General features: G+C 39.6%; 178 protein-coding genes, 2 tRNA genes and 1 riboswitch (1 of these 181 cut by a window edge). Of the genes, 119 read left to right on the forward strand and 61 right to left on the reverse strand.

The annotated features are described in order from the left end of the window. The coding region (locus HZA77_13465; GenBank protein MBI5376436.1) for an SBBP repeat-containing protein at positions 1–2,303 on the reverse strand (2,303 nt) is incomplete at its 3' end. Between the two features lie 290 nt (positions 2,304–2,593). Here HZA77_13465 and HZA77_13470 point away from each other — a divergent pair. Beyond that, complete coding sequence (locus tag HZA77_13470; protein MBI5376437.1) at positions 2,594–3,781, forward strand: glycosyltransferase family 9 protein; 1,188 nt, start codon at positions 2,594–2,596, stop codon at positions 3,779–3,781. A 9-nt stretch (positions 3,782–3,790) separates the two neighbouring features. On the opposite strand, the gene HZA77_13475 is transcribed toward HZA77_13470, so the two are convergent. Further along, a complete protein-coding gene (locus HZA77_13475; protein MBI5376438.1) occupies positions 3,791–4,933 on the reverse strand; it encodes an SGNH/GDSL hydrolase family protein in 1,143 nt (380 codons plus the stop codon). Positions 4,934–5,120: 187 nt separating this feature from the next. Here HZA77_13475 and HZA77_13480 point away from each other — a divergent pair, with 187 nt between their 5' ends. From HZA77_13480 to HZA77_13545, 14 genes are all read left to right on the forward strand, one after another. Then, complete coding sequence (locus HZA77_13480; protein ID MBI5376439.1) at positions 5,121–5,873, forward strand: class I SAM-dependent methyltransferase; 753 nt, start codon at positions 5,121–5,123, stop codon at positions 5,871–5,873. Position 5,874: 1 nt separating this feature from the next. Beyond that, complete coding sequence (locus tag HZA77_13485; GenBank protein MBI5376440.1) at positions 5,875–7,413, forward strand: oligosaccharide flippase family protein; 1,539 nt, start codon at positions 5,875–5,877, stop codon at positions 7,411–7,413. A 22-nt stretch (positions 7,414–7,435) separates the two neighbouring features. Then, complete coding sequence (locus tag HZA77_13490; GenBank protein MBI5376441.1) at positions 7,436–8,179, forward strand: glycosyltransferase family 2 protein; 744 nt, start codon at positions 7,436–7,438, stop codon at positions 8,177–8,179. A 13-nt stretch (positions 8,180–8,192) separates the two neighbouring features. Further along, entirely contained in the window at positions 8,193–8,537 is a 345-nt protein-coding gene (locus HZA77_13495; protein ID MBI5376442.1) for a DUF2304 domain-containing protein, read from the forward strand. After that, on the forward strand, positions 8,534–10,546 hold the full coding sequence (locus tag HZA77_13500) for a tetratricopeptide repeat protein (GenBank protein MBI5376443.1): 2,013 nt from the start codon (positions 8,534–8,536) through the stop codon (positions 10,544–10,546). The genes HZA77_13495 and HZA77_13500 overlap by 4 nt, the downstream gene beginning before the upstream one ends. Then, positions 10,546–12,201: a hypothetical protein gene (locus HZA77_13505; protein ID MBI5376444.1), complete on the forward strand. Its 1,656-nt coding sequence runs from the start codon at positions 10,546–10,548 to the stop codon at positions 12,199–12,201. The genes HZA77_13500 and HZA77_13505 overlap by 1 nt, the downstream gene beginning before the upstream one ends. Further along, entirely contained in the window at positions 12,188–14,320 is a 2,133-nt protein-coding gene (locus HZA77_13510) for a tetratricopeptide repeat protein (GenBank protein ID MBI5376445.1), read from the forward strand. The genes HZA77_13505 and HZA77_13510 overlap by 14 nt, the downstream gene beginning before the upstream one ends. A 58-nt stretch (positions 14,321–14,378) precedes the next feature. After that, positions 14,379–16,403, forward strand: coding sequence for a tetratricopeptide repeat protein (locus HZA77_13515; GenBank protein MBI5376446.1), 2,025 nt, complete (start codon positions 14,379–14,381; stop codon positions 16,401–16,403). A 332-nt stretch (positions 16,404–16,735) separates the two neighbouring features. Beyond that, complete coding sequence (locus tag HZA77_13520; protein ID MBI5376447.1) at positions 16,736–16,897, forward strand: hypothetical protein; 162 nt, start codon at positions 16,736–16,738, stop codon at positions 16,895–16,897. 74 nt (positions 16,898–16,971) lie between these two features. After that, positions 16,972–20,160, forward strand: a complete 3,189-nt coding sequence (locus HZA77_13525; protein ID MBI5376448.1) for a hypothetical protein — start codon at positions 16,972–16,974, stop codon at positions 20,158–20,160. Positions 20,161–20,415: 255 nt separating this feature from the next. After that, the gene (locus tag HZA77_13530) at positions 20,416–22,224 is read left to right on the forward strand and encodes a VCBS repeat-containing protein (protein ID MBI5376449.1); all 1,809 of its coding nucleotides are present in this window, start codon (positions 20,416–20,418) and stop codon (positions 22,222–22,224) included. 57 nt (positions 22,225–22,281) lie between these two features. Then, the gene (locus tag HZA77_13535) at positions 22,282–25,473 is read left to right on the forward strand and encodes a hypothetical protein (protein MBI5376450.1); all 3,192 of its coding nucleotides are present in this window, start codon (positions 22,282–22,284) and stop codon (positions 25,471–25,473) included. A gap of 93 nt (positions 25,474–25,566) precedes the next feature. Continuing rightward, positions 25,567–27,528 carry a tetratricopeptide repeat protein gene (locus tag HZA77_13540; GenBank protein MBI5376451.1) on the forward strand — a complete coding sequence of 654 codons (1,962 nt, stop codon included), beginning with the start codon at positions 25,567–25,569 and terminating at the stop codon, positions 27,526–27,528. A 331-nt stretch (positions 27,529–27,859) separates the two neighbouring features. Next, entirely contained in the window at positions 27,860–29,143 is a 1,284-nt protein-coding gene (locus HZA77_13545) for a DUF2029 domain-containing protein (GenBank protein ID MBI5376452.1), read from the forward strand. Between the two features lie 220 nt (positions 29,144–29,363). Here the strand turns inward: HZA77_13545 and HZA77_13550 are convergent, their stop codons facing one another. From HZA77_13550 to HZA77_13580, 7 genes are all read right to left on the reverse strand, one after another. After that, positions 29,364–30,140, reverse strand: coding sequence for a glycosyltransferase family 2 protein (locus HZA77_13550; protein ID MBI5376453.1), 777 nt, complete (start codon positions 30,138–30,140; stop codon positions 29,364–29,366). After that, the gene (locus tag HZA77_13555; protein ID MBI5376454.1) at positions 30,122–32,095 is read right to left on the reverse strand and encodes a hypothetical protein; all 1,974 of its coding nucleotides are present in this window, start codon (positions 32,093–32,095) and stop codon (positions 30,122–30,124) included. Before HZA77_13555 ends, HZA77_13550 begins: the two co-directional genes overlap by 19 nt. A 32-nt stretch (positions 32,096–32,127) precedes the next feature. Then, on the reverse strand, positions 32,128–33,972 hold the full coding sequence (locus HZA77_13560; GenBank protein MBI5376455.1) for a sulfatase-like hydrolase/transferase: 1,845 nt from the start codon (positions 33,970–33,972) through the stop codon (positions 32,128–32,130). Between the two features lie 91 nt (positions 33,973–34,063). Next, a complete protein-coding gene (locus HZA77_13565) occupies positions 34,064–35,686 on the reverse strand; it encodes a hypothetical protein (GenBank protein ID MBI5376456.1) in 1,623 nt (540 codons plus the stop codon). Between the two features lie 94 nt (positions 35,687–35,780). Then, positions 35,781–37,847, reverse strand: a complete 2,067-nt coding sequence (locus HZA77_13570) for a glycosyltransferase family 39 protein (protein MBI5376457.1) — start codon at positions 37,845–37,847, stop codon at positions 35,781–35,783. A 37-nt stretch (positions 37,848–37,884) separates the two neighbouring features. Then, positions 37,885–39,258, reverse strand: a complete 1,374-nt coding sequence (locus HZA77_13575; protein ID MBI5376458.1) for a radical SAM protein — start codon at positions 39,256–39,258, stop codon at positions 37,885–37,887. After that, entirely contained in the window at positions 39,255–40,703 is a 1,449-nt protein-coding gene (locus tag HZA77_13580) for an FAD-dependent oxidoreductase (GenBank protein ID MBI5376459.1), read from the reverse strand. Before HZA77_13580 ends, HZA77_13575 begins: the two co-directional genes overlap by 4 nt. A gap of 491 nt (positions 40,704–41,194) precedes the next feature. Between HZA77_13580 and HZA77_13585 the strand changes: the two genes are divergently transcribed. From HZA77_13585 to HZA77_13705, 25 genes are all read left to right on the forward strand, one after another. Further along, entirely contained in the window at positions 41,195–43,180 is a 1,986-nt protein-coding gene (locus HZA77_13585) for a PocR ligand-binding domain-containing protein (GenBank protein ID MBI5376460.1), read from the forward strand. A gap of 194 nt (positions 43,181–43,374) precedes the next feature. Then, entirely contained in the window at positions 43,375–44,193 is an 819-nt protein-coding gene (locus HZA77_13590) for a polysaccharide biosynthesis/export family protein (protein ID MBI5376461.1), read from the forward strand. Beyond that, a complete protein-coding gene (locus HZA77_13595) occupies positions 44,190–45,470 on the forward strand; it encodes an outer membrane beta-barrel protein (GenBank protein ID MBI5376462.1) in 1,281 nt (426 codons plus the stop codon). The genes HZA77_13590 and HZA77_13595 overlap by 4 nt, the downstream gene beginning before the upstream one ends. A gap of 9 nt (positions 45,471–45,479) precedes the next feature. Then, positions 45,480–46,994 (forward strand): hypothetical protein, encoded by a 1,515-nt coding sequence (locus HZA77_13600; GenBank protein MBI5376463.1) that lies wholly within the window; start codon positions 45,480–45,482, stop codon positions 46,992–46,994. A gap of 22 nt (positions 46,995–47,016) precedes the next feature. Beyond that, positions 47,017–47,841 carry a CpsD/CapB family tyrosine-protein kinase gene (locus tag HZA77_13605; GenBank protein MBI5376464.1) on the forward strand — a complete coding sequence of 275 codons (825 nt, stop codon included), beginning with the start codon at positions 47,017–47,019 and terminating at the stop codon, positions 47,839–47,841. Positions 47,842–47,874: 33 nt separating this feature from the next. After that, positions 47,875–48,342, forward strand: coding sequence for a response regulator (locus HZA77_13610; GenBank protein ID MBI5376465.1), 468 nt, complete (start codon positions 47,875–47,877; stop codon positions 48,340–48,342). A gap of 14 nt (positions 48,343–48,356) precedes the next feature. Next, the gene (locus HZA77_13615) at positions 48,357–49,745 is read left to right on the forward strand and encodes a sugar transferase (protein ID MBI5376466.1); all 1,389 of its coding nucleotides are present in this window, start codon (positions 48,357–48,359) and stop codon (positions 49,743–49,745) included. A 19-nt stretch (positions 49,746–49,764) separates the two neighbouring features. Next, complete coding sequence (locus tag HZA77_13620; protein ID MBI5376467.1) at positions 49,765–50,673, forward strand: DUF3473 domain-containing protein; 909 nt, start codon at positions 49,765–49,767, stop codon at positions 50,671–50,673. 15 nt (positions 50,674–50,688) lie between these two features. Further along, entirely contained in the window at positions 50,689–52,167 is a 1,479-nt protein-coding gene (locus HZA77_13625; protein ID MBI5376468.1) for an oligosaccharide flippase family protein, read from the forward strand. Between the two features lie 42 nt (positions 52,168–52,209). Beyond that, complete coding sequence (locus HZA77_13630) at positions 52,210–53,874, forward strand: glycosyltransferase family 39 protein (protein MBI5376469.1); 1,665 nt, start codon at positions 52,210–52,212, stop codon at positions 53,872–53,874. A gap of 8 nt (positions 53,875–53,882) precedes the next feature. After that, complete coding sequence (locus HZA77_13635; protein ID MBI5376470.1) at positions 53,883–55,211, forward strand: glycosyltransferase family 4 protein; 1,329 nt, start codon at positions 53,883–53,885, stop codon at positions 55,209–55,211. After that, complete coding sequence (locus HZA77_13640) at positions 55,208–56,443, forward strand: O-antigen ligase family protein (GenBank protein MBI5376471.1); 1,236 nt, start codon at positions 55,208–55,210, stop codon at positions 56,441–56,443. Before HZA77_13635 ends, HZA77_13640 begins: the two co-directional genes overlap by 4 nt. Positions 56,444–56,452: 9 nt before the next feature. Further along, the gene (locus tag HZA77_13645; GenBank protein MBI5376472.1) at positions 56,453–57,646 is read left to right on the forward strand and encodes a hypothetical protein; all 1,194 of its coding nucleotides are present in this window, start codon (positions 56,453–56,455) and stop codon (positions 57,644–57,646) included. A 221-nt stretch (positions 57,647–57,867) separates the two neighbouring features. Then, positions 57,868–58,995 carry a glycosyltransferase gene (locus HZA77_13650; protein ID MBI5376473.1) on the forward strand — a complete coding sequence of 376 codons (1,128 nt, stop codon included), beginning with the start codon at positions 57,868–57,870 and terminating at the stop codon, positions 58,993–58,995. An 89-nt stretch (positions 58,996–59,084) separates the two neighbouring features. Then, a complete protein-coding gene (locus HZA77_13655) occupies positions 59,085–60,911 on the forward strand; it encodes a sulfatase (protein MBI5376474.1) in 1,827 nt (608 codons plus the stop codon). A 124-nt stretch (positions 60,912–61,035) separates the two neighbouring features. Beyond that, complete coding sequence (locus HZA77_13660) at positions 61,036–62,151, forward strand: glycosyltransferase (GenBank protein ID MBI5376475.1); 1,116 nt, start codon at positions 61,036–61,038, stop codon at positions 62,149–62,151. A 7-nt stretch (positions 62,152–62,158) separates the two neighbouring features. Continuing rightward, on the forward strand, positions 62,159–63,382 hold the full coding sequence (locus HZA77_13665) for a right-handed parallel beta-helix repeat-containing protein (protein ID MBI5376476.1): 1,224 nt from the start codon (positions 62,159–62,161) through the stop codon (positions 63,380–63,382). A gap of 101 nt (positions 63,383–63,483) precedes the next feature. Next, a complete protein-coding gene (locus HZA77_13670) occupies positions 63,484–64,710 on the forward strand; it encodes a glycosyltransferase family 4 protein (GenBank protein ID MBI5376477.1) in 1,227 nt (408 codons plus the stop codon). A gap of 59 nt (positions 64,711–64,769) precedes the next feature. Then, entirely contained in the window at positions 64,770–65,843 is a 1,074-nt protein-coding gene (locus HZA77_13675; GenBank protein MBI5376478.1) for a glycosyltransferase family 2 protein, read from the forward strand. A 32-nt stretch (positions 65,844–65,875) separates the two neighbouring features. Continuing rightward, positions 65,876–66,463 (forward strand): acyltransferase, encoded by a 588-nt coding sequence (locus HZA77_13680; GenBank protein MBI5376479.1) that lies wholly within the window; start codon positions 65,876–65,878, stop codon positions 66,461–66,463. Between the two features lie 2 nt (positions 66,464–66,465). Beyond that, positions 66,466–67,305, forward strand: coding sequence for an exosortase/archaeosortase family protein (locus HZA77_13685; GenBank protein ID MBI5376480.1), 840 nt, complete (start codon positions 66,466–66,468; stop codon positions 67,303–67,305). Beyond that, complete coding sequence (gene epsI, locus HZA77_13690; GenBank protein MBI5376481.1) at positions 67,278–67,931, forward strand: EpsI family protein; 654 nt, start codon at positions 67,278–67,280, stop codon at positions 67,929–67,931. Before HZA77_13685 ends, epsI begins: the two co-directional genes overlap by 28 nt. 2 nt (positions 67,932–67,933) lie before the next feature. Then, complete coding sequence (prsK, locus tag HZA77_13695; GenBank protein MBI5376482.1) at positions 67,934–70,057, forward strand: PEP-CTERM system histidine kinase PrsK; 2,124 nt, start codon at positions 67,934–67,936, stop codon at positions 70,055–70,057. Beyond that, the gene (prsR, locus tag HZA77_13700) at positions 70,054–71,415 is read left to right on the forward strand and encodes a PEP-CTERM-box response regulator transcription factor (protein ID MBI5376483.1); all 1,362 of its coding nucleotides are present in this window, start codon (positions 70,054–70,056) and stop codon (positions 71,413–71,415) included. Before prsK ends, prsR begins: the two co-directional genes overlap by 4 nt. A 120-nt stretch (positions 71,416–71,535) precedes the next feature. Next, a complete protein-coding gene (locus tag HZA77_13705; protein ID MBI5376484.1) occupies positions 71,536–73,047 on the forward strand; it encodes a B12-binding domain-containing radical SAM protein in 1,512 nt (503 codons plus the stop codon). 64 nt (positions 73,048–73,111) lie between these two features. Here the strand turns inward: HZA77_13705 and prsT are convergent, their stop codons facing one another. Further along, positions 73,112–75,931 carry a PEP-CTERM system TPR-repeat protein PrsT gene (prsT, locus tag HZA77_13710; protein MBI5376485.1) on the reverse strand — a complete coding sequence of 940 codons (2,820 nt, stop codon included), beginning with the start codon at positions 75,929–75,931 and terminating at the stop codon, positions 73,112–73,114. Between the two features lie 202 nt (positions 75,932–76,133). Here prsT and HZA77_13715 point away from each other — a divergent pair, with 202 nt between their 5' ends. Both HZA77_13715 and HZA77_13720 read left to right on the forward strand, forming a co-directional pair. Further along, a complete protein-coding gene (locus HZA77_13715) occupies positions 76,134–77,378 on the forward strand; it encodes a sensor histidine kinase (protein MBI5376486.1) in 1,245 nt (414 codons plus the stop codon). A gap of 2 nt (positions 77,379–77,380) precedes the next feature. Continuing rightward, positions 77,381–78,745, forward strand: a complete 1,365-nt coding sequence (locus HZA77_13720) for a sigma-54-dependent Fis family transcriptional regulator (protein MBI5376487.1) — start codon at positions 77,381–77,383, stop codon at positions 78,743–78,745. Here HZA77_13720 and HZA77_13725 read toward each other — a convergent pair. Together HZA77_13725 and rplS are read right to left on the reverse strand one after the other, a co-directional pair. Continuing rightward, positions 78,732–79,334 carry a ribonuclease HII gene (locus HZA77_13725; GenBank protein MBI5376488.1) on the reverse strand — a complete coding sequence of 201 codons (603 nt, stop codon included), beginning with the start codon at positions 79,332–79,334 and terminating at the stop codon, positions 78,732–78,734. The genes HZA77_13720 and HZA77_13725 overlap by 14 nt on opposite strands. A gap of 17 nt (positions 79,335–79,351) precedes the next feature. Then, positions 79,352–79,696: a 50S ribosomal protein L19 gene (gene rplS, locus HZA77_13730; GenBank protein ID MBI5376489.1), complete on the reverse strand. Its 345-nt coding sequence runs from the start codon at positions 79,694–79,696 to the stop codon at positions 79,352–79,354. A gap of 171 nt (positions 79,697–79,867) precedes the next feature. On the opposite strand from rplS, the gene HZA77_13735 reads away from it, so the two are divergent. After that, positions 79,868–82,705: a choice-of-anchor D domain-containing protein gene (locus HZA77_13735; GenBank protein ID MBI5376490.1), complete on the forward strand. Its 2,838-nt coding sequence runs from the start codon at positions 79,868–79,870 to the stop codon at positions 82,703–82,705. Positions 82,706–82,775: 70 nt separating this feature from the next. Here HZA77_13735 and HZA77_13740 read toward each other — a convergent pair whose 3' ends face one another. From HZA77_13740 to HZA77_13790, 11 genes are all read right to left on the reverse strand, one after another. Then, a complete protein-coding gene (locus tag HZA77_13740; protein ID MBI5376491.1) occupies positions 82,776–83,342 on the reverse strand; it encodes an RNA methyltransferase in 567 nt (188 codons plus the stop codon). Continuing rightward, on the reverse strand, positions 83,335–84,084 hold the full coding sequence (gene trmD, locus HZA77_13745; GenBank protein MBI5376492.1) for a tRNA (guanosine(37)-N1)-methyltransferase TrmD: 750 nt from the start codon (positions 84,082–84,084) through the stop codon (positions 83,335–83,337). Before trmD ends, HZA77_13740 begins: the two co-directional genes overlap by 8 nt. 3 nt (positions 84,085–84,087) lie before the next feature. After that, positions 84,088–84,600 (reverse strand): 16S rRNA processing protein RimM, encoded by a 513-nt coding sequence (gene rimM / locus HZA77_13750; GenBank protein ID MBI5376493.1) that lies wholly within the window; start codon positions 84,598–84,600, stop codon positions 84,088–84,090. After that, entirely contained in the window at positions 84,597–84,827 is a 231-nt protein-coding gene (locus HZA77_13755) for a KH domain-containing protein (protein ID MBI5376494.1), read from the reverse strand. Before HZA77_13755 ends, rimM begins: the two co-directional genes overlap by 4 nt. 31 nt (positions 84,828–84,858) lie before the next feature. Further along, positions 84,859–85,122, reverse strand: coding sequence for a 30S ribosomal protein S16 (gene rpsP / locus HZA77_13760; protein MBI5376495.1), 264 nt, complete (start codon positions 85,120–85,122; stop codon positions 84,859–84,861). 133 nt (positions 85,123–85,255) lie between these two features. After that, entirely contained in the window at positions 85,256–86,428 is a 1,173-nt protein-coding gene (locus HZA77_13765; protein ID MBI5376496.1) for a hypothetical protein, read from the reverse strand. Positions 86,429–86,446: 18 nt separating this feature from the next. Beyond that, entirely contained in the window at positions 86,447–87,796 is a 1,350-nt protein-coding gene (gene ffh / locus HZA77_13770; protein ID MBI5376497.1) for a signal recognition particle protein, read from the reverse strand. A gap of 5 nt (positions 87,797–87,801) precedes the next feature. After that, on the reverse strand, positions 87,802–90,525 hold the full coding sequence (gene gspD, locus HZA77_13775; GenBank protein MBI5376498.1) for a type II secretion system secretin GspD: 2,724 nt from the start codon (positions 90,523–90,525) through the stop codon (positions 87,802–87,804). Positions 90,526–90,548: 23 nt separating this feature from the next. Beyond that, entirely contained in the window at positions 90,549–91,466 is a 918-nt protein-coding gene (locus tag HZA77_13780) for a PDZ domain-containing protein (GenBank protein MBI5376499.1), read from the reverse strand. A gap of 131 nt (positions 91,467–91,597) precedes the next feature. Continuing rightward, the gene (locus HZA77_13785; GenBank protein MBI5376500.1) at positions 91,598–92,833 is read right to left on the reverse strand and encodes a tetratricopeptide repeat protein; all 1,236 of its coding nucleotides are present in this window, start codon (positions 92,831–92,833) and stop codon (positions 91,598–91,600) included. Further along, positions 92,778–93,503 carry a hypothetical protein gene (locus HZA77_13790; protein MBI5376501.1) on the reverse strand — a complete coding sequence of 242 codons (726 nt, stop codon included), beginning with the start codon at positions 93,501–93,503 and terminating at the stop codon, positions 92,778–92,780. The genes HZA77_13785 and HZA77_13790 overlap by 56 nt, the downstream gene beginning before the upstream one ends. Positions 93,504–93,738: 235 nt before the next feature. Between HZA77_13790 and HZA77_13795 the strand changes: the two genes are divergently transcribed. The 10 genes from HZA77_13795 to truA all read left to right on the forward strand — a co-directional run bounded on the left by HZA77_13795 (position 93,739) and on the right by truA (position 103,356). Next, on the forward strand, positions 93,739–94,020 hold the full coding sequence (locus HZA77_13795; GenBank protein ID MBI5376502.1) for a DUF4398 domain-containing protein: 282 nt from the start codon (positions 93,739–93,741) through the stop codon (positions 94,018–94,020). A 39-nt stretch (positions 94,021–94,059) separates the two neighbouring features. After that, the gene (locus HZA77_13800; GenBank protein ID MBI5376503.1) at positions 94,060–95,010 is read left to right on the forward strand and encodes an OmpA family protein; all 951 of its coding nucleotides are present in this window, start codon (positions 94,060–94,062) and stop codon (positions 95,008–95,010) included. Between the two features lie 161 nt (positions 95,011–95,171). Beyond that, entirely contained in the window at positions 95,172–96,191 is a 1,020-nt protein-coding gene (locus HZA77_13805; GenBank protein ID MBI5376504.1) for a peptidylprolyl isomerase, read from the forward strand. Further along, the gene (locus HZA77_13810) at positions 96,163–96,381 is read left to right on the forward strand and encodes a hypothetical protein (protein ID MBI5376505.1); all 219 of its coding nucleotides are present in this window, start codon (positions 96,163–96,165) and stop codon (positions 96,379–96,381) included. Before HZA77_13805 ends, HZA77_13810 begins: the two co-directional genes overlap by 29 nt. A 44-nt stretch (positions 96,382–96,425) precedes the next feature. Continuing rightward, complete coding sequence (locus HZA77_13815; protein MBI5376506.1) at positions 96,426–97,433, forward strand: AAA family ATPase; 1,008 nt, start codon at positions 96,426–96,428, stop codon at positions 97,431–97,433. Next, positions 97,430–100,312 carry a VWA domain-containing protein gene (locus HZA77_13820; GenBank protein ID MBI5376507.1) on the forward strand — a complete coding sequence of 961 codons (2,883 nt, stop codon included), beginning with the start codon at positions 97,430–97,432 and terminating at the stop codon, positions 100,310–100,312. Before HZA77_13815 ends, HZA77_13820 begins: the two co-directional genes overlap by 4 nt. A 30-nt stretch (positions 100,313–100,342) precedes the next feature. Further along, positions 100,343–101,233, forward strand: coding sequence for a site-specific tyrosine recombinase XerD (xerD, locus tag HZA77_13825; GenBank protein ID MBI5376508.1), 891 nt, complete (start codon positions 100,343–100,345; stop codon positions 101,231–101,233). A gap of 42 nt (positions 101,234–101,275) precedes the next feature. Next, positions 101,276–101,419, forward strand: coding sequence for a hypothetical protein (locus HZA77_13830; GenBank protein ID MBI5376509.1), 144 nt, complete (start codon positions 101,276–101,278; stop codon positions 101,417–101,419). A 15-nt stretch (positions 101,420–101,434) separates the two neighbouring features. Then, positions 101,435–102,625 (forward strand): glutaredoxin family protein, encoded by a 1,191-nt coding sequence (locus tag HZA77_13835; protein MBI5376510.1) that lies wholly within the window; start codon positions 101,435–101,437, stop codon positions 102,623–102,625. Then, positions 102,622–103,356, forward strand: a complete 735-nt coding sequence (truA, locus tag HZA77_13840; GenBank protein MBI5376511.1) for a tRNA pseudouridine(38-40) synthase TruA — start codon at positions 102,622–102,624, stop codon at positions 103,354–103,356. Before HZA77_13835 ends, truA begins: the two co-directional genes overlap by 4 nt. Positions 103,357–103,657: 301 nt before the next feature. Here truA and HZA77_13845 read toward each other — a convergent pair whose 3' ends face one another. Together HZA77_13845 and HZA77_13850 are read right to left on the reverse strand one after the other, a co-directional pair. Continuing rightward, positions 103,658–106,126 carry a S8 family peptidase gene (locus tag HZA77_13845; GenBank protein MBI5376512.1) on the reverse strand — a complete coding sequence of 823 codons (2,469 nt, stop codon included), beginning with the start codon at positions 106,124–106,126 and terminating at the stop codon, positions 103,658–103,660. Positions 106,127–106,133: 7 nt separating this feature from the next. Continuing rightward, positions 106,134–107,117: an ATP-binding protein gene (locus HZA77_13850; GenBank protein ID MBI5376513.1), complete on the reverse strand. Its 984-nt coding sequence runs from the start codon at positions 107,115–107,117 to the stop codon at positions 106,134–106,136. 365 nt (positions 107,118–107,482) lie between these two features. Between HZA77_13850 and HZA77_13855 the strand changes: the two genes are divergently transcribed. Next, a complete protein-coding gene (locus tag HZA77_13855) occupies positions 107,483–107,839 on the forward strand; it encodes a hypothetical protein (GenBank protein ID MBI5376514.1) in 357 nt (118 codons plus the stop codon). A gap of 75 nt (positions 107,840–107,914) precedes the next feature. Here HZA77_13855 and HZA77_13860 read toward each other — a convergent pair whose 3' ends face one another. From HZA77_13860 to HZA77_13870, 3 genes are all read right to left on the reverse strand, one after another. After that, entirely contained in the window at positions 107,915–108,676 is a 762-nt protein-coding gene (locus HZA77_13860; protein ID MBI5376515.1) for a hypothetical protein, read from the reverse strand. A gap of 306 nt (positions 108,677–108,982) precedes the next feature. Next, complete coding sequence (locus HZA77_13865) at positions 108,983–109,450, reverse strand: hypothetical protein (GenBank protein ID MBI5376516.1); 468 nt, start codon at positions 109,448–109,450, stop codon at positions 108,983–108,985. A 15-nt stretch (positions 109,451–109,465) separates the two neighbouring features. Next, on the reverse strand, positions 109,466–110,203 hold the full coding sequence (locus HZA77_13870) for a metallophosphoesterase family protein (protein MBI5376517.1): 738 nt from the start codon (positions 110,201–110,203) through the stop codon (positions 109,466–109,468). Between the two features lie 166 nt (positions 110,204–110,369). On the opposite strand from HZA77_13870, the gene HZA77_13875 reads away from it, so the two are divergent. Continuing rightward, complete coding sequence (locus tag HZA77_13875) at positions 110,370–110,798, forward strand: ferritin-like domain-containing protein (GenBank protein MBI5376518.1); 429 nt, start codon at positions 110,370–110,372, stop codon at positions 110,796–110,798. A gap of 6 nt (positions 110,799–110,804) precedes the next feature. Here the strand turns inward: HZA77_13875 and HZA77_13880 are convergent, their stop codons facing one another. Further along, on the reverse strand, positions 110,805–111,572 hold the full coding sequence (locus HZA77_13880; GenBank protein MBI5376519.1) for a hypothetical protein: 768 nt from the start codon (positions 111,570–111,572) through the stop codon (positions 110,805–110,807). 126 nt (positions 111,573–111,698) lie between these two features. Between HZA77_13880 and mazG the strand changes: the two genes are divergently transcribed. Both mazG and dnaE read left to right on the forward strand, forming a co-directional pair. Beyond that, the gene (gene mazG, locus HZA77_13885; GenBank protein ID MBI5376520.1) at positions 111,699–112,481 is read left to right on the forward strand and encodes a nucleoside triphosphate pyrophosphohydrolase; all 783 of its coding nucleotides are present in this window, start codon (positions 111,699–111,701) and stop codon (positions 112,479–112,481) included. Between the two features lie 28 nt (positions 112,482–112,509). Then, positions 112,510–116,094: a DNA polymerase III subunit alpha gene (dnaE, locus tag HZA77_13890; GenBank protein ID MBI5376521.1), complete on the forward strand. Its 3,585-nt coding sequence runs from the start codon at positions 112,510–112,512 to the stop codon at positions 116,092–116,094. On the opposite strand, the gene HZA77_13895 is transcribed toward dnaE, so the two are convergent. Beyond that, a complete protein-coding gene (locus HZA77_13895; GenBank protein ID MBI5376522.1) occupies positions 116,074–116,607 on the reverse strand; it encodes a C40 family peptidase in 534 nt (177 codons plus the stop codon). The two genes, dnaE and HZA77_13895, sit on opposite strands and share 21 nt — an antisense overlap. 143 nt (positions 116,608–116,750) lie before the next feature. Here HZA77_13895 and HZA77_13900 point away from each other — a divergent pair, with 143 nt between their 5' ends. The 7 genes from HZA77_13900 (at position 116,751) to HZA77_13930 (ending at position 123,541) form a co-directional block, all read left to right on the forward strand. Next, the gene (locus tag HZA77_13900; GenBank protein ID MBI5376523.1) at positions 116,751–117,962 is read left to right on the forward strand and encodes an NTP transferase domain-containing protein; all 1,212 of its coding nucleotides are present in this window, start codon (positions 116,751–116,753) and stop codon (positions 117,960–117,962) included. A 26-nt stretch (positions 117,963–117,988) separates the two neighbouring features. Continuing rightward, entirely contained in the window at positions 117,989–119,800 is a 1,812-nt protein-coding gene (glmS, locus tag HZA77_13905; GenBank protein MBI5376524.1) for a glutamine--fructose-6-phosphate transaminase (isomerizing), read from the forward strand. Then, entirely contained in the window at positions 119,801–120,505 is a 705-nt protein-coding gene (locus tag HZA77_13910) for a glucose-1-phosphate thymidylyltransferase (GenBank protein MBI5376525.1), read from the forward strand. A gap of 65 nt (positions 120,506–120,570) precedes the next feature. Continuing rightward, positions 120,571–120,652, forward strand: a tRNA-Leu gene (locus tag HZA77_13915). Between the two features lie 74 nt (positions 120,653–120,726). Beyond that, on the forward strand, positions 120,727–121,602 hold the full coding sequence (locus HZA77_13920; protein MBI5376526.1) for a cobalamin-binding protein: 876 nt from the start codon (positions 120,727–120,729) through the stop codon (positions 121,600–121,602). Further along, entirely contained in the window at positions 121,599–122,621 is a 1,023-nt protein-coding gene (locus HZA77_13925; GenBank protein MBI5376527.1) for an iron ABC transporter permease, read from the forward strand. The genes HZA77_13920 and HZA77_13925 overlap by 4 nt, the downstream gene beginning before the upstream one ends. A 146-nt stretch (positions 122,622–122,767) precedes the next feature. Continuing rightward, complete coding sequence (locus tag HZA77_13930) at positions 122,768–123,541, forward strand: ABC transporter ATP-binding protein (protein MBI5376528.1); 774 nt, start codon at positions 122,768–122,770, stop codon at positions 123,539–123,541. 516 nt (positions 123,542–124,057) lie between these two features. Here the strand turns inward: HZA77_13930 and HZA77_13935 are convergent. The 3 genes from HZA77_13935 to HZA77_13945 all read right to left on the reverse strand — a co-directional run bounded on the left by HZA77_13935 (position 124,058) and on the right by HZA77_13945 (position 128,141). Further along, positions 124,058–124,864 carry an energy transducer TonB gene (locus HZA77_13935; GenBank protein MBI5376529.1) on the reverse strand — a complete coding sequence of 269 codons (807 nt, stop codon included), beginning with the start codon at positions 124,862–124,864 and terminating at the stop codon, positions 124,058–124,060. Positions 124,865–124,883: 19 nt separating this feature from the next. Then, positions 124,884–126,026 carry a hypothetical protein gene (locus tag HZA77_13940; protein ID MBI5376530.1) on the reverse strand — a complete coding sequence of 381 codons (1,143 nt, stop codon included), beginning with the start codon at positions 126,024–126,026 and terminating at the stop codon, positions 124,884–124,886. A 63-nt stretch (positions 126,027–126,089) separates the two neighbouring features. Beyond that, entirely contained in the window at positions 126,090–128,141 is a 2,052-nt protein-coding gene (locus HZA77_13945; protein MBI5376531.1) for a TonB-dependent receptor, read from the reverse strand. Here HZA77_13945 and HZA77_13950 point away from each other — a divergent pair. Then, complete coding sequence (locus HZA77_13950) at positions 128,140–128,301, forward strand: hypothetical protein (protein ID MBI5376532.1); 162 nt, start codon at positions 128,140–128,142, stop codon at positions 128,299–128,301. The genes HZA77_13945 and HZA77_13950 overlap by 2 nt on opposite strands. Continuing rightward, positions 128,265–128,458: riboswitch (cobalamin riboswitch) on the reverse strand. (Overlaps the previous gene by 37 nt.) Positions 128,459–128,503: 45 nt before the next feature. Here HZA77_13950 and HZA77_13955 read toward each other — a convergent pair. Further along, positions 128,504–130,252, reverse strand: a complete 1,749-nt coding sequence (locus HZA77_13955; protein MBI5376533.1) for an amidohydrolase — start codon at positions 130,250–130,252, stop codon at positions 128,504–128,506. Positions 130,253–130,584: 332 nt separating this feature from the next. On the opposite strand from HZA77_13955, the gene HZA77_13960 reads away from it, so the two are divergent. After that, positions 130,585–132,132, forward strand: a complete 1,548-nt coding sequence (locus tag HZA77_13960; GenBank protein ID MBI5376534.1) for a DUF1566 domain-containing protein — start codon at positions 130,585–130,587, stop codon at positions 132,130–132,132. A gap of 41 nt (positions 132,133–132,173) precedes the next feature. Further along, positions 132,174–133,454, forward strand: a complete 1,281-nt coding sequence (locus HZA77_13965; protein MBI5376535.1) for an SUMF1/EgtB/PvdO family nonheme iron enzyme — start codon at positions 132,174–132,176, stop codon at positions 133,452–133,454. A 57-nt stretch (positions 133,455–133,511) separates the two neighbouring features. On the opposite strand, the gene HZA77_13970 is transcribed toward HZA77_13965, so the two are convergent. Next, the gene (locus tag HZA77_13970) at positions 133,512–134,141 is read right to left on the reverse strand and encodes a class I SAM-dependent methyltransferase (GenBank protein MBI5376536.1); all 630 of its coding nucleotides are present in this window, start codon (positions 134,139–134,141) and stop codon (positions 133,512–133,514) included. Between the two features lie 491 nt (positions 134,142–134,632). Then, on the reverse strand, positions 134,633–134,929 hold the full coding sequence (locus HZA77_13975; protein MBI5376537.1) for a hypothetical protein: 297 nt from the start codon (positions 134,927–134,929) through the stop codon (positions 134,633–134,635). Between the two features lie 169 nt (positions 134,930–135,098). Between HZA77_13975 and HZA77_13980 the strand changes: the two genes are divergently transcribed. From HZA77_13980 to HZA77_13995, 4 genes are all read left to right on the forward strand, one after another. Continuing rightward, positions 135,099–135,683: a hypothetical protein gene (locus tag HZA77_13980; GenBank protein MBI5376538.1), complete on the forward strand. Its 585-nt coding sequence runs from the start codon at positions 135,099–135,101 to the stop codon at positions 135,681–135,683. Continuing rightward, on the forward strand, positions 135,680–136,435 hold the full coding sequence (locus HZA77_13985) for a nucleotidyl transferase AbiEii/AbiGii toxin family protein (protein ID MBI5376539.1): 756 nt from the start codon (positions 135,680–135,682) through the stop codon (positions 136,433–136,435). Before HZA77_13980 ends, HZA77_13985 begins: the two co-directional genes overlap by 4 nt. A gap of 63 nt (positions 136,436–136,498) precedes the next feature. Next, entirely contained in the window at positions 136,499–136,783 is a 285-nt protein-coding gene (locus HZA77_13990; protein MBI5376540.1) for a hypothetical protein, read from the forward strand. 66 nt (positions 136,784–136,849) lie between these two features. Beyond that, positions 136,850–137,056 (forward strand): DUF2283 domain-containing protein, encoded by a 207-nt coding sequence (locus HZA77_13995; protein ID MBI5376541.1) that lies wholly within the window; start codon positions 136,850–136,852, stop codon positions 137,054–137,056. Between the two features lie 241 nt (positions 137,057–137,297). Here HZA77_13995 and HZA77_14000 read toward each other — a convergent pair whose 3' ends face one another. Then, on the reverse strand, positions 137,298–137,975 hold the full coding sequence (locus HZA77_14000; protein ID MBI5376542.1) for a hypothetical protein: 678 nt from the start codon (positions 137,973–137,975) through the stop codon (positions 137,298–137,300). A gap of 469 nt (positions 137,976–138,444) precedes the next feature. On the opposite strand from HZA77_14000, the gene HZA77_14005 reads away from it, so the two are divergent. From HZA77_14005 to HZA77_14055, 11 genes are all read left to right on the forward strand, one after another. Beyond that, positions 138,445–138,624: an AtpZ/AtpI family protein gene (locus tag HZA77_14005; protein MBI5376543.1), complete on the forward strand. Its 180-nt coding sequence runs from the start codon at positions 138,445–138,447 to the stop codon at positions 138,622–138,624. A gap of 6 nt (positions 138,625–138,630) precedes the next feature. Further along, the gene (atpB, locus tag HZA77_14010) at positions 138,631–139,311 is read left to right on the forward strand and encodes a F0F1 ATP synthase subunit A (GenBank protein ID MBI5376544.1); all 681 of its coding nucleotides are present in this window, start codon (positions 138,631–138,633) and stop codon (positions 139,309–139,311) included. A gap of 62 nt (positions 139,312–139,373) precedes the next feature. Then, entirely contained in the window at positions 139,374–139,703 is a 330-nt protein-coding gene (gene atpE / locus HZA77_14015) for an ATP synthase F0 subunit C (protein MBI5376545.1), read from the forward strand. A 103-nt stretch (positions 139,704–139,806) separates the two neighbouring features. Continuing rightward, on the forward strand, positions 139,807–140,187 hold the full coding sequence (locus tag HZA77_14020; protein MBI5376546.1) for an NADH-quinone oxidoreductase subunit A: 381 nt from the start codon (positions 139,807–139,809) through the stop codon (positions 140,185–140,187). A 2-nt stretch (positions 140,188–140,189) separates the two neighbouring features. Then, the gene (nuoE, locus tag HZA77_14025) at positions 140,190–140,666 is read left to right on the forward strand and encodes an NADH-quinone oxidoreductase subunit NuoE (GenBank protein ID MBI5376547.1); all 477 of its coding nucleotides are present in this window, start codon (positions 140,190–140,192) and stop codon (positions 140,664–140,666) included. Positions 140,667–140,718: 52 nt separating this feature from the next. Further along, a complete protein-coding gene (gene nuoH, locus HZA77_14030) occupies positions 140,719–141,783 on the forward strand; it encodes an NADH-quinone oxidoreductase subunit NuoH (GenBank protein MBI5376548.1) in 1,065 nt (354 codons plus the stop codon). Then, the gene (locus HZA77_14035) at positions 141,783–142,292 is read left to right on the forward strand and encodes an NADH-quinone oxidoreductase subunit J (GenBank protein ID MBI5376549.1); all 510 of its coding nucleotides are present in this window, start codon (positions 141,783–141,785) and stop codon (positions 142,290–142,292) included. The genes nuoH and HZA77_14035 overlap by 1 nt, the downstream gene beginning before the upstream one ends. A 9-nt stretch (positions 142,293–142,301) precedes the next feature. Continuing rightward, positions 142,302–142,601: an NADH-quinone oxidoreductase subunit NuoK gene (gene nuoK, locus HZA77_14040; protein ID MBI5376550.1), complete on the forward strand. Its 300-nt coding sequence runs from the start codon at positions 142,302–142,304 to the stop codon at positions 142,599–142,601. Between the two features lie 13 nt (positions 142,602–142,614). Further along, entirely contained in the window at positions 142,615–144,609 is a 1,995-nt protein-coding gene (gene nuoL / locus HZA77_14045; protein MBI5376551.1) for an NADH-quinone oxidoreductase subunit L, read from the forward strand. Positions 144,610–144,656: 47 nt separating this feature from the next. Beyond that, entirely contained in the window at positions 144,657–146,297 is a 1,641-nt protein-coding gene (locus HZA77_14050; protein ID MBI5376552.1) for an NADH-quinone oxidoreductase subunit M, read from the forward strand. Further along, entirely contained in the window at positions 146,294–147,748 is a 1,455-nt protein-coding gene (locus HZA77_14055) for an NADH-quinone oxidoreductase subunit N (protein ID MBI5376553.1), read from the forward strand. The genes HZA77_14050 and HZA77_14055 overlap by 4 nt, the downstream gene beginning before the upstream one ends. A gap of 55 nt (positions 147,749–147,803) precedes the next feature. Here the strand turns inward: HZA77_14055 and HZA77_14060 are convergent, their stop codons facing one another. Beyond that, positions 147,804–148,133, reverse strand: a complete 330-nt coding sequence (locus tag HZA77_14060) for a DUF2007 domain-containing protein (protein ID MBI5376554.1) — start codon at positions 148,131–148,133, stop codon at positions 147,804–147,806. Positions 148,134–148,275: 142 nt separating this feature from the next. On the opposite strand from HZA77_14060, the gene HZA77_14065 reads away from it, so the two are divergent. The 3 genes from HZA77_14065 (at position 148,276) to HZA77_14075 (ending at position 152,073) form a co-directional block, all read left to right on the forward strand. Further along, complete coding sequence (locus HZA77_14065) at positions 148,276–148,665, forward strand: helix-turn-helix transcriptional regulator (protein MBI5376555.1); 390 nt, start codon at positions 148,276–148,278, stop codon at positions 148,663–148,665. Continuing rightward, on the forward strand, positions 148,662–150,254 hold the full coding sequence (locus tag HZA77_14070; protein MBI5376556.1) for a hypothetical protein: 1,593 nt from the start codon (positions 148,662–148,664) through the stop codon (positions 150,252–150,254). The genes HZA77_14065 and HZA77_14070 overlap by 4 nt, the downstream gene beginning before the upstream one ends. Positions 150,255–150,609: 355 nt before the next feature. Further along, positions 150,610–152,073, forward strand: coding sequence for a VCBS repeat-containing protein (locus tag HZA77_14075; protein MBI5376557.1), 1,464 nt, complete (start codon positions 150,610–150,612; stop codon positions 152,071–152,073). Between the two features lie 38 nt (positions 152,074–152,111). Here the strand turns inward: HZA77_14075 and HZA77_14080 are convergent, their stop codons facing one another. The 4 genes from HZA77_14080 to HZA77_14095 form a co-directional block, all read right to left on the reverse strand. After that, positions 152,112–152,681 (reverse strand): 1-acyl-sn-glycerol-3-phosphate acyltransferase, encoded by a 570-nt coding sequence (locus HZA77_14080; GenBank protein MBI5376558.1) that lies wholly within the window; start codon positions 152,679–152,681, stop codon positions 152,112–152,114. A 151-nt stretch (positions 152,682–152,832) separates the two neighbouring features. After that, positions 152,833–154,389 (reverse strand): acyl-CoA carboxylase subunit beta, encoded by a 1,557-nt coding sequence (locus tag HZA77_14085; GenBank protein ID MBI5376559.1) that lies wholly within the window; start codon positions 154,387–154,389, stop codon positions 152,833–152,835. A gap of 87 nt (positions 154,390–154,476) precedes the next feature. Further along, complete coding sequence (gene fabF, locus HZA77_14090) at positions 154,477–155,721, reverse strand: beta-ketoacyl-ACP synthase II (GenBank protein ID MBI5376560.1); 1,245 nt, start codon at positions 155,719–155,721, stop codon at positions 154,477–154,479. Continuing rightward, complete coding sequence (locus HZA77_14095; GenBank protein MBI5376561.1) at positions 155,708–157,186, reverse strand: radical SAM protein; 1,479 nt, start codon at positions 157,184–157,186, stop codon at positions 155,708–155,710. The genes fabF and HZA77_14095 overlap by 14 nt, the downstream gene beginning before the upstream one ends. Positions 157,187–157,355: 169 nt before the next feature. On the opposite strand from HZA77_14095, the gene HZA77_14100 reads away from it, so the two are divergent. Continuing rightward, positions 157,356–157,440: transfer RNA gene (locus HZA77_14100), tRNA-Leu, on the forward strand. A 258-nt stretch (positions 157,441–157,698) separates the two neighbouring features. Here the strand turns inward: HZA77_14100 and HZA77_14105 are convergent. Next, positions 157,699–158,997, reverse strand: coding sequence for a hypothetical protein (locus HZA77_14105; GenBank protein ID MBI5376562.1), 1,299 nt, complete (start codon positions 158,995–158,997; stop codon positions 157,699–157,701). 211 nt (positions 158,998–159,208) lie between these two features. Here HZA77_14105 and HZA77_14110 point away from each other — a divergent pair, with 211 nt between their 5' ends. Both HZA77_14110 and HZA77_14115 read left to right on the forward strand, forming a co-directional pair. Then, positions 159,209–160,606 carry a right-handed parallel beta-helix repeat-containing protein gene (locus HZA77_14110; protein MBI5376563.1) on the forward strand — a complete coding sequence of 466 codons (1,398 nt, stop codon included), beginning with the start codon at positions 159,209–159,211 and terminating at the stop codon, positions 160,604–160,606. 33 nt (positions 160,607–160,639) lie between these two features. Continuing rightward, a complete protein-coding gene (locus HZA77_14115; GenBank protein ID MBI5376564.1) occupies positions 160,640–160,882 on the forward strand; it encodes a GIY-YIG nuclease family protein in 243 nt (80 codons plus the stop codon). 30 nt (positions 160,883–160,912) lie between these two features. Here the strand turns inward: HZA77_14115 and HZA77_14120 are convergent, their stop codons facing one another. After that, positions 160,913–163,024: a DUF1566 domain-containing protein gene (locus HZA77_14120; protein MBI5376565.1), complete on the reverse strand. Its 2,112-nt coding sequence runs from the start codon at positions 163,022–163,024 to the stop codon at positions 160,913–160,915. 149 nt (positions 163,025–163,173) lie between these two features. Continuing rightward, positions 163,174–163,710, reverse strand: coding sequence for an ORF6N domain-containing protein (locus HZA77_14125; protein ID MBI5376566.1), 537 nt, complete (start codon positions 163,708–163,710; stop codon positions 163,174–163,176). A gap of 354 nt (positions 163,711–164,064) precedes the next feature. Between HZA77_14125 and HZA77_14130 the strand changes: the two genes are divergently transcribed. Continuing rightward, positions 164,065–165,405, forward strand: coding sequence for an NAD(P)/FAD-dependent oxidoreductase (locus tag HZA77_14130; GenBank protein MBI5376567.1), 1,341 nt, complete (start codon positions 164,065–164,067; stop codon positions 165,403–165,405). Between the two features lie 55 nt (positions 165,406–165,460). Then, a complete protein-coding gene (locus tag HZA77_14135) occupies positions 165,461–166,492 on the forward strand; it encodes an aldo/keto reductase (GenBank protein ID MBI5376568.1) in 1,032 nt (343 codons plus the stop codon). A gap of 42 nt (positions 166,493–166,534) precedes the next feature. Here the strand turns inward: HZA77_14135 and HZA77_14140 are convergent, their stop codons facing one another. Then, positions 166,535–171,370: a thrombospondin type 3 repeat-containing protein gene (locus tag HZA77_14140; GenBank protein MBI5376569.1), complete on the reverse strand. Its 4,836-nt coding sequence runs from the start codon at positions 171,368–171,370 to the stop codon at positions 166,535–166,537. 206 nt (positions 171,371–171,576) lie between these two features. On the opposite strand from HZA77_14140, the gene HZA77_14145 reads away from it, so the two are divergent. The 7 genes from HZA77_14145 (at position 171,577) to HZA77_14175 (ending at position 186,487) form a co-directional block, all read left to right on the forward strand. Then, positions 171,577–172,560 (forward strand): class I SAM-dependent methyltransferase, encoded by a 984-nt coding sequence (locus HZA77_14145; protein MBI5376570.1) that lies wholly within the window; start codon positions 171,577–171,579, stop codon positions 172,558–172,560. Between the two features lie 491 nt (positions 172,561–173,051). Further along, positions 173,052–177,593 (forward strand): thrombospondin type 3 repeat-containing protein, encoded by a 4,542-nt coding sequence (locus HZA77_14150; GenBank protein MBI5376571.1) that lies wholly within the window; start codon positions 173,052–173,054, stop codon positions 177,591–177,593. Positions 177,594–177,989: 396 nt separating this feature from the next. After that, positions 177,990–180,575, forward strand: coding sequence for an SBBP repeat-containing protein (locus tag HZA77_14155; GenBank protein MBI5376572.1), 2,586 nt, complete (start codon positions 177,990–177,992; stop codon positions 180,573–180,575). Position 180,576: 1 nt separating this feature from the next. Beyond that, entirely contained in the window at positions 180,577–180,732 is a 156-nt protein-coding gene (locus tag HZA77_14160) for a hypothetical protein (GenBank protein ID MBI5376573.1), read from the forward strand. A gap of 39 nt (positions 180,733–180,771) precedes the next feature. Next, complete coding sequence (locus HZA77_14165; protein MBI5376574.1) at positions 180,772–183,351, forward strand: thrombospondin type 3 repeat-containing protein; 2,580 nt, start codon at positions 180,772–180,774, stop codon at positions 183,349–183,351. A gap of 137 nt (positions 183,352–183,488) precedes the next feature. Continuing rightward, a complete protein-coding gene (locus tag HZA77_14170) occupies positions 183,489–185,120 on the forward strand; it encodes a glycosyltransferase family 39 protein (GenBank protein MBI5376575.1) in 1,632 nt (543 codons plus the stop codon). A gap of 5 nt (positions 185,121–185,125) precedes the next feature. Then, the gene (locus HZA77_14175) at positions 185,126–186,487 is read left to right on the forward strand and encodes a cobalamin B12-binding domain-containing protein (GenBank protein ID MBI5376576.1); all 1,362 of its coding nucleotides are present in this window, start codon (positions 185,126–185,128) and stop codon (positions 186,485–186,487) included. 54 nt (positions 186,488–186,541) lie between these two features. Here HZA77_14175 and HZA77_14180 read toward each other — a convergent pair whose 3' ends face one another. Beyond that, positions 186,542–187,594 carry a class I SAM-dependent methyltransferase gene (locus HZA77_14180; protein ID MBI5376577.1) on the reverse strand — a complete coding sequence of 351 codons (1,053 nt, stop codon included), beginning with the start codon at positions 187,592–187,594 and terminating at the stop codon, positions 186,542–186,544. 217 nt (positions 187,595–187,811) lie between these two features. Between HZA77_14180 and kdpF the strand changes: the two genes are divergently transcribed. The 10 genes from kdpF to HZA77_14230 all read left to right on the forward strand — a co-directional run bounded on the left by kdpF (position 187,812) and on the right by HZA77_14230 (position 200,363). Next, the gene (gene kdpF / locus HZA77_14185; GenBank protein MBI5376578.1) at positions 187,812–187,904 is read left to right on the forward strand and encodes a K(+)-transporting ATPase subunit F; all 93 of its coding nucleotides are present in this window, start codon (positions 187,812–187,814) and stop codon (positions 187,902–187,904) included. Further along, complete coding sequence (kdpA, locus tag HZA77_14190) at positions 187,901–189,640, forward strand: potassium-transporting ATPase subunit KdpA (protein MBI5376579.1); 1,740 nt, start codon at positions 187,901–187,903, stop codon at positions 189,638–189,640. Before kdpF ends, kdpA begins: the two co-directional genes overlap by 4 nt. An 18-nt stretch (positions 189,641–189,658) precedes the next feature. Next, a complete protein-coding gene (kdpB, locus tag HZA77_14195; GenBank protein ID MBI5376580.1) occupies positions 189,659–191,731 on the forward strand; it encodes a potassium-transporting ATPase subunit KdpB in 2,073 nt (690 codons plus the stop codon). 11 nt (positions 191,732–191,742) lie between these two features. Beyond that, on the forward strand, positions 191,743–192,345 hold the full coding sequence (gene kdpC / locus HZA77_14200; GenBank protein MBI5376581.1) for a potassium-transporting ATPase subunit KdpC: 603 nt from the start codon (positions 191,743–191,745) through the stop codon (positions 192,343–192,345). After that, positions 192,338–192,730: a hypothetical protein gene (locus tag HZA77_14205; GenBank protein MBI5376582.1), complete on the forward strand. Its 393-nt coding sequence runs from the start codon at positions 192,338–192,340 to the stop codon at positions 192,728–192,730. Before kdpC ends, HZA77_14205 begins: the two co-directional genes overlap by 8 nt. Positions 192,731–192,822: 92 nt before the next feature. Continuing rightward, on the forward strand, positions 192,823–194,367 hold the full coding sequence (locus tag HZA77_14210) for a DUF4118 domain-containing protein (protein ID MBI5376583.1): 1,545 nt from the start codon (positions 192,823–192,825) through the stop codon (positions 194,365–194,367). Then, positions 194,367–195,074, forward strand: a complete 708-nt coding sequence (locus HZA77_14215) for a response regulator (GenBank protein MBI5376584.1) — start codon at positions 194,367–194,369, stop codon at positions 195,072–195,074. The genes HZA77_14210 and HZA77_14215 overlap by 1 nt, the downstream gene beginning before the upstream one ends. Next, on the forward strand, positions 195,071–197,143 hold the full coding sequence (locus HZA77_14220; protein MBI5376585.1) for a sensor histidine kinase KdpD: 2,073 nt from the start codon (positions 195,071–195,073) through the stop codon (positions 197,141–197,143). The genes HZA77_14215 and HZA77_14220 overlap by 4 nt, the downstream gene beginning before the upstream one ends. A 218-nt stretch (positions 197,144–197,361) precedes the next feature. Continuing rightward, on the forward strand, positions 197,362–198,858 hold the full coding sequence (locus HZA77_14225; GenBank protein ID MBI5376586.1) for a UbiD family decarboxylase: 1,497 nt from the start codon (positions 197,362–197,364) through the stop codon (positions 198,856–198,858). 116 nt (positions 198,859–198,974) lie between these two features. Continuing rightward, entirely contained in the window at positions 198,975–200,363 is a 1,389-nt protein-coding gene (locus HZA77_14230; GenBank protein MBI5376587.1) for a glycosyltransferase family 39 protein, read from the forward strand. Positions 200,364–200,386: 23 nt separating this feature from the next. Here HZA77_14230 and HZA77_14235 read toward each other — a convergent pair whose 3' ends face one another. From HZA77_14235 to HZA77_14255, 5 genes are all read right to left on the reverse strand, one after another. Then, positions 200,387–202,375, reverse strand: a complete 1,989-nt coding sequence (locus HZA77_14235; GenBank protein MBI5376588.1) for a hypothetical protein — start codon at positions 202,373–202,375, stop codon at positions 200,387–200,389. Between the two features lie 166 nt (positions 202,376–202,541). Continuing rightward, complete coding sequence (locus HZA77_14240) at positions 202,542–203,687, reverse strand: HD-GYP domain-containing protein (protein ID MBI5376589.1); 1,146 nt, start codon at positions 203,685–203,687, stop codon at positions 202,542–202,544. A gap of 22 nt (positions 203,688–203,709) precedes the next feature. Beyond that, positions 203,710–204,174, reverse strand: coding sequence for a pyridoxamine 5'-phosphate oxidase family protein (locus HZA77_14245; protein MBI5376590.1), 465 nt, complete (start codon positions 204,172–204,174; stop codon positions 203,710–203,712). A gap of 11 nt (positions 204,175–204,185) precedes the next feature. Next, positions 204,186–205,361 carry a radical SAM protein gene (locus HZA77_14250; protein MBI5376591.1) on the reverse strand — a complete coding sequence of 392 codons (1,176 nt, stop codon included), beginning with the start codon at positions 205,359–205,361 and terminating at the stop codon, positions 204,186–204,188. 27 nt (positions 205,362–205,388) lie between these two features. Next, positions 205,389–206,210, reverse strand: a complete 822-nt coding sequence (locus HZA77_14255; protein MBI5376592.1) for a flavin reductase family protein — start codon at positions 206,208–206,210, stop codon at positions 205,389–205,391. Between the two features lie 229 nt (positions 206,211–206,439). On the opposite strand from HZA77_14255, the gene HZA77_14260 reads away from it, so the two are divergent. From HZA77_14260 to HZA77_14270, 3 genes are read left to right on the forward strand one after another with little or no spacing between them, the layout of a single operon-like run. Then, positions 206,440–208,002: a UbiD family decarboxylase gene (locus tag HZA77_14260; GenBank protein MBI5376593.1), complete on the forward strand. Its 1,563-nt coding sequence runs from the start codon at positions 206,440–206,442 to the stop codon at positions 208,000–208,002. A 17-nt stretch (positions 208,003–208,019) separates the two neighbouring features. Beyond that, positions 208,020–209,348 carry an MFS transporter gene (locus tag HZA77_14265; protein MBI5376594.1) on the forward strand — a complete coding sequence of 443 codons (1,329 nt, stop codon included), beginning with the start codon at positions 208,020–208,022 and terminating at the stop codon, positions 209,346–209,348. 38 nt (positions 209,349–209,386) lie between these two features. Then, positions 209,387–209,824, forward strand: coding sequence for a type II secretion system protein (locus HZA77_14270; GenBank protein MBI5376595.1), 438 nt, complete (start codon positions 209,387–209,389; stop codon positions 209,822–209,824). A 9-nt stretch (positions 209,825–209,833) separates the two neighbouring features. Here HZA77_14270 and HZA77_14275 read toward each other — a convergent pair whose 3' ends face one another. Further along, positions 209,834–210,034, reverse strand: a complete 201-nt coding sequence (locus HZA77_14275; protein MBI5376596.1) for a hypothetical protein — start codon at positions 210,032–210,034, stop codon at positions 209,834–209,836. A 120-nt stretch (positions 210,035–210,154) separates the two neighbouring features. Here HZA77_14275 and HZA77_14280 point away from each other — a divergent pair, with 120 nt between their 5' ends. Together HZA77_14280 and HZA77_14285 are read left to right on the forward strand one after the other, a co-directional pair. Next, a complete protein-coding gene (locus tag HZA77_14280; GenBank protein ID MBI5376597.1) occupies positions 210,155–212,815 on the forward strand; it encodes a TonB-dependent receptor in 2,661 nt (886 codons plus the stop codon). Positions 212,816–212,844: 29 nt separating this feature from the next. Next, positions 212,845–213,609 carry a coproporphyrinogen III oxidase gene (locus HZA77_14285; protein MBI5376598.1) on the forward strand — a complete coding sequence of 255 codons (765 nt, stop codon included), beginning with the start codon at positions 212,845–212,847 and terminating at the stop codon, positions 213,607–213,609. A gap of 296 nt (positions 213,610–213,905) precedes the next feature. Here the strand turns inward: HZA77_14285 and HZA77_14290 are convergent, their stop codons facing one another. From HZA77_14290 to HZA77_14300, 3 genes are all read right to left on the reverse strand, one after another. After that, a complete protein-coding gene (locus HZA77_14290; GenBank protein MBI5376599.1) occupies positions 213,906–214,148 on the reverse strand; it encodes a type II toxin-antitoxin system HicA family toxin in 243 nt (80 codons plus the stop codon). Continuing rightward, on the reverse strand, positions 214,145–214,384 hold the full coding sequence (locus HZA77_14295) for a type II toxin-antitoxin system HicB family antitoxin (protein ID MBI5376600.1): 240 nt from the start codon (positions 214,382–214,384) through the stop codon (positions 214,145–214,147). Before HZA77_14295 ends, HZA77_14290 begins: the two co-directional genes overlap by 4 nt. A 69-nt stretch (positions 214,385–214,453) precedes the next feature. After that, positions 214,454–214,942 (reverse strand): pyridoxamine 5'-phosphate oxidase family protein, encoded by a 489-nt coding sequence (locus tag HZA77_14300; GenBank protein ID MBI5376601.1) that lies wholly within the window; start codon positions 214,940–214,942, stop codon positions 214,454–214,456. A 265-nt stretch (positions 214,943–215,207) separates the two neighbouring features. On the opposite strand from HZA77_14300, the gene HZA77_14305 reads away from it, so the two are divergent. After that, positions 215,208–216,332, forward strand: coding sequence for a PEP-CTERM sorting domain-containing protein (locus tag HZA77_14305; protein ID MBI5376602.1), 1,125 nt, complete (start codon positions 215,208–215,210; stop codon positions 216,330–216,332). A 10-nt stretch (positions 216,333–216,342) separates the two neighbouring features. Here HZA77_14305 and HZA77_14310 read toward each other — a convergent pair whose 3' ends face one another. After that, a complete protein-coding gene (locus tag HZA77_14310) occupies positions 216,343–217,677 on the reverse strand; it encodes an MFS transporter (GenBank protein ID MBI5376603.1) in 1,335 nt (444 codons plus the stop codon). 105 nt (positions 217,678–217,782) lie between these two features. Here HZA77_14310 and HZA77_14315 point away from each other — a divergent pair, with 105 nt between their 5' ends. After that, a complete protein-coding gene (locus tag HZA77_14315; GenBank protein ID MBI5376604.1) occupies positions 217,783–218,952 on the forward strand; it encodes a radical SAM protein in 1,170 nt (389 codons plus the stop codon). Positions 218,953–218,971: 19 nt separating this feature from the next. Here HZA77_14315 and HZA77_14320 read toward each other — a convergent pair whose 3' ends face one another. Both HZA77_14320 and HZA77_14325 read right to left on the reverse strand, forming a co-directional pair. After that, on the reverse strand, positions 218,972–219,763 hold the full coding sequence (locus HZA77_14320; protein ID MBI5376605.1) for an amidohydrolase: 792 nt from the start codon (positions 219,761–219,763) through the stop codon (positions 218,972–218,974). A gap of 33 nt (positions 219,764–219,796) precedes the next feature. Continuing rightward, a complete protein-coding gene (locus HZA77_14325; GenBank protein MBI5376606.1) occupies positions 219,797–220,444 on the reverse strand; it encodes a nitroreductase in 648 nt (215 codons plus the stop codon). Positions 220,445–220,525: 81 nt separating this feature from the next. On the opposite strand from HZA77_14325, the gene mtgA reads away from it, so the two are divergent. Next, positions 220,526–221,188, forward strand: coding sequence for a monofunctional biosynthetic peptidoglycan transglycosylase (mtgA, locus tag HZA77_14330; protein MBI5376607.1), 663 nt, complete (start codon positions 220,526–220,528; stop codon positions 221,186–221,188). Between the two features lie 40 nt (positions 221,189–221,228). On the opposite strand, the gene HZA77_14335 is transcribed toward mtgA, so the two are convergent. Continuing rightward, positions 221,229–222,503, reverse strand: a complete 1,275-nt coding sequence (locus tag HZA77_14335) for a hypothetical protein (protein ID MBI5376608.1) — start codon at positions 222,501–222,503, stop codon at positions 221,229–221,231. A gap of 191 nt (positions 222,504–222,694) precedes the next feature. Between HZA77_14335 and HZA77_14340 the strand changes: the two genes are divergently transcribed. From HZA77_14340 to HZA77_14350, 3 genes are all read left to right on the forward strand, one after another. Continuing rightward, entirely contained in the window at positions 222,695–223,861 is a 1,167-nt protein-coding gene (locus tag HZA77_14340) for a glycosyltransferase family 4 protein (protein ID MBI5376609.1), read from the forward strand. Beyond that, entirely contained in the window at positions 223,858–225,081 is a 1,224-nt protein-coding gene (gene glgC / locus HZA77_14345) for a glucose-1-phosphate adenylyltransferase (protein MBI5376610.1), read from the forward strand. Before HZA77_14340 ends, glgC begins: the two co-directional genes overlap by 4 nt. Before the next feature lie 95 nt (positions 225,082–225,176). Then, positions 225,177–225,632, forward strand: a complete 456-nt coding sequence (locus tag HZA77_14350) for an L-2-amino-thiazoline-4-carboxylic acid hydrolase (protein MBI5376611.1) — start codon at positions 225,177–225,179, stop codon at positions 225,630–225,632. Here the strand turns inward: HZA77_14350 and HZA77_14355 are convergent. Continuing rightward, complete coding sequence (locus HZA77_14355) at positions 225,629–230,380, reverse strand: GAF domain-containing protein (protein ID MBI5376612.1); 4,752 nt, start codon at positions 230,378–230,380, stop codon at positions 225,629–225,631. The two genes, HZA77_14350 and HZA77_14355, sit on opposite strands and share 4 nt — an antisense overlap. Positions 230,381–230,604: 224 nt before the next feature. Between HZA77_14355 and HZA77_14360 the strand changes: the two genes are divergently transcribed. Continuing rightward, positions 230,605–230,686: the beginning of a response regulator gene (locus tag HZA77_14360; protein ID MBI5376613.1), read on the forward strand. The gene runs 521 nt beyond the window's last position; only the first 82 of its 603 coding nucleotides appear in the window; its start codon is at positions 230,605–230,607; the stop codon falls past the right edge of the window.

A 230,686-nucleotide genomic window follows, 5' to 3' on the forward strand; every position in this document is an offset into this window, starting at 1 on the left:
ACTTTATTATCGGTGAATTTGTAGGAAGCGCCCTTAGTTGAGCTTCCTTTTGAATGGATGATATTTTTATTTATCTTTTTGTATGGCCCTTCTTCAGATTCACTGCGAAGAATGTTAAAACCAATATTGTCGATTTCTGTTTCGGTTTGCCATTTTAATTGGACTGAGCTCTCCTTCAATCTTGCAGTGAATGATACGAGAGTGATGGCCGAGGAAGTTCCTGTTCCGGCACTTAAATTGTTATCGAATTTGGAGACAAAACAATCATTGCTGCCGTTAGATAAAGTATTATATGCTCCATTTGTTGAAGGATAGGGATAAGTTCCATACGATGACAAAGTATCACCAGCGATAAAAATATTTCCGTTTGAATCTACTGCAATGCCATAAGCAACTTCACTATCGTTTCCACCTATTAAAGTTGAGGCAATAATAGAGCTTAATGTACTGTCTAACTTTGATACAAAAACATCATAAGAACCGTTAAAAGAAGTATCATAGCTGGACATTGTAGTTGGGAAAATAGATGATAAGGTTTTACCTGTAACAAAAACATTTCCTATAGAATCAATAGCTATTCCCTTTCCTTCACTTCCAGAATATAGCCCTCCAATGAATGTGGATGCAAGAAGAGAGCTTAAGGTATTGTCTAATTTCGATACGAAAACACCTCCGCTTGGTGGATTAGATGCTGTCCCTGCAATATAAATATTTCCAACTGAATCTATTGTCATGGCACTTGCCTCATATCCATTAATGAATGTGGATGCAAGAAGAGAGCTTAAGGTATTGTTTAATTTTGATACGAAAACACCACCGGAAGTATTATAGGCCCCTATTGTAGTTGGAAAGTCAGATGATTCATTTCTTCCTGTCAAAAAAACATTCCCAGAATTATCTATCTTTAAGGCAAAAGCATATTCGTCGTAATTTCCTCCAATGAATGTGGACGCAAGAAGAGAGCTTAAAGTGCTATCAAGTTTTGATACAAAAACATCACCACCATACGCTGAGCCATCATTAAATGAAGTATCATAGGCACCTTCTGTAGTTGGAAAATCAGCTGATGCAGTTTCTCCTGCCACAAAAACATTTTCTGATGAATCTACGGCTATGGCAAAGCCTATACTATAGCCGTCTCTTCCTATTAATGTTGAAGAAAGAAGGTTGCTTAATGTATTGTCAAGTTTGGAAACAAAAATAGTATAAAAATAGCTGCCACTATTTGAGTTATCATAAGCATTCTCAGTTATAGGGTAATTATGTGATGAGGTTCCTCCTGTCACAAAAACATTTCCTGAAGGATCTATAGTCATGGCAGAAGCAGCTTCGTCATTGTTACCACCAATAAATGTCGATGCAAGCAGGGTGCTTAACGTATTATCTATCTTTGATACAAAAATATCACCATAAGAGTAACCGCCATTATATGATGGATCATAAGCGTCTTGTGCGGGGAAACCAGATGAATTAGTTCTTCCTGAAACAAAAACGTTTCCTGAAGGATCAATATTAATACAAGTAGCTCCATCAGATGCACTTCCTCCAATAAAAGTCGATGCCAGAAGCGGGTCGATAATAAGAGGATAACTTTTATTATAAGATGCAACCTGAAAACCGTATGAAAGTGAAGAGCCAATTATAAAATCAGCTTCTACTTCAACTTTCTTTCCCTCAATTTCCTGATAAGCAAAGGGTTTAGTGAATTTAACAGTGCCAACCGCTGTTTCAATTTCAAGTTCTCCACTTTCATTTACTGTAATATTTTCAGCACCTTCAAATTTGAGTTTTATGTCTTCAACATCTCCGCATTCATTGACATAAAACAATTTTTCAACATTCTTACCATACGCTTTAAGCTTAAGCTCTATGCCTTCATAAACTTCACCTAAATTAACACTTTCCCATGTTGGGATTCCGGTCTTCCATTCATCTTTGCTGCCGACGAAGTAATTGACCTGTGTTGCAGATTTGCTTTCGCCTTTAATATTTGTCTTCGTTGCACCTATAATGGTTTCTTTCAGTGTAACCATTTGATACGTTTTTTCATCTCCCTTCTGATTAGAGCTATCTTCCTTTACCAGCCCATATATAATTTGACCCTCATCAGTCACATACACATTTCCTGCAAATGTGCTGGCATAAAATTTTGCAGCTTTGTCTTTAATGTGCCCCTTGTTTTCAATAAAAGGAATTTGCAACCTGGCAGACTTTTCCACAATGGTAGTTTTGTCAGGCAGTGTGCTGGCATAGGAAATAGTTGCTAATATAAAAATTGATAAAAATAAAAGAATTTTCTTCATATTTATATTTTATCTCCTGAAAAAAGATTTTATAGTCTATTGAGAGTAGCTAAATATAGCAAATAGTGAAAATAGCCATGAAAAAGTTTCTTAAGTCATCTATATGTCAATATTAAATATCATAGACCAAATATGTCAAATATGATTTTTTTTCATTACGCTAATTAGAAAAATGTACGTAAGTTCCGGTCCAGGAAATAAATTGTGCGATTAATCTTTGTTACCTTTAATTATGGTGTTGGGTATAATATAAATTTAATATCCTGATTTTACGGTTTATAGAGATGACATTGAAAAAGAACAAATACCAATACATGCGCGGTTCTTACAAATTAATCGCCATTGTCACTGATTTTGTTGGCGGTGCGATACTCTCTTTTTTCCGGTTTTTCATAAAAAAAAGAAGCCTCCCTGTGAATCCGCAGCGTATCGCTGTATTCAGAATGGACAAGCTCGGGGATGTTGTTCTTTCAATCCCTGCGATAAGGGGGATAAAGAAGCTTTTTCCTGCTGCTGAGATGACACTCCTGATTTCCGGCATGGCGGAAGACATATTCAGATACGAAAGAAATTCTTATAAGATCATAACATACGATGGAATTTTAAATTGCTACATGACAGGGTCAAAAAGAGAAATCCCGATTTTACATGATATTAAAAACGCTCTGCTGTTGCTCAGGGAACTGAGGGAGAAAAAATTCGATCTCGCAGTTATCTTGCGAGGCGATATCTTTACCAATATGCTTGTATTTATGAGCAGGATACCTTCGCGGATAGGGTTTGGGAATGAAGGAGGATATTTTTTTCTTACAGACATTATCCCCTTATCTCAATCAAGATACCATGAACTGGAGCGGATGGAGGATGTCCTCAGATTCCTCGGAGAAAAAGAGCCCGAATGTAAGATGGGGATTTCTCTTTCTGATGCTGAGAATGAAGCTGTAGGTAGGCTTTTGCGGGAGAATAATCTGGATAACAGCTTATCCTATTCAGTGATTTCTCCCTTTACAGGGCACAAATGGAATACATGGGATGCGGACAGGTTTCTAAAACTTGCTCGAAGGCTGAGAGATGAAGCAGGGCTTACTGTAATAATGACAGGCTCAGAAGGAGAAAAAAAGGGGATAGAGAATCTGATTGGCGGCGAAATGGCAATGCACAATTTTGCCGGAAAAACTTCGCTCCTTGAGTTTGTGGCACTCCTGAAAAGAGCAAAACTATTTGTCGGCAATGACAGCGGGCCGGTCCATCTTGCAGTATCATCCGATGTGCCGGCAGTTCAGCTTTTCGGGCCAGGCGACATGAGAAGGTTTGCCCATAGAGGGGGGAGAAACGCTGTTCTTTTCAAAGAAACCTGCTCGCTTCACCCCTGTACTATAAAAGAATGCAAGGTGCCTGAAAAATGGTGCATGAATGAGATAACGGTTGATGGGGTTTTCGATGCATGTATGGCAGTCCTGAATAAGCATCTCAAATAAAAAAAAGATTTACTTCAGTAATCCTTTCTCTGACAAAAAACCATAAAGATCTTGAGCTACCAGCTTATGTCCTTCATTGTTCCAGTGCATGTCTGCGGGAAGAAATAAGTGTGTTTTTTGTTCTTCCATCCTCTGTTTGTCAAGGAGGTCAAAAAAAACGATATTATTTCCCTTTGCAAAATCCTTAATCTCATCATTTATTTTTGTTATGCTGTAGTCCTGAGGATTCTGGTGATATGATTTGAGCCAGTCGTACCATACTTTCTCTATTACCTGCATATTGTGTGGAATTATCATGATCAGTGTTTCTGCCCCTTTTTGCATTGAAAGGTCAGAAATTTTTTTAAGATACCCTTCTGTTTTATCATAAGCGTCCTTGATTTCAGGTGGAAGCTCTTTGAGATAGAGCATCATGTCAAGAGGAGGCTTTACATAGCGATTCCTCATTACATACCGGGCAAGTCCTGTCTTATACATCAATTCCTGTGTTCTCTCCTCTAGAAATTCATAAGCCTGGCTATGCCTTTCCATGAAGTTTTTTTCTTTTTCAATTGCGTTATGCTTTTGATTGTCAAACAGATAGCCGTTTTTCACGATATAATGATTAAGTGCTCCTATCATTACATCCGTTATGTCATTTTCAACATAGAATCCCACAATTACCAGGTCTGGTTTTAGCTTATCTATCCATTCTTCAAGAAAGTAGAATTCCTGATCTGTGCCGTATCCCTGAACGCCTGCGTTTAGAACTTCATATTTTCTGCTTTTGTCCCCTTCGTTCAGCAATATTTCAAGTTGTTTTGGGAAAGTATCTTCCATTTCAACACCTGAACCGAAAGTGAAAGAATCTCCGAGAACAAGTATCCTGTAGACATTATCTTTTTTCTCTCCATATTCATAATCCCTTAAGCCTATTGAGTTGGTTTTGGCTTTTGATATAAGATGATTTTCTTGGTCGAGAAAAAACCCTCTGAAATTAGGAGCAAGCTTGTAGCTTCTTTTAGCATCGGGTATATTAAGGCCATAGGGATGGGGAATATACTGGGATTTGAACTTGTAAAATATCCTGACTCCTGTTTCAATAAGAAGGAAAGATATAAAAAGAGAAAGAACTGCCAGAAAAGTGTTTTGAACTTTCTTTATTTTAAACATGGCGTTGTGACATTATACTCCTTGTATAATTCAAATTAACAATATTAATCTGTTAAAAAGTCAATATTTATTTTTGTTGATTACCTATATGCGAAACGAGAAATGTAAGATTTGTGGTTCAGGTAACTTAAATAAAACCGGTAATACCGTACTTCAAGATTTCTTTAAATGCGGGGAATGCGGTGTAATGTTTAATGCTTTCCGGGGTTCAGGCAGATATGATGGCACGGAAGATGGGAACGAAAAGTACTCTTCAGTAGCAGAGGATATAAGGATTTTTCAAAAAAAACTTTTTAGATGGCGTTTTAATAGTATTCTTTCTCAGCTTCCAATAGGGAAATTGCTGGATATCGGGTGTTCCACCGGATGTTTTATTGAGGTGGGGAAGGAGTTTGGGTGGGAGACTGCCGGGATAGATGTAAGCGAAGAGGCATGTGCTGTTGCAGGAAAAATTGACGGTGCAAGAGTAAGTTGCGGTATTCTTGAAGAATCGAAATTCGGGGATGGAGAGTTTTCTCTGATAAATATGTCGCACCTTCTTGAGCACATAGGAGAACCGCACGTCTTCATGAAAGAGGTAAACCGTGTATTAAGCCCGCAGGGTGCAGTGCTGATAGAAGTTCCAAATGAACGTTTCTTTTTAGCAAGGGTATTAATTTACTCAATACTTGGCAGAGTGTTTAAAGGGTTAACATATAAACCTGATGAAAATCACATTTTCTACTATACGCCCGCTTCACTCAGGATACTTATTGAGTCTTCAGGGTTTAAAGTAATATCATTAAAAGTAGAAGGTTTTTCAAGGCCGGGCAGATATGAGATGACAACAAGGGGAATGGGGAAATCCGCTCAAATATTTTTAAAAGCTCTTTCATTAATAAAGGCAGATGAACTTATAGGAATGGGGCACTATATCGTTGCCCTGGCAGTCAAAGGATAATATGTCAGAGAAAAGAGCTGATAACACTGGTCTGGATACAAAACATGGTATGGGGAAAAATGCCTATTATACGTCGGTGGGTATTTTTCTCTCCTCCTTTTTTGGTTCTCTTACCTATTATTTCATAGGGAGGTATTTCGGTGCAGGGGCAATCACCGATGCTTTTTTTGCAGTGAATGTAATCTGGCTTTTTTTTCTGACCTTCGCATCTACATTTCGTTATACGCTTTCTGCAATGCTCTCGGCAGACCTGGATCATGAAGTATTCAGGGAAAGGCTCGGAGAATCTCTTTTAACAGTCATTTATATTACATTGCCACTGTGCATTCTTCTGTTTGTTTTCAGCCGTGAAGCAGCTATGCTTGCAGGCATTGGTTTTAATGAGGAACAGCTTAATATAGTCTCTTTAATGCTGAAATTCATGGTGCCGGGGCTTGTTTTTATGTTTGCAGGTTTTGTTTTTTCCGCAGCCCTTGGAGCACGCGGCATATTTTCCGTTCCTGCCGCTGCCATAGCAGTTGTGAATGCGGTGTGTTTTTTGTTTTTGGTCGTCTTTAGAAACTCATTTGGAATATATTCTGTCATTGCTGGAATGGTTGCAGGTTATTTGATTTCCTTTGCGATAGTTTTTGTAAAGTCTGTCCAATGCCGGTTTTTGCCAAAATTCAGGAAGCTTACAATGTCTGATTTGCGTGTAATAACGACTCCCATAGTTACAGGATCTGCAATATACATGTTCAATGAGATAAACTATTGGATACTTCAGAGCTACTCAAGTGTGTTCGAGAAGGGGACCCCGAGCATTTTTGCCTATTCATCTACAATAGCGGCTTTCATAATTTATATTATATCATTTCCCATTTCAGTTGTGTCTGTTCCGTCAATGGTCAGAAAGGCAGATGAGATAGAAAAATATATAAAAGGGTGTTTAAGATTCAATGCCCTCTTTACAGTTCCGGTGGCTATATCGTTCTTCTTCATGGCAACGCCTGCGGTTGCCTTTTTCTTCGGTGATACTTTTTCGCCGCGGCAGATTGAAGTTTTCTCATTTCTCGTAAAGGCCTATATGCCGGTCGTTATAATCGGCGGAGTCTGTCTCCAGCTTTTTTCTCTTTTCTTTGCCATGAATGAAGGAAAACATCTTTTTATATCAGGAGCAGTCAGTGTTCCTGTGAACCTTATTGTTCTATTTTTATTCAGGGATAGTTTAGGAGTATATACTCTTGCTGCTGCACAGCTCGCCTACACGCTTGCCATAGTGATCTATCTTGTTGCTGTGATGAGAATGAAGGGAATGGTGATAAAATATATCCCTTCATCTGTTTTTCCTCCTGATGTTTCACTTTATGGGTTAATATCTTTAGGGATTGTATGGTATGTTTTCAGGGGTGTGGAAGCTTCTATAACCGGTATGACGACAGGCGGGTTTTTTAAGATTTCATCAGCATGGATTATTTATTTTTTATTATACGGAATAATGATCAGGTTTTTAAGCCCTGCTAAATACGGGGAACTTGTTAGTATTATACGGAAGAGCTGAAAAGGAAATATAAATAAGCGATATGAATGACAATATGAATGATAAAATAATCGATTCAGGTAAGAAGCTTTGTATCATAATTCCGGCTTACAACGAGGAACGAAATATTGCCGGTGTCATCAAAGCTGTGAGGAATGCTTTACCGGAGGGGACGATAGTTGTTGTCAACGATGGATCGAAAGATAAGACTGCCGAAACTGCAATCTCTCATGGGGCGACAGTGCTAAGTCTTCCGGTTAATGTTGGATATGGTGCTGCGCTTCAGACAGGTTTTAAGTATTCCCTTAAGAATGGGTTCCGGTTTTCACTTATCATGGATGCTGATGGCCAGCACATCGCTGAAGAGGCACATAAAGTGCTGACTCCAGTAATGCAGGGAATCGCGGACCTTGCCGTAGGTTCAAGATATTCTGGAGATAATGTATACCGCGGTTCTATGATAAGGATGTTGGGCTCCCTTATTTTTTCAAAGCTTGCCTCGTGGTCTTTAGGTTTTAAGGTTACTGACCCTACTTCCGGCTTCCAGGCAATGAACAGAAGGACTATTGAGTTTTTCTGCTCCCCTGTTTACCCTTCTGATTTTCCTGATGCAGATATCCTTATAGCGACCAAGAGGGCAGGGCTTAAAATTGTTGAGGTTCCGGTAAAGATGCTTCCTCCTGCAGGGGGGAAATCAATGCATTCTGGGCTTAAACCTTTTTATTATATATTTAAGATGTTTTTTTCTATATTTGTAACGTTTCTGAGAAAAGACACTGCAAATTAACAGGAGGGTATGAATGCCGCTGACACAAAAAATATTTGCCCTTGTCGTAAGTGTGCTTATCCTGATCGTAATAGTTGAGCTTGTAAGGCGCAGGAGATTAAGAGAGGAATATTCTTTTTTATGGATCATTACCGGCATAACATTGATAATCCTTTCCCTCTGGTACAGGCTTCTCGTTTTTATCACTCACGCCATCGGGGCGGTGCTTCCGACTTCTACGCTTTTTCTTTTTGGTCTGCTCTTTCTGGTTATGATAAGCCTCCATTTCTCAGTCAAGATATCTAAGCTTACTGACCAGCTTAAGGATGTTGCACAGGAGGTGGCCATACTAAAAGCAAGTCTTGACGACAGGAAATGAGTCCCGGCATAAAAAAAACATTGCTACATGAGAGTTGGAAATATCTCCTTTTAGTTATCCTTGCAGCCGCAGTTTACGGAGGTACTCTTAATTATCCATTCCAGTATGATGACTGGGGATCAATAATCAATAACAGGAGCATCACTTCCATGGCACACCCGGAAGAGATTTTCTCCTTTGATCCTACGCGGCCTGTTGTCAATCTCTCTTATGCGGTTAACTACTTTATTGGCGCAACGGATCCTGCGCTATACAGGACATTCAACATCATTGTTCACGTATTGAATTCTGCTTTGCTTTACATACTCTTCGTAAACATAGCTGAAGCAGAAGGATACGCGATTTCAAGGAATGCTTTATTTTTTTGTGCTTCTATTTTCCTTGTCCAGCCTGTGCAGATAGAGTCGGTAACTTATGTGAGCAGCAGGTCTGAGCTTCTTTCATTTCTCTTTGTGACAGCGTCGTGGATTCTGTTCTTAAAAGCGGAAAATGAAAAACTTAAAATTCCGCTCTATGCGGTATCATTGTTTTTCTTTCTGATGGCTCTTTTTTCAAAGGAAAGGGCTGTTGTCTTCCCCATAATATTACTGGCATACATTTGGGTATTCCGGACAGGGAAGGCTGGGATGGTAAAGCGTTCCCTTCTTTCTTTGGCTCCATTTGTCGCAGTTACTCTTGCCTATTCTTTCTATAGGTTAAAATTTGCCTCAAGCGCCGAAGAGCAGAAAAGTATGATGAGGGAACCGTTAGAGCAGGCTTCAGGAATGCTTGAATCAATGCGAACTTACCTTAGGCTGCTTTTTTTCCCTGTAAATCAGAACATAGACCATACTATAGGAACACCTCATGGATTTGCCCTTGCAGCGGAAATAACGGTTCTCGCTGTAGTTATATCTTTTCTCATATGGCTTATAAAGAAGAGATATGACCATCCATTCATTCTTTTTGGGTCTATGATGTTCATTATTCCCCTTCTTCCTAATATTATTATTCCTTTAAAAGATATTATGTCTGAACGGTGGCTTTATATGTCTGTTTCAGGGGTTTCGTTTGCAGTCATAGAGGTTGCTATTTTGCGGACAAAACTTCAACGCGGGGTTTTCATGAAGTGTATCTTGTATGCGGGAATTGCGGTTATTATTTTATTTGCTGCCCTTGCGGCAAAGAGAAACATGGTTTGGGCAAGTGAAATCTCTCTTTGGGAAGATGCAGCAAAAAAGTCCCCTCTTAAAGCAAGGCCGCGGAATAATCTTGGCTACTGTTACGGCAAAGCCGGGGATATATTCAAAGCCCGTGAAGAACTTCAATATGCTTTAAAGCTTGATCCGGGCTATGCTCTTTCCTATTTTAACCTCGGTTTACTTGATGCATCTGAAGGACACATGGATGACGCCCTCAATAATTACATTAAAGCTTATGATATGGGAAATACCATGAAAGAAAATCTATTTAATATAGGGATGATCTATGCACGTAAAGGTCAATATGATATGGCAGAAAAGTGGCTAAGAAGAGTTTTAGACGGAAACCCTGATTATGAACCTGCCCTTGAGAATTTAGCGGAGCTGCTGTATCATTCTAAAAGGAACGATGAGGCAGTAAGAATTACTGGAAAGCTTGAAGGTCTTGGGATTTTCAGCGTTGAACTCGAGAGAAAAAAAGGAGATGTTTTTTTTGCTGCCGGTAAAAATGCGACAGCGAGGGAAATTTATTTGAGCTGTCTTAAAAAGGATCCCGGGGATATAGGTTCCCTCCTCGGGTTGGCTAACACTTATCAGGTTGATGGGGACCCGGAGAGCCTGAATAAGGCGCTTGGTATTTACAGGGAGGCATTGGGTATTAATAAAAATATTTATGAGGCATACGGTAATATGGCGCTTGTTTTATTAAAGATGGGAAACAGGGATGAGGCTGTAACAAGCCTTCAAAAACTTCTCTCCATAAAACCTGATGACTCAAGGGCAGCTTCAGTTTTAAAATCCATTCAATCAGGGTCATCAAAAAAATAATGATTACAGAAAGCTTGGAATTTGTCAGGAGGAAGAGTGTATTTCTGGCTATCCTTGCGATCATAGTCTTTCTTATCTATTCCATAAGCCTTGATGCTCCTTTCCACTATGATGATGAAAGGGTCATATACAAAGACAAGAGCATAAGGTCTCTGGATATTCAGGATATCTTTAAAGCAAATCCTTTTCGCTTTCTGCTTACCCTTTCATTCGCACTCAATTATCATTTTTCCGCTCTTTCCACTTCAGGATACAGAATTGTGAATATTCTGATCCATATTGCCAATGTTATTTTTCTTTATCTTCTCATACTGAAGCTTCAGCCCCATCTTTTGAAAGAATATGAGATAAAAGAGCCTGCTTCGCCTGCCTTCTTATGTTCAATTTTTTTTGCATTAAGCCCTGTCATGGTTGAATCTGTTACATACATATCAAGCAGGTCTGAAATTCTTTGTGCCTTTTTTATTTTCCCTTCTTTTTATTTTTTGATTTGTTTTCTTGAAAAGGAAAAAAACCTTTATCTTGCAGCTTCTGTATTTTTTTATATTGCGGCAACCCTTACTAAGGAAAGGGGAGCAATGCTCTTTTTTCTTCTGCCTGTCGCAGTTTTTTGTATTAATGGCACGAAAAAACTTAAACAGTCTTTTTTGTCACTTGCCCCATTTCTTGTTATGGCATGTGTCTATATGTTTTACAGGAAATATGCCAGAGGAGACAGCTTAAGTACAGGCTTTGTGACAGATTCATATCTTCATTTTCTTTTACAGGCTGAAGCTTCCCTGAAGAATTTTAGAACCGTCCTTCTGCCGGTAAACCTAAGCATCTTTTACTGGTTTTTTAATCCGCAGAGTTTCTTTGAATTCAGTGCATCAGGGCATTTATTGCTTTTTGTATTTTCAATCTTTTTTTCCATATTGATTGCGCCAAAAAAGATATGGGTGATTTTCTTCTGGTGCTGGTATTTTATATTTCTTTCTCCCAATATCATTTTCCCATTTCAGGATATTATGGCTGACCGGTGGCTTTATCTTCCTTCTGCGGGCATCTACAGTATATTCTCTTTTTTTGTATATTGGCTTTTCAGAAAGGAACAATTCTCCAAAACTGCGGTTATCATTGCAGTTATAATATCTTTCTGTTTTGTAGGTATGACAATTGACAGGAACAGGGTATGGAAAAGCGGTGTTACTCTCTGGGAAGATACTGTGAAAAAAGCTTTTCTTTCTCCGCGAACGCACAACAATTATGGAGTCGCACTTGCAACCAGCGGAAAAATTAAAGAGTCAATAAGGGAGTTTCAGATATCTCTGGAAATTAACAAATGGTATTCTCCTGCATGGTCAAACCTTGCCAAAGCTTATCGCACTGAAGGAAACGAGGAGGAGATGCTGAAAGCAACAAGCGCCCTTGTAGATTGCGGTGAATACTATGTAAAGCAGGGGGCGTATAAAGAGGCTGTCATGTCTTATAATTCGGTTCTTGAATATGTCCCTGACTCCATTGCTGCGATGGGTAATCTTGCAACAATTTACATCATCATTGGAAATAACGACCTGGGAAGGAAGTATCTTATGAAATTGCTTGAAATTGCACCTGACAACAAAGCTGCAAGAGAAATGCTCTCACGTATTGGCGAGGGGAATGGAACTGATTAAAAAATTTATATTCCCCATAATCATTGTTGCGGCAGTTTCTTTCGCTTATTTCAATTCCCTCAGGGTTCCTTTCATCTATGATGACCTTAAGGCAGTAATGGGAAATTACGGGATTAGGACTTTTGACCCGGTTAAAATATTTGTTGCCTATCCTAACCGTTCATTCAATGATTTGACATTCAGTCTGAACTATCTTTTCAACAGATTTAACCCTCTTTGGTATCATATAGGAAACATTGTAATCCATATATTGAATGGATTTGCTTTTCTGCTGCTTCTTAAAAAGATTCCGGGATTCGATTCAAAAAGGGCTTTTTGTGCTGCAATGATTTTTCTGTTAAACCCTGTAAACGTTGAGTCTGTTACATATATTTCCAGCAGGTCGGGAATGTTAAGCGCATTGTTTATGATGCTTGGCCTTTTTTTCTTCATTGATTCAAAGCTCGTCATTTCCCTTATATTCTTCGGGGTATCTGCTTTAAGCAAAGAATGGGGGTTGGTCTTTCCCTTTATGCTTATTGCATATCTTTATATTTATAAAAGACCCGGGAATAAATCTGAACTATTCAGCTTTATAAAATCCATGATTCCAGCAATTATTTTCTGGTGCTTGATCTTTTCCCTGAGAAAATTTCAGGAAGGGACGTTTCTCAAAGAAGAGCTTTCAAAGGGTTATTTTAAACATATTCTTACCCACATAAATGCTTCGGTTGAATATGTAAGGCTCCTTTTGTTCCCATTCAATCTTAATGTTGATCATTATTACCCGCTTGTGCAGGATCCTACGATTATTACTTTCTTCGGTTTCCTCTTAATAGCCGGTGCTTTTTTCATTGCTGTCTCAGAAAGGTTTGAGAGCGGAATAAGATTTTTCATATTGGTCTACTTTATTTCATTTTTCCCCGTTGTCTTCGTGACTTTAAGCGATATACTCGTTGAACGATGGCTTTATGTCCCTTCGATGGCTTTTGCGGCAATAGTTGTTCTTGTCTTCGGGAAATTATTCAGTTCTTCGGTGAAAACAAAAAGACAGAATATTTTTGAAATTTGTTTTTATCTGGTGGTTTTTATTTCTCTACTTTCTCTTACCGTCAATAGAAACAATATATGGGTAAATGAAATCCGTTTATGGCAGGATTCTGTGAAGAAATCTCCTTTAAAGTCCAGGCCTTATAATAATCTTGGCGTGTGTCTCCTTGATCTCGGATATGAAAGTGAAGCGGAAAAAATCTTTTATAAAGCCATTGACCTTGAAAAAGATGGTTATATCCCCTATTCGAATCTGGGGCTTATTTATGGCAAGAGGAGAGATTATAAAAATGCTGCTCAAATGCTCAGGAAATCAATTGAACTCAAGCCTGATAATGCATTTGCCCATAATAACCTTGGCAATGTTTACAAGGAACTTGGGGATTTAAAATCTGCTTATAAAGAATATACTAAGGCAATTGAGCTTGAGAAGAATTACGCTGATGCCTATGGAAATCTTGCTATTTTGTACGAAATTCAAGGCAGAAAAGATCTTGCCATAGAGGCTTTAAAAAAGGCTTTTGAGATTGAACCGAACAAATATGAGTGGCTGAACCATTTGGGAGTCATTTATCTTGAAATCAGCAACTTCAAAGAGGCTCTGGATACATTCGATAAGGGGTTGAAATCATTCCCTGATAATCCTGAACTGAGAAATAATAAGGGAATCACTTATATGAAGCTCAAGAATCTGGAGAGTGCGCTTAATGAATTTAATCTTGCTTTAAAAGTAAACCCTGCTTTCATAAATGCCATTCTTAACAAAGGAACTGCATTGAAAGAATTGGGTCGTATTGATGAAGCAGTTGATGCTTTTCTTGCTTCCGATAGAGTAAATGGGAATCTTCCTGCTGTAAAGTTTAACATCGCACATCTTTATTATTTAAAGGGGATGTATGACGAATCTGAGAAATGGTTCAGGAAACTTTTACGTTTGGACCAGAAGTCATTTGAAGCTTATGAATATCTCGGAAGAATAGAAAATATACGTGGAAACAGGGAAGAGGCCATAAAGAATCTGGAAGAGGCAATACGATATGGTGATACGAAAAATGATATAAAAGAGATGCTTTCTTCCCTGAAAAAATAGTGATGGTTCACAGATTATACCTGGTAGGATTTCTAAAATATAATTATATCTGGCTGGGATGGATAACTTGACACTTTTTGAGAAACTTGACCTTAATAACCGCAAGGTATCGCTTGCTTTAATCCTGTTTGTCTCTGCATTCTTGCTCTACTCTTCAACTATTACACATGAGCTCGTTAATTATGATGATGACTGGCTCATCAAGGATAACAGCGTTATTAGAAGTCTGAGTTTAAAAAATATATTGAAAATGTTCTCAGGTCCTACTGGAACAGATTATCTTCCGCTCAAAGAACTGTCATATGCGCTGGACTACAGGTTGTTTGAGAACAATCCATATGGGTATCATTTAACAAATGTTATCCTTTATAGTGCAACTTCCGTTCTTGCTTTTCTTTTTCTCTATCAGCTTTCAGGAAAAACATCGTTTTCCTTTGTGGTCTCGCTTCTCTATGTTTTCCATCCAATACATTCTGAAGTTGTAAACTGGGCGTCAGCCAGAAAAGATTGTCTTGGAGGACTATTTTTCTTTGCCTCTGCGTTGTTTTATGCAAAATATTTAACAAAGAAAAATGGAGCTAAGCCTTTTCATTATCTTCTATCTCTTTTGTTTTTTTTATTTTCACTTCTTTCAAAGCCTTCAGGCGTGATGCTTCCCTTCCTTCTCTTTCTCATGGCCTATTGTTTTTATAATGAAGAAGAAAATCAATTTATCCCTTCCAGGTTATTAATAAATCTGTTCCCCTTTTTTATGATAGCTGCGTTTATCACTTTAATTACACTCAATACCGCAATTGAAAAAGATGTGGTCAAAGAATTCTGGATGGACAGCGCTTACATTACTTTTCTGGCGATGGTCACAGTTGTTGCTGATTATATACGTCAGCTTTTCTTCCCTTTTAATCTTCAGGTGCGTTACAATATTGAACTTCCTGCGGCGATTACAGATGTACATGTTCTATTCTCAATATGTTTTTTGATTCTTTTATTTGTTACGCTTATTCGATTCAGAAAAAATAAGTGGTATTTTTTCGGTCTTGCCTGGTTTTTTATTTCTCTTGTACCTGTATCAAATATAATTCCCATAGCAATATTAAAGGCTGACAGGTACATTTATCTTCCATCCTTTGGAATTATGATCATATTTGGTGCGATTATATTTAAAATTTATAAAACTGATATGAAGAGGCCAAATCCAGAGGCTGTGAAGCTTGGAGTTACTATTTTTATAATTGTTCTTCTGCTTTCTTTCGCCGGTGTTGTTCTCAAGCGGAATAGTGTATGGGAAAATAGTAAAAAGCTCTGGTTAGATACACTAAAAAAATCTCCGAGCGATTATCTTGTTATGAATAATCTTGGAGCAATATACAACGAGGAAGGCGACTATGATTCTGCTGAAAAAATCTTCAAGAAGGCAATAAGTATAGGACCGGAATATGCAGATCCTTATTTTAACCTTTCAATAGTATATGAAGAAAGAAACGATAATGAAGGTGCCTTTGAATACCTTAATAAAGCTATTGAACTTTCAGATAATTCAACAGCAATCTTTAAAGCCAGGATAAATCTCGGTAATCTCTATAAAAAACTCAGCATAAGCGAAAAAGCGGAAGAACAATACATGGAAGCGATAAGGGTTAAACCTCATTCACCTGAAGGGTACTATAATCTTGCAATGCTTTATAAGTCTATGAATTTAAAAGATAAGGCTTATGCTCTTTATAAAAAAGCTATTGACGAAGATGAAAATTTTTATCAAGCATATAATAATCTTGCTAACATGTATATGGCTGATAAGGAATTTGGCAAAGCTCAATTCTATTTTAAGGAAGCTATACGTTTAAATCCTAAATATGTGGAAGTCTTAAATAACCTTGCAACTTTATATATTGAGACAGGAAATTCTGAAGATGCTGTTGAGTGTCTTAAAAAAGCGCTCAGCTATGACAACAAGAAATATGACGCGATAATTTATTACAACTTATATAAAGCTTATCTTTTGGAGGGCAATCAAACAGAAGCAGCTAAATATTTGAGGCTAAGTGAAGAAATAAATGAGAAATCCACAGCATTTCATAGATAAAAATAACTAATTGGGAATACAACGATGTTGTTAAATAGTTTAAAATCAGCTATGGGTGATGTAAATGAAAAATATTATTTGTCGGGTTTTTGAACATTTTTTCCTTATAAAAAACAATAGGTTGATTTTATTCAAAAAAAAATGTCGGAATACTGAACATTATTTTTGTTTGAACATAATTGAAATGGAAGAAGCTGGAATTATCTATTTCAATAAATTGACCTATTTATCAATAGGTTAAATGATGGCAAAGTGGCTGAATATTTTAGTGGCATAAAAATTGCTTTTCCTTCACCAAAAGGACTTTTTATTAATAAAATGGAGGTACTTCAATGAATAATAATGGAAAGGGGAAACACGAAAAACGTGACAACAAGGATGTTTCTCCAAAGAAGAAACCTTTCAACGAGCCAAGGATCAAAATCTACAGCAAGCTCGAAGACATCACTCTGTTCACTTCAGTTTCTAATGTAACAGGCACCACGTTCTTTTAAATGGTTAGTATTGCTGGAAGATTCAGATAATTTTAGAATAAAATCCAAGATTTATATAATTAAGGAGAGGCAAAATGAATAAATGGAGATTGGGCTTTAAACTAGCTGCCATATTCTTCTGTCTGGTTTTTATGGTCGGACTATACGGATGTGGAGGAGGGGGCAGCAGCGGTGGAGATTCAGGAAAGCCGTCAGCATCAAAGAGTTCAAAAGCAAGTCCTGCAGAAAAAAAACCTTATGCATCATTTAAAGGAAGTGTAGACATCGAAAAGGGTACGATTACTTTCACTTATAATGATGGGAAGTCAAAGTCAAATCGTCGTGCTGCCAGAAAACAGTATTATGATTACTATCCTGATGTTAATAATCAGGCAAAACTCACAAGCACTGGACTGTCATGGGATGGTACAAATAAAATATTGACAGGCAATATTACTATTACAAACAACACCAGTGACACTTTTTATGCAACCCATGTAGTTATAACATCTATTACAGGCGGTGCATCAGTTTTAAACGAAAATGGTTATGACCCTGATGGTTATGCTTTTTTTAACCATGCCCCTAATGGCGAGAAAATAACACCAGCTGCTACCGGTTCAGCGGTAACATGGAAATTTTCTGATCCTGCATCAGTTAGTTTCAATTTTACGGGAAATGTTTATGCAGACAACTGGCATCAGATAGCAGGTCCGGGTGTAAGTTTTGGCTGGGACAATGCAACAGCAGAAGATGCAACGGATACAGTGGACAACTTTTTCTTTAACAGTGTTGAGGGTTATAACGGCAAGGTTTACGGTGTAATAGGTAAGATGGACCGTCCAAACCGAGATGATTCAAGCAATACCCGCACCGGTGGAGAGGTTTGGGAATATGACCCTACATTAACCAGTTTTACGCAGGTAAACAGCGACGGGTGGGCCAATCTTGGAACAGATGCTTATGGTGTTTTGAACACTATGTTTAACAACTGGGGCGGTGCCACAACTACTTATAACGGTAATCTCTATGTGACCGGCGGCAAGCATAACTTCCTCGGTGGACTTGAGGACAGGATGAATGACGGAGGTGACCTTTTCAGATATAACGGAAGTTCATGGACAAAGGTATATACAAATACTGATGCCAATGCGTTATATAATGTTTTCAGTTTTGACGGTAGTATATTTGCAGGTACCATAGGAGCAGGTTACGGCAGGACATGGCTTTCAAGCAACCAGGATGGAGACCTTGCATGGTCATCATCTGGTGATGCAGGCACATGGACACTTGTCATGACTGATGCTTTTAATGATGATGTTCCAACCCTTCCAGCTACTAATCCTGGCAAAAGAGTGGGTGGTGCGATTTTAGGCGGTGGAACAGTAACCTTGCCTAGTGGAGTACATGGTTATACAGGTAAAGGCGGTGGTACAGCTAAGCCCGGTGTTGTACTCTATATAGCGGATACAAAGATTGGCGGAGGCGGTGGGCGTCTTGAAAGCGACTGGACCTGTGCCAATGATTTTACATCTGATGATGCATCATACATAATGGGGGCAGTAACGCAGCCGTGGAATGCAGGAAGCGCAGAGTATTCTGTTAACGTAAACGGGACGACCCTTACACCACATGCCCATGCCCATCATTTTGCGACAATAACTCAGGGATCGAATGAATTTGTCAATGTCACTGTAATTGACAATACTACGACTAAGCTTATTATAGGACTCCACGCAGGAGGATTCACACCTGCATCAGGCAATACCATAAGACTTACAACCGGCAACAATGAGCGCGGCTGGGGCGAGACAGGAAATGCCACAAGTTCGCAGCTCGCTACGTTCACTCCGTCAAGTGAAGGTTCAGCCGGAACACAGGAGCAGATATGGCTATTGTCATCAAACCTGCCGCAGGGTGTAGGACCATACATCAATGCAGGCGGCGAGTTGTTTACAGTGAAAAATGTGCAATCTAATAATAGAACAAATGACAGTGACTGGATAAGAAGGATGGATAGTTTCAGCATTACAAGTGAATTTGGATATGCGACACCATCAACATCAGGCGGTGCTAACAAGGGTGGGACTGTAGTATCACCTGTTCCTATCTATGCAGGTTTTGACGCAGGCATAGACCCAGGCAGCCCAAATGACGTATATGGTAGAAGCGAATTTACACTATTCCCGGGAAATCATCAGGGATGGCTATATGTGACAGTCCAGCCGTTCCAGAGAGTTAACGGGGGCTGCCGTATGTATAAGACAGCAGACGGTGTGAACTGGATAACAGTTACAACAGATGGTTTTGGCGACAACGAGCTGGTCATAAAGAATTATGCATCCGTAGGCGGGAAGCTTTATGGAGGCGGCGGCAGGCTTGCAAGCAATGATGCGCTTTGTATAAAGAGTCAGTTGGCTGGACAGTATATATCAAGCGGCAATATAACACCGAGCGATACCACTTTCATACAGCCCGCTGGTGCATTCCCTACTCCTTCAGCAGAGTATCCTACATCTGGCGCCCTGTTGCTTCAGGCAAGGACTCCTCTCGGTGAACCGGTTCTGCAGAGTTACATTTATTCTGAGAAGGTGACCTATACTTCTAACAGGATATCAACAGCGGCAACCCTTACGAATGCGCTTTCAGCAAACAATGGATACCTTGGAAGGACTTTGTGGGCTACAGACACGACATTGGTTCTAAGCAACATACCCGGAAACCTTGGGCTTGATACAAGCAAGGGAGGAGTTTGCATAGAAAGTGAAGTAATTACATATGACGGTGTTTCAGGGAGCACTCTTGGAACTCTTACGCGAAGCGGCACTGTTGTACATCCTGATTATTCAGGCGTCGGCAACCATAACAAGGGAGCGCCGGTATTCAGGACAACAAGGATAGGCACAACTGAAGCAGGACGTAACGACGGGATTGCCGGAGTTCCATACAGTATCGTACTGGGTGGTACTGTTGCAAATATTCCTTCTAAGAAAAACGATAACCTGTCTAACATATTGATTGACAATGAAGAGATTAAATTCACGCAGAGAACCACTACAGCGGGTGTGGTTACATGGGATGCAACAGGAGTGCAGATAAGGACCCCAGTACGCGGTTTTGACAGTACAAGAACGACTGCGCATTCTGCTAGTACCGCAGTTTATCTACCCGGTTTTGACGGGGTTACAAGAGGAGTTCTTGGTACTACTGCAACCAAGTGGGATTCCGGTGAAGACGGAGTTCTCATATCTCTTCCGCCAGTTGAATTGTGGGTAACAGATTGATGTAGAAATAAAGAATATAAAGATTGATAAAATATCCATTCCCCCGGCAAACAGAGCTTTGCCGGGGGATTTTAATTTCTATTGACAAAATATTATACTTGTGAAAACCCTATTCACAGTTACAAAAACCTTTTTTAATAACTTCTAATGCAAATGACATTATTGGCTTATTTAAAAACTGTCTTCAAACTAACCGTATTCCATAAAACTTACAGTAGAACTAATCGTGCATCTATAATATCTTAGGAGGATACTATGAGCTTAAGAACAAAAGAAGCGGGGAAGAAAAGATATTACAACATTGTTTTTTTTGTCACCCTATTTATGCTAGCTTTTACTGTTGCTTCCTATGCTGATTTTTCTAAAGCAACTATATTACTAGATTCAGCAGTGACATCTGATGTGGGAAATAAGGCAACTGCAGCTGATTTTGATAATGATGGTAATGATGAGATTTTTATTGCTAATAACGGTCAGGACAGACTTTTAAAATATAATGCAGACACACAAGAATTTGATAGTCTTCCTTTACCGATTGATTCAGATGACAGCAAGGGGATCGCTGTAGGATATATAGATGGAGACACTTATCTTGATATTATAGTTGCAAATTTCGAAGGACAAAGCAGGGTTCTTATCAATGATGGAGATGGCACATTTACTGATGAAACAAGCACATGGCTTCCTTCAGAGACTATGGCAGCAGTAAGTGCATCTTTAGGAGACATTGACAATGATGGTGACCTTGACCTTGTAATAGGGTTAGCACGTCCAAGTTTTGAAAATAGTGAAAGCGTAGATACTATAAAGGTTTATATTAATAATGGTTCAGCGTTTACTGATGCAACATCAACATGGATTCCTTCTCCGTCCGCCAATTGGGTAGAGAAAGTAATTCTTGAGGATTTAAACAATGACAGCAAAGCTGATCTTTTAGTCTTTGTAGGTCTTAATAATCCAAATTATCTTTATATGAGCAGTGGTACGACCTTTACTGATGAAACTGCAACACGCTTTCCTACTGTAATAACTTCTACTAACACAGTGACCTCAGCGGCAATAGGAGATCTTACCGGTGATGGAGCACCTGATATATATATTACTAAAGATGGCAATAACAAAAACATGATCTACATAAATGATGGAAGCGGGACTTTCACAGATGAAACAATTACGCGACTTCCCGATGTATCGGACTATGGACAGGATGTCTCAATTTCAGATGTAAATGGTGATGGGAATCTTGATATTGTTGTTGCAAATGGCGGAGAAGGTGGACTTAATCCAAATCCTCCTTATGAGTTTAATATATGTTATGCTGATGGACATAGTAATGCGGTATATCTGAATAATGGCAGTGGAATTTTTACTGCTGCGTCAACTTCATTTTTCGAAGATACTGATAATCAGTATTCAACCGGTGTTGTTGCAGGTGAGTTTGGCGCTGCTGACACATCTTATATCCTTTTTACAAACGCATGTTCTGGCGGACCTGCATTATGGTCAAGCGGTTCCGTAGCGTCACCTACTCCTGCAATATCAAGTTTTTCACCCGATACAATTGCTCCATATGCGGCACTCACTATTAGCGGGGAAAATTTTGGAGCTGACAAAGGCTCAGTTACATTTACAAGCACTAATGTTACTGGAACAATAAGCGCAGCATCTACGGAAATCACATCATGGAGCGACACTGTTATAACTCTTACGGTTCCGTTCGGAGCCAATACCGGCGATGTGACTGTTACAAGGCTGTCTGACAGCTCAGTAAGTGCCCCGGCAACTCTTACTATTTCTAATTTCAAGCCTAAAATAACAAAATCACCTAAAACAGGGAAACGCGGAAAGTCCATTACAATTATAGGAAGTAACTTTGGAAACTCCAAGAAACCTTCTGGAGCTAAGGCTGGCTCTGTCACAATCGGAGGCAAGGCTGCAACTATTAAAAGCTGGAGCAACAAGAAGATAGTGGCGGTTATAAATAAGAACGCCAAGAAGGGTAAGCAAAAGATTATACTTAAGACCCACTATGGAACTGTTAACAAAGCAATAACTGTCAAATAAATGGGAAAAATCAATCTGGTAAATTGCTCTTAAATTAATTTTAGGGAGATCTATAAGATGAAAAAGGTTAAAAAAACTTATTTAAGCAATTGGGCAATTATATCAGCAATTATACTCTTTCTCTCTATCGGAGGTTGCGGTGGAAGCGGAGGCGGAGGGGGAAGTGATGGAGGCAGTAGTGGTGGAGCAAAATCATCTTCCAAAAAAATAGTTTCCGGTAAAAGGCCTTTACAAAGGGTATTGGTGCGCGTTGATGTAAGAAACGGAACTTCAACTTTTAAATATCTTGAAAATAGTGATAGCGGAAAAAGACGTTCAGCAAGGAAAGATTTGAAATCTGATAATAGTGTTACAATCAATTCGATTGATTCATGGGATTCAGTCCAGAAAGTTTATACTTCAAAAGTTTCCCTTACTAACAATACATCCGGAAATCTTTATGGAACTATCGCGAGTATTGACAGTTTTACTGTTGGCGGGGTAGGGGTAATAAACGAATATGGTTATGATCATGCAGGTAAACCATTTTTCAATCATGCCCCGAACGGAGAATCTATTGCTGCCAGCGCTACGGGAAGTGAAATAGTCTGGAAATTTTCTGACCCTGAAGCAGATGATTTTTCTTATACAGCAAGCGTATATGCTGACAACTGGCATCAGATAGCAGGTCCGGGTACAAGCTTTGGTTGGGATAATCTGACAGCAGAAGATGCAACGGATACAGTGGACAATTATTTCTTTACAAGTGTTGAGAACTATAATGGTAAGGTTTATGGCGTCATAGGCAAGATGGACCGTCCAAACCGTAATGAAACAAGCAATCCCCGTACCGGCGCAGAAATTTGGGAATACGATCCTACGTCAGGTGATTTTACACAGGTTAACAGCGACGGGTGGCTGAATTTAGACTCAGATATTTACGATGTTGAGAATTGCATATTTAACAACTGGGGCGGTTCAACGACTGTTTATAATGGCAATCTTTATGTAACTGGAGGTAAACATTATTTCCTCGGTGGAGTTGAGGACAGGATGAATGGCGGCGCAGATCTTTTCAGGTATAACGGAAGTTCATGGACAAAAGTATATAATAATACAGATTGCAATGCCTTTTACAATGTTTTCAGTTTTGACGGCAGTATATTTGCAGGTTCCATTGGGGCAGGTTACGGCAGGACATGGCTTTCAAGCAACCAGGATGCAGACCTTTCGTGGTCATCATCTGGTGATGCTGGTTCCTGGACACTTGTTATGACAGATGCCTTTAAAGACCTTGTTTCTCAAGCAGCTTCCGACAGTCCCAGCAGGTATGTCGGTGGTGCTATTTTGGGTGGTGGGGAAGTGACTCTTCTTGATGGTTCTGTTCATGGTTATACGGGTAAAGGTGGCGGTTCATCCAAACCCGGTGTTGTACTCTATATAGCAGACACTAAAGTTGGTGGAGGCGGCGGTCGTCTTGAAAGCGACTGGACTCTTGCCAATGATTTTACATCTGATGACACGACATACACAATAGCTTCAGTAACACAGCCATGGCATGAGAACAGTGGAGAGTATTCTATTACCTTAAGTGGTGGTCCTGCACTTGCACCCCATCTGTATGCCCATCATTATGCACCTATAACGCAGGGAGCGACAGAATGGGTAAATGTAACTGTAATTGATAACACGGCAACTCAGGTTATTGTGGGTATCCACGCCGGTGGATTTGTGCCTGCAATAGGTGATACTATCAGGCTTACCAGTGGTAGCAATGAACGTGGCTGGGGTGAGACAGGTAATGCCACAAGTTCCCAGTTATTTGTATTCTCTCCGTCAAGCGAAGGTTCAACCGGTACTCAGGAGCAGTTGTGGCTGTTGTCATCAAACTTACCGCAAGGTCTTGGACCATACATAAATGCAGGTGGCGAGTTGTTCTCAGTGAAAAGTGTGCAGTCGAATAATAGAACAAATGACAGTGACTGGATAAGGAGAATGGATAGTTTTAGTATTACAAGTGAATATGGATACGCAACCCCATCGACAAAAGGCGGTGCCAACAAGGGTGGAAGTGTAACCTCTCCAGTTCCAGTTTATGCAGGATTTGATGCAGGTATTGATCCAGGAAATCCAACTGATGTTTACGGGAGGGGTGAATTTACCTTATTTCCAGGAAATCACGATGGATGGCTTTATGTGACGGTCCAGCCGTTCCAGAGAGTAAACTCCGGCTGCCGTATATATAAGTCAGCAGACGGAGTAAACTGGATTACAGTTACAACGGATGGTTTTGGAGACAATGAGTTGATTTTAAGAACATACACCTCTGTTGGAGGCAAGCTTTATGCTGGTGGAAGCAGACTTGCAAGCAATGATGCGATGTGTATAAAAAGTCAGTTGGATGGGCAGTGGATATCAAGCGGTAATATAACGCCGAGCGACACCACTTTCTTGCAGCCAGCAGGAGCATTTCCTACTCCTTCAATAGAGTATCCTTCATCAGGTACACTTTTACTTGAAGCAAGAACACCACTTGGCGAACCAGTTCTGCAGAGTTATATTTATTCCGAGAAAATGACCTATACTTCTAACAAGGTAGCAACAGGGGCAACCCTTACCACGGCTCTTTCCTCAAACAATGGATACCTTGGAAGGACTCTGTGGGCAACTGATACCACATTGGTTCTAAACGACATACCAGGCAACCTTGGCCTTGACACAAGCAAGGGAGGAGTTTGCATAGAAAGTGAAGTAATTACATATGACGGTGTTTCAGGAAGCACACTTGGAACACTTACACGGAGCGGTAGTGTGGTACAACCTGATTATTCAGGAGTTGGCAACCATAATAAGGGTGCACCTGTGTTCAGAACTACAAGAATTGGCGCGAATGAAGCATCACGAAATGATGGAATTTCAGGTGTTCCATACAGTATTGCACTCGGTGGCACTGTTACAGGAATCCCTTCAAAGAAAAATGATAATCTGACTAACATAGTAATTGACAACGAAGAGATTAAATTCACGCAGAGAACCACTACAGCGGGTGTGACAACATGGGATACAACAGGAGTACAGATAAGAACCCCTGTACGAGGTTTTGACAGCACAAGAACGACTGCTCATTCCGCTGGTACAGCAATTTATTCCCCCGGTTTCAGCGGGGTTACAAGAGGAGTTCTGGGTACTACTGCAACCAAGTGGGACTCAGCTGAAGACGGACTTCTTATATCAAGTCCGCCAGTTGAAATGTGGGTGACAGATTATTGATAATTTATAGCATTTGAAAATTGAGTGAATGGATACCCCCTTCCTGATTTTAAAATGGATGGGGGTATCATATTTTAGGCTTAGCAAGGGATTATGGAGAAGAAAAAATATTTGATTTTAGCTGCTGTAGCTTTCGTTGCCGTTGTTGCCTATTTCAACAGCCTTAATGTGCCGTTCATCTGGGATGACGAAAACCTGGTTCTTTTTAATTACTATTTGCATAATCCTTTCAGCTTTAAAGATTATTTTATCTCAAACGCAATTCCACAGAGGCCTGTTTCAGTGCTAATCTTTGTTTTTGACTACCAGCTCTATGGTGTTTATCCAGAGGGATACCATATTACACAGATCTTGCTCCACGCCTTTGTTTCGGTAATGGTATCATATTTAGCATTTTCCTTTTGCAAGGATAATCTTTTTGCCCTTCTCTCCGGTTTGCTGTTTGCAATACATCCTGTTCATACCGAGGCTGTTGATTTGCTGCTTGGAAGATCTGACATAGTTGTTACTCTTTTTTTGCTTTTAAGTTTCCTGTGTTACAGAAGTTTTTTACAATTGGATTATAGTGATAAAGGAAAACAATATTATGCTTTGTCTGTGATTTTATTTATCCTTGCACTTTTTTCCAAAGAAACAGCTGTGATTTTTCCAATTGTACTCCTTTCTTTTTGTTATCTGCAAAATAATGAGGACTGGAGGTGTCTTTTTAAAAGATCACGTATTGTGCCGTTTCTTATTTGTACAGCATGCTATCTGCTGTTCTGGTTTACCATAGCTTTTAGCAATAGCGTATTATTTGATGTGAGACGAACTCCATTTCAAATAAAACCTTATGGTGGTAGTTTTTTAAAAAACTATCTTCTTCAGGTAGAAACTTTTGGGAGGTATCTTGAGCTTCTCCTATTCCCTGTTAATCTGAGAGTATGGTATGAGCCGTACTTGGCAATTAACCCTTTTTCATATATTGTTTCACTGATTTTGATAGGAGGATTTGTAACTCTCATAATATTTACAAAAGATAGGATGCTTAAGTTCTTTTCTCTATGGATATTGTTAGGTATTTTGCCGGTGCTTAATATCATCCCTATTCCAGGCTCAATGATTGCGGAAAGATGGATATATTTTGCATCAGTCGGTTGTGCTTTGTTTTTTGCAAGGCTTCTTTCTCCAGCGTTTAGTAAATTTCAAAAAAATATTACGCGATTGTCAGAGAAGGAGAAGACAGAACCACAAGTGTGGGACTTTAATAGTCTGCTTAAGAGATACGGCATAATGTTTGCTGTTCTTATTGTCTGCCTTTTATTTATAATTTTAACGATTACAAGAAATAATGTATACAAAAGCGAAATCAGTTTTTATGACGATTTGATACACAAAGAGCCCAAAGCTGCTATTTTAAGTGTCAACTATGCAATGGCTCTGATAAAGAAAGGAAATGCACAGAAAGGTGCAGTTCTTCTTGAAAACTATATTTCAAAAGGCAACAGGAAATTTCTTGATCAGGCATACAGCCATCTAGGTATAGCATATGAGAGATTAGGGAAAAGAGATTTGGCCTTAAAATGTTATGAGGAGGCAGTCCGTATTAATCGCAAATCTGTTTTTTCGCTTATTAACCTTGGCACCGCATATCTGAATAAGAATGATTTGTCCAAATCAAGGAAATATCTTGATGCGGCCATTTTGCTGGAACCGCTGAATTCAGATGTCAACTACAATTACGGTATGCTTCTTGATGCATCGTCAGACTACATAGGAGCAATAGAGAGGTACAAGCTTTCTATAAAATATCGCCCTGATTATGCTGATGTTCATAACAATCTGGGGCTTGATTATTACAGGACAGGAATGCGCGAAGAAGCAAAAAAGGAATTTAAGATAGCTATTACAATATCACCCGATTACTATCAGGCATACGGCAATATCGGAATTCTGCTTTTTGAGGACCACGATTTCAAAGGTGCGGCTGAAAGTTTTAATAAAGTGCTTAGTATCAATCCTTCAGATCAACTTGCAAAGGATTATTTGCGGCGACTGGAAAGTGGGGAAAAATGAATAATTGCACCTGAAATACTATGTGGATTATTGTCAGATAAAGTTTTGAAGGTTGCAATGTGTGTGTTATAATTATAAAAAATGAGGGATAACCTTCAAAATCTGGTGATGATTTGTGCCAGAAATATAGTTCAACTGAAGGCCAGGAGGATTTGTTTCAGTCCCATTTGGAAGAGATTTTGAATCATGGCCTGGCGAGAGAACCAATTACCAGATACTTCCAGCAGACAACAGGTGATTTATAAATTAGTATTGAACCAAAGTAGTAAGCAATATTGTTGGACATGGATTGATATCTGAAAGTTTCTCAGCGCTTTCTGATTGGTAATTAATGGATAAGGACAAATTAAATATTTGGGTTTTATTATTAATCATTGCTGTTTCAATTAAGTTTTTGATTAACGATTTTTTTGCCTTTATCACTTCTGAAACAAAATATATTGATTTTCCATCTTATTATGGCGCTGCTATATTATTAAAAAAGGGACTAAATATATATTTAGTGGATAACTACGTTTCACTTTTTTCTAATTCAAATATACTTCCTCCTGAAGCAAATATTTATCCTTTTGTATATCCCCCTTTTTTCACCCTTTTACTTATTCCACTTTCGATTTTTAATTACAATCACGCGGCAATCATTTGGAATTTTTTAAATTTATTATTTCTGCTAACAGGTCTAGTTTTTCTTTATAAATCTATAGAAATTGAAAGAAAATATAGAACCATCTTTTTAGTTTGCCTTACTTTACTTGTGTCAATATTTCAACCTATTGTAGCTTGTTTATGGAAAGGGCAAGTAGATATATTAGTTTTTATGCTATTTTCAGTTTTTCTTTATTATTTAAAAAAAAACAGATTTTATATAAGTTCCTTCGCATTTGCCTGTATGGCTCTTATTAAAGTTTATCCTCTCGGATTTCTTATATATTTTCTAGTTAAACGAAAATGGAAAATATTAATAACATTTATTTCGATACTTATAGTATTATTATCAATTACAATTGCTTTGACGGGTTACAATAATAATTTATTATATTTAACTAAGATTTTACCTGAGTTCTCTTCTGGAAGTTATACGAATTTTAAATTCAATCCATTCCCTCTTTTAGAAAATCATTCAATAACATCTATTTTCTATAAAAATCTCTATTCAAATAATATAAAGTATGTTTTACCCAGTAAAGTTAAAAATATTATTACAATAATTAATCTATTGTTTTGGATATCAGTTATTATTATTCTTAATAAAAGAAAGGACATCGCATTTGCTGAAAATGAAATGTCATTAATTCTAATAACTATCTTAATTACATTACCTATATTATGGTCACACTTTATGGTTATACTTATATTCCCATATCTATTACTTATAAAATACTTTCTGAATACTGCTATTGATAAACCATTTATAATATTACTTACGTTACTATCTTTTTTATTGCTAAACGCTACAATTCCTGTAAATTACTATCGATTAAATTCTGAGTTTAAGGCTATAATATCCATAGCATTAAACTTTAGATTATATTCATTATTTATTTTGTATTTTATCTATTATTATATTATCAAAACAAACAGGAGACCCCAAGATTTTAAACTCGGGGATGAATGACTGTATATAGTGAAGTAAACATTAGTTGGTAATTTGGAAGAAAATTTATCGTAATTTGTAAAAATGATCAGATATCGTAAAAGCGATAGGAAGCCATCGGCGTTAGCCTGTGGATGTTGATTCCTTAATTTCTTGAAATTAAATCCCCATTTCATACCTCAACCTTCAAAACCTTATCTAATAGGGATCTAGTACTTCAGGGAAGACAAAATAACACATATCATGTGTTATTATAGCATCCTTTGAAGTGATTCCATCTGATTATAAAGAGATCGCGGAGCATCTGGGATGAATGCCGTATGGGGTTTACCCTGCTTCCATCAGAGTTTATCCAGCTTATGGGGACTTCCCTTGTTTTAAGTTTTAAAATATGTTCCGCTATAAAAAGTGCTTCCACATCAAAACTGAATCCATCAATCCTGCATCTCTGGAATATTTTCTTGGCAGCAGACGAAGTAAATACTTTAAAACCACACTGTGTATCTCTTATTCCTTTTAAAACAAAAAGCCTGACGAACAGGTTGAAAATCTTTCCCATAGTTCGTCTGTAGAAAGGTTGGTACTTTAAAATTGATGACTCACTTAGTCCGCGAGAACCTATAGCAATATCATAACCATTATCTATGAATGCTGTAAGCTTTTTCAACTCCTCTATTGGAGATGAAAGATCTGCATCTGAAATCAATATAATGACTCCACGGGCTTTTTCAACTCCAAGCCTAACAGCGAATCCTTTGCCTCGGTTACTCATATAAGTATGATACTGTACCTTATCAGTGCTGCTAGAAAATCCTCTTACAATGTTAGCAGTGGAATCTGTGCTTCCATCATCGACAACAATTATTTCAAAGGATTCACCACTTTCTGCAAAATAATTTGTTATCCTCTGAAGCGTAAGAAGTATTCTAGTCTCCTCGTTAAAAGCAGGAATAATTATTGAATATTTAATGATTGTTTCTTCCCCTCTTTTTATAAATCTTAAGTTGCGTGTTTGTATTCGTTAAAATTATCCTTTTGTTCAAGAACTTTTATGCCATCAGTTTCAAACACTGTATTAAAATTAAGGTCAATATATGATTTAATTTCAGAAAATTCTAATTCTTCTGGTATTCTATCAACCTGCCATATCTTCTCTGTGTTTATTATAAATCGTGGTTTGCTTTGTTTAAGGTCATCAAGTACCTGTCGTTTTAGCGAGGCTGTTGCCGCGTCATGAAGCACACCAAAACGTGCAGGCATAGGATAATCAAGTAGAAAGTAAAATGTAGCATCATTTGGAAATACAAATATGGAGTCACCATCTTTTAATTTTGGTTTAACATAATTTATAACATTTTTTATTCGTTTTGCCTCTCTCTCTGGAATACTCAGATTTTGAGCTCCATTTACTCCAAGCTTTTGCATATCATATGATTTTATTGTCATAGACCCTTGTGCCACTTTGCTGTAAATACTTTTTGCAAAAGTTGAAATACACCATCTTGCTGGGATCATCCCATAAGAAACTATACCACCTATGAGAAGTAAAGAAAATGCAATTTCTATAATTGCGATACCTCTCTTTTTATTTTCAGTAAAAAAAGAGAAAAAGATTTTTTCAATAAGATATATTGAAATTATAATTGCAGGTGGAAGGAGAAGATAATTCCTGTCTATACCAGAACGAGACAATGCCCCTCTGAGAATAATTATTCCATATACTACTGTTCCTCCTCCTAAGGCAACACCACCTCTTTTTGGTGATGTAAAATAGTTCAGAACTATGAGTGTTAGAAATAATAGGTAGATTATAAAAAGCCAGTAAAAAGATGACACTGTGAGAAGATTAAACAGCTCATTTCTTCCTGAATTAGATATAAAAGATGATATAGCTTCTTTGAATGAAGGAGACGGAAGGTTGCCTAAACCAAGTGTCACGTAATAAGGATATGAAACAGTCTGAACAAGGTAATCAGTCAAGGATCCATTATAGAGAAGTAATGTAAAAAAAGGCAAACATAGTATTATTATCCCTGACGCGAAGATACATGTTAACTCTATAAAGTCTTTGATTTGAGTTTTATTAACAAAAGCTATGTAAGCTATAATGCTCATTAAGGCAATAGATGATGATAAACCAATTTCTTGGCTGAATAAAAATGCAGCGCCAGCACTTATTCCTGAAAAGAAAACAAAGTATTTCTTTCGTTCTTCTTCATATAAGGAAATTATGAGAATCGGAAGAAGCCCTGAGATTACTCTCATAATTGAGCCGTTTGGTGCAGGGAAAACAGGAAAATAGAATGCTACAAAAAGAACAGTACCTGCTATTGCAGTCATACTTTTATTTAGCAACCTTCTGAGAAATGCATAAATTATAAGAAAGGCGAATAAATCAAGGAAATATGTGTAATACCTTGCGACAATAATATCTTTTTGAAAAAGTTTCATCATTAAGTATATTGGATATTCCATCAATGGCCCATAAATGACATATGTGTCACTATAAAGGTTTTTCCCGTGAAACATGTTATTTACGTATGAGAGATGCTGTCCCTCTTCCGAGAAAAAAGTATAATGATTAAACCAGTTTGAGTAAAAGAAGTTAGAATAATAGGTGGTAGATAATAGAATAAGAAATGCGATTAACAATTCAACTATTGTTAATTTTTTACGTTTGATTTCAAAAGTGTTAAAGAAGTTTACATCAGATATTTTTTTTTTAAGAAAAAATGATGCTATGATGGATAGCGATAGTGTAACAAAAATTGAGATTATATAACTGGACGTTTCCTTCGATTTTGAATACCCGGATAAGGTTGTTATGCTAATTATTCCTATATTTTTTGCATTATTAATATCATTTCCAGTAGAAGGGATTATTTTTATAAAAAGGACAGACAAAAAAGCTGAAACTAAAAATAATATAATACACGTTGAAAGTAAGTTCCATTTTTTTTGATTAAATGTCATCCAGATTGATGTTGCTCTCCACGTTTATTTAGCTATAAACTGGGGAAAATTAATGGTTCTTTATCTTCTATTGGTAAAATATTATTTTTGTGGCCTTCTGTAAATAATTTGGTTTGTGACTTTAAAAATTCAGTCATCTTTATTTCCTTTAATGAGAGATTGAAGCTTTCACTTTGATCTTTCCTGAGATCATACAATTCATCACTTCCCGGTGAATTAAGGATATATTTCCATCTATCAACTCGTAATGCGATCGAACTTATATAGTAACGATAATCGTATTTTGTTAACAGATCATTTTTGGTAACCTGACTTAAAGTAAATTCCTTAGCGCTGTTTGGATCTGTATTATAGATTAAAGATAATAGAGATTCACCGCTAAAAAGTTTGTCGCTTTTAACATCAAGTAGTTCTAGAACAGTTGGCATTACATCAATGCTTTCCACACATTGATTTATGATTGCTGGTTTTTTTATCGTATCAGGGTTCCAAATTATAAGAGGTGTACGAATAACTTCTTCATACACTGTTCTTTCATGTCCCAGGAATCCATGCTCTCCAAACGCCTCACCGTAAGGTGAAGTAATTACTACTATAGTGTTGTTTTTTATTCCTAGCAGTTCAAGCTTTTCAAATAATTCTTCTATCTGGCTGCTGACATAACTGATCTCACCATCATAAAGATTTACCAAACTCTGAATATCTTCTTTGCTTAGGTCCTTGGTTTCTTTTTTATCAGTATATCCTGTAATATTACTTTTGTTGCTGCTGACAAATTTACGAGTATAGGGTTCAGGTGCATCATATGGATAACTAGGGTCTACATAATTTATAAACAGAAAGAAATTGTATTCACCATAACTATGTAGCCAATTGAAAACAACAGCATTTATTTCTGCTGCTTTTTTTCCTCCAGGAATTTCAATACTTGGAGGCAGCCCAAAAGATTCACTATAAAGTTTGTTTACGAGAGGGATGAGTATTTTATTAATTATTCTGATAGCGTTTTCCGTCCTTATAAAGCCAATGGAAGTGAAACAATTAAGAAAGCTAAGTTTGTTGATATAGGGGGTTATGAAAGGGGGAAAATTATCATTGTAAAAATCAAAACCTTTATTTAACTTGGAATTAGTATTTAGACAATTGTTACTAATGAAGGCTGCTGTCAAATATCCTTTTTCAGAAAGAGTATCTGCTAATGTTTTTTCTTCATCAGGAAGAGAATTAGCCCTAATATCAGGGCATTCAGGTGATCTTATACCGTTTGGCGAGTTATTGACCTTATGTTCGAATGGATATTTTGAAGTGAATATTGATGCATAAGATGATAACGCATTTGAAGACTGAGAGACGCAGTTCTTAAACAAAATCCCGTTTTTTGCAACTGCATCAATGAAAGGAGCTGTTACTCTCGTATATCCATAACATTCCAGATTAGATGGTCTTAATGAGTCCACTGATATGATAATCAAATTTTTCTTTGTTTTCGTAACATTTTTTTGTGGAAAGAAGAATCGTTCACCAGGTATTGGTCCAGAAAAAACAAAAATTGATTCAGCTACAACTATTGCAACCAGAGAAAGAAGGAGAAGTTTTGAAAAAAAATAATAAACATAAAATCTTTTTAAAGAAATAATTGGTTTTATGTTGAAAAATGGGATAATTATGCTTGCAATAATTGAGACAATTGCACCACTTGCAAACCCAATAAGTATGTATAAAGCTGTAAGACTGGTTAAAAGCGGTTTGGAGTATTTTAATACTGATAAATTGCAATTCCAATCATAAAAAGCCATTATCATTGAAAAAATAATTATGGCCAATAAAATATTTAATGGTCTGGAAAATGTGAATCTGTCGTCTTTTTGACTAATCATGGGTTAAATAGTGTTTATTTTTTTATTAGTTTAATTTTCATTAAATTATAAATCAAAATGATTTCTTTTGAAAATAAATAAGGGGATATTTTTACCAAGAATCAATTTTATATATGTTCATCCTTAACCCTCTCTCGTCACCTGCTGTAGTTAACAGATGGACCTTAATATTTTCTATATCCATTTTGCTTCTACGCCAAACTTGGTTCCTTATCAAAACTTCCTGTCCAACAATATATTCAATGCCTTCTCTCTTCATATATGTTACCATTATCCCGTTTTTACATGCATCCAAAGCATCTTTATTTTGTACTCCGTCAAGATTTATGATTATATAGCCTTTACAGAAATAACCAATTATTCCTGATTCTAATACTCCTATTTTTGACCCTTGGGGGATATTTTTGTTAATCCATTCAGCTGTTTCGTAATAAAATAGAGGGAAGCTATGTGGTTTTGTGTATGTTTTTAACCCATAAAAATTATCTAAGTTTTTTTCATATATAAAAAAATTCAAAAAGAAAATGTAGGTTAGAACAATGACTATTTTAACTATCTTTTTACTGACACCAATCAACGGTAGCAGTTTATCAAAGATAAGACTGAAAAAAAGTCCGGTATAAATGGCTGCTATTGCAGAAAAAGGGAAATAATATCTAGGATAGTGCCACATTCCAAAGACATACAAAGAATAATTTAGAATAAGAATAAAGGCGAAATAAAGTAGAAAATTCAGTTTCCCAGCTTTAACCAAAAACTCCGCAATCTCCTGTTTAATAGATGTCTTTTTCTTTAAATAGATAAGAACCGTTAAGATGATGAGAATTAAAAGTGAAATGACTTCAAGTAGTTCATAAGAATATCCGGATAATGTAGATAATTTCATAACTAGTGTTCTTATGTAATTTATTGGATATATAAAAAATGCATACATTTTAAATATGGTCAATGAGCCAAGTATATGAATTAGATAGAATTGAACTGGAGGAGATTCTATAGGGAAAAAAACAGGTGGTGCAGTTGGAACGGAAAAATAAGGACGTATGCCGTTTAATAAGGATATTAGCCGTGCTGCCTGACTGCTTATTGGGACTATATCTCCCATTCTTATAAAATTAAATAACAACCAAGGAGTTATCATTAGTCCTGCAATAAAATATGGCAGTAAGTCGATTATTCTTTTCCTTTTTTTTAAAAAAATAAAATCTAGAAAAATTGCAATAGCAAGGAACATTCCATCGACTCTCGCAAGTCCCAAAATCCCAAGCAAAATTCCAAGAACAAGCAATTTCTTTGAACTTGTCTGCGGATTGTCTCTTATATTTTGTAAATAATAAAATGCACACAAAACAAAAAAGAAACAGGATATAGAAGTTTCAAGACCATTCATTCCCATATTAATTACGGTCATTGAAAAACACCAAAGGAAAAGTGAGAAGATAGCAGGTCTGAATCCGACCACGCAATTCACTATTCTGTATATGAAATAACCGGCAAAAAGATTGAAGATACTGGTTATTGAAATTGCAATCGTAATTGGAGTGAACGGGTTATTACCAAAAAAATAAAATATTGGAGTTAAAATCATTAAGTATAAAGGTTGTACACCATTTGTTGGATGTATTCCGTCGACACTTAGACCGATTCCATCAGCAACATTATTAGCGATTTTTAATGTATAAAATGAGTCATCTATCATTATCCACCAGTTCATTAAAAACTCCGGACCCTTGCTTATGAGCCAGAATCTGAGAAAGAATCCTAATGCGATAATTAGGATGACTAATATTTGCTTTCGGTATTTCACCTTATGATCTTCCCTTCAATTTTAATATTTTTGCTTTTCCAAAATCTTTTTCTATATTGTAATTTTTGTTAATAAATTCAATCACATCTGGGACTCTTTTTTCAATAGGTATTGGTGCTTCCAAAGCATAATGATAGCTGTAAATAATAAACGCCGGTTTGTTTGCCTCAAGTTCAGAAAGTAGTTCTTTTCTCATATCAGAAGTTACTGCGTTAAATTCATTTATGAATCTAGTAGGATTAGACCTGTCGCAGAGGAAATAATAAACAGGTTCCCTTGGAAAAGCATATATATAATCAGTTTCTGAAGTATTGTCTCGAATATAATTTACTACGTTTCTTATATGCTCTGCCCATTCATCAGGTGCTTCTATCTTATTAGCTCTTTCAATATTGATAGGTTCCATAATATTTGACTCTTTACTTAAATAATTTAGTGAAAACTTTTCTGATAGAGATGTAAAGAAAAACCTGGGTGCAACTCCTGGCCATATTATATAGCCAACAATTCCAGAGAGCAAAAAAAGTAAAAATAGGGAATATATAAAAAAAAGTGGAATTCTATTCCTGACTTTTTTTGAATTTATGATATTTTTAGCAAGCATTGTTGATTCTTTCATAGAAAGAGCCGCAAGAATCATTCCCGGAGGAAGACAAAAAAGATTCCTGTCGAGACCTGACATCCCAAAAGCTACTTTAAAGTATAAAATGCCAAAAAACAAAAGACCAAAAATTTTTATGTCTTTTTTTTCCCACATATGAAAAATAAATTTTTCTGATAAAGTGATTAATAGAATTAAAAAGAAAATAATTGGCCAGTATACTGTTAAGGTTTTTAATAGTTCTTCACCTGTTTTGTAACTTGGAGAATTTAAGAAAACTGATACAGAGTTCTCGAAATTAGGGAATGGCCTTGAGAATAGTCCAATGCTGTAATATTTGGGGATATCTATCATATATCTGATGTAAAAGGACAATGCACCAGTGACATAAAAAAAACTTAGGGAAGGTATTAGTGGAATCATAAGACCAAAAATGAATCGTGGGATTCTGATAAAGTTTTTACTTAGCATCAAAACAAACATGCAAGATATAACAGCAATTATTCCTGCGTCATTGCTAAAAAGGAGAGAAATCCCCGCCATGACTCCTGCAAAAAGAATGTTTATCTTTTTCCCAGAATCGATATATTTGTAAATGAAAAGAAGCGAGGCTAGCCCTGATGCTGCTCTGAAAGTTGTATCGTGAATGGCTGGCAATACAGGGAAGTACATTATTATAAAAATAGTCAAAGCTAAAATAGAATACCATTTGCTTTGGAAAATATTTCTAAAAAGGTAATATACAATTATAAAACCCAAAAAATAGAGGCAATAGCAGAATATTCTGAAAATAAGTATTGAAGGACCAAACAATTTTATGATTAACAAAAGGCTGTATGACATTAGCGGTCCATAAAAACTTAACGTGTCTTTGTAAAGAACCTTTCCCTTTGCAAGCTCATTTGCCCACGCATAATGCATACCCTCCTCACCGAAGAAGCCCCATGGTGCGAACCATGCTTTAAAAAAGAAATTTATGTCGAAACTTAGAAAAAATATTACAACTGGTATAAGAAGATAATAAAAATAATCTTTTTGTATAATACTGGAACCCATTGGGGATAAGTTATCGTTTCTCATTGGTATATTTAACGTGATTATATCTGATGCATTTTTCTTTTTAGAAAGTAATAGAGCACAAATATAAGCAGATACTAATGCTATTGAGGCTGTTATCAATAGCCCTGAAAAATAATAGAATGATTCCAAGTCCTTTGGATACGATGCGTTGACGGCACTGCTTATTATTCCCACCTTTTTGGCTTCTATCAATCCAGCACTTTCGATAGGGACAGTTTTAATTAGTAAATATGTTAATATAATCCCTACGGTAGCTCCGACAATTGTTGAGATTATTAGGTAGAATCTATTCTGTATATTTCTTGCAGTATTACTAATTCTGTTGTGTCTCTCTGAAGCGTTTTTAAGCCAATCCCAAGTATTTAGGTTTTTAATGTTACATTTCACTTTACTGCTACCTTTTGATTTTCAGGTATGGGATATCTCAGTGTTTTATTTTAAAAATATTAAAATCGCTTATTCGTTGTAAAATAAATTTCAACTGTGAAAGCTTGAAAAATTTTAGCAACGTCAGCATTTGACGCGGTCTGAAGAAGAAACTTCTAAAGGCTTTTGAAGAAGCATTCTGAAGTGTTTTGCTGCTTAAACCTTCAGGGATCCATGTCACATCCTGATAACTTCTATAGGATGAAGGAGAGAGATTAGTACTTGCTCCGAGCTTATGAAAAAGTTCTGATCCTGGGAGAAGATCTAAGAGAAGAAATTGAGCCCTATCGAGAGGAATCTTTTTTGCAAATCTTATAGTTTCGTTTATAGTTTCTTCAGTTTCTCCTGGAAGTCCAAAAATGAAGAACCCCTGAGTTATAATACCTGCTTTCTTGGATTCTCTTATAGCATATTCAATAATTTCCAAATTTGTTTTTTTATGAATATTATCCAGGATTCTCTGATTCCCGGATTCAATTCCGAATGCTAAATAATAGCATCCGCTTTCTTTCATAAGTGATAATAATTCAGGCGTAACTGTTTCAACACGAATACCATTAGGGGTAGCCCAAGATATTTTAAGATTGCGAGCAATAATTTCTTGGCATATTTGTTCTACGTGGCTTTTCTTAAGGGTCAGGTTGTCATCTTCAAAATGAATTTCCTTAACTCCGAATTCTTTTACAAGTAACTCTATTTCATCAACTACATTTTTAGGAGATCTGAATCTTATCTTTTGCTTCCATATAAAAGGGCTCGCACAGAATGAACATGCAAAAGGGCAACCACGTGATGAAATGATTGGTGCAACTGGAAAGTTTTTTATTAGTCCTCCATGCGGAGCCTTCTCATAAGACTTGGGGTTCATCTGTTCCCAATCAGGCAATGGGAGGGAATCAATATCTTTTATAAATTCTCGATCTTTTATATTCCCGTTATTAAGTTTGTAAACACCTTTAATATCTCTAGGAGCTTTAGTTCCTGATGATAGATGATTTGCAAGGTCGAGCATAGATTCTTCTCCCTCGCCGACTACTGCAAAATCAGCTCCGCTTTCTTCCAGAGATTTCTTTGGTACTGCTGTAACGTGTGGACCACCAATAACGGTAATTATATCTTTTTTTTTACAGCGCCCTATTAAATCACATACTTCAGGATAATAGTCGGTTAGCACACTGATTCCAACTAATTCACAACCGTATTCCTGGCATATATCTGCAATTTTCTCATTTGAAAGGGCATAGTTTAGTCCATCTAACAATTTTGTTTCATTAAATCCATGTTTTTTCAGATATGCTGAAATGTACCCCAATCCCAATGGCGGAGTAATTAAATGAGTGTGATAAGATGGTCTCGCTAAAACTATTTTCATTCTAAGCTTTCTATTTTGGCCTGCCTTGCATCATGCTCAAAAATTTCCTCGTCACTTGCAATCCTTAAAATCTCAGTTTTGGGGAGACCAAATAGTATATGTTCTGCGGCAAGAAGACCCATCTCGATGGAATGATCCATATTATTATATCTAAAGAGCCCCTGTCTGCCGCAACAGATTAGGTTCTCGAATGAATTTATAAATGGTATGGCTGCTCGAAGATGGTCCTTGTAATCAAGTCTATAAATAGGATAAGCGTGCTCTGTCTTAGTAATAAAATATTCTATGGTATTTTCTTTTATATCTTTGAATCCTATTTTTGAAAGATCATTTATACATCTTTCATAAATAGCTTTTTTATCTGCATTCCATATTTTATCTCCAATATTACATGCTATCTCAAGTATTAGAGAAGTTTTATGAGCAGGTGAACTGTGTGGACTCCAGTTTTTAGGTTCCTGTATACGCATAAATAGATATTCCGATTCAGGTATATATATCCATGTATTGTCAGAAACAATTTCCTTATCAAGAAGTATATTGAGAAATATTAGCGCCCTGAAGGTCATCTTCTTTGAGACTTGAATGAGATGATCTGGGGCGGGGGGATCAAGCTTTTGTATAAATTCAGGTAGTGGGATTGTTGATATTATAAAGTCTGCTGAAATTTCTTTTTCCTCGTTATCTGAGAAAATAATTACGCTAGTAATTTTGTTTCCATTTCGTTTTATTTTTTTTACATTATAAGAGAGAAAAAAATCTCCTTTATTTTCACTTACTATTTCTGCCATTCTTTCAGGAATTCTACCAATCCCTTTCTCAGGGTAGTAAAATTTTGTTGCATAAGTTTTAGGTGCATTCTTTTTCTTGCCTAAAAGTCTTTTAAATACATCCCAGAGATTTAGAAGGGAAATTCTTTGGGCTGCCCAATCAGAAGATATTAGAGTTGGTTTTACTCCCCATAGTTTCTCTGAATAAGGACCAAAGTATATGTTGTAGAGGGATCTTCCAAACCTGTTAACGACCCAATCTTCAAATGAAACATCTTTTTTGTTTAAAAGCTTTCTTGATATGGTTGCTACTATATAATCAAAAAAACATTTTATTGAAACAGACAATTTAAGTTTTGTTACGAGATCTTTTGCTTCTAGAGGATAAGAAAAATATTTGCCTTGAAGTCTTATAGTGCTTTTTCTATCACGCGTTATTACTTCATCAGACATCAAATTATAAATTTCTTTTGCAAGCTCTACATTTTGAGTTATAAATCTGTGTCCACCAAGATCAAAATGATATTCTCCATGCCTTATCGTTTGGCAAAGACCTCCGACCTGCGCTTCTTTTTCAACAAAAATTACATGATTGTTTGCTATGGACAGTTTCCACCCTGCGCTTAATCCACAAGGCCCAGCTCCAAGTATCAATATTTTTCTTTTTTCGTCCATTATCTTTGTTTGAAATTTTTATTCACTAATCGGGTATGATAACGTACTTTTTAAATAATATGTGAAACATCTAAGTCATATGTTTGATATATTTTTTAATCCTTAAAAATGTTCTGTTATACGTACTATTCTCAATGTAATTTTTTAACTTATACAATAGTAGGTAAATCCTCAAGCTTAATTTACACTTAATATAGAACCTGATTTTAAGAAAACATTGTTTTGGATAAAGTGCTATTTGACAATTATAGGTAAGAACGTCGAACTTTTATACATTATAACTTGTTGATAATCTATAGTATTTTATAACTTGAACATATTTGTAGCAAAAAAGTGTCGGAATTTTAGACAGTTTTTTTTTAAAAAAAATTTTTTTTTGAAAACGCAATATTTTTCCTTTGATAAATCAATATGTTAATTATACTAATGGGAATTGGCACAAATGTTGCTTTATTTTTATATACTGTGTGATTTAATATTAAAAAAAGTATATGAAATCAAATTATAAAACCTCTATCGAGTTTTGGAAAGATTTCTTAGAAAATTTATCTGAGATACATGGAATATTTTTGCAGTTAATTGGTAAGAATGGGGTTTCTTATTCTAAGTCATTTAATCAGCGGACAATATGTTCCTATCTGAAAAGATTCAATAAAACTGTAGATGAATGTTCCAAATCCTGCCATGATCTTATACTAAAATGCATAGAAGAACGTGAAGTAAAGAGAATATCTTGCTACATGGGAGTAGAATACTTTGCAGTTCCAGTATTACTAGACAACGGTGAAATTGCCGCTGTTGCTGGAGGTAAAGTATTAACAACAATTCCCTATAGAGAGTCTTATGCTGAACTCTGTGAGAGATATGGCTTAGATTTAGATGAGGTATTAAATTCGATAAATGAGCTTAAGTTTATGAAAGATTCTGCAATAGATTCATATATTAAGATGATTGAAAAGTTCGGTAATAGTTCTGCTTCTGCTTTTTCAGATTTGAGAGAGCTTAAACGTAGTGAATATATTTTTAAGAAAAGTTTTGATGCTATGGAGGAAATTTGTTCTTCTATTGGCTCATTAGAAAAATTTTATTTTGCCATCCTGAACTTTATTACAACTAATTTTAATATAAAAGATGCATCGCTATTAGTGATTAATGAAAATCGATATGAAACAGTAGCGGACATAAGAGATTTTAAAAGCAAAGGCATATTTTCCCAGGTTAGTATATCTTCTACCTCTCATCTTATTGATCAATTAAAGAACAGAGAAACTGGATATCTGGTAGTAACTGATCCCAGTAAGCTTGAGGAATTTGGTATTAAGTGGGGTACTCAATCACTTTCTATTTTCCCGGTTATAACTGGAAGCGGTATGTGGGGAATGATTCTTGTTTTTGATTTTATTTCGAATAATGAGCAAATGGATGATATTTCAAAGTTCTGTGTTAATTTGAAACAAGGAATTGAAAACTTTTTAATTAAGGAAAAAATAGAAAGTATAGGACAGCAAAAAGTTGTATTTAAAAAAATTGTTGAAGATTTAAAAAAATATAATGATGTTAATGAACTGTTAATAACAGTTGCTAACAAAATTGGCTGGTATTTTAATGCTCAAAGAGTTTCAATTGCGATTGTTGATGAAGAAGCTGGCAGGCTTGAGTTAAAGGCTGTGCGTGGAATAGATAAAAATATCATCAATAATGTTAAATACCTTGCTGAAAACAGCATCAGTAATCATGTTTTTAAATCTGGCACTCCCATTTTTGTTAGAGATATAATGAATGATGAGAAATTTTCTAAAATGGCTCATCTTGGCTGTAATGGACGTGCTTTTGCAAGTGTTCCGTTAAGAAATAATGGGACATCGCTTGGTGTTGTAAATTTGAGTGATATCACAGATCAGTCGAATTTGGATGAAGAGTATTTTGAGGCACTAGAGGATTTAATAAAGGTGGCGGCACTGATAATAGAGAAAGCTATTTGCAAGAAAGAATTAGGAAGTATAAACCTTAAATATGTCGATGAAACCACCGGTATTTATAACAAAAAATATTTTACTGAGTATGCAAAAAATACCATAGAAAATTCAAAAAGATATAACCGTAATACTTCTATTGTGCTATTAGATTTTGGCGAAGGGAATGGTATAAATGAAATTAATGTAGAGGATAAGATGAGAACCACTGTAAATGATGCCAGAAAACTTATAAGACGCTCAGATATAATGGCTGCTTATGATAAAAACAAATTTGCTTTTTTATTGCCAGATACTGAAAAGGATGGAGCTCTTATTTTTGCAAGAAAGATTCAGGCGAAAGTTCATGATTTGATATTGCTTTCAGATAAAATTGGCGAAATAAAAGTTAAGGTTGGTGTAAGTACATTCCCAGATGATGGTGATACGTTGGGTGAATTGACATTTATTGCAAAGAATGCCCTTGGTGGTTCAGATAATCCTTCATCTAGTTTCATAGAATAACCTGTAAAAACGGTTTTGTAGAATTTTATTTCCAAATTATTCCATATTCAATCTTTTAACCTTCTGCTTTAAAATTCAACTAATTAGCTTGACTACATTCTTTTATATATTAAGATTCAATCATTGAAAATGTACATATTAATGAGCTGATATTTTTTCACGATATGAGTTACACCTCTAATTGGAGGAATTAGATGAATTATTATAAAAAAGTTATGTTTATTTTATTATTTTTTTGTTTGTCTATAGTAGGTGTTTTGCGTGCATCAGACGAATATATAATTGGAGAAGAAGATATTATTGAAATATCAGTTTGGAAGAATCCCGAATTAAGTAAAGTTGTTGTTGTGAGACCTGATGGAATGATTTCATTGCCACTTATAGATGATATCCAGGCTAAAGGCATGACAGCGCTTCAATTGAGAGATAAGCTAATTGAAAAACTAACAAAATTTATTGAAGTCCCTGATATTACAGTCACTCTTAGAGAAATCAACTCATATAAAGTCTATGTTATATATAACGGTCAAGGTCAATCTGGGGAATTTACTCTTAAACGAAATGTAAATCTTCTTCAGTTTTTCGCGAAAATCGGTGGTATTAAAGATATTGATTTGAAACAGTCTTATATTCTTCGTGATAATAAAAAAATTGATGTGGATATGAACAAACTTATTGATGATAATGATTTGGCACAAAACATAGAATTAAAGCCAAATGATACATTTTTTTTTCAGGATAAATTTTCTTCTCGAATCACTGTAATAGGGCAGGTACAGAAACCTGGTATTGTTAGCTACAGGAAAGGACTTACTTTGGTTGATGTTATATTGGAAAGTGGAGGAGTTACTGATTTTGCACGCTCTTCTGGTACAAAAGTAATTAGGAAGGCTGATGGGGAAGAAAAAATAATTAAAGTCGATATGGCTGATATATTGGAAGATGGAGAAATAGATAAAAATATTCCTGTAGAGCCTGGTGATACTGTGATTGTGCCAAAAGGATTCCTGTGACCTGTATAAGAAAAACAATTTTACTTTTTTTGTTGGCTATTATTTTATCACTCTGTTTAATGGTGAATGCTAACTATTGTTGTGCCGGAGGTTTTGATTTACGTGGTTCTATTGGAGTTGATGAAGAATATAATGACAATGTTTTTCTGCTTCGTTCAAAAAAAATAGATGATTTCATGACTAGAGTGAGACCTATTGTTGATCTAACATACAGAATTAATGAAAAAAATTATTTAGAAACTAGCTATTCAGGTGAGGCAATATTTCATAGGAAAAGCACACCCTATGTTAATGACGAAATGAGGCATACCCTAGATTCTCGATTACAAATAGCTCCACTGAATAATGTAGTGTTATTTTTGAAAGATGATTACAGCGAAATCCCAATAGATACGCGTGAACCAGATCGCTTTAAAGGTAGAAATCGTAACCTTACTGGAAAAAATGATTTCAATATTTCTTTGTCATATCTAAGGGATTATACTGCAACAATTAACACAGAATTTAAAGCCTATTATGATGATATAAGGATTAATTCTAATTCAATCAATAATAAAGAAACAGTGGGTTGTTCACTTCAATTGAATAAAATAATTTCAAATAATACTTCTATTTTTGGAAAAGTTATTGCTGAATCAGTAAACCAGAGTATAGCATCTGATTATGATTTAATGTCATACCAGGGTGGTTTCACATATGAGCAACTTAAAAAACTTAAATTGTTTTTTACAGGTGGAGTAGTGAATAAAGATTATAAAACTGCAAAAAACCTCGATGAGTTTTTTTTAGAAGCAAATGGCGAATATGCAATACTTCAAAATTTATATTTAACTGGAAGTTTCAAAAAAGGTTTTGAAGATAATGAAGAAAGAAGAAATGCGAAAAAAAATGCATATGAACTTAAGAATTATACTGTGGGGTTTGAATATAGGCTTATAGGAAATGGAGTGATAAAAGTTTCAGGTTTTTCGAATAAGAAAGATTTCAAACAAGCTAATAGAATGGATAAGTCAAAAGGGTTAGGATTAGATGGGACTATTTTTTTTACAAAATTAATGTCATTCATGTTTAATGTAAATTACAGTAAAAGTAAATTTCTGTCAGAAGAACAGAATAGAAATGATAAAACTTTGCTGTTAGGATGTGGAATATTTATTCATCCTTTTAGTTGGCTGCAGACAGGAGTTCGCTATCTTAGGACAGATAGGAATTCGAATATTAATATAAGAGATTATATTGTGAACCGCTATACTTATAATATAACTTTATTGTTTTAATAATGTGTTATGGCTGAGACCTCTAAAATACATTTAAGAGATTATGTGGAAATTCTTTATAAGAGAAGGTTCTATTTTTTATCTATATTCTTTTTGATGACTACGATAGTTACGATCATAAGCTATTTTCTACCAAAGGTTTATGTTTCGACTGCATTAATACTTATAGAAAAACAACAAGTTATCAAGAATATGGTTGGTGGTGAAGGTGTTTTGAGAGAGGATATGAAAAGTAAAATAATGACTTATAATGAAAGAATAATAAGTACAAATAATTTATTGAGTGTAATTAAAAAACTAGATCTGGATGTTAATTTAAAAACTCCAAGAGCAATGGAAAACATGATTAACAAGATCAGATCCAATATAGATGTAACAGTTAAAGGAATTAATTTATTTGAGATAACATATGAAGATGAAGATCCAAAACTTGCTATGTTGATTACCAGGACTCTTACTGATAATTTTATCGAATCAACATTGAATGAATCTAGAACTCAAAGTCACTCAGTATTTGATTTTATTAAAGGCATGGCAGAACAATATAAGAAAAACTTGGAAGATTCAGAAAACACTCTTGAAAATTTTAAGAAACAGCACATAGGTGAACTTCCGGGAGAAGTAAATTCTAATCTGACAAAACTTTCACAATTCGACTCAATGTATACCGAAACAAAACTAGCGCTTGATGTAGCATTTCTGAAAAAGAAGAAAATTGAAGAACAGATTGAAAAAGAAAAACCCTTTATCAATCCTCAAGGAGATACACGAGAAAGATTAAAATCTCTCGAAGCAAAACTCGCTCAACTAATGTCTATGTATACAGAAAATTATCCTGAGGTTAAGATGCTTAAAAAAATAATAGAAAACACTAAGAAACAGATAAGTGGAGAGATTCCTGATGGAACACCGGACAATCCTGAAATGGCTTTACCAAACCCCGTATATCAAAAATTAAAAGAATCATTAAGTGATGTAGAAATTGAAATAACTTCTTTGAATGGTAAACTTCAAAGCTATCAAAATAAGCTTAATGAATATTCTGATAAAGCTAAGTCAGTACCGGAACAGGAACAGGAACTTACAAAAATAACAAGAGACTATAAAGTAAATGAAGAGATTTATCAAATGCTTTTGAGAAGACTTGAAGAAGCAAGAATAACAAAAGAACTTCAGGCTGATGAAGAAGGTGAAAAATACAGAATAGTAGATCCTCCTTTAACGCCTATTAATCCTATCAAACCCAATAGAGCAAGAATAATGCTTATTGGATTATTATTAGGAGTTGGAGCTGGTATAGGTATAGTTGTATTGCTTGAATATTTTGACCATTCAATAAGAGAACTTAATGATGCCAAATCTTTTTTCCAAATTCCAATTTTAGGAACAATTCCCGAAATATTACTTGATGATGATGTTAAGAGGATAAAAAAATATAATATAAGAGCAGCCCTACTGGGATTTGTCTATCTGCTAATGTTATTTGCTCTTATTATAAGAGAGTTTTTAAAATATAATTCATAAGTTATTTTAAGGATATAGATACATGAGCATAAAAAATGTTTTTCTAAATCTATTTCGAATGTCTTCATTTAAAAGAAAAAAGCCTGAGATTAATAATGATGTTGGGAATGTTGAATTAGAAGGAGATGCAGTAAATAGTTCAAAACAACTTAACTCAATTTTAGTATGCAACATGGATCAACGTTCTCCTATAGCAGAACAATACCGAAATTTAAGAAATCAAGTGTTATCAGAATCTAAAATAAATAATTACAAAATATTAAGCATAACGAGCTCAGTTAGAGATGAAGGTAAAACAACTACATGTGCAAATTTAGCCATCATGTTAGCAGCGAAACCAGAATTAAATATTCTAATTATAGATGGTGATATGAGAATGCCGTCATTGCACAAATTATTTGGGATCCAAAATGATAATGGACTTAGCGATTTGCTTCAGTATAAAGCGGAATTCGAGTCGTGTGTTAGAAATACTTTTATAGATAATTTAAAAATGTTACCCGCTGGTGAACTTCCAAGTAGTCCCTCTGAGCTTATTTCCTCAATGAAAATGCGTGAGTTGTTAAGCTATCTTAAAACGAGAAAAGATATAGACTATGTTCTGATAGATACACCTCCACTAATACCAACTACAGATCCACGCGTTCTTGCTGTTTTGGTTGATGCGTCTATTTTGGTAGTTAAAGCAAATAAAACATTTAGGGAAGCTATTTCGCATAGTCTTTCACTTTTTGGAGGAGGGAAAGTGCTTGGTGTTGTGCTAAATAATCTTAGCGGGTTATCATCATATTATCCTTATTATTATTCATATGCATATGGATATGATGATTATGAAAAAGGAGAGTAGGTTGGAAACAGGGTTTCCCCTAAGGAGAAAATATTGAGCAAAATTCTGTTTATTGATGATGACGAAACCATGAGAGAAGCGGTTTCTAGAGCTATTGGAACTATGGGACATATCTGTGAGACTGCTGCAGATGGGTTTGAAGGATTAAAAAAAATTAAAGAGGAAAATTATGATCTTGTTATAACAGATATGCGTATGCCAAAACTGGATGGAAAGGAGTTTACAAAAAGAGCTATTCAATTTGACAAAGGAATATTAGTAATAGTTCTGACTGGTTATGGCTCAGTTGAATCGGCAGTTGAACTACTGAAACTTGGGGCATATGATTATTTAGAAAAACCCTTGAATTTCGAAGATCTCGAATTTGTAATTAATAGAGCCCTTGAAAAGAAAAAGATGGAAGGACAATTGAGTTTTTTTAAGGGAATGATATATACACTGATAATATCAATTCCTATCTGGCTTATACTTGGCATAATACTTGCTGCTTTTTTATCTTAACTTGAAGTATCAAAATGTACACTATACTGAATATCCCGATTAGAAAAACGCGATTATTGGGATTTTTGTTGTTTCTAAGTGAGACAATTCACATAATAATTTTTTTTTGTGTTGCGGCTTACATTCGCTATAATAGTTTTCATGATATTTCAAAACAGTTGTATTTAATCCCAATTTTCTGCCTCGTATATACTTCCTTCCTCTATTTCTTTGATTTTTATAATTTAGAGTTTAGGATCACAAAGATCGGACTTATGATCCGCATAGCAATGGTTGATATACTGGGAACGTGTCTGATTATAATGGGGTCATATTCATTTAATCTACTGATTGACAAAAAATTATTGTTCTATTGGTTTCTAATATTTCTTTTTTTATACCCTGTTTGGCGACAAATCTTTATTTTTATTACCAGGAAACCAATGAGACCAGAAAATATCTTGATAGTTGGTAACGACTGGTCTGTGGAAGAGCTTATTAAAGAGATAAATTACTCTCGATTTTCTTCTTATGATATAAAAAGTATTTTGAGTGAGAATAACAATGATCCCGCGGAAATAGAGGGAGTTAAAGTTATTAATGGATCTTACAATTTAAAGGCACTCGTTAAAGATCTTTCTATAGATAAAGTAGTTGTATCAACTTACAAGGAAATGCACAAAGACCTAATAACAGAACTTTTAGATTGTAGATTAATGGGAATTGAAATTATTGAGCTCCCTAACTTTTACAGAAAAATTACAGGGAAGATACCAGTAAGGCATTTTCAGAATTCTTGGTTTATTTTTTCAAATGGTTTTGAAAGAATAAGAAAGCCTTTTGTATTTAAGGTTAAGAGAATAATAGATATTTTTCTCACAATAGTAGGATTAATAATTGCGGCACCATTGATGGTAATAATAGCAATACTTATAAAGCTTGATTCAGACGGTTCAGTTTTTTATGTTCAAGAACGTCTAGGGCTTAATGAGAAACCATTTAAACTAATAAAATTTCGTTCAATGACAAAAGATGCTGAAAAAGAATCAGGTCCTGTTTGGTCAATGAAAAATGATTCACGTGTTTCCCGTGTTGGAAGGTTATTGAGACCGACAAGGCTGGACGAAATTCCTCAGCTTCTAAATGTTTTAAAAGGTGAAATGACCTTTGTGGGGCCGAGGCCGGAAAGGCCTTTTTTTATTGAAAGATTAAAAAAACAAATACCATATTATTCTCTAAGATTTGCTGTTAAACCAGGTATCACAGGATGGGCTCAGGTTAAATATCATTATGGAGATTCAGTTGAGGATGCTCTAGAAAAACTTCAATACGATTTATATTATATCCAAAACATATCTCTTATATTAGATATATATATACTGCTTAGAACGATTATGGTTGTTCTGAGTGGAAAAGAAAGATAAATAATACAAGGTGCTTCCTATATCTACCCATAATGCCCTTACTATTGATGTTGAAGATTATTATCAGGTAAGTGCTTTTGAACATGTGGTTTCATACAGCGAATGGGGAAATTATCAATCTCGCGTTACAACAAATACCTTAAAGATCCTTAATCTTCTTGATGAATCAGGAACAAAAGCAACTTTTTTCATACTTGGGTGGATAGCTGAAAAGTTTCCTGAGATAGTAAGACAAATTAAGGAAAAAGGTCATGAAATCGCAAGTCACGGTTATAAGCATTCAATAATTTATAATTTTACTCCTGAGGAATTCAGAAATGATTTAAGAAAATCAAAATCTATATTAGAAAATTTGGTTGGAGTAAAAATAAAAGGATATAGAGCCCCGAGTTTTTCCATTACACATAACTCGATTTGGGCTTTAGAGATATTGTCTGAAGAAGGATTTGAATATGACTCAAGTGTATTTCCTATTTATCATGATCGCTATGGGATTCCATCAGCACGTTTTCACCCTTATAAAATTTATCTAAATAATGGGAAAACAATATTTGAATTTCCTCCACTTACGTATAGGTTTTTTGGAAAAAACTTACCGCTTGGAGGAGGAGGTTATATGAGACTTCTACCAGTACGCCTAATGATATGGCAACTGAAGAGAATTAATTTATGTAATATTCCAGGAGTTATTTATTTTCATCCGTGGGAGCTTGATCCAAACCAACCATTTATAGATTCTGGAAGTAAGCTAACTAATTTAAGACACAAAATTGGTCTAAAGAAAATGGAGGAGAAAATAATAAAGCTTTTAAAACATATAAACTTTAGTTCTATTGATTTCATCATTAATAACTATTCTTTCAATGATAAGGTTAATATTGCTGGCTTGCTAAGTAATAATTCTCATAAAAAATTAATAAATCTATAGTTAGATAATTAATTTATGTTAGAAATATTAAAAAAACTTGGAAAACATTCAGCGATATACGCGTGTAGTGATATCTTAGAAAAATCAATAGGATTTCTTCTTATCCCTCTATATACAAAGTATCTTAGTCCCGCCGATTATGGAATTATTGAACTTCTGTCAATAAATTTAAACATGATGATTCTTATTTCGGTTCAAGGGATGACATCATCTTTTTTTAGAGCTTATTCATTTGACTGGGATAATGATATAGAAAGAAAGGAGGTAGTAACTACAGCGTATTTTTATACGGTTTTTTCTGCATTCGTTATTTTCAGTTTGTTGTATCTACTATCAGAAAAAATAAGCATAATAGTATTTTCAGATTCTAAATATAATTTTCTTTTATCATTAACTTTCATATCTGGATTTTTTAGAGTTTCTACTTATATCCCATTTCAAGTACTTAGAGCTAATTCAAAATCTATTACTTTTTCAATTATTAATTTCACACAATTTCTTATAGGGGTTAGTTTGAATATCTTTTTCGTAGTCTATCAAAGATTAGGAGCTAATGGAGTATTTTACGCGAATGTCATTGTTTCAATAACAACATCATTAATAACATTTATCGTAATTAAAAAACATATAATATTTTCATTTTCATTTGATAAACTTAAACGAATGTTGTCTTTTGGTCTACCCTATGTTCCTTCAGGAATATTTCTCTGGATTATAACGGTCTCAGATCGATTTTTTATTCAATATTATTCTTCACAAACAGAGCTTGGTCTGTATTCGCTATCATATAAATTTTCAAAAATAGCTGATCTTTTATTTGTCAATCCATTTATGCTTGTATGGCCATCAATTTATTTTCCTTTGGCAAAGGAGAAAAATGCAAGGGAATCGTTTTCCAAATTTATGAATATTTATTCGCTATTTATTGCATTTGGAGGATTGGGGCTAATTTTATTTACAGGGCCTGTAATTCATTTAATAACACCAAAAGCTTTTTGGAGGGCTAATGACGCTGTTTTCTTAATTGTATCTTCGTCTATTTTATACGGAGTACTTTTTGTTTTAAATGTGGGGATTGAGGTTACAAGAAAAACCAAATTAAATGTTATAACAATTGGCAGTTCAGCGTTTTTTAACCTTTTATTAAATTATCTTTTAATACCTTCTTATGGTATGATGGGGGCTGCAGTTGCTACATTTGCGTCCTATGTATTTATGATAATAGTCGCACAAAAAATAAATGAAAAATATTATCCTATAAAATATGACTGGAATAAAGTTTTTAAAGTAGTTTTTGCGTTTACAGTAAGTATTTCTCTTTCATTTATTATAAAATCTGAAAATATATTAAATGATTTTTTATGTAAGTTACTGCTTTTATCTATATATCCAATTATACTATATTTTTTAAAATACTTCAGCATTGCAGAAATAAAATCAATTAGGGAACTGTCCTTTCAGTTTATAGAAAAATTTAAATTGAAAGTGACGTGAGAAGATTTACCTATGTATCGATTAAAAAAAATTAGAGAAATAATGAGTAACAGAAAAAAAGAAATTATTCTTCTTTGTTTGATAATGGTTGTTGGATTTATTTTAAGGGTATGGAATATCTATCATAATTTGCCTTTTCTTCCAGATCCAGATGAACAGATGAATGTAAACAGAGCAGTTGCTTTTGGTAGTGGTGATTTAAATCCTCATAATTTTAAACATCCAGCAACCCATCAATATATTCTCTTTATACTCTTTGGGATATATTATTGCATTTCTTATGCAGTTGGAGCTATTTCATCAGTACATGACTTTGAATTAGAGTTTATTTCAGATCCAACAAATTTTTATTTAATTGCAAGACTTTTTATTGTTTTATTAGGAACTACAACTCTTTTTTTGATTTATGTTATAGGGAAGGAAAACTATGGAAGTTCAACTGGTTTAATATCATCAATTCTTCTATCAGTTTCTGTTGCGCATGCAACATATTTCATTCCCAAAGGAGAAATTCCAACTACTTTTTTTATATGTTTTTCATTTATATATATATTAAGAGTTTGCAAAGAAGGAAAAATAGAAAACTATATTAAAGCCGGCATGTTATCCGGATTAGCTCTAGGTACAAAATATTATAGTGGTTTGTTAATAATTCCATTAATTGCAAGTCATTATTTTTATGTCTCTAATACTAAATCTCGCATTTTAGATAAAAAAATATTCATAAGCACGTCTGTTATGGGTTTAACTTTCGTTATAACTAATCCATACGTTATTATAGATTATCATACATTTTACGAACATTTTATTTATCAGCTTAAATGGCCATCAATATATAGTGATACTCTTATTGGTTTTGGTGCTGGCCATATATTTTATTTAAAAAATATATTTTCTTTTAGCTTAGGTTTGATATTAGGAATTATTTGCTTTATAGGAGTTATATTTGCTTCTTATATACATTCCAAGACTGATATTATTATTTTGTTATTTATAATACCATTTTATTTTTTGTTGGGATTAACAAATTTACCATATTATAGATATTTAATTCCTATCATTCCTCTTGTTGTTTTGTTGGGTGCAAGGACTGTAAATGTGTGTTTTCAGTCTTATCTGCAGGGTTTAAATTACAATATTAAATGTATTTGTGTTGTTGCAGTTTTAATCATTTCACCTTCATATAACTTGATAGAGTACAAAATTAAAACGAGCAAAAAAGATGTTAGAATTGCTGCAAAGGAGTGGATTGAAACAAATATCCCTGAAAATTCGAGAATATTGCTTTCAGGAAATAATGTTTCTATGACTAAGGCTGCACCTTTAGAAGATAGTCTAAACAGTTTAGAAGAAAAGAAAATAGAAAACAGAAATAGCGGAATTTGGGGAATAAGCCTGAAAGGGTTGGAAAAATATTATAAACTTAAAATTGAGGCTAATAAATTGGGCTTAATTAAAAGTAAAAAGTATTATTTAACTTCTACTAAAAGTGGATTTAATGTTGAACCTATTGAGTACTATAAATTAAAAAAATATGATTATTTTGTATTGTCTGATGAAATAGAAGTCCCTTCATGGAGTCTGAAAAAAAAGAAAATGTATCCGAACGTAGTTAGCTTTTATAATTCACTTACATCAACATCTGTTTTACTGAAAGCTTTTGAGGACCAGGGAAGAATTATAAAAATATATAAGTTAAAACAATAACAGGCTATATGAAAAAAATATTGATGATAACGTTCTATTTTCCGCCAGCTAGTACAGCTGCAATTTTTAGGATACTTAGGTTTACAAAATATTTACCTGCTCTCGGTTTTGAGCCTGACATACTAACAGTAAAAAAGAAATATTATGATAAAAAAATAAGTTTTGATTATACAATTAAAGTTCCAAATAATATAAATGTTTATCGCAGCAATATGATAGGGTGGATAATCAATTGTTTTAGAATAAAGAGTTGCAAAAATAAAATATCTGATCAACAAACTATTAAATCTAAAAATAAAAAGAAAAACTCATTTAAAACCTTTCAACAATTAGTTAAAGCAATATTCTTTCTTCCTGATAGCCAAGTTTGGTGGGTTCCAATAGCAATATTAAAAGCTTTACGTATAAATTGTAAAAAAAAATATGATGTTATCTATACTACTGGTGCTCCATTTTCAACTCACTTAATAGGTATGTGTTTAAAAGGAATACTAAAAAAACCATGGATAGCAGATTTTAGAGATCCATGGGTTAGCAACCCAATAATAAAATGGAAGTTTAAAAGTATTAAAAATATAATTAAAAAAATGGAACAAAAGGTTTTGGAGAATGCAGATGCAATAGTAACAACAACCGAAGCTCTAGTAGATGATTTTAAGAAAAGATACCCAGATATTTCACCTGAAAAATATCATGTTATAACGAACGGATATGATTCTGAAGATTTTAAAAACATAGATATTGTAAATTATGAGAAATTTACAATAGTTTATACAGGTGTCCTTTATAGTTTTCATTCACTAACTCCTTTTTTAATAGCCCTAAATAAGCTTTTTGAACTGAGAAAAGAAATAAGAAATCATATTCAGGTAGTGATAATAGGACCTTTTAATTCTGAACATGTTAATGAAGTGGGGAAAAATAATTTAAATGATGTGGTGTTTTTGAAGGGTCTAATGCCTCATAATGAAACAATTAAGTACATCATAGCTGCGCATCTTCTTCTTGTCACTCTTACAACTGATGAAGATAAATCTTTATTTATTCCAGGTAAAATATTTGAATACTTAGGGTCTGGAAGACCTATTTTATCTATATCACCGGAAGGAGAATTAGCTGATATAGTTAGACGTAATTCCGCAGGAATAGTAATTGCACCAAAAAATATTAGAGGTATCTCTGAAGCCATTTCACTTTTTTATGATGAATATTTAATAGGCAACTATAAGGGTCGCGATAAAGGGTCTATAGAGATTTATGATGCGAAAAACCTTACTAATATGTTATCAAAAGTTATAAATGATATTATTCAAAAAAAGGATGAAATCAGAGTTTGAATAGTCAATTTATGTTTCTTGTCTTATTCCTTGTTTTTATATTCTTTGACCCCCAAAATATTTTTACTTTCTTAAAGCCGCTAAGACTTGCATTTTTCTCTGGCTTATTTGTTTTTTTAAGCTCTGCTACTGCAATTATTAAAAACTTTTTTAAAACCTCGCAAAGTTGTCTGTTTGTAATGTTTTATCTATTGGCATTATTCTCGGCTTTTAATTCCATTGAGTGGGATATGAGCAAGGGGATTATATTTTTTCTATTAAAATGTATTTTACTCTACTTCGCAATTATTTCTATAGTAAATTCCTCGGATTTGCTTAAAAAATTTATTTGGATTCTTATTGTATTTATTTCGTTAAATATTATTTTAACTATGTTATTTGCGAAGTTAGGCATTCATGGCTCCCGCGGTGAAGGTTGGAGGCTGAGATCTTTTTTTGCTGGTGAAGGCGATAGTTCAAATGGTTTTGCAATGATGATGCTCTCCTTTGTCCCTTTTCAATTTTATTCTCTAAACAGACAACAATCAAATGCAAAGAACTTTTTTTTAATTGTTGCCATCTTTGCAACAATGTTAGGGATACTTAGAACAAGGTCCCGTATGGGGTTTGTAGGTCTTGCTCTAATAATTATAATGATCTTATGGGATAAGAAAAAACAAACAAAAATTGTATTTTGTGTACTTGCAGCAATTCTTATTGCAATACCATTTACGCATAAAAGAACGTGGGAAAGGTTTGACACAATATCTTCACAGGTTGAATCAACAGAAGACAAGGCTCTTGGTGGACGGATGATTCACTGGAAGGCTGCATTCCAGATTATAGAAGAATATCCATTTTTTGGTACAGGAATTAATACTTTTTTAAAGGCACAAGAGGATGTTTTTATGTATGATAGTGATGCAGACACACAGCATGTTGCTCACAATGCTTACCTTCAAGTATGGTCGGAGATGGGAATATTTGCTGTAGGTAGTTTTGCGTTGTTAATTTTGCTTTCAATAAAAGATTCCTGGTTGATTGAAAGAAAACTAAAAGACTATCCGCAATATTATTCAATCCATATTATTGCAAAATCCGTTCGAATGGGATTAATAGCCTTTCTGCTTTGTTTGATTATGCTGTCAGAACAATATAGCAGAATTTTATATTTGCTAATTGCCATAGCTGTGTCAGTTAAGAATGTCTATCAATCTGAAATAGCATCAAATATAGTTAAGAAGGAAAGCTAAAACAATAAATTGATGCGACTATTTCTAAAAATTTTTTTGCAATTATTCTTTGCTGCGATTATTTTGTGTGAAACTGTTATTGGTAATGATAAGTGGAATGATTCATCGAACTCTAAAATGGCGTCTACACCTAAGTTTTTTGCAGTAGCTCTCGGTAAAGTAGATAATAAGAAACTATGCAATTCGGCGAATCTTTGTGATTTGATGATCTTGTCACCAACTTCATATCCTAAAATTCCATCTATATTAGAAGAAATAAACAAAAAAATTATCATTTTAGGATACTGCGAAACAATGAGCAGTGATGCAGGCAATGAAGAGTTTATGGAACTGAATAAACATGAAGATTGGTTTCTACATGATGGAAATGGGAGAAGAATAAATGTCTATGTCAATAAAACGAATAAAAGATTTGGAATGGATAAGACAAAAGAAGGCTATCAGGAATGGTTAGCGAATAAGTGTAAAAAAATAATTGTAGCTGGATATGATGGTATTTTTCTCGATAATATTGGGGTTGTCTTTGGTTATAAAAATCCATTCAAATATTCTGGATTTCCAGTGGGGATTGATAATTCTAATTGGCAAAAGGGATCTATAAAATTGTTAGAAAAAGTGAAAGCAGCAGTTGGTAAAAAAAGTATTGTGGTTTTTAACCAAATATCAGGAGATGATAATAGTAAATTGTTTGGTTTAATAAAAAATAATAATGGTATGGATGCTATGACAGCGAGTATAAGTTTCGTTGATGCTTGTGATGGTGCGATGAAAGAAAATTTTTTTGATAACGGCAAGCAAATTAACGAAGAAGCTCCAAAATTTCTTGATCTTCTGAGAATACTGAATAAAAAAAATAAATATACGTTGTGTCTCAGCAGAGGTAACTCTGCAAGAGACGCAAAAACTCTCTATTGCCTCTATTTGTTGGCTTTGGATGGAGAGAATTCTTTTTTTTCTTATCAAATTGATTATAAAACGATTACGTGGTTTGATTTTTATGAAAAAGATTTAGGGGAGCCCTTAAATGAATATTCTAATTATAATGGGATAGGAATGAGAGAATATAAAAATGGGTTAGTTGTGGTTAATTTTAACAATATGGTAAAGCTGGTAAATTTACCGGGTGAATTTAGTAATGATAAAGGTCAGAAAATAAAAAGACTTACTCTTAATGGTAAAACAGGTGAATTGCTATTTAAGTAAAAATATTTGTAATAATATCAAGTATATAAGCTTTTTAAATTCCCATAAAAAGATACATTATTTATATATGCAAAATATTGCAAATTAAAAAACAAATTATGGATGTACCTTCCTTATATTATAGGCGAATGAAAGTTGCTTATAGCAATAAAATAGAAATTATTCATTACTTAGCTCTTATTGTACGACTAATTGCAGATAATTAAATCAATCAATTTGTTATGAAGAATAAAAAAAAAATATCAGTCATGAATATAATATCTTCACTTAGCGTAGGAGGAAGAGAAAAGGTTGTAATTGATATGCTTAATGGTCTTAATGACGATATATTTACATTATCACTATGTTGTCTTAAGAAAGCAGGACCTATCTTAGATTATCTGAAAAATTCAAACATGGAATTATTTTTTTTAAATAAAAAAGATGGAATAGATTTTGGTATAATCTTTAAGTTAACTAAAATTTTGATGATGCAAAAGCCAGATATTGTTCATACACACAATCCAGGTGCTTTTATTTACGGGAGTATTGCTGCAAAGCTTGCAAATATACCCGTGATTGTTAACACAGAACATGGATATGGGAATGTTATTTCTTTAAAGAAAAAGATGGTCGAGTATTATTTAATTAAACATACTTCAAAGACTATAGCTGTATCTGATGATTTGAAAAAAAAAATATCTGATGGTTCAGAATGGTGTCAAGACAAAATAATAACTATCCATAATGGCATTGATTGCGAAAAATTCAAATCATATAAAGAAATAAGAAAAATACGAGAGTCTTTTAATTTTAAAGAGAATGATATAATTGTTGGAAATGTGGCAAGGCTCTCGGAAGTTAAAGATCATAGGACTCTTATTGATGCCTTTTCAATTGTTTGCAGTAAATTTAACAATTCTAAACTTGTAATAGTTGGCGATGGTGAATTAAAGAAAGAGCTTGAGAATAAAGCTTCATGCAATGAACTTAAGGGAAGAGTCTATTTTCTCGGTGAAAGAAAAGATATAAATGACATTTTATCTATGCTCGATATATTTGTGCTTTCTTCTATAAGTGAAGGAATATCGATTTCTCTATTAGAAGCTATGGCATCAGGAAAGGCTATTATAGCAACAAATGTTGGAGGTAATCCTGAAGTTGTAATTGATGGAAAGACGGGAATATTAGTGCCATCATCAAACCCAATTTTAATGGCAAATGCCATAGAAAGGCTAATAAGCGATAGAAATTTTAGTTTACAAATTTGTGAAGCAGCTAAAAAACATGTTAATGAAAAATTTAGCATAAAAGTAATGGTTAAACATATTGAAAATCTTTATGAAAATTTATTATTAAAAAATAATTAATTATTCGCTATATGAAAATTATATTAAAAAATCATTATGTTATTGCTGTCAAAATTTTTTTTTATATTTCGATTTGTTTGAGTTTTATATTGGGGATTATTAGATCATTACTAATTATAGCATCAAATAATTATATTAATTTAAAATTTTATAAAAACATTTTATTTTCTTTTTTAAATGAAATAAACACATCCATTATTTATATATTTAAATTAACATCAATAGTAATAGTATTTTATTTGATTATTTATTATATCTTCAAAGATTTTAAAAAAACTATAAGTTTATTAATTGGAATCTTTATAAGTTTATATATTAATTTAACATTAATATATAACTTAAATAGATATACTTTTAAGGATTATTGGAAAAGTGAGAAGAACTTTTTTGGATACAGCATACCAAATGCGATTTTCAGTCTAAAGATAATTTCTATCAATTTATTTTTTATTGTATCTATTATAATAACTGCTTTTATTTTATTTAAACTACTATTGACTTTATTTAGTTCAAGCAAGTTATCAAATATAAAATCAATAAAATTAAGTAAAAAATATTTTGTAATATATTTTATTCTATTAATTCTAATATTTATAAATTTAGCGGGTTTTATAATTTGGAGAAACTCAACTAGTGGGATGAATATAGTTTTAATAACAGTAGATAGTCTTCGCGCGGATCATTTAGGTTGTTATGGTTATAATAAAAATACAAGTCCAAATATTGACAGATTGGCGGATAGCGGTGTTTTATTTTCAAGATCAATATCACAAGCACCATGGACATTACCATCATACATGTCTATGTTAACATCAAAATATGTTTATGAACATGGTGTTGATGTAGCAAATAAGATCTTGAATCCCCGTGTAATAACATTGGCAGAAATTTTAAGAGAAAACGGTTATTACACAGCAGGGTTTGTCAGTGCACCATTTCTGAAAAGGAGTTATGGTCTTGACCAAGGATTTGATGTATACAACGAAGATGCAGCTGCATCCGTGAGTTCATGGTCACACAATGATATTACATCTCCAACTCTTACCAAACTTATTATTAGTTTTTTCAGACAAAACTCTTCTAAGAAATTTTTTCTATTTCTTCATTATTGGGATCCTCATTATGATTATATTCCTCCAAGTCCTTATGATAAATTGTTTGATCCAGGGTATCAAGGTAATATGGATGGTCGTAAATTTAAGTTTAATAACAATTTCAAGGTTGGAATGGATGAAAGAGATTATAATCACATAGTTAGTCTTTATGATGGAGAAATCAGATGGACTGATATGCATATAGGCCTTTTATTAAAAGAGTTAAACAAATTAGGGTTAGAAAAGAAAACAATTATAATATTTACTTCAGATCATGGGGACGAGTTTTTAGAACATGGGTATAAAGGGCATGAACATAGTTTGTATGACGAATTAATACATGTACCATTAATCGTTAAATTGCCTGATGTTAAGTTTAAAGCTAAAAAAATTGATACGACGGTTGAAACAATTGACATTAGTCCAACCATTCTAAATTTGGTTGGTATAGGTAGTTTAAATGATTTTAGGGGTGAATCGATATTACCTCTGATTTCAGGGGTTGGGGAATATACAAATTCTAAGGCAATTAGTGAAACATCTAAAGGTTTTTATGGTGAATATAAGTCTATAGAGATAGATAAGGTTAAATATATTGTTCGGTCAGATAAAAAAAATGAATTATACGATTTAAAAACTGACCCAACAGAGAAAAAAAACATCTATAAGGAACAATCAGAGTTAGGTAAACATTTCGAAAGTGAGATCTATAAACATTTATATCATAGAAATTCTGCTGATGATTCTAAAAAAGCTTTGATAAATAATAAAATAAACAAGGAAACATCTGAGCAGTTAAAAACGCTTGGGTATATAAATTAAATTTCAGGAGATAATTATTAAATATTTTATCAGGCTACTATCAGCATGATAGTAATCTAAAATCATACTAATGAAAAATGCAAAATATTTAGAAACCCCACATAAAAAAAGTAAATAGTATTCAATGTCAAAAATGAATGTATTACATTTAATATATTCCCTACATACTGGTGGTGCAGAAAAAGTTATTGAAAATTACTCAAAATTTCATGATAGGAATTTTTTCAAGCCAATAGTTTGTTCTATAACGGATGGGGGAATAATTGTAGATGAAATAAAAAAAACAGGAACAGACGTTTTTTTGCTCAACAAAAAAGGGATGTTTGATGTAAGCGCAGTTTTGCGATTAGCAAGGATAATTAAATCACAAAATATTCATATCGTACATGTCCACAATTTCTCGGCAAATTTTTGGGGAACTATAACGGCGGTTTTATGTGGCGTACGTTTTATAGTAAGAACTGAGCACAGTATCATTAATAAACGCAAGAGTTTATTCAGGATCAAATATTTCATTAATTCATTATTAGATATTTTTCAAAAAAAAATAATTTGCGTATCTGAAGAAGTTAGATCAGTGCATGTTAAGAGAAATACCTTGTCTCCTAAAAAATATATTACCATTTATAATGGTGTTGATTCACGTATTTTTAATGATAGTTATGAAACTTCAAAATATTTTAAAGAATTTAATATAGAAGCAGGTTGTAAAATAGTTGTTAAAATTGCGAGCTTAACTTCACATAAAGGTCATGAATATTTTTTGAGGGCTGCCAAGAAAGTGCTAGATGAAGAGAAGAAAGTACTTTTTATTATTGTGGGAGATGGGCCAAGAAAAGATGAATTGACAAAACTTGCTAAAGAGCTTGGGATTAAAAATAGTGTTGTATTTACTGGTGTTAGAAAAGATATTAATGGGATTTTAAAACTATCTGATATATTTGTACTTTCATCTCTTAGGGAAGGATTTCCTATAACTATTCTTGAAGCAATGGCTGCTTCAAAGCCTGTTATTGTTACTAACGTTGGTGGCACTCCAGAAGCTGTAATTGAAGGAGCAACCGGATTAATTGTTCAACCAAAGGATGAAATGGCTATGGCAAAGGCAATTCTTCTCTTGTTAAGAGATGAGAAACTAAGACAAATAATGGGAAAAAAGGGTAGGGAAAGGTTTGAGATAAATTTTAAAGCTGAATCTATGGTCCGGAAAACAGAAGATGTTTACAGAACATTTGTATAGGAAATTTATGTTAAAAAAAAGAAATTATTTGAATTTATTTTTTTGTATTTTATTTTTATTAGCCAACCCACCTTCTTCAATTTCCAAAATATTTTATGTAAGTAAATCTGGAAATGACCATAATCCAGGTACAAGTGAAAAACCTTTCTACTCTATTCAGAAATCAGTAGATTCTTTAAAACATGATGGAGATGAAATATTAATATTCCCAGGAGATTATTATGAGTCGGTTTTAATTAATAATTCAAAAAAAATAATTGGCGTTAAAATAAAAAGCACAGATGAGATAGTTAATATTTTTCCAGATGATACAAAGCCTGCATTGACTTTAAAATACGCTATTAATTGGAGAATTGAGGGAATAAACTTTTGCGGAAATAATGCAAAAGATATTGTATTAATATATAGGTCACCCGGAAGCATTATAGAAAATTGTATGGTTAGTGGTGGCAGTAGCAGCAGCATTGCTTTCAGAGCTGTATATATTCTGAGTTCACCAAACTTTGTAATAAGTAACTCCACAATTGATGCATTTTCTGAGAATAACATAATGGCTTTTATGTCAGAGAACTTGTTAATTAAAGGAAATAATTTGAGCAATTCGAATGCTATAACAATTGGTTTTGATGCAGGATGTAATTATACTGTTTGCGAAGAAAATTATATACACGATAGACTCTTGCCTGGAATAAAAGAAAGAGTAATTATTCAGTGCAGAGAAAACATTGGTTCAACGATAAGACGCAATCTGATTGTTGAAAGACAAGATAACTCTTTCTTAGATGCGATTTTGATAAGAGGACCTGGAAATCCTTCAAAAAGCGTTTTGGTTGAAAATAATACATTGATTGGTCCTTCATCGCAGACGGCCATTGGGATTGCAGCGAACACATTGTCATCTGTATGCAGAAATAATATTGTGGTTGGATTTAGAAATGCTATAAAAGTTAAATTTCCTTCTACACCATTAGCTAAACCTGAAGTTAAAGTGGATTGTAATGATTTCTATAATATCGCTGGTTCAGTTTATGATGATAATGTTGGTCTATGTAAGATAGGTAGCGCAAATATATCGAGTGACCCACTTTTTTCAGATACAGTGTATTATAAGCTAAATCCAGGAAGCCCCTGTATTGACTCCGGGGATCCATCTTCAGCATTGCTCCCTGGAGGTGGAAAACGTATTGATATTGGCAGGCATGAATATTATCAGCAAGTGCAATTGCCATAGAGTTAGCGAGCGAATTCAATATAATGACAAAATTCTTACATTATGAAGAATCCCTATCTCATGTTGTGGTAGTATCAATTTATTTAAGTGATGAATAATTTATGGCAATTAAAGTTGCTTATATTGTTGCAAGGTTCCCATCTGTGTCTCAGACATTCATACTTAGAGAGATTTTGGAATTATGTAATCAAGGTTTTGACATAACGATATTTCCTCTAAAATCTAAGCCAGACAAGCTTACTCACAATGATGCAAAAAAGGTCTTAAATAAAGTTTATAGTATTTCACCATTTTCAATAAAAGTACTAATGTCTCAAATTTATTTTTTTCTTACCTCACCTTTGAAGTATTTTTATTTGATATATTTTGTCGTAAAAAATAATTTAAGAAATCCTTATGCGTTAACTATATCACTTGGATTAATTCCAAAATCTGTGCATATTGCACTCATGATTAAACGTCAGAAAATATGCCATATCCATGCGCATATGGCTACATTTCAAGCATCATGTGCATTGTTTATATCTGTTCTAACTGGTGTTCCTTTTTCTTTTACTGCACACGCCACTGACATTAGAGGAGATCAAGCTGATAGGACTCATGATGGGACAAATATGCTACAGGAAAAATTAGAAAGAGCAAAATTTATTGTTACATGTACAGATGATAATGTGATTTATTTGAGAAATAAACACAGAGATATTGCGCCAGAAAAAATTATACTAAACTATCATGGGATAGATACTGATAAATTTTCTCCAAAAAAATGTGAAGAACAGCCTCCTCTTATATTGGCTGTTGGAAGATTATTAGAATGTAAAGGTTTTGAGTATCTAATAGATGCTTGCAAAATTCTTAGAGAGAAGAATTTGAGTTTCAAGTGTATGATTGTAGGGGATGGGCCTGATAAAGGTATACTGAAGAAAAGAATTGATAATTCTGACTTGGGAAATATTGTTGAATTAGCTGGCGCAAAATCGCAGGAGGAATTGATAGAATTGTATAATAAAGCTTCTCTTTTTGTTTTGCCGTCCATTTCTGAAAGTCACTTTGGGATACCCAATACTCTTTTTGAGGCAATGTCAATGACAGTTCCGGTTATTGTTTCAAATCTTCCAGCTGTTAAAGAGCTTATAGTTTCACGGGATGAGGGTATCGTAATCCCTGAAAAAAATGTTTATATTTTGGTTAAGGAAATTGAACAGCTTTTGAGAGATAGTCAGTTAAGGAAAATGATTGGGAAAAATGCTAGAAAAAAGATTATAGAAAACTTCAGCGTTAAAGAGAAAGTTAAAGAATTAAGATATATTTTTGAAAATAAAATATGACTTTTATTTTTTATTTACTGATTTTTATAGTTGTTTATGTGTATTTCGGATACTACTCGTTGCTCCGAATGCTGGAAATCTTTTCAAGGCAAAAAATAATTATTGGAGACTATGTTCCTACCGTTACTCTGTTTGTTCCTGTTTTTAATGAAGAAAAGATTATTAGAAAAAAAATTGAAAATTCAATTGGAATTGACTATCCAAAAGAAAAAATTGAGATTGTTTTTTATTCTGATAACTCGTCTGATGAGACAGATCAGATAATAAATGAATATATAGGTACAGGAATAAAACTTTATAGGGCGGATACTAGAAGGGGAAAAAATTATCTAATAAATAATTCTTTTGAAAAAATGAATGGTGATATTATCGTATTTTCTGATGCAAATTCACTTTACAGAAAGGATGCTATAAAACTTTTAGTGAGAAACTTTAAAGACCAAACAGTAGGGTGTGTTTGCGGAAAACTGGTTTATATAAGTGATGCAAATTCTTTAGTCGGCAAAGGGGAGAGTTTATATTTTAAATATGAATCTACTTTAAAAAGGCTAGAGAGTGTTTTTGGAAGTGTCGTTACTGGAAACGGGGCAATTTATGCGATACGTAAAAATTTACTTTCGCAGTTACCTGAAGAAGTACCTAATGATTTTGCTCATCCAATTGAAATAAAAGCAAAAGGATTTAAAGTGATTTATGAACCATTAGCTATTGCTGAAGAAAGGGCTACTGTCTCTACTGCCGAAGAATTTAGACGACGAGTTAGAATCGTACTTAGAAGTTTCACAGCGTTTATTTTTTATCAAAAAAAATATAATATTTTAAAAAATTCATATTCCTTTTTCTTTATTTCTCATAAGCTTTTAAGATGGTTCATTTTCCCTTTAATGGTTCTTATTTTTTTTATAAATCTTTCTTTGAATGGATATTATGCTAATATATTGTTATATATTCAGTGTATCTTTTATATTAGTGCGTTAATTGGTTTTATTTGTCAAAAAATGGACTTTAAAATTAAGGTATTTTATATTCCTTTTTATTTTTGTTTAATAAACTTAGCGGGAGCTTTGGGTATATTGAAATACTTTATAGGGAAAAAAGAAATTATGTGGGATATAGCGGAAACAACCCGATAATTTTATTAAAATTATAATTATGCAAATATTATATGGAAAATAGAAAGAACTCAACTCCAAGAAACAATCCAAAAGTCACAGATTATTTTGAGGTGCTTAGGTTTATTTTCTCATTTTCTCTTTATAAGGAGCTGATATTTAAATTCGCTTATTTTATTCATGATCATGTGGCTCCTTTAAAAGAAATGCATATAGCAGGTAATCCTCGTATTCATCCGTCTGCATCATTGCGGTGCGGTAAAAATATCTATTTGGGAAATAATTCACATATTAACCAGTTTTGCTGTGTATGGGCAAGCCCGGAATCAAAAATTGTTATAGGTGATAATTTATTAATGGGGCCTGGCGTAAAGATATTTTCTTCAAACCATGGGACAGATAAAAATACTCCGATGAATCTTCAAAAATTTTCTGAGAAAGATATAAAAATTGGCAATGATGTTTGGATAGGTGCAAATTCAGTAGTCCTTTCCGGTGTTGACATAGGAGATGGTGTAATTGTTGCTGCAGGTTCAGTTGTAACGAAAGATATTCCTTCATTTACTATAGCTGGAGGTGTACCTGCAAAAGTTATTAAGCAAAGAGAGAAAAAAATCCTTGATGAAATTATAGGTAAATAACTGTGAGTAATAAATCTAAAAGAGATACATTTTTTTTTATTGTAGTTCTAATTACGTTTCTTCTACTTTACAGTAAAACGATTATTTGGTTAGGAAGTCGATGGTACAATGATGAGGATTACTCTCACGGACCATTAATTCCACTTGTTTCAGGTTATCTTATATGGATAAAAAGGGACAAACTAAAGCAAATAGAACTATCGACAAATATAGTAGGGCTCTATTTGCTGATCGTGTCTCTTTTAATCCATGTCTTCAGTATAAGGGCGGAGGTTAGTTTTACATCAGCGTATTCATTAATTTTGTCAACTGCTGGTATAGTCCTTTATTTTTTTGGCCGCAATTTATTTAACGAAGTAATTTTCCCAATCGGTTATCTTGTTTTTATGGTTCCTTTTTTCCAGTTTATTATTGATCCATTGTCAAATAAACTGAAACTGTTTTCAGCTTACTTGTCAGCAGAAATAATCGATCTTGCAGGTATTCCAGTGTATAGGGATGGTGTTATGTTGCATCTTGCTACAGGCTCTCTTGAAGTTGCAAATCCTTGTAGCGGAATAAGATCAATAATATCGCTTTTAGCTCTCGGAACTATATTCTCATATTTTTCGACTACTACAATGACGAATAGAATTTTGCTAGTTTGTTCTACAATTCCTCTTGCCGTTGTTGGCAATTTGGCAAGAATAGTTTTTTCAGGAGTAATGACAAATGCAGGTATAGATGTTACTACTGGATTCATACATACTCTCACTGGTTTAATCGTTTTTGCAGTTGCATTTGCAGGCCTTATTGGTGTCAGGAAACTTCTTATATGGAAAAGCGAAATAAAAAATATTTAATAGTTATTGCATGTCTTTCTATTGTGACATGTTATTCATTATTAATATTTAAACCAAGTGACCGCTCTTTTGTCGCTCAACGCTTAAAAGAATTTCCACGAAACTTTGGCAAATGGGAATTTATAAGAGATGTGGAGATGCAAGAACAAATAATAAGCGCACTGGACCCCAGTTCAATAGTTTTTAGAGAATATAGAAATCCTGAAGGCAAAAAAATGTGGCTTTGTATAGTGTACCACCAAAATGATAGATGGGGTGCTCATGATCCACAAGTATGTTATAAATCGCAGGGTTGGGATATAGCAAATTATGGTGGCAAGTATGAAACCACTCAGATTCATATAAAAGAAACAGATGTTGATATAAACAGATTCTATGTAAGCAAGGGAGGGTTTAAAGAGGTTGTTTACTACTGGTGGTTTGGTTCAAAGAAAAAACAGATGACAACAAGGTTTCAACAAATGCTTGATCTTGCCATTAATGGAGTTCTTTACGGTTATAACGACAGCGGTTTTATTCGAGTATCGATAAATCTTGAAGAAGGACACGAAGACGAATGTAAAAAGGCTGGGTATGAATTTGCAAAAGCAGTATCCTCTCTTATAGTAGCCTATCTTCCGGACTAGAAATGGTAGGACTTATTTTAGCACCATCAGCGCTGTGTTTCATTCTTCTGATTCCTCTTAGCTTCTATGTTTTAAGCAAGAATCCCAAGGAACTTCCTAACATCTCTTTTGCAATTGCCACCGGGACTTTGGCATTAGTTGAGTTAGGGAAGTTTATGTTTCTCCTTAATCCAGTGTCTTGGACAGCAGATATATGGCTTAAATGTTTTTGGGGTGGATTAGTATCAATGCCGGTATCGTGGCTTTTCTTCAGCCTCATATTTGCAAGAGAAGGCTATAATCCAATAATTACGAAATGGCGTTGGGGCCTGACAGGGGTTTCACTCGCATCAGCGGCAGCAATTCTCGTTGTTACTAAAGATGATAAAGCTATTTATCCTGCTGTTGTCGGCAAAACTCCGGGAGTAGTTCTTGGGGCTGACAGCTATTTTATGTGTATATATCTTATGCTCGCATTTGTCCTCGTAATAGTTAATTTTGAAAACACATTAAGAAACGCATCGGGCCCAATTAAAAGACAGATAAAATATGCAATAGTTGGAATAATTGGAGTCTTCTCATTCTTTATATATATTTTGACTGAAGCACTTTTATATTCTTTTATCGCAGTTAAACTTTTATTTGCCGGTTCATGCATCACTATAATTTTAACACTGGTCCTATATTTTTCTATTATAAGATACCGTATGCTCGATGTTCACGTCTTCATTTCCAGATATGTTATTTACAGGTCAGTTTCAATCCTTGCAGTTGGCATCTATTTATTATTAACTGGAACATTGTTACAGCTTACTGAGGTTCTTGGAGGTAGTTTTTACCAATATTTTAAACCGGTAATGGTTTTTGTCGCAGTAGCTTTGTTCGCAATATTGTTACTATCAGACAGAGTGAGGCGAAAACTTCAAATATTTATTAGTAAGAATTTTTTTGCCAATAAATATGATTACCGTTACGTCTGGTCTCAATTTACAGAAAAACTTGGCTACACGGTAAAGATTAATGAAATGTTGCCGGAAATTGCCGAGATGATTGCCGGAATTATGTGGGTTGAATCAGTTTCAATCTGGTTGTATGATGAGGAAGTTAAGGGATACAAGGTGGCAGAATATTTTAATCTCATGGAGATGAAAGATGTAATAATAAAAAGTGACGATTTTATTGTTAAAGCACTTGAAGAACAGGAAATATTAGATCTTACAAAGCTTACGGAAAGTTCGGATGTTCAAGATTTAGACAAGGCTATATTTATGTCTAACACCTTAAATGCACGTGTAGTGGTCTCAATGAAAAATCAAGAGGGGTTAATGGGTTTTATTGCAGTTGGTAGCGAAATAACTGGAGAACATTTTAATTATGAAGATTATGAACTGCTTCAGACATTAGCAAGGCAATCGGCAAACCTAATTCAAAATGCTATGCTTTCTGAAAGATTAATGATTTCACAGCAAATGGAATCTGTTACCAGAGTTGCATCATTTATAATTCATGATCTCAAGAATCTTATATCAACACTGGATATGCTTTTAGATAATAGCAGGGAATATATTGATAATCCTGAATTTCAGAAAGACTTGATAATCACACTCGAAAATACTGTAAAAAAGATGCGCAGGATGATGGAGAGAGTTTCTACAAAACCGCAGGAGACAAATTTTATCTTTGAACCTGTCAACTTAATTAATATAATTAGAAATAGCATCGAGGAGGTCCGTCTGGAGAATAATCCTAAAGTTAAATTGATGAAATCCTTTGACGAAAATGACTCAGTTGTAACTATGGGAGATGAAAAATCATTGAATAAAGTTTTTACAAATATCTTGATAAATGCAATGCAGGCTTTGCCTTCAATTGGAGGAGTTATAGATATTAGCGTAAACAAAAATAACGATAGAATTAATGTTTCTATTTCAGATAATGGGAAAGGAATAACACAAGACTTCATAAAAAAAAGTCTTTTTAAACCATTTCAGACTACTAAAGAGGGAGGTTTAGGTATAGGATTGTACCAATGCAAAACTATTATTGGAGCACATGAAAAGGCAACATTAGATGTCGAAAGCGAAAAGGGGAAGGGAGCAAAATTTATAATAAGCTTTCCTATCAGTGAAAGAGGTGCAGTAAATTGACAAAAAAACAAAAACTCTTAATTGTTGAAGATGACCGTGAAGCATTAAGGCAGTTAGATTGGGCATTTTCTAGGTTTTATAAAGTTATAAAGACTGATACTGAGGAACAGGCCATTGAATTATTTATTGAACAACAGCCGCGTGTAGTATTGCTCGATCTTTCTCTTAGCGATGACCAGGAAGAACAGGAAGGGTTTAGAATATTGGAAAAAGTGTTAAGCCTTGATCCTCTTACTAAGGTTATTGTTGTTACAGGACATGATGAGGACAAAGCAGCTATCAAAGCAATAAGACTTGGTGCATGGGATTATTATATTAAACCTGTAAAGCCGTCAGAATTAAGAGCTATGGTAGATAGGGCTTACCATATAAGTGACATTGAGGAGAAAAGCTTAACCAATGCAAGAAAAGAGTTTGACGAGAACAAATATGGTGAGATTGTAGGAGGATGTCCTGAAATTAAAGAAGTAATGCAGTTTATTGATAATGTCGCTGGAACTGAGACAACAGTATTAATCCTTGGTGAAAGTGGCACCGGGAAAGAACTAGTGGCTCGTGCTATCCATAATTCCAGCAAGAGAAAAGAAAAGCCTTTCATTGTAATAAACTGTGGTGCAATCCCTGAAAACCTGCTGGAAAGTGAGCTTTTTGGACACGAGAAAGGTTCTTTTACAGGAGCTTACGCACAAAAAAAAGGAAAATTGGAGTTGGCGGAAGAAGGAACTATATTCCTTGATGAAATAGGTGAAATTCCACCAATACTTCAAGTAAAATTGCTCAGGTTCCTTCAGGAGAAAGAGTTTGAACGTGTTGGCGGCACAAAGCAGATTAAAGTTAATGCGAGGATAATAGTTGCAACTAACAGAGATTTGAAGACTGATATGAATGAAGGTAAATTCAGAGAAGACCTTTATTATCGTTTGAATGTTGTTTCAGTAACATTGCCGCCTTTAAGAGAGAGGGGAAATGATGTAATACTGATTGCAAGATTTTTGGTAGACAAATATTGTGCTGAAAACAATATTCCTCCAAAATCTCTGAGTAGAGAAGCAGAGCTGGCAATTAGAAAATATCAGTGGCCAGGGAATATAAGGGAATTGGAAAATCTCACAAAAAGAGCAATAATCATGTCTCCAGGGAGTTTGCTTTTCCCCTCTGACCTGGGATTAAAAGAAACGGCAGAGTCAAAATGCCTCTTAACACTAAAAGAAGCAAAAGAAGAAATAGAGAGGAAATGTCTGCTTGATGCTCTTGAAAAAAATAATGGATTTGTAAGCAGAGCTGCTAAAGATTTAGGTGTAAGTAGAGGAACATTTTACGATTTATTGAAAAAACATGGGATTGAAATTGAAGAATAAATTCTTGGAATTTAGATTCTTCATATAAAACATACTGAGTACTAATTGTGTTTATAGTTCATATCCCAGTCAATAGTTTTAGTTTAATTTGTCACCTGTAGCTAATAATAAAAAAAGTCGATGGGAAAAAACAATAAAAAAATTTTACTTATTACTCCCCCTTATTACAGATTATATAACAGTAGATATTCGCTCAATCGTTATCCCCTGTCATTAGGTTATTTGTCAGGAGCAATATTGGATAATACTTCATGGGAAGTTATGACTTACAATGCTGATTTCTGTCAAGATAATGAGCAGCTGCAAGTTAGTTATTTAGCAGGAGAAGGATTTAATAATTATCTAAAAAACATCAATGATCTGACAAGCAGCATATGGGATGAAGTTAAAGAAACGATAAGGGATTTTAATCCTTCTGTAATAGGATTATCCTGTATGACTCAGAATTTTAAGGGAGCATACAACATTGCCAAAATTGCTAAAGAACTAAATGAGGATATTCTTGTTATAGTTGGCGGTCCACATGCAAACATGTTTTTATCGGAAGTCTTAGACTATCCTTACATTGATATATGTGCTGTCGGAGAGGGAGAGGAAACTATTGTCGAATTGTTAAATACTATTGACGGTAACAATGATTTTAATACTGTTACGGGAATTATATATAGAATAGATGGGAAGGTTGTCGTGAATCAACCGAGAGAACTTCTTAAAGATTTAGATTCTCTTTCTTTCCCTCATAAATATGCTCATAAGGTTTTAAAAAATTATGATAGATATCCAGTCGAAGCTTTCCACAACATTTTTGCTATAAGAGGGTGTCCTTTTAACTGTATTTTTTGTGGTTCTATTTATATTTGGGGCAGAAAACCAAGATATCGTTCTATAGACAATGTAATTGAAGAGATAAGAAACCTGAGCAGAATGGGGGTTAAAAGAATAAGCTTTGAAGATGATTCGTTCGGGATTAAAAAGTCTTATATCTTGGAGTTAGCTGAAAAAATTAATGTAAATTGCCCCAGTGTAAAATGGTCCTGCGAAATGCACGTAAAAACCGTTACTGAAGAGATTGTGTCTGCTATGAGCGATTCTGGTTGTTGCAAAATTACATTGGGTGTTGAATCCGGGAACAACGATATTTTAAAGAAGATACGTAAAAAAAATACAATAGAAGATTGCATCCATGCGGGCAAAATTATATCGAAGTTCAATATTGAATTAGGTGCATTCTTTATGGTTGGGTTTCCATGGGAGACAGAAGAAACCCTGAAAGATACAATTAGGGCAATGAAGAAACTTAATGCTGATTATTCAGTGTATAGTATTTTTACACCATATAAAGGGTCTGAAGCTTTCAGTATCTGCAAAGATATGGGGTTGATAAGCGATGATTATGATTTTTCCATATATAATCACCAGAGTCCATTAAACTGTTTCTGTAAAAATATTTCCAAAGAAAGATTTAGAAAAATATGTTCTAAAATGGAAAGGATAAGCGATAAAAGAGGTATCTATTATCAATTAATCAAACCGTTAACATCTTTAAAAACCATCAGAAAAATTAAAAATAAAGGGCTGAAAGGAGTCATTAAAAAAGTCAGAAACTTAGCTTTAGCATCAACTAAAAAGTAAACCCCTCTCGAAAACAAAATTGTTTTTTATCTCGTATTTTCTTCTATTTTAGAAATAAAGCCTTTTACATTCCGTTGAGCAGTTTTCTTACTTCATCTAATTCAGGAAAATTTGTTGACAGACTAAGGGCTTTTTGAAATTCAGATTTCGCCCTGCTTTTATCTCCTTCACGCATATAAGCTAAGCCCATATGATAATGAATTGTTGGGTCATCGGGAACAAGTTTTAAGGCTTCCTGGAACTTTTCTTTGGATTCTTTAATCATTCCTTTTTTAAAGTATACCCAGCCTAATGTATCAATGACCCCTCCGTTATTTGGAGCCAGTTTTACGGCTTTTTGAGCCATACTTACTGCTTCATTCATATTCTTTCCAGTTTCTGCATATACCCATGCAAGGTTATTTTGAGCAAGGGGAATATCCGGAGATATTTTTATTGCTTCGTTGTAGTTTAAAATGGACTTGTCAAAATTTTTCTGGGTTTGATAAATTGATCCAAGCTTAGTATATATATCAGCTCGTATTAATTGCAGTTCCTTATCACTGTTTTTAGGAATTAACTCTAACGCTTTATTGTAATGATTAATAGCTTCATCTCTGTTGCTGCGTTTCATAGATAGTTCTGCAAGATTGATTGCAGGGAGTGGTGATTTCGGAAATTGAGCTGAAGCTTTTTCTAGGATTCCCATGGCATTAGCATAATCCCCTTTTTCCGAGTAAATTTTGCTTTGAAGTGTATAAGGTAACAAAGAATTTATTTTAGGACCTTGAACTGCTTTTGCAATCTGAAGGGCTTCGTCGAAACGTTTGAGCGATGTCAATAATGATATTTTCTGAACTTTTATTTCTACTGAATCCGGGGATTTTGTAAGGGCTTTATCTATCTGCTCAAGCGCCTGATTAAAGTCCTTCTTAACAGCATAAAGAGAAGCCAGTCTAAGATAACCAAGGGGTTTATCTGGCTGTAAGGATATTATCTTTTGATATGTTTGTTCTGCTTCATCCATTTTTTTATTTTTTACATAGAATGATGCTAAATAGTCATAACCAGCAATAGCCTTCTCATCACTTTTTATCATTCTTTCAGCAGTTTCTTTAAGCTTATCATCCTGATTTGACTTTGCATATATACTTGCCAGATCAGCAAGCAATACATTATTGGCGGCAGTCTGCTTGATTCCGTTTTCAAGTATATCTATTGCCTGCTTGGTGTTCTCCTTCTGGAGGCTCAGTGCTGCAAGTCTCTTTATTAAACCTATATTAGCAGGTGATTTAGCAAGTGCTTTACTAAGAATGTTTTCAGCTTTTCCTATGTCCTGTTGTTTTATATAGATTGTAGACAAGTTAATGTAAGATGAAATAACATCAGGCGATTTCCCAATAGCTGTCTGATAAATATCTATTGCTTTAGCAGGCTCGTTTTTTCCAAAATAGGCAGAACCCAATAGATTCAACAAAGTAGGATTATCTTTAGAGCGTTTTAATCCTTCTTGGCACTCTGATATTGCCTTATCATACTGTTGTGATTGTAAATAATAAGCAATAATTGTAATTCTTGCATCTAGAAAATTCGGATTTACCTCAAGTGCTTTTTCAAATTCACTAATAGCATTATCATTTTTCCCGGTTGATGCATAAAACTTTCCAAGGTTCAAATAAGATGGAGCAAATTCCGGATTGATTTCTATGGCTTTAGATAATTCCTTCTCAGCTTTGTCAAATTGTTTTGTCTGGGCATATGCCTGGGCAAGAGTAGCGTAAGCCAGAGGATTATCAGGTGCAGACTGTGCTATTTTCTGGAATTCCTGGAGGGCTTCATCATTCCATCCCTGTTTCAGATAAAGCGTACCTAAATAAAGATTGGCCAAAGTAAAAGACGGTTTTATTCTCAATACTGTCTTTAATTCAGTTATTGCCTGCTGCATGTTGCCCTTTTCCGCTTGCGCCAAAGCGAAATAAAATCTTGCTTCAGCGAATCCGGGTCCTTTTTTTACAGATTGTTCTAATTCTGAAAACGCAGCATCAATTTTGCCCTGTCTAAGACGGGCAACTCCCTTAAGGTAATTTCCTCCTGCAAGCTTAAAGTCTATTTTGTTGAGGGTTTCCCCCTCCTCGATCGCTGCATCAAATTTTTTCTGGTCTAAATAAAGTGAACCTAGAAGAAAACGTGTGTCATAGTGATTAGGATTAATCTGTAAGGCCTTTTTAAAAGTTTGTTCGGCGTTTGTATAATCTTTTTTCTGAATATAGAAGTTTGCTAAGCTTAATATTCCCTCAAAGTCCTTTGGGGCTAATTCCAGAGATTTTTTGTAGAAGGCTTCTGCTTCATCAAATTTCTTTTCGCGCATATATAGATGCCCCCTGCTTATGTAAACCTTAGAAAAGGCAGGGTCCATTTGAATGACCTGCTTGAAATATGAATCTGCTTTATCGAAATCATTTTTTGCTGTCCAGGCCATTCCTATAGCATTTAAACACTGTTTGTTATTAGGATCTTTTTTTATTAAACTTTCCAGACTTTTCAGTGCATCGTCCGCTTTCCCTCTGCTCAAATTTATAAGTCCCATTTGCAACAGAAGATCATTGTTTTCAAACTTAAGTCCATTTGCTTTTTCAAACTGTTCGAGTGCTTTATCGTACTCCCGTCTCCCCATGTACGATTTTCCGAGATAATACAATGTCTCTCCAGACTGGGGGTCAATTTTTAATGCATTCTTAAGTTCAATTATGGCTCCGTTATATTCTTCTTTTTCAATTAAGCTCTTGGCTTTGATTATATGTTTTTCAATTTTTTCTTTTGGACTTTGGCAGGAAGTTAGTATAAATAGTGTTAGCAGTATATTCACAGAAAGAAATGAGAAACGGAATATGGCTGATTTTTTCATTTATTTCTCCGCAATAGGGTTAATTTAACTTAGTATTATGAAACCGAAAGTTATAGAGTTCAATTTTCTTTGTCAAGATTACTTTTTATATTTTTGTTCATATTATTTTACCACATAACTGGTTTATAATTTACTTATTAATTATGAATAATGAGTGCATTTCACTTGGTCTGCTATCGGGTTAGCGAGCGAATATAATTAAATGACAAAATCCATAGATATGAATAATCCCCCAACTTCCGCTACGAGCGTTTCAAATGGATCATCTGAAAAAAATAATCTATTTTATGAAAAAGAGTTTGTAAGAAGAATTTTCACCATTCTTTTCCTGCTCGTCGGAGTAACTACAATACATTATACTACTCCGTTAGCTTTTACACAGTATCATTATGTTTTTGCCAGAATGTACTATATCCCAATAATACTTGGCTCCTTCTGGTATGGTCTGAAAGGAGGGTTCATAGTATCATTTTGTTCGGCAGTACTTTATGGCCCTCATATTTTCTTCCAATGGCGGACAGCCGGCATGGGCACATTAAACGAATACCTTGAGATAGCGATTTATATGGCTGTAGGTATTGTTACAGGTTTTATGGCTGATCAGGAGAAAGTTCTGAGATTTAAGTATCAGAAGGCTGCTGATGACCTTGAGAAATCCTATGAAAAACTTAAGGAGCAGGCAAGACAGCTCCTTGAAAAAGAACAGCAACTTATACGAGCAGACAGACTTGCCACTATGGGGGAGCTTGCTGCAAGTTTAACCCATGAGGTTAGAAATCCTCTCGGCTCAATATTGGGGAGTGCGGAGATACTTAAGGATGACTATAAACCGGGTGACGTGAAATATGAGTTTCTTGAAATAATGATAAAAGAAGCCAACAGGTTAGACAGAGTAATTAATAACTTTTTGTCATTTGCACGGTCTAACAAACCTGATATCAAGGAATTTGATATTAATTCCTCGATCCTTGACATAAAGGAACTTGTGGAAATTGGAGCTGCTAAAAAAGGTATAACCATCAACACAAACCTTGATGGCAAAATAGGGAAAATCAATGCCGACGAAGAGCAGATAAAACAAGCTATTTTAAATGTTCTTTTAAACTCCATCCAGGCCATGGATAAAAATGGGAGAATCACTATTTCCACGTTCCAAGAAAGCAGCGGGACCTCTGCAAGAGATTTATCTGAACAGGAAATTACAGTCGGGAAAATGCCTGCTGTGCAATGTGTCAATATATCGTTTACCGATAATGGCTCAGGTATAATTCCGGAAAACATGGAAAAAATCTTCAATCCTTTTTTTACTACAAGAGAGAACGGCACTGGATTGGGACTTTCCATAACACGAAGAATAATAGAAAATCATAGAGGTTCTATTCATGTGCAGTCAAGAGTGAATGAGGGTACTACTTTTGTTATTAAACTTCCTCTCAGGGAATTTTGAAAATGGATAATTCTGACATAAAGATATTGTTGATTGATGATGACGACAGTCTGAGGAGGGTTATAGAACATAATCTTTGCGAAGAAGGATATAAAGTTATTTCAGCTTCCGGAGGCAGTGCCGGAATAAAAATCCTGATGGAGAGCGAGTTTGACATAGTAATTACTGATTTGAAGATGCCTGACATTGACGGCATGGAAGTTCTCGGGACTGTTAAATCCCATAATAAGGATATACCGGTTATTATGATAACTGCATTTGGCACCATAGAACAGGCAGTCGCTGCATTAAAATCCGGAGCTTTCGATTATCTTACTAAACCTTTTAACCGCGACGAACTTAAAATAACTGTAAAAAAGGCACTTGAACTTAGAAGCCTGCGCGGTGAGAATTTAAGGCTGAAGGCTGAGCTTTCAGGAAAATTCAGTTTTGATTCGCTTATCTATGGAAGCCCTGTTATGAACGATATAGTTGAACTGCTCCGTAAGGTGTCTTATTCAGATTCAACTGTAATGCTTCTCGGGGAGAGTGGGACAGGAAAAGAACTTATAGCAAAAGCCATTCACTACAACAGCCCGAGAAACAAGGGGCCATTTGTGATAGTAAACTGCGCTGCTATACCTGATGAACTTTTGGAAAGCGAGCTTTTCGGACATTCTAAAGGTGCCTTTACCGGAGCTTACAGCGAAAAAAAAGGAAAGTTTGAATATGCAGATTCAGGGACAATTTTTCTCGATGAAATTGGGGATCTGAAACCTTCCCTGCAGGCAAAGCTGCTTCGTGTATTGCAGGAAAAAAAAATAGACAAGGTCGGCAGCTCCGTACAGGTTGATGTTGATGTGAGGATAATTTCTGCGACTAACAGGGATTTAAAAAAAATGATTTCAGATAGTTTGTTCCGGGAGGATCTGTTCTACCGTCTCAGCGTAATTCCGGTAAGGATTCCGCCTTTGCGTGAAAGAAGGGACGATATCCCTCTCTTGCTGGACTATTTTATTAAGAAAAACAGCAAACAAAGAAAGCTTGTGGTAACTTCGGAAGCCCTTGCAATACTAACTAATTACAGCTGGAGAGGGAATGTAAGAGAGTTAGAAAATCTCATTGAAAGGCTTACTGTCATTAAAAGTGATTCCACTATAATACCAGCGGATCTGCCCGAAGAAATGACTTCATGTTCATCTGTTGCAGGAGGTGTTATTTGTGCTTTACCTGAAGAAGGACTTTCTCTCGATGAACTGGAGCGGGATATTATTTTAAAAGCCCTTGAAAAAAATGAATGGAATCAGTCAAAGGCAGCGAAATATTTGGATATGACCAGGCCTACGCTTATATACCGTATGGAAAAATATAATATTAAAAAACCTTAAAGTTTTTTACCTGTTTGAAAGTTTTTCTATGGATTTCGCAGGGACCAATCTCCATTATTTTCATGATATGTTCTTTTGTAGGATAGCCTTTATGCCTGTCAAAGCCATACTGCGGGTATAAGGTATGCATCTCCATCATGAACTTGTCCCTTGTCACTTTTGCAAGGATAGAAGCAGCCGCTATAGAATAGCTCTGTGCATCTCCCTTTATTATAGTTTTCTGAGGTATTGAAGAATCTATTGCAACTATACCGTCTATTAAAAGGTAATCAGGTATCTGGTTTAAACCTTTAACCGCTTTTTCCATGGCAAGCTTTGAAGCCTGCAAAATATTTATTTCATCTATTATTTTTTCATCAACTTCTGAAATAGAATAGGAAAGAGCTGTTCCAATGATCTTGTTAAAAAGATAATCTCTTTTTGAAGAAGAAAGTTTTTTTGAATCGTTAAGACCTTCTATGCGATGATCCGCAGGAAGTATAACGGCTGCTGCATGCACCGGACCGGCAAGCGGACCTCTACCGGCTTCATCTATTCCGGCAATAAATCTAAAGCCCTTGCAGAACCCTTCTTTTTCGAACAGGTCCATTAAGGTATCAGGTTATATTATTTCTGCTCTTGAACCTTGGCTGCTTTGCCAAATTTACTGCGAAGATAATAGAGTTTTGCCCGCTTTACGACACCTTTTTTGGAGATCGTGATTTTTTGCAGAAGCGGTGAAAAAACCGGGAATATTCTTTCTACACCGATACCGTTTGATATCTTTCTGACGGTAATAGTTGACCTGGGACCCTTGTTCTTTATGGCAATTATAGTTCCTTCGAATACCTGTATCCTCTCCTTGTCACCTTCAAGGATTTTAAAGTGGACCTTTACTGTATCGCCAGGTGTATACTGCGGATAATCTTTAGAATATTTTTCACCTGTAAACTGATCAATCGTTTCAAACATGATTTAAGTCTCCTGAAAAACTGAAAAACATATGTAATCTAACGCCAGATGTTTGTCAAATAAATTATTATTACTTTTTCAGTATTATTTAAAAAGTGACAACAAAAAAAAATTAATGTATTTTCTTACTTTATTCAATAAATTGTAGATGAATAGCAAAGCGAGGTACTCATGAAATACAAAAAAATATTCTATATGTTTATTTTGATGCTGATTGCTATCAGTGCATGGACGTTCGAAGCCGGAGCAGAAATATTCTATGTTTCCAAGACAGGAGATAACAGCAATGATGGGTCTGCCATTGCTCCTTTTCTTACAGTACAGAAAGCTATTGATTCGCTGACTGCGGATGGTGATGAGGTATGGATATCGCCTGGTGACTATAATGAAGCAGTTATATCGGGTAATACTTCAACTGATAGATTACGGAATATTAAGGTAAAAGGAACTGCTGATGGAGTAATTATAACTGCACCGGCGACTAAATCTGCATTCAAATTAAATTATGCTGATAACTGGGTTTTACAAAATATTAAGTTAGTTGGTAATGGGGAAACCAGTAATGTAATAGTGGATGTGATGCAATCTCCAGGTGCACGCATTGAAAATTGTACGGTAAGCGGTGGAAGCACCAGCAATATTTGTTATAGGGCTGTTTATATTCTCAGTTCGCCAAACTTCATAGTTAAAAACTGCACGATTGATGCATACTGCGAAAATAGTATTTTCAGTTCGGAATCCAATAATTTACTGATTAAAGGGAATGATGTTAGTAATGCAGACTCTATTACAATAGGTTTTGATAAAGGATGCGATTATACGACGTGTGAAGAGAATTATATTCATGACCGGATTACACCGGGGCAGAATGAGAAAGTTATCATTCAGTGCAGAGATAATGTCGGTTCAATACTAAGGAGGAATTTGATTGTAGAATTTAGCACTTCTTTCCTTAATGCAATACTGGTAAGAGGACCTTCAATCCCGGCAGAGGATATCACAGTTGAAAATAATACATTGATAGGTCCAGGAGCACAGACAGGTATAGCATTTGCTGCTAACTCTTTATCATCAATCTGCAGGAATAATATTGTCTCCGGTTTTTATTATGCGGTAAGGACTCTTTATCCGTCATCTGAATTACCTAGCCCGGAGGTTGAGCTCAATTTTAATGATTTTTATGACTGCACGACCTCTGTTAGCAATACCGTTAATTTATTTAATATAGGAAGTTCAAATATATCGAGTGATCCCTTATTTGCCGACACAGCGGAATACCGGCTAAGTGAAGGAAGTCCCTGTATTGATACTGGAGATCCGGCTTCATTGGTACCGACTGGTGGAGGGACAACTGTTGATATGGGCCGATGGGAATACAGGGATTCTATTTATGAGAATAATCAATCCAGCATTTATCTTTCATCAATCTTGATTGATTTTGGAACAGTTGAAGATGGACAGACTAAATCCATTGATTTGACATTAAGCAATGAGGGGAATGCTGATCTCTCTGTATCATCAATTGGTATAAGCGGAAGTTCAGCCTTTACTTTGAATTCTTCACCTGCGGTGCCTTTTACCATTACTGCTGAAGCCTCAATTACTCTGCAGGTTGATTATAAGCCGATAGAAGCCCTATCTGATACAGCAACGATAATTATTACCAGCAACGATCCTGATCAGGGGACAGCATCTGTTTTACTCACCGGAACCGGCACTCCAAGCGTTGTACCTCATATAAGTGCAGATAAAGAATCTTTAGACTTTAAAACAGTAATTGTAGGTTCATCAAGAACTTTATCCGTTACTATAAGTAATACGGGAATTGATGATCTCGTAGTCTCAAATTTACTGATTTCAGGAAGTTCTCTATTTGACCTTAACGAACTTGTCCCGGAAACACCATTTACGGTTTCAATCGGTTCATCGGTGATAATACCGGTTGATTTTGTCCCTTATAGTGCTGAACCAAGTGCAGGAACTCTCACTATTGAGAGTGATGACCCCGACCAGCCTGAGCTTGATGTATCGCTTAGCGCTGAGGGTTATGATTTAACAGTAAAGCCCAAGATCAATGTCAGCACTGAATCTTTGGACTTCGATAAAGTAGTTTATGGTTTGACAAGTACATTGACAGTAATTGCAAGCAACACCGGAAATACCGCATTGTCCATATCAAATATTTCGATTACAGGGAGTTCAGACTTTTCTTTGGCTGAACTAGATATGACATTTCCCTATTCAGTGCCTTTTGGTTCATCCCTTAACATACCGGTAATTTATAATCCTTCAGGTATTACTCCAACCAGTGCTACCATTACTATTAACAGCGATGATGAAGACGAACCGCAGGTTTCTGTACTGCTGAATGGAGGAGGATATGATGAAGAGAATTCTCCGATAGATCTTGGTATAGAATCGTTTACAGTAGACAAACGAATAGGTTTAACAAGCACAAAACCAATAGAAATTGGAATAACAGTCAAAAATAATGGAGTTATAAAACGAGGAAGCAGTGCTAATGTTGTCGGATTCCAGAATGATTTACAAGTTTATGACGAGACTATAGATATTTCAGGTGATAACAGTGCTTCTTATTGGTTTCCATCTTATACCCCCGAGCTTAAAGGTCAAATTCTCTGGCTTGCCAGCATAAAAGACAGCAGCGATGAATTTAAACAGGAAACAGCGATGACTTATGTTTTTTCCGGAGATGTGTCTCCGGTATGGGTGACCCCAAACAAGACAAGCATTGCAGCAGATGAAAAAATGACATTTAAAGCATTTATAACAGGAAAGAAGATAAAGAAAAAAAATCTTGCATGGTATGTGAATAATATTCCCGGTGGAAACAGCACTGTGGGAACGATAAAGCCTTCAAAGAACAGAAAGAGCGGTGTTTATACAGCACCTTCTGTACTGCCGTATCCATCTACAGTTGTAATAACATTTGTAAATAAGAAAAAAACATCGCAATACGGAAGTGCTGAGGTAACAATTGAAGAGTAGCGCATTAAAACTTCTCAAAAAAAGGGAAGGGTTGCATCTTCAGTCAGAGACGATGTTAAAAAATAGTTAATTAAGCTTTTCCCAATAGTCTGTCAATTATAATTGCAGAGGCAGCCCTGACTGATAAGTGGTTGTAATCCGTATTCCCTGTTATTGGTTCAAGAATTATGTCAGCTTTTGTTATTATTTCTTCAGTCATGCCCCATCCTGTCCCAAAAAGAATGAATACTGGCCTGGGTGTTTCTCTGATCATTTCTCTTGCGGACTTGAAACTTATATTCCCTTCGATATTACGTGCAGCCGTTGCGATTGTCAGAGGCATTGAACCATCAGCAGATTGTATGTTTTCTATAACTTCATCAATATTTTTTTTAACCTTCACGAGGCTCAGTGCTTTTGCTCTTAATGGGTTTTGTTTTGCACCTGTTCCAATTGTCCAGTGATTGATTATTTTATTAAGGAGTTCCTCTTGCAGGTCAAAAGGGGTTATCATAAATACCTTCTCAATGCCGTAAGTCATTGCTGTCCTCGATAAGTCATGGATGTCAAGATTTGTAATTGATGTTCCTATGATATTCCCGTCTTTGCCGAGAATAGGGTAATGGAGAAGACCTATATAAGCTCTGGTGTCAGTCATCTTTTTCTGTTTCTTTCATTAACTTTTCGAGCAATGCTTTGTCTTTATCAGAAAGTTTAACAGTTTCTAAAAGATCAGGACGTCTTTTCATGGTCCTCCTAAGCGATTCTTTAATCTTCCACTCATTGATTTGCTTATGATTCCCTGAAAGCAGCACGTCTGGGACTTTCATTCCCTGGAACTCTGGCGGACGGGTATACACCGGAGAGCTTAAAAGTCCATTGAAGAATGAATCATTCTCCGCAGATTCAATATTCCCTAAGGTGCCCGGCAGCATTCTCATCACTGAATCGATGACGACCATAGCCGGCAGTTCTCCGCCGGTAAGCACATAGTTTCCTATGGATATTTCATGATCAACGATACTTTCCCTCACACGTTCATCAATACCCTTATACCTTCCGCAAAGGAGGATCAGACTCTTTTCTGCTGCCAGTTCTATGGCTTTTTTTTGGCTGAAAAGCTCTCCATCAGGGGTGAGAAAAACTGTTTTGGCAGATTTAGAAACATCCCTTGTTTTTAGAGCCGTTATGCATCTGGTTATAGGTTCCGGTTTCATAACCATTCCGGCCTCTCCGCCGTACGGGTAATCATCCACTACTTTATGCCTTCCCTCTGCATAGTTTCTCAGATCAACTATGTCTATTCCTGCTATCCCCTTTTCGATTGCTTTACTGATTACGCTCTGTTCAAGGTATGATTTGAAGGCTTCGGGGAATATCGTAATAACGGTGAAAAACATGGTTCACACATATTCAGGTTTTTTTATCGTGATTCTTTTGTCTTTGGTGCTTACCTCTAAGATGAAACTCTCAATTGCCGGAACTAAAATCTCACCACTTTCAGACTTTATGACAAATACATCATTTCCTGCGGTTTTGTATATTTCTTTTACGGTGCCAAGGGCCATCCCTTCTTCATCGAATACACTGCATCCTATAACGTCATCAAGATAATAATGGCCGTGAGGTAGCGGCATTGCATCGGATTCTGATATCGTAATTATCGAACCTTCAAACTCCCACGCGGCTACTGGTGTATCAATCCCTTTAAACTTGATAATCAGGATGTCTTTATGGAATCTTACAGACTGAATTTCTGTGATAATAACGGTGCCGTTTTTTTTTTCGATTATAACTGATGAAAGATTCAAGAAACGCTTAGGGTCGTCTGTAATAGGGTAGACAGTAAGTTCTCCCTTTTGGCCTCTGGGCTTTAAAACTTTTCCTATGACGATTGTGTCAGCATCGGCGCTCATTCCACTATTTCCAGCGAAACCTTTTTTTTGCTGAGAGAAGAAGATGCATTGAGAAGACATCTTATAGCTTTGATGGTTTTGCCATTCTTTCCTATTATACGACCTCTGTCGTCAGGAGAGACCTTTAATTCTATGACAGTAACGCCTTTAACTTCCTTGTCGTTAACTGTGACAGAATCCGGATTCTTTGTAATTGATTTTGCGAGAAAGGTTACTAAGTCTTTCATTGGCTGATACGTGACTACTGCTTAAGTACAGCTAATTTGAAACTGCAGGAGTTTTAAAAAATCCTGACTTCTTAAGCAGCGATTTTACCGTGTCTGACGGTGTGGCGCCTTTACTAAGCCACTCTCTTATTTTATCTTCCTTAAGGGTGCATTGGTTATCGGTCTGCTGAGGTCTGTAGAAGCCTACTATCTCGATGAACCTTCCATCTCTTGGCATCCTTGAATCGGCTACTACTATTCTGTAGAATGGTTTCTTTTTAGTGCCCCCTCTTGTAAGCCTTAAAACAACTGCCATCTTCTTTTTCTCCTTTGTAAAAACAATCTATTCCACCAGTAACAACAGGTGCGTAATATTTTTTGCTGAATGTAGCTATATATTAGATTCTCTTGTCATTTGTCAAGCGAAAGGGTTGAATGAACCTACTTATTTAATTTGAAATGGTTATCTCAGCCTCATTTGAGCTAAGAGATGTTATCTCGTCCTTGACATAGGGTTTACCGATATAAGCTTCCACCTTGTAAGTGTAGGTTACCGGCGCGGAACTGACGCTGACTGTATCGGTGTAGGTTGTAATCGTGTTGGTAAGTATTATCTGATCGGGGGTGCTGACCGTATGTGAGATTTTTTCAAACCCCACTGAATCACTGCTTTTCCTGAATATTATGTATCCCTGCTCAATGTCGCTGTTATCTAACCATTGAAGGATTAATGAATTACTGCTCCCTGCATCTGTAATGACTGAAATATCTGTAGGGATATCTAAATCAGAAGGTAATTGCTCTTCCCATGTTGCCCACACGCTTATTTTTCTATGATTCATGTCCTTTTTCTTAAGGCCGGTATTGATTTTGAACCTCTTTGTTTCTTTATATTTTAAGACATTATCCCTTGAATTGCCGTATATGACATCACTGCTTCCTTCCTTTTGTGAGCCAAAGAAAAGAATTTCACCATTACTTGTGTCTTTTATTTTTACATATATGGTGGTATTCCATATATCAAGGCCTGAGTTGTTGGTTATTTTTCCATAAACTTTCTTGTTTCTTAATGTAAACTTACCGGACCCGACGGGTTCTATTTTTATATTTTTATTATTGACGCGCAGAGGAAGTGTCTGGTTTTTATTTGATGTTGGTTGAATTTCTATTACACCCAGGGTATTTGTCATTGCGTCAAAATTAACCGAAAATGTCCCTTTCTCTCCCCTTTTAATTGTAGAAGTTACAATGCTTTCTGTTGAATAAACAAGCCTCCTCGGTTCATCTCCGGTTACTGATACATTTTTTGAACTGATTGGCGACCCATTACTATCCTTTAAAATGACATTTATTTTTACATCAGTAAGCCAGCTATATTTTTTTTCTTTTTTGCTTTGCACTTCTCCGTACACATGAAACTTATTCCCCTTTTGAATTACATTTAGACTGTCTTCAATGATTTCTATTTTTTTGTCATCATCAATAATCTTTATTTTTCTGCTGTCTATTGTGACTTGGCCAGGTGTTCCGACACAGCCGCTCTGTGCTCTGTCACTCCTCACTGTTCCAAGAAGCGGAAGCACCAAGGTGATTATCATTATAATTTTACTTATCTTTTTCATTTGACCTTCCTTTAAATGCTACATCTTCATAAAAGGGAATTTCATTCCTCTTCCCATCTTTTTTGGTGATGAGAATGTTTTAAGCATTTTTTTCATTTGTGCAAACTGTTTTATTAGTCTGTTTACGTCCTGAATGGTTGTGCCGCTCCCCTTTGATATTCTTTTCCTGCGGCTTCCGCTGATTATGGTGTAGTTTGCTCTTTCCCTGGCTGTCATCGAGCTTATGATTGCCTCTATTTTTTTGAGATCCTTTTCGCCGACGTCCAGATCTCCGCCAAGCCCCATCTTCTTAAGGTTGCCCATCCCAGGGATCATTCCCATGATCTCTTCAATAGGTCCCATCTTTCTGATTTGGAGAAGCTGGTCCTTAAAGTCTTCAAGGGTGAAGGTCTCCTCCCTTATTTTCTGCTGGAGCGCGCGCGCCTTTTCCTCGTCAACCGATGACTGGGCTTTTTCAATCAGTGTCAGCACATCTCCCATCCCGAGTATCCGCGAAGCAATTCGCTCAGGATGAAAGGGCTCTATGGCATCAGGTTTTTCGCCCGTAGTTATAAACTTTATTGGTTTTCCGGTAACAGCCCTCATAGATAGCGCGGCACCTCCTCTTGCATCGCCATCCATCTTTGTCATTATTATTCCTGTTATGCCTATCTGTGCGTCGAATTCACGGGCAATGTTTACAGCGTCCTGGCCCGTCATACTGTCACTGACAAGCAGTTTTTCAGAAACAGGCAAAGCCGATGTGATCCCTTTAAGTTCATCCATGAGGTCGTTATCTATATGGAGTCTTCCGGCTGTATCTATTATAAGTATGTCATGGGCTCCGTCTCTTGCTGATTTGTATGCACTTTCTGCTATAAAAAGAGGTTTGTCCTTCGGAGATGCGGGATAGATATCAATATCAGTTTTTTCTGCCACTGTTTTTAGCTGGTCCATCGCAGCAGGACGGTAAACATCAACTGAAACAAGCATTGGGTTATGTCCTGATGTTTTCAGCATCCTGGCGAGTTTACCTGCAGTAGTGGTTTTGCCTGAGCCCTGAAGTCCCAGAAGGAGAATTACCGCCGGAGGTTTGGTACTGGACAACTCAAGCTTCTTATACTCATGACCTAATAGTTCTATTATCTCTTCGTTCACGATTTTAATAATCTGCTGACCGGGACTAAGAGACTTTAACACTTCCTGTCCCAGAGCTTTTTCTTCAACCGATGCGATGAAATCCTTTACTACCTTGTAGTTTACATCAGCCTCAAGGAGTGCCATTTTTACTTCCTTGAGGCCGTCTTTTACATCGTGCTCGTTGAGTTTTCCGCTTTTACGAAGCTTCGCAAAGGCGGTTTCTAATTTTTTTGAAAGGTTCTCAAACATTGATATTACTCTGCCGGAGGACCGGGAACAGGAGTGGGCAGAATAGGCTCTTCCTTTTTTTGTACAACAGGTTCAGTTGGAGGAATCTCTGTCTTTTTTTCAGCCTCTGTTTTCTCCGGTCCTTGAGTTACTGCAAGGACTGGTTTATCCGCAGGTTTCACTTTCATCTCTTCTGCAGTAACTGACTTGTTAGTAGGCTTTACTTCCATTTCTTCTGCAGCAGGTTTTTTTACTTCTGTTTTATGAGCGGGTGCTTTCTCTTCAGCTCCGGGTTCCTGTTCCTTCTGAGGTGTCTGTTCGAGAAGTTTTGATTGATCATCAAGCATAGGAATTGGAGCGTCATCCTTCCAGAACTTGTATTTGCCGTCTATGATTGTCCTGTAGAATATATCTTTTTTGTTTTCATCATCTTCCCTGAACTTTTTAGCAACCTCTTTTTTATCCTTTGAAAGTTTTGCGAACTCGACAGGTGTGTTTATTATTGTAGGTTTCAGAAAAATAAGAAGATTTGTCTTTTCTTTCGTGTTGCTTGTTTGTGAAAAGAACCAGCCTATCCATGGAAGGTCTCCGAGACATGGGATCTTGGTAATGCTCGGTGAATTGGTTTCCCTGATAAGTCCGCCTATTACGATTGTTTCCATATCTTTAACAACTACGGTTGTCTTTGCTTCCCTTTTTGATGTTTCCACCCCCTGATCTGATGTTGAACCGGGAATGACATTTTCAACTTTCTGTTCCACTGTCATTTTCACAAAGCCGTCTTTATTGATGTGCGGAGTAAGCTTCAAGTTTAATGCCACATCCCTGAACTCGAAGGTATTTACCGTGTTTGCAGTGTCCGACACAATTGTTGAACTGCGTATGAACCTCCGGTTCTCGCCAACAGTTATCTCTGCTTCTTCATTATCTGCAGTTATTATCTGCGGCTGGGCAAGGACATTCACGCCGCTTTGAGTTGCAAGGGCAGTTCCAAGAGCCGCAATGTTCAATACCTGTGTCCCGTCTGCCAGTGTGATAAGACCCTTGGTTATTGCAACAGAGGCTCCCGAAGGCAATGTCGGGATTTTACCTGCTGTTGTAGAAAGGAGTCCCTGGAGAGAACTGAAATTGGTCAGACCTATTGCCCTCACCTTGTTCAGAGGATTGCTTGCGTCTTCAAGGTCTTTAAGCAAATTAAGTTCAACTCCAAGTTGAACCATTTTGTTCTCACTGACTTCAACTATAAGGGATTCAACAAAGACCTGCGCTTTCATTATATCAAGCTTGGCAATAATGTCTTTAAGGAGCAGGTAGTCTTCGGCAGAAGCTGATATGATAAGGGCATTAGTTGATTTGTCAGCAGATATGATAACATCTCTTCCGAATAGCGGCGCTGACGGTTGTGCTTCTCCGGGTTTCGCTGCACCTGTGGTTCCTGCTTTTGGGGCTTTGCTTACTATCCCGTTTAAAACTCCGGCAAGATCTTCAGCTACTGCATTATTAAGATAATAAACATTCACTTTGCTTGTTCCCTTTTCAACAGGAGAATCAAGCTTTTCAAGCAGCTCTTCTATCCGCTTGGTGGTCTGTAAGTCAGCTACTATTATAAGTGCATTTAGTCTTTCATCAGGTATTATTTTGGGTCCTTCAGCTTTGCCTCCGCCTGACGTGGTACCTGGTTTTGCCCCCTTTACGCTTTCTACGCCAAGTTTTAATGCCTGTTCCAATATGTCTTTAAGTTCACTTGAAAGCGATTTTGCAGAGGCATTTTTAAGAGGCAGTACAGTTATAACAGGTCTTTCCTCAAGCCCTGCCACATCGATTGCGTCTATTATTTTAAGAAGCCGTTTTATATTCTCTGCTGTGTCGCTTATGATAAGAGTGTTTGTAGGACTATATGATGAGATGGTTCCTGTCTTTGGGCTCACTAATTGCGCTACCGCACCTTTGATCTGTTCCGCACTTGCATATTGAAGGTGTGTAACATAGGTTATTAGCTGTGCCGAGTCAGGCAGTTCCTTCCCGTCTTTGCCTAGTATTGTATCTATTGCACCCTGCCTTGCATCCAGTGCTTTTACTATCCTTATTGATTCTTTGCTTTCAATAACGTTATATCCCCGGTAATCGAGGACTGAAAGAAAAACATTCCAGGCTTCTTCCTTTGAAAGTTTTTTTGGTGCAATTATTGTTATCTTGTCGCGAAATGTATCGTCATAGATCATGTTCTTTCCCATGAGGTCTGAGAACATGGTTATCAGATCTTTGACCTCACCTTTGAAATCAAGAGTGATGAACTCTCCCTGCTGCGCGATGTTAGTCTTTGGAGGATTGCCTGGCTGAGGTGGTATAGGTGATGCCACCGGAGCAGGTCTTGGCGGCATCGGCGGTCGTGTAGGAGCTGCGGGTTTTTGAGCTGCGGCATTATCTGCTTTTACGGCACGTTTTTCTGATGGAGTCATCTTTGTTTCTTGCTGCTCATCGGCCTCTGTCTCTTCCTCACTGTCAGCTTCTTCTTCGTCATCAGAGCTATCTTCTTCATCTTCAGCATCCATCTCATCATCATCTGCTTCTACTTCTTTTTTCATGCTGCCGGCTGGTTTTGCAGGTGCTGCCGGTTTTCTGAGAGTAGAAACTATAGGTTTTTTCTTTGGCTGGTCATTGTTATCTTTCCCGTATGTGGAACCTTTTGAAAGGAGGAGAAGTAAAATAATACAAAGCAGGGACATTAAAACTCTTTTAATATCATTCACCTTATTTCCCTTTAGCATATTTATTAGTCCTTTAATTCATAATTCAGTGTAATATTTCTTCCGCCGCGCTCTACCTCTACAGTAATAGAGCTCTCTTTTGAGAGACTCTGGTAAGCCTGATAAGCATTTTCCGGCTTTTCAATTCTCATACCATTGATACTTTTTATAACATCACCATTTATGATTCCTATCTTTGACATTATGCCTCCGGGCTTTATCTGTGATACCCTGAACCCCTGAGCCTTGTCTCCCGCCATTACAGGCTCAAGGCGCATTTGCTTCATGAAATCTCCCATATTGTCAAGGTGGAGCGATGACCGTTCTATCACACGTCCTTTCTCTGCAACCGGAGCCGGAGGATTGACTGGTTTGCCTGCTTTACCCGGAGCGGAAAATTTATTTATAACATTTACCGGTGCGATGTCCAGCACAAGCTTTTCAATGTTTCCGTTAAGCTCAAGCACTACGGCACGTTTCAGAATGCTTAAAACCCTTCCTCCGTTGATTGGCGAATCCACATGGTAAGAATTAACATCTTCTCCCTTTCTTATGACAGCTATGTTGGATTTTTTATCGTCTTTTTTGTCACCCTGTGTTGTGCCAACGAGCTGGAGTCCTGACTGAGAAAGCGGTATTGTATCAAGATTGATATTTTTCAAATCTATTTTTTTAAGATTTGCCTGCATGCTGCTTTCAGCCGGCGTATGGAATATGTCGCGATCGACAATAATCTTATAGTCATTTATTGTGGAAGGTACCGACTGAATTTGAGTCTCTTCCTTTTTTTTTTTCTCTTCAACTGCGGCGGGCTTTGATATACCCGGAATTATAACAATCTTAAGAAGAGCTGATGTTATGTCTGCAAGTTGGTAGCAGAAAATAGTTATCAGAATAAGGTAAACTGCCCCAAAATTTTTGCCAATCTGTCTTATGTATTCCATATTGTAATAAGCGCTAAGAATTAAAATTTGATACTAATGGCTTAGGGTTTAGATTGTCAAGGGAAAAAACTTAATAGAAGCAATAAAACGCCTTGATATTATTGAATAAAATATATCAACAGACTAAGCTTTCATTCAATGTTGTTCTGTGAGCCGGGGACAAAGGGAGTTGAGATATATTGTTTAGCATAGTTTTTAACATATACATTTTCTTCACCTATTTCGTTCAAATCTATTACCTTCCGGTAATATTCTTTTGCAAGCTCTCTGTTTTTAAGAGCATCATTTATCATGCCGAGCTTCATGTTTGACCACTGGATTACCCAGTCGTTGCTATTGCCTTTTGCGGCAGTGATGGCATTTAAATAAAATGGCATTGCATCTGCATATTTATTCTGTTCAAATAATATCTCACCCTGCAGGTATTTTGTCCTCGGCCCCCATTGGTCTATAATGCCCTGGCTTCTCTTGCTGATTTTGTCTTCTATGTCTGCTGCGATAACAAGCGCCTTCTTTTCATCTCTCATTTTGGAATAGGCAATTGCCAGAGTATACAGGAACCTTGGATTGTCCGGATATTTTTGAACCAGTACATTCAGATGTTCTATGGCTTTTTCAGGTTTTTTCTCAAAATACGTATATATGCTTGCAAGGACTATCCTCGCTTCAGGAGCAGCGTACGTTCCTTTAGCAGCGCATTGTTCAATTTGTTGGATGCCTAGATCGCTGTCACCTTTCAAAAATAAGAGGAATGACAAGACCTTGATTACCGAAGGTACGCGGGCAAGAAAATAATTATACATCCCGAGTCCCAGCATAATGTCATAATTTGCCGGAGCAAGATTTTCTGCATCAAGAAGCAGATTGTTCCCTTTTTTCCCATAATAATAAGTCTGGAGCCAGCTCCGTTCTATGAGAGCAATTCTCCCCTTGAAACCGTATGCCCCGCCCAGGTAGAAGACAGCATCACCATTTTCAGGTTCTGCATTATGTTTTTTTTCAGCAACTTCTATAGTTTTATCCAGCCACAGATCGAGATCCTTAATGGCATTCCTGTCATAGTTGAAGAATAGTTTTCCCCAATAGATCATTGCGGTGTAAAAATACGGAGCCGGATCATCCGGTCTTTTTTCACGGAGATTGCCAAGCACTTGCCCTGCTTTTTCAAATTCGAGGTTGTAAATGTAATCCACGCCTTTTTTCAGAGGATCTTCAGAACCGTTGTTTCCAACTGCATTTACAGTTTGCGGCAGGAAAAGAAATATGACTGAAAATAGCGCTAAGAAGTATCTCTTAAGCAGTAAAGAAGAATTAGTTAAAGGTGATCTGACCTTCAAATATCTGAGCAGGCTTGTAAGTGTTTTCATCGACTTCTATTCCAAGGCTTGTTCCGGACAAACTGATTGTATAAGTATAGGTTCCTGAAAATGTTTTATCTTTAACTCCCCATGAGCTTAAGCTTTTTAATATTTTATCCTTAAACACACTGATGTCAAATGTCAGTTCATCCGTCCCGCTTTTCAGCAAAGGCCCTGTAGAGTCATTTGTTATATGCCCGGTGATTTTTCGTATGGTTCCTGTCGGTGAACGGTAAATATATTTAACGCTCTCTTTGTTGCCAGTGTCAATAGGTACTGCCAGGTTTGGTGTGCCGTCTTTAATCCCTATTTTTACATTATTTATAATTCCCCGGAACTTCTTGTTAGTTGAAGAAGTAACAAGAAATGAGAAAGTCACAGCAGCTTTCTTGGCAGCGGTCTTAATCGGCTCCATTTTGATATGGATTTTAGGGAGAGCTTCCGAGCTGAAAGGTGTCAAAGGATCAGGGTTAATATCGCTTACCTTCTTGTTTTTCAGATTTCCTGGGTCTAAAGCCACGCTTTCTAAATCGGTTGTAGCTGATTCAAAACTTATTTCGTTGTCGGCAAGTGCCATAAAAGGTTTTGCACTATTTTTTGCATATACACCGGCAGTAAAAATTACGGCAAATAGAACCACCACTGTAAGCGTGAAGTGTTTTTGTCTCCTGTATGTCATATAAAAAAAATAGCATCTTCAATAGAATTAAGCAAATACAAAATAGGCAAAATGCTTTTTAAGATACAATTGTGTAGATTTTTTTTAGAAGCATATTATTATTAGTTACAAAATATGCTTTGACAGTGTGGAAAAATGTTTGTTGACATCAGAATATGGTGGCTGTTATATCTTAAATATGTTTGCGGTGTGTAAGAAATTAATATTTTTTGAACGTACGAAGGAGGTGTTGGAGATGAAGAAATGTTTTTTTGTTCTAATGATGGTTTCTTTTATATTTGCAGGAATTATAGGTTGTGCAACTTCTGCAGCTCCTCAGATTTGTGAAGTAAGCAAAATATTAAATGAAGCCTGGGAAAACGGAGCAGATACAAAAGCTTCCATGGAGTATTACAGCGCTCAATCCTACCTTAAATCTGCAAAAGATGAAGAGGAGGAGTATGATTTTGATGCAGCGAAAGTTTTTGCAGCAAAGGCGCTTGAGCAGGCAAAGAAGGCTTTGGAAAAGTCAAAGTAAAATATTTAACTAACTGGGAAATTTGAGGAGGAAAAGATAATGCGTAAAATAAGAAGAGGGTTGTCTGTTGCTGCGTTAGCAGTGGCAGTAGCCCTGATTTTTTCCGGATGTGCTGCGCAATTGATGGGACAGCTCGATGCAGACAAGGCAAAGCTTGCAGAGCTGGCAAAACAAAGAAATGATTATTGTCCTGAAGGTGATAGGCTGTTTGCCGAAGTTCAGGCTCTTATTGAGCAGGCAGGCCATGAGATAATTGACGAAGGAAACCAGAAAGCTCATGCCGCTGATTTGCTTGCCAAGGCTGAAGCAGGAATGGCGGCTTCCGCAAAGGCTTATGCAGAATGCAAACCTCCTAAACGTTATCATGCTCCAAAGGCTGCTTTCTCGATGCCGTCTGAAGCGATAGAAGGTGAAGAGGTTATGATAGACGGAAGTGCATCATCTGATGAAGACAACGACCCACTTACATTTGCGTGGAATCTTGGCGACGGGAGTTCTGCTTCAGACAAGATGGTAAAACATGCGTTTGCTAAAGGAACATACAAGGTGACTCTCACTGTTTCCGACATACTCTATTCTTCTGAGCCTGTATCAAAGGAGATAGTTGTAAAAGAAAAGTCTCTGCCTGAAGTTATCAAACTGAAGGAAATCAACTATGAAAATGTCCACTTTGCATTTGATCGCGCTGATTTAAATCCTGATGCGAAAAAAATTCTCGATGAGAACCTAGTTGCAATCAAATCCCATCCCGAATACAGCGTTGTAGTCATTGGGCACACTGATAGCGTTGGTACAGATGAATACAATAATAAGCTTTCAATGAAAAGGGCGGGAAGCGTTAAGAAGTATTATGAAAAAGGCGGGATTGCTGCAAGTTTAATTGAAGCTATAGGCAAGGGTGAGAAAGAGCCTGCCGCAGACAACTCCACCAAGGAAGGTCGTGCGAAAAACAGAAGGGTTGAGACAGAGCTTCACCTGATAAAGAAGTAAAAAACAAATACAGATAATAAAGCTGATAAACGAGCCTCCTCTGCAAAGAAGGGGGCTCGTTTTATTTATCTATTATATTTGACTTTCAATCCTTATTTATTTAATGTTTGCGTACTAACGTTCTAATAGATAGTTACTCAACCCTCGCGGAGGAGAAAAGAATGAATTTTGATTTTTTCAGAGAAAAAAAATGGTTCCTTGTGCTTATGCTTGTTTTTCTTGCAAGCCCGGGATTAATATCATGTAATCTTCTTAAGGATAAGGATGCCGCAATTAAGGTTAATGATCAGAAGATTACACAAAAAGAGTACAAAATGATCTTTGCTAAAGAGCTTGAGGATGCTTCAAACAGTTTCAAGAGATTCGGCAAAGAGCTTAAACTCGATACCCCTGAGGGAAAGTCTATTATTGAAAAGGTAAAAGAGAGTATCAAGGAAAGGATGATAGACAGACTGCTGGTGCTTGATGCTGCAATGAAGAAGAACTATCCAATCGATGAAAAAGAACTTGATCAGATGTTCTCCCAATTTAAATCAAAGATGGGGGATGAGAACTTCAATAAGTTTTTGGCCCAGCTCGGAGTGGATGAGAGTTATGTAAAAAATGATTTTAAAAAACAGATGGTGGTGCAAAAATACCTGGCTGAAACATTCAAAGATTTGAACGTAAATCAGACTGAAATTGAAGCTTATTTTAAACAGAATAAGCAAAAATATGATCATCCGGAGATGATAAGGGCAAGCCATATTCTGGTGAAATCAGAACAGGAAGCCAAAGATGTACTCAAGGAGCTCAAGAAAGGTGCTGATTTCTCAAAACTTGCAGTTGATCGCTCCATAGATCCATCAGCAAAGCAGAACAAAGGAGACCTTGATTATTTTCCCCGCGGTGTAATGGACAAGGATTTTGAAAATGCCGTGTTCGCTTTGCCGGTTGGGAAAATGAGTGATGTTGTGAAAACACGTTACGGATATCACATAATTAAGGTAGCCGATAAAAAGGCGCCTCAGGACGCTACAGTCGAAGAGGCGAGGGATGACATAATCACGACGCTTTCGGCAGAGAAAAAAAGGAATATTCTTGAAAAGCTGCTAGCTGATCTTAAAAAGGATGCAAAAATCGAAATTAACATTGAGCAGGAGGAAGTCGGCAATGACGCGGGCAGTGTGGAAAAAAAGTGATGACCCCAGAGTAAAAGAACTTTCAGAGCGTATTGAAGACAAAGCCAGGAAAAAAGCTGTTGACGGAAAGATTAAGTGTGCAGAAGCGTTTGCTCTTGCTAAAGAAGAAGGTGTATCTATCATGAATATAGGACAGGCACTTAATCTGCTGAACATTAAAATATCTTCTTGCCAGCTTGGCTGTTTTTAATAATTGCACTGAAAAGTAGTTAAGAGACAACCAACGGATTTCTTATGATAAAAGAAGAACTGCGCAAAAAGATTCTCGATACGGTCAGGAAAAAAGAGGACCCTCTTGAAGGGTTTTACTGCGATGATGAAACCAAAGAAGCTATCCTTGCGGTCCTTGTAGCAGGAAGGCATCTTCTTCTTGAAGGGCCTGCGGGTGTCGGGAAGACGACTGCAGCCCGCATAATTGCAAAGCTTCTTCCTCCAATGGAAACAGTTGATGGGTGCAGGTATGTATGCAGTCCTGAAAAGCCTGCATGCCCTGACTGTATCGGAAAATCAAAACTCAAAAAAGTAACAATACCTGGAGTCCAGCGTTTTGTAAGGGTACAGGGTTCATCTGAACTTTTGCCCGAAGATCTCATTGGAGATATAGATCCTGTCAATGCCATGAAATACGGGATACATGATTACAGGTCATTTACTCCGGGGAAGATACAGAAAGCCAACAGGAAAATCCTTTTTATAGACGAGCTTAACCGTGTACCGCAAAGGACGCAGAACACTCTTCTTCAGGTCCTTGAAGAGGGGGTTACGACAATCGGAGGCTTCGACATAGAGGTAAATGTGGACACCCTTGTCATTGCAACCGACAACCCCGAGGAATATGCCGGAGTAGAGAAGATATCGGAGACTTTGAGCGACCGTTTTGAAAGAGTGCTTATAGGCTACCCAACACGCGACCAGGAAATAGAGATTATAGAGAGATACGGAAGGAAGCTTGATGGAGTAAAGATACTGAAGAAACAGGTTGAGGCGATTGCTGACATATGCCGCAGGGCACGCAGGGAAGAGGAGCTCGAGAACCCTCCCAGCGTTCGTACATCGCTTTCGATTTATGAGCAGTCCCAGGCTGTGTCAAAGTTGAGAGATAAAAAAGAAGTTGATAAGGAAGATGTGGTCGACTCTGCAAGGCGCGTGCTTGCCGGAAAAATTTCGATTTCAGGCGATAGCTCTTACTTTGAAGACCCGGAGGGCTTTGTAAGAAAAGTTCTCGATTCAGATGAGAAATGATTGTCCCCACCATAAATGATTTACGGTTGCTTGTGCTGCGCAATGAGTACCCTGATGTACTCGATTCGATCTTTAAAAAAGCTATGCGCCGCAAAAGCCCTCTACTGCCGGATTCCCTGAAAAAAAGGGGAACTATTAAAGCTGAAATCAAGGACCTGACGAGCTTTCTCGACAACAGGCTCGCTTCCCTTGTGGAAGGATGGGTTAACGGCAAAGCGAAGAAGGGGGAAGGGGATCTTTCAGGCTGCGAGACCTTTTTCCTGGGGCTTCCTGAAATCAGCGCTAATGTGCCGGCGATTGTCCGCATGGTAATAGACGAGATAAAGCCATCATGCATAGCTGTCTCAATATCGCCGATGCAGGAGTTCTCCGCGAATATGTTCCATTCATTGAGCCCTTATAATTTCATAGGAATACCTACTAACTTCAATACCGTTTACGCTGACGGCAATGAATCATCCATTTACAGCACTTATTATCCGGGAAGCATATGGGAGACAATCATAATCGAGGCATTGCAGAGAGACATCCCGGTTGTTCCGGTGGGTTACCCAAAGAAAAGATTGCGCATAGGAGAGCAGAGAAGCCCGGGTTTTCTTGAGAATAAACAGAGGCTCGAAGGCATATCAAAGCGCATATCAGAGGCTGTTGATTCGCAGGGAATGGACTGCAAGGGATTTGGCGCAGTCCACAGTTTTCTTGCAGAGCTTTCAGAAAGATATCAGAAAAGTTATTTTGCAGACCAGGAGACAGTGAGAGAAATAGTTGATAAAGCCGTATATTGCGCAAGCAGGCTTGCAGATCTTTCTTCGGTTTTAGGTAAAGGGAAGATACTAGTTGCCGGCAACATCAGCTACATCTATGAAGCCATGAGAATCTATGAAACACTGAAACGCTCAGTAATACCTTCTGTTAATGATGAAGGTGAACTCTATTCCAAACCATCTTCTGAGAAAAGCATATATGGGCTTCGTTTCCTTCCTGACACACTCTCGGCAGCCTACCAGCTTTACGCGGATAAGAATATATCGTCTACGACTGCGCAGAAAATATTCGGGAATGCACTCAAAGAGTGGGCTTCCAAAGTCAGGGAAAGCTCGATCACGAATGACAATGCGGCAAGTATAATGCTCGATATAATAGAGATGACAAGAAATCATCCTGACCTTCTTCATGGCGCAAGTGTGAGGGCGAGCATAGCTATAAAGGAAGTGCATGACGCGATACTTGCTCTTACGGGGAAAATGGAGCGCTTCACCATTGAAAGGGCTGCAAAGGTTACGCTTCCGAGCCGCGTGGTCAGGCGCCCCGGTTCACAGAAGAGCGAGGATGAAATCATCGATGAGATAATAAAGGCCGCAGTTTACGGTATCAAGGGAGAAAAGATTGATGATGACGACCACCGCATAAATTATAAGAAGGTCCCTCTCTCCAAAGAAGATGTCTTGAATGCCCTCGAATATTTGAAAGACAAGGCGCTTGAGAATGAGAAGTCACCCGGAGAAATAAATGAAAGGGACCTGTTCGCCACCGGCGACCTTGATGATGAGCGTATAAAGGAACTCCTTGACCGCTATGCGGAGGCAGCTAAGACAAGGCATGAGGGACTGGAAAGAATGCTTAATGACCTTGTAAGCCGCGGCTACATGAGCAATATGACGCCAAACTCACTTAAGCTTACTTCGAAAGGTATAAGCGAGCTTAGAAAGAACCTTGAGAACATGAGACGAAAGGGTCTTATAAGCGAGGAGGAGTTAAAAAAAGGGATAGAGGAGCTTGAGAAACTCCAGAGTGACAGCACTGCATCAAAAGCTCCGGACGGAAAACTGATGGAGCTTGTTGCTGACCTTATGGATGTTCAGCATAAATTCAAGAGCGAGGACTGCTCTCTTGAGGATGCTTATGTCCATTATGTCGTCAAAGAGAACAAGGGGGAGGATGTGGACAATGACAAACTGAAATACCAGAACCTGCATGTCCTTCTCTACCAGCTTCAGAACAGGGGAGTAGTTAAGATCCATGACAAAGGGAAGATAAACTTTACCATAACAGGAAAGAGCCTGGACTGGCTTTTAGACGAGTTAATCCGAAAGACCAATGCAAGCGGGCTCTTGAAAGATGCTTTTAAGCAGGACAGGTTTTCCGCCAACATAGTTGACATCCGTCCCTACATGAGAGGTGATAACTTCGGCGACATCTCCGTCAACCATACGCTTAGAAAGCTGTTAAGGAACAGGAAGAGCCTTGAGCAGATCGATTTGAAAGACCTCATGTCCTATCTCAAACTCCCTACGAGGACTGAGGACATAGTACTTTGTCTTGATGTAAGTGCTTCCATGAGGAAACAGGCAAAGCTCAGGTTTGCAAAGATTGCCGTTACTGCACTTGCAAGAGCGGCTATAGATAAAAATTACCGCGTAGGTCTTGTGGCTTTCAGCAATGAGGCTGAACAGATATTCCCGTTGGGAAAGAGCTATCACGGTATAACCGATGCGGTGGTTAAACTGCGCGCTGACCAGTACACCAACATAGGGAAGGGGATTGAGTGTGCCCGCAAGATGCTGATTCGTGAGAAGGCTCCATATGAGAAGCACATCGTTCTTATAACTGATGGGCAGCCCAATGCGGCGCCCGGCATAGGAAACAGGGTATCGTCATCTGCCGAGATGAAGCGCGAAGACGTGGGACACAGATTTGCCCTTGTCGAGGCACGAAGGACAGTAATGCGGGATATAAAGATTTCCATTCTTCTTATAAGCGAGCCCGGGAATCCCGGAGTTGATTTTGCGAAGAAAGTTGCAAACATAGGGAAGGGGAGATTTTTCAGGGTAAGCACTGCTGAAAAAATTCCTCTAAGCGCCCTTAGAATGATGTCTTAACGATACTGCTTCAATACTGCCATGTCACTTATAAATGACCAATTGCTGAAATACCTTGAAATGCTTGATGTGGAGAAAGGGCTTTCAAGGAACACGCTCGAATCCTACGAGAATGATATCTCAGATTTCATCAGCCTGATGGGTAAGAAGGGGAAGTCTGCCCCTGATGAAATAACCATAAGCGATGTAAGGGTATATCTATCTTCACTGCGGGACCGGAAACTTGCAGTTTCGTCAATCATTAGAAAACTCGTTTCCATCCGGGGGTTTTTTAAGTACCTGCTGAAACAGGGGATTATAAAAGGCAATCCGCTCGTAAGGATTGAAAACCCGCGCCCCTGGAGAAGACTTCCTGATGTACTCTCTGAGGAAGAGGTAGAAAGGCTTATCAATGCCCCGGACATAAAGACTTTGCTTGGCATACGCGACAGGGCTATGCTTGAAATCCTTTATGGCTGCGGTCTGCGCGTCTCTGAGCTTACCGGGATCACTGTGAATGACATTGATTTTGAATCCGGTATTCTAAAAGCAAAAGGCAAAGGCTCCAAGGAAAGACTTGTCCCGATAGGCGATCAGGGTTTAAATGCGCTGTCAGATTATGTTAAAAAAGAGCGGATTCTTTTTCAGAAGAAAAAAATTAATTCCATTTATCTTTTCCTGAACAGATCAGGGAAAAGGATTTCGAGACAGGGAGTCTGGAAAATGCTTAAAAGGTATTGCAGAAAGGCAAAGATAAAGAAACGGATAACTCCTCACACATTCCGGCATTCCTTTGCCACGCATATGATAGAGAGGGGAGCCGACCTCAGAGCTGTCCAGCTTCTCCTGGGCCATGCTGACATATCTACGACACAGATATATACTCATGTGTCTTCGCAGATGATAAGGGAGGTATATAAGAAATATCATCCGAGGGCGTAAATTACAGCAGGTTTGGCAGATGCCACGCAGGCTTAAAACTTCATGCGCCTGCTGCGGCATCTGCCAAACCTGTTCAAATCAGTTGCGGCTTGGCTGCTTCCCCGTCAGGCACCTGCTGTTCAGTGCCAGAGGGGAACTGTCAAGCCGGCTGGTGAAAATGTACTTCTGAAGGAATGGAAAAACTGAAAGATTGCAAAACTGATGAGTAAATCAAAGACCATAAAAAACATACGCAGATACTTTGTCTATATTCTCGTGAGAGGGCTTTACGGCGCTATCTATTTTCTCCCTTTTGGGGTGAAGAGCCTTATTGGGAAATTTGCAGGAACCGCATGCTTTTATCTTATGCGAAGTGCGAGACTTACAGCTCTTTCAAATATCGAAACTGCCTTCCCCGGTATAACGGCTGAGAAAGCGGACAGAATTGCCCGTGCATCATTCCGGAGCATGGGGATGAATGTACTTGAAGCCTTGCATCTTCCGCGGATGTCCAAAGAAGATATCAAGAACATGGCTGAGTTTGAAAACCTTGATGTTTTCAAAACTGCGATGAAAGAAGGGAAAGGATTGGTTGTTATCACAGGTCATCTGGGAAACTGGGAGTTTTTTCAGGCTGTAATGTCTGTAAGGGGTTTCCCAACAACAGTCATTGCGCAGCACTATTCAAATCCATGGATTGATAAAATGATAACGGAGATAAGGGAATCAAGCGGAGTGCATGTGATAGTGAGGAGAAGAGGGAAGGAAAAAGAGGTTATGAAGAGTGCGCTCGATGCTTTGAAGAAAGGTCAGCCTCTCGGGTTCCTCGTTGACCATTACGCTAAAAAAGGAGGGATAGCAGTTCCATTTCTTGGCGGCGAGACAAGTACGCCTTCCGGCCCTTCGATTTTTGCCATGAGGTCAGATGCGCCTGTTCTTTTTGGATATGCTATGAGGAAAAATGGAAAATTTAAAGTCAAATTCCGCCATCCTATCAAAGTTGTAAGCTCAAATAACAGGGACTGTGCCTTATATTTAAACGCCGCGCGTTTCCTTGAAGAAGTGGAGTCTGAGATAAAATCCCACCCTGAGCAGTGGGCTTGGATGCATAATTTCAGGAGGAAACATAAAAAAGGGATAAGGCGTGCTGAATTTGAAAATCTTCCCATCGTTGAGATATATTCCAAGAAAGACTGTTGTCTTTGCGATGAGGCAAAAAATGAGCTTTCTGACATATTGGCGCGTTACCCATTTAAAATGAAAGTCACTGATATTACCTATGACAGCGAAAAACTTGGGAAATACGAAACTGAAGTTCCAGTAGTATTCATAGATGGTAAAAAGACTTCCAAACTGAAATTTGATAAAATGCGCTTTCAAGAAAAGATAATAGAGAGGCTTGCGGAACAATGACCAACATAAGGCTGAAAATCCAGTATGATGGTACCGATTATTCTGGCTGGCAGATACAGCCAAGCGATAAAACCATTGAAGGGGAAATTACTGTTGCCATAGGTCAGATTTTCCAGAGGGAAGTAAAGCTGATAGGTGCTTCACGGACTGATGCCGGCGTTCATGCGCGAGGACAGATAGCAAACTTCAACATTGACAGAAATGTTGATGTGCAGACTTTAAGACGTGGACTTAATGCAATTCTTCCGCACGACATTTCCATACAAACTGCTGAGGAAGTAGATAAAGATTTTCACTCCCGGTATAATTCTAAGGGGAAGGTCTATAATTATTTTATCTGGAACAGGGACTATAAAACTCCCTTTTACAGCAGATACTCATGGCATTATCATCCGCCACTTGATATTGCAGAGATAAACAGATGTGCCCTTTTCCTCAAAGGTGAAAAGGACTTCTCGAGCTTCCGCGCTTCAGGGTGTGATTCATCATCTCCCATCCGCAGGATAGATTTGTTTACAATAAAAAAAGAAGACGGGTTCATTAAATTTGTTGTGGAAGGCAGTGCTTTTATGAAACAGATGGTGAGGAACATGGTGGGGACACTGGTGCAGGTAGGAATCGGAAAGATGAAACCGGAGCAGATTATAGAGATTCTAGAGGCCAGGGATAGGAGGGCGGCGGGGCCGACGGCGCCGGCGCAGGGGTTGGTTCTGGTTTCAGTAAAGTACTAGCTTGGGCAGTGGGCAAATGCGAGCTTTGGCGTGATGCTTCGTCAGCGGCCAACTCTCAAATGCTCACATACAGAAAAAGTATGCTCCGCTTTGCTCGTTGTCCACTTCCTCGCCTGACGCACAAATCTCGCATTTGCGGAAAAATAAGTACTATCCACGTTAGTGTCAAATTATTATCTTCTTGTGGTCGAGAGCGACCGAGGGAGCATGGCGATCTCAGTAGTAAATCTGTTAATAATTTTTATTTTCTAAAAGTACTTTAAAAGTAATAAACTTTGTGGTTGTATTATTTTTTATAATTTCAAATTGAAATCTGTATTGGTATTTCTAGTTTATTTGCAACTTCTGTATAGATATCCATTGATGTTTCTGGGGTTTTTATCGTAATTACAAGAGCGTATCTTGCTTTCTTATTCCATTTTCCAAGTTGATGTCGTTCACGCCACCATCCGATAATGGGATATACTGCTATAAGTCCTCTTGAAGCAAGATCGGCAGCTGTTCCACTCCACCAGTCAGAATGGATAGAACCTCTGTTACGTACACTTCCAAGCTGCCAATCTTTTATATCACTATCAGATGTTTTTCCTTCTTCTTCATCTCGTGATGCTTTGTTTATGCGCTTCCTAAATTGTGTTTCATTTTCAGAAGCTGTTTTTACATCAAATCGTAGTTGATGCGAAGCATATCTATAACGCCCTTTCCATCCTCTACTTCCCGGATTTGGTTCTATGTAATAAGAAAGGGTTACTCTCATATCGACTTTTGTGCTTCCAAGACTTTGCAAGATTTCTTTAGGCCAGGGAATCCTATGAAGATGCATGTCTCTTGTTTTGTAAAAATTATCTTGCTTGTCGAATGGTTGAAGTGCATCTTGTACTATTAACGTTAGTGAATTCCTTGCACTCCATAGAGCCTCCTTAAGATCCGGAACACCATATCCGCAATATCTTAGAAGGTTTTCAGCATCATTGCGTCGCGTTGATGAATTAAACCGAGCCTTCATAGGCTCTGTCCATTTTGCTGAATGAATCAACAGCGCTCGAATTGTCTCAGGCCATAGTTTAGGATAATATGCTTGTATTGTTGCAGCTATTCGCGAAGCAAGTGCTGTAGCTGCACTTGTTTCTCCAGTCGTGCTGAATTGTTTCACAAGTGGTAAATAATAAGTTGATAGCAAACGAAGACTATCAGGATTCTCAACAATTTTAGTTGTATGATTAATAGCTTTATTGCCGCCTTCAAGCACAATCTCTGGTTTAATCGGCCATTGTTTTTCCCATGTCATTGACGTGCAACTTATTGGATTTAAATCACCTGCTTGAGCTACGGGAATAAAATTTGGATATAGGCTTTGATCTATGTTCGATTTTTCAGTATACGCCCCAACAGTTAATGCATTCCATGATTGTCCAGGATCATGAATTTCATCGAGCATGTTATAGTTAGGATAGTGGATACACATGTTTTCATTTGTATTTCCTGCAGATATTATGAATAAACGTTGATTATTGTCATCAGCTCCTGAACACAAAGAATCCACAGCTGCCGACCAAGAAGATGGTTTGCCACGATCCCTGAAATCTTCTGTTGCTACAGCCATGCATAAAGTGCGATTTCGTTCTGGGGCTGCAATTTCAGCACGGGCAACTGACTCAGCTGTAACACAGCCATACAGCTTCGGATCGTTTTGTCCACTCGGTGGAAGGATTTTAACAGATTCAAGTAAATGTGTTAATTGTATTGGTTCATTTGACAACAACACAGACAGGAGGTCTCCATAAATAGCAAGACCTGCCATTTCCGTTCCATGCCCATGATGATCTGCAACATTCCAATTAGAATGGTAAGAATGCATATCAACTAGATTCAAGGCAGGCTTAATCAATGGATGTCCATTATTTATCCCTGTATCTAAAATACAAACAGCAGGCGCATTATTTGGCGGTAATTTTATTCGCGATAATACTTCTTCTACCCATTTAGCTTGATCATATGATGATATGTTCATGAAAAAATCTGCAGTTTCTTTAGCTTTACGAAGCTCGGCTATACAATTAAGCAAGTCAATAGATTTGCTCATTTGTTCTCTATTCCCATAAGCGAGTATAATTAACCGTTCGGGAAATGCGATGTGTTCATTGCCGACGCGAATACCTATCTTTTCTGCGTATTCTTTAAAATAATCTAATTTTTTCTGCTTATCGCTTTTACCCCGTAGCCATACCTCCCACCAAATATCCTGATCTTCAGAAGGAAAATCTTCTTCTTTATCCATCCATAAAGCTTTAAGGGCTGCTCTGTGAATGTCGGAAATACTATCAATCAAGTTCTGGTTTTTGGGGTGATCCGTATTTTTCCTATTTTCATTTAGATATTTATCAACACGCTTAACGAAATATGCAAGTTTCCCTTCTGGAACAAAAACAACAGCATATGTCTTCCCCTCAATTTCTTTTGTTGCACAGAGTTCAATTCCATTACGTAAATATTCAAGACTATCAATTTTTAGTGGAAAGTTAGATTCACTTTCAAACTGAAGGTAAATTCCATTCCCAGCATCAATACCGAAGGCCTTTTTCTCAATTTTGAGTTGCTGTTCTTCTATAATAAGTTCAAGGCGGTTTTTTAAGAATGTTCCATGCTCTTTTCTCTTTCTGTTTGGCAATTTGAAAATATCACTCCCAGTTGTTCGAGAGGTGTACTGTTCTGTAATAGCTGTGTTTTTTAGTATCAAATGAGGAAGTTTAGTGGAATCTTTATCGGACATAAAAAATTTACTTATGTATTAGTGATTTACGTTCAGAAATAGAACGTATGACATCATTAGTCTCAAGGTTTTTTCGATCGTCGATTATATTTTCCTTGACTGCATCTTCACAGGCTCTTGTAATTTCAGCATAGCTAAGTCCTGACGAAAAATCAGCGAGTTTTTGCCAGTCAATATTGTTTTTAATATAAGAAGCTAGTCTTGCTTTAAGCGTATCAATAATCAGCTTTTTATTTGGGAGGGTGTATTGAATAACGTCATCGAAGCGTCTGAAAAGAGCATGGTCAAGGATTTCAATATGGTTAGTTGCTGCAAGAATTAGACTATCAGATTCATCTTGTTCTATAAATTGCAAAAAACTGTTAAGAACCCTGCGAATTTCACCTACATCATTTGTGATTTTCCGCTGAGAACCGATTGAATCAAATTCATCGAAAAGATAAACACCACGTGTTTCTGTTATTGCATCAAATACCAGCCTAAGTTTTGCCGCTGTTTCTCCCATGTATTTTGTTATAAGCCCTTCGAGACGGATTTCAAATAGAGGAAGAGAAAATTCCCCGGCTAATGCGGAGGCTGACATGGTTTTCCCTGTTCCAGGTGGCCCTATTAAAAGAAGCTTTCGTCTTGGAGAAAGTCCATGTGCACGTAATTTTGAGAGCTGTCGCTGCTCTTTGACTATTCGAGACAAACGGGCAGAAAGATCTTCGCTAAGAATCATATCTGAAATACGAATTTTGGAATATGAGATTGATAGAAGCGTTGAGAGATCACCACGCGGGCTTGCTATTGGAATTGGTTTTTTTATTAGTCGATCTTTTTGCTGATTAACTTTGGCATCATCTATTATGTTTTTCAAATCATGAGCAAGTTTGCTATGTCCAAGTTTTGCCTCATGTGCAGCCACCTGCATAGCAATGGCAAAAAAATGTTCGTGGTCACCATCTGCATAGCTTTTTAATAAAGCCTTAAGTTGATTTGCACTAGCCAATTTTTCTCCTTTTTTTAAATTGTAAAATAGTTTAGAAAGAATTTGCAATATATATATCTATTAATTTTATCCGTTGCTTCAAGAAAGAAAAATATATGAATTCTACGAGGTTAAAGAAATATTAAAAGGAGTCACAGGTTTAAATGTTACTTTCTCAAGAGAAACAGTTGCTTTCGGCAATAAGAAGATAAGAAAAGTTTTTAACCCTTATAAAATTATTAAGTGTTATTACAATTGCCACAGTTTCTTTAATATCCCTTGTCAATTATCACTACACTAGTCATACATCAGGATTAAGGTCTAATCATTAATCAGATCCAAACGAAATGTATGAAAATGTTAAAAACAATATATAATATAAAATCATGAAAGAGATTGAGAAAGATGTGGTTGTGAGCGGGGCGCCGCGTGATGAGCTAAAGCGCTGTAAAGAGATGCTGGACAGCCTTGAGAAGGCTGTGTCAAAGCTTCCTAAAGGTGAGATTGTCAGGCGCAAAAAGATATACAGGGGAAAAGAGCATTGTTATGTTTCCATCAAGCATCGTGAGGGACATAAGTTTGTAAGCAAGCAAATACCAAATGAAGACGTGTATGAAGTTACGGAAAAGCTAAAGCTCAGGCAAAAGTACGAGAAAGAAATAAATGTCTGCAAGAAGAAGATTGTATGTCTCAACAAAATCATCAATAGCAGCAAAAAAGGAAAAGGGTCATTTTCCCGATAACATTTCAAACAAACTCCTCGCCTGAACCGTGTGCTCAGGCGAGGGATGTTATGTTCCTGGTATAAAAATTACTTATTATTTAGACTTTGCTTTGACAGGGTCAAATAACTCACTATTGGAATTGTTATCTATAGTTTCCAGTTTGTAAAAATAAGTTTTTCTTTTTTTAACAGTTTTGTCTTTGTACTTATATGTTGCGCCGGAATTACTTCCGTTGGCAGGAATAAGCGCATCATTTATTTTAGTATATTCGCCGGACTTCTCCCCGGAACGCCAGATATTAAATCCTTCATTGTTTATCTCAGACGCTGTCTTCCATTTTAATGCGATATTGTTTTTCTGAGATTTTGCTTTGAAGTATAACAGTTCCACAGAAGTTGTTACCGGATCCAGGGTGCCTGCTACTAAAGTGATTGGGTTTTGTCCGGTTGTAGTGGCCCCGCTTTTGTTATAGTTTGTATTGTTTGCTCCGGTTCTCCAGCCAGGCTGTGTATTATATGTGACTATCTCCTGCCAATTCGACCAGCCGGTAGGATCCCCGTCAGAATTAAGAGCCTCTACTGCAACGAATGCTGCTGTAATTGTTGCGCTGTTAACACCTGTAGCGCCTCCCAATTGAGCCCTTACAGCCCAACCATAGGCGTTAAAGGTTGATTTGGTTCCATTAAAATGACATAAAACACATTGAGATGAAGTGGTGGCACTGATGTTAGTGGCAGCTGTTGATGTCGGATATTTCGTCTTCCATGCTGTGAGATACGAACTTTCCCCAAATGCAGAACTGCATAAACCAACTAATGTGAGACATACCGAGATGACTATAGCTTTTCTTTTCATCTATCCTCCTTTGATGTTAAAAATGCTTTTAAAAAAAAATACAACAATTCACTGCTCAGATAAAAATGCAGCGTAAATGCAGTACTGATGCGGTCAGTTTATTAATTACCAATTAAGTCACCTTTGTTTCGATAGTAAATAATTTAAACGTCGTCAACCTCAATATGCATTTTATTTTTAAAAGCTATGAACAGGCATTAATTTAAGGAATTACAGCAAATATAAATTATAGCCTGTATAGTTTTAGATGGAAAAGAATATTGAGGTTGCTAAAGAAGAAACGGAATAATCAGAATTACTTCTGCGTCAGGGGATTTTATTTAACAGCTTCGCAAATTTGGTTCCGCCAAGATATTTCTCAAGCTCATCAACTGAACTGCATACTGCATCAGCGAGAAATTTTACTACCCAGTTTTCAGCTAAAGGGGAAACGGCTATTATTATTTTGCCGCATTTCTTAGCTTCCCACATCTCAATACCTGTTCCCATACTTGCTTCAGGAAGGTATGCTACAAGGACGTCTGCACCCGAGGCAGTTTCAACAAGTTCTAAAAAAGTCCTGTTCCCTTTTTCATAGCTGTAATTTATCGAGTCCGGATGCTGTTCGATAGGACAAATAATATGAGAGTTAGGGAAATGTTTCTTTATTGTCTGTTTTATGCTGCGCCTGTAATCCTGCGGATGTATTTTTTTCTCACTTATTGAGCCCTGTATTATTCCGGCTAAGAAGAATGTAAGCCTGTCTTTATCTGAGTCCTGCTTTTTAACGTCCATGCTTAATGTCCAAGCTTAACGTCCATGAAAGAGCCTTTCTGCAAGCGATTCCGGCAGGTCCTCCTGCCGTACCTTGCCGGCTGTTTTTTCTATATCATATTTTACCGGATGGTAGGTTACTGCAAATGTTGCCTCGTCATAAGTGATAAATGATGCGGCAGAGTCGCCGTCCCGCGGCTGGCCCACACTGCCCGGATTTACAAGATATTTCCCGTAAGGATTAAGCTTGAACATCCTGATACTTTCTTTTTGGGCCTCATACTTTTCTGAAAAGAATATGTTCCTGTAATGTGTGTGTCCGAAAAAACATACCTTTACCGCAGGGTTATTGTTTTCCATATAGTTTAAACAGTTTGATGCAGTTGTCTCACTATATATGTATTCATCAGGATCGCGCGGCGAGCCGTGGACAAGAAGAACAATACCTTTCAGGGATAGATTTTGAGGAAGCTCACGCAAAAACTTTCTATTGTCTTCATTGAGTTTTCCTCTTGTCCATAGAATAGCCTTTTTTGCGGATGTGTTAAAGAAGAGAGGTTCTTCCAGTCCGCAGGCAACTCTGTCATGGTTGCCCATGATTGATGGGATGTTCCTTTTTCTTATCAATTCAACGCATTCGTTGGGATTGGCGTTGTAGCCAACGATATCCCCCAGGCAGTAGATTTCGTCAGGGGCAATGCTGTCTATCTCTGCAAGTACAGATTCAAATGCTTCGAGATTTGCATGTATGTCTGAAATAATGGCTATCTTCATAGAAATTTAACTTATAGATATATTAAACTTTTTTCAATTATAAGGGTAATATCATGAAAAAAATCTTGTCCAGTTAAATAAAAAAAGCAATAAATGATTAATTAAAAATGAGTTTATAAATTTTATCGTTAGTGGTGAACAGAAAACAATGAAAGGAACGAGGAATATGAAGATTACCCTGGAAAAAATGATTGCAAAGCTGAATGACGACATTGAATGGGAATATCAAGCTCTTATACAATATATACAACACGCCTCACTTATAGCCGGGGCGCAATATGATGCGATACAGAAGGAACTTCTGATTCATGCAACGGAAGAGCATAATCATGCGGTGTTGCTTTCAACGCAGATTGTCTCGCTGGGCGGATTCCCAAGCGTCAAAATAAAGGATGTAAAGGTTTCAAAGAAGAGCCTTGAGATGCTTAGACAGGACCTTGCCGGGGAAATACATGCAGTTGAACGTTACAAGGAGCGCATTTACGAGGCTGAACAGTTAAGGGAGTACGGGCTTCGCAGAATTCTCGAAGATATACTTATCCAGGAAGAAGAACATAAGAGGGACCTGCAGAACGCGATAGAACAGGCAAAGTAAAAAACCCTATCGTCTTGGATAAACCCCGTTCTTTGTCACACAGACAAGGACGGGACGTTTTATGCTGGAAGCAGCTTCTGGCTGGATGCCTGCTGTCTTAAGAGCGGATGTGACTCTTTCTGCGATCTTGCCGGGAGACCAGATTGTGTTGAATATCCGGTCATAGAGAAGGAACTCCACGATATTCGTGTACCAGTCTTCAACCTCCACCCTGTAAGCGAAAATCGCCTGGGCTTTGCTGATTTTCAATATTTTTTTTAAAAGCTCTGTGTTGTTGCCTACCTCGCAGGATGAAAAAATCAGAATCTTCCCTTCAAGAAGATCTTTAAATACATGTGCATCCCTGTCAAGATCCAGGGACTCGAATGTGAAGTGAAGCTTGGTAGTCTTTTTTTTAAGATTTATCCTTCCGTGAGACATTATATGGATTATCCTCAAACTCTTGTTCCTGTTGATCTCCTCCTTTAAAAAACGGGTAAATCCATATCGTGTGTGAACCCTTTCATAGATCACATCAATATTGTAAGCGTGCAGTGCCTGCGCCATCATCTCTCCGTAAATCCTTTCAGAGCGAAGACTCCGGTCGAGTCTTGATTCAAGGATGAGCACTGAATCCTTTGCCTTTTTCAGAAGCTCCACGAATATGGCAAGCTTTTTCCCGGTATCTGTCGCGATGGAGCGCTTCTTGCCACTCACGCCTGCAACTACACCCCTGTATGGAGTTCCCTCATGTACGAAGCTCACTTTTTCGCCTTTGTAAAATTTTTTCTTCATATCTAATATTTACCATAAAATGCGTGAAAAATCATTTTCATATATTATTTTATCTGCCTTGCGCAAATGACTTTTCTCTGGTAATAAAAATGAAATTACCTTTACCAATAAATACCAATAAAACTTATGGAAAAAAATAATAGAAGTTTTGACAGGACAGTTGAAATAATGGAGAAGTTGAGAAGCCCGGAAGGATGCCCGTGGGACAAAGAGCAGACAACTACCTCTTTAAAACCCTATCTTGTGGAAGAGGCCTATGAGGTGCTGGAAGCGATTGACAGCGGCAGCCCTCACAAATTAAAGGAAGAGCTCGGCGACCTTCTCCTTCAGGTTGTTTTCCATTCGCAGATAGCTTCTGAGGAGGACAAATTCACAATTGATGATGTTTTAAAAAATCTTAACGAAAAACTCGTAAGACGTCATCCTCACGTATTTGACGACCTCAAGCTTTCCACACCCAAGGAAGTGCTGGCAAACTGGGAGACCATAAAAAAGAATGAGAAGAATAGCGACGGGAAGGCATCCGTGCTTGAAGGCATACCGCGTTCCCTTCCTTCACTGCTTTTCGCATTCACGCTTCAAAAAAGAGTCGCGCGTGTAGGATTTGACTGGGAGAACGTAGAGGGGGCGCAGGATAAACTCCTTGAAGAGATAAAAGAGTTTGAACAGTCGGTTGCCAAGATGAATCCCGTTGACATGGAGGAGGAGCTTGGAGACATACTCTTCAGCATTGTCAATGTTGCAAGGTTTTACGGTCTCCATCCTGAAGAGGCCCTGAAAAAGACATGCATGAAATTCATCAAGCGTTTCCAATATATAGAAGAGAAGGCAGGGGAAGAGGGGAAAGAACTTGAAGGAATGTCCCTTGAAGAGATGGATAAATTCTGGAATGAAGCTAAGAAAGTTTAACATCATTTGATCGGCCATGATGGACCATATTGATTTTGTGCATCTGCACAACCATACGCAGTACAGCCTCCTTGACGGTGCGCTGAAGATAGAAAATCTTATTGATACCGCCATATCCCTTAAGATGCCTGCCATCGCGATAACTGACCACGGCAATATGTTTGGGGTGATAAAATTCTATCAGAAGTGCATGGCTAAAGGGATTAAGCCCATAGTGGGCTGCGAAGTCTATGTGGCGCCCGGGAGCCGTTTCGATAAATCGCCAAGAAAAGGGGAAGGGCAAAACTATTATCATCTCATACTTCTTGCCAAGGACAGCAAAGGCTATCACAACCTCCTTAAGCTTGTTTCAGCGGGCTACACTGAGGGGTTTTACTACAAACCGAGGATTGACAAGGAAATCCTTTCGCGCCACAGCGAAGGTTTGATAGGGCTGTCTGCCTGTCTTCACGGCGAGATACCGTCGCTCCTTCTTTCAGGCCAGACCGAGGAAGCGGAGAAAACGATAGGTTTTTTCAACGATGTTTTCGGCAAGGGAGACTTCTACATCGAACTCATGGATAATGCTATCGAGAGGCAGAAGGAAGCAAACAGGCTTCTCATTGAGACAGCAAGGAAACTTTCAGTACCGATAGTTGCGACCAATGACTGTCATTATCTTAAACGCGAAGATGTGCGTGCCCATGAGATGCTCCTCTGCATAGGCACGAAGAGTACCATGAACGATGAAAAAAGGTTCAGGTTCCAGACAGGGGAGTTCTATTTTAAAACTCCACACGAGATGCGGGAAGCATTCAGAGGATATGAGGAAGCTCTGCACAATACTGTCGAGATAGCTGAAAAGTGCAATCTCCAGCTCGGTTTCGGGAAAACGCTTCTTCCCATGTATGTTCCTCCTGAGGGAATGGACCTGAAACAGTATCTTGAAAAACTTGCAAGGGATGGGCTTGAAAAAAGGTTCAGCGTCATGAACTTGAAGCCTGAAGGAAATGACGAATCAAAGAAAAAAAGGGAAGAGTATCTCGCCCGTCTTGAAATGGAACTCAAGGTAATTGAGTACCAGGGCTTTGAGGGCTACTTTCTCATAGTATGGGATTTTATAAACTATGCAAAACAGAACAATATACCGGTAGGACCGGGAAGGGGCTCTGCCGCCGGAAGTCTGACTGCATACTCTCTGGGTATCTCGGATATAGACCCCATCCGTTACGGACTGCTTTTCGAGAGGTTTTTAAATCCTGAGAGAAAGAGCATGCCTGATATAGACGTGGACTTTTGCGAAGCGCGCCGGGAAGAGGTCATATCCTATGTAAGGAAAAAATATGGCTCTGAGAACGTAGGGCAGATAATCACTTTCGGCACCATGAAGGCAAAGGCGGTTATAAGGGATATAGGAAGGGTGAAGGGAATGAGCTACGGGGATGTCGATGCCATCGCGAAACTTATTCCTAATGAACTCGGTATAACTCTTTCAAGGGCAATAGAGAAAGAACCGCGCCTTAAGGTCCTCATTGATGAACGGGAAGAGGTAAAGGACCTTTTCAATGTAGCTATGACCCTTGAAGGTTTGAGCAGGCAGATGTCAACCCATGCCGCAGGTGTCGTGATATCGCCTGAGCCGCTTGCAAATTTTACTCCGCTTGCAAGGAACATTGACCAGAAACAGGGCGAAGGGAATAACGGAGAAGTCCTTACGCAATACGATATGAAGGACATTGAAAGCATCGGGCTTCTCAAGATGGATTTCCTCGGCCTTAAAACTCTCACAGTCCTCGACAAGGCAGTAAAACTCATAAAGAAGACGAGAGGGATTACACTTCAACTGGATACCATCCCCCTTGATGACCCTGAAGTTTACAGCTTCCTCTGGGAAGGAAAGACAGCAGGAATATTCCAGCTTGAAAGTTCGGGGATGCGCGATGTGCTGAGGAAGATAAAGCCTACCGTCTTCGAGGATATTGTCGCGCTTATCGCTATTTACCGTCCCGGTCCGCTGGAAAGCGGGATGGTTGACGACTTTATCGCTGTCAAGCATGGCAGAAAAGAAGCAAAGTATGAGCACCCTCTGCTTGCCGAGATATTGAAGGAAACTTACGGTGTTATCCTCTATCAGGAACAGGCGATGAAGATCGCAAATGTTCTCAGCGGATTCTCGCTTGCGGAAGCAGACATTCTCCGCAAAGCCATGGGAAAGAAGAATCAGGAACTTATGGCTACGCAGGCAAAGAAGTTCGTTGATGGCGCTGCAGAAAGAAAGGTGGACAAAAAGGTCGCACAGCGAATATTCGACCTTATAGAGAAATTCTCCGGTTACGGCTTTAACAAATCCCACAGCGCGGCTTATGCAGTGCTCACATACCGCACATCATATTTAAAGCACCACTATCCGCAGGAATTCATGGCATCGCTTATGACAAGCGACATAAACAATACAGACAAACTCGTAAAGTATATCAATGAATGCAGGGAGATGGGGATGAACATACTCCCTCCCGACATCAACCACAGCATGGGAGAATTCACCATTGAAAATGGTTCTATTCGCTACGGACTCACAGGGGTAAAGAACGTCGGTATGCAGGCAATAGATTCCGTTGTTGCAGCAAGGGAGAGCGGCGCAGGGTTTAGAGACATATTTGATCTCTGCGAGAGGGTAGACCTTCGTGTCATGAACAAGCGTGTAGTTGAGAGCCTCATACAGTGCGGCGCATTCGACTGTTTTAAGATGCCGCGCAGCGCCATGATGGCAGGGCTTGACGGGGTTCTTGAAGAAGCCCAGAAGGCAAAGGAGGAGCTTGCTGCGGGACAGATCAGCCTTTTTGGAGGCGAAGGAACTATTTCAGAGGGTATATTCAAAAAACTTCCAAACATGCCAGAATGGGAAGAACATGAACTGCTCACCCGCGAGAAAGAGCTTTTAGGATTTTATCTCACAAGCCATCCGCTTGCCCGTTATGAAGAACTTTTAAAGAGATATGCTGATTTTGATCTCTCCGCATTTTCCGGTCTGGATGAAAAAGAAGAGGATACTGCTGCTGTTGAAGCGGAGGTATTAAATAATGCAGGCGGTGCTTCGCATCATGTACAGAACTCCAATATGCAGGATGGGAAGGTAGTGCATGTAGGAGGATGCTTGAAAAACGTGAAATCCATAAAGAACCGCAAAGGCGATGATATGGCTTTCTTGGAGCTCGAGGACCTCAACGGAAAAGTCGAGGTAACAGTTTTTGCAGATGCGTTCAGAGAGGCTTCGACTCTCCTGCAGAAGGACAGGCTTGTTTTTCTCAAAGGGAGGCTCCAGGACAGGAATGGAGTGTTTGGCATCATCGCAGAGAAGATAATCCCCATTGAAAGGGTGCGCGAAGAGTTCACTGAAAAGATATCGATAGAAATAAATTCTGCCGGGCTCAGGAAGGAAGATGTCAAGGCATTGAAGGATATCCTTTCTCATCAGGGGAGCGGAGGATGCCGGGTGCTCTTCACTGTCCATACAAGAGAGGGTCTTGTAGTCAATCTCAAACTCGATGATAAAGCAAGAGTGAAACTTACAGACAAGCTCATAGCTGATGTTGAAAAGATATTCGGGAACGGCTCAGTCAGCTGCCTCCTTTAAAATCCTGCGGGCCCCTAAAAAAGTTTTTTCCCAGTAATAATCATATAAGCTGTCTCTGGTTACTCCGCGCGATTTTGAGGCATGATAAAATTCCCCTCTTTCGCTGTAGATCCCCACATGACCGGGTGCCGATGGCTTTGTACTGCTTCCGAAAAAAAAGAAAAATGGCATAAGGCAGCATGAATGGTTTTCGGTTTTTACCGACGTGTCAAAGAAAAGAAGATCTCCGAAGAGATAATCCTTGTCTTCAACCTCTTTGCCTGCCTTGAACTGCTCTGCCGTAGTCCTTGGTATGCTTACGCCTGCGCTGGCATAGACTTTCTGTGTAAATGCCGAGCAGTCTATTCCGTTCTGTGATGTGCCGCCGTATCTGTAAGGCGTATTAATATAAGAGTCCATGGTCGTCTTCATTGCCCGCCTCTGCTCGTCAAGCGTCGGCCCGCATGATGAGAAAAGAGCGATTGAAAAAAGCAGTAGAAAAAAATATTTAAGAAATCCGTATCTTTTTTTCATAATAATAACAGCAGATTGTTTTTGATGAGTATATCATACCACATGACGATTTCATTACCAAGTACAACTCAGACATTGACAATTGGACTAATAGAAAGATAATTTAAGGATAATTTAGTATTCCCATTAGGAGGGAAATTTAAATGAAGGCAGTTATACTTGCAGGAGGCAGAGGGAGCAATCTAAACCCCATAACTGAAACCCGCGCGAAATCGATGATAAACATATGCGGTAAGCCTATCCTTGAATACATAATCAGGGGCTTGAAAGATGCCGGCGTAAGCGATTGTATTATGGTTGTTGATCACCAGAAGGAAATGATAAAGAACCACTTCGGCAGGGGTGAAAAATGGGGAATGTCTTTAAGCTATGCTGAGCAGGATAAAAAGAAGGGTATAGGGGGAGCAGTTCTCTCTGCATCGGACAGGTTCTCAGAGGGGGGATATTTTCTTCTTGTTTACGGCGACATAGTTTTCTCGTCAAACATCTTCCTTCCAACTTTAATGTCCTTCAATTCCCTCAAAGCGGCTGTGGCAACAATATGTATCCCTCCTGCTCCGGGAGAATATGGGAACATCTACATGAACGACGAGGTGCAGATAACCCGCATAATTGAAAAGCCTGACCATGATAGATTAGGCAATTATATTCTTGCAGGTGTGTTCGTGCTGCCTGTGAGCTTCTTTGATATCCTGAAAGATGTTGGGGGAAAGATGGAGGATGCCTTTGAGAAACTTCTTCAGAATAATGGGCTCCATGCGTCCATATATGAAGACGACTGGATAGACATTGGTTATCCCTGGAACATAATCGATGCCAACAAGATATGCATGAAAGAGATAGACAAGACTGTAATATCCAATACTGCCAAGTTTGAGAACAACGTAACGATCAATGGACCTGTTGTAATAGAGGACGGCGTTGTCGTGAAAGCGGGAGCAACCATAAACGGGCCATGCTATGTGGGTAAGAATTCATTTGTAGGGAACAATGCGCTTATAAGGGAATACACTTCATTGGGTGCGGAGAGCCTTGTGGGGTTCGGAGTTGAGATTAAAAACAGCATCATATTTGAGAGGGCCAACATAGGAAGGCTTTCCTTCATAGGCGACAGTGTAGTCGGAGAAGGGGTTGACATAAGCCCATGCGTTGTAACTGTCAACAGGGACATTAACAGGGAAACCATTAATACCATGATAAAAGGGAAGAAGGTTGACAGCAAACTCCAGAAGCTCGGCGCATTTATCGGGGATGGTGCGATCATCGGGGCAAGCAACACGATTCTTCCGGGAACGATCATTCCACACAACGCGAAAGTGCCCCATAAAAGTTCACTCTCAAACTCTGATTTCTGAAACAGATTTAATAGAAAGAATCTGACATGTGCGGAATAAGTGCGATAATAGGAAAAAATGACATAGTGGAGAAGCTCTATAACTCCATCAAGAACCTTGAATACAGAGGCTATGATTCCTGCGGGCTCGCTGTGCTCGGAGCAAATGGAATAGTTGTGCGGAAGAATGTCGGTTCAGTAGAGCAGGCGAATGAAAAAGAAAAGTTTGTCGAGCTTTCAGGCAATGTCGGCATTGCGCACACGCGCTGGGCAACGCACGGCGGAGTGTCAAAGGAGAATTCTCATCCGCATACAAGCTGTAACGGTGATTTTACAGTTGTCCACAATGGGATAGTTTCAAATTACATGGAAATAAAAGAAGAGCTTATCGCTTTAGGCCATATTTTCACATCGCAGACTGACACGGAAGTGATCCCTCATCTTATAGAAGAATGTTTCAAGCAGACCAAAAACGTGGAACGTGCATTGAGGGAAGCTCTTAAGAAGCTTAAGGGCACTTATGCCTTTGCCATGATTACGATTTATGACAAGGGAACCATATACTGTGCCCGCAATGAAAGCCCGCTTGTACTCGGTATAGGAAGAGAAGGTATGTTTGTTGGTTCAGATGTAAATGCTTTCATAGACTATACCAAGAACATAGTGTTCCTCAACAACGGTGAATACGCCATCGTGAGTGCTGACAGCTTCATAATAAAGGAGATGAGCAGGGGCGAAGAGGTAAAGAGGGACATAACCAAGATAGAGTGGGATGCCGAGATGGCAAAGAAGGGCGGCTACCCTCACTATATGCTGAAAGAGATTTATGAACAGCCAATGACTATCCAGAACGTCATGAAGATAGAGAAAAGCAGTATCGAAAGACTGGCGTCAATGATTGCCGAATCCCGCGTAACCTATCTTACCGGAGTAGGCACGACCTATTATGTGGCAATGGCTGCGCAGTATTATTTTTCGAAGATCGCAGGACAGTTTCTGCCGGCAATATCATCAGATGAATTTGAAAATGTTGCGATAGCAGGCAAGGACAGCCTTGTTGTGGCAGTCTCGCAGTCGGGTGAGACGTATGACACGCTGAGGGCGTTAAGAGCTGCTAAAAAAATGGGTGCGAAAACAACGGCTATAGTGAACGTAATAGGCTCTTCAATGTCCCGCGAAGTTGATTTTGCCATAATGCAGGGTTCCGGTCCTGAGATATGCGTGCTAAGCACAAAAGCGGCAATGGCCCAGATACTCATATTGATAAGGACAGCCCTTGAGCTTGCAATCATAAAGGGTGACAGGGACAAAAAAGAAATAAAGAAAATCGAGAGCGCTGTGGCGGAAATGCCTGGACTGATTCAGACACTGCTAAATGAGTATCAGGGTATTATAAGAAATATTGCTTACAGAAATGCGGCTGTTAAGAACTGGCTCTATCTTGGACGCGGAATTTATTATCCTGTAGCCCTTGAAGCAGCGTTGAAGATGAAAGAAGTGACATACATTCATGCCGAAGGTATGCCGGGTGGTTTCATGAAGCACGGCACCATATCCCTTATTGATGAAAGCATGAACAGCCTTGTCTTTGTTCCCACGCAGCATGAAGAGCCGATCTATGAACTTACGTTAAGCGGGGTCGAGGAGATAAAGGCAAGGAAGGGGAAAGTCATAGGGATACATTTTGGCGCACCGCGCGGACTCTTTGCCGAGGAGGTCAAACTCCCTGAAGTGCCGGAGATAATCGCTCCGCTTTTCCAGCTTGTGGCAGGACAGCTTTTTGCTTATTACACTGCAACAGCATTGAAGAGAAATGTTGACAAACCGCGTTCTCTCGCGAAATCAGTTACGGTGGCATAAATGCCGGACAGAATACCTTCTGAACTTCTTGCAAAAGAATTCTTTGAGTCAATCCCTGATTTTTTAAAAGAGCTAATCAATGATGAAATGCCTGTTTGGGAGGCGCTGAAAAAACTCAAGGCATTTATCTCTGCTTCAGTTAAACGTGAAATAAAGATTGATATTCCGCAAGGTGTTTATCTAAGCGGCAACGACATCTCAATCGGCGAGGGGACAAAAATCGAGCCGGGAGTGATGATAAAATCTCCGGCAATAATTGGAAAGAACGTAGAGCTTAGGCAGGGTGCCTATATCCGCGGCGATGTCATCATCTCAGACAACTGTGTAGTAGGCCATGCCAGCGAACTAAAGCATACCATAATGCTTGACGGCGCACATGCGCCGCATTTCAATTACCTTGGAGACAGCATCCTCGGGAAAAAAGTGAACCTCGGTGCAGGGACAATACTTTCCAATTTCAAGATGACCGCTGAGAAGAATATAAAGATCAGGTTTAAGGATACTGTCATTGATACGGGGTTAAGAAAGTTTGGAGCAATGCTCGGCGACAATTCCGAGACAGGCTGCAATGCAGTGTTGAATCCCGGCACAATGGTTGGGAGGAATTCCCTCATTTATCCCCTTTCCCTTGTGCGCGGCTACATACCGCCAAATACGATTTACAAAGTAAGGCAGCAGTTCTCAAACCTAACACGAAATTCCTGAATCCATACGCATCTCTTTCAGGTTGACAATGGAGTAAAAATCAATAGAATACGCAAACGCAAAAAGCCGAAGTGGTGGAATTGGCAGACACACCATCTTGAGGGGGTGGCGCCGCGAGGCGTGCGGGTTCGAGTCCCGCCTTCGGCATTAATGCTTCATAAGTTCCTTCCTTCTAACCTTGATTGACAATGAAAATTAAATTGCGTTGTTTGGTGCTCACGTTGGCGGTCTTATCGATTATAGCGCCGCAGAGAAATTCCTTTGCTCTATCGAGCGGTCATTTTGTTGATGAACTCGGCAGAGATGTATATATCCCTTCTGAACCGAAGCGGATAGTATCACTTGCTCCGAACATAACGGAATTACTTTTTGCACTCGGTCTTGGAGACAGGATAGTGGGTGTTACGAACTTCTGCAATTACCCTAAAGAAGCTCTCTCAAAGCCAAAAGTCGGGATGCTTCTAAATCCGGATATTGAAAAAATACTTTCCCTCAAGCCTGACCTTGTTGTGTGGCTTTCGGAAGGAGACAACAAGCCTGCCTTTGAAAAGCTAGAAAAGACTGGAATTAACCTTTATATTATTGCTCCAAAAGATATTAGCAGCCTCGTTAAAACAATTAAAAGGCTTGGAGATATATGCAGGAAAGAAAAAGAGGCAGATGTCCTTGTGAAATCAATTGAAGAACGGCTTAAAAACATAGCGGCAAAAGTTGATAAGCTTGGAAAACCGAGAACACTTTTTCTTCTTGATATCAATACCCCTGTATCAGCTTCTGTTGGTTCTTTCCCAGATGAGATGATAAGGATTGCAGGTGGTTTGAATGTTATAAAAACAACTTACTCAAAATATCCGCGAATAGGATGGGAAGATATAGCCCGGTCGTCTCCTGAAATAATCATAGTCGCAAGGCATACCGAGGAAACGGAAAAGAGTTTCAGGATGTTTAAGCGTGAGGCTGCGGTAACAGTAACTCCGGCTTCCCAGAAAGGGAGGGTCCATCTGGTTGATGGGGATATAGTGAGCAGAATGTCGCCAAGGACAATGGATGGTGTTGAAGAATTTGCGAGACTCATTCATCCTGAGGCTTTTAGATGACAACCCCTACGCCATCAAAGATATTGTTGATGACGGTTCTTCTCTTTATACTTTCCTCTGCCGCGATTTTTGCTTCTCTTTGCATCGGCTCAGTCCCGCTCACTGTGAGCTCAGTAACCGATGTTCTTTTTAAATTTATTACCTCAAACAATTCGGCTGACAGCTATACGCGTGCAATTGTCATGGATTTGAGGCTTCCGCGCGCTGTCTTTTCATTCCTTGTCGGCGCCGGGCTTTCAATCGCAGGTATTATATTTCAGGTTGTTTTAAAAAATCCTCTTGCTGAACCATATATTCTGGGCATCTCAGGAGGCTCTGCGGCGGGCGCTGTGATTGCAATATTCGCTGGGTTTTCCTTTGCCTATTACATCACGGTATTTTCATTTGCAGGAGCACTTGTCGCCATCGGGATTCTTTTATTTATCTCCACAGGCAGATGGGGCGTTTCCTCAAACTCACTTCTTTTGGGTGGCGTAATAATAAATGCATTTTTTGCGGCTGTCGTGATGTTTATTCTTTCTGTCTCAACTCGCGGCGAGATGCAGAGGGCTTTTTTCTGGCTTATGGGCGACCTCAGCAATATACCTTTTTCTACCGTAAAATTTATTCTTCCCATTGTGGCAGGCGGCGGAATTCTGACCTTTGTGTCGGCAAGAAAACTCAACGTCCTTTCTCTCGGAGATGAAACGGCGCTTCAGCTCGGAGTCAATGTCCGTTTTTACAGCATGGTGATAATCGTCCTTGCATCGCTTCTTACGGCAGGTGTCGTTGCATCAAGCGGTCTTATAGGTTTTGTGGGGCTTGTTGTGCCGCACATGGTGAGGCTCACTGTTGGGGCAGACAACCGTATCACTGTGCCGGCGTCGTTTTTTGCAGGAGGCACGTTTTTACTTATATCCGACACCATCGCAAGGACTGTTATAAGCCCCATTGAGCTTCCGGTTGGGACTGTCACCGCAATTATAGGTTCCCCATTTTTTCTTTATCTTCTCAAAAAGGAATCAGCTAAGTTAGTATAATAAGAGGATTATATAATTGGAGTGTATGTAATATATGCGAATAGCTTGACAGTCCCGCTCCGGCACTAAACAGCAGGTGCCTGCCGCGGGAGCTGCCAAGCTCTAGTCATAAAATATAAATTATTGAGTGGAGAAAAAAATAAAAGATGGATGAAGTGCTGAAAATTGAAGGAATTGATTTCAGCTACGGGAACGGAAACGTCCTCTATAATGTAAATCTCAGTGTCAATGAAGGCGAGATGCTTGCCATACTTGGTCCCAACGGATGCGGCAAAACCACTTTATTAAGGCTGATCTATGGAGCGCTCAAAGCCTCACGGGGAAGGATAACTCTTTTCGGGAAAGAACATCTTTCAAGGAAAGAGGTATCAGAAAAGGTTGCCATTGTTTCAAAATCTGAGAATACGTCCATTTCATTTTTAGTATCAGAGATGGTCATGATGGGAAGATATGTTAAGTCAAAAGGGATCTGGTTTGAAAATAACGAGGACAAGAAAATGATTGCAGGAATTTTAGATGAGCTTCACATTGAGCATCTTTCTGCAAAGTATTTCAATTGTCTGAGCAGCGGTGAACAGCAGAGGGTGTTGATAGGGAGGGCTCTTGCCCAGAAGCCAGAGCTTATGCTCCTTGATGAGCCCACTTCGCATCTCGACATAAGCCACCAGCTTGAGTGCCATTCGCTGTTGAAGAAGCTTAATGATAGTTCTGGTATGACAATGGTCATAATTTCTCATGACCTTAATCTTGCGGCGCAGTTTTGCAGCAGGATAATATTGATGAAGGATGGAAGGGTTTTTGCTGACGGTCATGCAGGAGATGTGCTGACAGAGCAGAACATCCGCGAGGTTTACGGCATAGATACTATTGTTGACGGCAATCCTGTAACAGGAACACCACGCGTCACCCTGCTTTCGTAAGAAACTTCAATTAAGCACCAGGCTTAATCCTCTATATGACGATTAAGCTGATGCAGTCTGCGCATCGCTTAAAACTTCATGCGCTCTTTCGCAACCTGCCTCAGGTTATGTCTTAGTTAGATGTGGTTAATGAATGTCTTGTCTTATTCCCATATTACTAGGAAGCTGAGGCAGACTGCGCGTCGCTTAAAAATTCATGCGCTCTTCTGCAGTCAGCCTCAGCTTGCGTCTCAGTTAGATACGGCTAATGCATGGGTTGGCCAATCCCACTATGAAAAGAAAACTAATGGCATTTTACTTCAAGCACTCTTTAGTGGGTTGTCTTAGCTGAATACTTGGTTAGATGCGGCTGATAACGGCTTGGCAGTCCCGCGGCAGGCGCATGAAGTTCTAAGCCTAAGCGGGACTGCCAAGCCGTTTATTAACGGTAAAATCCAGTATTAAGCAGTGGCAAGCCGCCACCCCTTCCATGTCATAGCTAGATTATCGCGAGGTGCCAAAACAAATTAAGTTGTATTATGTAATTTGGAATTCGATCGTCACTGACAGCAAAGCCATGCCGTTATTGAGGATTCCTTCAGGAGGAGGAGGGAAGGGGGAAGCACGTTTTATGCATTCTAACGCCTCGCTGTCCAAAGCATCCCATCCGGATGTTGCTAATACAGATACATTTGCCACGCTTCCATTGCTGTTAAGATATATCTGCGCTTTTACTTTTCCTTCCATCTGCCGTGCCAATGCGGCTTGAGGATAACGTTTGTTCTTCTCTATTATTTTTAGACATAGTGCCAGATAACCTTCATACGTCATATTTCCGTATCCATTGCCAATTCCTGTTCCTCTGCCATTCCCCATGCCACCGTCATTTCCACCTCTGCCGCCTCCAAAGGCTCCTCCAAATCCTCCACCACCCGGCATTCCGGAACCTAATCCCGGCATACCTATCCCGTAACCAGAGGCAATTATCGGGGCAGGTGGCATATCCTTATTAATTCCCATTGATGATGGGATATTCCCTGGAGTTGTTTTGGAGGGTTCTGTGGATTTTTCTTCTTCTTTGTTATTTATCTCTGATGTTAAAGCTTTTGCGGACAGGACTTTGCGAGCTGTTCCCGTTCCTGATTTTATTTCCTTCTTTATTTCTATTTCTGGTTTTCTCTCAGGGATATCAATATTGAGGGTAATAAAATCAGCAATCTTTTCTTTTTCCAGCCATTTATTGTTTTCAGATATTATGAAAACAAGGAGGATGAAAAGCATATGCAGGAACAATGAAAGAAGAATAAACAGCCCGCTTCTTTTATCATGATTCCTGAAGAACATTTCATCCTCCCCGCCTATATCAAAAAGCTATGCCTGTCGGAGCCATCTCGCCAGTGCTTGTTGGCCCTGACACCTTGCTATTGTTTTTGACTTTATAAATTATAATGCCCGGGTTTTCAAGACTTCTGTCTGTTACATAAAGATACCCCTCTTTGTCCAGAGCAATCTGCGGTATATAAGATGAGTTGGTTCCGCTTAACTTACTCGATACAGAACCGTCTGACGGGTTAAATGGGGTAACAATATTTTCTGCAAAGTCGCCGCTTGCGATATAACCTTTGGTAGCGGAATAAATTACAATAGAGCCCGGACTTCCGTTTAAATCATCGTCGTTTATAAGCATTCCTTCAGATGTGAATGTGGCAGGGTCAACCACTTCAATGCCGCCATAGTTGTCGACTGCATAGTTGCCGTCTGAAATATACTTCCCGGCATTTGAAACATAAATTTTACCTGTTGTTTTATTGTAAGTTATAAAACCAGGATTTCTTCCTGAGAGTGCTATTGCCTGTTTGCCGTGAGTTTCCGGATCAACGTCATAGAGTTTATTTGTTTTAGTATCTATGACCGCAATAAGGCTGTCTTCTGTAACTTCATAGTTTACCGTACGCTGGAGTGCAACAAAAAGATAATGTCCCACTATTGCCATTGATTTTGGTTCTGCAAAGCCGTCTGAATCAGCAAATTTGGCAAGGCTTATCTTCTTCTTTATTTTGCCTTTGACCGGATCAACAAGAAATATATCATTTGAACCTAGTCCGCAGATATAAGCATTTTTTATGTCCTTGAAAATTATATCCTGCGGGTTTGTCCCTTCAGGGAAAGCATATTGATTGACGGGAGAAGAGATGTCATTTTTTTTGATGACTATTATGTTGTCTCCCTGATACTTTTCTATCACGAAGAGGTAATTCTTGTAGCTTCTTATTTCAGAATCCTGGTTTATCTGACTTAAAATATCTTCGGTCGCCTGTACATTTGTGTGTTTCACGTTGACCTTTATAGTGCTGATAGTAGACCCGCTGGTATCATAATTTGAATTAAGCACGTATGCCTTAGTCCCATTCTGTGCTGCGTAAAGCCCGTGAACGGGTATAGTCATGGCAATGACTGCCAATAATATCTTTCCTGTCACCGTTCTTAATATGTTACATTGTTTCATGGCACTTTCCCCTATGTTAGAAATCAGGTTATATTTGTTATAAAGTTGCTGTGATTAAATTCCTTAAAATTCTGTATCCCTGCTGTCACCTCCTTTAAAATTTGTGGTCACTGTTACGAAAAAGGCTCTTCCCGGTATTGGGAAGCCGCTAAGATCTTCTATATTGCTGTCGTTCAGGTTTTTCGCTTCGAAGTTGATGGTAAAATATTTTCCAAAGTAGAGACTTGCGCCAAGATTATGTATTTCCCTGTCTTTGGTTGGTCTGATATTTATCCTGTCGAGGTAATTCTTTTCAACCTTGTTAAGGTTATAGTAAAGCTCGCCATAATCGTTAAACACCCTGAAGCGGACGGTGTATTCTTTTTTGGGTCTGCCGGGAAGGAACTTGCTGTTGTATCCCGGTAGTCCGCTCCTGTCCCTTGCATCGAGCTTTGTATAATTCCCATTGATGTCAAGATGATCGAGAATGCGTAATCCCATCGAGAATTCAGCCCCTTTTATTCTTGCCTTGCCGATGTTCTCCGGCGTGAAAGTCCGCTGGGAATTCTGGATGAAAAGAATGAGATTTTTTACTTCATTATCAAAATAAACAGCTTCAAAAAAACTCTGTGTAATAATCCCCTTAAAAAGATCTCCCTGAAGCCTTATCCCAATGTCGCGGTTGTTGCCTGTTTCAGGTAAAAGCTCAGGATTGCCTATGACACCTCCCTTGTCCCCGTAAAGTTCAAAGAAGTTTGGTATCCTGAAATATTTTCCTACATTGCCTCTAAACGTCATCCATTGGAAAGGAGATACTTTTATGCCTGTCTGCCATGTGGTGAGTTCCGTGTATTCTCTTTGGTATGTTGGATTTTCCTTATCAAAGAAAAAGATGGAATTATTCGAAGACTTGTCATTTATCATTTCAGTCTTAGCTGACCCGGTAAACTTGATTTTATCTGAAAATATATAGAGGCTGTCTTCAGTTCCTAAGGTAAGCGTTGTCCTGTAGCTTTTTCCATTATTGGTGTCTGAGAATTTATCTTCAGGTTTGAAGTTTTCACTTCTTAACTGGATGAGGAACTCGGTATCAAGGTATTTTGTGGGATTGCCTGTAAGGTTTATGAGCCCTCCAAAGCTTTCAGTGACATTGTGGTTGTCCTGAAATCCTACGCCTATCTCATTATGTCTGTCTTTGAATTTGCTAAGTTCATAGGAATTGAAAAAAGAAGTTTCGAGTTTGAATCCTCGTATGGGAAGTCTTTTCCATTCAAGTTCAAGACGGCTTATGTTGTTTATGTTCCTGATTGATGCTGTTTCAGACTGATATGACTCTATTCCCGGCACTCCCCTGAATGTCCTTGTGAGATTATTTGAAATAGAGATTCCAAGAAGGTCTGATACATCATATTCAAGGCGGGTTGTGATATTGAGAGACCTGAACCTGTTATTTTTTCGATGTACCCATCTGTCGTCACTGGTTGTGAATATCGTGCCGTTGTCATCGAGGAATTCAAAGTCATTGTCGCTCTTTGTATAATTTATTCCTGCAAGGAGTCTGAGATTGCCTATACTGTGCGAGGCATTGAAGCTGTATTTGTAAGTCTCGAAAGAGCCATAGCTTACGGAGCTGGTTATATTGGAGCCTTCTTCAGGGATGCGGGTTTTTATATTCACGATGCCGCCTATCCCTGATTGGCCGAATCTCAATGGGGAATTGCCTCTGTAGATTTCAATTGAATCAACGTTGAAGAGCGGTATCTCCGAGATATCAACACCGCCTCCGCGCGCCTCATTTACAAGAACTCCGTCGAGGAATACCATTACCTGGTCAGAGGTTGAGCCTCTTATTGAAATGGTGGAAAAGCTTCCAAGACCTCCAAGCTGGTTAACCCTTACTCCGACTTCGTCTGAGATTGCTTCCGGAACAGTCCTGAAATATTTATCAAGTTCTTTTCCGTCAATTACAGTGACGAATGATGTGGGGGATTCAGTGATAGCCTGATGCTGGGCTTCGCGGTCTGCCCTGACTTTTACTATGCCTATATCTTTTGGAACTTCTTCTGAATTAGCTGCCGAAGAAGCAGTTATTGCGGCGATTGTCAAAAAAATTGCACATAGGCTCTTCATTCTCATGGCAAAAAAAATCCCCTGTCATTTTCTTCTTCGAGGAATCAACGAAGAGAAAAAGACAGGGGATAAATTGCTATTTGATTTCCCTGCGCTCTTAACCCCCACGTTCTTTACCTCGAAGAACATTGTTGTGAGGCATACTAAGGCAGGTCTACTGGCTTGAGGACTATTCTTTCCTACTCCCTCTTCCTTCCCGCTCCCTTCGGAGCAGTGGCTTTCATTGAGGTTTCGTTTCCTCTTACAGTGGCGGGACCACGATGGCTTTTAACCATCTTCCCTCTTAGGCTGTTTAATCAGCAACCTTAGTAATGTTACAGCTACAAGCTAAAGGATGTAGTTGCTGAAGTCAAGAAAAAAACAGTAACTCAGGCTGCGAACCATGCGCAGGCAACGTTACAACCCTTTCCCAAAGAGATGTTATGGTTATGAAATGTTTTTGTTGCTGACCAGTCTGGACTTACCGGCGGCAGTGGTGGTGCAAGGCTCACGAATTCTTCGCTTCCATGAACTATACGACCTCCCATTATTGTGAGCACAGATTCTAACCCCTTAATCTCTTCATCAGCTATCTGAAAGTAGTCAGCCGAGAGAACTGCAAGGTCTGCCATTTGCCCGGGGGTGATCCAGCCTTTCTTCCCAACGTCACCCGAGAACCATGCACTACCCTCAGTATAGAGTCGCAGGGCTGTAGTTCTGTCGAGGCAATTTTCGCTGTCATAGAGAGAGGTACCGCCGACAGTTTTTCCAGTTATTAGCCAGTAAAGTGAAACCCATGGATTGTAACTTGCAACCCGGGTAGCGTCGGAACCTGCTCCTACCGGGATGCCCAATTCCAGCATCCGTGTAATAGGTGGCGACCTTCTGGCGGCTTTCTCGCCGTAGCGTGCGATGAAGTATTCACCCTGGAAAGCCATCCGGTCCTGGATCGCTATACCTCCGCCGAGATGTTTGACTCTTTCCATGCTCTGTTCTGAAATAGTCTCGGCATGGTCGAAAAACCAGTGAAGACCCTTGAATGGAACCTCTCTGTCAATTGCTTCGAAGATGTCGAGAAAACGTTTTATCGATTCATCGTAGGTTGCATGCAGCCGGAATGGCCAGCGTTTTTCAACCAGCAATTTCACAACCTTATAGAGCTCACCCTCCATGCTCGGCTGAAGATCCGGACGGGGCTCCAGAAAATCCTCAAAATCTGCTGCGGAGAAAACCAGCATTTCGCCTGCGCCATTAACTTTATACACGTCGTTACCCATCCCCGGGCATGCAATATCTGTCCAGCGGGCAAAATCATCATATTCTTCCTTAGGACGCTGGGTAAAAAGATTGTAGGCAATGCGCAGTGTCAGTTCGTTTTTCGCAGCAAGTTCTTCTACAATCCTGTAGTCGTCTGGATAATTTTGGAACCCACCGCCTGCATCTATGCAGCTTGTGATGCCGAGTCTGTTCAGTTCACGCATGAAGTGGCGCGTTGAATTGACCTGGTCTTCAAAAGAAAGCTTTGGTCCCTTTGCAAGACTGGCATAGAGTAGGAACGGATTAGGTTTTGCAATCAGAAGCCCTGTTGGGTTGCCGTTCTTGTCACGCCCGATTAAACTGCCCGGAGGTGCTGGCGTATCCTTAGTGTATCCCAATGCTCTCACAGCTGCGCGATTAAGGATGGCACGGTCATAAAGATGCAGGACAAAGACAGGTGTCTCAGGTGACGCATCATTGATCTCGTCTAATGTGGGCATCCGTTGCTCTGCGAACTGGAATTCCGACCAGCCGCCTATCACACGAATCCATTGAGGAGGCGGCGTGCGAATGGCCTGTTTCTTTAGCATTCGCAAAGCTATGGCCAGCGACGGCACTCCGTCCCAGCGGAGTTCCATGTTGAAGTTGAGACCTCCGCGAATAACATGAATGTGGGAATCGTTGAGGCCCGGGATAACTGTTCGCCCTTTCAGGTCTATGATTTGTGTGTCCGGTCCGGCGTATACATTGATTTCCTTTGCGTCTCCTACAGCCATAAACCGGCCATTCTTGATAGCCGCGGCAGTTACTTCAGGGAGTTCCGGATTAAGCGTTGCAAACTTTCCATTTCTTAAAATCATATCAGCATAATAGGCAATCATGGTTGCACCTCCTAATTAGCAGCCCTGGCCAGCAGAATGACGTTGTTGAAGAGTGTCTGGCGATCTATATTCGCAACTCTGAAAGTCATTTGAGGTTGAAAGTCGATGAATATTACAGTGGAATTCTTTGGATTAAGGAGTTCTGTGTTTTTCATAAGTTACACTCCTTTTTTAAATTGATTTTGATTTTTCTATTTAACTAATTAGAAATTCTATATGGTTTTGTCCATAAAAGTAGTCCTTTACTTTGCCAACATTAAATGGTTGTTATTGGCGGCACCATTTCTATGGTTGTCATGAAAAAATCAATGTATCATCAACTGGAGATTTGTATGTTTAAAGTGAAATCCCTTCTGCTTTTGTGTCTTGCCGCTGTTTTATTGTTAATCCCGGTTATTACTGAATCTGCCGTGACAGATGGGACAATCTCTCTTCAGAAAACAGGGCAGGCCAAATGTTATGATTCTGATGGGAATGAAACCAACTGCGCAGGCACAGGGCAGGATGCGGCTCTACTCGCCGGTGAATCATGGCCTGACCCACGCTTTACAGACAATGGAGATGAGACTGTTACGGACAATCTTACAGGTCTAATGTGGGCAAAAGATGGAAATGTCATGCAGGCGAGAGATCCTGATTTTGATGCTGATGGTTCTGCAGGCGATGGTTCGGTCTATTGGCAGCATGCCCTGGACTATGTTGCCAAATTAAACACTGAGAATTATCTTGGCCACAATGACTGGCACCTACCGAATGTCAATGAGCTTCAAAGCCTCATAAATGCTGATGAATATAACTCCGCCGGATGGTTGAATGAGAATGGATTTACAAATGTGATGCCAAACGATTATTGGACGTCTTCCACTTCTATAAGTTACAAAGTCTACGCATGGGCAGTCTATATGGGATATGGTTACTCGAGCACGAGCGATAAGAATACTACAGCTTACTATGTGTGGCCAGTGCGTTCAGGACAGATGGGCACAATCTCGATTCAGCAAACCGGCAACACAAAGTGCTATGATTCAGCAGGGACAGAGATATCCTGCACCGGGACAGGTCAGGACGGGGATGTCCGTGCCGGAGCTGAATTTCCGTCCCCGCGCTTTACCGACAATGGCGACGGTACTGTCTCAGATAATCTCACAGGATTGATGTGGACAAAAAGTGCAAACTCAGGAGCGACAACAAGTACCTGGCAGGAGGCGCTTGATACTGTGGCTGGAATGAACAGCGCCAGCGGGACCGATGGCTACACGGATTGGCGACTACCTAACATGAATGAGCTTAAAAGTCTTCTTGATTTTTCAGAAGATTATCCATCTCTTCCTCAAGGTCATCCGTTTACCGGTGTGCGTCAAGACTATTATTGGACATCTTCCACTCTTACAGCGGTGCCAGGCTCGGCATTTGTTGTAAGCATGGATATAAGTCATGTCTATTACTACTCTAAAAAAATCGAAGATTACTACGGCATCTGGCCTGTTCGGGGTGGCGAGGTGGAAGCACCGCCGGAGCAATTCCCTGATCTCACAGTAAAGACTTTAGGCTCTTCAGGTAAGCCGAAAAAAGATAAGAAGATCACACTTTCAGCAGTTGTGAAAAACATCGGCGAGAAGAGTGCTTCCACTTCTTCAGTTCAGTTTTATCTATCGACAAATAACAACGCCAGCTCCGTTGAAGGAGACAAACTATTAGGCACTACAAAGGCGACAGGGAATATAAAAGTGAATGGGAGTAAGACCGTAAAGCTTACATTGAAAGTAAAAGGCAAGGCAGGGAATTATTATCTCAAAGCATTCTGCGACAGCGGTGCGATCGTAACCGAATCAAATGAAAGCAACAACATAAAGGTGTCAAAGAAGATTAGCATAAAATAAATTAACTCCTGAAACCAAATAAGACAGGAAGGGGAATTTTTATGAGAATAATGAATCTACTGAAAGTGGCTCTTATTGGATGCATCATTGGTGGTTTTATCCCTGTAAGTTATGCTTTAGATAAAGAAGTGAAACAGTCTGTTATTCCAGAAGATATGGTGCTTGTTCCGGCGGGCGAATTTATCATGGGTAACAACAATGATTATATGGATAATGATGGCGATGAGGCACCGCAGCATGTCGTGAATTTACCTGCTTTTTATATTGATAAATATCCGGTTACTAATGCTCAATATAAAAAATTTGTTGATGCGACAAAACATGAGCTCCCTCTTTTTTGGGATAAGTCAGGCAACTTTCCACCGGAAAAATCTGACCATCCTGTTATAGGAGTGACCTATCTTGATGCAAAGGCATATTGCAGTTGGGTTGGAAAACGTTTGCCTACTGAAGAAGAATGGGAAAAAGCAGCGCGCGGAACAGATGGGCGCCGCTGGCCATGGGGGAATATATTTGAAAATAGTAAAACTAATGTGAACAACCGGAAAGGAACGACACCGGTAAATAAGTATCCTGCTGGGGTAAGTCCCTATGGATGTTATGATATGGCAGGCAATACATTTGAAATGACTGATACATGGTATGCCTTATATCCGGGGAGTGCGGAAAACAGAGCTGTCGCAAAATTGTTGGGTGAAAAATATAAAGTGGTACGCGGCGGCGCTTACAGTGCTGACGACGGCAGTGCCCGCTGTGCGGACCGCGGCGTAAAAGAGATAAATGTCGCAGGTCCCAGCCTTGGTTTCAGGTGTGCGCAGGATGTCCCCGGCTACGAGCACTATCGCAGCGCTCTTACCGCAATCAATGAAACTAAAAATCTTAAAAGCGTGGCAGAGAAATATATCACTCCTTATGAAGAACATAATCAATCGCGTCTTTTATTAAAAGATGCGGAAGGTTTGATTAATGAATCTTCTGATAAGTTTAAAAATGAGAATTTTTCAGAGAGCGAACAGCTTGCAACGCAGGCTTCCGAAAAAATAAAACAAGCCCAACAGATGGCTCTGGATTTTACAAAAAACAGACATGAAGAAAAGATTGCTGCTATAAAAGAGGCACTTGCTCTCTTAGAAGAGATGTTAAACAAAATGCCTGCCCAATTGTCACCCCATAATTCAGAATTAAAAGAAAAGGCACTTGACCATTACAAACAAAGCAAGCAGTTGTTCGAGGATGGTTCATTGGGTTATGCGCAGATGCATGTTTACATCGGGCTTTCAATCGCCGGACAGATACCGACGGACGCCGCCGCAAGCAAGTGAGAACATAATAGATAAGAAGTGGAGTGAAGATAAAGGGGGAAACAGGGGGATTTGATATTAAGATTTAATACGAAACCCGAATTGCAGAAAATGGCTATCCCTGCCCAAGAGACAAGTTAATGTCTTTATGGCAATGCTTTTTACTGAAAGTGTCTGAGTTGTTAATCCATTAATCCCTTCTATCTCTTCAATTATAAATCTGGAATCTTTGACAATTCTTTGAAAACTTTTTTTCGTGAAAAATCTTATATGTGTCTTATCTAAAACACCTTCCTCCTTATATTCCCAATCTTTCTTAATCAACAGCTCAATTAAATTACCAATAAATCTTACATTAGGGACAGACCCCACAATAAAGGAATCTTTTTTCATTTTCTTTTTAACGCTTAAAAGAAATTCACGGGTATCATTTATGTGTTCAATAACATCATTGCAAATTATCAAATCAAAGTAATCATCGGGGAGCTTACCGCTTACCTCTTCATAGGTTCCGGTTAAAATATTGGCTGACTTTTCCACAGTCTTGCAAGGCTCTATACCCCAATATTCGCAGTCTTGTTGTAAATTGAGCCGGAAGTTACCTTCTCCGCATCCAATCTCAAGAACCTTAGAATAACCACAAGGCAGAAATTTAACTATCTCAGGCCTCATATTCTGGTAGTATGACATCTCTATTTGCTTTCCCAATTGGGCACTTATTTAGTTTCATCATCAAACTTTCTTTAAATATTATTCCTGTCCTCTTTGTTTTGTCCATATGAAACGACTTTTACTGGAAGAGTATATATGCATTATCATTTACAATGCTGTACATAATATTGCATATATGGAGATGCGGAAAAAAGTCGAGGCTCTATTGAATTGCAAAATGCAAGACCTGACCCAAATTGCTTTGTTAGACTTTTATTTTTTTGTCTTCCCCGCGAAAGCGGGGATCCAGAAATAATTAGTAAAATTGGATTCCGCATCATGTGCGGAATGACATTCACTCATTAGTATTTGGATACCTCTGCGTCGCCTGATATTCTAATAATTAAATAAGGTGTCCCCAGAGAAAAAGAGGATTATATCAAGAATTCCATGATTTCTAAAAGGACATCATTAAATTTTGGAGGGATTGCCGGCAAAACAGTGCCGTCAGACATATGTAAGTGTTCCGGCGCATTAATCGGCGGTATTCAGTTAGCAACATACTGAATTTCCCTAAGGCGTTTTATGTCACAGATAATTCTTTCCCTTATTTTTAATTCTCCTGCCCATGCAACATATTCAATGTCTTTTTTTTTCATGTTTTCAGCAGTGAATTTTTTAAGGAATGTGTCTGATGAAATTCTATAAAACTTCTCAAACTTCGCAATCTGCCTTTCCGTCTTACTGAGTCCAAGTTCAAGGCGTTTTATTTCAGACTGAATTGCAGTTTTTATGATATCAACGGTATTGTCTTTCTTGTCGGATTTTATTTGTACTATAGTCATGGCGATACCTCCTTTCTATTTATATCTTATCTGAATTTGTTTTCATCATCAAACTTTTTAAATATTATGTCTATCCTGTTTACTTTGTCCATATGAAATGATTTTTACTGGTTGACTATATATACGATATTATTTACAATACTGTACATAATATTGTATATATAGGTGAATGATGAAAAAAGTAGAAGCTCTGTTGAAACTCCAGAAATCCGGCAGACATATTTTCAGTCTCGCGGATTTACAAAAGCTTTTACGGATTGAAAGCGGAAATACAGCATGCATTCAAGCCAGCAGACTGACAACTGACGGAATTCTTAATAGGATTGCGAAAGGAGTCTATTGTTTGAATGACAGAATCCCCGGTGATTTTGAGATAGCTAATTTTCTCTATAAGCCGTCTTACATATCTTTGGAATCAGCTCTGGCGTATTATGGTATATTGCTTCAGGTGCCCCATTCAGTGACATCAATTACTCCAAAGAGGGCAATGAAGATAATTTCCCAGGGGAAAGCATTTGTCTATTCTCATTTGGCGCAAAACTATTACTCTGGCTATGTAAGAGAAAAAGACTTTGTTATTGCAACGCCCGAAAAGGCAATCATTGATATTGTTTTTTTTGCCTGTTATGGAAGGACAGTGATCCATCCTGAGGAATGGATTTTGGATAGTGTAAATAAAAAGAGATTAAAGAAAGAGTCTGCGGGAATAAAGAGCAGGATTTTCCATAATTTATTTAACTCCATAAAGTTATGATTAACAGGGAACAAATTAAGGAACTGTCTCAGAAATTTTCAATAGATGAATTCTCAGTTATCAGGGAATATCTGCAAGTTCTCTTTCTCTCTGCCCTTTATGAAGAGAAGGGAAGCTTGAAGATTTATTTCAAAGGCGGGACAGCATTGAGACTGCTTTTTAAATCATTCAGGTTTTCTGAGGACCTTGATTTTACGACTTTAAAGACTAATGATGAAATGAAAAAGATGTTGCCTAATGTTGTCAGGAAGATTAGTTTAATTGTGCCCAATATAGAATTAAAAGAAGTTAAGGCAGGAATGAAAAGCCTTACCGGATTTTTAAGATATAAAACTGAAGACCTGAAATATCCCTTAAATATCCATCTTGAGTTTTCGCTTAGAGAGAAACCGTTTACCGAAAAAGATATTATTCTTGAAACTCTCTTTCCTGTGAGCCCTTACCCTGTTGTGAAGTGCCTTTCATGGGAAGAAATCCTCGCAGAAAAAATAAGAGCATTGATGTGCAGGACAAAAGGAAGAGATTTGTTTGATATCTGGTACCTTCTGTCAAAAGGCATAGAGATTGACTGGAAGATGGTTGACAGGAAAATGGCATTCTATGACAAGGAAGCAGACTTCAATGATGTAATGAATAAAATAAAAAAGATGGATCAAAAGAAGCTGAAAATAGATTTGGGAAAGTTCCTGCCTCTCAATCAGAGAAAAATAGCTGACAATATTCAGGAACTGCTGTTAGAAAAGCTGAAATAACAGACATGGTTAAAGATGGCCGAGGAAGGTTTTATTCCATCAGAGCTATAAGGAGAATAAACAATGGGTTACTTATTTGATATTGAAAAGGTTATTAAAGATTCCGGATTGTCTGAAAAAATAATTGGGAAAATCAAAAAAGAGGTTCGTCAGGAATTTCCCAAGGATGACGGCATGTACGAGCTCCATTTGCTTCGAGCAATTGAGACCGAAAAAAATAAATCCCTGTCCCCACAAAAGAAGCTTCAACAGCTAAAGAAAAAAGGGGATGCTGTTTTAAAATCTTCTGGTTATAAAGTTGTGGAAACCGTCAGGGGAAAGAAAAAAATAATAAAGAGTGCCGCATAAATCAGCCGTCAGCGTGCAAGCCAACCATTGTGCCTTCTTTGATAGAAGTTTTAAGGAGGATTAAGTATGAAGATTCGCTATTTCACGGATACAGATACCGCGCTTATTGAATTCTCAAATGAATCAGTCGCGGAGACAAGGGAAATATCGGGAAACCTTTATATCGATCTGGACAGCAAAGGCAACCTTGTCAGTATGACTGTTGAACATGCAAAAGAGAAAGCCAATATTTCAGAAGTATCATTTCTCCAAATGGACAAAATTGTTGCTTGACAATGCTATCAAGCAGCTATCTGCTCCCACCAAAAATAAAGACTTGTAAAATGCAAGACATAACCCCAATTGTTTTCCTGACCAACTATAGAATAACAATAGGTACTTATAACAAATCTATTTAACAGCGTGCCACGTAAGCTAGGTATAAGCTTAAACCGACTAATGTCGGTGTTAATCTTTGGTATTGTTTTCTTCAGCATCTATCAAAATTCAAAACCTGACACAATTGTCTTGTAGATTAAAAAGCCTTCCACTGTCGTATTGCATGCAACGCGTCAAGCGTCTCTTGGGAAAATGTGATATGTGATGTGTGAATAGGGAAAAAATAGACGGACCTCTTCTGGCTGATATTATAGTCAAAACTCAGCAGCATAAGACCATTGAGTTTCATCAACCCTTCATTGTTCCCTCGTTGTATGCACTCGCCAAGCACATTAATAGCCGTTGGCATGATGGCATCATCAATGCAATGACCACTACTACTACCGATGATGAGAATATTTGGGACGTCTTCAATATATTGAGGAATCTTGCGTTTGCAGACTGCGACGACTTGCTCCCATGCCGGTAAGCCTTCGGTGGCAGATGTATCACCGATTGTTACCAGACGCTCACGTGATCTGTTCATATTTTCTTGGTCAATGCGGTCCTGTTCTTTTGTCCGAAAGTGCTTCACCTCGGCGAAAAACTGCACTGCACTATGTCGTATGGAGAGGTCAGGGCTTTCCCGAAAAGTTACTCTAAATCCATTCAACTGGAGCATATCAGCGGCCCAGCCCTCGAAAATTAAGTCGTTGAACTTTTCGTAATTGGACTGATTGGCTTCCAAGCGGCAACGATATGTGTTGACAGCTTGTATTTGATCTCTCTTAAGCTTAGAGCAGTGTGTGTCTATATTAGTTTTGAACATAATCATGGCAACCTTCACAGTTTCATGCCTAACATTTATTTTTATACTTATTTTACTCTATTGTCAGAGTTGTATAATTACTAGGAATAGCCAGTCAAGGAAAACTGACTAAAAGAAATGGTTAAAAGCAGTTCTATGGACAGTACACTTAATTCGGTTAAAAAGCATAAGTTGTGCTTACGTTAGATTGTATTTGTACCATCCACAGAGAATGGCACGTTCGGGGAACGTGCCCTACAGAAAATAATGCAGGGTCTGGGCGTAATATTTGTAGGGTCTGCTCCCCGAGCAGACCTCCTACCCGATACCGTATGCCTGTGAAAGGTTTTTTAGGCGCATTTCGGGCTCATTTTTCCTTGACAGTTATTTTTTTTATGTGTTAAGGGAACAGCAAATTATTTCAAGTTTTTAAGGCTTCATTGATAGGTAAACAGTGGGAGAAGAGGATAACGAAAAAGGGAAACTGTACCGTCAAATGGGGCTTCTTAGCACCATCGGCATCACTCTGGTGGCTGCTACGTTTATAGGGCTTGGAATGGGCTATTATATTGACAAGTGGATTGGCACTAAGCCCATATTTACAATAATTTTTACTATTTTTGGAATCATTGCCGGCTTCAGGGAAATGTTTTCAATAATAAAAAAAGGTGAGTAAAGAAATATGAAACACGCACCAGTATATCTTTTCTACCTGCTCGGAATACCTGAGCATGTGGCAGAAGAGTATAGATATGTTTTTCTTGCAGTGTTTGTGACAATATTGCTGACCATAGTTTCCTTCTGGGTTACAAGCCGTCTTGAAAAGATACCCAAAGGGAAGCAGAATGTTTTTGAATTCATACTTGGCGGTCTCATGGATTTCATGGAAGAAATAATGGGACATGGTGCAAGAAGATTTCTTCCACTCGTGGGCACGCTTGCCTTCTTCATATTGACATCTAATCTCTTAGGTCTCATCCCGGGTTTTGATTCACCGACTGCGAACCTTAATGCAACCGGCGGATGCGCCATAGTAGTTTTTATTGCAACCCACTACTACGGGATAAAGGCTCATGGCATGAGCTATATAAAACAGTTCACAGGTCCAATCCCTGCACTTACTCCGCTAATAATGCCTATCGAAATCATAAGCCATCTTGTAAGGCCTGTGTCACTTTCAATCAGGCTTTTCGGTAATATGTTCGGCGGTCATCTTGTCCTTGCAAGTTTCCTCGGGCTCGTTCCGCTAATTGTTCCGCTGCCTATGATGGCGATGGAGCTGTTTGTTGCAGGCGTGCAGACTCTGATATTTATAGTTTTGTCCATGATATATATTTCACTGGCACTTGAAGAGCATCATTAAACATAAAGAAACATAAAGGCTGAGTTTAAATAAATAACATTTTAGTAAGGGGGTGAAAGTTGATGAAGAAGATTGTGATTGCCATAGCAGTTCTAATCGTATCCGGAATTTTTCTTGCTCCGTTTGCAATGGCTGAAGAAGCTGCAGCACCAGCAGGCGGCGGAACAGGCGGTATGACATACGTTTATATAGCATGCGCTATCGGTATTGCTATCGCGGCTTTTGGTGGAGCTTTAGGACAGGGCCGCAGTGTCAGCGCAGCACTTGAAGGTATTGCAAGGAATCCAAACGCATCAGGAAAGATTCAGACCGCTATGATCATCGGTCTGGCTCTTATTGAGTCTCTCGTTATTTACGCGCTGGTTGTTGTTCTCATACTGTTATTCAAATAGTTTGAGATTAAAGATATAGAGATTGCATTAGATTCTGAAAAGCGGAGGGTAAAGAAGAAATATCCTCCGCTTTCAATCTAATGTGAAATACTACGGGAAGTAGATGGATAACGGGCTAAATACTTACGTACCTGTTTTTATAATGGCAGTTGTGGCTATAGGATTTGCAGCCGTAACTATTCTGCTTTCCCACCTCGTAGGCAAAAGAAATAGCAGCACAGCTAAACTCGACACCTATGAATGCGGTTCCCCGGTCATAGGCTCAGCACGTCTTCGTTTTTCAGTTAAATTCTATCTCATTGCAATGTTATTTATTATATTTGATATTGAAGCTGTGTTCCTCTATCCCTGGGCTGTGGTGCTCCGCGAGATCAAGGAGTTCGGTCCATTTGTGTTTTACGAAATGGTTCTGTTCATTTTTGTTTTGATTGCAGGTCTTGTCTATGTATGGAAGAGAAAAGCCCTTGACTGGCTGAGTGAATAATAATGAGCCCAGAAGAAAAAATAGAAGAAAAAATTGAAAAGCTGGTAAAAAAATATCCCAATGGCGATGCCGCCCTTCTTCCTTTGCTCCACCTGTTACAGGAAGAGGAGGGCCACGGTAAAATGATAACCCGCGAATCAATGGAACGCGCTGCAAAGCTGCTGAATGTTCCGGTTAGCAGGGTAAAGGGTGTCGTATCCTTCTATACAATGTACAACCAGAAGCCTGTGGGAAAATATTTTATCCAGATATGCACCAACATCGCCTGCTCCATACTGAATGCGCAGGAGATAGTAGACCATATAGAAAAGAAGCTTGGCATCAAGGTCGGCGAGACCACACCTGACGGGAAATTCACACTCGCCACGGTTGAGTGTCTTGGTTCCTGCGGTACGGCGCCCATGATGCAGATAAACAATGATTATTATGAGAACCTTGATACATCGAGGGTTGAAGAAATCCTTGCGGGCCTGAAGTAGATGATAGTGGAGATGACAGACGGAGATGTTGATGTTACGGAGATATTAACGAATGTTTAATCTAAGCATAGCGGAAATCCTCTCAAATACTCTTGTCATAAAGGTAATAGAGATACTCGTTGTTTTCGCTCTTACCATGACAACTGTTGCCATACTCTCGCTTGCTGAAAGAAAAGTCTGCGCCTTCATACAGAGAAGGCTTGGCCCGAACAGGGTCGGTCCATGGGGGCTTTTCCAGCCGGCAGCCGATGGAATCAAGTTCATAATGAAAGAGGATATAATCCCCATTAATGCAAATAAGTTTTTCTATGTTCTTGCTCCAATGATAGCAATATCGCCTGCCCTTATCACATTTGCCGTAATCCCCTTCGGCTCTCCGACCACATTCGGCGGACTGCTAAAGACTCCGGTTGCTCTCCAGATCGCAGAGCTAAACGTAGGAGTGCTCTACATCATAGCGATAGCATCGCTTGGCGTTTATGGCATAGTGCTCGGAGGCTGGGCATCAAACAACAAGTTCTCCCTGATGGGCGGTCTTCGCTCATCTGCACAGATGATAAGCTATGAGCTTGCCATGGGGCTTGCAGTCGTGGGCGTAGTGATGATGGGGGGAAGCCTTGATCTTGCAGAAATCGTCGAAAAACAAGGGAAGTACTGGTATATTTTCCCGCAGATAATCGGCTTTATAGTTTTTCTCATCGCAAGCTTTGCAGAAACAAACAGGCTCCCATTTGACCTTCCCGAGGCTGATTCCGAGCTGGTTGCAGGATACCACACCGAGTACAGCAGCATGAAATTTGCCATGTTCTTTATGGCAGAGTATGCAAACATGATAACGGCATCGGCTCTCATGGTATCTCTTTATTTCGGCGGCTGGCAGGGGCTTCCGATAGGAGGCTGGCTTAATCTTCCTATAATAGACAAACTCTGGTTCATTCCTATCATCTGGTTTGTAATAAAGGTCATCTGTTTTCTGTTTTTCTTCATTTGGGTGAGATGGACGTTCCCGAGGTTCAGGTATGACCAGCTTATGGCTTTCGGCTGGAAAGTGCTTGTGCCGGTGGCGCTCCTTAATATTTTAATTACCGGTGCACTTATTATGTGGGATGTAATCTGATGCTTGAAATGGTGATGTTCTATGTCTTTGCCACTGCCGCTGTGATTTCCGCAGTGATGGTCGTGACCAAGAAAAACCCGGTGGCAAGCGTATTTGCACTTATAATAACATTTATGTCCATAGCAGGTTTATATGCGGCATTAAGCGCGCATTTTCTCGCTATAATCCAGATACTCGTTTATGCCGGCGCCATAATGGTGCTTTTCCTTTTTGTTGTCATGCTCCTTGACCTCAGAAAGGATGAATTCTTCTTCAGCACACAGAAGAGTATAAAAATTCTGGGGATAGCCATTGTATGTGTTCTACTGGCAGAGATTTATACTATTTCACAGAATATACATATCCCTTCTGCTTCCGGTGCGTTTGCTGAGGCATATTCAGGACCGGGGGGGAATACTGCGGCAATCGGAAGGCTTCTTTTTACAACATATCTTCTTCCATTTGAGCTTACTTCAGTCCTGCTCATGGTTGCCATAATCGGTGCAGTCCTGCTTTCGAGGAGGAGGTAAACAATGATAATAACACTTAACCATTATCTCGTGCTTTCAGGGCTTCTTTTTATAATAGGAGCAGTAGGGGTTGTAATAAGAAGGAATGCTCTAATTATCTTCATGTCCATAGAGCTAATGCTTAATTCAGTAAACCTTTTATTTGTTGCCTTTTCTAAATATCTTAACAATCTCTCCGGGCAGGTCTTTGTGTTTTTTGTCATGACCGTTGCTGCCGCCGAGGTCGTTGTAGGGCTTGCGATAATAGTGCTTATTTTCAGAAACAAGTCCACTGTGAACGTGGATGAAATCAACCTGATGAAATGGTGAGGAAAATATTCTGATGCTTGAATATATCTGGCTTGTCCCTCTTTTTCCTCTCTTAGGATTTGCCATAAACGGGCTTTTCGGGAAGAATGCGGGGAAGGGCTTTATAGGTCTTGTTGCCTGCTCGGCTGTGGGGGCTTCATTTCTCGTATCTGTGATCTCATTCTTCGAACTCCTTTCAATGCCTGCTGAAGGAAGGATTTTCGAAAAGGTCATCTACACATGGATAAGCTCCGGCTCATTCAGGGCGGAGATGGGATTTCAGGTTGACCCGCTTTCTGCGATAATGCTCCTTGTTGTTACGGGCGTAGGATTCCTCATACACATCTACTCAACCGGCTACATGCATGAAGACCCCAGCTACTACAGATATTTTGCATATCTCAATCTCTTCACATTCTCCATGCTTATGCTTGTGCTTGGAAATAATTTCCTCATCATGTTCGTTGGATGGGAGGCGGTCGGTCTTTGCTCTTATCTATTGATTGGATTCTGGTTTGAGAAGAAGAGCGCTTCCGATGCAGGAAAGAAGGCATTCATAGTCAACAGGATTGGCGACTTCGGATTCATACTTGGCATAATGCTTATATTCGTTACTTTCCAGACAATAGATTTCCATGATGTGTTCAAACAGGCGAATTCAAATTTCACTGCCGGCAACAGCGTTATAATATGGATAACCGCGCTTCTTTTTATTGGAGCAACCGGGAAATCAGCGCAGATTCCATTGTATGTATGGCTTCCGGATGCAATGGAAGGTCCGACCCCGGTATCTGCTCTCATTCATGCGGCAACAATGGTAACTGCCGGAGTTTATATGGTATCAAGGTGCAGTGCGCTTTACATGCTTGCTCCTGAAACTATGTTCGTAGTTGCAGTGATTGGCGCTCTTACGGCGATATTCGCCGCATCAATAGGTTTAGTGCAGAATGACATAAAACGAGTGCTTGCCTATTCCACGGTAAGCCAGCTTGGATATATGTTCCTTGCCTGCGGCGTCGGCGCATTTGCGGCGGCAATATTCCATCTTATGACACATGCGTTCTTCAAGGCTCTCCTCTTCTTAGGCTCAGGAAGCGTAATCCACGGCATGGGGGGAGAGCAGGATATAAGAAAGATGGGGGCTTTGCGGAAAAAAATGCCGGTTACATTCATAACATTCCTTGCAGGGACATTGGCAATCGCAGGAATCCCCGGATTGTCCGGGTTCTTCAGCAAGGACGAAATACTCTGGAAGGCGTTCTCATCAGAGCATGGCAGTCCGCTTCTCTGGCTTGTTGGAGCCGCGGCGGCAGGCATGACTGCCTTCTATATGTTCAGGCTCGTTTTCCTCACATTCTGCGGAGAGTCGAGGGTTGACCATCATGCGGCAGAGCATTTGCATGAATCACCTAAATCAATGACAATCCCTCTTTCCATACTAGCCGTGCTTTCGGTAATAGGAGGTTATGTAGGGGTCCCGCATATACTTGGCGGAGAAAACAGGATAGAGAAATTCCTTGAGCCTGTGTTTGCCGTTTCTGAAAAATCGGAAGCCGTAGAAACTATAGGTGAAGCAGAAGGCGCATTAGCCAGTACAATAGAACGAGGAGCTGAGGCAGCGGTGGCACATTCAGCCGCATCAGGCGGGCTTGAGATGACAATGATGATCGTCTCAGTTGTTATAGCGTTATTTGGAATTTTACTCGCATACATATTTTATCTTAAGAGCAAGAATATACCGGAGAAACTTTCGCAGAGTTTTTCGCCAATATACAATATGCTTCTCAATAAATATTATGTTGATGAGATCTACGATGCTCTCATTGTCACCCCAATAAAGAAGGGGTCAATTTTTCTCTGGGAGTTCTTCGATGCCAAAGTTATTGACGGACTTGCAAACGGCATAGGCACATTCTTTGAGAACAGCGCATTGAGCCTTAGGACATTGCAGAACGGCAGGGCTCAGAGCTATGTCGTTGGAATATTGATTGGAGCTGTTATTTTTATAGGATACTTTTTTATTTCATAAAACAGGTGAGGGTTTATCCCTGATGTCCTGTTAGAGGAGATGTTGATTTGTTATCAGTTATAATATTCTTACCGCTCATAGGGGTCTTTTTCATCATGCTTACCGGAAGGGAAAGCAAAGGTGCAATAAGGATGTTTGCCCTTGTGACTGCTATCATGGATTTCGTACTGTCATTGAGGATTTATAATGGCTTCAGCAATGACACGCCTGATTTCCAGTTCACAGAGAATATACCGTGGATATCAAGTCTTGGAATAAATTATTCTGTCGGGATTGACGGCATAAGCATATTACTTTTAATGCTTACGACATTCCTTACTCCCATCGTGATACTTTCCTCGTGGAGCGCCATTGAAGAGAGGGTGAAGGAATACATGATATCAATGCTTCTTTTGGAAGTAGGGATGATAGGAGTGTTCTGCGCAACCGACATGTTCCTTTTCTATGTTTTCTGGGAAGTCATGCTTATCCCGATGTATCTCCTGATCGGAATATGGGGAGGGACAAGACGAATCTATGCGGCTATCAAGTTCGTTCTCTTCACAATGGCAGGAAGCGTGCTCATGCTTATTGCCATTCTTTATATGTATTTCATGAACTATAAGCAGGCGGGGGTTTACAGCTTCAGCCTTTTTGATTTTTACAAGCTTAACATACCGGTTGATGTCCAGTCTCTGCTCTTCCTTGCTTTCGCGATTGCTTTTGCCATCAAGGTTCCATTGTTTCCGTTCCATACATGGTTGCCTGATGCGCATGTCGAGGCTCCAACCGGCGGCAGTGTTATCCTTGCAGGCGTACTCCTAAAGATGGGGACATACGGTTTTCTGCGGTTCTGCATCCCCATGTTTCCGGCAGCAACATATAAATATATGCCCCTTGTTTCAGTCCTCGCAATCATAGGGATCATCTACGGCGCACTTGTCTCAATGGTGCAGGCAGATATTAAAAAGCTTGTCGCATACTCAAGTGTGAGCCATCTGGGATTTGTCATGCTTGGGATGTTTGCGCTTAACCAACAGGGGATCGAAGGGAGTATAATCCAGATGATAAACCACGGCTTGAGCACCGGAGCGCTCTTCCTTTTAGTTGGTATGATTTATGAGCGGAGACATACAAGGCTTATTTCAGAGTTTGGCGGTCTGTCAAAACAGATTCCTATTTTTGCAATCTTTTTCATGATAGTCACTCTTTCATCAATAGGACTGCCGGGGCTCAACGGGTTTGTTGGGGAATTCCTCATACTCCTTGGCACATTCCAGGCAAACCGCATTTATGCGGTCTTTGCGGCAACAGGGATAATCCTTGCCGCGGTCTATATGCTATGGATGTTCCAGCGCGTGATGTTCGGAACAATTACAAATGAGAAAAACAAAGAGCTGAAAGACATCAATGGCAGGGAGATTGCAGTTCTTCTGCCTGTTGTTTTTTTCATAATCATGATCGGGGTTTATCCAAAACCGTTCATGGACAAGATGCATGTGTCTGTCAGCAGTCTCGTAAGCAGGGTAAAGATGCAGTACCAGTTTGTTGACAAAAAATCTGGCGTGGAGAATGCCGGAGTGACTTATGCAGGAAATTTGACTTCCGCTCCTGAAAAGAAGGATGCGGTGCAGGCGGCAGTTATCGCCGAATTCAAGGAAGTCAAAGAACTCAACGAAAACCCAGTTTCAGAAGGTGAAGTGAAATGATAGATCCAACATCATTGAATTTGAACCTGCAGGCAGTCTCGGTCGAGATAGTGCTTTGCGTTGCAGCCATGATTGTGCTCCTCCTCGATTCAGTTTCAGAGCGTATGAGCAAATCATTTCTTGCTTTTGTAAGCATTATAAGCATCGTTACGGCATTCAGGCTTTCAGCCTCGCTCTGGGGTCATAGTATCTCTGCTTTCAGCAATATGCTGGTTGTTGACAACTTTTCATTCTTCTGCAAGATGGTCTTTCTGCTGGGTGCCGGTCTTACTGTCATGATTTCATCTGTTTATTTAAGGGACGTAGATTTTGGTCATGGCGAATATTATGCGCTCGTGCTCTTTTCGACAGCAGGGATGTGTTTCATATCAAGCGCAGCAGATTTCCTTATCCTGTTTATAGCCATTGAGATAATGTCCATAGCTTTTTATATCTTATGCGGGTTCGAGAGGAGCAATCATCTTTCCAATGAATCGTCTCTGAAGTATTTTCTCATGGGGGCTTTCTCGTCAGCATTTTTGCTTTACGGCATTGCTCTTATTTACGGTTATACCGGAAGCACCAATTTTAGCGATGTTGCTGTAGCTGTTTCCCGTTCAGGCGGACATGATACGATGATTTATGTCGGCGCCGCAGTTTTCCTCATAGGTCTCTCATTCAAGATTGCCGCTGTCCCATTTCACATGTGGGTGCCAGATGTTTATCAGGGTGCGCCTACAACTGTTACTGCTTTCATGGCGGCGGCAGGCAAGGCCGCAGGTTTTGCAGCGCTTTTACGCGTTGTGCAGACAGCATTCCCGATGATGTTCGGGAACATGACCGAGATATTCTGGGTGGTCTGCGCGCTTACCATGACTGTGGGGAATGTCATCGCCCTTGCCCAGACAAACATCAAGAGGATGCTGGCATATTCAAGCATTGCCCATGCCGGTTATATTCTTCTCGCAATGGTTTCGTATAATGAATTCATGGTGCCGGGCGTGCTTTTCTATCTTCTTGCTTACACGCTCATGAATATCGGTGCCTTTGCAGTTATCGTGGCATTGAGCAGCAAAGAGAAAGAGGCTTTGAATATATCCAACCTTGCAGGCGTCGGAGCTAAATATCCACTCCTTGCTGCATCTATGACAATATTCATGATTTCACTTTCGGGGATTCCACCTACTGCCGGTTTTGTCGGGAAGCTTTATATCTTCTCATCTGTTATAAAATCTGGATTTATCTGGCTTGCAGTGATTGGAGTTATAAACAGTGTCATATCCGTCTTCTACTATTTCCGCGTAATTGTTGCCATGTATATGCGTGAGCCCGAGGAAGATTGGTCAGCAAACCGATTCTCACCGCAGTTACTCGCCGTAATTTTCTTCTGCGCTGCAGGAATAATGATAATAGGCATATTCCCCAATTTCACAATCCGCCTTGCCGAGATTTCAAAGATTGTGCAGTGGTAGCGGGAAAAAATAGGGACAGCGCCCATTATTGTCTTGCTTAGACTTGCCGGCATTCTTAATATTTCACGGGAAAATTGATATTCAGGTCTTTCAGTAATTCCACTGCTTCTTCAACCTGGTCTTTGCTTACCATAAGCTTTGCAGGAATGGCATGATAGAGGATATCCATGGAAAAATCGCCATTGAAATAAAAATCAATATCAGAGCCTCCTAATATAGACTTGATGATGGCAATGTCGCCGGGATTTGATGTCTCAAGTATTTCCTCAAACTCTATAAACTCGTTTTCGATTGGAGATGGCGGCTCAGGGACAAGCGATACATTGCAGTCATCGCAAACTGTTATCCCTTCTATAAATTCAGCGCCGCACTTTGGACAATACATTATTTAATATTAACAATCTGATTCATAAATAATCAATATCTATTTGCGTTTAAATACCTCTCGACCTCGCGATTATACTGATGTAAACTTGAAATTATAGGTACAAAGAGTTAATTAAAAAGAAATAAAGAGGAAATGTCTTATGCCAAAGAAAAAGGGGTATTATTCCATTGGCACAGTTGCGAGCATCTGCAAAATACATCCGCAGACCCTGCGCCTCTATGAAAGGGAAGGGCTTGTAACTCCTCTCAGGACCGGAGGGAATACAAGGGTTTATACAGACGCGCACATCAAAAAAATTGAAACAATACAGACGCTCACACATGAGCTTGGAGTTAATCTTGCCGGTGTCGAGATAATCATAAGGATGCGCGAGCAGATGGAAGAGATGCAGAAAGAAATGGATGAAATGGTAAAGAATGTTATGACTCAGTTTGGCGAGGAATTTAAAAAATGGCGAAACAGCCAGACATCTGCCCTTGTTAAGCTTCAGAGAGGCGATGTTACAAGGATAAAAAGGGACAAGGAATGATGTCTAAAATAAATCTTAAAACAGCGGCAGTTTTTTTTCTGATGTTTTTTTTGGTTCTTACTTCAATCTCCTATTCTGCAGGCAGGGAGGAATATCTTATTGAACAGCTTCATGCGCTGAAGGGTGTGAATAACGCGCAGCCTAAGCCTATGGCTATGACTAAAGCCGGAACCGGGAAACGCGGAGAGTGCGGAACATCGATAATTTCTGAGATTAGAAAAGAGTATAATAACTTAAGCCCCGAGGGACAAGCGGAAGTTAAAAAATATATTTTTATGGATCAGCCCTACAGTCTCAAAAAATCTTCTGCAAAAATAACTGCTGATGCAAAAACAATTTATAACAAATTCGGGCTCTCTAATACATATACGACTACAAACTTTGTCATTCTTTGGGGTGATGAGCCTTACAATGAAAATAATGGTACAGGGATACCTCCTACTGATGAAAATGCCAATGATGTGCCTGATCTTGTTGAGCAATGGGGAGAGTATTTTGAGGCTTCATGGGCCAAGCAAGTCGAGGGACTTGGTCTTAAACAACCTCTGAAAACTTCAACTTATTTAATGGACATTTACATAGCAAATACTGCCGGGTCAACTTATGCAGACTACCTGCAGCTTGAAGGCGGTTATTTTGCCTATACGGATACCTATTCAAATAATATGGCATATATAGTCGTGAATAATAATATGCCCTATAGCTGCAATGATGATCCGGACGGCTTTCAAATCGGAGCTATGAAGGTTACGGCAGCGCATGAGTTCTCACATGCAGTACAGTTTGCCTATGACAGGAATGAGGATGGATGGTGGCAGGAGGCGAGCGCAGTCTGGATGGAGGACGAGGTTTATAGTTATGTGAATGACTATTATAATTATATTAATGGTGACTGCGACAGCGGCTTAGGCTGGACGTCCGAACCGGAAATATATCTCACATTCTTTGGCAATAGCAGTGTTCATCAATACGGAGATGTGGTGTGGGCAAAATACCTTTCCATAAACTACTCCGGCGACAATATGTTTAAGGATGTATGGGAATTGTGCAGCACGAAGACAGCGATTAATGCTGTTGATGCCTATCTTAAAAACAATGGCAGCAACCTGAAGTCGGCTTTTAAGAATTTTTCTGTCAAGAACCTTGATTTTACAACCAACTATGCGCCTGACGGAGAAAACTGGAATACTGTTGCTCTTACATCAACTGCTGATTTTGAATCGGTATCGTCTTATAAGAAGAGCGTTTCTTCTTCATCCTCAACACCTCACCCTCCTTCATATCTCGGAGCAAACTACATCAGGTTCGTTAATGGCATCGGGACCACATTGAAGATAACTTTTAATGGTCCAACGAACTATCAGGGGAGTAAAGTTGTCTGGGGAGTTAAAGTGCTGAAAATAAAGTCAGCCGGTGGTTCAGAAGTTGCAACCATCAAGCTTAACAGTTCAAATGACGGAACCATAAAGATACCTTCCTTCGGTTCAACCTATGATGATGTCTATCTCGCCATATCAGTGCTGAACAAGGGGAAGAAGAATTATAAAAACGGCGTTCCCTATTCGGTGAAGGCGAATCTGGTTAATTAGGTAAATTATAATCTTACTATTTTTCTGTTAATTCTTTTGCTTGCTCAAAAGAATTAACCATGTGCCTTCTTTCATCCATCTTTAAACTGTAGTGTCCGTTCCCCGAACGGACTAAAAAGCAAACATCAGACGGACTGTTCGGGGAACAGTCCCTACGGTTGTCCTTATTCTGTAAAGGCACATCTGCTTAACTAACCAGATGTGACAAACAGTGTCGGAAAACTGAACAATTAATTCAAATAATAGATATTCTCTTGTACTCCTGATATCAATAATATCAAACAGTTTGCACTGTTGCCTAAATATGGAATATATTTTGCATATATAACAGATTAAAACTGTTTATTATAAAGCCATGAACGAATTTTTTAAAAAACAAGTAATAATATTTTTTTTATTTTTTACAGCTTTTTGTTCGCAGGCAGAAGCTGTATTTCCTGAAGATGGACAAATGTCACCCTCAAAACTTTATCCTGGTCAGATGACGGAAGTTTTAATTTATAGCTCTGGACCAGGTGATTTCCCTGATGATGTACAGGTAGATCTAGGAGAGGGAATCACCATCAGTTCTATTGGACCAGATTCCCCGTTTGGATTTGGAGGAACAATAAAGGCATCTATTGTTATTTCTGACACTGCTACACTAGGATATAGGGACATGACTCTATCATCTTTAGCGGAAGGGGAAACTAAAGTTATTACCAATGCAATAGAGATAGTTGAGAAGTCCTCTTTCCCTATTACGTTCGATACAAAGAGCATTGATGTTTTCTTAAAAACCGGAGAACCTTTTGCAGTAGCATTATCTGATTTTGATGGTGATAATGATTTAGATATTGCGGCAGGTGGTTCAGGTAATGTGGCATTGTTTAAGAATACAGGCAATGGAGATTTTGAGTTTTTCACGACGCTTAAAGCAGGCAACGGGGACCCTTCATCAATTGCTTTTGGCGACTTTAATGGAGATAAAAGAAAAGATATTGCTTTTCTCATCCCGGGAGATCCGGAAGAGATTAAAGGATATCTATCAATTTTCTATGGGATAAAAAAAGGAAAATTTAACGAAAAGCCAAAACAATTCAGACCAGGTTATGATTCTGTGTCACTGGCAACTGGAGATTTCAATAATGATAAAGTGGATGATATAGTTGTGGCAAACCAAGGATTAACTGAAGTGGGACATATAAAAGGTAATTTAGCAATCTATTTTGGGAAGAAAAAACAACAATCTTTTTTAAAGAAAACCATAGAAACAGGCAAATATCCTGAGTCCGTTGTTGTTGGCGATTTTAATAATGATGGGAACGAAGATATAGCTTGTAGCGCCTATAATGGGGATTCGATATTCACTCTCCTTGGAAAGGGAAATAAAGAATTTCAAAAGAAAGAAAGCTTTGGTTTTGGCTACATCGGTGCAATTCAAGTCCAGTTGGTGAAAGGAGACTTTAATAATGACAATAAATTAGATTTGGTTGAATCTGTAGAAGCGAGCGGGAGTCACTTTTTTCTGGCTTTCTTTTTGGGTAATGGGAAGGGAAAATTCCAAACTGAATTTCATTACGAGTATGAAGATGCAAGGCTAATTACATCAGGAGATTTTGATAATGACGGCAAGCAAGATTTGGCTGTTAACATGGAGAATTTCTCAATACTAAAAGGAAATAATGATCTGACCTTTTCTGGTCCCTATACTTTTGGAGGCGACCCTATTACTGGAGCTGCTGGAGATTTAAATGGTGACGGCTATCTGGATTTGGTTACCGCAAACTATAATAAGGGATATATTTCCATCCTTATTAATACGACTATGAAACCATGAAATTTAGAATCCAAAGCAGATTGTTTGATTAACGGTGGTTACTTTTCTTTTTCTCCCTGCTGCGGTCCCAATGCTTCAATTGATTCCATTACGCGGTCAACGATTCTTAGCCATGTCTCCTTTTCATCGGGAAGTGCATAGAGGTCGGAAAAATCTATGGGCTTTCCGTAGTAGAGCTCGATTTTCTTAAACATCCTCGGGACATAGGCTCCTATTGGAAGCACCTTGTCCATACCAAAAGTGCGGACAGGTATCGCAGTTGGCTTTGCCTCGTAAATGATCTTTCCTATCCCAGGTCTTCCTTTGCCGAGCTTTCCGTTCCTGCTCCTTGTCCCTTCAGGGAAGTTTATCACAGTCCCTTCGCGGAGAAGGTTGATAATGGTATGTATTGCCTCAATGTCTTTTCTGCCGCGTTTTACAGGTACTGCCTTCCACTTCGACGACATCCACGCAAGCACGGGGCTGTTGAAGAAGTTCTCCGCAGCGGCGGGGTTCCATGGAATGAGATGCGGTTTGAAAATTACATGAGGATAAAAAATCTTAGGCCCTATGAGAAAATTGTCTATCATTGTAAGGTGATTGGGAAGAAGGAGCAGGTTTGTCTTCATCGGGACATTCTCCCTCCCGTAGACTTTTGTCCTGCTGAGGAAAGTAAAGAAGAACCACGTCAACGAAACTGTGCTTATGACCCACAGGTATGATGTGAAATTTTCAAACTTTGATCGTTTTAACTGACTCATAATTATTTACAGCGCTGTATTAAAGCGGTATGTTCCCATGCTTCTTTGACGGATTCCGGTCGGTCTTGTTGTGAAGCATCTCCAGCGCTTTAATAAGTTTTTTCCTCGAATCAGCGGGCTTGATTACCTGGTCTATTATCCCGCGTTCCGCCGCAATGTAAGGATTTGCGAACTTTGTCTTGTATTCCGCGACAAGCTCTTTTCTTAAGGCATCAGGGTCTTTGGACTGTGCCAGCTCCTTACGGAAGATAATATTAACAGCTCCCTCAGGCCCCATGACAGCTATCTCTGCAATAGGATATGCGTAATTGATATCGCCTCTTACATGCTTGCTCGACATTACGCAGTATGCGCCGCCGTATGATTTCCTGGTAATTATTGTGACCTTCGGCACGGTCGCCTCTGCATAAGCATAAAGGAGTTTTGCGCCGTGCCTTATTATCCCCTTTTTTTCCTGATCAACTCCGGGGAGAAATCCGGGAACGTCCTGAAGTGTTATGATTGGAATATTGAATGCATCGCAGAATCTTATGAACCTTGCACCCTTGGATGATGCGTTTATATCAAGGCATCCTGCAAGGACTGCGGGCTGGTTTGCAACGATTCCCACTGTCTTGCCGTTAAGCCTTGCAAATCCCACAACTATGTTTGGCGCATAAAATTCGTGGACTTCGAAGAAATAATTCTCATCGAATATCTCAGCGATTACTTCCTTTACATCGTAGGGCTTGTTGGGATTTACAGGGATGATTTCCTCGATCTTTGATGTCTCTCTCCTCGGGTTGTCAGTTGTCTGAACCATGCGGGGTTCATCCATGTTGTTTTGCGGAAGAAAGCTTAAGAGCTCTCTTATGTTGAGAAGGCAGTCCTTGTCATTGCTGGTAGCGAAATGAGCGACTCCGCTCTCTTCGTTGTGCGTCATTGTGCCGCCAAGCGCCTCCATGGTGACATCTTCATGAGTTACCGACTTTATGACATCAGGACCTGTGACAAACATGTAGCTTGTGTCGCGTACCATGAAGATGAAATCATTTATTGCAGGAGAGTAAACAGCGCCTCCGGCACAGGGTCCCATTATCGCACCGATCTGTGGGATTACTCCTGATGCAAGAACATTGCGCAGGAATATCTCAGCATAACCGCCAAGACTTTCCACTCCCTCCTGTATCCTCGCTCCGCCCGAATCATTAAGTCCGATGATAGGGCATCCCACTTTCATGGCAAGGTCCTGTATCTTTGCAATTTTTCTGCCGCATGCCTCGCTGAGCGAACCGCCGAGCACGGTGAAGTCCTGTGCATAGGCATAAGCGGTTCTTCCGTTAATGGTTCCGTATCCGGTTATTACGCCGTCTCCGTAGAATTTCTGCTTTTCCATCCCGAAGTTGGTGCACTTATGGGTTACGAATTTATCTATCTCTTCAAAGGAGTTTTTATCGAAGAGGATATCAAGGCGCTCTCTCGCAGTCAGCTTTTCATTTTTATGCTGGACTGCGACCCTTGCTTCTCCGCCGCCCGCTTCAGCTATGGCTTCTTTCTCTATGAGCTCTTTATTGTAATCTTCGAATTTCTTTTCGATCAGCAAGTTCGTTCCTCCTTTTGGGTTATCCCTAAAAATAACCTGTCATAAAAAAAATAATAAATGAGATTGCGTATGCTGAGAAACTCAACCTTCGAATTTCTTGAATGCAAGACATGCATTTGTCCCGCCAAAACCAAAAGAATTGGATATGACGGCATTAAGCTTAGCCTCGCGGACTTTGCCCGGAACATAGTCGAGGTCACAGTCTTCATCTTTTTCTTCATAATTCATGGTTGGCGGTATTATGTTGTTTTCAATTGCCAGTATTGAAAAGACCGCTTCAATTGCTCCCGCAGCTCCGAGAAGATGTCCTGTCATTGATTTTGTCGAGCTTATGGGAACCTTGTATGCCATTTCGCCAAGAACCCTTTTTACTGCGATGCTTTCTATCTTGTCGTTTAGCGGTGTTGATGTGCCATGTGCATTAATATAACTGATCTCTTCATGGTTAAGACCGGAATCTTTAATAGTTGCATTCAGGCATCTCATAGCGCCGTCCCCGTCGGGAGTAGGGGAGGTTATATGATATGCATCGCAGGACTGCCCGAATCCTATCAGTTCTCCTCTTATCTTTGCGCCTCTCTTTTTTGCAAATTCAAGTTCTTCGAGAACGAGCATCCCTGAACCTTCACCCATTATGAATCCGTCTCTGTCCCTGTCAAATGGCCTTGATGCCCTCTCCGGTTCATTATTCCTCGTTGAAAGGGCTTTCATGGAGCAGAAGCCACCGACAGCAAGAGGAGTGATAACCGCCTCAGTTCCACCTGTTATCATTGCATCTGTCTCACCTCTCTGGATTGTCCTGAAGGCTTCTCCGATCGAATGTGTTGCAGCGGCGCATGCCGTGACTAAACTTGAATTGGCGCCGCGCGCATTGAACATCATCGCTATCTGACCTGCCGCAAGGTTGATGATGACCTGCGGTATGAAGAACGGCGATATCCTTCTTGGTCCCTTCTCAAGGAGTATTTTATGATTCGCTTCGATAAGAGGCATGCCTCCGATGCCTGAGCCTACAATGACTCCAAACCTGTCTGCGAAGCTATCGTCCGCCACGAGCCCTGAGCTTTTCATTGCCATTACAGCGGTTGCCACGGCAAACTGTATGAATCTGTCCATTTTCTTTGCTTCGCGCGGGTCCATGTAATTAGTTGCTTCAAAATCCTTTACTTCTCCCGCAATCTGGCAGGAATGCTCTGTTGGATCGAAATGCGTAATTCTTCTTATCCCGCTCTTTCCCTGCACAAGTGACTCGAGGTTCTCTTTTTCTCCTATGCCAATAGGAGATATTATGCCTAGTCCGGTGACTACAACCCTACGCTTTTCCAAGTTCAGATTTCCTCCCTTTTATTTTTCTCTTAATCTCAGTGTTTGTCCTGATGGAATATTCTTTTATGTTAAGTGCTGCTATTCCTTCTCTTATCCTTTTGAGGAAAATCCTGTTCTCCTTCATCCACTTTCTGTATATCCTGTGCCCCTGTGTTCTGCCTATCATGGTAAAGAAATCAAACTTTGCGAACCGTTTCACTATGCTCCAGTATGAATAAAAGTGCTTCGTGGCTTTGAGAATACCGAGCTGAAGCTCTAAGGGTGACATTCTTACAGGCCTGAATACTACATGGTTACCGTCATAGAGGTTCCAGTCATAGCTGAATATTCTACCTTCATTTTTTAAATCGTCAAATACTTTTGAACCCGGTATGGGTGTAAGTGCCATGAACTGTATAGTGTCGATGTGCATCTTCCTTGAGAACTTCAATGTGTCTTTTATAGTGCCTTTGTTGTCAGAGTCTGCACCGAGTACGAACATTCCATGGATTTTTATCCCGTACTTATGGAATTGCTTTATCTGTCTTCTGACAGCAGTTATATCAAGCTTCTTGTTGAATGCTTTTAAAGCTGCCGGATTTACCGACTCGAATCCGACGTACACTTTTGAGCAGTTAGACTGTTTCATCAGTTCGAGAAGCTCTGTGTCGTCGGCTGTCTCTATCCTCATCTGAGCGCCCCACATCGTGCCTATCCCTTCTTCTATTTTTCTCCTCAATAGTTCCTTGGTCCTTTTGCGGTCTGCCGCGAAGTTGTCATCACATATGAAAACATAATCTGCTTTTATGTTTTTGAATTCCCTTATGACATTATCAATGCTGTTTAACCTGTATTGATTTCCATAGAAATTTGTCACAGTACAGAAACTGCAGTTATAAGGGCAACCGCGCGAAGTGGAGAGAGGGAAGATGGCTATTTTTTCATGCCCCTTGATGAGGCTGAAATCCGGCATCGGTGTTTCGTCGAGGCACCTCATCACCTCTGAGTCAGGGTTGTGGACTATGTTCCCGTCCTTTTTAAATGACAAACCCATAACTTCTTCAAATGCCTTTTTTCCTTCCATTGCGTCCACTAGTCCAGGCAGTGCTTTTTCCCCTTCACCTCTAACAACATATGAGCAGTAATCAAGGCTTTCTTCAGTCATGAAAGTCGGGTGGAATCCTCCCATGACAACAGGTACACCATTGTCTTCAAAATATTTTGCGATAGAATATCCCTTTGGAGCAGTTGATGAAGTGCATGAGATCCCTATCAGGTCTGATGACAGGGCATCATCGAAATCTATGGGACTGATATCTTCCACATAAATGGTGACATCACACCCTTTTTCTTTCATCAGCGCACCAAGAATGGGAAGGCCCAGTCTCGGTATCTTCTGGCTGCTGTAAATGTGCCAGCCTGAAGCCGCAGGCTCGATGAATGTTATTTTTTTTATCTTTTTTATTCCGTTGGATTGTGTTCCCATTGGAATTGCCCTCTCAAGCAATAAGCGATTTTACTAATACTATAAGCCTTTTTCTTTAGCATTTAAAGCCTTTAAAGTCAATTCATACCGGACTCAAAAGGATGTATTGACAAACGCTTCTCAACCAATTAGATAGCGGGTCTAAGCATCATCGTTTTTCAGCAATGATGCCGGGATGGCGGAAATGGTAGACGCAAGGGACTTAAAATCCCTCGGGGCCTAGCTCCGTGCCGGTTCGATTCCGGCTCTCGGCAATTTTTGTTTCTGGAAACAGAATCTCACAGTTATGGTGAGATTCTTTATTTTTATAAGGACCAGACGGAATGAGAGTAAAAAGAAAGACTGAGGGTCTCTCTGGCATGGTAAATTGCCCGAGATATAATAAGTTCTTGCTGTGCGCCAAATACTTCGTAGCCAGCAATAAGTATTGCCGCGAGTGCACTCATCTTCAGGACCAGAAAGCTCTCCCTTTTAAAAAATAGGGACAAAAAATAGGGACAGCGCCCGTTTTTTTATTCTGCTAGCGGCATATTCCCCAGCCAGTTTTCAGGCAAACTGACCTGATAGACGTCAGTGTAATATCTGGAAGTAAATATCCCCCAGTTGGAGCCAAAATATATCTTCGTGCCGCTGGTGTTTATTGCGGCAAACGCTTCAGCAAAGTAGTTTTGTTTATTGGTGAATTTTTTTGCAAGATATGAGTGAGTATGGGCGATCCTCCAGATTCTGGGATCTGCTTTCAGTTCTACCATGAAAAGCTGTGTATCCATCCACGAATGCTTCTTTTTAGAAGGCGGATTTTGAGAACCGCAGGTAGAAACCAATATCCATCCCGGAGTTGTACTGCAATTGCCTGAAAAATGGAGACCTATATCAGGATTTATATTAAAAGGAATGAAGACAAGTTGTGTCTCGGCGCCGGTTTCAAGGTCTGCCATTGAAATATAGTCAGTGGCATTGTTTTGATAGACAAATACATCCTTTCCTTCTGCGGTCAATGCCAGATCTCCATGGGCATTTGAACCGTCAGGAAGTTTTATGCTCGATGAAAAATCCCGTGAAAAAACGTGGATATAACTTACGTAATCATAACCAATCAGGCAGTGCTCACCTGACATATCCATACTCACCCAGTCTATCCCATCGTCGAACCCCGAGCTCTTCTCTCCTACTATCTTGTCTTCGGTCCTGTCATAGACAATGACTGACAGGAGATTGTATTCTTCGTTCTCTACCATAAATGACCAGAATCTTCTGTCTGAAGACGAGTCTCCTTCGGTTTTCGTTGTGATAAATGCACCTGACGGAAATTCATTTTTAAAATCATGAATAAGCGTTGAAGCATCTGTTTCTGTATTGTAGCTTCTAAGCTCCATATTTGAGAGATAATAAAATATATTCGGCTCCGCAGGGTCCCATCTCGGTTCAGGTTCTTCTCCCCCCTCGTTGAATGCATTGATTTTTTTTATTTTCTTATAGGTAGTCAAATCGTAAAGATACCATACTCCGTCATTACCTCGCAAAACAAGGAGAGTGCCGTCGCTGTTCTCAGGAGCTGTTCTTGCATATTCATTTTCTATTCCCGGACCTGAATACTTATCTGTACTCTTCTTTGTAATCCGGACAATCGTTGTATGGAAATTCTTGTCTGTAAATGCCTTTCCCTTTTTAGGAAGCGAGACTTTGGGGACTGTATATTTGTCTTTACCCATGACAAAATCAAAAATCTCGGCGTGTGTCTTGATGTTTGAAAATGCAGTAAAGATAAGAATAAAAAAAACTACGCTGCAGACCGCTTTATTTCTTTTCATAACTCCCCCTTCTTCCCAGACATTTAAACAAATTTGAAACACAGAGCCATTTTTCTAATATCAATTTATGCACGGTCTTATTCGAGTCAATAATTAACAATATATATGGGATCTACCTCTTAGAAGAATTGTTAATGCTTGCATATTAATAAATTACATATATTTTTTTAGATAGTAAATGCAGAAACTTTTGTCGTGGGGGGAATTCCGCATGAAAGTATTTAAAGTTAAAAAACATATTCTCTTTATCTCTGTTTTGGTTATAGCTGGTATTATCATTTGTTGTAATCAGGGAGCCGCATCAGATGACAGACAAAGTGCAAACGGAAAAGTTTATTATATCTCAAAGAGCGGGAAAGATTCCAACACCGGAACCTTCAAAAAGCCATGGAAAACAATACAGCATGCCGCTGACAAACTCACTGCCGGAGACACGCTTTATATCAGGAAAGGAATATATAAAGAAAGGGTCGTGCCAAAGAATTCCGGCGAGTCAGGTAAATTCATAGTTTACTCCTCTTATAAAGGTGAAAAGGTGACTATTGACGGAAAGAATGTGAATTTGCCGCCAACAGGGGAATATGGAGATCTTTTTGGTTTGTTTGAGATAAGCGGGAAAAGTTACATAAAAGTGAACCGCCTGAGAGTTGTCAACGCTTTAACCAATGCCGGCAGCAATGGGATTCTGTTGAGTGATTCAGACAATATCATTATCAGCAATAATTATGTCGGGAACACTCAGTCCTCCGGTATCGGAGTATGGAATTGCCAGAACATGACTTTAACCGGAAATGAAATTAACAAAGCCTGTAAAGGCGGGCAACAGGAATCAATCAGTGTGGCAGGCACGGACACATTTGAAATCAAAAACAATAAAGTCCATCATACTAATACAAAAGCAGACAAAGAAGGCATCTGCGTAAAAGATGGTTCTTCAAATGGGAAAGTTTATAATAATCTCATTTATAAGGTGCCTGCCGCAGGTATTTATGTTGATGCGTGGGACAAACACACTTACGGCATTGAAGTTTTCGGCAATGTTGTCCACGGCATTTCGAATAGTGACGGGATTCAGGCAGCATCAGAAATGGGCGGGTTATTGGAAGATATAAAATTCTATAACAACATCAGCTATAATAATAAATATCGCGGCATTACCATTACACGCAACGGCGATGAAGGCGGCAGTCATCCAATGAAAAATATCAGTATTATCAACAATACCTTTTATAACAACGGAGATGATTGGGGAGGCGGTGCGGCAATGGACAACACTGAAGCCGAAGATGTGGTAATCAGAAACAATATTTGCAGCCAAAACCGTTCATTTGAAATATCTGTGTCCAGCGATGTTCCAGTGCAAAATACGGCAGTGGAAAATAATCTGCTTTACAGCTACAAATCAGACCTCGAAGACGGCGAAGTGACTGGAATTGATTTTGTAGAGGGGGATCCGCTTTTTATAAACCCTGCCAAAGGTAATTTCCATTTGAAGGATACATCACCGGCAATTGATAAAGGCTCTTCTGTAGATGCTCCGGAATATGATTTTGACGGTAATACCCGTCCCCAAAATGGAAAATACGACATCGGTGCTTTTGAGAAATAGGGACAGCGCCCGTTTTTTATTGAATCATTTATTATGTACTATTTATATATCCTCCAATGCTCTGATAAAACTTTATACACCGGGATCACAGTTGATTTGTCGCGCCGGGTGAAAGAACATAACACCTCTAAGCTTGGTGCAAAATATACGAGTGCCCGCAGACCGGTCAAACTCGTTTATTCAAAAAAGTTCCGTAACCGTTCTACGGCTTCAAGGGAAGAACACCGGATAAAGAAGCTCTCCAGAGAAGAGAAGTTGGAGTTGATAAAAAAATAATAAGAAAATAATAAGGAACAGAGCCCTTTTTTACTTAACAGTTATCTTCTTCGATACCTTGATATTGTTGTCCTCGTTTGATTCAGAGATAGCATTGCCACTGTCACATTTGACTTTAATGTAATAGGTGCCGTGGGTGGCATTTGCCTTCCAATTGTATTTAATGATCTGGCTTCGTTTCTTACTTAAGCTCCTTACAGATTTGCTACCCAGCAATGTATCTCCATCTATTGTGCTGTTATCCTTATTAGCAGACAGATAAAATTGCACAGAAGATGCAGACGCAGTTACCTTGCCGACATTTTTAATCACGGCTTTTATGGCAAGCTTCTTCCCATTTTTTATCTTATTCGGGCATGTGACTGAATTGGCTGTGAGGTCGGCAAGGTTAATAGGAGGAGTAATGCCGCTTTGAGTTATCGTGAAAACCTTATCTTCTATATCTGCAACGCTGGCAATGGTAAACCCATTTAGAGTGGCTGCCACTGTTATTGTTCCGGTTATAGGATTAACAGTGTTGTTTTCTGCTACAGTGTAGGTGATTACGCCGTCGCCTTCACCGCTTGCCCCGAAAATAATCGTTATCCAATCGTCGTTGCTATGGGCTGTCCATGCAACACCGGCAGATGCTGTTACAGTTATACCCCCTTCGCCGCCGTCTGAGCTAAATGAATCACCTGATCCCGAAATTTCAAGCGTATCAGTGAATGCTGATTCCGTAACAGTAAATCCCGCCGGCAATGACTCTGTGCCGATTGTATTTGTAACAGTTACATCTCTTGCGCCTGGATTTGCAAAAAGATCTATGGAGATAGTTGCAGTCATCGCTGTATCACTGATTACAGTAAAGGTAATTACTGTTATCCCTTCACCAAATCCTATAGCTTCAGCTCCTGTAAAATTTGCTCCGCTTATTGTGATATCCAATGTTTCTCCCGGCTCTGCGGAATCCGGGCTTGAGAACGAAACCAAAGGAACAGCCGGCTCAACCTGTTCAGACCTAACCGGCCAAACATAGTTAAGGTCGCCCTTACCGGCGTCATAGGCGTAGCAATGGACCATATCGACATACCATGCGTGGCTTTTATTGGTTGCGTAAGTAGAAGACGACCAATAGTACCAGGACTCAACATTGCTAAAACCCTGAGCATTGAGCCATGTGTATGTATCCACCTCGCCCACATTTACAAGGCTTCTAAGCTCATTAACATTCGGGAGGCGCCAGTCGTTAAACCCGAGATAATTACTACCGTTAAGCGATGCAATATAAGAAAGAGCCTCCTGCCATGTTTTATCATCATTTGGAATATCTGCGTTCTTTGCCCATATCAGCCCTGTGAGATTATCCGTGACAGTTTGATCGCCATTGTCAGTAAATCTTGAGCTAGGCCATGCAACGCCTGCCTGAATGTCTCCGTCCTGTCCCGTGCCTGCGCAGGGAATCTCTGTGCCTGATTCGTCATTGCACTTTGTCTGCCCTGTCTGCGGAAGGGAAATAACCGAAGGACCGGATGACCTGACCGGCCAAACATTGTAAGTGAAAGCCTTGCCGCGGTATTTGACCTGACCATAGTCCATAGCGACTCCCCACCCGCTGTATGTATCTCCTGAGTACATGGAAGAAGACCAATAGTAGTCTGCCTGCACATTGCTGAAACCTTGCGTATTAAGCCATGTGGATATCCCCGCCTCATCAACATTTACAAGGCTGCTAAGTTCGTTAACATTGGGGAGACGCCAGTCATTGTGACCGAGGTAACTTTCAGAATTTAATTTAGCTACATAATTCAGGGCATGCTGCCATATTACTTTACCATCATCAGCGATATTATCAGCATCAAACCCCGGGTCTCTTGTTGTCATGATATTTGCATCCTTTACCCAGATAAGCCCTGTGAGGTTGTCAGTGACAGTCTGATCGCCATTGTCAGTAAATCTTGGGCTAGGCCATGCAACGCCTGCCTGAATATCAGCATCCTGCCCGGTGCCTGCGCATGCAATCTCTGCGCCCGATGAGTCGTAGCACTTTGTCTCGCCTGTCTGCGGAAGCTCAATCACTCCACCGGCATAGGCACTTGCGGTTATGGAAAGAGCTGCTAATAAGATTGTTAATAGTCTGGAAGAGAAATTATTGGATAGCATAATACCCCCTTATGCTGAGAATGTTGATAAGCGGAAATATCTAAATATAAGTATCAGGATTAAAGCAAGGAATAAATATTGAAGGTTTCAACAGCGCTTTTATTTATTTGACAACTAAGAAGACTTATAAAGTGCATATAGCACTAACATCAATTTCTTTTCTTTTTTGTTTTGTATTGTGCTGATTCCTCTTCTGTCTCAAAACCTATTTTTCTTTTTGGGCTAGGTGGTGTTTGTAAGAGCTGCCGAATGGCATCAAAAACTATTTTAAACTGACTATCATATTTCTTTTCAATTTTTTCGAGTTTGCTTGCAAGATCTTTATGAGTTGCAAGGATTTCACGCAGTTTCACAAATGCTCTCATTATTCCAATATTCACCTGTATTGCTCTCTCACTGTTCAACACTGTTGAAAGCATTGCAACACCTTGTTCTGTAAAGACAAGCGGCAAATAACGCCTGCCGCCGCGGCCTTTCGAGGTCGCAATTTGCGACCTCAAATATTCATATTCTTTATTAGTAAGTTTAAACATAAAATCTGGAGGAAACCTGTTTATATTTCGTCTGACCTGTTCATTTAAACGTTTTGTACTTACCTGATAAAGCTCCGCAAGATCAGCATCCAGCATTATTTTCTGGCCACGAACAAAAAATATCCGTTTTTCGATCAGCTCATGCGGAATTATTTCTTTAGTAGTAGTCAAAAAGTACCTTTCAATATCAGTTAACTAAATTTGTTTTATATTTATTATTTTATAATTTACTTGCTATTAATAACATTGTCTCACCCTTAACACAATGCATATTGTAAACTTTTCCTGTTGTTAAAATAGGGATCATTAGATGGTATTTATGCCAATCCAAAGAATGGCACGTTCGGGGAACGTGCCCTACAAAAATGATGCATGTGAAAATTAAAATAGAAGTACCGCCTGTTTTTTTTATTCAAAATGCTTTATAAATTCTTTAATCATGTGTATTGAAAACATTCGATGTGTTAAGAAATCTGGCGGTGTATAGACAGCGAGAGATTTAGAGCTATGACTGAAAAATCATTTGATATAGCTGTTGCGGGTGCAGGGCCATGCGGATTGATGGCGGCAAAGAAGTTGTCTGCAAAGGGATTTAAGGTTGCAGTGGTTGACCGGAAGCCTTTTGCGTCATTCATCAATCCCGGCATAATGGAGATGCTTTCTCTCCAGCCAAACAGGGTAAGCGTAGATGACAGCGGGATTTATTTTCCTGAAAGCGGTTTCACTCTTCCCAAGTACAGCATTAAAAATGAGATATACGGGTTTGCCACATATTCCCCCGGAAAGCAGAGTCTGCGCTTGCGTTCCCACTTCCCCACAAATTACCGGATTGATTATCCTTACTGGATAGAGAAGCTTGAAAAAGAGGCAAGAAATTTTGGTGCTTCTTTATTTTACGGCTTTGAGGTTGTCTCTCTCATAAAGGAAAAAGAGCGCGTAATCGGATTGGTAGCTGAAAATAAAGATAGCTCTCAGTTAGAAATCAAGGCTCATCATTTAGTGGCAGCAGACGGCATAAGGTCTAAAATCTCGCGGTTTGCTGGCATCAAGAAAGAACACTGGGGAGCCAAAAGAATTGCAGGTCTTAAATTTAAGGATTTTGATATATCACTTACTTCAAGGAGTGAATTTTTTAATCCTGCATTTCATAATATGTATCTGGACAAAAAGTTTTCAGGTCCAAATACCCTTGCGCTTGCTGCATATCTTGGAGATGGGGAGATGTACACAATTGCAGATATCAATGACCATGATGTGAAAGGCAATTCATCATATAATCCTGTGGATTGCCTTGAAAACTTTCTGAGTTTCTTAAATAAGCATGCTGCATGTGCAGAGGCATTCAGCAAGGCGCGTCCTTATAAAAGGTTCTGTGCTTATCTTCCAATTAGCTCCCCGATTGCGGAGCCGTTTGCAATGGAAGGGATAAGTTTTATTGGTGATACGGCATTTACAATAGAAACCCAGTGGGCAGGTGCAATGGCGATTGCAGCGCGGGCCGCTGAAACAATAGAAAAGATACTTGTCAGTGACGGAGCTCAAGAATCAATTGAAAGTTATAATAAGTGGTGGGGCAGGTATGTGAAGAATGCGAGGAAGCAGGTTGACTTTTCAACATTTATGCACTCACTAGATGAGGAAGAGCTAAATGAGCTTTTTGGAATATTCAGTGAGGAAATTGTAATAGAGCATCTTGAAGGCAGTGATGATATGTTTGGAACACCCAATGAGTATATAAAAAATATGTATGAGACTCTTCTTTCTGTGAATCCGTCGGAAATAAAATCTCAGAAAGTAAAACTGCTCGTTTCCATGCTTTTAAAACGGGGAGAAGAATTGCAGAAATAAATTTTGAAATTAGAGACTGTTGATTTTTAAAATATAAAAATACAAGGAGCATGTTATGGAAAAGACCAGGCTTGGAAGAACTAATCTTGAAGTCACAAAGATGGGACTGGGAGGGATAGCTCTTTCAACTGTAATGGGAGGCAAGGATGAAGAGACGATCAACAAGGTGATTCACGCGGCGCTGGATGCAGGGATTAACTTTATAGACACCTCAAGGGTTTACATGGATTCTGAAACAAACATCGGTGAGGTGATGAAGACAAGGAGAAAAGAATGTATTCTTGCCAGCAAATCTCATAGAAGAGGATATGATGAAGTGCTGTCAGATCTGGAAGACAGCCTGAAAGAATTACAGACAGATAAGATAGAGATTTACCAGATACATGAGCTTGAACCCGATGAAATTTCCGATGTGATGAAAAAAGGTGGAACGCTGGATGCTTTTAAGAAAGCAAAGGAACAGGGCTTGATAGATTTTATAGGATTAACCAGCCATCATACGGATGTTACCGTTGAAATGATGAAGACTGGAGAGTTTGATACTGTTATGTTTCCATTTAACGTGATTGAGCGGGAACCTGAGAATGAAATAGTCTCCCTTGCCTGCTCTAAAGATATAGGAAGCATAGTGATGAAAGCCCTTGCCGGCGGTGTAATCAGGAATATTGAAAAATGTCATAAATTCTTAAACGGTTATCCTCTTGATAATGTCCTTGTCGGTGTTGCCAACCTCGCTGAGTTAGAGGAGAATCTCAAGTATGCAGAGAGCACGGAGCCTCTGACAGCGCAGGAACTTAAAGAGTTTGAGGATGAGGTTGCCTATTTAGGAAAAGATTTTTGCAGACGCTGCAACTACTGTATGCCTTGTTCAAATGATATCATTATATCGGCTATGATCCATCTTACCTGGCAAAGGGTGAAAGGTTTAAGCTACGATGAACTCTCTGATGACAGAAAGAGATCTGGTAATAATCTAATGCTCTGGTGGCAGGCATGCAATGAGTGCGGACAGTGTGAAGAAAAATGTCCCTATGATCTTCCAACCATTGAACGCAAGAATGATTTGATGAAGTTGTTTTCCAGATAGGTCATAGACAGATTATAAAAAACGTTTACGAGGTCGTGGACTTTAGTCTGCGGATGCTAATTCTTTCTTTGTCTTAGATTTCTTTGCCGTAATCTTAATCTCAATAGGATCGTGAAATGTGCTGACTCCATACATGTTTATATCCTCAATCCTGTATAAGTATTTCTTGCCTGATTTGATATTGTTGTCTTTAAACTTGTACTTTGCGCCGCTGATTCCAGCATTTTTTGTTTTGATGAGGTTTTTATTTATTTTTACATATTCTCTATCAGTAGATTCATTACCGGCAGATTCACTACGAAGAATATTGAAGCCTTCATTGTTTGATTCAGAAGCTGTTTTCCATTTGAGTACAACTTTTTTGCCGGATTGCCTGGCTTCAAAGAAAGAGAGAGTTACCGCTGTGGGCGTTTGTTCGCAAGCATCACCGATTCCATTATTATCAGCATCTAACTGATCAGCGTTTGCGACAGCGGGACAATTGTCAACAGAATCGCAAACTCCGTCAGCATCTTCGTCAGACTCTTTTAACCACCCTGAATCGCTGAGGCTGAATGTACTATATATTTCTTTCTCACTGAGGTTTGATGCTTTCACCCAGTAATAGTATTGCAAACAAAGCTCAGCGGTTTTATCATCAAAGCTTGTACCAGCCTGACAAACTCCCACTTGCACTGCTGTCCCCGGGTCATTGTTAAGAGAGCGATATACACAGTAAAGTGTTGCCCCTTTGACTTTATTCCATTGAATATTTACGATTTCCCTATAAGTCCCGTTGCTTGCATATATGCCTTGGGGGACAGCAAGTTCTCGCCAGCCAACATCAGGAGTGCTGAATGCGCTTGCGCGCTCGGGAGAGTCACTCCTTGCGACCCTTACCCAGTAATAGTATGGCTGGCCTGAATCAGCCGTTGTGTCATCATAGCTGGTCTCGGTCTGCCAGGAGCTGATTGGTGCTGCGTCATCAATAACAGACGTCATGCTCCTGTATACCTGGTAGAATGTAGCATCAGGTGACGTAGCCCAGGTTATCCGGACTTTATCGACATAAGCGCCGTCAGTGGCAGAAACTCCGGTTGGCGCAGAATACCCGCGCCATCCGCTGTCCGATATGCTTTTATTAGAACCGCAGAGACCGGAACTGTTTGCCCCTGCCTCCACCCAATAGTAATATATCCTGATCTTCTCTGCCGTTATATCATCGTACTGGGTTTCTGTCTGCCAGGACCCAAGGGACTGGGCTCCGGTGAGACTGTTAGTGGTATTCCTCCAGATACGATAGTAAGAGGCGCCCTGAACGCTATCCCAGGATACTGTCACCATGGCGTCGGAAGCGCCGTCAGATGCAGTTACTCCCGTAGGTTCCTGCAAGTGGTAGGAACCTGTACCATAAAGCGAACTCGATGCGCTCGCATGATTCCCGGATTGATTTGTTGCAGTCTTTACCCAATAATAATAGTTGATATTACAATCAGAAAGTTCCCAGTCATCATAGGTTGTTGCAGTTTGCCATGTGCCGATGGCTACGGCACTGGTATTGTTAGTTGTTGTATTGCGGTAAACACGATAATATGTCGCCCCTGAGTATGAGTTCCATGATACGGATATGTGGCCGCCAAGAGTAGTGGTTGCCTTGACACCATTTGGGGCTGAAAGCGCCTTCCATCCGATGTCCGGTGCGCTGAAGTCACTTTCCCTTGTTCCAGCATCATCTATTGCGGCAACAACCATATACTCATAATCAACTCCCGGTTCGGAAGACGTGTCATTGAAGGAATCCTCTGTTGCCCAGTCCCGTATCATAAGCGTAGAGCCCAATATTCGGTCAATGGCACCGGCCTTTTTGCGGAACACCCGGTAATATAGAGGTGTTTTACTGATTATTGGCGCCGTCCAGGTGACGGTAACATAGCTTGCTGATTTTCCGTCAGTAGCGGTAACGCCTGTAGGCGCCGGAAGGGGAGTATAGGTCTTGTACCCCTTGTCAGGAAAGCTGAAATCGCTGTAAAAATAACCACCCCTGTCTGAATGATATCCCCTGGTTTTAACCCAGTAATAGTAGGAACGGTTCTGCACGGCAGATAAATCAGTAAACTTCCTGGATGTAACCCACGAGGTCAATGCCGTTGCCGTAGAAGGGTCGTCTGTACTGTTGCGGTAAAGCTGATAAGCGTCAGAATAGGAAACAGCATCCCATGTAATGAAAACGTGGTCAGTGTATGTTCCTTTGCTTGCATCAACGAATGAAGGTGCCGCAATACCAATGTATCCTTTTTCAGCGACGCTGTATGACTTGTTGTCACTATCCATGCTGCTCCAATCAATATACGAACTTTCGCCTGCAGCTATCCAGTAATAGAAGTCTTTCCCGGGAATCGGTTTACTGCAGCCAGTCCCACTGTCTTCATAAGCTTCATCAGCCAAAGTTGTCCCATTCGCACAGTTAATCGCCTTTGAGCGATCAATGGAATCGCTCCGGTACAGACCGTAATAGTTTGTCCCCGGCACCTGGTCCCAGGTAACAGAAATATATTCAGCAGAACAGCCCTCGCAGGCAGAAACATTTTGAGGGGCTGAAAACGGGGTAATGCCTGTTGCCCATTCGCTCTGGACCGGATATTCTCCATAACTTCCGCAGAAGTTGTAACTCCTTACACGATAATCATAGCTCTTGCCGGGTGCTACTGTTTCATCCATAAAAGCGGAAGTCAGATTTTTGTTTGTCAGTATCTCCCATGTGCCGCCTGATGCAAGGCGTGATACCTCGTAGCCTGACGCTCCGCTAACAGAATCCCATGAAACCCACACGTAACCAACCTTATTTGTCGAAGCCGTTATATTTGCAGGCGGCGGAGGACCGTCGGGACATACTATGTGAATCTTGGGATACATTCGCGTAAGATTGTTCCCTGTTATCGTTTCCCATGACTCCACTCCCGGCAATGCGCTCGGGCAGTCGTCGCTGTTTCCTGTCACGACAAGGTTAATGTAATAGTCTCCGGGAGGTATGTCGTCAGGAATCACTGATGTTATGTTCCCTGTCCAGTATGATTCATAAGTGAATGAAGGCCACTGTACATACGTCCCAAGCTGATAATAATCACCATGCGTCCAGTCCTCATCAGGAGAACAATAAATACCAATATATGGTTGTTTGGAAAGAAACACTCTCAGGCGCACGTTGGACGTGGAGGTGTTTGACATATTCTCAACGGTTATGTTGTTTAGAATTATCCAGAACCCCGGTTCATATGTGCCGCCATCGACGGAGTCCTCGTCAACATTGCCGTCGGGCTTAAGAGCCTGCCTGTCCGTTGTGGCATTATGCAGTCCTCCCTGGGCATAGTATGACTCTACGCCGAGATCGTTGACATTCATGATAGGGGTTTGCATCCAGTAAAGACCTCGGAGCAACGCTGCATCTTTGAAGTGAATCCCGCTCCCATCTTCAACAAGGGTGGAAGAGCGGGAATGCATGACGGTTGGAATATCATAATCATAATTTTCGTTTCCGTCATTAGGCATAAGACCCCATGAATGTCCCAATTCGTGCATCAGTGTCGTCTGATAGAGATTCAAGTTTTGGTTGCTAAGAGCTTCTTCAAGATCATCAGTCCACACAATATCACCATTAAAAACAATGTCAGTCTCAAATATAGTAGTGCTAATATTCCAATAAAAGGTGTATCCACGGGCATTCCCCCAGTGATGTCCGAACAAGTCATACAATGCAGCGTCGCTAACAAATCCAAAGAACTCACTATAAAAATTAGGGTAGCCATAGCTCCCATCATCATCACGCATGCGGTAGACGTCCATAAACTCATTGTACTGGTTCATCCCCCACTGATCCCAACTGTAATTCCACCAGGATTCCGGCAGCATTTCCATTACGATAGGGAGATCCCAATAGGCATAAAATCCAAGTGTATCGTTCAGGGCGGTTATAGTGTCTGTTTCAGAGAGATTTCTTTTTCTGGCAATACCGGAAGTATCTGAGTTGTTGTCGCGGAGCAATTCGATGTCTAAAGGATTTCCTTCAGCATCCAGGATTTCTCCGTCATCGGTTATCTGCCATGAAGCAGATTCCGGAAGTTTAGGTGATATTTTTCCCTCTTTGTCACTTGTGATGCCTGCTTTTTTAGAGGACTTTTTGTCAGGTTTTTTTTGGGCAGGAGATGCAAGCACTTTATTAATTTTACGTTTGAAATTTTTAAAGGTAAGAACAGACACAATCTCTTCACTTTCCCTTGCAAGAGTTTTAATGGAACCATCCGGTGCATCCTCGGGCAAGGGAACCATTGTTATCTCTGGTGGAGCGACCTCTGCGATGCCGTTTAAAATCTGTTTTATTTTCCGTCCTGATTTTAGCTTTCCTTCTTTCAGGTGAAATCCTCTGCCGCTGGCTGTAAGAACATATTTTTCTCCGGTGCCTTTATCCTCCGTTATCTGGAAAAGACCCTGGGTGCCGCCAACAATGGGATTGACATAATGCTCACCATCAAAAGTCGAAAAAACCATGTAACGTTCGCCTTCTTTGAAGCTGGGCATATCTGAGACAGTCAAAGCGATTTTGCCGAGTCGACCGCCGAGAAAAGTAAGTGTAATCTCCTGCGATATATCTTTTTTCACAGTTTTCTTCTTATGGACTAAAGCTATATCCTTGAATGTTACATCAGTAACTATGGTGTTTCTTTTGGGACCAACGCGGCAAGCCATTTCAGAAACAGTGCCGGCAAAAATAATATCAGCCGAACGCACTATCTCATCAAACTCAAGATTTTGCTCAAAGGCAAACGCCAGGCTGTCGGCAAATGAGAAAGCCGATAGCACAGCTATTATAGCAAATATTAAAAACTGTTTTGTTTTGAGCTTCATACTCCCTGCCGGAAAGAAATACTTACTTTGATAACAAATCAAAAGCATGACTGCAAAAATAATGCCACAAAAATTTTTATCATTGCAAGACTTTGGGGGATTCTTCTTGCGGTAAACACTTAAAGAAAATAATATTCAAAAAGCGAAAGAATTATTTTGTTCAGTGATCAGGGAGTCGAGCTGGTCATAAATAGTGAGGTATTTTTATGAGTGAAAGAGATGCTGTTCTGACTGATGTGAGAGGTTTCATGAAAAGCCGCGTCATATTGACTGCTGCGGAACTGGATTTTTTTACCATCCTCGACGAAAAACCGGCAAGTGCGAATGAAATTGCATTGAAGAAGGGACTTGACTTGCGAGCAGCAACGCGTGTTCTTGACTGTCTTACAGCCATTGGTTTTTTGGAAAAGTGGGACAGTATTTATCATCTTACAAAAAAAGCGTCTTTTTATTCTTCTCATCATCCTGAGACAGTCCTTCCAATGGTTCTCCACATGAATCATGTTTGGGATAGATGGAGCGGTCTCACAGAAATTGTAAAAACTGGAATCCCTGCTGAAAGAGAACCCGGTATTGCGATGGATGATGAAAGCTGGAAGTCATTCATAGGCGCTATGCATGTTGCAGGACTGGAGGTTTCTCAAAAGATCGCTGATGAGTATGACCTTAGCCGTTTCACGCACCTGCTTGATATAGGAGGTGCTTCAGGTACTTATACTATCGCTTTTTTGCGGCATAACCCTGCCATGACTGCGGTGATTTTCGATCTTGAAAATGTAATTCCAATGGCAAGGGAGAGGATAGCGACGGAAGGACTTAGTAAACGAGTTGAATTGGCTGCCGGAGATTTTTATAAGGACGAGCTTCCAACGGGGTGTGATCTGGCGCTACTTTCAGCCATAATTCATCAGAACAGTCCTCACGAGAATCTTGATCTTTACATCAAGATTTTTAAAGCGCTTAAGCCGGGCGGGACACTGCTTATACGCGATCACATTATGGACTCGTCACGCACAAAACCTCCGGCAGGCGCGATGTTTGCCATCAACATGCTCGTTAACACCGGAGGTGACACATATACATTCGAAGAAGTAAAAGAAGGTCTGGAAAAAGCAGGGTTCACAAACATAAAACAGCTTCGGTACGGAGTGAGTATGGATTGTCTTGTAGAAGGAAGAAAGCCTGAATAATATCTTACGGGATGTTGTTGTTCTGGCAGAGATACCATCTGATATCACTTGCATTGTTATTGCTTTAGAAGGAGATCAGATATATTTTACAGACATAAAAATCTTAGGATATTTTCGCTGTACGGTGACAATAGGCGTATATATTAAAGAAGCTGATAACATGGTTAGAAAGCTTTTGTAAGTTTGTTGAGCTATCTGAAGGTTAATTAAAATAAAAATAATCTATTAAGAGTTAAAACAAACATATTTTATATTAATAAAGAGCAATAAGTAATGTCGAGTTTCTGAACACTTTTCCTTTAAATAAAACAATGAGTTAAAAAATCCCATTTTATTGTGTCTACTAAACCGACACTATGAAAACAGGACCTACTGGTTTAATAGATTCCCATTTTAGTCTTTTTATTACAACAGTTTGATTTAATGGTATTTTTTTACTCATTAAAAACCAGAAAAATATATGGCATGTCTTTTGCAAGTTTTTCTGGTTAATGCTTACAAAAATAGGCTTCCTATTTCTCCTATTGGTTGTTCTTGTTCTTTTTTACGCTCCCGTTGATGCTGCCTTATTGTGGGAATCTGATTACGGCACACTTGTCCATCAAGACCCTGCTATTGCTTTAATCGGAGGTGTCGCAACAGGTGCAAAGAGATATACAATAGGGTTTAATTTTGTTTTTTATGGACAGACTTTTTCGGAGCTTTGGATTAACAGCCTCGGCACAGTATCATTTGGTGATTCAAATCTTAGTGTTACAAATGAGGGATTCCCTGCCGTACAGGATGTTTCAAACCCTGTCACTCATAAACCACAGCCCTATGAGAGAATGAAAATGATAGCCCCTTTATGGGATTATCTTTTAACAGCTCCTGATGCAAAAGAGGATGGTTCAACTAATCCAAATACAGGCGTATGGGCAAGACTCATTGGCACCGCCGGTTCACAAAGGCTTATCCTTACTTGGAATGATGTTTCGCATTTCAATTTAAGCGGCTATCCCGCTGCATATTATGGCTCAGACACATTCCAGCTTATCCTTTACGAGGGAACTAATGACATAGTAATGAGTTACCTGAATCTTGGCGGCGTTAAAAACCCTCTGCACTCCGGAGGTGTTACTTTTCCGGGGGGCAATTATGTTGCCAATGATGATAATGGAATAACTATCGGAGTTAATGCCGGAGATCTGGCAGGAACTAATCCGCTTAAAGGTACACAGTATCTTTATGGTTTTGTGGATAATTCGCTTCTGCCTGAGGGTGATTCAATTATTTTTACTTATGACCCTAACTATCATGGAGCTGGCATAGGCGGTTATAATTTCTCTACCTATACGACTCCGGATTCTGATGGCGATGGGATCTTAGATACCGCTGATAACTGCCCCTCTGTTTCAAACCCGGACCAATCGGATATAGACGGCGATGGTATTGGCGATGTGTGTGATAGTGACAAGGATGGTGACGGCATAGCCAATACTTCTGACAACTGTCCCACCATTTCAAACGCTGACCAGGCTGATACAGACGCTGATGGTATAGGCAATGCGTGTGATGATGACATGGATGGAGACGGCATCCTCAATGCTTCTGATAACTGCCCGTTAACTCCAAATCCAGACCAGATGGATACAAACGGGAATGGGATTGGCGATGCATGTGATAATGATATAGATGGCGATGGGATAGCAAATGCTTCTGATAATTGCCCCAGCACGTATAATCCGGATCAGCTCGATATAGATGGCGATGGCATAGGAGATTTGTGTGACAGTGACAAGGATGGAGACGGCATAGCGAATACTTCTGATAATTGTCCAAGCACATATAATCCGGATCAGCTCGATACAGATGGCGACGGCATAGGAGATACATGTGATGATGATATGGATGGTGACGGGATACTTAATGCTTCTGATAACTGCCCCAGTGCATACAATCCAGACCAGACTGATACAAACGGGAATGGAGTTGGTGACGCCTGCGATAATGATATAGATGGTGATGGGATAGCCAATGCTTCAGATAATTGCCCCTATATTTCAAATCCGGATCAGCTCGATTCAGATAGTGATGGCATAGGCGATGTCTGCGATACGGACAAGGATGGAGACGGTGTATCCAATCAATATGATAATTGTCCGTTAACAGCTAACTCTGATCAGGCAGATACAGACAGCGATGGTATCGGTGATGCATGCGATGTTTGTACGGATTCAGACAATGACGGTTTAGGAGATCCGGGATTTCCAGAAAATACATGTCCTCAGGATAACTGTGCATTCGTATCAAATCCGGATCAGCTGGATACAGACGCTGACGGCATAGGGAATGCGTGCGATGATGATATGGATGGAGACGGCGTACTTAATGCTTCTGACAACTGCCCGTTAACTCCAAATCCTGATCAAATGGATTATGATGGAAATGGCATAGGCGATGCCTGCGATGATGATATAGATGGAGACGGCATCCTCAATGCTTCTGATAATTGCCCCGGTGCATATAATGCTGATCAGCTTGATACTGACGGTGATGGTATAGGCGATGTCTGTGATGATGACATAGATGGAGACGGCATAGTCAATGCTTCTGATAATTGCCCGCTGCTTGCAAACTATGACCAGGCAGATGCAGACAGCGATGGTATCGGCGATGCCTGTGATATTTGCACAGACACAGACAGTGACGGATTCGGAGATCCGGGATTTGAAGCTAATACTTGTCCAACGGATAATTGTCCTTATGTACCGAACTCTGATCAATTAGACTCTGACGGCGACGGTATCGGCGATTCGTGCGATGATGACGTAGATGCCGACGGTGTAAGCAATAACCTCGACAATTGTCAGTTCATAGCTAATCCTTCTCAGGCAGACAGCGATTGGGATGGAATCGGCAATGCCTGTGATGAAACGCCTATTGTAAGAGCAGTGCTCACAGCAGGTACATACCATTCTATTTCTATAAATACCGATGGAACGCTCTGGTCGTGGGGAGATAATTTATACGGTCAACTTGGTAACGGTACGACGACCGATAAATCATTGCCTGTCCATATAGGGACTGAAGCAAACTGGTCTCAGATAGCAGCCGGAGGTTTCAGCACGTCAGCAATAAAAGGTGACGGCACATTGTGGACATGGGGACGCAATAATTATGGCCAGTTAGGAGATGGTACTACGACTAACAAAACTGCACCGTTACATATTGGGACAGAAACAGACTGGGCATATGTTGCAGACGGCAGTTATCACACTATAGCGATAAAAACAGACGGCACACTATGGGCATGGGGATACAATAATTATGGCCAGCTCGGAAACGGCACAACTACTAATAGCTATGTGCCTTTGCACATAGGCACAGACAGCGATTGGCTCTATGCGGCAGCAGGAGCCTCGCACACAGTGGCTATAAAATCAAACGGGACCATGTGGGGATGGGGGTATAATTTTTATGGCCAGTTAGGAGAGGGCACGACTACTAATAGCTATGTGCCTGTACAGGTAGGCACAGACAGCGATTGGGTATATGTCTCTGCAGGCAATTCGCATACTGTTGCCATAAAAGCAAACGGAACCATGTGGGCATGGGGACGAAATAACTATGGACAGTTGGGAGACGGCTCGACAAGCGACAGCCATGTGCCCGAGCAGATAGGAATTGATACTAACTGGATGTTTGCTGAGGCTGGCAATTATCATAATCATGCGATGAAAATAGGCGGCACCTTGTGGGCGTGGGGATATAACAATTATGGCCAGCTTGGAGATGATACTACAATTGCAAAGAATTCACCTGTCCAGATAGGAGCTGATACAGACTGGATATATATTGCGGCAGGCGATTATCATAGTTTGGCGAAAAAATCAGACGGGACAGTCTGGGGATGGGGATACAGCAATAACGGGCAGGTAGGAGATAATACAAAGACGAACAGGAAAACACCTGTGATAGTATTTGGTCCCGATCTAACGGTTTCAACCCTGACAGCTACTCTCTCATGTACAGGGATAACGATAAACGATACAACAAAGGAAAACGGAGGATTGATGCGCGCAGGTGCGTCAACAACAGGTTTTTACCTTTCCACTGACACAGTACTTGACATATCGGATACTTATTTGGCAAGCAGGGAAGTTCCTTCGCTTGAACCCGGTACATCGAATGCGGCAACTACTATTATATCTGTTCCGGAAGGAATAACACCAGCGAGCTATTACATTATAGCCAGAGCAGATGATTCCGGCATAATCTCTGAGACAAAAGAAACAAACAATACTAAGAGCATATCTGTTAAATTGAAGCCTGACCTTTCAGTTTCATCTATTATTACTGCGCCGACAACTTCGGGTGCGGGGAAGTCCATATCCATTACAGACTCGACAAAGAATGGCGGGTTTGTTGGCGCAGGTGTTTCAGCGACAGGTTTTTACCTTTCAACGAACTCAACGCTTGATGCATCTGACGTGCTTCTTGGGAGTAGAGACATAATATCCATTAGCCCGTGTCAGACCAGCACCGGCAGCATTTCAGTGACAATACCTATTGGAACTGTAGGAGGGAAATATTATATCATCGCAAATGCAGACAATCTTTCCTCTATTGATGAGACATATGAAACCAATAATTTAAAGAGCAAGACAATAAACATTGGACCTGACCTTACAGTTTCATATATTTCAGCGCCTTCAACTGCCACTGCCGGAGCTACTATTGCTGTTGCAGATACGACAAAGAACAGCGGCGGCGGGGATGCAGATAGTTCAACAACGATAATTTATCTGTCAACGAATACAACTCTTGACGGAAGCGATGTCGAGCTTGGAAGCAGAGCTGTCGCGTCAATTGCAGCAGGGCTGAGTAATCCGGGAACTACCTCTGTAACTCTTCCTTCAGGCATATCAGGGAGCTATTATTTAATTGCCAAGTCAGATGCTGGTTCAGGCAATCCTCTAAGTACCGGTGTGATTGTTGAACCCAACGAGACGAACAATACAAAGTATAAGTCTATAACTATAAATCCGTAGCGATTGATCGCGGATTCTCATTCCTCTCTTCCTTGACCACAGTAAGATTATAGAACAGACAATTATTCCTATCTATTAATATAATGATGTAACCAAACCATCTTAAACCTGTCGGATAATTGAACACTTTAAGTCGTTTAAAAACAATGTGTTATAAAAGCGATATAAAAAGTGTGCAATTTAGTGAACAGATTAGATGAATGTATATTTATTTATTCCAAATATATTCCTTGTATATAGCTAGTATTTGCAAATAAATCAACAAGTTATTGTTTTAGAATTACCTTCTGGCACAATCTTTGCTTGCTTTATACAGAACATTTTTTAAATTTGCAGTTTTCTTTTTTCATATAGCCTGTAAACATTTTTTTCACTTCAGAATAAGGGGGTATTGTGATGGTGCGTAAGTTTACTTTATTAGTCATCATTTCCTCAATTCTATTAATTCCTCTCATTACTTTTGCAAACACTAATCCTGATGCATCAAAAATATTAGCTAAGACTGCAAATCTGAAAATTCCCTTTGTGGAAAATCAAGGGCAGGTAAAAGACAATGGAGTAAAGTTCTTTGCTCAGACATTTGCCGGCACTGTTTTTGTTACTGATAAAGGGGAGATAGTCTATGGGTTGGTGAAGCCGGAAGAAAAGAGCAAAAGTGCAGAATCCAAAAGTCAAAAGCCAGAAAAAAATGAATCCCCCTCAAATCCCCCTTTTGTAAAGGGGGAAAAAGGGGGATTTAAAAGTCTTTCTCTGCGAGAGACTCTCGTTGGTTTACAAAATCTGAGTATCAAAGGTGAGAGCAAGGCAGCAACGCAGATAAATTACTTCGTAGGTGATAAGAGTAACTGGAAAAAGAATATCCCGACATGGGAAAGTGTGAATTTAGGTGAGGTCTATAATGGCATAGAGTTAAAACTCAAAGCATATTCTAAGAATATTGAGAAGCTCTTCATTGTGAATAGTGAAGGGAATGTTGATGATATAAAGCTCATGCTTGATGGCGCAAAATGTATAAAAGTGAATAATGCTGGCGAACTTGATGTTGAGACAGCGCTTGGAAGTATTAAATTTACAAAACCCGTTGCCTATCAGGAGATTGACGGCAAGACAGTAGAAGTAAAAGTAGAGTATATCATTGCAAATGAAAAACCGTCACCCTTTACCTATGGTTTCAAAGTTGCATCCTACGACAAGACATATCCGCTTATTATTGACCCGCTTCTTGCTTCGACTTTCATTGGCGGCGGTACTTCTGAATATGCAACTTCAATAGCTCTGGATTCTTCAGGAAATGTTTTTATAACCGGGTATGCGCCTTCAGGATATCCGACAACCGTCGGATCTTATGATACATTATACAACAGCGGCTTGCATGATGTCCTGATATCAAAACTTGACAGCAATCTTGGTACTCTTTTATGTTCGACTTACATAGGAGGTTCCTCTGCTGACGATGGTTATGCCCTAGTCATAGATTCATCTGACAATATCTTTGTTGCTGGTTACACTAGTTCCTCTGATTACCCAACAACATCTGGTGCTTACGATACATTGTATAATGGAAGTGGTGATAGTTTTGTTTCGAAATTTAATAATAATTTGGACACCCTGATTTCTTCAACATATATAGGGGGAGATAATTCTGATTATATTAGTTGCCTTGCCTTAAGCGCATCAGGAGACCTGTATTTAGCAGGTGATACATATTCATCAGGTGATTACGGATTTCCCACAACACCCGGAGCTTATGACAGAACTTACAATGGGTTGTATGGGTGGAACATGTATAGCGATGCTTTTGTATCCAGAATGAATAATTCTCTTTCTTCTCTTTTATCTTCAACATTCATTGGCGGGGAGGCTGGGGATTACTCAAATTCCATAGCACTGGATTCTTCAGGGAATGTCTATGTAACTGGTTCTACCATTTCACCTGATTATCCATTTACATTCGGAGCCTATGAATATATAAATCGTTATAATCCTCATGTAGGTTATACTTATGATGTTTTTGTCTCAAAACTGAATAGCAATTTAACTTCTCTCCTCTCTTCAACTATTATAGGAGGATACGGCGGTGATATTGGATGTGCAATAGGTATAAATTTTTCAGGTGATGTTTATGTTGCTGGAGAAACTTATTCCTCTAACTACCCAACCACCGCCGGGGCTTATGATAGAACTTTAAATTATAGCTATGATGGTTTTGTTTCAAAATTTAACAATAATTTGAGTACACTCCTTTCTTCAACTTTCATAGGGGGGGATAACACTGATTATATTAAATGCCTTGCCTTAAACGCATCAGGAGACCTGTATTTAGCGGGTAATACATATTCATCAGGAACTTATGGTTTTCCAACATCAGTGGGAGCTTATGACACAACACACAATGGCAGCTATGATGTTTTTGTATCAAAGATGAATAGCAGCCTATCTTCTCTTTTATACTCAACATTCATTGGAGGAAGCGATTATGATTACGCAACTTCCATAGCATTGGATTCTTCAGGGAATATCTATTTAGCAGGATATACTATTTCTTCTAATTACCCAGTTACATCCGGAGCCTATGATTCAACTTTTAATGGGGGTTCTGATATCTTCATCTCAAAGCTCGGTATAAACGATCTTCCAACAGCCATTACACTTTCTTCATTCACTGCAAATTATAAAGGAAAGATGGTGATGTTAAAATGGAGAACAGCGAGCGAGATAGATAATCTTGGCTTCAATATTTACAGGAGTGATTCGGAGGATGGTGAATATATAAAGATTAACAAGAAAACCATTAAAGCAAAAGGCAGTTCAACAAAAGGTGCAAGCTACAACTTTAAAGACACAAAGATTGAACAGGGGAAAAGCTACTGGTATATACTTGAAGATATAGACAGCATCAATGGACCTACAAAACATGATCCGGTAAAAGCAGAAGGCAAATCCGGAAAAGTAAAAACAAAAAAGAAAAATAAGGGGAAATAAAATGAATGAAATTAAGAAACCTTATAGAGCGCCAACAATAAAAAAAGTAAAACTTGTCCCGGAAGAAGCTGTTCTCGGCGTATGCAAGAGCGATACCGCTGCAGGTCCTAACCAATCAACATGCATAATCCCACAGTGCTTTAACCCGGGGAGTTGATTATTCTATAAAATAAATATTATAGATGGGGGTGTTGTGATGTGGCGCAATTTTACTTTATTTGTTATCATCTTCTCAATTCTGTTAATTCCTCTCATTACTTTTGCAAACACTAATCCTGAGACATCAAAAGTGCTGGCAAAGGCTGCAAAGCTCCAGATACCTTTTGTAGAGAACAAAGGACAGATACAGGACATGTCAATAAAGTTTTACGCAAACACCTTTGCCGGGAATGTTTATGTCACGGGAAAAGGTGAAATAGTTTATGGATTAGTGAGAGACGAAGGTTATATGCCTATTCGTGAAACCCTTATTGGTGCGGCATCACCAAATATCAATGGTGAGAGCAAAGCTGTCACACAGGTAAATTATTTCGTTGGCAATAAAGATAACTGGAAGTCAAGCATCTCTACATGGGACAGCGTAAATCTTGGCGAAGTTTATGAAGGAGTGGAGCTTAAGCTCAAAGCATATGGCAATAATGTTGAAAAGCTTTTCTATGTAAATGAATGCGGAGATGTTGATGATATAAGGCTCAAATTTGACGGCGTAGAAGATCTTGCTATCAATGAAAAAGGCGAACTCGAAATCGAAACAGACATTGGTACAGTTAAATTCACAAAGCCTTTTGCTTATCAGGAGATTGACGGCAAGAGAGTTGAAGTAAAATGCGACTTTGTTATTGCGAGGGAGCAAAGCGACCGCTGCAATCTCAGCATTTACGGTTTCCAGGTTGCGTCATACGACAAAAACTATCCGCTTGTCATTGACCCGCTGCTGTCATCAACATTTATAGGCTCCTCAAATCATGATGAATTTGCATATTTTACTAGAGATGCAGCAGGGAATATTTTTGTTACCGGCTATTCCTTATCATCCAATTATCCCACTACATCCGGTGCTTATGACAGGACTTATAATACAAATAAAGATGTCGTTGTTTCAAAAATTAATGGCAATTTAACTTCACTTCTTTCTTCTACATTTGTAGGCGGTAGCTCTGATGATACTGCAGGTCAGATTATCATTGACGCTGAAGGGAATATACTTGTTAGCGGAGGTACACTGTCATCAAATTTTCCAACAACCTCTAATGCCTATGACAGGGTATATCACGGGGCGTGGGATGCTTTTGTTTTTAAAATGGATAGCACGTTAAGCAATCTAATTGCATCAACATTTATTGGTGGAACAAATTACGATATATCAAGACGAACGCTAATTGATTTATCCGGTAATATCATTATATCAGGTGTTACCTATTCAGCAGATTACCCAACAACTATAGGTGTCTATGATTCCTTTTATAATGGAGGAGTTGATATCTTTGTCTCAAAACTCAACAATAATCTTACATCTTTGCTTTGCTCAACTTTCATAGGTGGATCAAGTGATGATGATGGAGAAGCTCAATTACTTGATAGTTCAGATAACATTTTCATAAACGGTAAGACTAATTCATCAGATTACCCGACTACAACAGGAGCATTTGATATTACATATAGTGGTGGAACAGATGCATTTGTTTCAAAGCTGGACAATAACTTGACTTCACTCCTTTCTTCTACATTAATTGGAGGAAACAAGGATGAATATTCTTATGATATTGCATTAGGATCTTCAGATAACCTGTATCTGGCAGGCGAAACATTTTCTTCAGGTGCTTATTCATTTCCTGTGACTTCGGGCGCTTATGACACAACTTTTAATGGCGGCCCGAGAGATGCTTTTCTTTGTGAATTTACTGATGATCTGAGTACTCTCTTAGCTTCAACAATTTTCGGAGGAAATAGCGATGAAGGTGTTCTTTCAATTGTTATAGATACATCAGGTAACATTTACTGCTTTGGTACAACCGGCTCTTCAAATTTTCCAACAACACTCGGAGCATATGATCGTACTTTTAACGGTGCGGTCGATTTCTTTGTCTCTAAGTTTGATAGTAGCTTGACCAATCTCCTTGCTTCAACTTTCATTGGTGGAAGTATTGATGATTGGAGCCAGCAAATGATTATTGATCCTGATGGCAATATTTATATTGGTGGAGTTAGCGCATCTTCGAATTATCCTACAACACTTGGTGCTTACGATAAGACTTTTAATGGAAGTTATGACATGGTTATATCAAAGTTTGATCCTAATCTTTCCAGCGGAACTGACAGCGACGGTGACGGCATATTGGATCCATCTGATAATTGCCCGGTTGTTCCAAATCCTGACCAAGCTGATTACAATAATAACGGGAAAGGCGATGTATGTGATCCACCTCCACCAACACTAATAGAACTTTCTTTTTTTGATGCAATTCAACATGGCAAAAAAATCTTAATAACTTGGCAGACTGCAACAGAGGTTGACAACCTTGGCTTCAACATCCTTCGCAGTGAATCTGAATCAGGGCCTTATGAAAAAATTAATAAGAAGCTCATCAAAGCCAAAGGCAGTTCAACAAAAGGTGCAAGCTACAACTTTAAAGACACAAAGATTGAGCAGGGAAAAACCTACTGGTACATACTTGAAGATATTGACAGCAACAATGGGCCTACAAAACATGATCCGGTTAAAGCAGAAGGAAAATCCGGAAAAGTAAAAACAAAGAAGAAAAATAAAAGGAAATAAAATAACAACAAACTTGCATATGAAGAATCCCCCAACGCCTGTTGGGGGATTCTTTATGCTTTATGACTCCTTTTTTTGTTCACTTGCTTGGATATTTTAATATATCCTTCCATAAAAAATTATCAGTCTTATAGATTATGATGTCATTAAATAATAATTCTGAAATATCTTCACCCAAACGCGGGGCAGCGTTGTTTGCCATATTAGCGGTAAGCGCTTTCTTCAGTTTTTATAGATTAGGCTTAGTTGAGTTTGTAGAGGGCGACGAAGCGGTTGTTATGAATAAAATAGTCCGTTTCCTTAACTGGGGGACTGATTACAGAAATCTGGCAGCTTTTTTAACAGCAGAGCATCCGCCGATGCGTTTTCTTGTTTCACTTCCCTTTGTCTATCTTTTCGGTGCGTCAGAGTTCTGGCTCCGTTTTCCGCACGCTTTATCAGGTATTTTGTCTGTGTACTGGGTTTACAGGATTGGAAAGATTGCTTTTAATACTTATTCCGGTTTGATTGCAGCATTGGTTTTTGCTGTAAGCGGTATGAGTGCAGTGTATAGGTCAGCTAATGGGATAGGTGTATTCACGTTATTTTTGTTAATTGCTCTCGAATGTCTTTTTCGCTTTGAATTGGCGGTTACGGAAGAAACAGAAAAGAAATGGTTAAACTACACTTTTTTATTTCTAGGACTTGCATCAATAACTTTCCTCGAAGGAGTCCTCTTTGCTATTCCGGCGGTTTATTACGCTTACAGGAAAAAAATAAAAGTCAGGGGGATTATAAGAGCATCTTTACCATTTATAATTCTTAGCACAGGATATCTGTTCCTATGGGTTATTCTGCCAGGCATTGCAGGATATTTCGGTCTTATCCCCTCTTATCTTGCAGGCAATACAACTCATGTTGGAGGGCGCTTAAACAACTTGTTTGCCTTCAATCTTTCTGAATTTGCCGGAGCAGTTATTGCTACGAATTCTTTGCCGGTGATAATACTTTTTTTGTCGGTTTTTATATTTCAGAAAAATCTTATCTGCGAGAGACTGCGATTACCTGTATTTTATTTTCTTCCACATTTTATTGCCTGGTTTTTTCTTTTTAAAAAGCCATGTGGACATGGTGCTTATATTGCACCATTATTTGCTCTTGTCATTGGAGGCGGGGTAGTCTTTTGGAATTCCGATACCGCTTCTGTCATGAAAAAAACAGTGCTGAATTTAATGCTTGCCATAGTAGTTGTTCTTACGGGCTGGCATAATTATATTCTGAATCTGCAGGATGAAATTACACCATCAATAAGAAACTTTGTTTACTACGATGAAAGCTATATGAATTATCCTGCCGGTGCCCCGAATTTTAACTTTGAAGGCAAGGCAGCGGCTGGCGTTTACGTGAGAGAGCATGTCAAACCCACTGACAGGGTTCTTACCGACTTTGGTTATAATATGGAACTTTATTATGCTGGATTGCTCCATACAAGTGAAGAATTGGATGAGATTGCCCCGCATTTAGCTGATAGAGATTTAATGCAGTCATCAGGAATACATTATTTGCTTTTAAAATATCCATCCAAATATCAATATGCCGGCACACATATCCCTGCCGCGATAGTCTTTGTGAGGTCAAAAGCAACAATATATATTTATGATTTATGGAAAGAGCCGGAAAATACCGTCCGTCTTCAGGCAGAGGATGAGCGCAATAAATTTTATGAAAAGTATGCAGTATGGAATAAAATCAGACCTGTGGCAGCGAATGTTCAATTAAGGAAGGAATAATTAAAATGAGAATACTGCTTATACAGCCGGCTAAGGCGCCTGTTACCATTGGCGGCGAGGATGTGTTTATCTATGAGCCGCTTGCCCTTGAATACATTGGCGCAGGGGTTGCAGGGAATCATGATGTCAGAATCCTTGATATGCGTCTCGATAAAAATCTTAATAAGACTCTATATGAATTTAATCCTGATATTGTCGGAATAACCGCATACACAGTGCATGTTAACGGTGTTAAAGAACTTTTCCGTAAAATTAAGGAGTTCAACCCGGTAATACTTACTGTTGCCGGCGGTCATCATGCAAGTGTTGCCCCCCTGGACTTCATGACACCAAATATAGACCTTGTTGTGACAGGCGAAGGGGTTTTTGCATTTAACGAGATTATACGCCGGTTTGAAAAGGGTGAAAACTTTGATGGAATACCGGGAGTTGCAATTTGCAAAAAAGACCGTCTTATAATGCCTCAATGCTTATCTCCAATAGAGCTTGATTCCTTACCGTTCCCTGACAGGAAGCTTACTGCTCAATACAGGAAACATTATTATTCAGAATGGATGAGGCCGCTTGCATCCATACGCACTTCGAAAGGATGTCCATACAGGTGCAGTTTCTGTGCCCTCTGGAAACTCGCCGGCGGACATTACTTCCGGAGAAAACCGGAAAAAGTATTGGAAGAGATTGCAGGTATAGAAGAAGAATTTATCTTCTTTGCAGATGATGAATCTCTTGTAGATACGGAAAGGATGAAGACGCTTGCCTTGCTCATAAAGAATGCAGGTATAAAAAAACAGTACTTCCTGTATGGAAGAGGCGACACAATTGCCGGCAATCCGGAACTACTCGAACTTTGGAAAGAGATCGGTCTTCAAAGGGTATTCGTGGGACTTGAATTTTTCAGGGATGAAGACCTTAAATACATAAAAAAGGGCTCTCATGTAAGTGATAATGAAAAGGCGGTGAAAATTTTACAGAGCCTTGATATTGACATATATGCATCTTTCATAATCCGTCCCGAATTTAAGAAAGAGGATTTCAGGGCTTTTATAGAATATTGTCAGGGGCTGGATTTAAACTTTGCATCTTTCGCAATGCTGACACCTCTGCCCGGTACAGATTTTTTTGAAGAGGTAAAAGACAAGCTGATAACCCGCAACTATGATTTGTTTGACTTTGTACATACGCAGCTTCCGACGGCTATGCCGCTAAAAGAGTTTTTCAATGAATACTTTGAGCTCTACAAAAAATCAGTCCCATTCAGGAAGTCGATATCTTTTCTTAAGAAGTTCCCTATGAAGGAAATCCCTTCTATTCTAAACATCTCATATAAAGCCTTAAAGAGAATCAAAAACGCTTACCGTGATTATTAAGCGAGGGGAAAGATTGTCTGTTATTTTCCCCGCAGTTTGATATTCAGTTTGAAATTAATGACGGCACACGAAAATTGAGTTTTGTGGGCGTGGCGTATCGATCATCTCGACATTCTTAAATCCCGCGTCAGAAAGCATTGCCCGTGCAGACTCTTCTCCCCAGACTGCTCCAAGCCCCGGCCCTCCGCATGCAAGGGACACTGTCACGCAGTGCATCAGGCTCATGCCATAGTACATCGGGGCAAAGGGGTTTCCCATATTGTTTTCAACCTTGCTTGAGAATTTAAATTCAATCATCAGGAAAGTCCCGTCAGGGGACAAAGTTTTTTTCACCTGCTGTAAAACGTTTAATGGTTTTTGCTGGTCATGGATTGTGTCAAAGGCAGTTATGAGATCGAATTTCCGTTCCTGCGAAAACTCTGAAACGTCAATTACTTCGAATTTTGAATTTAGAAGTCCCATAATCTTGGCTTCATTTCTTGCACGTGCTACAGCATCTTCTGCTATGTCGTATCCGTAAAACTTCGAGGCAGGAAATTCGGAGGCAAGTATATTCATTGCATGACCTGTGCCGCAGCCAATATCAAGGACATTGATGCCTGCTTTTAATCTATCACTCAAACCATCGACCCTGCCAATAAATCCTCCTATCAGATGTTCATCAAATATGCGGCGCCATGTGTCATCCATGCAGTTCGTGAACTCAGGTCTGAATTCCTGATATGGGATTCCGCCGCCATTACGAAAGCACTTTGTCAAACCTGTGAGCTGGCTTCCAAAATGATTGATCATACGGCTCAACGGGCTCATGTTGATTGATTTATTTCCTGTTAAATACAGAGCGTGTTCTTCGGGAAGTGAGTATTTCTCTGATGACGGGTCATAGGTAAAGATCCCGCCTGTTGCCATCGCACAAAGCCATTCGCGGACATATCTCTCGTTAAGCCCGGCACGCTTACTTAATTCAGAACTTGTTGCAGGGCCTTCTGATGCAGCTTCGAAGAGACCTGTCTGGTAACCGATATCAATCAATTTTGTAAGGACTGCCCCTGAGTATATGTTAAGAAGTTTTCCTGCAAACTCTTTTGACGGCTCTGGTTTATTCATTGTTAATTATCTCCTCCATTTTCTTCTTTGTGATTGGACCCCTGTGATGTTGTAAATGTTTAACTGCCCATAAAGCATTTCTATATATCCTTTTAATAGCAAGGATTGAAGTTAATCTTAACAAAATTTTTACACAAAACAGCATCATCTTTACTACGCCCTGAATCATAATTGTAATAATGTGTCTTTGAATAATGAACAGATGGAGGAAGTATTTATGGACATCTTTTATTGGATTGGCGGAATAGTCGCATTGGGACTTCTTGTGTATCTTCTCATCGCGCTGATGAAACCGGAGATATTCTCATGACTGCAAATGGAATAATTCAAATCAGTTTGTACATGGCGGTTCTCTTGATCCTTGTGAAGCCGCTTGGCAGTTATATGGCAAAGGTGTATCAGGGTGAGCCGCATTTTTTAAAGCGAATTTTAAGTCCTATCGAGAAGCTGATTTACCGGATGCTTGGCGTGCACCCCGATGATGAAATGGTATGGAGCACATATGCAACAGCAGCGATCCTCTTCAAACTTGCTTTTTTCTTTTTGTTGTATCTGATTTTGCGTATTCAGGGAATGCTGCCGCTTAACCCGCAGGGTTTCCCGGGAGTCCCATCAGCACTTGCATTCAATACAGCAGTAAGTTTTATTACCAACACTAACTGGCAGGCTTATGGCGGTGAATCTACCATGAGCTATCTCTCACAGATGATGGGGCTTGCTGTCCAGAACTTTGTTTCTGCAGCACAGGGAATGGCAGTACTGGTTGCTCTTGTCAGGGGATTTACGCGCCGTACAACGAAAACAATAGGCAATTTCTGGGTTGACCTTACACGCTCAGCTCTTTATATTCTGCTGCCGCTCTCTCTTATAATGGCCGTGTTCCTTGTATCGCAGGGAGTAGTGCAGAATTTCAGTCCTTATAAAAACGTGCCGCTTCTTCAGCCTGTAAATAGCAGCTCTGCCAAAGTTGCTGAACAGACGCTCCCTTTAGGACCTACTGCCTCACAGATTGCGATAAAACAGCTTGGCACTAATGGCGGAGGTTTTTTCAATGTCAACTCTGCACATCCATTTGAGAACCCAACTCCTCTTTCAAATTTCATTGAGATGCTGGCGATTCTTCTTATCCCTGCCGCGCTCTGCTACACCTTTGGCAGGATGGTCGGCAACAGCCGGCAGGGATGGGCATTACTTTATGTCATGCTGATAATATTCATCCCATTGCTGCTCTTATGTTATTCGAGCGAGCAGGCGGGAAACCCTCTTCTCACGGCAGCAGGTGTTAACCAGTCTGCCGGGAATCTCCAGGTGGGCGGCAATATGGAGGGAAAAGAAGTACGCTTCGGCATTGCAAATTCTGCGCTCTGGGCAACTGCAACGACAGCTGCATCAAACGGCTCTGTAAACTCCATGCACGATTCGTTCAGTCCTCTCGGAGGGCTTGTGCCTATGGTCATGATACAACTTGGAGAAGTGGTTTTTGGCGGTGTAGGTTCAGGCCTATATGGAATGATCGCATTTGCCATAGTGGCAGTCTTTGTTTCCGGACTTATGGTAGGACGTACACCGGAATATCTCGGAAAAAAAATAGAGGCCTTTGAGATGAAGATGGCGTCGCTTGTAATTTTAGTCCCTGCTGCATGTGTATTAGTTGGAACTGCTGTTGCATCTGTGACAGGCGCAGGTATTGCAGGTATATCTAATCCGGGACCACATGGATTCTCACAGATTCTTTATGCTTTTTCCTCTGCATCGAACAACAATGGCAGCGCCTTTGGAGGCCTCTCTGCAAATACTACTTTTTATAATGTGCTGCTTGGGATAGCCATGCTTTTGGGCAGATTCTGGGTGATGATTCCGGTACTTGCAATCGCAGGCGCTCTTGCTCAAAAAAAACATGTTCCTCCGGGAACAGGGACATTGCCTACGGATACACCGCTTTTTGTCATTCTCCTTGCAGGCATTGTAATTATTGTTGGCGCACTGACATATCTTCCGGCTCTTGCGCTTGGCCCGATAGCCGAGCATCTGATGCTGTACAAATAATATGAAAGAGTAATAGTCATGGAACATAAAAAGAAACCACATTCACTTTTTGAGGCACAGATAGTAAAGCGTGCGATAATCGATTCGCTGATAAAACTTAATCCGCGAAACCAGATCAGAAACCCGGTGATGTTCGTGGTAGAGGTGGGAAGCATACTTACCACGCTGTTATTTATCAATGCCATTTTTGTTCCTGGGATGGAGTCTCCGTTGTTTATCCTCTCAATATCTCTCTGGTTATGGGCAACGGTGCTATTTGCAAATTTTGCGGAATCCGTAGCTGAAGGGCGCGGAAAGGCGCAGGCAGATGCATTGCGGAGTTCCCGTAAAGATGTCCACGCAAAACGCCTTGAACACCCTGAACGGGATGCGAAAATTACAGCAGTTCCCTCATCGCAGTTGAGAAAAGGGGACTACGTTCTTGTAGAAGCTGGAGACATTATACCAGGCGACGGCGAAATAGAAGTCGGTGTAGCATCTGTAAATGAAAGCGCAATAACCGGAGAAAGCGCCCCTGTCATTCGTGAAAGCGGCGGCGACAGGAGTGCAGTCACCGGAGGTACTCTTGTTCTTTCAGACTGGATAGTAGTGCGGATCACCACAAACCCGGGGGAAACCTTCCTTGACCGGATGATCTCCATGGTCGAGGGTGCAAAGCGGCAGAAAACTCCTAACGAGATAGCACTCGATATTTTACTTGCAGGACTTACCATAATTTTCCTTCTGGCAACAGTGACTCTTCTTCCATTTTCCATATTCAGCGTCAATGCTGCAGGGCAGGGGAGCCCGGTCACAATGGTAGTGCTCGTGTCGCTCCTTGTCTGTCTTATCCCTACTACAATCGGAGGACTCCTTTCCGCAATCGGCATAGCCGGAATGGACCGTCTTATTCAGGCAAATGTCATCGCTATGTCAGGCCGTGCAGTTGAAGCTGCTGGGGATGTAGACGTACTGCTCCTCGACAAGACAGGGACAATAACATTGGGAAACAGACAGGCGACATCTTTTATGCCGGCACTGGGAGTGGAAAGCAATATGCTTGCAGACGCTGCCCAGCTCGCATCACTTGCCGACGAGACTCCGGAGGGGAGAAGTATTGTAGTTTTTGCCAAAGAGAAATACGGACTGCGTGAAAGGGATATCCATGAACTCGGTGCAACATTCGTTCCTTTTTCAGCGCACACGCGCATGAGCGGAGTAAATCTTAATGGAAGGGAAATACGCAAGGGTGCAACAGACGCAGTGGAAGCCTTCGTACAGAGCAAGGGGGGCACATTCCCTCCGGATGTCAAAGAGGCTGTTGAAGAAATTGCGCGCTCAGGAGCTACACCGCTTGTTGTTGCAGAAGGAGGGAAAGTTCTTGGCGCCATACGGCTGAGCGATATCGTGAAGGGGGGGATTAACGAGCGTTTTGCAGAGCTTAGAAAGATGGGGATCTCGACAGTCATGATTACCGGAGACAATCCGCTTACAGCAGCCGCGGTTGCGGCTGAAGCCGGAGTGGATGATTTTCTGGCTGAGGCAACTCCTGAAACAAAGCTCTCTCTTATACGGAAATATCAGGCAGGTGGAAAGCTGGTTGCCATGACAGGAGACGGTACAAATGATGCGCCGGCACTTGCACAGGCTGATGTTGCAGTTGCAATGAATACAGGTACGCAGGCAGCAAAGGAAGCGGGGAACATGGTTGACCTTGACTCAAATCCCACGAAACTCATCGAGATTGTTGAGATAGGAAAGCAGTTATTGATGACGCGCGGCACGCTTACCACATTCAGCATATCCAATGATGTGGCAAAATACTTTGCCATTCTTCCGGCAGCATTTGTTACTACATATCCGCAGCTTGGCTCTTTAAACATCATGGGGCTTACAACCCCGCATAGCGCAATACTTTCGGCAGTCATATTTAATGCTCTTGTAATCATCGCACTTATCCCGCTGGCACTGCGCGGTGTGGCATACCGGCCTCTTGGAGCAGCGCTTGTACTGCGCAATAATCTCCTTATTTATGGGCTTGGCGGACTGATTGTGCCATTTGTCGGGATCAAGATAATTGATTTGCTCTTAACTTTTTTACATCTGGCGTGAGGATACATATCATGAGAATGATACGGCCTGTAATAGTTTCATTGATTGTTTTCACGGTAATTACCGGGATTATTTATCCACTTATAGTGACCGGCATTGCGCAGCTAATCTTTCCGGTTCAGGCAAACGGCAGCATAATAATAAAAAACGGAAAACCAGCAGGTTCCGCTCTGATAGGTCAGTCTTTTGATAGTCCAGGATATTTTTGGGGAAGGTTGTCGGCAACACAGCCGTTTCCATACAATTCAGCTTCTTCATCCGGATCCAATCTGGCACAAAGCAATCCGGCCCTTGTTAAACAGGCAAAGGAACGGATTTCTACATTAAGAGATGCTGACCCGCAGGCTCCTGCAATGGTGCCGGTTGATCTTGCTACTGCATCTGCAAGCGGTATTGATCCGGATATAACTCCTGCGGCTGCTGAATATCAGGTAAAACGGGTTGCAAAAGCACGTCGACTCTCAGAAGCAAGAGTAAGTGCTCTTGTTACGCAGTTTACCGAAGACCGGCAATTTGGCATCCTTGGCGAGCCGGCAGTCAATGTGCTTAAGTTGAATCTTGCGCTTGATGATATTCAAAAAAATGAGACAAATGAAAGGATAAAACATGAATAAAAAGTTTATCAAAGCTCTTTCTGTCATACTGTTTATGTCAGCTCTCAGCGCTCCTTTCACAGTATCTGCTGTTTCCTATCCTATACGGGTTTACCATCGCCCTGACAATGGTAAAAAGATAATGAAGGTTGGCCAGATGGCGTTTCTCTTTCATAGCGGTACAGATGATGTGAAGAAGGCGATACATGTCAACGATGTTCTCACCATTTACAGGATAGACACATCTTGTGAAATCAGTGAAGTCGGGAAAGCGAGGGTATTGTCCTATGTTGGGGAAACATATTTAAAGGTTGAGATTATCCAGGGTGAGATCAAGCCTAATGACATAGGAAAAAAAGATAATGTGTCATGTCTCGTAATCTCTGAAGGTATTTGTAAACAATAGTTGATCATCAATAATTATTTGCCCGCGCCATAGAAAGATGCGACAATATAAGTAATGAGTAAAGAGGTAAAGCCAAAGGACCGGTTTCAGAAATGGCGTTAAAGAAAGAATCAGACAAATGGCGCGAACAGGGCTGGATTCTAAGCATTGCCAGCGTAGCACTTTGTACAGGCATTGCCGGAGCTGTATCATCTTATGTTACGATTGCAGACGTGGCAATGCTCTATCTTCTCGGCATTGTTATTACAGCAAGTTTGACAAGCAGATGGCCGTCTCTTCTTGCAACGCTTCTTAGCGTAACTGCCTTTGACTTTTTCTTTGTCCCACCTTACCTTACTTTGGCAGTAAGCGAAGCAAAATATCTGTTTACATTCATCGTTATGTTCATAGTTGCATATGTCATAAGTTCTCTCACATTACGAATGCGCGAACAGGCAAAACAAGCAGAACAACGTGAGAAGCGAACTGCCGCTCTTTATAACTTAAGCCGCGAATTGGCGCATGAACGGGAATTGGAGCATCTGTGTTCTTCTGTGATAAATCATATGAGCAGTGTTTTTTCAAGTTCAGTCGTCATTCTTCTTTCTGATGGGAAAGACAACATGTTAAAACCTATTGCAGACCCGCAAAACTTTGAACTTGACCAGAGGGATATGGGCGTAGCCCAGTGGGTCTTTGAACATGGACAACAGGCTGGTCTTGGCACTGATACGCTTCCCGGTGCAAATGCATTATATCTTCCACTTATTGCTTCATCCAAAACTGTAGGAGTGGTCGGTGTCTTTCCCGGTGAGCCATCAGATACTTTTGATGATGAACAAATCTATGCGCTGGAAAGTTTTGCAAACCAGTCTGCTATGGCTATTGAAAGAGCCCTTCTCGCTGAAGAAACTCAGAGAGTGCGTCTTAAAGCTGAGACGGAAATGCTTCGCAATACAATGTTAAGTTCTGTTTCACACGACCTCCGTACTCCTCTTGCTGCAATTACCGGTGCTGCTACGACTTTACTTCAGCAGGATATAGACCTTGATCCGTCCAGCAGGAAAGAGCTAATGCAGACAATCATCGAGGAGGCTGAACATTTAAATCAAATCATACGCAATGTGCTGGACATGACGCGCCTTGAAGCTAAGACAATAACTGTAAAGAAAGAATGGCAGTCACTTGAGGAGATTGTTGGTGCCGTTCTCAACCGACTTTCCGATAGATTAAATGACCGTCAGTTTACGGTTAGTCTGCCGGAGGATTTACCGCTTATCCCATTTGATCCTCTTCTGATAGAACAGGTTCTGATTAATCTCATTGATAATGCGCTTAAGTACACTCCGCAGAGTTCGCCGCTTGCGCTTTCTGCCGTCGTCACTGGAGATGAGGTTATAGTTGAACTTTGTGACAGCGGTTCCGGGATAACACCGGGGAAGGAGGAGAGGATCTTTGAAAAATTTGTAAGGGATTGTTCAGTCGGAGGTGGAATCGGACTTGGACTTGCTATCTGCCGGACTGTTATTAATGCCCACGGCGGACGCATCTGGGCTGAGAATCGCGCCACTGGCGGAGCTGTATTCAGGTTTTCTCTCCCATTTGGCGGGAAACCTCCAAAGATGGAAGAGGAAAATAATTGGGATGAGAACACATAATGAATGATAACGAACTCATCCTTCTTGTTGAAGATGAACCTCAGATGCGCCGTTTTCTCCGTATCACACTTCAGGGGAACGGTTACCGTCTGATAGAGTCAGTTACCGGACAGGATGGTCTCACTCAGGTTGCTACGCGAAATCCTGATGTAGTACTCCTTGACCTCGGACTCCCTGACATTGACGGGCTTGAAGTTACGAGGAGGCTTCGCGGGTGGAGCAGTGTCCCGATTATAGTGATTTCAGCACGTGAACAGGAGGAGGATAAAATCAAAGCGCTTGATGCAGGTGCAGACGATTATCTCACGAAACCATTCGGTGCCGGAGAGCTTCTTGCACGGATTCGTGTCGCCCTTCGCCATGTGATAACTCAGAATAGCGGAGGCGAGAATCCTTTATTCATTATTGACAATATGAAGGTTGATCTTGCCAAACGGCAGGTGTTCATTGATGACAGGGAAATACATTTAACACCCATAGAATACCGCCTTCTTGCAGTATTGGTAAAGCATGCGGGGAAGGTAATAACCCATAGCCAGCTTCTTAAAGAAGTCTGGGGAGCGGCATATGCCGACCAGAACCATTATCTTCGAATCTATATGGCACAGTTACGGCACAAACTTGAGCCTGATCCTGCAAGACCGCGTTTCTTTATCAATGAACCGGGTGTGGGATACAGGCTTAAAATTGATACAGGGAAAAAATGAGCAATTCTTCTGATTTTCAAAAACCTGATTTCCAAAAACCGGATCCGCAGGCGCTTCTTTCAGAGGTAATGAAAGAAGAAAGCCGCAGAGGGCGTTTCAAGATATTTCTGGGATATGCCCCGGGAGTAGGCAAGACTTACAAGATGCTTGAACATGCGAGGATTGCGAAAGATCGCGGTATTGATGTGGTAATCGGTGTTGTTGAAACACATGGGCGTGCTGAAACCGAAAAACTCTCAGAGGGGCTTGAGATAATTGAGCGGCGTCAGATTGATTACAAGAATGTCGTGCTTTATGAAATGGATGTTGAAGCAATCATAAAGCGCAGGCCGGAACTGGTCCTTGTTGATGAGTTAGCGCATACAAATGCTCCGGGAAGCCAGTATGATAAACGTTTTCAGGATATTGAAATCCTTTTGGCAAACAGGATCAATGTTTATACAACAGTCAACGTTCAGCACATCGAGAGTTTAAATGACACTGTGGCGCAGATCACAGGGGTCCGTATTCGTGAAACAGTTCCGGACAATATCTTTGACAAAGCAGATGAGATTGATGTTGTGGATATTCCCCTTGAGCAATTGCAGGAACGGTTGAAGGAGGGGAAGGTGTATGCACCGGATTTAGCTGGAAAGGCATTGGAGAATTATTTCAAGCGCGGCAATCTACTTGCTCTTCGCGAACTCGCGTTCCGCCGTGCCGCCAACAAGCTTGATCAGGAGCTTATAAATTATATGAAGGCCCGCGGCATTGCAGGGCCCTGGGCTACTTCAGAGAGGCTCCTTGTGTGTATTGGGGTAAGCCCCTTTGCAAAGAAACTCGTGCGTAAAGCTTATCAGATGGCAAGTGAACTCAAGGCAGAATGGTATGCTGTTTATGTGGAAACTCCCGGTCATCTCACATTGAGCCAGAAGGAACGCATCAACCTTACTGAAACGCTTGGTCTGGCTCAGGAATTGGGTGCTAAGGTGATAACGCTCACCGGATCCGAGATAGGCGAGGAGATAGTAAAGTTTGCAAACAAAGAAAAAGTCAGCAAGGTCGTGATTGGAAAACCTGTAGGGTTCTTCCTGCGGCAAATGCTCGCACGTTCCCCGGTGTTTGAGATTCTCAAAGAATCAGGCAGATTCGATCTCTATTTTATCGCACCTGAAAGCGAAGAAGGTTCAAAAGCTGATACGCCTGCCGTGCCGCCTGTCCGGAGCTCAAAGCGAACTGCCTGGAAAAACTACTTTCTTGCGAGCCTTACCATTCTGCCGGTCACAGCTACTGCTTCCCTGCTATTTTACGCATTGAATATCAAATCTCTGGTCATACTATTTATTCTGGCGCCTATGGCAAGTGCGTTTTTCTTTGGCATAGGTCCTTCTCTTTTTGTTTCAATCCTTTGCCCGCTTATCTATGATTATTTTTTTACGGAACCGTATTTCAGCCTTACAATCCAGGACCCATCAATCATCCTTGAGCTGATAATTTTTGTAGTGACCGCAGTTCTTACCGGACAGCTTGCAAAGCTGATTCGCCGTCAGCAGGAGGCAATTACAACGCGTCTTGGGCAGATGGAATTATTGTCTGATATGGGGAAAGAGCTTCTTGCTATTCCAAATCTCTATCAGTTAATAACAAAGGTCGCAAGTCCCATGGATGAACAGATGAACAATACACTAAAATTCATGAAGATTACTGTTCAGGAGGGGATTGCAGAGACCATACTTCGCTATATGGAGAGGGCGATTCATCTGCCATGTTTCGTTATACTTCGCAAGGAAGATTCTCCACTGCATATCTGGGCAAAATCAGGTGCAGAACTTTCAATTACTTCTAAGGAAAATGCAATCGTGGAATGGATATTTGCCCACAATGAGCCGGCAGGAAAAGGAACAAAAACTCTTGAAGGCTCGGATTACTTTTATCTTCCAATTTCATCTTCCAAAAAAAAATGTCTCGGGGTGATAGGGATTTCATCTGACTACAATCTTCTTTTACCTAACGAACGTATTCTTATTTCAGCGATTAATAATTTTGCCGCCACTGCGCTTGAGAATCTGGAGATTCAGGCAGAAGACTAGCGCTGAAACTAAGAAGGCACGTTCGGGGAACGTGCCCTACAGAAAACTATGTAGTGTCTGTGAAAATGTTTTGTAGGGTCTGTGGAAATATTTTGTAGGGTCTGCTCCCCGAGCAGACCGCATAACTAATGATGTTCAACGATTGTTGACCTCTCAAATCCGCCATGATAAACACGCACTAATTCAACTTATCACTATTTGAATAAGGAGTGAAAGCAATGGCAATAGGGGAAAATATAAAACTCACCGGTCCCTATGATTCAATGCGGGAATATCTCTCTGCTCTTGAAGCGAAGGGTTGGCTTCTTAAAATAAAGGAAGTTGATCAGGACAAATATGAGGGGACTGCATTTGTTTACCGCATGCTCGACAAGATGGATACAAGCAGTACACCGGCAATCATGTTCGAGAATATAAAGCTTAACGGCAACATGATGGAAGGGCCGGTGTTTTCAAACATCTATTCCAGATGGGAATATGCGGCTATGTTTTTTGGCGTTGAAAATGTAACCGAAGATGAAAGTGACATGTACAGGGCGGTTAGGAATAGGCTCGTATCAAAGATTGAGAAGAACAACGGGCAGTGGCCCCGCATAAAACCTGTCGTGACAGATAAAAAAGATGTCCCCTGCAAAGAAGTTATAATGAAAGGGGATGATGTTGATATTCTTAAATTTCCCTTCTTCAAGAACAATCCGGGCGACGTAAGCCAGTATATCAACACCGGAGCGGTATTCATGGAGGATCCTGAACTTGGTAGGAATGTTGGGACTTACCGTCTTCAGGTAAAGGGGAAAGATAAAATTGGAATGAACACAGAGGCAGGCCAGCATGGATGGCAGTTCATAATGCGTGCAAAAAGAAGAGGAGAGCGTTCAATCCCTGCTGCAGTTGCCCTCGGCACAGACCCGATAGTGTTTTCAGTAAGCTCCACAAAGGTTGCAGACCTTGGACAGGATGAGCTTGAATTTGCTGGCGGTCTTAAGGGGAAACCTGTGGAACTTGTAAAATGCGAGACCAGCAATATTCTCGTTCCTGCTGAAGCTGAGATAATAATCGAGGGAGATATAATCATAGAAGAGGAGGATGAAGGGCCTTATGGGGAGATGTATGGATACATGGGGCTTCAGCACAAAAACTTCTACATGAATATAAAAGCAGTAACCCACAAAAAGAAGCCGTGGATAATTAATGATTTCACGGGTGTTACTCACAATACCAACATGATACCCTGGCAGATCAATACATATATACAATTGAAAAAAGCATTGCCCTATGTTGTAGATATGTATGGCATACGCGAAGCGATAGGAATTACAATCCTGAGCATTGACAAGAGATTCCCTGGGCAGGGGATATCAGCAGGACAGGTGTTCCTCGGTATGAGTACGTCGAAGGTCGCAATCGTCGTGGACAAAGACATTGACGTAACTAACTTGCCCCGCGTACTGAATGCCGTAGCGACAAGATGGCAGCCCCATCCTGCAAGCCTTATCATAAATCAGGCATTCAGCATGGGAGTTGACCCAAGCATGAAGCAGAGGGGAATTTCCAGCAAGATAGTGATAGACGCAACTAGGCAGTTGCCCTTAGAGGGCGGCCCTTCATCATGGCCTCCGGTGTCGCGGGTACTTCTCGAGGAGAAAGCCCCGGAGTCATTCAGCCTGGTTGACGGCAAATGGCAGGAGTACTGGAAAAACTGGGGGAAAAAATAACTACAGAGTTCACAGAGAAATTGATGAAATCAGTTAAAAAATATTAATAAACTGGCGATATGCGGCAGTCCATTGAGATACAGTATTGATTCAATAAAAATGAAAAGTATATTTCTATGCAATATGAAAGCAGGGCAGACAGGTTCATAATATTCCGCTGGGTACTGATACTTTTAACGGTCAATGTCTGTTTTTTCATTTTCAGCGAGTTAGTTCTCCATTATCCATATCAGGACCCTTTGAATGTAAGGTTCCGTCCATCGGCACACCCATTATATGTCACGCTTTGTGTCCTGACGTTTCTCTCAGTACTGCTGCGTTGGAGGAGAGACTGGTTTCTTTCCCTTTCGGAGAAGCAATTTGTTTTTCTCACATTGTTCCTGGCTTTTTTCTTTGATGTGTCGCTTGCATCCACTGACCAGGGTTTCATGTATGCCATACCGCATTCATTTATTTCCACGACTAACGAATATTATTGGGATATCGGGAAGATAAACGGGCTCAGAAACTTCCTGAGGGATTATGTTAAAATGATGCCTGACCTTTCCCTCCATGCAAACACCCATCCTCCCGGGGCAGATGTGTTCTTCTACCTTATACACAGGTTTCTTGGAGAAGGAGCGATGAAGCCATCGATTATAGCGCTAATCGTGAGCAACTTAAGCCTTATCCCGCTTTACCTGACGCTAAAGATGTTTTTATCAGAAAGGGCGCTCCGCTTTGCGATTATTCTCTGGATTTTCACGCCTGCCATCGGGATATACAGCGCCGTATGCATGGACGGGGTGTTTATGTTTTTCCTGCTCTGGCCATTTTACTTTTTTTTCAGGTATCTTGTAACAGGGAAAAACCTGTTGTCCCTTTCATTCCTCACAGGCGCATCTCTTGCAGCGGCAGGTTTTATGACTTTTTCCGTTGCCTACGAATGCCTCTTTTTTACCCTTCTTACGGGGTTTTGCATTTACAGGAAACATGAGAGATGGAAGGGGATGTGCCTTAGCCTTTGTGTTGCCGGAGCTGTCTTCGTCCTGTTCTATTATTTCTTCTATCAAGCCACAGGCTATAATATTCGTGACTGTCTTGATGCGGCGCGCGACAAGGACATGGTTAACTACGGCTCGCCATTTTACAGCTTCACGAAATATATCCATTCCAGGATTGCCAATTTCTCAGTTTATTCCATATTCATGGGTTTTGCCTCATTCGGGGTTTTCATCGTCTATCTGAGAGGCTGGTACAGACGGTTCGGGCTCGGGAATAAGCTGATGCGCAGCATAACGTATGTAGCGATACTCACAATGCTTGAAATGGTTTTCGGCGGGCTTTACTTTTTTGAAACCGGCAGGATATGGATTTACCTGTCACCCATATTCCTCGGGCCTGTGGCAGAGACTATAACTCTCATTTCAGATACTGCTCCGGGAAGGATATTCGAGACAGATGTCCTTACTCTTACCTTTTTGCAGACTATGGCAATTGAAATTATTTTTTATACATTCTGGTAACAGGCACACAAAGCAGAAGACCTTTAAGACTGTGCATCCGTCAGGAACTTTTCTGATATCCCTTCCATCACAAAAGGGAGAAGTTCGTTGTTGATGTTTCTTAAAAGTAGCTTTGTGCTTACAATCCCTGAATAGGAAATATCATAGTCTTTGTGAAATATGGCAGGCACCCTGTCTTTCCCAAGAAAATTCCTGCTTCGCTCGTTAAGTCTGCCATCTATTTTCTCTCCTACCCCTTTTAATATTAAAGAAAGAGCCTGGGGATTATCTTTCATTTTATTCTTTAATTCATTAATGAAACTGCTGTCTAAAAATTCATAAATTCCCCTCCCTGCTGCCCTGTAAAAAATATTACCGGCAGAGTTATCCGGGAATGACTCGATTGCTCTTGTTATCGTCTCAATGCCCTCATAAAAAGGCGCCACCTCGATTTCACCTTCAATGACGTGGCGGGAAGAATCGCTCCCGAAAGTCTCTGCAATCTTTATTGCTTCCTCAAGTTTTTTGTGCTTTTCCATTATTCCCCTGCCGATCCCTTCGTATATGTAGTCCTTGCCGGCTTGCTCGGTAATGGTTCTTTGCAGGGTTTCTGCGTTTACGCCAGTTTCTTTTAACGCGATTGAATATCCGAATGCTCTGTAAAGTTCAGGATGATATTCGGGGGGAAGGTTCTCTATCAGACTGATGCATGTCTTATAATCATAGACCGCTGCAAGCTTTCCCGGAAGGCTTTCGTAAGCATATCCTTTATAAAAGAAAGGTTCACCTAAGAGGCTTCCTGAAAAGTATCTACTATAGGATGATACGGGTATAATGAGAAGAGCTATGGCGGTAGAAATACAGAGCTTCTTGTTTTTTATTCTCGCAAGGTATAGCGCCATGAGTGCGAATATAAAAGGGGGAAGGGTAGTAAAGAACCTGTCCCTGTATATTTTAAAAGGATGTTCGTTGAGGTTGAGATCGAATATCGGTTTGCCTGTGTAGAACTTGGAGAAGGTATAAACCAGCGCAAAGACTGCGATGTATATGACAAAAATGAATTCCATAGGAGGCTTTTTACCTTTAAGAATCGCCTTCAACCCGAGGCGAAGGAAAAATAGAAATGACAGAATGAAGAAGGCATAATAAAGATATGAAAGGACATTTATTCTGTTAATATTGAATGTGTCTATCCAGAATGATTCCGGTATATCAACAAATACAAGTGCCCCGAATTTTTTTACCATGGCTTTCGCCGGAAGTTTATCCATATATCCCTCATCATGGACGGTGATATTCCTGAAGTTGAATACAACTGATGAATAAAAGAAGGGGAGCAGTCCTGCCAGAGATGAAAGTGAAAAGGTCATGAAATCATTACCCAGGAAGAAGTCTTTTTTCAGGATTAATTGAAATACCAGCACAGTGAGAATGGTTACTATAAATATATAATCGAAATAGATTCCGAACCCTGCAATCAGCCCAGACATTATGAGGTACCGTTTACCGTTACCACCGCTGTCGAACCAGTATTTGAACATTGTTAAGAACAAGAGCACCGAAAGCAGGGATGATTCCCTGTGGTTCCCCCATAGGATGAGAGATATTATGACAGGGTAAGGGGGGGCTAAAGCGAAGAGAAATCCGAAGAGCGCGGCAGCTTTGAGGCTGAAATATTTAAGCAGGAAAAAAAACATGGCTGACAATATCGCGGCAGAGATGATGATGGATAAAACCTTAAGGGCGAAAACAGAATTGCCAAGAACAAGAATGAAGGGGAGGGCAAGAATGCTTGTTACGAGTGTCCCGCCGGCAAAGGGCATATACTGGTAGCAGAAGATAAGGTTGGGGTGTCTCAAAAAAGCCGCCGGGTTGCCAATCATGTCATTGGCAAGAGTTCCGTTGTAAAGTTCTTCGTGGTTGCTAATGAAATAAAATGAAAAAAACAGGAATAATATCCGCACTGCCGTGTAAAGCAGCAATATCACTCCGAGAAGGGTTATGGTGTCTTTGTCCGGTTCTAGTTTCATCATCTTTTTTTATAATTTTTATATGTTATCATAAAATCTTCTTAAGAAGTAAATACTCCATGCTTCTCGTAGATGCATTTGTACCTCTTGGCGGAATTGCGTCCACGTTTTTTATAAGTTTGCAGCGTCTGCCGCAGGGGGAAAGTATAATCGGAAAGGATTCTCTTTTTCAGGAAATTTGTTGAATAAGCTTCTGCATATTATTGAATTGGAAATCAACATCTATATTGTAGTCTGAAGGCTCTATAACTTTATCTACTTTATAGCCTTGTTTTTCATCCGGGGCAAATTCCTTTGTTTCTTTGTTATCTTCAAATATGCTTTCCATTGTCCATTTGCCGGGTTCTTCACTCTTGGGAGGATTGACGTTTACAATATACGGCATAAAAAACATTTTTCCGGTCTCATTCGCAATTACTAAAACTTTCGGATACATTAAGTTGTTCCTGTTCACAGAAACAATTATTCCTATAAGGCTGTTTTTTAACTGCACAAGACTTCCCAATGGGAAAAGCCCAATGGAATAAACGAAGTGTTCAAAAATTGTTGGATGGAATTGATGACCTTTTTCGGTGTACAGTTTTCTTAATCCTTCAAAAGGGTTTAGAGCCTTATTGTAGACGCGATCGCTGGTTATCGCATCGTAAACATCTGCAACTGCCGTCATCATTCCAAATGTGCTGATCTTGCTGGCTGTGCAACCCGTAGGGTAACCGCCTCCGGAATACCTTTCATGGTGCTGTAATGCCATTAGTATTGACTTTTGGTCGAAGTGAGCAGATTCTTCGAGCATCTCTGCACCATAAATCGGGTGTTTTTTCATTATTTCAAACTCTGCCTCAGAGAACCTTCCTTCTTTATTCAGGATTTCATTCGGTATTTTCATTTTTCCGCAGTCATGCAGCAATCCGCCTGTTCCAAGAATTTCAACCTCCTTATCCGGATAATTTAAATACTTCCCCAGTGCTATTGTAAGAATGGCAACATTGACTGAGTGTTTAAACGTGTAGTCATCAAACTTTTTTACCCTGCTCAGAATGAGCATTGCATCTGTATGCTTCAATACATTGTTAACGAGCGACTTTGCAACAATCTGTATCTTTTCAATATCAATTTTCTTTTCAATTTTAATATCATTTAAAATGTCGCTTACTATTGATAGGTTTTCATCATAAGTAGCTTTTGTTATCTCAATTTCCTCTGTAAGTAATTTTAATCCTTCAGGATTATTGGGCGCTTCATCATTTTCTTTTGTTAAAAGGTCATAGCCGTCTTTACGAGTATTTGAATTGTCTTGTTTGATTACTTTTTTCATATGGAAACTCTCAAAGCTCCTGTTATTTTTTAAGCATATCCAGATGAGTATTATAGAGCGGATACTTATTTATTTCCTCGTCCCTTCTGGCTTTGCGGGACTGATTTTTAAATTCCAGAGGTTCAATAATCCAGACTGCCTGTATGTCCGGACCTCCTCCATCCCTTTTCCTTTCACTTATAAGGAACTGCTGGAAAATCTTTCCGGTTATCAGGCACCTTAAAGGTTTTCCTGTTATCTGGTAGCTATCATCTCCATTTGCGATATTCATACTTATAGGCTTGTCAAACCAGATGCTTCTTACCATATTACTGCTAGTCTTTGAGGAATCGAATTCTTCTGCATAGGCAAGTGTGCCGTCATCAAGAAGTTTCATTGAATCCTTTAAAACAACGTGAGGGACTCCATTCTTATCTACAGTGCCGAGGATTTTAACTGTCTCTTTTTTTTCTAATATGTTTTTTAGTTCTTCTGGAAGCGTAATCATTGTTTTCTCCTTTAGTCGAGCCTTGCAAGGTCGCTGTCGCCGTGATTGCCGCAATGTTTGTAATCATCCGTGTTGACCCGTACTCCATAGGCTGCACGGATATCATGGAGCCCCTGCGCGAGACGTAGATAATATTCTAGAGAAGGCTGCTTCTGACCGTAAAAAGCAGAGCCCCTTGAAGGGCTCCAGACAAGGGCAAGCATCGCAACTCCATTTTTTGCAAGGAACTCGGCGCCATCTAAAGTTGAATTTAAAGCCTCATCCTCTGTTTTGAATCCATGAGGTTCAGCCATCTCGCAGCCGGCCACGATATTTGTACATACATTGCCGGGCCCGAAAAGCTCCACTGCGTCTATCATGCTTTTAACCCAATTGTCCCAACCCACATATTTGTCTTTTCCGGGGCATATCCATGCAAATTTTTCCCTGTCCCATACCTCGATGTCCGGGCAGTAGGAAAGAATCCCTGTCTCATCATAAAGACGTTTCAACTGTTTTTTTGTCATCGCACAGCAGACGAGCTGGCTTGGGAAGCGCTTACTGCTGAAATTTTCGCCTATTGCCTGAAGCACTTTTATATAACGGTTAAGCTCGGAGTCAAATGGTTCTGCGCCTTCATAGTCGGCTCCGCCGGTAAGCGTGATTATTGAGAACCTGCCCGGTTCCTTAAGGGCTTCTGCAACGGTTTCGCTTATATCCTTTGGGTGAAGCTCCATTCCCTGCTCCATCTTTAACCTGTTCTTTGCAATGACATTGATTGAGCAGAACTTGCATTGATAGCCGCCCTTCCAATAGTGGCAGAACCTGTAAGGCCAGATGTCGAGGCGCTGGGGTCTGAACATTCCGATTTTTTCCATCGGCGTTCCAAGGCTTGTTTTTTTTCCATAAAAAGCAGGCTTTGGAGAAAAAGTTATTTCTTCCACATATTCGCCGTGATAAAAAATGCCAAGACTCCCGTTGTGGAAATCAACAGTGTATGGGTCCTTCTTGTTTGTCTTTTTTGCCGGAGCAGTGACAACTGATGTCCCGTCCCTTAATATCATTGGCCCCGGAAACTCTCCATATTCTTTTTCTACGGCATCAGAATAAATTGTCCCTCTCCGGTAGAGGTCGAGTTTGAGAATTATGAAACGGGGGAAATTCGGATATTTTTGCACTGCCTCCTGATAGGTCAGGTCGTTATTCATATAGATATCATAGTAGATAAATAATTGTCATGAGTCCTGTTCGAAACGGTCAACCACGTCTTTTGGGGCGTATTCTTCAACGAGTTTCATATATCTCTCGTGTGTTACAATTTCAGCACCCTCTTTTTTTAAGATGTCTTCTGTCATTTCCACAACCATTGAGCGGATTGCTGAAGGTATATTCATCAACTCTTTAAGAGCATTATCCTCCCACTGCATACATGTCTCGATTTTTTCAGAGGTTATCTCCTTTGGAGGCGGTTTCAAGACATGCTTTTCAATCTTGTCTATCCTGCCGTAATAGAAGTATTTTCTCTTTTCATCTCCCAGCCCGATGGGAAGGTTCAGGCTTCTGAAACGCTCTTCTCTTCCAAGCTCTATGAGTTCTTCATCCATAACTATTGCGAGTACATCTGCGATAATATGACCCTGTGTATTATCAAGCTCGTACTGCTGGCTGGCTCTGCATTCTAAAATCTGTCCGCACTCCTTGATGCTTGGCGGGGTTACTTTTTTTGAAGGAATAGTTGTGAATTTTGTGAAGTCCAGTTCATTGACCCCTTCAGGATAGAAGCGGCATGTTTCCATTACATCATCGAGATAATCTGCAGATGGAAAATTCACGACGAACTCCCCTGTTTCAGCGATGTTTTTGTAGGTGTGGGTGAACTTCCTCATTCCCACGATTATCCTGGGATTTTGGTTCATTATGTCATACTGCATGAAGAACGAATATGGCGCTGCGTTTACAACTCCCTGCTTGTTTACTGTTGTGATAATGGTGACCATCTTTGGGAAAACTACGACATCAGCATACCAGAATGGTTTTATAGGGACACACTTTTTCATTTATTATGCTCCATATAATAGGTTAACCTGACTATAAGTACAACGCAATTGTATGTCAATCTGGAAAACTATTGCAGTTTCTAATAGCGGAATATCGTTATGGCAGACTATATATTCTTGACATCAGGATAGCTCCTAAATATTCTGCAGCAGTATTACATTTTGTTGATAAGGAATTCTAGTGTTTTAAGATTATATCCCATCAACCTTTTAATCAGGAGTTACGGAAATGAGAAAAGGAAAGGTTTTCTTGTCAGCAGTATTCATCTTTCTGTCAATCTATCTATCTTTCCCTGCTTTTGGTGCTGATAAGAATGTAAAGCTTACCGGTCCGTACGATACGATGAGGGATTATCTTGCCGCAATTGAGGCGCGCGGCAGGCTTTTGAGGATAAATCAAATCGATCAGGATAAGTATGAGGGGACTGCATTTGTTTACAGAATGCTTGACAAGATGGGAACAGACAAAGCTCCTGCAGTTGTATTTGAAAAGGTGAAAATAAACGGACAGGTGATGGATGGTCCTGTTTTCGCGAATATCTATCCAGGATGGGATACAACAGCCATGATTTATGGTTTGAGTAAGATAACTGATGACCAGAGCGAAATGTACAGGGCGGTAAGGAACAAGCTTGTAAGCATGGTTGAAGAGAACGGAGGTCAATGGAAAAAGATAAAGCCAGTCACAATTGATTCCAAAAATGCGCCCTGTAAAGAGGTTGTATTGAAAGGCGATGACATTGATATAACAAAATTCCCATGGTTTAAGAACAATCCGGGCGATGCAGGGCAGTATATTAACACCCCGGCCGTATTCATGGAAGATCCGATGTTTAACAGGAATGTTGGCACCTACCGCATCCAGGTCAAAGGGAAAAATAAGATAGGCGTAAATCCCGAGAAGGGACAGCATGGTTATATATTCATCAAAGCGGCTGAGAAAAGGGGTGAAAAATCAATCCCTGCCGCCATAGCGCTTGGAGTTGACCCTATAATATTTTCAATGGCATGTACCAAAGTAGCAGCCCTTGGCGAGGATGAACTCGATTTTGCAGGAGGTCTTAAGGGAAAGCCGGTTGAGCTTGTAAAGTGCGAGACAAGCAATATCATGGTTCCGGCGCAGGCTGAGATGATAATAGAAGGCGACATACCTGTTGAAACCGAGGAGGAAGGACCTTATGCGGAGATGTACGGTTATCAGGGCGAGAAGCATCAAAGCTATACCATGAATATTAAAGCCATAACCTACCGGAAGAACCCTATCATAGTTAATGATTTTACAGGTGTTACCCATCCGACCAACATGATACCTTGGTCTATAGGAACATACATTAACCTTAAAAAAATCCTGCCAAACCTTGTAGACCTCTATGATCCCAGAGAAGCAGTAGGTATATCTGTTTTAAGTATTGAAAAAAGATTTCCCGGTCAGGGGATAAGCGCAGGCGAAGTGCTTTTGGGAGCGTCCACTGCCAAAGTAGCAATCGTTGTTGACAAGGACGTTGATGTCACTGATATGACCCAGGTGCTTCATGCTGTTGCAACAAGATGGCAGCCATATCCGGGGAGCCTGATAATAAACCATGATTTTCGTCCAAGCGTTGACCCGAGCACAAAGAAGAACAAGCTGAGCAGTAAGATAGTAATTGATGCGACGAGACAGTTTCCTGAAGAAGGCGGGCCGGATTCCTTTGCACCTCTCTCAAGAAACATCCTCCAGCAGATGGCCCCTGATGCCTTTGGTATCGTTGACAAGAACTGGCAGGAATACTGGAAGAACTGGAAGAAATAAGAGTTAATCATAAAAGGATGAGCACGACCACGGGAATGCAGCTATCGGGTAAAAGATTTGCAGGCATTGATATCCCGGTAGGGCTGACACAGGCGAATTATTTTAATCTTTATTTTGCAAGCTGGATTATGGGTTGTCTAATGACAATACCTACAGTCATCCAGCCTGCTTTCCTTAAAGAAGTAGTAAAAATCCCGGAAGGTCTTACCGGTTCAATCAATGCAGGCTTGCAGAACATGGGGCAGATTGCCACACTTTTGTTGATTGGCCTGGTTGGTATTGCCTCAGACAGGTATGGACGAAAGATATTAATTGTTGCCGGCTTTGCCTTCTGCATTGTCTTTTATCCTGTATTCGGCCACAGCTCCGATATTGCCGCTGCTCTTGGATTAGAAAGTTCTGAGTGGCATTTGATAATCGTTTATCTTTCCCGCTTTATGCTCGGCATAGGTCTTGTCCTTAGCCATCCGCAGTTCGTGACCCTGGTTGCTGACTATACAACTGCTGAGGGAAGAGGAAAGGGGATGGCACTCCATGCAATAATGATGTCTCTTGGCACTCTTTGTGTGTATGGCTTGTTTACTCAAATGGCTGCCGTGATAGGGATAATCGGAGCTTTCTATGCCGGAGGAGCACTGGGACTTGCCGGAATCCTTGTTGCCTTGTCAGGATTGGTTGACAGGATTGGAAAGAGCCATGCGGTAAAAACGGATATCAGGGAAATCTATCGACTTGTTTTAAGAAGTTTCCCTCTGAGAGCAGCTTACATTACGGGATTCGTAACGCGTGCCAATATTTCTCTTACATCAACTTTAATTATCGTCTGGATGGTGAGTATGGCAGGCAAATTCGGCTACACTCCTTTGCAGGCTACTGCAAGGGCCGGAGTGATAATGATGGTTGGGAATGTTTTCAGCATATTAAGTTTTTATATAATAGGTATCCTTCTTGACCGCGTAGGACGGCTTCCGGTTCTTATCAGCGCACTTATCCTTACCGGTGCAGGTTATTTTCTCATAGCTACCATAGATGATCCTTTTTCTAACCTTATGTTTCTATATGTGAGCTTATTGGGGTTTGCAAAAAACGGGGCTATTGTTGCCGCCAATACACTTGCTTCTGACGTAACTCCGCGCCACTGTCTAGGCAGTGCTCTGGGTGTTTTGAATACAGTAGGAACACTCGGGATAATTTTTTTTCTTCAGGTATGCGGTTATCTTTTTGACAGCATTTCTCATCAGTCGCCATTTGTTTTCAAAGGTGCCGTTGATGCGGCTTGCGGGATCTGGATATTTATTGCGAGGAAAAAAATTATTAGTATGAAAAAAGAAGGTCAGACTCTATAATATTTCTTAGAAGTAAATATTTTAAAGTGATGATCATTATGCGTGGGAAAAAAGGATTTACGCTTATCGAACTGATGATAGTGGTTGCAATCATTGGTATTCTTGCAGCAATAGCCATTCCTAATTTTTTAAAATTTCAGGCAAAGGCAAAACAGGCTGAAGCAAAAAGCAACCTTTCCGCGATTTATGTGGCTCAACTTTCTTATTTTGGCGAGCATGACATTTATTGCACATTATTCAGTCAGCTTGGATGGGTTTATGAAGGTCCCAGCAAGTATGAATATTTTTTTTCAGCCACTGAATTTGCCGGTGATGTTCCTGGTCTTGAAATGCCCGCAGGAGTCGCTGTTGGAACAGATACTTTCACTGCGGGAGCAACAGGCAACATAGATGCAGATACGACCGTCTATGATATGTGGACGATTAATGACCGTAAAGAACTCTTAAATGTTGTTAATGACGTAATAAATGATTAGCTCCTTTTTTTAATCCTTCTCGTATGTCAGTACCCTTATCACTCCTATTGTTCCTCCTTCAGTGCCGGTAGTTACAGCATCACTCGTTGATATTACTTTTTTTATTCCGCAGGAGGATATGAAATCATTCACTTCTTTATCAAGGGTGCTCAGCTCTTGCATGATGTGAAATATATTAAGTTGTGATGTAAAAGTTTTGACTTTCACCATTTTTTTCACCTCCTCACTTTATTACATGTTTACTAAAAATATAAAATAAGGCAAAATTATTTTTTTCATTTTAAAGAACTCATTATCTTCCCTTTTAGAATAACATTTAAGGAGGATGCCATGGCTTATCGTTTTTCACAAAAAGCACCATGCTATTTTCTCGTAATAATCTTTGTCTTTGCACTGAGCATCTTTATTCATAAGCCTGCTTATTCCGCTGAACAGGGAATTGTGAAGGGAATAGTTACTGATAAGAGCAGCAAAGCGCCTCTGCCCGGTATAGCTATAACAGTGGAAGGTACGAACATTTTGGAATTTACCAATGAAAAGGGAGAATATCAGATACGACTTGCTCCTGGGACTTATAAGTTAAGGGCTGAACTTCTTGGATATAATCCTGCTGAGGCTTTGGGAGTCATAGTCGTAGACGGGGAAACTAATCAGGTCAACTTCACCTTGGCTCAGGCAGGTGTCGTTGAAGGAGAGGAAACTGTAGTCACAGGAGAAAGGCAGGATGTCCCTCTTTCAAAGACGACGGCATCGGTAGCTATCGTTGGAGCAAAAGACATAGAAAAACTCGGTGCAGTTACAAATGCTTCAGATTTGATAAAAAATACACCTGGTGTTCAGGTTGAAAGCGGCGGATCGGAATTTGCCAAGACAATCAAGATAAGGGGGAGAACCATTGCTCCTCCCAGCGTTAATTCAGCAGGCATACTTCTCCTTGTTGACGGTGTTCCTGCAAACGACCCTGCTTCAGGGTATGCAAACATGTATCAGATACCTTCTGAAAATATAGAGAAGATAGAAGTCCTGAAGGGCGCTTCATCTGCGCAATATGGCGGACAGGCGTCAGCAGGAGTAATAAACATCATAACAAAAAAAGGACAAAGGATACCTGTCACAAAAGCGTCTATGGAGTTTGGCACATACCAGAGAAGGAGCAAAGCTGAAGACGAGCTTTATGAGAATTATACTTTTTACCATAGCTGGGGGAATAAGTATTTTGATTATGCTTTTAGCGGCTCGTATTCTCATCTCTCAGGTATAACATCAGCAGAAAAATCCGTGGTTGCTACTGCACAGCGTTTATATGGAGAGAAACACCCGGGAACAAGGCTCCCGGATGGCAGCAAGAAATTTTCTGACCGTATAGAAACTCCTTTCATGACTGGAGCTGACCTTAATGAACTGATGGATGTGGGTGACCATGACAAGGGAGAAAAGTATTCTGCAGAGTTAAACCTCGGGATCAATCTTTTCAAGGGGAATGCGCTTAGAATAAGCCCGTCATATTTAAACACTAACTTTTTCCTGGGTTTTTCTCCCGGGAGTAAAGCTCTTGAAAGCCCGACAGATACATTCCTTCAATTCTTTCTTAATGTCATTAACAAGAGAGAGGCTTTCAATGTCTCGGATAAGTGGGAAATAACGCCAAACCTCACTTATAATTTCAGGATGGGATTGACAAAAAACACCGGAGGTGCAGTTTTCATAACCGTAGGTGATTTTGTTAAATATAATAAAGAGGCGAAAGCATCAGGGAAAAAAGACCATTATGTGACGTTAAACGGGGTAAGTCCTTTCAATCCGCTCCCAGGGATTACCGTTGACAGAGCTCTGACGTTAGCCAATGATATTTCTTATAAATTTGATATATTTGATGGCAATGTTCTTACGGTAGGGCAGGAATATCAGTGGGCAAAGAGCCAGACTCCGCCTGACCTGATTTTGTATAACAAACCTACTGTTAAACATAATATCCATTCACTTTTCTTACAGGATCTTTTGACTGTTAAGGATTTCAGCTTATCTGTAGGAGGAAGATGGGACCAGGCAACTACATTTATAGAGAACTTTGATGATGAGTTTTCTCCCAGGTTTGGAATAAATTATTCCATAAACCCAGGGACAAGCCTTCGTTTTTCAGTAGGCCGGGCAAGAAGGTTTGAAGACTTCGCGCGGCAGAATGGACTTGGACAGTCAAACGGAAGGCTTTGGGGTAACCCGACAATCGGTCCTGAGGTAAACTGGACATATGAATTGGGGTTCAGATTTGCCACTAAATACATAAGCGGAGACATTGCATATTTTTATGATGATTATGCAGGGCTTGAAATCCCAGTGCCCCTTTCAGCCATCGGATATGGGAAGGCAAATGGAGATCCCAGGGTCATTAAATATAGCAGAGAAGTCCTCGGTGTTTCGAAGGCTCAGCTTTCGAAATTTAACATTAACACAACCAACCCAAGGGCAGGGACATTCATTAACGGTCCTGATGCGGTATTCCAGGGATTTGATGTGAGCGTTGATGTGAAACCGATAGAGAACTGGGATATTTCGGTTTCTTATCTTTTCCAGAGGGCTGTGTCCGGCAATAACAATCCTTTTGATTTCGGTCAGGGAAAAGCGCAGGCAATCTGGGTCGCAAGTGACGGCAAGTCGCTGGGACCGAAATTTCAGGATGAGATGAGAATAGCTTATATGCCGACGCATATCTTCAAAGTTTCTTCAGATTATACCATGCCTTTCGGACTGAGGTTAGATATCTCAGGCAGGTATAAAAGCACTACGGATTTTTTCTCAGGCTCATATGCAACCGGAATATTCCGTCAGCCTGAGCACTGGATTTGGGATTACAAAATGACACAGCCGTTGTTTAACGGAAAATTGAATGTCTCCTTCTCGATTGATAATGTCTTCAGCAAGCTTTACTACGAGCAGGGGGGTATTCCGTCAAATGTCGCAAGGTATGTGATAGGATTTGCAGCTAATTTCTAAATACGTTTGAAATAGTGAAGGAGGTTGTCATGTCGCATTTAAAAGAGGTTGATGCATATTTTGAGGATCTGAAGAACAGGACGCTTTCTGCCTTCGGCGAGATTGATAAAGCTGGCAAAGTTGATTACAGAAAATGGGATACGCCGCTGGGATTGATGGAGGTGCGTGCTTTTAAGGGTGATGTGTTCGAGAAGGCCGGGGTCTCATATTCTGCATTGAAGGTCAAGCATCCAAAAACAGGTATAGCTGCGGATGTAAGGGTTTTTGAGATACTGACTTATATGACGAATCCAAAGGTACCTACAGCGGCGATAAGCCTCCGTTACAGAGTAAATGGCGGAGAGATGTTCATGGGGTGTTGCGATCTCTCGCCTGCGGTTATCATAGATGATGACCTTAAGGAGTTTGAAGATGAAATGAAAAAACTTTCCAAAAAGTACGGCAAGGATTTTGCGAAAATGCAGGAGAGGTTATGCTGGCTGTTTACCTCGCAGTATTCCAAAAAGATGGTCCTTGGAGGAAAAGGAATCGCCTATGATATTGAGGCAGGTGGGTTTGACTTTTTTAAGGAAAGCGGAGATGTCTTCCTCGCCACATCGCTTGAGATAATAAAAAGACGCAAGGATGAGCCTTACACTGTTGCTGAAAAGGACAAACAACTTTACGGACGCGGTGAATGGGTTCAGTTTAACCTCATGGAGGACAAGGGGTTTGTACTTGGGGTGCAGGTAGGGGTGCCGCCGGAGGCTATGAATTTCCAGACTTTACCACCGTTAGCTAAGTTCTGCGAGTAAGCAAGGCAAACGCAAGATTTGGCGATATACGTTGTCAGTAGCTGATTAGTAAATCCTCATGTACGGAAAAGTACACTCCGGTTTACTCATCAACTACTTTCGCGTCTGCAATCCAAATCTTGCGTTTGCAACAAAATCTGTGGGGAAAGGCGTAATAAGCGGATATTGACAATTATTCAATTACTGTAAACTTTTGCGCTCACAAAAAAACATTGGGTGAATATTCTTTTAGCATGGGTCGGGAAATGTAATGATTTCTAAATATAACAATTTTACTTGAAGAGATAGATATTGCATCATTTTTTTATAAGTTCGATGAATTCTTCTTTGCTTATGCCTGACTGATCAATAATTGAAAGCAATGTCCCACGAGGGATATTGCTTCTTTTGGGTATGATTACCAACCTTTTAATTCCCTTTAAATCAGTTTTGAATAAAGCAACGTGGCTACCTTTACCCCTTTTGGGAGCATAGGTAAATCCGGACTTTTGAAGAATCTTTATAAGTTTATCTGAAGAAATAACCGGGAGTTTTGTCATCTGAAAGCAACTTCAAAAGTTGAAGTATACTTTTCCTTTGTTTTTAAAGTTGCTTTGATTTCTTTTAAAAGCCCTATAGCTTTTGCATTATCAATATAGAGTTCTACTGCTTCTTTTAGATTTGATAGTGCTTCCCGTGGAGTGGCGCCGCATGATGCAACACCAAGTTCCGGACATTTCGAAACAAAAGCTACTTCTTCTTCCCAGATTACGGCAGTAAGTTTAAATTTTTCCATTAAAAAACTCCTCCTCTGTTAAAAATACTTTAGTTTGTGCTGACATGCAAAGAGTTTTTTATAAAAATTTTATTCTTCTTCGAATGTTTCTTCGAAATCTACCACACCTTTGCCGCCGCGTTTTGTGATGTTTATTCTCCAGAAATTAGATGCTGCCGGGTTTTTGAGCGTCATCTGAAGTATGGGGTCGAATGCTCCCTGCGGCATTCCCATGTGTTTTTCTGCTGCCCGTCCGGCCCCGACGATCTCATCAGGGTTTGTGACCCTCTCAAGTGTTCCATCGCATATAACAGACTTCCATGAGCGCTTACCTTTGCCGTAATCTGGATCCAACCAATGTACGGCGAAGCATACGTTCTTGTTTTTCTCAACGTAACCTGACTTCCTTCCGCCAGGTCCAAGCGTGAGATAAATGACCTTGTCGCCGTAAAAGTATGCAAGCGGAACACCATATGATGACTGTCCGTCACCAAGGCATAGTGTGCCGACTCTCTGCTCACTCAAGAACGCATCAATCTCTTCTTCTGTCATGACTATTGAGTTGCTTTTTGCTTTCATATTTTCCTGCCCCCTAAAATGGTTTTAAATTTGTGAGCCCCGAGAATTGACTTGTTATTAGTCTGCATTGAATAATGATGCAAGCACTAATTGTAATTTACCTTTAACCAAATTCAGTTAGCTTGACAAACCTCAAAGCTGACATAAATCAATAGTATTCATATAGCGTAATATATTCTGATATATTACTAAATCCGTCATCATAAATATAATATTTTGTCCCGGTTGAATTTAAGCCACGAACCTATGATGCGGGGGGTATGCCATGAAGACCTTTAGACCAGTTGAAAAAAAATTATGTATAGCTTTGTTTTTCATTTTTTTCTTTTCATTCAATTTATTTCCCTTAGTTGTTTCAACCTGTAATGCAGATACAGTTTATGTGAAATTTGAAAATTTAACTGATGCACTTAAGAAATCCATTAAGGAGAAACTTCAGGCTCAGTTTGATAAAGAGTTTGGAGTCGGGGTAATCAAAGTGACTGATGATCCCAAGGAGAAAGCTGACAGAAGTGTTAACTTCAGAAATTTTAAGGGCAAAAATTGGGGAAACACCGGCGACGGGGAAAATGTAAATGTTAATGTAACAACTTTTAAGGATAATCCTGCATTCAATACGGATGAGAAACTGGTAAATGGATTGGTTGAATGTGCTGCACATGAAGTCGGTCATACTTATAGCGCTAATCATAATCGCAAGAAAGATGAAAATGTTGATAAGATGACTGATGGTGTGAATGTATCTGCTGAAAAGCGCGCAAAAGGGGAACGGAGCTACAATGAAGGTGATATAACAAAAATGAAGGAAAACTTCGGCAAAAAACATAAACCAGTAGCTAAAGGAAAAAAAGATGTCTCAGTGTATGATTTCATGGAGGGCACAGAGGAGACAAATCTTCCCGAAGAGGACAACAATGTAGATGCAGCTATAACTGTTGAAGGAACATTGGCGGAATATTTTAATCTTGGGTGGTATTCGGACAATGGGCTTGGGGGCTATGATTTTGTAATTAAATGGATGCCTGAGTTTCAGGATGAAGTTGTTACTATCTTTGACGGAGACACAATACACTTTGGTCTTCAGGGAATTGAAGGCACTGCATGGGAAGGGATGGATTTTGACATCGGGACATATGGCGATATCCAATACAGTGATCCCTTTTATAATCCCAAGTATGACACATATGTTTTTCGCTTCCTTTCCTTAAGCTGGGATATAGATATGGATGGAATAGTTGACGAGACAGTAACCCTTAATACAGCGTTTTATGACTCAGAATCTAAAAACGGTTTTCTGCCTACACCGGAACCTTCCTCGTTTCTTATGATGGGGACCGGTTTGGTGCTAGCGCTCTTATTTGGGAAAAGGCACATAACAAAGAAAAGTTAGAGAAAGAGCCTCATCTTGCGGGCATTGATTCCTGTTTAGGTGTAAAAGGGATCCCTTTCCTTACTTTCAAAACCCAGACTCCGCAGGCAGTATTGACTATGCCTTTCATCAGGAAAGGGCTCCAGTAGCCGAACTCATCAAGCATGATTCCTCCTGCCTGAAGGAAAACAAGAGTGCCGATTGATTGAAGGGCATTCATCCCTCCCATGATGCTTCCAAGAAGATGCTTTGGCGAAGCATCAGCGGTAAGCGCGCTTGCCCCAGTTGTTGCGGCGGAAAAACCTATTCCTATCAATGACAGATAAAAATACATTGGCAGCGAAAATGGATTTTCAGTAGCCGCGATAAGAAAATAACCAAGTGATGTTGAAGCAATGGAAAGGAGGATGACAGGAGTTCTTCCCCACTTGTCGAGTAATATGCCGATTGGAGGCCATGCAAAAAGCGTTACTACTGACATGATGAGAAGCATTATCCCTCCGCTTGCCGTAGCCTTCACGGGGCTCATTCCCATTTTATCTGCCGCATAAACCATCCATACAATGATGTATGTTGCGATTATTAGTATGTCTACCCTTAAGATTACGGTCACCACATAGCTTACTTTAAGAGGGATGCTCTTTGTGACTATCTTGTATAATTCTTTCATGCTTATCTTAGACGCCTTTTCTTTCGGCATGCGGTCAACGAGCCCGAAAACGGAAATAAGAATTCCAATTAAACATGCCGCACCTGCAATATAAAAAAGGCTCATAAGCCCTGCACTTTTTGCAACCTGTGTCAGTCCTCCGAAAACTATCATTGAACCTATGCTTATGGTGATCCCCTGATAAGCCATCGCCTTGCCCCTGTCAGGAGGGTAGGAATAATCGGCGCACATGGTGCCGATCTGCGGGAAGGTGAGTATTATGCCGATTCCGATGAGGAACCTTATGACATAAGTTGCAACAATCTGTCCTCCCAAGCCTTCAACTCCCATGAGAAGGCAGATATCCTTTGTGTAGCCGAACAATACATAGAAGATCCCGCTTATCAGAAATCCGGCGATTACAAGCCTGCGCCGTCCAACCTTGTCTGAAAGTATTCCTGCCGCGCCTGTAAAAAGAAGCCATGCGATCTGTCCCATGTTCTGAAGCCCGGAGTTGATGGAGCCGGACTGCTCTTTTGGAATATTTATTACGTCTTTTAAAAATGCAGGCTGTACCACAGCAGGAAGGGTTATAAGGCATGCGACTAGCAAGGATGCGAAGTATAAATTATAGTAGTGATAAGTCTTAAGCTCAGGGGGGATTACAATTCCGGCAAATGTTCTCGCTGGATTTTGTCCATCATTCAATTTTGCCATAAGTTCATGTTAGTACGGAGAGTCGTATTATATGTCAAGATGTTTTCTGATTTGTTTTAGACTCATTTTCTTGACATGGCTTCCTGAAATGAATATTTTCGAAATATGGATAAAGATTTAACTTACAGACAAGCGGTAGAGAAATATCCTGATGTGCCAAAGTTCACAATCCTGAAGATTGACCTTTACAGGAGAGGACTTGTCTATACCGATGCATTGAAAGAAAAATACGGGCAATATCCGGGCCCCACAGTGTTGAGAGACGGGACTTCTGTTCTCACTGCAGCGGGCGAGTGCATGAATGACCATTACACGGTCGACCTTTTCGAAGACAGACTTGGAATCTTTTACAATGGCGAGTTTATAGAAGAGGCGGATTTTTGCGCCAAGCCGTCATATGTTGGGAAAAAGACGAGCCAGGGAACTCCCATGGAAAGTGTCGGGATGTTCAGGCCGCAGGTTATAAATATATGGGCATACAGGTACTGCCACTTCTGGGAAGGAGGCAATGCCTGCAAATTCTGTTCCATCAACACCTTTCTCAAAAAAAGACTCTCCGAGAGGGAGATAGCCCTTGATCCGCAGGATATAAAGGAGATAGTCGCAGAAGCTATAAGCGAGCCGGGAAGATTCTCTACAATAAATATAACAGGTGGAGCTGACCCGGAGGGAGAGGAACCATTCGATTCAGAGCTCAACCGCTATATTAAAATCCTTCAGGCAGTTGGAGAAAATTTCTCTTCGAGAAGGTTTCCAAGCCAGCTTTTGGCTTGCGCCTATAACAAAAAGCAGGTGAAACGGCTTTATGATGAGACAGGTGTCCTTACATATTGCGCTGATATGGAAGTGTGGGACAGGGAGCGTTTCAAGTGGGTCTGTCCGGCAAAGGAAAAATATGTAGGATGGGATAACTGGGTGAGGAACCTTTTTGATGCTGTCGAGATATTCGGTCCGGGAAATGTGGCAACAAACATCGTGGCAGGATGCGAGATGGTAAAACCCTATGGTTTTGAGACTGTTGATGAGGCTTTAAAGTCGAATCTTGAAGGTTGCGAGTATCTTGCAAAGCACGGAGTATCAATGATGGGGCTTGTTTTCAGACCTGTTAAGAATTCCGTGTTCCACAAGGCAAATCAGCCCACGTTAGAGTATTATATCCGTCTTGCACGCGGAATGCATGATATCCGCGCAGCCTATGGACTTAGCGATAACTTCGATGATTACAAGCATTGCGGCAATCATCCTGACAGTGATTTAAGCAGGGTTGACTTCTGACTTTATCTCCTCCTGAAATCTAAATCTTGAAAATCTTCTTTGCGGTTTCACCCAGTATGTTTCCCTTGTCGCGCTCTGAGAGGAAATCAGCATTTTTAACGCTGTTCATCAAAGCTTCCTGATTGAATATCCCGTCCGAGCCGAACAATACGCGGTGCGCTCCAAGCGATGCAGTAAGCTTCTTAAGCGTTGGTGTTACAACTTCGAACCCCATTGACTGCTCGAGCTGATTAAGGGTTGATATCTCCACATAGACATTCTCTGCGAAAAGACCCACCATTATTGCTTCTTCAACCCATGGGTATCCGCCATGTGAGATTATTACGGTTAAATCAGGAAAATCCACGACAACATCATCAAGATAAACAGGGTTGTTATATTTTACTCTTGTTCCTTCTGCAGGCGCCTTTATTCCGGTGTGGCACATTAAAGGGAGCTCGAGCTCTTCAGCTTTCTCATATACCGGATAGAGCCTGCTGTCATTCGGGTAGAATCCTGCATGGGGATTTATCTTAATACCTTTGAGCCCCAGTTCGACTGCACGTTCAAGCCTCTCGACGTTTGCCTTTATCTCCCTGTCAGGATGGACGGCAGTAAAACCAATGAAACGGTCAGGGTGTGCTGAAACGAATTCTGAAACCTGTTCATCGGTGAGGTTGGCATTTTGTCTGTCACCCATCTTTCCATAGTCTTTCCCAAGTATGACTGTCTTGTCTATCTTAAGTTCATCCATGTTCTTCAGGTACTCTTCAACAGGAAGATGGAAGGGATGCCCTTTGGGTGTGATATGGTTATGAATGTCAACAATCATTATAATTTCCTCCGGTTATTTAAAACCAATCATTTAAAACCCAATCCAGGTAGTAAGTTTATCAGCAGGTGTGCGAGTCCTTGTGAATTTATTGATAGGTGAGTTCTCATCAGGGTAACCCAATGCGATGGGAGCGATTATCTCCCTGTTCTCAGGAAGCCCTAGATAAGCTCTTATGTCCTCAGCGCATATAGCTGCGATCCCGAGCCAGCACGCACCAAGGCCCTTGGCATGGGCGGCGAGCAGGAAATTCTCTACGGCAGGAACAGCGCTGACGGTGAAAAGATTGTCTTTTCTTTTAAATGTTACAAAAAACACACCAACAGGTGCATCAAAGAATCTCATGATCTTCTGAAAAAAATCTCCGCCTCCAAATCCGGATTTCTCCGCCGCTTCACCCATCACTTCGAATAGCTCCTCCTGTCGTTCCTGGCAGAAGTCGGGAACATCGCTGAAGGCGTCCACTTCCTTCATTCTGAAAATGAACTTTTCCTCGACAATATCCCTTATCCTGTCCAGCTCGGGACCAGCAACTACTATAAATTCCCATGGCTGATGGTTAGACCCGCTCGGCGCCCAGATGGCAGCATCGAGGCATTCTTTTATTACAGCCTTTGAAGGAGGTTCAGGTTTGAAAGCCCTTATGCTTCTTCTTGATTTTATGGTTTCGATAAAGTCCATTCTTCACTCCTTTTCTTTTTTGTGTCAGAATATAATCTAAACATATAATAAAAAAAACTTATTTTCAGGGGAAATAAAATAATAAAACTGATTAAAAAAATCTGGCGGTTTTTCTGGAAAATTATTTTCTGGCTTGTCATCATAAGCCTGATACCTGTAATCGCTTACAGGTGGATTCCTGTCCCTGTCACGCCTTTGATGCTTATAAGGTGCGCAGAGCAGGTAAAATCAGGCGGGCATCTTACCCTGAAAAAAGAATGGACTCCCATAAGCAGGATTTCAAAAAACCTTCAACATGCTGTCATCGTTTCAGAAGACCAGAATTTCCTAAAACACAATGGGTTTGACTTTGATGCAATAGAAAAGGCGGTAAAATACAATGAAAACCATGAAAGAAAGCGCGGTGCAAGCACTATAAGCCAGCAGACCGCAAAAAATGTTTTTCTCTGGCCAGGCAGAAGCTGGCCTCGCAAAGGACTTGAAGCATATTTTACTTTCCTCATTGAAATATGCTGGAGCAAGGAGCGGATACTTGAAGTTTATCTCAACGTGATAGAAACCGGGAACGGCATCTACGGCGCCGAGGCTGCATCGCAGCTCTATTTTAGCAAATCTGTGGAAGAGCTCACTAAAGCCGAGTCTGCGCTTATTGCAGCCTCCCTTCCAAATCCACGGAAATATTCTGTCTCAAATCCCGGACCATACATGCGCTCGCGTGCGGCATGGATAGCAGGACACATATGATGTTATTAGCTATTGTATAAATAAAATCTCAATTATCTTTCTAAAAGAACTCAGGCTTGAAGAACTCGGGGAGTCGTCCGCCATTTCTTAGGCATCTTATAATCTGGTTGTCAGTGACATCCCAAACCCTCTCAGGGTGAATGTCAACGTCGGTGGGAATGCTGTTCCATGTGTCGGGATAATTAAAAAAGCCTATAACCTGAACAAATATGGAAAAGCAAAAAAGAAACATGAATAAGAGTTTTAATTGTTTTGAACGCATTATCCTCTCAATTGCAAAAGAAATAAAAATGCAAAGGAACGGGATGATATCAATAAGGTATCTGTAACCGTAAGTGTGACCTCCCCACCAAGATGTGTAAAAGCTGAATAATAAAATGTAGAGAATTGATATTACTGATAGGTATTTGCAGAGCGGTGCCGCGCCGTTTTTGAAGATATAATAAATCCCGGCGAATGAAAAAATAAGGACCGGTGAAAATATCAGAAGCCCCCGGCTCGGGCTTATCAGAAGTCCTGCAAGTCCTGAGAGAAAATTAGATGTCCAGACTGAAGCAATCGGTTTCAACTCAAGCATCTTGCTTTCAAGCCTTGCATTACCGCCTGTGAGATTACCGAAGTAATAAAGATTATATGTAAAGAGCAATAGAGCGACAGGGATTGCGGAGAGAGAGAACTTTATAATCTCCTTCCTGTGATATACAAGGACATAAAGGAACAGTCCTCCTGCGATTAATGCTGTTGACATTCTAGTCGCAACAGCAAGCGAAAGAAAAGGAGAAGCAAGATAAATCCATTTGCTTTCCTTGTCTCCCTTTACAAGAAAATAAAGGGCAATGGAGAGACATAACTCAACCGGTCCATGCTGCCATAATCCCTGACTGGCGACAGACCAGTTTGAGGTTGCAAATGCATAAATAAGAGAAATCAGCAGTGCCATGTCTTCGCTGACAATAAGCTTTAAAGTCATGAACATAAAAAGAGCAGAGAATGAAACAATCGCAGAGCTTGCAAATTTGGAAAATAGGTTGACCCACCTTGGGTCACCGGTTAAATTGAAAATAACTGCCGGGATATATACTGGAACTGCCAGTATGGCAGGCATTACCGGGTAACTTGAAAGCCAGTGACCTTTGGAATTCTGGATATAAAAATATTCGCTGTTTGTTTTGGTATTGTATAGGTAAGGGAACTTGTCGAGATCGAGATTGAAGCCGGTAATTATGCTGATAGGAAGATATCGTGAAGGTAATGTGTCGCCTGAACTTATTTCGCGTAAGTTAATGTTGTATAATGTGAAAATAACAAGAAACATAACGGGAAGCTTCTTGAGTTGAGAAATTATTTTTATGGCAAGGTCGGTCATCTAATTTGCTTTCCCTTTTTTATATATTTTGAGCTATCATAGCAATAATTTTGAGTCAATATCATGTTTATTTTCTTATTTTTCTGGGCGTGTTGATTTTTGTATAATGAAAAAATGTTGTTTATGATTCGGACTAAAAAATGAAAATACTTTTAGTTATTCCTCATTATTCTTTTCATATTTTTGGAGCTGTAAAGCCGCTGCTTAAGGATTTGAGCAGGGGACTTGCCAGGAGAGGACATCAGGCAGATGTTCTTAGCCTTTATATAGACAAGTTCTGGGAGCCGCAATGGAAAAAAGAAGTATTCCATGATGATGGAGTAAAAGTAATAAGATGGCCTTCAATAAATCCCTTACCGCGTGCAAAAGGTGAAAAAAGCAATGTCCTCAATATAATCAATTGCGGGGCCATACCCTCGCCGGGATTCAGAAAACTTGAAAGGGAATATGACATCATCAATTTTTTCGACATGATCGATCTTTCTTTTCCTTTCTTTTCACTGTTTAACAATATACCCAAGATACATTATTGCATAACCCTTACAGAGCAGTTTAAGTTTTACAAAGAGCGCACTCTATGGAAACATATTCTGGCAATTACAAGCGATTATCATCTTGCAGCTACAAGGCAATCTCTTGGTCTTCTTCGTGAACTTGGGATTAAAGAGGAACGTTCTGACTATTTGTATCATGGAGTTGATACGGAAATATTCAAACCTGACTATGAAAGCAAAAAGGATGATACCGTCCTTTTCCTGTCGCGAATAGAACAAAGGAAAGGCCTGAAGACTCTTCTTGAGGCAATGCCTCTCGTAAAAAAAAGAGTGAAGCTTTTGATTGTCGGACAGGTTGCTGATGATGCTTATTTTAAGGAAGTTGTGAAACTTATAGATGCTGAGGTTTCGAGAGGATATCATGAGATAAGATATACCGGACCGGTGGAAGAAAGCCTGAAACCTGCACTCTATCAATCAGCAGCTTTATATGTGCTTCCTTCTATCCATGAGGATTTCGGGATTGTAAATGTTGAAGCCCTTGCATGTGGAACACCCGTTGTGGCATCAAGGGTCGGCGGGGTGCCCGAGGTTGTGGATGATGGAGTGGACGGGTTCATATTTGAGGCAGGCAATGCAGCAGAACTTGCGGCAGCCATAGACAGACTTATGTCGGACAGGGAACTGAGAAGGAAATTCGGAGATGAGGGGAGAAAGATAGTACTGGAAAAATTTTCATGGGAAAGGATAATAGAACGTCTTGAAGATATTTATTCCAGGATAATTAATTCCCATAATAGGAGAAGTCTATGAGTAAGAAAGTTCTTGGCATGATAATGGCAGGAGGGAAGGGAACGAGGCTTTACCCTTTGACCAGAGACAGAGCAAAGCCTGCTGTGCCATTCGGCGGCAAATACAGGATAATAGACTTTGTCCTCAGCAATTTCATTAATTCCGGAATTTACGCAGTCTATGTAATGACACAGTTTAAATCCCAGTCTCTGGCCGAGCACCTTCAGGACGGATGGAGATTGAGCGGTCTGCTCCGTGACCACTTCATAATCCCTGTTCCAGCTCAGATGCGCACAGGTGAGTCCTGGTATAAGGGAACATCTGATGCAATTTATCAGAATCTTCACCTCATAGAGAGATTCAAGCCTGATATTGTCGCCATATTCGGAGCTGACCACATCTACCGGATAGATATCAGGCAGATGATAGATTATCATGTGACCACCAATTCGGAAGTGACAGTTTCTGCTGTTCCGTATCCGGTCGAAAAGTGCGAGGGGATGGGAATAATAGAAATCGATAAGAAGTGGCAGATTATCGGTTTCGAAGAAAAACCCAAGGTCCCCAAACCGATTCCTTCAATGCCGGAGCTTGCACTTGTCTCCATGGGTAATTATCTGTTCAATACTGATGTGCTGATGAAAGTGCTTGAAGAGGATGCTGTGCGGGAAACTGCCCATGATTTCGGCAAAACCATATTGCCTGATATTTACAAGAAGCGGAAGGTTTTCGCATATAACTTTAAAACCAATGTTATTCCGGGAATACAATCCGGTGAAGAGGCCGGCTACTGGCGGGATATCGGGACTATCGAGGCCTACTGGGAAGCACACATGGATCTTAAGAACATAAGGCCGGTATTTAATCTTTATAATCCCAAATGGCCTTTAAGGACTGTAAGTTACAGCAATCCGCCTGCAAAATTTGTCCATGCGGAGGAAGGAAGGACAGGTACCGCCATTAATTCCCTTATATCAGAAGGGACCATTGTAAGCGGTGCAAAAGTATTGGGTTCCATAATAGGAAGGAATGCGCGCATCCACAGTTACAGCGAAATCAAGGATTCAATCATAATGGACAATGTAGACATCGGTGAGGGCGCTAAGATTACCCGTTCCATAATTGATAAAAATGTGATGATACCTCCCGGTGCTGTCATAGGAGAGGGTGCTGCGACTCTTGAAAATAGCTTTATATGCAGGGATTCAGGGATAGTAGTAGTTCCAAAGAAGGCTCGCTGAAAAAAATCAGGTCAATAGCGGATATGATTTGGTTAACATGAAACTGCCGCGTCGCTTTGCGTCTCGCAGTGACATATTTTTGAGGAGGAATTGTCATGACTTTTGAGGAAAAGCAAAAGGAAGTATTGCTGGAAAGATTTGCCCTTGCTTTGCCTGAACTTTATGAAAATCTGAAAAAGGTTTGTGGGGATGAGGAGGGAGCAGAAATATTCAGGAATGTTACAGAGGAAAAATTTAAAAAAAATTACGAGAAGATTAAAGCCATCAAGCTGGAGGATATGATGGCTGCTGAAACGGGAGCATCGAGGATATTTGGATGGGAACTGCATATTGAAGAGAGAGAAGAAAATGGTGAGAAGGTATGGTATGAATATCTCGGGAACTGTCCTCATCTCAAAGCTACAGTAAAACATGGAATGCCTGCTCCGTGCCGCCCTGTTTGTTATAATGATTTTGATCTGCTCGAGAAATACAATGTGCTAAGGGCTAAAGAGACTGCGCATGTTTTGAAAGGCGCCTCTGCATGCTGTTTCAGGATCAGCAGGATTTAATTTGAAAAGAAGGTACTTACGGCCTTTTGAATATCTGATTCTTTGAAAGGTTTTGTTATATATTTGTTTCCGGTCATTCTGAGAAACTTATTTGTTTTCCAATCAGTAGCTTGTTCTGTAACAAAGAGGAAGCGGTCGGCAAGATAGTTTTTTATCTTTGTGGCCTCCTTGTAAAAGGAGATGCTGTCCATATCAGGCAATTTGAGTCCGCTTATAACAATATCAAAATCAACTGATTTTATTTTTTCCAGTGCATCATTCGCATTCTTGGCTTTCATAATTATTCGCATGTTATTGTTAAGGGAGTCAGCTATTCCGTGTCCGAATGCAGTTTCACTAACTATGACAAGGATACGTGTCAATTTCTTGAGTTTATGAAAAGGTGTGATTGAAACTTTTTGGGTTAGTATAAGTTCAGAGCTTTCCATATCACTTGCCGGTATAAAAATGGATACTGTAGTCCCTTTTCCCACAGTGCTTTCTGCTGTAATCTCACCTCCATGTTCTTTTATTATCCCATAGGATATTGAAAGCCCAAGACCTGTTCCTTCACCTGTTGGGCTGGTTGTGAAAAAAGGATCAAATATCTGTATCAGATGATTTTTTTCTATACCTATCCCGGAATCCTCTATGTCTATTCTTATTTCTTTTTTCTTTTTATCAGAATTTGAATCATGGTGAAGCTCTAAAGATGAAGATATTTTTATGAATCCCTCTCCGCCTTTTTTTAATAGGCTCTGAACAGAATTGTTTATTACGTTTATTATGACCTGTATGATCTGATTTTTGTCACCATAGATTAATGGCAGGTTGTTCCCCAAATGTTTTCTGACTATTACTTTGCTTTCTTTAAGACCGTAGTTGATAAGTTCAAGTGTGTCCTCGACAGTTCTGTTTATGTCTAAGAGGCTTTTCTCCGCGGCTTTTTGTTTTGAAAAAGATAGAAGTCCTTCAACTATTTTTGCAGCCCTTTCAGCCTGAGTATGTATGGTCTTTATCTTATTTTTTATTTTATCATGCAGGAACTTTTCGCCAAGCAGTAGTTCTGAAAACCCAAGGATTCCGGAAAGCGGATTGTTTAATTCATGGGCTATTCCGGAAACCATTGTACCAAGGCTTGAAAGTTTTTCAGAATTTATAAGTTGTATCTCCAGTTTTTTCTGTGCAGTTATATCTTTGAAAACACCGAGTATCCCATAAATTTCCCCATTCTTGTCGAGGAGTGGCGCGGTATTGACCAGTAGAGAAGATTTTTTCTTATTGTCAACTAAAAGAGTGACTTCTTTGTTTACGATTGGGATTCCTTCACTAAGGGTTTTTGCTATGGGGCGGTCTTTTGGTTCAATCTCAATTCCGTTTGTGTCAAAGTAGCGGTTACGCAAAAAGAAACTTTCCGGGTCGAATTTAAAATCAGTCTCTTCAGGATTTGCAAAGATTTTCTTGACTTCATTGTTCCCTATTATTTTTTTTTCTTTTATATCTATAATCAACAAACCATCATGAAAGGTTGTAAAAATGTTATTTAGCTCTTCAGCCTGTTTTATTAATTTATCATCCTTTTCTCTCTGCTCGGTAATGTCCTTGAAAGTTGATATTATGTTTTGCACGTTTCCTTTTCTGTCCTTTATAAGGGATACGTTGATTATGCCGCAGATTCTTTTCCCTCCCTTGAACTCAAGATTGTATAAATTGTTTATGGTGGGTTCACCGTACTTGAAAGCTTTGACCAGAGGCAACGAGTCATAAGGTACTTCCTTGCCGCTTAGATCTGTCATCTTAATATTTTTCAGAAAATCATTCAAAAAATCATCAAACGAAGTATCATTTATGAATCCGTGGACTTTCTGAGCGAGTTTGTTCGATTTTATCACTTTTTTATCAGAATCGAACATAACTATGGAATCAGGAAAATCATTCAGCAGGGTATCAAGCTGTGACGTCTGCTTGTTAAGTTTTCTTTCGGCATTTCTTATATCAGTTATGTCAGTGGCAATATGTACACATCCCTCTGTTCCTGTTTCCGGCATGCTGATAGGAGAAACAGAAATCAGCAGAATTCTACCGCGTTCTTTATCTTCATATTCTATGATTGTAGGTTTTGCTCCCGCCATTAATTTGTGTGTAATGCATTTGCCGTCTTTTTTGTAATTAGTGCAGTTGAACAAATCATAACATTTAATTGGGACAGAAGAACGGTGAACCATTGGCTCTATGAATGTTTTTCTGAAAGTCTCATTGTATTTTGTTATGTTATAGTCGAGGTCGGTAATGAATATGTAGTCTGAAATCGAATTGAAGGTTGTTTCCCATTCCTTGTTGGCAATGAGAATATTTTTTAAAAGTACATTTCTTTCAATCATAGAAGAAATGTGAACAGCTACCTGTTCCAGAAAAGGAATATCATCATCTGTGAAACAATCGTTATTTTTCCTGCCAAGAGTTATACATCCGCTTATGGATTTTCTGGATTTCAAAGGAATATACATTATGGAATTTACACCATATCTGAGACATTGTTTATCTTCTGTAAATGTATTAAAACCGTCTTTAATATTCCTGATTAATGGCTTTGCTGTTCTTATGGTTTCCGATATGGCTGTTTGACCGATTCCGGCTTTCAGTGCCTGTTCAACCGGGAATCTGATGTGTTGCTGACGAAGAAAATAAATTGAGATGGGATTCTTTTCCTTGTCATAGACCCATATTCTCCCTATGCTGTCAAAGGGAATAACCTTTTCAATCTCACGCCCAATATCAAAAAAAACTTTATTAGAAGGGACACTGCTGTTTGAAATTTTTGCTATAATATTCAGCGTTTTTAGCTGGAAAGCCTGTTTTGATGCGACTTTGTAAAGCCTCTTTGACTCGCTCTCCGTATTTTTATGATGGGTGATGTCTTTTATAAGAAATACTGCCGTCTCGGGCTTTTCGACTTTGTATATGCAACAGGGATTTATGGATATTTCATAAAATCTGCTCTTATCCTTTGCCTGAACTGTGAAGTTCACTGTTTTGCTTTCATCAAATGTGACGGTTTTATAGCTTTCATCAACGATTATTCCAAGTTTTGCAAAAAAAGTCTGTATGTCCTGCACATTTGTAAGTTTCCCAGTTTTCCTGATTAATCCCTGTGCAGATTTGTTAAGGTGAATGATCTTCCCATCACTGTTGGTTAAAAGAATATAGTCTGAAATGGAGTCGAAAGTTTTTTCCCAGTTTAGTTTTTCCTGTATGGCATCTTTCGTCAGGATGTTATTTTGCAGTGCCATTGTGAAATTCCCTGCTATCATCCCTGTGCCTGAGAGATCTGTCTGGTCAAATGCTTTTTTCTTACGGCTTGCCAGGGCAAGGAATCCTATTACTTTATCAGGCATTGAAAGAGGAGCGATAACACTTGACTGCAATCCGCTCATTACCGCAATCTTTTCTTCCATGAAACTTGCTTTTTCTGCCTGGTCTACTGTAAGAAATCTTCTTCTGTTTTTAAGGTGGTAAACAAGGCTTTCCTTGTTGTCAGGATTAACATCATACTCTATTCCCTTCCGGAGTTTTCCACTAACGTAGATTTGAATACGCACTTTCCGGAAATCATCGCTGAAAAAACCAATCATCGCCGCATCAAAGGGAACGCATTCACTCATTTCTTTAAAAAGATATTTTATGGCATGTGTGGTATTCTTTGAACACAGTGTTTCCCTTGTGATGAAGTTTGTGGCCCCGGAGTATCTGTTTTTTCTGGAAATAATATTATTGTATCTGAATCTTTCGATCGCATTCCCAAGCTGGCGAGACAGCATTTCAGCGTATTCCCCGTCAGCCTTTGTATAATAATCACTTTCCTTTTTCATCAGGGACAGTGCTCCGAGCACCTTTCCCTTTGAAAGGCACCCGACAATAAGTTCAGAAACCATTCCGCTATCCACTGCAGTCTGTCTGGCAGGCAGTTTTGGGTCAGTTCGAATGTCAGCCGAGATATGAAATTTTTTCGTCTTGAGGATATATTTTATTTTAGGCGAACTTATTGGTGCATTAATATTCTTTGATTCCCAATACCTTTCCGTGCTGTAATGATAGAGATCTGTAACGATGTCTTCTTCTTCATCAAACACTGTAATGACCATGGAATCAAATCTGACTATCTGCTTCATGACGGGGGCTATTCTTTTTATTATTTGAGTCATTGAACGCTCTGAAGTGATATACTTGATTATATTATTGATTGCTTTGAGATTTGTTGAATATCTGTTTTTTGTCTCTTTGTTCAGCGCTGATTCAAGCATCATCCCTGTATGTGTGAGAAAAAGTCTTATCTCTTTTAATTCATTTTCTTCATAAGGAGCATGTTTTCTGAACAATATGATTGCTCCTATTTTTTTATTGTTCAGGTTTATTATTAAATTGTTTGCTAAGTATGGGTATTGTTCTTTAAATTGCAGTTCCCGGGGGATATGCCTTAGAGATTTGATTTTTTTATTCGGATTGGTGAAGTAATCGTTAAGGCTCTCAATATATTTCGCTTGGAGGTTTGATTCCCATTTTCCATTATTATATATACCTGCCAGTTCAACGCAATTCTCTTTTAGGATGGTAGCAACTCCGGCGTCTGAACCGGTTAAAGCTATTGAGTAGAGCAGCGTGTTTTGAAGAATGCTTTCTTTGCTTTTTGAAGAATTTAACTTTTTCAGATAATGATTTATTTTATCTTGCTGTGTATGGACTATTTTTTTTGTGTGAGGTTTTTTTCTCACTCTTTTTTCCCCTTATCCTAAAGCTAAATTAAAGTAATTTTAATCCGGTTTTGTCAATTGTTAATTTGTGCTTTATAGAATATAATATGAATATAGTTAGCAAGTGTAATCCTCATTAACAGATTAATAAAAAGAAGTGATAATTGTTGACAGATAAATTCTATTTACAATAAACTAATGTCTGAGTGAAGAATTAATCAACAAATCTCACTAATTAGGGAAGCATGACAAAAAAAGTATTAACTACTTATCAGGCTGCCGCCTATTGTAATGCTACACCGATGACGGTTATTCGCTGGATAAATG

The organism is Candidatus Schekmanbacteria bacterium (genome assembly GCA_016219965.1).
Lineage (GTDB): Bacteria > Schekmanbacteria > GWA2-38-11 > GWA2-38-11 > J061 > JACRJM01.

What these genes read in the sequence shown, in the direction of transcription:
- kdpC (MBI5376581.1), top strand. Translation starts at nt 191,743, where the DNA reads ATGAGAATGATACGGCCTGTAATAGTTTCATTGATTGTTTTCACGGTA.
- HZA77_13530 (MBI5376449.1), top strand. Translation starts at nt 20,416, where the DNA reads ATGAGCTTAAGAACAAAAGAAGCGGGGAAGAAAAGATATTACAACATT.
- trmD (MBI5376492.1), bottom strand. Translation starts at nt 84,084, where the DNA reads ATGTTTTTCACCGTTATTACGATATTCCCCGAAGCCTTCAAATCATAC.
- HZA77_13975 (MBI5376537.1), bottom strand. Translation starts at nt 134,929, where the DNA reads ATGACTATAGTACAAATAAAATCCGACAAGAAAGACAATACCGTTGAT.
- HZA77_13580 (MBI5376459.1), bottom strand. Translation starts at nt 40,703, where the DNA reads ATGGACGAAAAAAGAAAAATATTGATACTTGGAGCTGGGCCTTGTGGA.
- HZA77_13900 (MBI5376523.1), top strand. Translation starts at nt 116,751, where the DNA reads ATGAAGGCAGTTATACTTGCAGGAGGCAGAGGGAGCAATCTAAACCCC.
- nuoL (MBI5376551.1), top strand. Translation starts at nt 142,615, where the DNA reads ATGCTTGAATATATCTGGCTTGTCCCTCTTTTTCCTCTCTTAGGATTT.
- HZA77_13740 (MBI5376491.1), bottom strand. Translation starts at nt 83,342, where the DNA reads ATGACTGACACCAGAGCTTATATAGGTCTTCTCCATTACCCTATTCTC.
- HZA77_13635 (MBI5376470.1), top strand. Translation starts at nt 53,883, where the DNA reads ATGAAAAAAATATTGATGATAACGTTCTATTTTCCGCCAGCTAGTACA.
- HZA77_13600 (MBI5376463.1), top strand. Translation starts at nt 45,480, where the DNA reads ATGGCTGAGACCTCTAAAATACATTTAAGAGATTATGTGGAAATTCTT.
- HZA77_13605 (MBI5376464.1), top strand. Translation starts at nt 47,017, where the DNA reads ATGAGCATAAAAAATGTTTTTCTAAATCTATTTCGAATGTCTTCATTT.
- HZA77_14080 (MBI5376558.1), bottom strand. Translation starts at nt 152,681, where the DNA reads ATGAAGACAAACCTGCTCCTTCTTCCCAATCACCTTACAATGATAGAC.
- HZA77_14255 (MBI5376592.1), bottom strand. Translation starts at nt 206,210, where the DNA reads ATGAAAAAGTGTGTCCCTATAAAACCATTCTGGTATGCTGATGTCGTA.
- HZA77_14225 (MBI5376586.1), top strand. Translation starts at nt 197,362, where the DNA reads ATGGCAATAGGGGAAAATATAAAACTCACCGGTCCCTATGATTCAATG.
- HZA77_13985 (MBI5376539.1), top strand. Translation starts at nt 135,680, where the DNA reads ATGATTAACAGGGAACAAATTAAGGAACTGTCTCAGAAATTTTCAATA.
- HZA77_14000 (MBI5376542.1), bottom strand. Translation starts at nt 137,975, where the DNA reads ATGATTATGTTCAAAACTAATATAGACACACACTGCTCTAAGCTTAAG.
- HZA77_13735 (MBI5376490.1), top strand. Translation starts at nt 79,868, where the DNA reads ATGAAATACAAAAAAATATTCTATATGTTTATTTTGATGCTGATTGCT.
- HZA77_13525 (MBI5376448.1), top strand. Translation starts at nt 16,972, where the DNA reads ATGAATAAATGGAGATTGGGCTTTAAACTAGCTGCCATATTCTTCTGT.
- HZA77_13665 (MBI5376476.1), top strand. Translation starts at nt 62,159, where the DNA reads ATGTTAAAAAAAAGAAATTATTTGAATTTATTTTTTTGTATTTTATTT.
- HZA77_14230 (MBI5376587.1), top strand. Translation starts at nt 198,975, where the DNA reads ATGCAATATGAAAGCAGGGCAGACAGGTTCATAATATTCCGCTGGGTA.
- HZA77_13715 (MBI5376486.1), top strand. Translation starts at nt 76,134, where the DNA reads ATGACAAAATCCATAGATATGAATAATCCCCCAACTTCCGCTACGAGC.
- HZA77_13475 (MBI5376438.1), bottom strand. Translation starts at nt 4,933, where the DNA reads ATGTTTAAAATAAAGAAAGTTCAAAACACTTTTCTGGCAGTTCTTTCT.
- HZA77_13980 (MBI5376538.1), top strand. Translation starts at nt 135,099, where the DNA reads ATGATGAAAAAAGTAGAAGCTCTGTTGAAACTCCAGAAATCCGGCAGA.
- atpE (MBI5376545.1), top strand. Translation starts at nt 139,374, where the DNA reads ATGAAGAAGATTGTGATTGCCATAGCAGTTCTAATCGTATCCGGAATT.
- HZA77_14020 (MBI5376546.1), top strand. Translation starts at nt 139,807, where the DNA reads ATGGATAACGGGCTAAATACTTACGTACCTGTTTTTATAATGGCAGTT.
- HZA77_13945 (MBI5376531.1), bottom strand. Translation starts at nt 128,141, where the DNA reads ATGAGAATGAAGAGCCTATGTGCAATTTTTTTGACAATCGCCGCAATA.
- kdpA (MBI5376579.1), top strand. Translation starts at nt 187,901, where the DNA reads ATGACTGCAAATGGAATAATTCAAATCAGTTTGTACATGGCGGTTCTC.
- HZA77_14240 (MBI5376589.1), bottom strand. Translation starts at nt 203,687, where the DNA reads ATGAAAAAAGTAATCAAACAAGACAATTCAAATACTCGTAAAGACGGC.
- HZA77_14150 (MBI5376571.1), top strand. Translation starts at nt 173,052, where the DNA reads ATGCTTACAAAAATAGGCTTCCTATTTCTCCTATTGGTTGTTCTTGTT.
- HZA77_13615 (MBI5376466.1), top strand. Translation starts at nt 48,357, where the DNA reads ATGTACACTATACTGAATATCCCGATTAGAAAAACGCGATTATTGGGA.
- HZA77_14210 (MBI5376583.1), top strand. Translation starts at nt 192,823, where the DNA reads ATGGCGTTAAAGAAAGAATCAGACAAATGGCGCGAACAGGGCTGGATT.
- atpB (MBI5376544.1), top strand. Translation starts at nt 138,631, where the DNA reads ATGAAACACGCACCAGTATATCTTTTCTACCTGCTCGGAATACCTGAG.
- HZA77_13560 (MBI5376455.1), bottom strand. Translation starts at nt 33,972, where the DNA reads ATGATTAGTCAAAAAGACGACAGATTCACATTTTCCAGACCATTAAAT.
- HZA77_14320 (MBI5376605.1), bottom strand. Translation starts at nt 219,763, where the DNA reads ATGATTGTTGACATTCATAACCATATCACACCCAAAGGGCATCCCTTC.
- HZA77_13500 (MBI5376443.1), top strand. Translation starts at nt 8,534, where the DNA reads ATGAGTCCCGGCATAAAAAAAACATTGCTACATGAGAGTTGGAAATAT.
- HZA77_13535 (MBI5376450.1), top strand. Translation starts at nt 22,282, where the DNA reads ATGAAAAAGGTTAAAAAAACTTATTTAAGCAATTGGGCAATTATATCA.
- rpsP (MBI5376495.1), bottom strand. Translation starts at nt 85,122, where the DNA reads ATGGCAGTTGTTTTAAGGCTTACAAGAGGGGGCACTAAAAAGAAACCA.
- kdpB (MBI5376580.1), top strand. Translation starts at nt 189,659, where the DNA reads ATGGAACATAAAAAGAAACCACATTCACTTTTTGAGGCACAGATAGTA.
- HZA77_13795 (MBI5376502.1), top strand. Translation starts at nt 93,739, where the DNA reads ATGAAGAAATGTTTTTTTGTTCTAATGATGGTTTCTTTTATATTTGCA.
- HZA77_13835 (MBI5376510.1), top strand. Translation starts at nt 101,435, where the DNA reads ATGAGTAAATCAAAGACCATAAAAAACATACGCAGATACTTTGTCTAT.
- HZA77_13515 (MBI5376446.1), top strand. Translation starts at nt 14,379, where the DNA reads ATGGATAACTTGACACTTTTTGAGAAACTTGACCTTAATAACCGCAAG.
- HZA77_13650 (MBI5376473.1), top strand. Translation starts at nt 57,868, where the DNA reads ATGAAGAATAAAAAAAAAATATCAGTCATGAATATAATATCTTCACTT.
- HZA77_13875 (MBI5376518.1), top strand. Translation starts at nt 110,370, where the DNA reads ATGAAGATTACCCTGGAAAAAATGATTGCAAAGCTGAATGACGACATT.
- HZA77_14300 (MBI5376601.1), bottom strand. Translation starts at nt 214,942, where the DNA reads ATGAAAGCAAAAAGCAACTCAATAGTCATGACAGAAGAAGAGATTGAT.
- HZA77_14335 (MBI5376608.1), bottom strand. Translation starts at nt 222,503, where the DNA reads ATGTTTCTTGTTATTTTCACATTATACAACATTAACTTACGCGAAATA.
- HZA77_13925 (MBI5376527.1), top strand. Translation starts at nt 121,599, where the DNA reads ATGACAACCCCTACGCCATCAAAGATATTGTTGATGACGGTTCTTCTC.
- kdpF (MBI5376578.1), top strand. Translation starts at nt 187,812, where the DNA reads ATGGACATCTTTTATTGGATTGGCGGAATAGTCGCATTGGGACTTCTT.
- HZA77_13895 (MBI5376522.1), bottom strand. Translation starts at nt 116,607, where the DNA reads ATGAAAAAAAGATACGGATTTCTTAAATATTTTTTTCTACTGCTTTTT.
- prsT (MBI5376485.1), bottom strand. Translation starts at nt 75,931, where the DNA reads ATGAAAAAATCAGCCATATTCCGTTTCTCATTTCTTTCTGTGAATATA.
- HZA77_14060 (MBI5376554.1), bottom strand. Translation starts at nt 148,133, where the DNA reads ATGTATTGTCCAAAGTGCGGCGCTGAATTTATAGAAGGGATAACAGTT.
- HZA77_14260 (MBI5376593.1), top strand. Translation starts at nt 206,440, where the DNA reads ATGAGAAAAGGAAAGGTTTTCTTGTCAGCAGTATTCATCTTTCTGTCA.
- mazG (MBI5376520.1), top strand. Translation starts at nt 111,699, where the DNA reads ATGGAAAAAAATAATAGAAGTTTTGACAGGACAGTTGAAATAATGGAG.
- HZA77_13785 (MBI5376500.1), bottom strand. Translation starts at nt 92,833, where the DNA reads ATGAAAACACTTACAAGCCTGCTCAGATATTTGAAGGTCAGATCACCT.
- HZA77_14095 (MBI5376561.1), bottom strand. Translation starts at nt 157,186, where the DNA reads ATGGGAACACAATCCAACGGAATAAAAAAGATAAAAAAAATAACATTC.
- HZA77_14035 (MBI5376549.1), top strand. Translation starts at nt 141,783, where the DNA reads ATGCTTGAAATGGTGATGTTCTATGTCTTTGCCACTGCCGCTGTGATT.
- HZA77_14165 (MBI5376574.1), top strand. Translation starts at nt 180,772, where the DNA reads ATGTGGCGCAATTTTACTTTATTTGTTATCATCTTCTCAATTCTGTTA.
- HZA77_13765 (MBI5376496.1), bottom strand. Translation starts at nt 86,428, where the DNA reads ATGAAAAAGATAAGTAAAATTATAATGATAATCACCTTGGTGCTTCCG.
- HZA77_14235 (MBI5376588.1), bottom strand. Translation starts at nt 202,375, where the DNA reads ATGATGAAACTAGAACCGGACAAAGACACCATAACCCTTCTCGGAGTG.
- HZA77_14340 (MBI5376609.1), top strand. Translation starts at nt 222,695, where the DNA reads ATGAAAATACTTTTAGTTATTCCTCATTATTCTTTTCATATTTTTGGA.
- glmS (MBI5376524.1), top strand. Translation starts at nt 117,989, where the DNA reads ATGTGCGGAATAAGTGCGATAATAGGAAAAAATGACATAGTGGAGAAG.
- HZA77_13830 (MBI5376509.1), top strand. Translation starts at nt 101,276, where the DNA reads ATGCGCCTGCTGCGGCATCTGCCAAACCTGTTCAAATCAGTTGCGGCT.
- HZA77_14205 (MBI5376582.1), top strand. Translation starts at nt 192,338, where the DNA reads ATGAATAAAAAGTTTATCAAAGCTCTTTCTGTCATACTGTTTATGTCA.
- HZA77_14265 (MBI5376594.1), top strand. Translation starts at nt 208,020, where the DNA reads ATGAGCACGACCACGGGAATGCAGCTATCGGGTAAAAGATTTGCAGGC.
- HZA77_13865 (MBI5376516.1), bottom strand. Translation starts at nt 109,450, where the DNA reads ATGGACGTTAAAAAGCAGGACTCAGATAAAGACAGGCTTACATTCTTC.
- HZA77_13845 (MBI5376512.1), bottom strand. Translation starts at nt 106,126, where the DNA reads ATGTCCGATAAAGATTCCACTAAACTTCCTCATTTGATACTAAAAAAC.
- HZA77_13545 (MBI5376452.1), top strand. Translation starts at nt 27,860, where the DNA reads ATGGATAAGGACAAATTAAATATTTGGGTTTTATTATTAATCATTGCT.
- HZA77_14105 (MBI5376562.1), bottom strand. Translation starts at nt 158,997, where the DNA reads ATGAAAAGAAATAAAGCGGTCTGCAGCGTAGTTTTTTTTATTCTTATC.
- HZA77_13910 (MBI5376525.1), top strand. Translation starts at nt 119,801, where the DNA reads ATGCCGGACAGAATACCTTCTGAACTTCTTGCAAAAGAATTCTTTGAG.
- HZA77_14070 (MBI5376556.1), top strand. Translation starts at nt 148,662, where the DNA reads ATGATGTCTAAAATAAATCTTAAAACAGCGGCAGTTTTTTTTCTGATG.
- HZA77_14110 (MBI5376563.1), top strand. Translation starts at nt 159,209, where the DNA reads ATGAAAGTATTTAAAGTTAAAAAACATATTCTCTTTATCTCTGTTTTG.
- HZA77_14305 (MBI5376602.1), top strand. Translation starts at nt 215,208, where the DNA reads ATGAAGACCTTTAGACCAGTTGAAAAAAAATTATGTATAGCTTTGTTT.
- HZA77_13555 (MBI5376454.1), bottom strand. Translation starts at nt 32,095, where the DNA reads ATGACATTTAATCAAAAAAAATGGAACTTACTTTCAACGTGTATTATA.
- HZA77_13480 (MBI5376439.1), top strand. Translation starts at nt 5,121, where the DNA reads ATGTTTAATGCTTTCCGGGGTTCAGGCAGATATGATGGCACGGAAGAT.
- HZA77_14285 (MBI5376598.1), top strand. Translation starts at nt 212,845, where the DNA reads ATGTCGCATTTAAAAGAGGTTGATGCATATTTTGAGGATCTGAAGAAC.
- HZA77_13855 (MBI5376514.1), top strand. Translation starts at nt 107,483, where the DNA reads ATGAAAGAGATTGAGAAAGATGTGGTTGTGAGCGGGGCGCCGCGTGAT.
- HZA77_13755 (MBI5376494.1), bottom strand. Translation starts at nt 84,827, where the DNA reads ATGAAAGACTTAGTAACCTTTCTCGCAAAATCAATTACAAAGAATCCG.
- HZA77_14295 (MBI5376600.1), bottom strand. Translation starts at nt 214,384, where the DNA reads ATGGAAAAATTTAAACTTACTGCCGTAATCTGGGAAGAAGAAGTAGCT.
- HZA77_13960 (MBI5376534.1), top strand. Translation starts at nt 130,585, where the DNA reads ATGTTTAAAGTGAAATCCCTTCTGCTTTTGTGTCTTGCCGCTGTTTTA.
- epsI (MBI5376481.1), top strand. Translation starts at nt 67,278, where the DNA reads ATGGAAAAGCGAAATAAAAAATATTTAATAGTTATTGCATGTCTTTCT.
- HZA77_13860 (MBI5376515.1), bottom strand. Translation starts at nt 108,676, where the DNA reads ATGAAAAGAAAAGCTATAGTCATCTCGGTATGTCTCACATTAGTTGGT.
- glgC (MBI5376610.1), top strand. Translation starts at nt 223,858, where the DNA reads ATGAGTAAGAAAGTTCTTGGCATGATAATGGCAGGAGGGAAGGGAACG.
- HZA77_14315 (MBI5376604.1), top strand. Translation starts at nt 217,783, where the DNA reads ATGGATAAAGATTTAACTTACAGACAAGCGGTAGAGAAATATCCTGAT.
- HZA77_13505 (MBI5376444.1), top strand. Translation starts at nt 10,546, where the DNA reads ATGATTACAGAAAGCTTGGAATTTGTCAGGAGGAAGAGTGTATTTCTG.
- HZA77_14180 (MBI5376577.1), bottom strand. Translation starts at nt 187,594, where the DNA reads ATGAATAAACCAGAGCCGTCAAAAGAGTTTGCAGGAAAACTTCTTAAC.
- HZA77_14155 (MBI5376572.1), top strand. Translation starts at nt 177,990, where the DNA reads ATGGTGCGTAAGTTTACTTTATTAGTCATCATTTCCTCAATTCTATTA.
- HZA77_14160 (MBI5376573.1), top strand. Translation starts at nt 180,577, where the DNA reads ATGAATGAAATTAAGAAACCTTATAGAGCGCCAACAATAAAAAAAGTA.
- HZA77_14220 (MBI5376585.1), top strand. Translation starts at nt 195,071, where the DNA reads ATGAGCAATTCTTCTGATTTTCAAAAACCTGATTTCCAAAAACCGGAT.
- HZA77_14245 (MBI5376590.1), bottom strand. Translation starts at nt 204,174, where the DNA reads ATGATTACGCTTCCAGAAGAACTAAAAAACATATTAGAAAAAAAAGAG.
- ffh (MBI5376497.1), bottom strand. Translation starts at nt 87,796, where the DNA reads ATGTTTGAGAACCTTTCAAAAAAATTAGAAACCGCCTTTGCGAAGCTT.
- HZA77_13585 (MBI5376460.1), top strand. Translation starts at nt 41,195, where the DNA reads ATGAAATCAAATTATAAAACCTCTATCGAGTTTTGGAAAGATTTCTTA.
- HZA77_13965 (MBI5376535.1), top strand. Translation starts at nt 132,174, where the DNA reads ATGAGAATAATGAATCTACTGAAAGTGGCTCTTATTGGATGCATCATT.
- HZA77_14310 (MBI5376603.1), bottom strand. Translation starts at nt 217,677, where the DNA reads ATGGCAAAATTGAATGATGGACAAAATCCAGCGAGAACATTTGCCGGA.
- HZA77_13940 (MBI5376530.1), bottom strand. Translation starts at nt 126,026, where the DNA reads ATGAAACAATGTAACATATTAAGAACGGTGACAGGAAAGATATTATTG.
- HZA77_14270 (MBI5376595.1), top strand. Translation starts at nt 209,387, where the DNA reads ATGCGTGGGAAAAAAGGATTTACGCTTATCGAACTGATGATAGTGGTT.
- HZA77_13815 (MBI5376506.1), top strand. Translation starts at nt 96,426, where the DNA reads ATGATAAAAGAAGAACTGCGCAAAAAGATTCTCGATACGGTCAGGAAA.
- HZA77_13990 (MBI5376540.1), top strand. Translation starts at nt 136,499, where the DNA reads ATGGGTTACTTATTTGATATTGAAAAGGTTATTAAAGATTCCGGATTG.
- HZA77_14290 (MBI5376599.1), bottom strand. Translation starts at nt 214,148, where the DNA reads ATGACAAAACTCCCGGTTATTTCTTCAGATAAACTTATAAAGATTCTT.
- HZA77_13790 (MBI5376501.1), bottom strand. Translation starts at nt 93,503, where the DNA reads ATGACATACAGGAGACAAAAACACTTCACGCTTACAGTGGTGGTTCTA.
- HZA77_14135 (MBI5376568.1), top strand. Translation starts at nt 165,461, where the DNA reads ATGGAAAAGACCAGGCTTGGAAGAACTAATCTTGAAGTCACAAAGATG.
- HZA77_13810 (MBI5376505.1), top strand. Translation starts at nt 96,163, where the DNA reads ATGACGCGGGCAGTGTGGAAAAAAAGTGATGACCCCAGAGTAAAAGAA.
- HZA77_13805 (MBI5376504.1), top strand. Translation starts at nt 95,172, where the DNA reads ATGAATTTTGATTTTTTCAGAGAAAAAAAATGGTTCCTTGTGCTTATG.
- HZA77_14275 (MBI5376596.1), bottom strand. Translation starts at nt 210,034, where the DNA reads ATGGTGAAAGTCAAAACTTTTACATCACAACTTAATATATTTCACATC.
- HZA77_13720 (MBI5376487.1), top strand. Translation starts at nt 77,381, where the DNA reads ATGGATAATTCTGACATAAAGATATTGTTGATTGATGATGACGACAGT.
- HZA77_13870 (MBI5376517.1), bottom strand. Translation starts at nt 110,203, where the DNA reads ATGAAGATAGCCATTATTTCAGACATACATGCAAATCTCGAAGCATTT.
- HZA77_14325 (MBI5376606.1), bottom strand. Translation starts at nt 220,444, where the DNA reads ATGGACTTTATCGAAACCATAAAATCAAGAAGAAGCATAAGGGCTTTC.
- HZA77_13725 (MBI5376488.1), bottom strand. Translation starts at nt 79,334, where the DNA reads ATGGACCTGTTCGAAAAAGAAGGGTTCTGCAAGGGCTTTAGATTTATT.
- HZA77_13880 (MBI5376519.1), bottom strand. Translation starts at nt 111,572, where the DNA reads ATGAAGAAAAAATTTTACAAAGGCGAAAAAGTGAGCTTCGTACATGAG.
- HZA77_13485 (MBI5376440.1), top strand. Translation starts at nt 5,875, where the DNA reads ATGTCAGAGAAAAGAGCTGATAACACTGGTCTGGATACAAAACATGGT.
- HZA77_13540 (MBI5376451.1), top strand. Translation starts at nt 25,567, where the DNA reads ATGGAGAAGAAAAAATATTTGATTTTAGCTGCTGTAGCTTTCGTTGCC.
- HZA77_13495 (MBI5376442.1), top strand. Translation starts at nt 8,193, where the DNA reads ATGCCGCTGACACAAAAAATATTTGCCCTTGTCGTAAGTGTGCTTATC.
- HZA77_14075 (MBI5376557.1), top strand. Translation starts at nt 150,610, where the DNA reads ATGAACGAATTTTTTAAAAAACAAGTAATAATATTTTTTTTATTTTTT.
- HZA77_14130 (MBI5376567.1), top strand. Translation starts at nt 164,065, where the DNA reads ATGACTGAAAAATCATTTGATATAGCTGTTGCGGGTGCAGGGCCATGC.
- HZA77_14005 (MBI5376543.1), top strand. Translation starts at nt 138,445, where the DNA reads ATGGGGCTTCTTAGCACCATCGGCATCACTCTGGTGGCTGCTACGTTT.
- HZA77_14140 (MBI5376569.1), bottom strand. Translation starts at nt 171,370, where the DNA reads ATGAAGCTCAAAACAAAACAGTTTTTAATATTTGCTATAATAGCTGTG.
- HZA77_14170 (MBI5376575.1), top strand. Translation starts at nt 183,489, where the DNA reads ATGATGTCATTAAATAATAATTCTGAAATATCTTCACCCAAACGCGGG.
- HZA77_14120 (MBI5376565.1), bottom strand. Translation starts at nt 163,024, where the DNA reads ATGCTATCCAATAATTTCTCTTCCAGACTATTAACAATCTTATTAGCA.
- HZA77_13820 (MBI5376507.1), top strand. Translation starts at nt 97,430, where the DNA reads ATGATTGTCCCCACCATAAATGATTTACGGTTGCTTGTGCTGCGCAAT.
- HZA77_13575 (MBI5376458.1), bottom strand. Translation starts at nt 39,258, where the DNA reads ATGAAAATAGTTTTAGCGAGACCATCTTATCACACTCATTTAATTACT.
- HZA77_13680 (MBI5376479.1), top strand. Translation starts at nt 65,876, where the DNA reads ATGGAAAATAGAAAGAACTCAACTCCAAGAAACAATCCAAAAGTCACA.
- HZA77_13490 (MBI5376441.1), top strand. Translation starts at nt 7,436, where the DNA reads ATGAATGACAATATGAATGATAAAATAATCGATTCAGGTAAGAAGCTT.
- HZA77_14055 (MBI5376553.1), top strand. Translation starts at nt 146,294, where the DNA reads ATGATAGATCCAACATCATTGAATTTGAACCTGCAGGCAGTCTCGGTC.
- HZA77_13935 (MBI5376529.1), bottom strand. Translation starts at nt 124,864, where the DNA reads ATGTTCTTCAGGAATCATGATAAAAGAAGCGGGCTGTTTATTCTTCTT.
- HZA77_14280 (MBI5376597.1), top strand. Translation starts at nt 210,155, where the DNA reads ATGGCTTATCGTTTTTCACAAAAAGCACCATGCTATTTTCTCGTAATA.
- HZA77_13565 (MBI5376456.1), bottom strand. Translation starts at nt 35,686, where the DNA reads ATGAACTGGTGGATAATGATAGATGACTCATTTTATACATTAAAAATC.
- HZA77_13950 (MBI5376532.1), top strand. Translation starts at nt 128,140, where the DNA reads ATGGCAAAAAAAATCCCCTGTCATTTTCTTCTTCGAGGAATCAACGAA.
- HZA77_13630 (MBI5376469.1), top strand. Translation starts at nt 52,210, where the DNA reads ATGAGTAACAGAAAAAAAGAAATTATTCTTCTTTGTTTGATAATGGTT.
- HZA77_13660 (MBI5376475.1), top strand. Translation starts at nt 61,036, where the DNA reads ATGTCAAAAATGAATGTATTACATTTAATATATTCCCTACATACTGGT.
- nuoE (MBI5376547.1), top strand. Translation starts at nt 140,190, where the DNA reads ATGAGCCCAGAAGAAAAAATAGAAGAAAAAATTGAAAAGCTGGTAAAA.
- HZA77_13800 (MBI5376503.1), top strand. Translation starts at nt 94,060, where the DNA reads ATGCGTAAAATAAGAAGAGGGTTGTCTGTTGCTGCGTTAGCAGTGGCA.
- prsK (MBI5376482.1), top strand. Translation starts at nt 67,934, where the DNA reads ATGGTAGGACTTATTTTAGCACCATCAGCGCTGTGTTTCATTCTTCTG.
- rplS (MBI5376489.1), bottom strand. Translation starts at nt 79,696, where the DNA reads ATGTTTGAAACGATTGATCAGTTTACAGGTGAAAAATATTCTAAAGAT.
- HZA77_13520 (MBI5376447.1), top strand. Translation starts at nt 16,736, where the DNA reads ATGAATAATAATGGAAAGGGGAAACACGAAAAACGTGACAACAAGGAT.
- HZA77_14215 (MBI5376584.1), top strand. Translation starts at nt 194,367, where the DNA reads ATGAATGATAACGAACTCATCCTTCTTGTTGAAGATGAACCTCAGATG.
- HZA77_13930 (MBI5376528.1), top strand. Translation starts at nt 122,768, where the DNA reads ATGGATGAAGTGCTGAAAATTGAAGGAATTGATTTCAGCTACGGGAAC.
- HZA77_14115 (MBI5376564.1), top strand. Translation starts at nt 160,640, where the DNA reads ATGTACTATTTATATATCCTCCAATGCTCTGATAAAACTTTATACACC.
- HZA77_13995 (MBI5376541.1), top strand. Translation starts at nt 136,850, where the DNA reads ATGAAGATTCGCTATTTCACGGATACAGATACCGCGCTTATTGAATTC.
- HZA77_13705 (MBI5376484.1), top strand. Translation starts at nt 71,536, where the DNA reads ATGGGAAAAAACAATAAAAAAATTTTACTTATTACTCCCCCTTATTAC.
- HZA77_13590 (MBI5376461.1), top strand. Translation starts at nt 43,375, where the DNA reads ATGAATTATTATAAAAAAGTTATGTTTATTTTATTATTTTTTTGTTTG.
- nuoH (MBI5376548.1), top strand. Translation starts at nt 140,719, where the DNA reads ATGTTTAATCTAAGCATAGCGGAAATCCTCTCAAATACTCTTGTCATA.
- HZA77_14145 (MBI5376570.1), top strand. Translation starts at nt 171,577, where the DNA reads ATGAGTGAAAGAGATGCTGTTCTGACTGATGTGAGAGGTTTCATGAAA.
- rimM (MBI5376493.1), bottom strand. Translation starts at nt 84,600, where the DNA reads ATGAGCGCCGATGCTGACACAATCGTCATAGGAAAAGTTTTAAAGCCC.
- HZA77_13955 (MBI5376533.1), bottom strand. Translation starts at nt 130,252, where the DNA reads ATGATTGCCTATTATGCTGATATGATTTTAAGAAATGGAAAGTTTGCA.
- HZA77_13670 (MBI5376477.1), top strand. Translation starts at nt 63,484, where the DNA reads ATGGCAATTAAAGTTGCTTATATTGTTGCAAGGTTCCCATCTGTGTCT.
- HZA77_13780 (MBI5376499.1), bottom strand. Translation starts at nt 91,466, where the DNA reads ATGGAATACATAAGACAGATTGGCAAAAATTTTGGGGCAGTTTACCTT.
- truA (MBI5376511.1), top strand. Translation starts at nt 102,622, where the DNA reads ATGACCAACATAAGGCTGAAAATCCAGTATGATGGTACCGATTATTCT.
- HZA77_14065 (MBI5376555.1), top strand. Translation starts at nt 148,276, where the DNA reads ATGCCAAAGAAAAAGGGGTATTATTCCATTGGCACAGTTGCGAGCATC.
- HZA77_14250 (MBI5376591.1), bottom strand. Translation starts at nt 205,361, where the DNA reads ATGAATAACGACCTGACCTATCAGGAGGCAGTGCAAAAATATCCGAAT.
- HZA77_13510 (MBI5376445.1), top strand. Translation starts at nt 12,188, where the DNA reads ATGGAACTGATTAAAAAATTTATATTCCCCATAATCATTGTTGCGGCA.
- HZA77_14350 (MBI5376611.1), top strand. Translation starts at nt 225,177, where the DNA reads ATGACTTTTGAGGAAAAGCAAAAGGAAGTATTGCTGGAAAGATTTGCC.
- HZA77_13625 (MBI5376468.1), top strand. Translation starts at nt 50,689, where the DNA reads ATGTTAGAAATATTAAAAAAACTTGGAAAACATTCAGCGATATACGCG.
- HZA77_14175 (MBI5376576.1), top strand. Translation starts at nt 185,126, where the DNA reads ATGAGAATACTGCTTATACAGCCGGCTAAGGCGCCTGTTACCATTGGC.